We start from the raw sequence: 228,774 nt of genomic DNA, 5'->3' as shown, positions 1-228,774 counted from the left end.
CGACCTGAGCGTCCAGCGCGGCACGATGTTCGCGCTGCTGGGCCCGAACGGCGCCGGGAAGACCACGACGGTCCGGATCCTGAGCACCCTGCTGGACGCCGACGGCGGCACCGTGACCATCAACGGCCACGACCTCGACGGGCCCAAGCGGAAGGTGCGGGAGCAGATCGGCCTCACCGGGCAGGACACCGCGGTCGACGAGCTGCTCACCGGCCGCGAGAACCTGCGGATGATGGCCCGCCTGTTCCACCTGGGCACGGCCGAGGCGAAGACCCGCGCCACCGAGCTGCTCACCCAGTTCGACCTGACCGAAGCCGCCGACCGCCAGGTCAAGACCTACTCCGGCGGCATGCGCCGCCGGCTCGACCTGGCGATCAGCCTGATCACCTCGCCGCCGGTGCTGTTCCTCGACGAGCCCACCACCGGCCTCGACCCGCGCAGCCGCTCGGCGATGTGGGACGCGATCCGCGAGCTGCTCGACGGCGGCACCACGATCCTGCTCACCACGCAGTACCTCGAAGAGGCCGACCAGCTGGCCGACCGGATCGCCGTGATCGACAAGGGCCGCGTCGTCGCCGAGGGCACCGCGGCCGAGCTGAAGCGCAAGGTCGGCACCGAGCGGCTGAAGCTCACCTTCGCCACCGCCGCCGAAGCGGAGCGCGCGTACGGCATCACCGGCGGCGTGCTGATCGACGACACGGTCAGCGTCGCCATCGACCAGCCCGGCCAGGTCCGGCGGGTGCTCAACCAGGTCGCCGACGCGGGCCTCGAGACCACCGGCCTCGAGCTGTCCGAGCCGACCCTGGACGACGTTTTCCACACCCTTACCGGAACCGCGGGAGAGAAGCGATGACCCAGACCTTGTCCAGGGAGGTCGAAGGGACGCAGCTCCCCGACACCCCGAGCCGTTCCTCGTTCGCGCTGGCGCTGTCCGACTGCCGGGTGCTGATCGGGCGCAACGTCAAGCACATCGCGCGCAACGCGGAGATGCTGATCCAGGCGGTCTCGCTGCCGATCGTGCTCCTGCTGCTGTTCCGCTTCATGTTCGGCGGCGCGATCAACGTGCCGGGCATGGCCTACATCGACTACCTGCTGCCCGGCCTGCTGGCCATCAGCATCGCTTTCAACTCCACGTCCACCGTGGTGGGCGTGGCCGCCGATCTCACCCAGGGTCTGGTGGAGCGGTTCCGCTCGATGCCCATGGCGGGTCCGGCCGTGCTCGTGGGCCACGTCGTCTCCGGCGTGCTGCGGAGCCTGCTCTCGTTCGTGGTGATGGTCGCGGTCGGCCTGGCGGTCGGGTTCCGCCCCGGGGCGGGCGTGCTCGGCTGGCTCGGCGCGATCGGGCTGCTGACGCTGTTCGCGACCGGCGTGTTCTGGCTGGCCACGCTCCTGGGGTCGATCGCCAAGACCGTCGAAGGCGCGGGCGGCCTCGGCATGATCCTCATCTTCATCCCCTACGCCACCAGCGCGCTGGTGCCCACGGCGTCGATGCCGTCGGTGCTGCGGGTGATCGTCGACAACCAGCCGGTGACCGTGCTCATCGACGCCGTCCGCGGCCTGATGAACGGCACCGACCTGGGCTCGACCGGCTGGCTGGCGCTGGCCTGGTGGGTCGTCATCACGGCGGGGGCCGCGTACCTGGCGATCCGGAAGTTCCACCAGCGCGCTCGCGGCTGAGCGTCTCTCGGAACAAGGCGGCCCGTGCTCTGCGCACGGGCCGCCTTTCGCGTGCGCAAGGTCGACTTTAGGTCGGTCCGGCACTCTGCGTAGAGAAGATCCGACCAGTCCGTGAAGTGAGGTGGCCCCGATGCCGACCCGCATCGTCGAGAAGCCGGCCGTGACCCTCGACGCGTGGTTCGCCCCGCTGGCCGCCGATCCGGCCGGCGCGGCGGCGTTCCTCGCCGAGGTCGCCGACCGGGTCGCTCGCCGTCCTCGCGTGCTCGTCCCCGGCGGCGGCCCGGTGGCCGACGCCCTCGCGGCCGACGGGTACGCCGTCACGGACACCGGCTTCGACAGCTTGCCCGCCCAGCGCTTCGACGTCGTCTACGCGGGCTCGGACGTCCTCTCGCGGCTGCTCGTGCAGCGGGAGCAGGTGCGCCTGGTCCGCCGGCTCGCGGCGTTGCTGCGTCCCGGCGGCGGGCTGGTCGTCCAGGGGCTCCACCCGCACCCGGCCCGCTGGGCGGCGCACCCGCTCGTCACCGGGCACGACTGCGCCCGCCAGATGCTCTTCCTGGCCGACGCCCGGGTGCCGCTGCGCTACGTGTGGCCCGCGGAGCTGGACCTGATGGCCGAGCTGGCCGACCTGGCCCTCGATAGCCGTTGGGGTGGCTGGTACGGCGAGCCCGCCGCGTGCGGCGAACCGGTCGTGTCGCTCTACCGGAGCTGACCGGGGTCTCGGGCCGATAAAAACGGCCCGGCCCCCGCTCGTGGCGGGTGGGCCGGGCCGCTGGGCCGGACGCGGAGGGGGATATCAGACCGCGTCCGACATCTCGCCGACGAGGATGCTGTGGTGCAGCTTCCGCAGCGAGCTGCCGGGTTCGATGCCCAGCTGCTGGACGAGGTGGTGCCGGGCGGAGGCGAAGGTCTCCAGCGCCTCGGCACGGCGGTTCGACCGCAGCAGGGCCGTCATCAGGTACTCGTAGAACGTTTCGCGCAGCGTGTGCTCCTTCGCCAGCGCGGAAAGCTGCCCGACGACCTCACGGTGCCGGCCGATCAGCAGCTCCGTCTCCATCAGCAGCTCCAGGCACTCCAGCCGGGTCTCCTCCAGCAGAGCGGCATAGGCCTGGACGTCGCGGGAGTCGGTGAAGCCGCCGAACGCTTCGCCGCGCCACAGGTTCGCGGCTTCGCGCAGGACGGTCGCGGCCTCCTTGTAGTTGCGGTCCCAATACAGGGCCCGGCCGCGCTCGTAGTGGCGGGTGAAGCGGTCGGCGTCGAGCTCGCCGTCGGTGACGTGCAGTGAATAGCCGCGCGGGCTGGTCACGACCGGGCTGTCGTCCACGTCGTCCCCCGTGCCGCGCAGCAGCTTCCGCAGCTGCGAGACGTAGACGTACAGGGCGGCGCTCGCCCGGGCCGGCGGGTGCTCTCCCCAGAGCTCGCCGATCAGGTGCTCGGTGGTCGCCACCTGGTTGCGCTTGACCAGCAGCACGGCGAGCAGCGTCTCGATCTTGCGTGCCCGCGGGGCACTGACGCCGGGCCGCCCGCCGACTTTCATCTGCCCCAGTATCTCGTAGTCCATTTCCAGTGCCTCCGGTGTCCGCGTGTCGATCGGAACTGCCCGGCCTGGCGCCCCCAGTGTGTCCTCCAGCGCCCATGTGCCCGGTCCCACATCGGCAGCGTACTAAACCGGGGGGTCGGTTTTCAAGACAAAACCGGGAGGTCGGTCGGTTTGTTCTGTGAGCGGTCGCAAAGTGCCTTGGCAGGGGCCGGTTTCTGGGGTTCCCCTAGTTGTAAACCGGGCGGTTGGTATGTAATCATGATCGGGACGCGCAGGGTCCCTGCGCCGGACGGCTCGACCCGAGGGGACCGACGGTGACCAAGCAGGCACGCTCGGAACACACGCGGCGCCTGTTGCTGGATGCCGCGGCCGTGCTGCTGCACCGGGATGGTTACGCCGCCACCAGCATGGTGGGCATCGCCCAGGCGGCCGGTGTCACCAAGGGTGGCCTGTACTTCCACTTCTCCTCCAAGGACGAGATCTGCGACGAGGTGCAGATCGCCGCGACGGACGTGCTGCGCGCGCACGTGGGCCGTCAGCTCGCGGTGTCGCGGCCGGCCCTGCGGCGCCTCGCCGAGCTCAGCCGCGCCCTCATGCACTGGCTCGACACCGACCCGACGGTCGGGGCGAGCTTCCGCATGGCCCGCGAGATGGGGTCCGTGGACGAGCGGTTCGTCGTGTTCTCCCGCACCTGGCTGGCCCAGGTCCACGAATACGTCGCCGAAGCGATCGACGGCGGCGAGCTCGGCACCGACGTGCCGCTCGAGACCGCGGAGCTGCTGGTGGTCGTCACCTGCGTGGGCCTCGAATCCGTGGTTTCCAGCCGGATCGTCGTGCCGGACAGCGACCTCGCCGTGACGCTGGGCAAGCTGTGGCGGCTCATCGAGCTGGCCGAGCGCTCGCCGCGGCCGACGGCGGGCGCGGGAGCCTGACGGGGATCCGACGAAAGAGGCGGTCCGGCTGCTGCCCGACCGCCCGTTCTGTGCTGCTCAGACCGAGGCGGTCTCGTGGAGTGTGCCCTCCGGGATGAACCGGTGCAGTCGCCGGGGCGGTACCACCGAGCTCAGGATCGTGTTCCACATGAACGTCACCCGCTCCAGCAGGTCCGTCCGCCCGGTCAGGACCTGCGAGCTCAGCTGGATCCCGGTGAACGATGCCTGCACGAACTGCGCGAGGTCGTGCGCGTTGATCTCCTTGCGCAGGTCGCCGGCCGCCTTCGCGGCGAGCAGGCAGCCGTGGATCGTGTCGATCCACCGCTTGTAGGCGCTGTCCGCGGGGGCGATGAACGAGCCCTGCTCGATGACGAGCCGGATGCTGGCCCGGACCCGCACGTCGGACTGCAGGCTCGCCGCCATGCCCTGGGTGAGGTCGATGACGGTCTGCAGCCCCGGGTTCTCGATCTCCGAGAGGGGGTCCCAGACCGTGAACTGCTCGTCGATCAGCGCGTCGGCCAGATCTTCCTTCGACTTGAAGTGGAAGTACAGTGCGCCTTTCGTGACACCCGCTTCGGTCAGGATGTCCGACAGGCTCGCACCGAGAAAGCCGACCGCGTCGAACCGGGAGGCCGCCGCCTCGAGGATCGCGTTCCGTGTCTGCTCCGCGCGTTCTTGGCGAGCCACGTCCGGCCCCTCTCGCTAGCCACCGGCCAGTCCACAGTAGACCATTCGGCGGTACCTCATGCGTCAGTAGCCAGTCTACGTCCCGCCGCCCGGGAAAGCCACTAAAAAAAACCGCTCGGTTGGTATGGTTTTAGGTGTCTGGTTCGGCTACAAATGAAGCGGGGGAGTACTGGGGTACTGGGGTAGGACATTCTAGGAGGACCGTCATGGTCGGCACCATCCTTCAGGAATCTGCGCGCGAAATATCCGAAAAGATCATCGACCTGCCCGCGGCGCGGGCGGTCGACTTCCAGCAGACGATCCCGCGGAGCCTCGTGCACCGCGCGGCCGTCTCGGAGGTCTTCGTCACCGATCTGAACATCCTCGGCGAAGGCCGGTTCGAGGTCGGCGCGCAATGGCCGCGCCGGCACGGCTTCTTCGGGCCACGGACGCCCGTGTTCCACGATCCGATGCTGTACGCCGAGTCGATCCGCCAGGCGGTGCTGCTGATCGCGCACCGGGCATACGGCGTGCCGCTGAGTCACAGCTTCCTTTCCGACCACAAGGAGTACTCGGTCGAGCAGACCGGGCTGGCCACCGTGGGCCGTCCGGTCGACGTGGTGCTGAAGGTCAGCGCGCACGAGGTCGAGTACCGCGGCAAGAACATCGGCGGCATGCGGCTGGACTTCGAGTGCCTCCGCGACGGCCGCCGGATCGGCACCGGGTCGGAGCGCTGGCGGTGCGTGTCCTCGGCGGTCTACCGCCGGGTGCGGGGCGACCACTTCGCGGCGACCCCGTTCCAGGCGGCGGCCCTGCCGGGCGTCGCCCCGGCCTCGGTCGGCCGGGACCGCGCGGAGGACGTGCTGGTGGCGGCGACGCCGACCGACGGCACGTGGGCGCTGCGGTTCGACCCGGACCACGCGGTGCTCTTCGACCACCCGGTCGACCACGTGCCGGGCATGGTGCTGGTCGAGGGCGCGCGGCAGGCGGCCCTGCTGGCGATCGGCGACCCGTACGCGTTGCCGGAGAGCGCGGAGTTCCGGTTCGACACGTACGTGGAGTTCGACTCCGAGTGCCTGCTGGTGGTCGAAGCGGGCGAGGCGGGGCCGGACCGCACGCGCACCGTCCGGGTCGAGGTCCGCCAGAAGGGAGCCACGGCCGCGACGGGCACGCTGGGGATGCGTTTGTCGTGACGGCCGGCGAGCCGGACATCCTGGTCACCGGCGCAACCGGTTTCGTGGGCACGGCGGTGCTGCGCGAGCTGGTCGGGCGAGGAATGGGCCCCCGGGTCCGCATCCTCGTCCGGCGCCCGCCGCCGGCCTGGATGACCGACGCGGGCGTGACACCGTGGCCCGGCGACCTCAGGGACGCGGCGGGCCTCGCGGGGGCGTGCACGGGCATCACGACGCTGGTGCACTTGGCATCGCAGGTGGGCGGAGACCCGGAGCTGTGCACGGAGGTCAACGAGGCAGGGACGGCGAGGCTGCTGGCCGAGGCCGGGCGGGCAGGCACCGCGCACGTGCTGTACCTGAGCACGTGCGCGGTGTACCGGGACGGCGTTCACCAGGGGGCGGTGGTCCCGGGGTCTTTGTGGAGGGGGTCGCCTGCCGGCGGGGGCCTGAGCGGGTCGGAGGCGGATCCGGGGGCGCCGACCGGGCTGGCGGGCTCGCGTTCGGGGGCCGGGTTGGTGGCGGATCTGGGGCTGCCGACCAGCCGGGGCGGGCCGGCCGGTGCGCGCCAGGGGAGTAACTCCGGGCCGGCGGTGGAGCAGGGGCCGCAGATCGGCTGGAGCGGTCCGGCAAGCGGGGGCTTGCTGGGCGGGCTGGCCGGTGCGCGCCAGGGGAGTAACTCCGGGCCGGCGGCGGAGCAGGGGCCGCCGACCGGCCGGAACAGCCCGGCAGGCGGGGGTCTGCCGGAGTCGGTGGCGGACCAGGGGCCGCAGACCGGCTGGAGCGGTCCGGCAGGCGGGGGCCTGCGGGGCGGGCACGGGCTGGTGGCGGATCTGGGGCCGCCGACCAGCCGGAACGGTTCGGCAGGCAGGAGTGGGCCCGGATTGGCGGCGGATGGGAGATCACCGGTCAGCCGGGATGGATTGGCGGGCTCGCGTCCGGGGGCCGAGTCCGGGTTGGCGGCGGAGCAGGGAGCGCCGGTCAGCCGGGGCGGTCCGGTGGGCGAGGGCGCGCCGGAGCCAGTGGCGGGGCAGGGGCCGCCGACCGGCCGGAATGCTCCGGTTGGCGTGGGCGTGCCGAAGCCAGTGGCGGCGCAGGGGCCGTCGACCGGCTCGGGCGGTCCGGTCGACGGGGGCGCGCCGGAGCAGGGGCCGCCGACCGACCGCAGCGGTCCGGCGGGCGAGCACCTGCACACCGGGTCCGACCTGGTCACCGACCCGGCCTCCCCCACCAGCCGCAGCAGGCTGGCGGGGGAGCGCCTCGTCCTGGCCGCAGGTGGCACCGTGCTGCGGCCGCACCTGGTCCACGGCGTCGGCGATCGGCACCTGGTGCCCGCGCTGGTCCGCTGGGTCCAAGCCGTCCCGGCCTGGGCGGCGGGCGGTGCGGCCCGGACCTCGCTCGTGGCCGTTGCCGATCTGGCCGCGGCCATCGCGGTGCTGGCGGTGAATCCCCGGCTCACCGGGGCGGGCGAGGTTCTCCACGTGGCCGACCCGCGCCCGGTCCGGATGCGCCGGCTGGTCACCGCGGTGTGCGAGCTGCTCGACCTGCCGGTCCCGGTCACCGACCTGCCACTCGCCGAGCACCGGGCCCGCACGCGAGCGGCACTTCCGTCGCTGACCGACCACCAGTACTCCCTGCTCACGCGGGATCACTGGTACGACAGCGACCGCATCTGGGACCTGACCGGCGTCTCCCCGGGCCCGGGCTTCGGCCCGAGCCTGACGGGGGCGGCCGACTGGTACCGCGAGTCACTGGGCATCCGCCTGCCCTGACGGGACGGAACCGGCCGCGCTACCGCCGAAGCACCTTCGCGGCGAGACGCGCGTAGGTTTCCCGGGGTTTCTTCGCCCAGCGCCACAGTTTGGTGGCGAAGACCGCGTCGAGCTCGGTCCGGAGGGCGTCGCGTTCGGCGGTGACGCCGGCCAGTGCGTATTCGGTTTCGCCGAAGAGGGAGTCCCGGTGGCGGGCGTGGCTGACCGGGACGGTCAGGTCCCGGTCGCGCGGGTCGAAGGAGACGGCGATGAGCCCGTCGCCGCTGAACGATTCGCCGACGGTGTGCTCGGCGATGACGTGGGCACCGGCGTCGACCAAGGTCCGCAGGGCGTTCTGGTGGGTGAGCGGGTCGCCGGAGATCGAATGGTGGTGGGTCGAGACGATGAGGAATCGCACCCGGCCCGCCTCGAAGACGTCGCGGGCGCGTTCGATCAGGATCGTCTCCATGCCTTGGACGTCGGCCAGGATCAGGTCCACCCGTGGCAGTTCGGCCGCGTACAGCAGGGACGCGAGGTCGTGCTGCGGGACGGTGTGCGTCCGGCCGTCGCTCTCGGCTGAGAAGGTCAGCGGCTCGCCGGGCCGGTCGCCGATGGCGGCGTGGACGAACCGGACGCGGTCGGTATAGCCGTTGAGCGCGGCGTTGCGGCGGCCGACTTCGAGGTAGGCGGGGTCGGGTTCCATCGCGACGGTGCGGCCGGCCGGGATGGCGTGGCAGAACCAGAGCCCGTAGTAGGTCCAGAAGCTGCCGAACTCGATCATGGCCGGCTCGCCGCCCTCGGCCGCCAGACGTTCCACGACGCGGTGGAAGACGATCTCTTCCTGGGGTTCGTGGTGGCCGCGCAGCGCACGGATGGCCTCGGTCATCCACGGTCCGTAGTAGCCGCCTTCTTCGACGAGCAGGCCGTTGTGCATGACCTGCACGCGCCCGCCCTCGTGGTCGCGGCTTTCCCCGGCGTCCTCGACCTTGGGGATGTCGTCGGCGTCGGTGCAGGCGACGGTGGTCCGCAGCCGGCGGGCCAGCGCCGGGTCCAAGCCCGTCACGTCGGGAACCTGTCGCGCCACTACGCCTCCCCCTCACGGTCTCGGTGCGGCCAGCTTTCCGCGCCGCATCCTCGGATCGTGCGTCGGGTCGGCGTACAGAGGCGGGCAGCCGTGGTCGACGGCCTCGGGCCGCAGCTCGTAGTGCCAGGGTTCGTTGCGGTAGATCTGGCAGAGCCCGTACCCGGCGCCGTGCTCGGACAACCACGCCCTCGCCTCGGCCGGGCCGATGTCGACCGCGTCCCCCGACACGTGAGCGGACGTTTCGGGAGTGGCCACCCAACGGGCGGCCTCCTCTTCCGACCCGTACTTCGAGACTGCCGCCCGGAGCAGGTGTTCCTGGTACGCGCGGGACCGCCAGCCGCCGTTGACGACGAGCTCGACGCCGTCGGCGGCCGCGTCCCGAGCCGCCCGGCGCAGGGCGGCGAGCAGCGCCGGATCGAGGTTGGCCACGGCCGGCGTGTCGTCGTCGAAGACCCCCACGGGGTCGGGGACGGCGCCGTGGGCCCGCCGGACGGCCAGTTCGCTGGGGGGCATGCCCGCAGTCAAGGCAGCGCGGTGTTGCCGGCCCGTATCCGGGTTTCGATATGCCGGCGATAGGGGCCCGCTCGTAGCATCGGGACCGTGCGTGTGCTGATCGTCGAGGACGAGCCCTACCTGGCCGAAGCCGTCCGCGACGGCCTGCGCCTGGAAGCGATCGCCGCCGACATCGCCGGGGACGGGGACACCGCGCTCGAGCTCTTGACCGTCAACGCCTACGACATCGCCGTCCTCGACCGGGACATCCCCGGCCCGTCCGGTGACGAGATCGCCGAACGCATCGTCGCCTCCGGCAGCGGCATGCCGATCCTCATGCTCACCGCCGCGGACCGGATCGACGACAAAGCCTCCGGGTTCGAACTGGGCGCCGACGACTACCTCACGAAGCCGTTCGAGCTCCGGGAGCTCGTGCTCCGGCTCCGGGCCCTCGACCGCCGGCGCGCCCACAGCCGGCCGCCCGTCCGGGAGATCGCGGGCCTGCGGCTGGACCCGTTCCGCCGCGAGGTCTACCGCGGTGGCCGGTACGTCGCGCTGACCCGGAAGCAGTTCGCTGTCCTCGAAGTCCTCGTCGCGGCCGAAGGTGGGGTCGTCAGCGCCGAAGAGCTTTTGGAACGAGCGTGGGACGAGAACGCGGACCCGTTCACCAACGCCGTGCGCATCACGGTTTCGGCCCTGCGCAAGCGACTCGGCGAACCCTGGATCATCGCCACCGTGGCCGGCGTCGGCTACCGCATCGACCCCCAGCCGGCGACCTGAGATGGGGGAGGAGCCCGTGGACCGGAAGCCGGGGTTGAGCGTCCGCCTCAAACTGACGCTCAGCTACGCCGGGTTCCTGATGGTCGCCGGTGCCCTGCTGCTCATGACCGTGTGGGTGTTCCTGCGGAGTCACCTGCCCGAAGTCGCGGTCATGCCCGGGGGAGTGCTGAACCGCGCCGTCCTCATGCAGACCTTCACCTCGGCCGCGGGCGCGGTGTCGGTCTTCCTGCTGGTGTTCGGGCTCCTGGGCGGGTGGATCCTCGCCGGTCGCATGCTCGCCCCGCTGACCCGCATCACCGACGCCACCCGGATGGCCACCGGCGGATCGCTTTCCCACCGGATCCGGCTGGAAGGCCGCAAGGACGAGTTCCGCGAGCTCGCCGACGCCTTCGACGCAATGCTCACCCGGCTCGAAGGGCAAGTCGCCGAACAGCAGCGGTTCGCCGCCAACGCCTCCCACGAACTGCGCACCCCGCTGGCGATCTCGCAGGCCCTGCTCGAGGTCGCCCGCAACGATCCGGCGCTGGTCCCCGGCGAGCTCGTCGAGCGCCTGCACGCCGTCAACGCCCGGGCGATCGACCTCACCGAAGCGCTGCTCCTGCTCAGCCAGGCCGACCAGCGCTCCTTCACCCGGGAACGCGTCGACCTGTCCCTCGTCGCGGAAGAGGCCACCGAAACCCTCCTCGCCCTCGCGGAAAAACGCGGCCTCACCCTCGAAACCTCCGGCGACATCACGCCCACCATCGGCTCGCACGCGCTCCTTCTGCAGCTGACGACGAACCTCGTGCACAACGCGATCGTCCACAACCTGCCCGGCCGGGGCACCGTGTGGGTGACGACCGCCGTGCACCCCAAGACCGTGGTGCTCACCGTCGAGAACACCGGCGAGACGCTCACCCCGCAGCTGGTTTCCACGCTCGTCGAACCGTTCCGGCGCGGCACCGAACGCATCCGCGCCGACCACGCGGGGGTCGGCCTCGGCCTGGCGATCGTCCAGAGCATCACCCAGGCCCACGACGGGACCCTCACCCTCACGCCCCGCCCCGGCGGCGGGCTCCGGACCACGGTGGAGCTACCACGGTGGTGGCTCCGCTGAGCCGTACCCACGACCTTCGGCGACCGCGCTGAGCACGTGCCGGGCCAGGACGACGTCCGCGTCGGACGCGACGGCCGCCCGCGCGCGGGCCGACATCGCCGCGAGCCGCCCGGGATCGGTGAGCACCGGGACCAGGGTGGTCTCGATCCAGGCCGGGCCGAGGTCGGCGTCGTCGACGAGCAGGCCACCGCCGGCCGCGACGACCGGCTCGGCGTTCAGCCGTTGCTCCCCGCCGCGCGCCGGCAGCGGGACGTACGCGGCCGGCAAGCCGACGGCGGCCAGTTCGGCGCACGTCATCGCCCCCGAGCGGCAGAGCACGAAGTCGGCGGCGGCGTAGGCGTACTGCATCTCGTCGACGTACGGGGTGACGACGTAGGGCGGGTCGCCGGCCGGCACTTCGACCGCGTGCCGCGACCCGGTGATGTGCAGCACCTGCACGCCGCTCGCCCGCAGCGCCGGGGCCGCGCCGGACACCGCGGCGTTGATCGCCCGCGCACCCTGCGAACCGCCGGTGACCAGCAGGACCGGCCCGTCGGATCGCAGGCCGAACCGCTGCCGGGCCGCCTCGCGCAGCGCGGGCCGGTCGAGCCCGGTGATCGCCGGCCGCAGCGGGATCCCGATGGCGGTGGCGTGCGCCAGCCGGACCCCCGGCGCGGCGGCGAACACGTGGGTCGTCATCCGGGCCGCGAGCCGGTTGGCCACCCCGGGCCGGGCGTTCGCCTCGTGGACGACGATCGGCAGGCCCTGCCCGCGGGCGGCGAGGTAGGCCGGTAAGGCCACATAACCGCCGAAGCCGACCACGATCTCGGCCCGCACGCGGTGCAGCACCGAGCCGGCCGCCCGCACCGAGTCGCGCAGCCGGCCCGGCGTGTTCAGCAGGGCCCGGCCCGGCCGGCGCGGCAGCGGCGCCGGCGGGATGAGCTCCAAGGGGTAGCCGCGGGCCGGGATGAGCGTGGTGTCCAGGCCGCGGACGGTACCGAGAGCGGTGATTTCGGCACCGGGAGCCAGCCGGCGGACCGCGTCGGCGAAGTTCATCGTGGGCTCGATGTGCCCGGCCGAATGGCCGCCGGCGACCACGACGCGCGGGGGCGGCACGCCTCAGACCTCCTTGCGGTAGAGGTGCGAGGTCGCCTTCCGCCGGTAACCGATTCCCTCGTAGAACGGGTGGGATTCGGGACGCGCGACATTCGAGCGGAGCACGACCGTGTGCAGGTCGTGCCGCGCTGCCCACTGCTCGGCGGCCCGCATCAGCGCGCGGCCGATGCCGGACCGGCGGGCCGCCGCGTCGACGACCAGGCCGGTGACCTCGACGCGTTCGTCCTGCTCCAGCAGAGGCGGGCGCCGCTCGACACCGACGTAACCGTCGATGCGGGAGCCGCCGGCCGGGGTCGCGACCAGGACCTGCTGGGTGGCCGAACCCAGCACGGCCGCCAGCCGCGTGGTCACGGCGTCGAGTTCGCCCGGGTACCCGAGCTGGGCCAGCAGCCCGGTGAGGCGGGGGGCGTCGGCGGCCCGCACGGGCCGGATCTCAGTCATGGACGAGCAGGCTTTCGGTGCTGGTGATGGGAAAGTCGAAGTAGGTGTCCGGGTACGGCTCGTCCCGCAGGGTGTAGTGCCACCACTCGGCGTCGTACCGGGCGAAACCGCACGACTCCATGACGGCACAGAGGTGACGCCGGTTCCTCGCTTCGGCTTGCGTGATCCCCCGCGCGCCGTGGTGCGAGATCGAGTCCATCAGGTCGTGGTCACCGCCCATCACGGCGAGTTCGCCGGTGGCCAGGTGGTAGAGCGTCAAGTCGACGGTGCTGCCCCGGCTGTGCCCGGACTTCGTGGCCACATAACCCTTTTCGAACATCTCCGCCCGGGCGATGTTCGGGTAGTGCCGCAGCTTCGTCCGGCCGTCCTCGGGCCGCCGCGACCAGCGCAGGAAGCAGTCCACGGCGCGTTGGGGGCGGTAGCCGTCCCAGAGGAGCAGGCCGAAGCCGAGGGATTCGGCCTTTTCCTGCGCTCTTTCCAGCGCCCCGCACAGGGCCAGCGTGCCGACGACCCGGTTCGCCAGGTACCCGTCCACCGGCTTGCCGGTGAAGTTGTCCCACGTGGCGTACTTGGCGTCCCAGCGTATTTCGGGCGCGAACTCGTCGACGAAGACGAAGTCGTCCTTCACTGGAGCTTCCAGGTCAGCGCCAGCGACACCATCCGGTCGAGCACTTCGCCGAGCGGCAGCCCCGCGGCCGCCATCATCCTCGGATAACGGCTGTAGGAGGTCAGGCCGGGCAAGGTGTTGACCTCGTTGAGGACCACGGTCCCGTCGTCCTTCAGGAACACGTCCACGCGCGCCAGGCCCCGGCAGCCCAGGGCGCGGTAGATGGCCTTCGCCGTCTCCTGGACGAGCGCGCGCGACTCCGCCGGGATGTCCGCGGGAACGATGAACGTCGAGTTTTCGGAACCGCTTTCGGGGTTGCTTTCCTGATGGATCTTGAAGAAGCCGTGGGTGAGCGCGACCCGGTCGAGCTCACCCACGAGCAGGTCCCAGTCGTTCCCCAGGACGGAACAGCCGATCTCGCGGCCGGCGACGGCCTCTTCGATCAGCACCTTCGAGTCGTACTGCCGCGCGGTTTCTACGGCGGCCGGCAGTTCTTCGCGACGGGAAACCTTGCTGACACCGAAGGAAGATCCCGAACGGGCCGGTTTGACGAAGACCGGGAAGGTGAGTTCGCCGGGATCGACCTGCTCGTCGGCCGTCACGGTCCAGAACTTCGGCGTCGCGATTCCCGCGTTCCCGATGACGAGGTAGGTGAGCGACTTGTCCATGCACAGAGCCGAGCTGGGAACGTCACAGCCGGCGTAGGGAACGCCGGCGAGCTCCAATAAACCCTGCGTCGCACCGTCCTCGCCGAGCCGGCCGTGCAGGAGGGGCAGCACGACGTCCAGGCGGATCGTCTCGTACTTTCCCTGTTCCAGGACGAGCAGTCCGTGGACGCTCCGGTCCGGCGACAGCACGACCGGACGGCCGCTGTTCTCCCAGTCCGCGTCGGGGCCGTCACAGAGTTTCCACTCGCCGCTCTTCGTGATCCCGATCCAGAACGGCTCGTACTTTTCGGTGTCGAGGTGTTTCGCGACCTCTCGCGCGGACTTGACGGAAACGGGGTGTTCTTCGGTGGCGCCCCCGAAGATGATTCCGACCTTCACCTTATCCATGCTGTTTCCCGCTTTCGAAGGTCAGGCAGTTGACGAGACTGTTTTCGACGGTGTCGCTCAGTGCGTGGTCGGTGTAGTAGGCGGTGTGCGGGCTGATCAGCACGTTCGGCATGCGTTGCAGCCGCACCAGCGCTTCGCTGCCGACGGGTTTGTCCCGGCAGTCGGCGTAGAAGATTCCTTCCTCGCCTTCGAGGACGTCCAGCGCCGCGCCGCCGAGCCGGCCGCTTTCCAGCGCCGCGACGAGGGCCTCGGTGTCGAGCAGGGATCCGCGTCCGGTGTTGATGACGACCGCGCCGCGGCGCATCTGCTCGAGGCGCCGGCGGTTCAGGAGGTGGTGGGTTTCCGCGGTGAGCGGGGTGTGCAGCGTCACGACGTCGCTTTGCACGAGCAGGTCGTCCAGGGGCACGTAGTCGGCCGAGGTCTGCGGACGGCTGTCATAGGCCAGCGTCTGGCAGCCGAAACCCCGCAGCCGGTCGATGACCGCGGCGCCGATGCGTCCGGTCCCGACCACGCCGACGGTCAGGTCGCGCAGTTCTTTCCCGCGTACCTCGCTCAGCCGGTAGTCGTGCACCTCCGCGCGGCGGAGGACGGATTTCGCGTTCCGCGCCACCATCAGCATCAACATCAGCGTGTAGTCGGCCACGCTGTCGGGCGAATAGGTGACGTTCTCCACGGAAATGCCGACGCGCCCCGCGTAGGCCACATCGATGTGGTTGAAACCGATGCTCCGCGTGGAGATGTACTCGACACCGGCCCGGCTGAGCGCGAGGAGAGTGGAGTCGGTGACGCGGGTCTTGTGACCGATGCTGACGCACCGGTTGCCGGCCGCGAGTTCGCTGTTGACTTCGGAAGCCGGGGCTCCGGTGATGGTCGGCACGACGCCGAAGCGCGGTGCCATCTCCCGGAACAGGACGGCCTCGTCCCGCCCGCATCCGTAGATGGTGATTCCCGTCGCCGGGGCGGCTGGTTCGCCGTAGCTCATACGCCGCAGTCAATCCGGCGCGGTGTTGCCGGTCCGTATGCGGTTTTCGATATGGCGGCAATATGCTACCGGCGGGTAGCTACCACGTTGATTTCCGGGAAAGCGGCCGGCTCAGCTGTCGTGGACGGCGGTCGGCCGGCGCATCGGTGGCGAGCCGGAGCGGCCGGGTTCGCCGGTGCCGGCGAGGGTCGCCGAGGCCAGCTCCGCCACGAACGCGCCCGGGGCGCCGGCCTCCGCGAACAACGCGCGCTGGCGGTCGGCGCCGGTTTCCCCGGCCCGGACCGCGGCGAGCCGCCGGTCGACCGCCGGGAGGTCCCCGGTGGCCAGCAGGGCCGGCCGGACGTAGTCCAGGAGCCGGTCGACGATCAGGTGCTGCGGGAGGACCTGGCCGGTGAACGCGTCGATGCCGTGGCCGGGGTAGCCGTCGCGGGCCGCGGCGGTGAGCGACGCGACGACCAGCGCGGTCCGGACCGGCCGGGGCGCGACGCCGGCCCGGGCCTCCGCGAGGATCGTGACGACGAGGGCGCGGACGAGGCCCGCGAGCAGCACGGCGTCCTCGGCCGCCAGGCCGACGTCCGCGATCCGGACCTCGACCGTCGGGTACTTCGGCGAGAGCCGGGCGTAGAAGTAGACGCCGTGGGCGTCCATCGCGTCACCCCGGCGGACCGCGTCGTCGACGCTCGCGGCGTAGGCGGTCTCGTCCGGCCAGTCCAGCGGCGGTTGCGCGGTCGGCCAGCGCGACCACAGCGGGTACCGCCCGCTGGCCCACCCCGAGTCTTCGCCGTGGGCGAGCGGCGAGTTGGCGCTGATCGCGAGGAGCGGGGCGAGCCAGGGGCGCAGGCCGGCCAGCACCCGGACGCCGAGGGCCGGGGACGGGATGCCGACGTGCACGTGGCAGGCGCACGTGCCGGCTTCGGCGATGAGGGCGGGGTACCGGGCGGCCAGCGCGCGGTACCGGGGTTCGGCGGTGACGCCGGGCAGTCCCGGCAGGTCCCCGCACGGCGGTGTCCCGGACGCCAGCACCAGGCAGCCGGCGTGGCCGGCCGCGTCCGCCACGAGCCGGCGCAAGCCGAGCAGCTCCGCCCGGATCCCGTCGAGGCCGGTGTGGATCCCGGTCGCGGTCTCGATCTGGAACCGCAGGAACTCCGCCGTCACCGCGGGTTCGCCGTCGAGCAGCTCCAGCACGCGGGGCGCCGCGAGGGCCACCCCGCCGGACACCGGGTCCGCGAGGACGAACTCCTCCTCCACGCCGATGGTGAGCTCGTCCTTTTCCGGCAGCGAAAGTCGCACGTGCACGGCGCTCCGTCCCTCGGTCGGAAGCTTCAGTGTCGCCGCTGCGCCCGGGCAGGAGAAGGGCCGCTGGTCACCTGCCGCGGAACTTTCGGCCCCCGGACCGGGGACGCGTGACCCTGGGCAGGCCGTGACCGTGACGAGCACGATGGGCGAAGGCCGGTGGTCATCGGTGCCCGTCGTCGAAAGGAACAACGCATGCTGATCCAGATCAGCACGGACCGGACCGTGCACGGGGGCGAAGAGATGACCCGGCACTACGAGTCGGACCTCGCCGCCAGGCTGTCGCGGTTCAGCGACCACCTCACGCGCCTGGAAGTCCACTTCAGCGAGGAAACCGCGGCCGGCGACGGGCTGGACCGGCGCTGCGTGCTCGAGGCCCGGCCGGAAGGACGGCCGCCGGTGGCCGTCAGCCACCACGCGGGTTCGGTCGCCGAGGCGTGCCGGGGTGCCGCGCAGAAACTCGAGAGCGTGCTCGAAAGCCTGTACGGCCGGGCCGAGCACCACAAGGGCGGAGACACCATCCGGCACCAGGCCGGGCACGCCGGGCGCTGACCCCGTGCCGTCAGGGTCGTGCGCGGGTCACCGGCCCGGGCCCGGCGGGCGGGCGTCGAGGATGTCGGTGGCCCGCACCAGGTTGACCGGGCCGTCGGAAGCGGAGCCGTGCGGGCGGATCGGCACCCAGGTGGTGCTGGTGTGCTCGTCGCGCAGGCTGTGGCCCGCGACCGTCCCGACGTGCTCGCGCCACACCGGTGCCGTGTACGACGCCGGCCGGCCGCGCTGCACGCGGCCTCGGTACCGGTAGCGGACGGACCAGCCGGGCGGGTAGCCACCGCCGTGGCGGGTGGGCCAGGCCAGGTGCGCGCTCCCCGCGGTCTCTCCCGCCGGGTGCGGATCGGTCTGCTCGTCGACCACCGGAGCCCGCCTTCGCTCGCGGTGCACCCGGTGCACCGTCATGGGTCGCCGAGGTCCGGGGCGCGGTCTTCCACCTTAGAACGGGAAGTGCCGGGAGCGGTTCGCCCAGGCGAGTGGTTCCCGGGACGCGCCGGCCCCCGTGGCTGGACCGTCCTCAATGGACACCGCGGAGGGAAAGACAGCCGCGATCACGACCACTTCGGCACCGGTGGGTCACTGTGGGTGGCGGCGTAGGGACTCAGCCGCTCGGCCAGCGTCCGGCGGGTCGAGGCGGCCACCGGGCCGGGATGCGCCTGGCCGGTGTGGCGCCCGGCGGCGGTGTCGGCGACGAACTGCGCGACCGCGCGCGGGGCCGGTACGAGGTCGTCGCCGCCCTGGTGGGCGATGACGACCGGGTCTTCCGCGGGGTCGGTCTCCACCGCGAGCGACCACCCCCGCCGTTCGCTCCACACCAGCATGACGTCGTGGTCGGGCCGGTCGAACCACCGCTGGGGCAGCCCGAGGTAGGCGGTGGCCGTGTCGCTGATCTCCACCGTGGTGCTTTCGTCGGGGACGCCGACCACGGCCGCGACCGCCCGCACGTACTCGCCCAGGCTGTGTTCGAGGCTTCGGGCGTCGGGTTCGGGGTGCTCCATGCCCGTCACGCTAGAGGGCCTGCGGCCGGGCGGCCGGGTTGGCGCCCGGAAGCCGTCTCGCCGGGAGAGGCGGCCCGTTCGTTACGGTCCGGCGCGTTTAGGCCGCCACCGGCAGGCTAACCCCTCCTGGATCGCCCTGGACCCCGGCGGAAAGTCCCGTCACGAAAAGAGCGATCCGGATGACACGCACGTTGGACCGGCCTCCCCCAGCCGCCGCGCCGATGCTGGCGGGTGAGAAAACCCGCACCGAAACCTTCTTGGTGAAGCTGTTCGCGGTCGTCCCGCTGCTGGCCTTGGCCGGGGCGGTGCCGTTCGCGTGGGGGTGGGGCCTCGGCTGGGCCGACGTCGCGCTGACGGCCGGGTTCTACTTCCTGACCGGGCTCGGCGTGACGATCGGGTTCCACCGGTACTTCACCCACGGCGCGTTCAAGGCCCGCCGCGGGCTGCGGATCGCGCTCGCCGTCACCGGCAGCATGGCCATGCAGGGCCCGGTGATCGGCTGGGTCGCCGACCACCGCCGGCACCACGCCTACGCCGACCGCGACGGCGACCCGCATTCCCCCTGGCGCTACGGCACTTCCGCCGCCGCGCTCGCCAAGGGTTTCTGGTGCGCCCACCTGGGCTGGCTGTTCGACCGGCAGAAGACCAACGCGCAGCGGTTCGCGCCCGACCTGCTGGCCGACCGCGACGTCGTCCGGATCGACCGCTGGTTCCCCGGCCTCACCCTGGTCACCCTGCTCGCCCCGGCGCTGATCGGCGGGCTGGTGACGCTGTCCTGGTGGGGCGCGTTGACCGCGTTCTTCTGGGCCGGCCTGGTGCGGGTCGCGGTGCTGCACCACGTCACCTGGTCGGTGAACTCGTTGTGCCACCTGATCGGCGACCGGCCCTACGCCGCCCGCGACAAGTCCGCGAACTTCTGGCCGCTGGCCATCGCCTCGATGGGCGAGTCCTGGCACAACTCCCACCACGCCGACCCCACCGGGGCCCGCCACGGCGTCCGCCGCGGGCAGCTCGACATTTCCGCGCGCCTCATCCGGGTTTTCGAAGTGCTCGGCTGGGCCACCGAAGTCCGCTGGCCCCGGAACGACCGCCTCGACCGCAAGCTCAACCCCGGCTACCGCCCCGCACCCCGCTGACGGGGTTGCCCGCATGCCGCTCGGCTCCCGTCTTCGGTCTCCGGGGGCTAGGCTGTGAAGACGCCCCAGACCTCGGCGACCCCGGTTTTCCCCGGTGCCGGCCGCTCGGCCGGCACCCAGCCCGGACGGTGAGGCGAGCGACAGTGGGACGCGTGGCGGTGGCCGCTCTGCTCGGCCCGGCCTGCGTCCTGGCCACAATCGGTGCCCTGACCCTGCCGGGCGACGTCCTGATCGGCTGGGTCCTGCTCGGCGTCGGGGCCGGGATCCTCGTCGCTTTCGGCGCTCCGCGGCTCCCGCACCGGCGGGCCACCGCGGGCGGGCCGGACCGGCTCTTGGGCGCGGCCACCGCGGCGGCGTTCGTCTTGGCCTGCCTGGTCGTCGTCGGCCTGGTGACCACGGTCGGCGGCGCCCTCACCACGACCGTCCTGGTCCTGCTCGTCGCCGGCGGGCTGTGGGCCGGTCACCACCACCGGCCCGCGCCACCGGCCGTGTCCGCGCCGCGCGGCGCCCATGCACCCGCCCCCGCACCCGTCCCGGTGGCCGACATGGCGACCGAAGACCTGTGCGTGGCTTGGCGGCGCAGCTACTTCCTCCTGCTCCTCGCCGCCGACGGGCCGGCGCACCGGCTCGTCGTGCAGCGCCGGCAGGACGTCCTCGACGAGATCGAACGCCGGGACCGCAGCGGGTTCCTGCGCTGGCTCGACAGCGGCGCGAAGCCCGGCAGCGATCCCAGCCCGTACCTGAGCACCCGGAACTGACCGAGGGGAGGCGCCCATCATGCCGGCGGTCGACGCCGCGCTGCTCGTGTCCGCGGTTTCGGGAGACCAAGCCGCCACGGACGCGCTGCTGGCCCTGCTGCGCCCGGACGTGCTGCGGTACTGCCGCGCCCGGCTCGGAGACCGGCGGCACCGCGCCAGCGACGCGGACGACTGTGCGCAGGAGGTCCTGATCGGCGTGCTGGGCGCGCTGCCGGGCTACCGGTCCGGTGCCGGCGAGTTCCTGGGTTTCGTCTACCGCGTCGCCGCGCACAAGGTCGTCGACGCCCGCCGCCGCGACGGTGCCGACGTCAGCGTCCCGGTCCCGGAGCTCGGCCCGGTGCTCTGCGGCGGGCCGGGGCCGCTCTGCCACGTCGAGAACCTCGAGCGGCGGCAGCGGCTGCACCTCGTCCTCGACCTGCTGGCGCCGCAGCAGCGCGACGTCGTGGTCCTGCGGGTCATGCTCGGCCTGACCGCCGAGGACACGGCGGCCGTGCTCGGGGTCGCCAGCCCGGGCGCGGTGCGGGTGAGCCAGCACCGGGCGCTGGCCGCGCTGCGCCGGCACCTCGCCACTCAGGCGGAGCTGTGACGGCCCCGGCCCACGTGGCGCGGCGAGTAGGGTCGGACGCCACAGCCGCGGCAGCGGAGCTGATCCGGGCTTGGTCCTCCCCGAGTTGGTGTGGCGATCACGAACACCGACTCGGAAGGAACCTGATGCCGGAACGCGAAGGCCGCCGGGTGTGGGCCCGCGATGGCTGATGTCGACGTCCTGCGCGCGAACGTGCTGGCCGCGCTGGGCGAAGGTGGTGCCGGCCGCGGGGTCGACGTCGTCGGCCGGGTGTGCCGCGCGTGTGCGCGCCTGCTGCCGGTGGACGGCGCGGCGGTGTCGGTGATGGTCGACGCCGGGCACCGGGAGGTCGTCTACGCCAGTGACGCGGTGAGCTCGGCGCTCGCGGAGCTGCAGTTTTCCCTCGGCGAAGGACCGTGTTTCGAGGCGTACACCGTGGGCGGGCCGGTCCTGGTGCCGGATCTGGTCGCCGGGCCGCCTCCGACGTGGCCGATGTTCGCCGCCGAGGCCGCGGCCCACCCGGTCGCGGCGTTGTTCACCTTCCCGGTGCAGATCGGGGCGGTCCGGGTGGCGACCCTCGACACCTACCGGTCGACGCCGGGCTCGCTGAACCCCGGCGAGCTGGCCACGGCGTTGCAGGTGGCCGACGTCGCCGCGCTGGCGCTGTCGGGGTTGCTGGCCGATGGCGGCCGGTGGCTCGACGGGGACGGGCGGTGGATGGAAGGCGCCGGGATGCGCTACCGGGAGGTGCACCAGGCCACCGGGATGCTGATCGCGCACCTGGACCTGCCCGCTTCCGCGGCGCTGGCCCGGCTGCGGGCCTACGCGTTCGGCCACGGACGTCCCCTGCTGGAGGTCGCCGGCGACATCGTGGCCGGGCGGCTGCGACTGGACGAGGAGTTCGGGTGAGGACCACCATGAAGAGAGACGACGAACCAGGAGATGGTGGGCATGGCCGACCGTGAACGACAGGTGACCAAGGCATTCGTCGCGCTGGCGGACACGCTGGTCGATGACTACGACGTCGCCGACCTGCTGCACACGCTGGTGCGGCAATGCGTGCTGCTGCTGGACGTGGCGGCGGCCGGGCTGACGCTGGCCGACGAGCGGGGCGGCCTGCAGGTGCTCGCCTCTTCCACCGAGCAGGCGCGGCTGCTGGAGCTGTTCCAGCTCGACATCGACGAAGGCCCGTGCATCGAGTGCTTCACCAGCAGCACCCCGGTGCTGGTGGCCGACATCGCGGCGCAGGCGGAGCGGTGGCCGCGGTTCGCCGCCGAGGCGGCCAAGGACGGGTTCGCGTCGGTGCACGCGGTGCCCTTGCGGCTGCGCAGGCAGACGATCGGGGCGCTGAACCTGTTCGGGCTCAACCCGGGCGAGCTGTCGGCGGACGACGTCGCGCTGGCGCAGGGCCTGGCCGACACGGCGACCATCGGCATCCTCCACGAACGGGCCATCCGCCAGGGGGAGGTGCTCTCCGAGCAGCTCCAGACGGCGTTGAACAGCCGGGTGATCATCGAGCAGGCCAAGGGTGTGCTCGCCGTCAGCGGGCAGCTGAGCATGGAGGCGGCCTTCGCGGCTTTGCGCGACTTCGCCCGGCGGAACAACCGCCGGCTCAGCGACGTCGCCCGCGCCCTGGCCGACCGCGAGCTCGCTCCCGCGGTCGTGCTGGCTTCCCCGAAGGCGAGCCGCTCCCACTGACCTGTCCTTTGTGGACACGGGGGAAGGTGCCGAACGGTCCGCCCCGCGGTGACCAACGGCCCTCGCGCCCCGGACGCGGTGGCGTGATGCTGGAGACGGCCGACCGGCTTTCGACGGCAGGAGTTCCCATGCGGTTCCGTGATCGCCGGGAAGCCGGCGAGCGTCTGGCCCTCCGGTTGCGTCCGCTCCGCGGCGACCGGGCCGTGGTCCTCGGCCTGTCCGAGGGCGGGCTGGTCGTGGCCGGCGAGATCGCCGACGTCCTCGGTGCGCCGCTGGACATCCTGCTCACCCAGCGGATCGAGTCCGCCGGGCCGTCGCCGACGATGCTCGGCGCCGTCGGCGAGGGCGGCCTGACCGTCTGGGACCACGGCGCCATCCGCCGGTTCGACATCGACCCCGAGGACCTCACCCGGCTCGCCGACGGGGCGCAGGCCGCCCTGGCCCGGCAGGTCGGCGTCTACCGGCGCACGGTGGCACCGATCGCCATCGCCGGCCGCACGGTCGTCCTCGCCGACGACGGCGCCGCCACCGGCACGACCGCGCACACGGCCATCCGCGTCCTGCGCGCCCGCCAGGTGGGCCGGATCGTGCTCGCGGTCCCGGTCGCCCAGGCCCGCGTCCTCGACCGGCTCGCCCGCGAGGTGGACCAGTTCGTCTGCCTGCGTCCGGTGCCGTGGCTGCACGCGGTGCGCAACAGCTACCGGAAGTTCTCCGCGATCGCCGACACCGAAGCGCTCGAACTCCTGCACCGCGAACCCCGCCGGCCGACGGAGGTTCCCCGCTGACGTCCACAGTGGACCAGCAGGTCAGCCGGGGAGCCGCACGGCGATCTCGTCGCCCAGCGCGGCGCCGTCCGCCAGCTCGAGGTCGTCACCGCTCCAGAACCGGCCGGGGTCGTACCAGTTCGGCCGGCGGTCCCGGGGCAGCAGGCCCATGGCTTCGTAGGTCAGCGCGACGATCTCGGCGCAGTAGCCGCTCTCGAGGCCGGCGTCCGGGGTGTCCCGCTTCCGGGACGGCAGCCGGCCGCCGAGCCAGCGGGACGCGAGGCGTGCGGTCGACGGGAACGGCGTGCCGTCGAGCCGCGCGATCGTGCGCAGGACGGCGTCTTCCATCTCCCCGGTGACCGGGTGGTCGAGCTGGCGCAGCCAGGCCTGCTGGTGGTACCGCTCGGCCCACATGAGCACCGCCCGGCGCAGGTCGTGCAGCTGGGCGCCCCGCTGGTGGGTGCCCGACCAGACGTCCGGCAGGGCCCGCCCCAGCTCCGCGTGCCACATCAGCGGCGGGAGGTCCTCGACCACGACCGCCATGCCGACGTGGTTGACCGGGCTGTTCGTCACGACGCGGATCGTGCGGTCGGCCGCGGACTGCCCCCGGAACAACCACAGGTCGCCCGTGCGCGTCACGGCCACGGCTTCGTCGAGATCGAGCTCGGTCCCCGGCACGGCAGTAGCCTAGGCCGATGCGCTGGTGGAAGACAGTGGGACTGGCCGGGCTCGTCGGGGTGGCCGCGACCGGGGTGGTGATCGCGCGCGAGGAACGCCGCCGGCGGGCCTACACCCCGGACGAGGTCCGGGAGCGGCTGCACGCCCGCCTCGACGCCACACCACCGGAAACCGGCGACTGACCGGCTACGCGCCGGCCTGCCGGCGGGCGTCCGGGACCCGCGAGCCGGGCCGGAACGGGATGCCCAGTGCGGCGAAGACGCCGAGCGTCTTCGCGTTTTCGGCGCCGGCGTCGACGACGAGCACCCGCACGCCTTCGTGTTCCGCCGAGACGACGAGCTGTTCGAGCAGCAGGGTCGCCACGCCGAGCGTCGGGCCGTGGCCGTCGACGACCAGCGCGACCGCCGCTTCGCCCGCGTCGGCCAGGATGTCGTAGCGGGCGACGCCGGCCAGCCGGGAGTGCAGGAAGCACCCGACGGCCGTGTGCCCGACGCCGGAGCTGTGCGTCAGCTGCGCCGAGAGCTCGGCCAGCCCGGCCACGCCGACACCGAAGAACCGCAGGTGCCGGTCGGGCCCGGAGAGCCGGGTCCGCAGCTCGAGGACGGCCGTGGCGTCACCGGCCTCCAGCTTGCGCACCCAGGCGACTTCGCCGTCCGGGAGCAGGGCTCGTACCGGCGGGGTGGCGGTGGTCATGGTGTCTCCTCACGGATCCGGTGCGGCCCGGGTCCACAGTGCTCTGTCCTTTTCGCACAGAACACTGCGGAGTCCGGGGGGCCGGCCGCGGTCAGCGCTCGTCGGCGCGGGTCCCGTTCACGGCCACGGGGGCCGGCACGACCGGGGCCGTGGTGGCCGGTTTCTGCTGCGCCGCGGCGGCGCTTTCGCGAGCCAGGAAGGAGCCGAGCTCGCCGATGGTGCTCATCAGCGGGGCGGGGAACACGACGGTGGTGTTCTTGTCCACGCCGAGCTCCACCAGGCTCTGCAGGTTCCGCAGCTGCAGGGCGAGCGGGTGCGCCATCATCGTGTCCGACGCCTCGCCCAGCGCGGCGGCCGCGAGGGATTCGCCTTCGGCGCTGATGATCTTGGCGCGCTTCTCGCGTTCCGCTTCGGCCTGCCGGGCCATCGCCCGTTTCATCGTGTCCGGCAGCTGGATGTCCTTCAGCTCCACCAAAGTCACTTCCACGCCCCAGTCGAGCGTGGTGACGTCCAGGATCCGGCGGATGTCGACGTTGATGCTGTCGGTCTCGGACAGGGTTTCGTCCAGCGTGTGCTGCCCGACGACCTTCCGCAGCGTCGTCTGGGCGATCTGGTCGATCGCGGCGTAGACGTTCTCGATCGCCACGACGGACTTCACCGCGTCCCGCACCCGGAAGTACGCGACCGCGGAGACGTCGACGCTCACGTTGTCGCGGGTGATGATGCCCTGGGACTGGATCGGCATCGTGATGATCCGCAACGGCACCCGGCGCAGGACGTCCACGATCGGGATGATCAGCCGCAACCCCGGCTCGCGCACGCCCACCACCCGGCCGAGCCGGAACAGGACACCTTGTTCGTACTGCTTGACGATCCGCACCGCGGAGGCCGCCAGGAGCAGCACCGCGGCGGCGATGACGATGATCACGACGACGTTCATGGTGCTCCAGAGTTCGCGACCGGACGGGTGGGGAAGGCTCAGCCGGAGAGCTTCACCTGGTTGTCGACCGCGGTCACGCCGGGGGCGAACCACGCGGTCTGCTCGGCCGAACGGCGTTCGGCCGGGGTGAGGACCTCGCCGGTCAGCGTGACCTGGCCGTCGTCGAAGCCGACCTCGACGTGCTGGGCGAACCCGGGCGCGTGCCGGGCCAGCGCCGCGGTGATCTTCGCCGTGGTGTCGGCCGGGGTGACCCCGGCCGGCGGCCGCAGCGTGATCAGGTTCCGGACCCCGCTGATCCCGGGGAGCGCGGACACCGCCCGGCGGGCGGCTTCGCGCTGGTGGTTCCAGTCCACCGAGCCGCGCAGCGTGATGACCTGGTCGCGCACCTCGACCTGCACCGAGTCCTTCGGCACGACGACCGTGCGGCGGTCGAACACGATCATGGCTTCGCGGGCGAGATCCACGTCCGAAGGGACGTCGTGGCCGTGCCGGACGAGGATCTTGTCCACGGTCGCCGTCACGCCGTGGACCCGGCTCGCGGCGCGCAGGCCCTCTTCCTTCTCGGGGTAGGTGCCGACATGTCCGGCCAGCGTCGCGACACCGTCGGTGACGGTCACGCCGATCTCTTCGGCGTTGACGCTGGGGGTCCAGGCGAGCTCATCGGTGACCGCGGTCTTCAGCTGATGATCAGGCCTGTGCTGGATCTGTGTCATCCCTCCACCGTGCTCGCCGCACGCCGCCGGGCCTAGGGTCGCGGGACCTCTCTTCCGGGGTCGTTCGGCGTGCGCGGGCGTAGCCTGACGTCGTGGACGAAAACGCGCCCGTCATCACGGTCTTCCTGGTCGACGACCACGAGCTCGTGCGGCGCGGGGTCGCCGAACTGATCGACGACGAAGCCGACCTGACCGTCGTCGGGCAGGCTTCGTCGGTCGCGGAGGCGATGGCCAGGGTGCCCGCGCTGCGCCCGGACGTGGCGGTGCTGGACGTGCGGCTGCCCGACGGGAACGGCGTGGAGCTGTGCCGTGAGCTGCGTGCGGCGCTGCCCGGCCTGCGGTGCCTGATGCTGACCTCCTTCACCGACGAGGACTCGATGGTCGACGCGGTCCTGGCCGGCGCCGAGGGCTACGTCATCAAGGACGTGAAAGGACTCCAGCTGGTCGACGCCATCCGCCGGGTGGGGTCGGGCGAGACCCTGCTGGACGGCCGGGCGGTCGCCGCGCTCGTGGCCGAGCTGCGGACCGGCACCGGCAAGCCGGGCCCGCTCGCCGGGCTGAGCGAGCAGGAGCTGGTCCTGCTCGACCTGCTCGGGGAAAGCCTGACGAACCGGCAGATCGCCGAGCGGATGTTCCTGGCCGAGAAGACGGTCAAGAACTACGTGTCCCGGCTGCTGGCGAAGCTCGGGCTGGAGCGGCGCTCCCAGGCGGCGGTGCTGGTCACCGGGATCCACGGCGCCCAGCGCCGGCCAGGCGGCTAGCGGGCGAACGGGTGCTCGTCGCTGATCACGACGTCCTCGAGCCGGGTCCGCGTCAAGGGCAGCACCGCCGTGCCGTGGCCGAGGCGCAGCATGATCTGCGGCCAGAGCCCGCCGCCGACCAGCTGCCGCAGTTCACGCCGGGTCGCCGGCCCCGCCATCGGCTGCGAGGAGAGCGACGCCGAGAGCCCGGCGGCGGTGGCCGTCAGGAGCACCCGCTGCATGGCCTGGCCGGCCTGGAGCCGGGCGAGGGCCGTGTCGTGCAGCGTGCCGATGACCACGACCAGCCGGTCGGGTTCGACGTCGAGGTCCTCCCCGCTACCGGGCCCAGGTGTCGCCGGCGGAACTTCCGTGTGGCGCATGATTTCGCGCAGCTGCGGCACCTGCTCGTCGGTGATGGTGGCCAGCCAGGCGCGTTCCACCTCGGCCGCTCGCCGGAGCTGCCGCTGGACCGCGGAGGGGATGTCGGCGGCCGTGAACGGACGCCGGTTGCTCTGCTGGTCGGCGATGGCCGCCACGAGCTCGCCGTCGAGGGGGGCGATCGTCTCGTACCCGTGCGGCCGCACGACAGCGAGCAGGTCGGGCCGGCCCGCGGAAGGGAACAACCGCACGTCGGCGTGACTGCCCTGCGCCTTGATCGCCAGCCGCAGGTTCAGCAGGGCGGCTCCGCAGTCCAGGAGCCGTTCCCGCTGCTCGCTCTCGGTGCCGCTGGTGAGCGGGTCCGCGTACAGCTCGACGGAGTCCGGCGTGCACTGGAAGCGCCACGGCCGTGCGTTCCGCAGCGGCGGGGGAGCGGTGGCCGCGAGGAGGACGGACCGCATCTGGCTCGCGCTGAGATGCCCGACGGGCATGACACCGGTCTTCATGGACGGCTCCGTACTGTGGGTTCCTGGATGCGCTTCCACCGTCCGCCCGGGCCGCGGGCCGCGCCAAGTGCCGAACGTCCTCCGGGGCCGGGCGAAGGTCGTCGGTCGCGAACCCGTCCGGCCGGAACCCGCCGCGGGCCGGACCGCTGTGTCACTGTGGTGACATGCCCGAGGAAACGACGTCGGGCCGGGACCGGATGGACGCGCTGCCGGCGGCCGTCCTCGCCTTTTCCGCCGGACTGGAGCTCGAAACCACGCTGCGGCGGATCGTGACGTCCGCCGCCGGCCTGGTCGGCGCCCGGTACGGCGCACTGGCCCTGCTCGACGAAGACGGCCGGACGACCGCGTTCGCCGTCACCGGCGTCGACGACGCCACCCGGGACCGGCCCGGCCCGCCCCCGGACGGCCACGGGCTGCTCGGCGCGCTGGTGACCGACCGGGCTCCGGTGCGCCTCGCCGGCCTCGGCGCCGGTGCGGCGTGCGGGTTCCCGCCGGTGCCGGCGTTCCTCGGCGTCCCGCTGCTGGTGCGGGGCGAGATCCTCGGCCGGCTGTACTTCGGCGGCGACGAGCCGTTCACCGCCGACGACGAACGGGCGATCGTCACGCTGGCGGCGGCGGCCGGCATCGCCGTCGACAACGCGCGGCTCTACGAGGAGAGCCGGAGCAGGCAGCGGTGGCTGGAGGCCACCGGGGAGATCTCCGCCGAGCTCCTGGGCGGCACCGACGTCCACGAGGTGCTGCACCTGGTCGCGAGCCGGGCCGCCGAGCTCACCGGCGCCGGCGACGCGCTCATCGCGTTGCCGGAGTCGCCCGGGGGAGCACTGGTCGTCGCGGTGTGCGCCGGCCCCGACGCGGACGTGCTGACCGGCCGCCGGATCCCGCTCGCCGGGTCGACGTCGGGCGCGGTGCTGCGCGACCACGTGCCGCGCAGCGTGCCGAGCCTGGCGTACGACCTGGCCGAGGGCCTGGGCGTGGACCTCGGCCCGGCGCTGGTGGTGCGGCTGCGGTCCGGCGAGTCCACCGCCGGGGTGCTGCTGGCGCTGCGCGCTCCCGGGGCGGCGCGGTTCGACGAGCACGAGCTGCAGCTCGTGTCCGCCTTCGCCGACCAGGCCGCGCTGGCGCTGCGGGACGCCGAAAGCCAGGCCGCCCGCCGGGAGCTGGACGTCGTGGTGGACCGCGACCGGATCGCCCGCGACCTGCACGACCACGTCATCCAGCGGCTCTTCGCGGTCGGCCTCGGGATCGAGGGCACCCGCCGCCGGGCGGACTCACCCGCGGTCACCGTCCGGCTCACCCAGCACATCGACCAGCTCCAGGACGTCATCGAGGAGATCCGCAGCGCGATCTTCGCCCTGCACGCGCAGCCGGGGACCGGCCGGGGCCTGCGGGCGCGCCTGCAGAACGCGATCACCGACACCACCGCCGACTCCGCGATCCACACGACGGTCCGGCTGTCGGGATCGTTCGACCGGGTGCCCGCGGCGGTGGCCGAGCACGCCGAAGCCGTCGTCCGGGAAGCGGTCAGCAACGTCCTGCGGCACGCGCGTGCCGCGGAGCTGGCGGTGACCGCTTCCCTGGACGACGACCTGGTCATCGAGGTTTCGGACACGGGAACGGGAATTCCGGAGACCGTGGTGCGCAGCGGGCTGCGCAACCTCGAGCAGCGCGCCGCGGAGGTGGGCGGATCGTTGCGGCTCGACCGCCCGGCCGCGGGCGGCACCCGTCTGGTGTGGACGGTCCCGGTGCCCTGACCCGCTTCCGCTCAGCGGCGGTCGTGCGGGTAGTCCGGGGAGCGGTCCTGGAAGGACAGGATCGCGGGGTTCTGGATCGAGCCGTCCCGGATCTCGATGGCGCGCCGGACGGTCTCGTTCTCGTCCCATGTGGACTGTCCGGAAAGGACGGCCCGCAGGTGTGGCAGCAGGCCTTCGCTGATCTCCCAGGTCGCCGAGTTCCACAGGTAGGACGGACTGTGGTCGACGGCGTAGTACGTGACGCCGTCGCCGATCGGGAAGGTCGGCCGGGTGAACGTCGTGGGCTTGGCCCAGCTGAAGCCCATGCCTTCGTCGCAGGAGACGTCGACGACGAGGCTGCCCGGGGCGAAGGCGGCGAGGTCTTCTTCGATGAGGAAGGTCAGCGGGGCGGCGGTGTCCTGCAGCACGCAGTTGACGACGATGTCATGCTCGGCCAGGAACCCGGCCAGCGGAACCCGGCCGTGGTCGGTGATCGCGTGGCTGCGGCGGAGATCGCCCGGGTTGTTCACGTCGTGGTCGATGTGGACCATCGTCGCGGAGTGGATCGGCGAGCCGACCGCGCTGAGGCCGCGGGCGGTGAGGACGTCGACGTCGTGGATCCCGTGGGCGTTCAGCGCGGTCACCGAGCCGCGTGCCGTGGCACCGAAGCCGATCACCACGGCCCGCAGCCGGCGGCCGTAGTCGCCGGTCGACCCGGTCAGCTGCAGGGCGTGCAGCACCGAGCAGTAGCCGGCCAGCTCGTTGTTCTTGTGGAAGACGTGCAGGCCGAACGAGCCGTCGCGCCGCCAGTGGTTCATCGCCTCGAAGGCGATGACGGTCAGCTTCCGGTCGATGGCGTGCTGGGTCAGCTCGACGTCCTGCACGCAGTGCGGCCAGCCCCACAGCACCTGCCCGGGCCGCAGTTCGGCGACGTCCTCCTGCAGTGGCTTGGCCAGCAGGATGACGTCGCACTCGGCGACGAGCTCTTCGCGCGTGCGCAGGCCCGCGACCGCGCCCGCCAGGCGTTCGTCGGGGAGGCCGAAGGGTTCGCCGTACCCGTGTTCGAGGTAGATGGACTTCCGGAGATCGGCGTCGATCCGGTCGAGGTGGTGCGGGTGGATCGGCAGCCGCCGCTCGTTTTCTTTCCGAGAATGGGCGATGACGCCGAGGCTGAGCTGGTGCACAGGAGGCCCCTTTGCTAGAAGCCAGTCTTAACACAGTCAGCGAAGGCGTCGTGTACGCTGGGTGGTGTCCGAGAGCATTTCGTGCGCGAGTGGTCGAACCTGCGCCGTCCTCGGCCCCAATCCGGCCGAGCTCGACAGCCGGGGACGGGAGCACCGACATGCCGTCGGGCCCGAAAACCACCGAGTTGCGTTTGAAGCTGAAGCCGGCGGCGCCCGCTACCGGGCACGTCGACGGCGCGTGGTGGCCCCACGCCCGTGACCTGGCCGCCGAACTGCCCGCACTGCTCGCGGAGCTGGGCACCCGGCTGGGCCGGATCGACCGGGTCACCTACCAGCTGGGCGAGTGGCAGGCACCCGACCGTCGCCTGACGGTCGGCGAGCACGTGGTCCGGCTGGAGGGGTTCCGGTCGCAGCGGGCCGACAGCGTGACCGTGGTCGCCTGGGACCGGAGTCTGCTGACCCTGCTGGTGGTGCCCCCGGAAACGGACCCGGATACCGCACAGCAAGCCCTCACGAAGGCCGCGGCCGAGGGCAACACCGAAGACAGCGCACAGCTGCTCGCGACCCGCGGAACCGAGCACAGCAAAGCCGAGGACGGCGTACCGCAACCCGCGTGACCGCCGCCGTCCCGCCCGACGAAAGGAACTCCCGATCAGTACTCCCACCATGGACAGTTCGTTGTTCAGCCACCCCGTCGCCGAGGAACCCCGCCCCGGCACGTTCACCACGCCCCAGGACAGCCGCTACGGCAGCTTGTTCCGCCAGCCGGTGTACACCCCGGCACCCGCGGACGAGGACGAGACCGAGTCCGCCCCGCCGCGCCGGCCCTCGGCCGGTGCGCGCGCCCATGACCCGTCGGGCCGCCGCGCCCACCGGTAACGCGAACCGGCACGGCCAAGAACCCCAGCCGATGAGCGGCCGGGGTTCCTCGCCGAGACGGGTATCGGTCCAGCGCTGCAGCGTCAGGACACCCGGCCGCCACGGCAGCCGTCGGCGATCAGCGTCTGGTCGATCGGGCCGGTGCCGGAGCCGGAGATGCTGCCCGTGAACAGCGGCTGCGGCGAGGACCAGCCGTTGGGGTTGGTCGGGTCGCTCGACGTGCGGTAGATGAAGGGCCAAGCGCCCCACTGGTACGCCAGCACCCAGATGTTCTGGCCGGCGGAAGCCATGTCGGACCAGTTCGTGAAGGGGCTGAAGGCCATCAAACCGTACGACGATCCCGAGACGTTCGACGCGTAGACCAGGTGCTTTCCGTTGTAGACGACGTTGGTGAAGTCCTTGAGCGAGACCCACCCGTTCTTCGGTGTCGCCAGCACCCCGCTCGAGCTCCAGCGGTAGGTCGAGGGAAGTGAGCAGCTGCTGGCCCGTCCACTTCTGGTTGCTGCCGCCGTTGCACGTCCAGATCACCACGGCGGTGCCGTTGGCCGTACCGGCACCGGTGACATCCAGGCAGAGCCCGGACTGCACCCCGACCACCGTGCCGTCGGAGTTCACCCGCCACTGCTGGTTGGCCCCGCCGTGACAGGCCCAGATCTGCACCCGGGTCCCGGCGGCGGTCGCGCTGCCGGGAACGTCCAGGCACTTGCCGCCGTAGACCGTCAGCAGGCCGCTGTCGGTCGACGTCCACTGCTGGTTCGCGCCCATCGTCGCGGCGGCGGGCAACGCGATCAGGGCGCGGCCCCTGCGGCCGATACTTCTTCTCTTCAGGACGACCTTCTCCCAGCCGGCGCCGGTCCACAGAGGATGGCTGGGCCGTGAAACTTACCCGCGTCGGCGTCGACGTCCTCGAGAAATCGGATCGTGACACAACTTGGGAGGGGGGTGACACGTCTTGGAGATCGTGAGAATGATCCGCATCGCCGGGCTCGGCCTGGTGGCCTTGCTCCTGGCCGCGTGCAGTGGACAGACCGAGACCGTGGGGACCGCGCAACCGGCCGGAGCGGCCGGGCCGGAGGCGGTGGCCGGGGTGCCGGCCGCGACGGTGGCGTTCGGGGGCGGGGACGAGCTGAGCCCGAAGGACCCGATCGTCGTCAAGGCGTCGAGTGGCACGTTGCAGGCGGTCACGGTCACGAACCCGCAGACCGGCAACGCGGTCAAGGGTGAGCTGTCGCCGGACAAGACGACGTGGACCAGCGCGGATCACCTGCGGTACGCGGCCACGTACCAGGTGGTCGCCACCGCGGTGAACCAGGCGGGCGCGGCGACCGAGCAACGCGGGGAAGTGCACACGCTCAAGCCGTCCGGGGTCGCCACTCCCGCACTCTTCCAGCCGGCGTCGGGCGATTTCGGCGTCGGCCTCATCATCGGCCTCAAGTTCGACCACGACATCACCGACAAGGCCACGGTGGAGAAGTCCTTCAAGGTCACGTCCTCGCCCGCCCAGGACGGCGGCTGGTACTGGGTGGGCAAGCGCGAGGTGCACTTCCGGCCCAAGGACTACTGGAAGGCCGGCTCGACGGTGAAGCTCGAGACGACGACCTTCGGCCTGCCGATCGGGGGCGGCGTGTACGGCGGCCAGGACGTCTCGGCCACCTACAAGGTGCACGACTCCTGGGTCGCCAAGGCCGACGGCAAGACGCACCAGATCAAGGCGTTCCACAACGGGCAGCTGGTGAAGACCGCGCCGACCAGCATGGGCAAGACCGCCGACACCCCGCCGCGTGGCGCGACCCCGACCTTCAACGGCACGCACACCGTGCTGGGGAAGGAGGCCAGCAAGATCATGGACTCCTGCACCTATGGCGTGTGCGAGGGCGACCCCGGCTACTACAAGGCACCGGAGAACTGGAACGTCCGGATCTCCAACGACGGCGAGTACCTGCACGAGAACCTGAAGACGGTCGGGGTGCAGGGCAGTGCCAACGTCTCCAACGGCTGCCTCAACATGAACACCGAGAACGCCAAGTGGTTCTTCGACAATTTCAACGCGGGCGACGTGGTCGAGATCACCAACTCGGGCGGCCCGCAGCTGGCCATCAACAACGGCCACGGCGACTGGGCGATCAGCTGGAGCGCCTGGCAGGCGGGCAGCGCTCTGCGCGGCTGACGGTGCGCAAAAGGGCAATCTTCGCGCGTGGCGGTTGACGGCTTCGATCGCCTCACACCATGCTCCGGGCCGACGAAGGCCCCACAGCCGGACAACCGGCTGAACCAGGAGGAATCCCGTGACGATGGTGCACACCCGGCGACCCAAGGTGAGCTGGCTCGCCCCCGTGCTGCCGGCGGTGGTCATGGGCTTGACGGCGTGTGGCTCGGCCGGCGTCAGCGGATCGGCGGCGCCGGCGCCGAGTCAGTCTGTTTCGCCCGCAAGCGCTTCCCCGCAGACGCAGCCCGCATCCGGTGCCGTGACCCTCGAGGCGGCACTCGAGCGCTGGGTGACCCAGATCTTGCAGGAGAAGTACACGGAGGCATGCCTTTCCGGCGCGCCCGTGCTGCCTGCCGGCCAGGACGCCGAAAAGCTGTGCAAGAGCCCCACGGCCCTCGGAAGCGCCAAGTCCCTGCGCGAGGCTTGGGCGAAGCCGGGCGTCAAGCTGCCTCCGCAGGGAGAAGTAGAGGTGACGGAGGTGGCGGCGAAGGGGACCGAGGTAACGGTCCCGGACACGGCGGTAAAGCTCGACGGCCAAACACTGCGAAGCCTCGAACTGATCGGCGCGACCGGTGACACGGGCTCGTTCAGCCTCACGTTCAAGATGCAGAAGCACGAAGGGGCCTGGTACGTCCAAGGCTTCGACCTCAAGTTCTGAGCCGGACCAAAGACCCGGCGCGCGGCTGCGGCACAGTCGCAAGAAGTGGCTGATCGCCGGGGCGCACCGGAGATCGCCCAGGCTGGAAGGCTCGGCCATCACCTGCTCCAGTTTTGCCCCAGCAGGAGCACAAGATCGCGCCACCAGAGTGGGCAGACAAACTGGGTGTCACCCTCACCGACGTCACTTCGATCTATCGCCCGGCTACGCCCGAGAAGTGGAACGTCGGTGCGGCCGAGGAACGCATCGAGACGATCTTTTCCTGCGAAGGCGGGCAGTTCACCGCAGTCTACGACCGTGTGTTCCACGTAAGCTTGCGCGGCAATCCGGCAGAAACTGCCGCTCAGATCGGTGAGGCCATCGTCAAGATCGAAAAGGCCGAACGCGATGCCCAGGTAGCGGACCAGGCGAAGCGAGCGCATGCGGACAAACACCGCACGAGGCTGCGCTACGGCGGCATCGCCAGCGCGGCCATCGTCGTCGTGGCCGTCGCCGCGACGCTGATCTACCAGGCCGCCACAAGCCTGCCGATCGAATATTTGTCCGGAGATAACCCTGACCTGCGGCCGTGTCGGGCAGCGAGCTGCAGCGAGGACGGCAACTTCCCTTGGTTCAAGGAAAGCTTGAGCACTACCTTCACCGCGACCGGTGGAGACACGTTCCGCAGCACACTCAGGTCAGGACCCCTCTGCGACCTGAAGTCCAGCTGGGAGATCACATTGGACGGGGTTCCCTGGCGCAGTGGAGATTTCGTGCAAGCGGGATCGTCGATCGACTTGGACGTTCCGCTGCGCGGCTCTCCCGAGAGTGGATCGCTCGGACTCGAAGCGCGCGGGGCAACGGGCCACGGTGTCTCATTGCGACTCTGGGCTCGGGAACCTCAGCGCGCCGGCTGGTCGAGGTGAACATCGGCAGTGCGGCATACCGCCGCAGTGACCACACAAGGAACACCGGAACCGTGCACCGTTCGGCTCCGTCGGGCACGGCTCGGCCAGAAAGCCTGCTCCGGCTGTCATGTCCAGGTGATCGCCGTCTTCGACATCGACGACGGCATTGTGCGTCTGCAGGAACAGAAACCGTCGCTCGCAGTTTCCGCATCGGTCAGCCCCAGGCGGCCGAGCAGTTGGCGCACGAGCATCGAAAGGTAGACGAGTCACGCGGCTGCCGCGCTGGCATCTGGAAACGCTCCCGTTCGAGTTCGTGGAGAGACGATTGCTGTCCGACCTGCGACGTCGCTGGCAGAAGGCCACTCGCAGCCCGTATCCGAAGGGGCCGAGGCCAAAGTCGGCAGCGACAAGGCGGCCGCGAGCGGCGGTGACGTGGCGCTGGAGGTGCGGCGGGCGGGAGCGTGGTGCCCCAGAAACGCCCCGGCAGGGACACTGGTGCACCGGTCGAAGCGGATCACCCAAGATCGGCCCCGGACACGAAGAAACCCCTCCGATCAGCCGGACGACCTGATCAAAGGGGTTCTACGATGTGGAGCTAAGGGGACTCGAACCCCTGACCCCCTCACTGCCAGGGTCGATCATGGCCCTGACCTGCGGCGATAGAGAATCGCCTAGTGAAATGATGCGCCTCGTTGCCGTTGCTGGCAACTGTATGTTGTTGAGTGCAGTTGTGACAGGGGGTTTGCCCCAGCTGTGCCCCAGTGAAATTAGTGAGAGGACTGCGGCGCCCTCGTTTCGAACAGCTGGCGCAGCCGGCAGGCGACCTGGGTTCGGATCCACCGGAGCAGGACCAGACCGGGCCGTGTCGTGCCGGGGTCACTGTCATGAGCAGCGTTGCTTACGGCCTCGCCCGCATTGAGGTGCCGCTGAGAGTGGGTCACCGGGACACACGCTCTGCAGCATGCAGCGGACACCGCCGTATCCAGCCACACGTCGCCTCTCGGAAACCCTTGCACGGCGTTCCCGGGTCACGTCCTCGCTATTGGGTCACGGCTCTGATCGTGGAAGTGCACCTGATGGCGACATGATGTCCGGCGTGGAGAACGTTGAGGACTCGACCCCTTCGATCGGGGCGGACGGCCTGGACGAGCAGTTCGTGGCGTTCGCGCCGAGCGGTTGCCCAAGGAACAGCCGTAGGTGGGCGCGGTGGTTCTCCTGATCGTGTGTACCTGGCCGAGGTGGGTTACGTTTCAATTCACGCTGAGGCAACCGGGTGATGCAAAGCCAGAAGAGTATCCGGCCGGCCGATTGGAGCCACGGCGGGCTTCGTGTTTCCTGGTGCCTCAGCAGGGGTTCCGAGGGAGTGGCTGTGGCGGAGGGGTCGCGTACCGAACTCATCGAACGGCTTGTCCGCGACCGTGCCGTCCGAGGAGAGCCGAGGCGGCTCGACGAGGTCATAGCGCTGGCGCGGCAGGATGTCGCCGACGCGCCTGCGGAGGAGGGTTCGCGCCGCTGGTCGAACCTCGGAGCTGCCCTGTGGGCCAGGTGGGAGGGGACGGCCGACCTTGATGCGCTCCGCGAATGCCTTGACGCCTCAAGGCGCGCTTTCGATGCCGAACCGCCCGGCTACGTGCGAGACTGCATGCGGCTGAACCTCGTCCATGTTCTGTTTCAGCTGGGAAACCGGGGTATCGGTCCGGAGACGGTGGACGAAGCGCTCGGGCACGTCATCGATCTCATCCCCGAGCCGGGCGAGGCCGGAGACCCGCGGACAGTCACGGTGGCCGAGAAGGTCTTGGCGCTGTGCCGGGCCTTGCCCGGGCCGCCGCGGCCCCGGTACGCCGAGGCCAGGAGGCGGTTCGTCATCGCCTACGCCGACCTGTCACTGACCAGCGGTCGGATGCTGGTGAACATGGCCGCGGAAAGCCACGACCTTGAGACCCTCGAAGAAGGCACGCGGCTTTTGGACGACGCGCTCGAGGCACCCACGGAGGACGTGAGCACCCAGGTCGAGCGCCGGCACGCCCGGGCCGTGGCCTCGGCGATCCGCTGGCAGATCGCCCGCGAACCTGTGGACCTCGACAACGCGATCACCGGCTTCCTGGCCGCCGTGTCGCTCGGGGAGCAGATCGGCGACATCCCACCGTCACTTGTCGACAGCCTCGCGCTCAGCTATTCGCACCGGTACGAACGTGACGGCGCCGCCGAAGACCTTTCGGCGGCGATCGCCGTGCTCGCCGCCGCGGCCTCGGTGGACGGCGACGCCGGGCGGGACCGGCAGGCCCGGATGCAGCGGTACCGCTGGGAGCGGTACGAGGCCACTGCTGACCTCGCCGACCTGGAGGCCGCCGTTGACCTCGGCCGGCAGCTCGTCGCTGACGGTCGCGAAGCGAACGGCCTTTCGCGCGAGGACCACCTGTCGAACCTGGTGATCTTCCTAACCGTCCGGCAGCTGTACCGGTACGACGCCGGTGTGTCCGCCGAGATAGCGAAGCTGGCGGCGGCGCTCGGCGAGTCGGAGCTTCCCTCAGTACTAATCCGGCCGCTCCCATGGGTGCGCACCTACGAGGAAGGCGGCGCAGGCGTCCCGGCGTCGCCGTCGCAGGCACGCCGGGTGTTGTTCCTACACACCTTCAAGGATCCCGCGGCCGACGTCGTCGTCCTCCGACACCTCGCCGCGGCGCTGGGACCGCACGACCGCATCGCGATCCTGAGCGATACCGGTGACGAGGCCACGCTCGCCGCCGCGGCCGGTGACCGTGTCGAGGTGAAGGCGACTTCGAGTGCCGACTGGACCCGTGTCGTCCACGAAGAGATGGTGCTGGCCGACGCGGTGGTCCTGCACCTGTCGCCGAAGGACCTGGTCTTCCCGCGCGTCTCGGCGCCGAAGGATCTCAGCGCCGAGTTCCCGCGGGATCTGTGGGAGATCGGCCCCGACACCGGCCCCGCCCACCAGGCGAGGGTGATGGCAGCGCTGAGCCGCTTCGAAAGAGGACGCGGGGACAGCTACGCCGCCACCCCGCTCGGGTCGATCCCGACCGGAGCGAGTCTCCTGCGCGAGCTGGCGTTCCTGTCTCGCCTGGACCGGCTCTCGCAGACTGTGGTCGTCGCCGACAACCGGCACTACTACCACCTCATGCAGCGGATCGAGAATGCCATGATCAGCGTCGCCGACACGATGACGATCGACGAGCGGTACCGGACGCCCCGGCTGACTGCACTCGAACGGCAGCTGGAAGTGCTCGACGAAGAAGTACGTGGCATCACCTTCTCTGCCCGCCCGGACGGTGGCCTGTCTCCGGCATTCACCGCTGCGCTGGCCACGGCTCTGGCCGGCGTCGATCCGATCACCGGCCGCGAAAGTACGCTCACAGACGTGCCAATCGGTGTGTCGCCGAATCCGCGGAGGCTGCCGCCGGACAACCAGCTGAAGGTGGTGAGTGCGACGCCAGTGGAAGACCTCCTCTACATCCCGCCCGGGACATTTGTCGAGATCTCGCAGGCGGACGCCCGACACTATTTCGACGACGAGGTCGTCGCCGAGGGCTGTCCTCGCTGCGGCGGCCCGTTCGACCGCGTGTTCTTCTACACGACCGGCCTCGAGCACCCCGGGCTCGACAGGCTCGCGGATGCCGAGTCGCACGGCAAGTGCCAGACGTGCGGCCGGCGCTCCACGGTGCTCGGCCCCGATGGCCTCGCTCCCTTCTGAGGCTTCGAAGGCCCGGGATGACGGCCGACCAGCCGAGCCGCGTCTTCAACAACGCCGACCGCTCCCGGACACGCACGCCTGGCGCTGACGCAGCCTGGGCAAACGCCCGTTCCGGTCCGCGCCTGCGGCGGCGACGTCGAGCTGAGACGGCGGTCGGGAAGGTACCTGCTTCCGGCTCGTTGCAGCTGCCGGACGACGAGTTCACGGACTGCATCGGACGGCTTGGGCATCCGTCCAAAAGCGACGACCGCACGACTTGGGGACGTCTTGCAGCCACACCACATCGACGCGCCGCCTCTGGCCGCACGGCAGCAGCCGGTGCGCCGGCTTGGCGGCTGGCAGCTCGCCCCCGGTTGTGCCGCTGGGGTTACTTGAGCTGTTCGCCGTGGGATTACACAGTGCTCGTCGGCGTGCCCTCGACGCGGGACTCTTCGTGGCTTAGCCCTGCCTGGCCCCGTATCGTCGTCGCCGTGACGGCTCGGTACGACTTCAGCGCGGTTGCACAACGACGACCCGCCGTAACAGGTGTTGTCTCATCACCGATACTTCGTCGATGAACCACGAATTCGAAGCACCGTCCAACTCGGTGTCCGGGTCGGTGTCCGGCTCCGTGGTTCAAGTCGGAAACATAACCGGCCACGTGGTCGTACACGAGGCCCCCGGGCAGCTGCCCTATCGGTTCGGGCCGGTGCCCCCGTTGGCAGGCGCCTTCCAGGACCGCGCCGAACTCGGCATGATCACCATGACTGGGATCGATCACAGGGTGCCCACGACCATCCTGTCCGGCCTGGCTGGCGTCGGTAAGACTCAGGTCGCCGTCGCCGCGGTCGAACGTGCGTGGCGGAGCAGCGAGATCGACCTGCTGGCGTGGATCAACGCAGGGTCACGGGATGCGATCGTGTCCGCATATTCGGCGTTGGTCGCCGAACTCACAGGTATCGCCGACCCCGAGCCGGACTTGGCACCTCAGCGCCTTTGGGCGTGGTTGTCCGATACCTCCGCCCGCTGGGTGGTGGTTTTCGACGGCCTGGAGTCGCCGTCGGACTTGGACGGCCTGTGGCCACCCGCCGTACGGTCGGGGCGCGTCCTCGTGACGACCCGCCGCTCCGACGGCGCACTGCGCGGCCGTCGGCGTCGGCTGGTCGAGGTCGAGCTGTTCTCTCCGGCGGAGGCGGATGCGTATCTGCACGCCGTGCTCGCCGACGAACCGGCGCTTCTCGACGGCGCCGACGAGCTGGCGCACGATCTCGGGTATCTCCCGCTGGCGTTGGCCCACGCCGGAGCGTATATGCTCGACCGGCACATGTCCTGTGGCCAGTACCGGCTGCGGTTCGCGGACCAGCGGGTGCGGCTGTCCAGGCTGATTTCGGAACCGGTCGCGCTCCTCGACTGGCATCGGGCGACAGTGGCGGCGACCTTGTCGCTGTCGATGGAGCAGGCCGACCACCTGTCGCCCATCGGCGTCGCCCGGCCCTTGCTGGAGACCGTCAGCCTGCTGGACTCCGGCGGCGTTCCGCTGGAATTGTTCTCGACCGGGGTCGTCCGCGAGTTCCTCACGGAGCGAACCGGGCGCGCGATCCGTGCCGAGGAGCCACGCGAAGGCCTGGACGTGTTGCGGCGCCTGGGCTTGCTCCATCTCGACCAGCGTGCCCTCGTTCCGGTGGCGTTGGTCCATCCGCTGGTTACCCGCGCGGTTCGGGACGGCCTGACCGAACCGGCGCTGGCAGAGCCGGCGCGAGTGGCGGCCGACAGCCTCATGGAGCTGTGGCCGGACGTCGAATACGACCCGGCCATCGGCGCGGTGCTGCGCGCGAATGCCGCCGGGCTCATCCAGGTCGTCGGAGACGAACTCTGGCAGCACGGCGTGCACCCGCTGCTGGTGCGCGCCGGACGCAGCCTGGGGGAAAGTGGCCAAGTCGCCGAAGCGGTGGCCTATTTCCGCAGGCTCGCCGACACCGCGGACGCCCGCCTGGGCGCCGGGCACCCCACCACGTTCGCGATCCGGGCTCAACTGGCCATCTGGCGCGGCGAGGCGGGCGACCGGGCCGGGGCCGCTGCCGCTTTGGCCGAACTGGTCGACGATCAGCTCCGGGTACTGGGCCCGGATCACCCCAACACCCTGACCACCCGCAACAACCTCGCTTACTGGCTCGGGGAAGCGGGCGATCCGGTGGGGGCGGCCGCCGAGCTCGAGGCGGTGCTCGCCGACCGGATGCGGGTGCTGGGTGCGGACCATCCCAACACCCTGACCACGCGGAACAATCTCGCTCAGTGGCGCGGGGAGGCGGGTGATCCGGCCGGGGCGGCCGCCGCACTGGCCGAGCTGCTCGCCGATCAGCTTCGGGTGCTGGGCCCGGATCATTCCAACAACTTGACCACGCGGAACAATCTCGCTCAGTGGCGCGGGGAGGCGGGTGATCCGGCCGGGGCGGCCGCCGCACTGGCCGAGCTGCTCGCCGATCAGCTTCGGGTGCTGGGCCCGGACCACCCCGGCACCCTCACGACCCGGCACAACCTGGCGCAATGGCGCGGCAGGTCGGGTGATCCGGCCGCGGCGGCCGCCGAGCTGGCTCAGTTGCTCGAGGACCAGAAGCGCATCCTCGGGCCGGACCATCCCAGCACTCATACCACCCATGCCAGCTTCGCCCAATGGCTGGCCGACAACGGGGATCCGCGGCGCGCCGCCGAAGAACTGGAACTGCTGTTCGCCGAGACGCGACGGTCGTCGGATCCCGACCACCCCACCTCGCTGGTGAGAATGAGCAGCCTGGCCGCTTCCTACCGCCGGCTCGGCGAGTACCAAAAGGCCCAGAGACTGGACACGGACGTGCTCGACCGCCGTCGCCGGCGGCTGGGCCCGGATCATCCCGACACGCTCTCGTCCGCGACCAACCTCGCCATCGACCTGCGCCTGCTCGGCGAGTACCGGGAGGCGAAGGAACTGGACCGGGACGTGCTCGACCGCCGTCGCCGGCGGCTGGGCCCGGATCATCCCGACACGCTCTCGTCCGCGACCAACCTCGCCATCGACCTGCGCCAACTCGGCGAACACGTGCAGGCGCTGGCGCTTGATCGCCTCACTGCCGCTCGACGGCGGCGGCTCCGACCGGGCAGCCCGGACACCCGGCGCGTGGAGCGAAGCGTCGCCACCCAGGAAAAGGGATCGCCAAGAATCTTCCTTTCCCACCCGGCGAACGACACAGCGATCGCCCACGCGATCGTCCACGCGCTCCAAGCGAACGGCATGGTCGTCCGCACCGCGGGCATGTCGATCGCGCCCGGCGCGAAAATCGGCGGGGCGATCGAGCGAGAGCTGGAACTGGCCGACGCGGTGGTGGTCCTGCTCACCGAGACCGGGATGCACCGGGAACAACGGCGCGAGATCGATCTGGCCTTGCGCCGTGACGCTCTGACCATCCGCGTTTCCGTCGGCTCGCTGCCGCCGGACGTGGAGCGGAGCTTCCCGTTCTCCCTCTTCTCTCGGCAGGGCATCCGGCTCGATACCGCCACGCCCGACGCGCTGGATGCTCTGGCCACCAGCGTGCTCCGTGCGGTGGAGGCCCGGCGGGAACTGACCACGAGCTCACCGCCCGACGGCCGGACGGCCGAGGTGGCGAGCGCGGCGACCATGGTGCGGGACGCGTTCGCGGCGGCGCATCGGCCGCTGCGGTTCGACGACCAGGTTCCGGGACTGCTGTGGCCCGGCCCGGTGTGGGTTTCCGACGACGCGCCCCCGGCCGACCTGGACCAGTTCGCCCACCACCTGTCGCACGGGCAATTGGGCTATTTCGTGCACACCGCGGATCTGTCGCGGCACGCCCGGAGCGCGCTCGACGAGATGCGGTTAAGCGGTACCCCGGTGATCACCGTCAGCGCGAGGTCGCTGAGGGCCGCGTACGCCGACCAACGCGTCGCCGGTTTCCTCACCGAGCTCGAGCGCGACTATGGCAACCGCGACAACCTGTTCGACACGAAGAACGCGCTGATCGACGAACGGTTCCTGTACGGTCGCGACCTGTTGCTCAACACGATCGGCAGTGCGCTGCGACGGGACGAGAACGTCCTGATCACCGGGCTGCGCAAAGTGGGCAAGACCAGCCTGCTCAACATTCTGCGCCAGCGGCTGACCGACCGGCCGGTGTGCGTGGTGGACCTCCAGCGGTTCGACCGGCACAGCGAGGACTGGCCGGGCAGCCTGTTCAAGCTGATGGAAGCCGCGTTCGACAACTGGGGACGCGCCGAACACGAGGATTGGCCGTTCGCGCCGTCGTCGCCAGCCACCGCGACGGAGCTGGAAGCCGCACTGGACGACCGGCAGGCCCACCTGCGGTTGCAAGGGAAACCGGTCAGGAACCTGGTGGTCATCCTCGACGAGCTGGAACGGGTCTATCCCGCGCCGGGCGAGGACCATGCGGCCCGGCAGTGGGTGCGAGCGACCGGCGCATTGCGCGCGCTGGCCCAGAGCGATCGTCGCCACGTCGTGGTCGTCGGAGCGGACCTCCGCCCCAGTGTCAACCGGGACAACGACCTCGGCCCGGCCGGCACCAACCCGTTCTTTGCCTTCTTCCAGGAAGTGCCGGTGACGCTCCTGGATCGCGACGCCGCCGAGCGGATGGTGCGGGACATCGGTCAGGCGATGGCGATCGACCGGATCTCCGGCGGCTTCGTGCGCGAGTTGTTCGAGCTGACGGGTGGCCATCCGTCGCTGATCCGCACGATCGCCGCCGAGGCGAGCCGGGCACGCCGGGACAGGCACGCCTTGACCGGAAGCGACCTGGCTGCCGCATTGGACCGCCTGTACGACGACGACGCCATCGGGTTCTTCTTCCGCAACAACCTGTGGCAACTCATGACCTCTGCCGAACAGGCTGTCGTGCGCAATCTCGTGCTCCGCCAACCGATCCCGGAGTTCGTCCCGAAGTCGGCGCAGCGCGCGGCGCGGGCGGCGCTTCGGGCGCAGGGCCTGATCGGCGATTCTGTCCACATCGGACTCTTCCGGCCCTGGCTCCGGGACGAGGAGTGCTGACCGGATGCCGAACCCTTTCCTTTCCCCGGATCTGTTCGTCGGTCGGGACGCGGCGTTGTCCCGGTTGGCCGAAGGGCTGAGTGAAGGTAGGTCAACGCTGCTCATCGGCGGGCGCCGCGCGGGCAAGACGACGCTCACCCGTCACCTGACGCCGGATCTGGTCGGCCGTGCGCTGGTGCGCACAGACGTGAGCGGCTGGGATCTGACTTCCGAGCAGGCGGCGCTCGGCGCGCTGCTGGGCATCGCGACAGGCAAGCAGGAGACGACTCACGACAGCGCCTCCCGGCACGAGGTGGCGACCGCACTGCGCGACGCGTCGCCGCTCGTCCTGGTGATCGACGAGGCCGACAAGGTCCTTCTCGCCCAATGGGGTCCGGGCTTCTTCGCCTTCCTCCGCTGGCTGGACGACACCCATTTGCGCCGCGACATCGCCATCCTGCTGGCCGGGGGGCCGGTGCTCGCGTCGTTCCGCGATCCCGAGGACAAAGGGTCGCCACCGTTGAACACCGCGGAATCGCACTTCATCGACCCGCTGGAACGTGAAGCGGTTGATAAGCTGGCAGCTGGCGTGCCCGGCATCGACGTCGACAGCCTGATGGAACTGTGCGGCGGCCACGCCTGGCTGACGACGCGGCTGCTGGCGGCGCTTTATTTCGGGATGTTGCCCGAAGACGCGCAGGACGATGTCTTCGACTCGGCCGCGAAGACGTTTCAAGTGTGGGAACGGCAACTCGGCGAAGGCGGTCGAGCTCTGCTGCGCTGCTTGCCTGCGGGCGGCGTCACCCGTGCGCAGCTGCGTCAGAAGCCCTGGTCGAGGCATCGCGAGGCCGCGCGCCTTGGCCGCAGCATCGGCGCGCTGCGGCTCGCTGGCGGTCGGCTGCTGCCCGGTCCGAAGCTGTTCAGCGACTGGTTTCTGGACCGCGACCCCGGCGAGCTGCAATGGGACCTCGCCATCTCCTACGCCTCCGAGGACGAGGCACTGGCCCGCGAGATCCACCGGCGACTGCGCACGGAGTTCAAGGTCTTTTACGCTCCTGAGGAAGACGCGGCGCTCTGGGGTACGAACCTCAGCAAGGTACTGCCCAACACCTACGGCGTCAGCAGCCGCTATGTGCTGGTGATCAGTACCGAGATTTACGCGACGAAGTACTGGACGCAGATCGAGTATGAAGAAGCGGCGAGCGAGGCCCCGGACCGGATCCTGCTGTTGGACTGCGGGAAGCTGCCGGACAACATCCCCGACGGCGTCGTGTACCGAGGAAGTGCGCCCGCGCAGATGGTGGGTCTCGTTGATGCTCTGCGCCAAAAACTTGCCCGCTGACTATGCCGGCTGATCTCGACTACGCGTCCTCGTCGATGCCGAGTTTCGCCATCCATCCCTCGTTCTCGATGGAGATAACGCGCTCGCACGCCTGCACGAAGGCGTCATCGTCGAGGCCGCCAGCGCTGGAACGGCGGGCCAGTAGTCGCTCCAACTCGTCCGCCGTCCGGGTGAATTCGATTTGCTGGTGTTCGTAGCGGGCGGCGCTGACGTGCGCGGCAATAGCGGTCGCGACCGTGGTGACCACGCCGATCCACGCCGACACTGCAGCGGCGGGGAACACTGCCACGATGGCGCCCAGCGCGGCCGCGAACGCCCCGAGCCCGACCTCGAACCTGCGTCCCCACCGCACTCGTTCGGCCATCTTCCGCGCCTTCGGCCGGTAGTAGGTCTCGAGCTGGCTCAGCACGCGCTCTTCGGCGTACGAATCGGTGCCGTCCACGAGCGGCAGCTGCCGCCGGACGGGCTCGATCCCGGCGACGTGCTTGAGCAGGTCCCCCGCGGAGGAGGTCAGCTCTTCCAGCCGCCGCTGCCCGATCGCCTCGCGGTTCCCGTCTCGGTACGCCCCGGCACCGGCGAGGTAGCAGTAGACATCGGCCTTGAGCGCTTCCGACACCGATCGCGCGCGCGTCCAATCCCGGACCACCTGCGGTCCGGCTCCGGCGATGACGTACGAGGCGAGCGCGAGGGCGATACAGGAACAGGCGGCGAGAACCCGCCCGGGAACGGCGGCGGTCTCGAGCAGCTCGGCTGACGCGGTTCCGAGCACCGCCCCCGTGATGGTGAGCGTGAGGGCGGTCGTCCGAGCACGTGAGACGCGCGCCTTCAGCTGGCCGGCCGCCTGGGACCAGACGCTCTGCCGGCGCCAGAGCAGGGTGACAGTGGGGTCGGTCATGAGATCATCCTGGCTGCCCGCAGGTCCCAGGCCAAGCTTCTTGTGTCCTCAGGAACTCGAATCCGGACTCGGCCGGCCGAATCGGTCGCAGACGGACTCGACCGTGGCCCCGCCGCCGATGCTGACTGAGGGGTTCGGAACTTCCGCACAAGGTTAATGAACGCGCAATCACCGTCACCGTACGTCGCGGCAAGCACGCCGGTCGCAGGGCGTCGCGGTGCGGCGGCGTATTCTTCGGTTTCGTCGGCGGCTGGGTGCCGATGCGGGACCGCTGCGGTGGTCGTGTAGGCCCGGCCGGCCTCCGAGAGCTGAACTGGGACCTGGGATGCTGGATGACGTGAGTGGGGGGAACCCGGCGCGGCGAGTATTCATCAGCCACACCTCGGAGCTACGGCGGCTGCCAGCCGGGCGGTCGTTCGTCGCCGCAGCCGAGTCAGCTATCCACCGTGCGGGTGACACGCCGGCCGATATGAAGTACTTTCCGGCCAGGGACGAGACGTCCGCCCGAGTGTGCGAGGAAGCAGTGGCCGCGGCGGATGTTCTCTTACTCATCGTGGGTTTTCGCTACGGCTCCCCGGGTGCGCGAACGCCCCGAACTTTCCTACACCGAATTGGAATTCGAAGCCGCGGCCGAAGCCGGTTTACCACGGCTGGTGTTCTTTCTCGATACTGACACGGGGGGCACCGCCGAGCTGTTCCGCGACACCCAGTACGGAGGCCGCCAAGACGATTTCCGACGAAGGCTGAGGGACTGCGGGCTGGCTGTAACGTCGGTCTCGTCGCCGGATCAGCTCGAGACCGCCGTATTGCACGCGTTGACCAGTTTGCCGCGGCCGGGTTCGGAGGCGCAGTCCCCTCGGGTGTGGGGCGTGCCGGCCCGTTCCGTGCAGTTCACCGGGCGTGAAGAACTGCTGGAGGCGCTGCGGACCGCGCTCGTAACCGGCCACCGAGCGATCGTCCAAGCCGTCCACGGCATGGGCGGGGTCGGCAAGACCACAGCCGCGCTGGAGTATGCGCACCGGTATGGCGACGACTACGACGTGGTGTGGTGGATACCGGCTGACATCGCGTTGATTCCGGACCGGCTCGCCGAACTGGCCCGTGCCCTCGGCCTGGCTGGCACCACAGATAGTGGTGACGTGGCACTCGCTCGGCTGCTCGGTGAGCTGCGGCGCCGAGAACGGTGGTTGCTGGTGTTTGACAACGCAGACCAGCCGGCGACCGTGGGCAAGTTCCTGCCGGGCGGCCGCGGTCACGTCATCGTCACATCCCGCAACCCGGACTGGAACGGTACGGCCAAGCCCTTGGCCATGGGTGACTTCACCCGATCGGAGTCGATCCAGGTTCTCTGCTCTCGAGCTGCCTACCTGGGCCAGGACGACGCCGGCCGGATCGCGGCAGCCCTGGGGGATCTGCCGCTGGCCGTAGACCAGGCGGCAGCTCTGCTGGCTGAAACGGGCTGGAGCGCACAGTACTATCTGGATCTGCTCGATGAGCGTGCCGAACAAGTCCTGGCACACGGTGAACCGGTCGGTGGGTACCCGGTGTCACTGGCAGCGTCCTGGGCTGACCTTCGACCGGCTCGCCACTGAGCACCCTGCGGCACTGGAATTGCTGACCGTGGCGAGTTGGCTGGCGCCGGAGCCTGTTCCGCTCAGCTTGTTCACCGACCACGCCGGTCCGCTCCCGCGGTCGCTGACTGAGGTCGCTGCGGACCCGCTCGCCTTCGCCGAAGTCGCCGCCGTACTTCGCAGGCAGAGCCTCGCTCGCATCACCACCGAAACCCTGCAACTGCACCGCGTTCCAGCTGCACTGCTCCGAGCGCGCACCTGTGGCGACAAGCCGGCTCCCAATGGCTGCTGGGACACAGTCGTCGTTCACCTGCTCGCCGGCGTCATACAGGGAACGGAGTGGGCGAGCCCGGCCGATGGGCCGCTCTGGCGACAGCTCCTGCCCCATGTCCTGGCTGTTACCGATTCACACCCGGAAAGTGGATTCGGTCGCCGAGCAAGTGGTTTGGCTGCTCGACCGCGCCGCCGCCTACCTCCACGCCCGAGGCGAACCTCGGCCGGCGAGTTCGCTCCTCGAACGTGTCTGCCGGCATCGCACGGAGGTATTGGGGGTGGATCATCCGGATACGTTGACCTCGGCCACCAACCTTGCGCTGGACCTGTCCAGCCTGGGCGAGCACGAGCAAGCTCGTATACTCAACGAAGAGACGCTTGCCCGTCGCCGCGCGCGTAGCCGGCGCGGCCTCGGGAATTGAGTACGCTGGTCGGCGATGCGTTGCCTGCCTCGACGGTCGCCTTCGTCAAGCGATAGCCGCCGAGCCGTCCGGGCAAGCCGCCCGCCGAAGTCACCGAGTTCTCGGCGTGGCGTGGCTCGGCTCGTGGTCATCGTGTTCGACAGCGACTGCCGCGTCGACCCCAGCCGCAACGGTCAGAAGAAGCTCGACCGGTTGCGCGCGTCAGGATGCGCGGTGCTGTAGCTGACCACCAGCGACTCCAACACCCCGATCAACAGAGCAACCGTCCGAGTGCTGACCGACCGGGTCATGGCTGCCCGCGCCGTCGGCCATGCCGCTACCGCTGCACTCCATGCCGTTGGCCGCCGTCAGTGAACCTAGCAAGCGTCGATGTCGTCCCGGGCGGCGAGCGCCGCCTGGCACGCTTGCAGGTCACGGTGGTTCCACGCCGCGAAGTAGACCTTGCGTACGCTGCTTTCGGTATGTGCGGCCAGGTAGGACACTGCGGCCTGCAGCAGCCGCGGCGCGATGACGTCCACGTGCCCGCCGCCGTTGCCGGTCCCCATCATCGGGAACACGATGCTGCCGAGGTTCTCCTCACGGAACCGCTCTTGGTCCATCCGCTCCAGCGCCCGCGTGACGCACTGTTCGACCTCGCTGATCACCTGGTACCCCGTTCCAGGCACGCCGTGTGTGGTCGCGGCGTGAAAGATGCGCTTGACGCCGCGGGTGCGGGCGAGCGCGCCGCTCCCCGTCACGTAGACCGATCCCGGCGTCACCGACTGCCTGTCCTTCAGCAGGGCGATCAGCTCGTCGGCGATCACGTCGTCGGTCACCTCGCCGTTGTCGTCCTTCATCGCACCCTCGTACCGGATGATCGCCGACAGCGACCGGTCGTAGAACCGTGCCATCTGCATGTTGACGTTCTCCGAGTTCACCCAGACGTCGATGCCGCGCCAATCGCGCAGATCACCGGTGATGATACTGATAAGCCGGGACGAGTCGGATCGCAGGCGGTACGGGTATTCCTTCGCGGCGGCGATGCGTTCCCGTTGCCAATCCTTGCGCGCTTCCTGCAATACCGCGAAAATCGGGCTGTCAACCCGGGATTCGAGCAGGCCGGTGCGGATGAAACGTGCGATCTCGGCACGTGCGTCGGCGAAGCTGCCGTTCGCCGATGGATAATCGATTACGCGCTGACCGGCGATGTTGAAAGGAATGTTCGTTCCTCGTGCCTTGGTGAGGATCGTCATCGCGGGCCGTAGTGCGTGGCGGACTCCCAGCTCGTAGAACACGTTGGGGTTGTTGGTGGTGATGTCGACGATGGCGAGGTCGTCGGCCGCGATGTGCCGGAACATGTCCTCGTGGATCGAGCCGGCGGTGGTGATCTCGTCACATCGGATGGGCTCGAAGCCCATCGACACGACCGGTTCGCGGAAGAGCTCATGGTAGACGACGTCGAAGTCGATCGTCTCGCCGTTGCCGTCCGTCTTCCGCCCAAACGGCATGATGATGAAGCACTTCTTCGGCGCCTGCGGCATTTCCTCAGTCCTCCGACGTCTCCGCTACTCGTACCGTCAACCAGGTCATCTTCCCCGCGGAGCTGGAGTGCTCTGCGGCCGGCCCGAATTCGGCGGCCATCAGTAGCAGGGCACGGAGGCTCGTCTCGTGGATCACGGCGAGCCCGCACTCGTCGTGCCGCCAGCTCGGGTACTGGTTGAGCACGACCCGCCGGGGCTGGTTGGCGCGCACGTAGCTGGCGACTTCGCCGACGACCTGGCGCATCACGCGCGCCAGCCGGCCGGGCTCGTCCAGCAGCTTGTGCCACGAGCGGATGAACAGGCTGGAACAGGGCGACCCCGGCCGCATCAGCGTGAAGAGCGAAACGTTTTCAGGATAAGCTGCGCGAAGGAGCAGGTCGTCGACCACGTGGTTGCCGGCCAGCACGTCGACGTGCTGGCCGGGGAAGCAGCCCACCTCCGGGACCGGCCGGTGCTGGGTCAGCACGGTGGCGTCCGGCAGTAGCCGACGGTAGGCCTGGCTCGCCGATTCGCGCGCCATCGGATCCGGCTCCACGAGCAGGATCGTGCCGCAGAAATTGAGTCGGGCAAGACCGTGGGCGACCTTGGCGCCGTAGCCGGGCCCGATCTCGATCACAGTGCCGGTGTTTGGCACTGTCCGCAACGCGTCGGCCCACTGGCCACCGAGGTACTCGTCCCAGTCGTCCATCGGCCTAGCCGACCCTCGACATTTCCAGCCAGGTGAAGTATGCGGCGCCCCGGAAGTCCGGCACGGGGACGCCAGCTCGTTCGCACCAGTTCGACGTCGTCGTGTGGTTCATCTCTGCGGGAAAGTACCGGACGGGCTTGCCGCTGTCGGCGAAGGCACGCACTTCGTCCGCCGTGTGTTTCCCGCCGCCGATGAACACTGCCTCGTCGCTGACGTCGACGTGCGCCTGCAACGTGGGTGTCGGCATCCGGGTACCGGGCCGGAAACCTCCCCAGGTCTCGTCCTTCACCAGGAAAACGTGGTCGCAGTAGGGTGACACCCGATGGGTGGCGTGGAATTCGCGGGCCACCGTCGAATGGATACCGGCAGTCTCGAATCCCCGCCTTTTCGCCAGGCTGTGCACTTCGGCCACACCGTCGAGCCCACAATCACGCAGGAGGGAACCGCAGTGCACTAGCACCGCTTCGGGCCGGTACCCGTCGAGAACCTCGTCGGTCGCCTCGCGCAAGATCTCTGGCCGTTGATAACCCAGCTCGCTGTAGCCGGCGAAGGTGATGACCCGTTTACCTTGGCTCGAAAAAAACGCCCTGATGGCGCACGGTGACGATATCGGCCACAATCGAGTGTCCCTGCCCAGTGCCACAGGACATGATGCTACCTGGTAGGAGTCTGTCAAACGAGCGATGTAACTCGGGTTGAAGGGGTCTACTTGCGTCCGGCGGCCAGGCGGCCGTCGAAGGCGATCTCGAACGCGTTCAGGGCGGGTTTCCAGCGCACGGTCCAGTGTTTGCGGCCGCTGCCGGGCGGATCCAGGCTCATGATCTCCATGCAGACGCATTAAGCGCCGCTTGCTCGTGGGAAGTGTCCGCGAGCTTTGACCGCGCGGCGGATGCGGGCGTTGGCGCTCTCGTTCGCGTTGGTCGAGCAGATCACCCGCCGGATCTCCGGACTGATGGGAAGTCGAGCAACCGAACCGATCGTTACGAATACCTCGCCCGGCGAGGTCGGACCGCATCCTCACGTGGGGTCGCGATGAAGAGGTTCCCAGGGTCGCCAATGGCTGGCGTCCGTCCTCGGGTGGGGATAAGCCAACTGGCCAGGTCGTGCTGTGATCGGCAACCAAGTCGCAGAGCATAGCGTAGCCGAGGTCTGCATCGGTTAGGTCGGCGCTGCGAAGGATGGTTCCGGTCAGCTGTGTTCCGGTGAAGCCGAGTCTCCTGAGACCTGCTGGAGTGGTCGGCGTAGGTCAATTTCACCTCGCGCAGGGCCGTGTCGGCCAGGACGGCGTTGGATGGGCATGCGCGCTCTTCGGCAGAGGGGACGTTCGAGCGGTGACTTCCGGAAGGCGCCGTGGGCGACGACGTCAAAGGCAACTTCGTTGCGGTCCGGGCGCGCTTAGTGTGTGCCATCGCGTCGGGTAGTTGGTCTGGTGTTGCAGCAGAGTCGCATGATCGTGCTGCGGCTGAGCTTCCCCCGGTTGTCCGGACACCTGACCTGAGGTGACCGCCGGTCACCAGGGAGGATGTTCTGGTGCCTGCACCACACCCGCCTGAGTTCCGTCAGCGTGCCGGCAAGCTGGCCCGTCTGGGCGACAAACCGGTCGTCGTACTGGCCAAGGACCTGGGCATCAGCGAGTCCTGCCTGCGCAATTGGATAGCCCGGGCCGACGCCGACGCCGACGCCGACGCCGACGCCGACGCCGACGCCGACGGCTCGGCCATGAGGCTGACCAGCGGGGAGAAGAAGGAACTCTCCGAGCTGCGCCGGAAAGAACCGGCAGCTCGAGATGGGGATGAGATCCTGCAACGCGCCGCGGCGTGCTTCGCGCGGGAGAACATCCTCCCAAGTAACCTTTCCGCTGGTCCATGAGCTCGCCGCGGACGGTATCGATGTCGCGGTGGCCTGCCGGGTATTGAACGTGTCCCGCTCCGGCTATTGCGAATGGCGCGACCAGCCAATGACCGACGCGGGGCCACGATGACGGTGCTGAGACTGCTCGAGCCGGTGACCCAATCACGACGCCGGTGCCTTCACGATCTGGGACCCGGTGGCTCGAGCGCGCCGAGCGCTGGATGCGGTCGCCTACGGTGACGAAACGCTGGCGCGCCGGGTGACTGCTATGCGGAGACGACCGAGCGCTGGCGGTCCGGGAGCGGTACTTGCCGATGCGGATCGACGACATGCCAGGCGACACCGGCGGCTGATGTACCAAGAGGTGCTCAGACCTGGCGGCTTCCACGACATCCCGAACGGAACGGAATTGAGGCCGGGCATGTGTCGAAGGCCAGCTGGTATGTGACGCATCGGAGGGACGGTCGTCGTCCTTGAGCTCTCCCTCAGCGCTGTTGGATCCAAGCAGCTCTACAAACTTCGCGTGAGCTGCATATATCACAGTGAGTAACTGATCGCGTAGGGTTTTAGGGTTGCATTTAGGTGGCATACAGGTAGCATGGGGGGACGCCGTAAGCCGGAAGCGGCTGCAGCAGGTCCTCATACGTCGATGACTGGGCGTTGCTGGACGGGAGCTGCAACAACAGTGGCGCCACGACCTAGGAGGCCTCATGCCGCCCGTTGATCTCGATATCGACGTCCACGAGCAGACCACGCGTCTCGACTTGCCGGAACTGGTCCGGCAGTTGATCGCCCATCTTGGGCCGACTCTCGTGGCCACTCTTGCGGATGTCCGGGACCGCAAGCTGCCGTACAAGTGGGCCAACCCCGAAGGGGCCACCCCGAGACCTGAGAGCCAGCAGAAACTGCTCGCCGCGCATCGGATCTGGGCGATGATCAGCGCGGCTGAAGGTGACAATGTGGCTCGAGCATGGTTCATCGGAGCCAACCCACGTTTGGGCGAAGAAGCGCCGGTCATCCGGCTTCGCGAAGGTCAGATCAAGGCGGTCCTCCAGGCGGCGAAGGCGTTCGTCGAGGGCGTCGACGACTGACTCGAGACGCGCCTGTCACCTCGTTGTGACGAGTAGTAACACGGACCCGTTCGAGTCGCGACTGTTCATTCATTGAGGCGCTACTGGCCTAGTGGCCCAGTCGACTGAAATGAGGGACAGCGTGACTCGCCGGGTGTGTTCTCTAACAGGTCTGAAGATCGAATCGTTTCCTCGGCGGCAGGTGTGGCGCATTGCCAAGATCTCGTATGGGCCTATGAATCCCCGTGAACGTCCAGAGATCGCCGATCGCGGCGACTGGGGTCGGTACGACGTTCCGAAGCATCGCACGATCTACGGCGCGACACCCAGGGAGTGCGCCTACGCCGAGTCGCTGGCCGCGCAACGGTTGAAGTTCGCTCCCGGGACTCATCACGATCTGAGGATCCGCGATCTGTTCGACGATGATGAAGACATCAGCTTCCACGATGAGATCGAACGCGAGTGGCTGGAGCGCAACCACATGCCTCCGGGCAAAGTCGCCGCCGGCTGGCGTCATGAACGCAAACTTTACTCGTTGCGGCTGCCTGCCGAGGGCTACTTCGTGGACGTCGAAGCAGCGGAGAGCATCAGTGCCATCTCGCGGGCATTGTGTATCGAGTGGCTCACGGTGGGAGCCCTGCGTGGTGAAGACCGTGCGCTCACCACGCGAGTCGCCGAATGGTTGTGGCACATCAAACTCGACGACGGGTCCTCTCCGCACGGAATCCGGTACGCCTCGAAGCACGGGAGCGACTGGTTCTGCTGGGCCGTCTGGCTGCGCCTAATGGACGACGGCGGGTCCGCGTCGGATGAACCGACTCTTGCGGATTCCGGCACAGCGATCGAGTCGAGCGACCGGAACAGTCCATTGCGGAAGGTTGCACTCATGAATAGCTTGACCGTTTTTTGATGTCTGATGAGGGTGTCGGCATCGGCGCGCGCTCCCAGGACACGCGGCGCGCAGCGGCGCTAATGACCAGCGTGCCCGGTGGCTTGCCGAACTCCGAAACTCTCGTGTGGGTGTTGGCTGCCGAGGGCAAGGCGTCGTTGATGGGAACAACCGGTGAGGCCGGTTCCGGTCCTCATCTCGTACACACACGAGCCTGACGATCACGTCGAGCTCAGGGGTGAGGTCGGCTTGCAGGATTCCTCGGGTGGTGACGGCCGACGGCCTCCCCACGTCTTCATCTCCTACGCGCACGAATCGGACCATCATTCGGAGCTCGTGCGCCGCCTGTGGATCCTGCTGCGGCAGTGCGGTGTGGACGCGCGACTGGACCGCGTGCCCGCCCAGCGCAGGCAGGACTGGGCACTGTGGATGGCGGACCAGGTCAGGGACGCCGATCACGTGCTGGTGATCGCGTCCGCCGCGTACCGCCGGCGCAGCCAGGGGCAGAGCGGACCGGACGAGGGCCGTGGCGTGCAGTTCGAGGCCCGGCTGATCCGAGACGCGCACTACGCCGACCCCCGCGCGCTGGACCGATTCGTCCCGGTGGTGTTACCCGGTCAGTCCAGAGAGGGCGTACCGGACTTCCTCGCACCGGCGACGTGCACCGTCTACGAGATGAAGGAGCTGTCCACGGCCGGCGCGGAACCGCTGCTGCGGTTGCTGCTCAACCAGCCGGAGGAGACGGAGCCGCCGATGGGCACACCACCGGTGTTCGCCACCAGGGACCATTCGCGGCCGCCCGTCCCGCCGCAGCCCGCCGAGCTCATCGCCGACAAGACCGAGCAGTTCGTCGGCAGGGACAATGTCTTCCAAGCGATCGAGGACTTCATCGCCGACCATACCAACGGCTACCTGACGATCAAGGGCGACCCCGGTGCGGGCAAGACGACCCTCCTCGCCGAGTACGTGCGCCGGACCGGAGCCGTGGCGCACTTCAACATCCGCGGCCAGAGCCTCAATACCAGCGCCCACTTCCTGCAGAGCCTCGGCGGTCAGCTGGCTTCGCGGCACGGCATCACCGGTGTCGCCCTGGGCACCGATCCTGAGCGGTACGGCGAGGTGCTGTCTCGGCTCGTCGCCGAGGCCAGGGCGAATCTCCCGCAGACCGAACCGCTGGTGCTGGTCGTGGACGCGCTGGACGAGGTGAACACCGCGACCGATCCGCCGGGCGTCAACGTCCTGTTCCTGCCCCAGCACCTGCCCGACGGCGTGTACTTCGTGCTGAGCAGCCGCAGGGCGAGTGTGGCGCTGCGCACTGACGTCACCAACGAGGTCTTCGACCTCGGCGACCACCACGCCGACACGATGGCCGACGTGCGCGAGTACCTGCGGCAGCAGGCGAAAGCACCTCGGCTCGTGGCGTGGCTGGCTGACCGGCGGATCGCGGAGGCCACGTTCGTCGAGGTGCTCGCCGGCAAGAGCGCGGGCAACTTCATGTACCTGCGGCACGTGCTGCCCGATCTCGTCGCCGGCCGCTACGCCGATCTGGACATCCTGCACCTGCCTCAGGGGCTCGAGCAGTACTATGAGTCGCACTGGCACCTCATGGGCACCGGGCCCGCCACCCGGCTGAAGATCTGGGTCATCTATCTGCTCTGCGAGTTCGCCCGGCCGGTGTCGGCGGAGGTGCTGGCACGGGTGCTGCGCGAGGTGGAGCCTGGCGCCGACGCGATCGCCGTGGTGCAGGTGCTCGACGAGTGGCGGCAGTTCCTGCACCGCGGCGCGCCGCCGGTGAAGTACAGCCTCTACCACGCGAGCTTCCAGGACTTCCTGCACCGCAAGGACGTCATCGCCAGCGCGGGACTCGTGCTCCGCGAGGTCAACGGCGCCATCGCTGACGTGCTGTGGAACCACGAGTACGGGAGCTGACCCGGTGGAGGAAGATCCGGACGTACTCGCCGAACTCGCCGAGCTGGCGCAGGGGCTCGCCGGCTATCTCCGGGAGGCCGACCAGGTCGACCGCCTGCTCTCCCTCTTCCACGACGACCGGCGGCTGGCCAGGCGGTTCGATCCCGCGCAGGGCAGCTGGGACGGTTACCAGGAGGACGTCGAGGCGGCGTGGGAGGCGCTGGACCGCAGGCTGGCCGCGGCCGGCGTGGACGACCCGATCCCGGACCTGGTGCGGCTCGCGCTCGTGCGCGCGACGCTGTCCTCGGCCGAGGACTTGCCGCCCGCGCTCATCGCCGCCGCGGTGCGCACAAGCGCCTGGACGCCGGAACGGGCCGCGTCCACCATCGGCCGGCACCCGTCGCCCGATCATCGTGCCGAGCTGCTCTACGAGCTCCTGCGGGCCGTGCGACCAGGCGACGACCTGCGGCAGGCCCTCACAACCCAGGTCGCCGAACTGGCGTTCCTGCCGGCGGCCGACCTGCCCGCCGAGGCGCTGCTCACCGGCCTGGGCCTGCTGACTCCCGCGGAGCGGATCACCGTGGTCGACCGGATCGCCGCCGTGGCCGTGGTGCTCTCCTCGATGGCACTGTTGCAGGGGCGGCTCCGGGGTCCGCAGGTCTCGCCCGAGACCGCTGTGCACGTCGTCGAGACGATCGCCGAGGCGCGGCGGCCGCGATTCATCGCGAACGTCGCGGCCGCACTGCTGCGCGAGCTCGAAGAACCCCGCGGAGCGCGGCCCACCCGGGAGGAGTCCGGCGTGTGGCGGCCGTTGATGGACCTTCAGCAGGAAGACGCGATCGCAGCGGCCATCGACCCCGATCGAGCGCGCATGCAGGCGGCGGCGTTGCTGGAGCGACTTTTCGGATTCCTCCCCACTGGGCCGTTGCGGGACCGGCCGCAGCGGTCCTCGCGAACGCCGAGGCCGGGCATCAGGAGGCCGGGGACACCGAGGACTCCGAAGCCGCGCACCGCCGCAGCCTGATGGAGCGGATCCACCGACGGCTGGGTACGGCCGGGCAGGCCGATGACGACGGGAGCTTCCTGAGCCCGAGCCTGGACGAGCTGAACGAGCGCTGGCTCGCGGCGGCGATGCCCCCGCTGCGCGGCGGAGCACCCGTGCCGGAACCGGACGTGCTGCCGGAGTCGTTCGACGGTCCTACTCCGCTCCTGGTGGCTGAGCTCCAGCGGGTGGGCATGCCGGTGTTCGCCGGCGTCATAGCGGTGCAGCAGGGGTGGCCGGACCACATCCTGCTGCAGATCGTGCGCGACGCTGCCGACCCCCGTGACCTCGGTGGGCAGATGTACCACGCGTCGTTCGTGCTGCAGGGACACGAGGACGAGCGGGGGCGCGCCTCCGGCAAGGTGAAGGCCGGCCTGCTGATCGCCGCTCTCGATCACCACCTGCGCCACGGCGCGGTGCGGGCGGCTTGGCACGGGGTCGAAGCCGAGATGCTCACCGACGTCGAGTGGGACGCCGTGCTGGAGTTCGTGCTGACGATGCCGGCGGAAGTGCAGCGCGAGGCGTTGCACCTGCTGATGGGCGACCGGGACGTCGACGCCGACCAGATTCCCCGGCTGGCGGCGCTCAACCTGCTCCTCCCGCACCTGTCCGAGGCGCAAACAGCGGTCGCGTTCGACGACGTCGTGTCGTTGAGCGATCCCGGCACGCGGCGGCTCGCCGTCGAACTGATGGCGCCACGGCTCGGGCCGGCGCAGGTCGTGCGGGCACTGCGAGCGTTGGGTGGCGGCAACGACGCGAGGGAACAGACCTGGCTGCTGACCGAGGTGGCGGGCAGTCTCGAGCCGGCGGACCCGCACCTGCGCCAGGTCACCGACTGGAGTCTCGACGCGTTCACCGCGTTGCGGTTCGGCAAGGACGTCGGCATCGTCACCGCCATCACGCCGCCCGACCAGTCCACATCAGACGATTCCGGCAGCACGCCGATCGCGGATCTGCCGGTGGATCGCATGCTGGCCGCGTTGCGTGGCATGGACGACCTGAACCGGGCGGACGGGTTGCTCTCCATCGCCTGGGAGACGTCGGGTGAGCTACCCGCCGAGCTCGTGGCGGAGGCACTACGGCTACCGGTGCTCAACGCGGCCGGTCGGTACAGCGCTCGCAGCCAGGTGCTGGCCACGATAGCGCGCAGATTGCCGGAGGACACGCTCGCCGCCGCGTTCGCCGCGGCGATGGAACTGCCGCACCGCATCGGCATCGGCGACGCGCAGGCGTGGGGCTGGAACTGGACCTACGAGTACCCGCGCGGCGCTGTGCTCCACGCGCTGGCACCGCGCCTGACCGGTGAGCTCGCCGAGGCCGCATTTACCGCGTGCCTCGAACTGCCGTGGACCGCGCGGGAGGAGGTGCTGCAACTCCTCGCACCGCAGGCCGACGGTCCGCTGGCCGCCGCGATGTTCGACTACTCCTTCGAGATCCACGACGAGCACATGAGCGTGCCGGACGACACGGAGATCCCGTACGCACTGGAACAGAGCGTGATCACACAACCGATCCACGAGTTCAAGATCTACCGCGAGGTGCACTTCGCGGAGATGATCGCGGCCACCGCACCACAACTCGACCCCGCACGGCTGCGGCGTGCCGTCGAGCAGGCGCAGTCGTTCACTAACGTCGGCCCCCGTGCGTGGCTGCCGGCCAAGCTGCTGCCGCTGCTCGGCGAGGACGACCGGGAACCGTTGCTCTCCTTCGCGGTCGTCAGTGCGCTGGAGTTCATCGGCGCCGATCCGAGCAGGCTTGACCTGCTGGCAGAGCTCCTGCCGTTCATGCGGACGGAGATCGAGCGCAGGCAGCGCCCCGCCGACGAGTTCCTGGCCGAGCACTTCCCAGGCAGGCCGCGCGGTCTGCTCGACAGGGACGAGGTCGAATCGCTGACCGAGGAGGAACTGGCGAGGTACCGGGTCGTCATCGAGGTCGACAAGTATCCCGCCATGCGCGACCGCGCGGCCGAGACGGACGAGAACGTGAAGCGCGAGATGCTCATCGACATCGTGCTGAGCCCGTTCTTCGCGGAGAACATGCAGCAGATCCTCAGTTCGGCGTTGCTGAACGCGCCAGTCGGGCCGCGGGTGGACGCCCTAGATGCCATGCTGGACATCCTCGAACCCGGCACGCACGCCATCGTGGTCACGGCGACATTCCAGCACGTGCTCGCCACGGACGTCGCCCCGGCGGACCACCTGAGCCGGCTGATCTCGCTGCTGCCGCATCTGGGTCAGTCCACTCAGGACGCTCTGGTCGAACACGCCGCGCGGTTGCCGGGACTCCCGGCGGACGACCAGTACGCGTCGAGGTTCGTCGACTTCACCCTGAAGGACTTCGAGCGACGGTCCGCCAACGAGCACCGCTTCGACGAGCTGCGGCACAACCTGATGGCGCGCGGCATGCGGCGGCAGCTGGCCCAGAAGAACCTCGACGTGCTCCGATCGATCCGCAGCCCGAGGATCGAGCTGCTGGGAGCACTCGCGCCGAACCTGTCCGAGCAGGGCATGGCCACCGCGGTGGAGGCGATATGCGCGTTGCCCGACGAGGTCGAACGGGCCAACGGCATCATCGCACTACTGCCGTTGGCTCAGAACGAGCCGGGACTCGCGCTACGGGCAGCACTGGTCCGCCTTTCGTCGCCCTTCGCCCGCTGGTGGGCGTTATTCAACAGCCAGGACGAGCTGGACAGACCGCAGTCGTCCGAGTTCGCCCGGTCCACCGTCGACAGCTTCCCCGAACCCCGCGAACAGGCGGTGTTCCGGCTGTTGCTCATCGGATACGCGGGTGACGACCGGCGCGCGTGGGTCGGCAGGGCGCTGACTCTGGCCGAGACACTCAACCTGCCCGACCGGCTGCGGCTCCTAGCGATGATCGCCTGGATCGCGAACGACCCCGAACTCGCCGCAGAGGTCGCACGGCTCGTGAGCGCCTTGCCGGACGACGCCGTGCACGACTGGTGGGTGGTGGTCTCCGGGCGCGGCATCGACCACTCAGTGCTGCCCGGTGGGCAGCGCAACCTGGTGTGCCTGGCGACCTCGAGGCGGCTGCGTGCCGCAGCCCGGCGCGGGCGCGCCGAACTGCTGCGCGAGCTCGCGACGGAGAGCACCGCGATCACCAGGCTGACCACCGCCGGTGGCATCGTGGAGATCGCCCGCGCGGTGCGCGAGATCTGCGTTGATTGGCACTGGCCGTCTGGCAAGTGAGTGGCCTGGTCAACCCACGAGACGAGAAAGTCGCCGGCGACGGACACCGGGTCGAGCAGCTGGATGTCATGGTCCGACTCTCGAGCCCTTCGAGTTCGCGGCACTTCAGCGCGGCCGCATCCTTACCCACGGGCGCAACCGGCTCGACAACCGCACGACTCCCGACGGCACCGTTTACTGCCGCGACCACGAGCGCCCCTCCGAGCCGAACGCTCCGAAGTCGGACAACCTGCTGTCACTCCCGCCCTACAAGCACGTCGGACCCTGAGCCGGACGTCCCGGGCAAATCTGCGAGTGTGGCGTCAGGTGCGTCGCCGACCGCGTCTGCGCCGACCGCGTCTGCGCTGACCACCTCATTGTTTGTGTCCGTTCCGCTTGCGCGAACGACAATAGATCATCGACCGGAGCATCTCGGTGAGCCGGATGGTGTGCTGATCGTGGACGACACCGGCTTCCTGAAGAAGGGCACCAAGTCCGCGGGGGTGCAGCGGCAGTATTCCGGGACGGCGGGCCGGATCGAGAACTGCCAGATCGGCACGTTCCTGGCGTATGCCTCGCCTCGGGGGCATGCGCTGATCGACCGGGAGCTGTATCTGCCTGAGCGGTGAATCGCCGACCGGGAACGGTGCCGGCGGGCGGGGATCCCGGACGGGACCGAGTTCGAGACGAAGCCGCGGCAGGCGATGAACATGCTGGCGCGGGCGTTCGCCGCGGGGGTGCCGTTCGCGTGGGTCACCGCTGATGAGGCCTATGGGCAGGTCAAGTACCTGCGGGCGTGGCTGGAGGACCGCGACGCCGCGCATGTGCTGGCCACCAAGGTCAACGATCTACTGACCACCGCCGATGGCGCTGAGCTGCGGGCGGACGAGCTGATCGCGGACTTGTCCGCTCGGGCGTGGCGGAGGTTGTCGGTCGGGGCCGGGGCGCACGGCCCGCGCGAGTACGACTGGGCGCGGATCCCGGTCGGGATCGGCTGGCGCTCCGGCCGTGGGCACTGGCTGCTCGCCCGGCGCTCGATCAGTGACCCGACCGAGATCGCCTACTACGTCTGCTATGGGCCCCGCCGCTCGAGCCTGCTGGACCTGGCCTGGATCGCCGGAGCCCGCTGGCGGATCGAGGAATGCTTCCAGCAGGCCAAAAACGAAGCCGGACTCGACCAGGACCAGGTCCGGTCCTGGCGGGCGTGGTATGCCCACATCACCCTGTCGATGCTGGCCCACGCCTGGCTCGCCGTCTCCCGTTCCCTGGCCATAAAAGGGGAATCGGTGTCGGCGAACCAGGCATGATCGGGTTCACGCTACCGGAGATCCGGCGCCTGCTCACCAGGCTGGTCTTGCGTGTCACCGACGCCGCTGAGCACGTCTGGGCCTGGTCATCCTTTCGCCGCCGACGACAACACCAAGCCCGTCTCAGCCACTACAAGCGACGTGGCTACCCACTCACCTAACTGCCGTTGCAGTACTAAGACAGTCAGCCCCGGTGTCAACCGAAGTCTGGGCAGACCCAACCTGTGTGCGTCCGCTCGTCGGCAGAAGCGGACGTTTAGGTAGGCCTTGATCGAATTTCTACCTGTGGTTGCTGGTGGAGTGCAACGCGAACGGCCGCCGTCGGTGCCGGGGGCCGTTGGGCGCGGACGTCGCCGTGTTGCGGACAACCTCGAGCCGGAGATCGGCGACGACCTGCTGGCGCGTGGCTTCCTGGTGTTCGACCACCAGTCGGGCCGGTTGGCTGATCTGCTCGGCGTTTGACCGAGCAGATCAGCACAGCTGAATAAGTGCACCGCTGCGGAAACTGTCACAGTCGCCCCATGACGCATGCGGTGGTGCTGGGCGCGAGCATGGGTGGACTACTGGCGGCGCGGGCGTTGGTCGGCTCCTACGACCGGATCACGGTGGTCGACCGGGATCCCCTGGCCGCCGACGTCGTGCACCGGCGGGGGGTGCCGCAGGCCAGGCATTTCCACACCATCCTGCTGCGCGGCAAGGATGCGCTCGACGAGATGTTCCCCGGCTTCTCGGCCGAGCTGGTCGCGGCGGGCGCGGTGCCGGTGGGGTTCAATGTGGACGCGCGGTTCGTGCTGGCGGGTCACCCGATGGTGCGCTCGGACACCGGCGCGGCGGACATCCAGGCGACCCGGCCGATGCTGGAGGGCGCGGTCCGGGCGCGGGTGGCGACCTATCCCGGCGTGCGGATCGTGCCCGACTGCGACGTGGTCGGGCCGGTGTTCGAGGGCGACCGAGTGACCGGCGTCCGGGTCGACCGCGACGGCGCGGAGGAGGTGTTGGCCGCCGACCTCGTCATCGACGCGATGGGCCGGTCCGGTCGGGCCCGGTCGTGGCTCGCGTCGGTCGGCCTGCCGACGCCCGCCGAGGACCGGATCGACGTCAACATGATGTACGCCAGCAGGCTCGTGCGGCCGGAGACACCGTTCCAGGACAAGCTGGTGCTGGTCGGCCCGGTGCCCGGTCGGCCGACCGGGTTCGCGTTCGCCGCGCAGGAGGGCGGCGACTCGATGGTCACCCAGGTGGGCATGGCGGGTGACCACCCGCCGACCGACGAAGCGGGCTTCCTGGCGTTCCTCAAGCGGTCCGCGCCACCGGACGTGCAGGACGCCGTGGCCGCCTCCGAACCGGTGAGCGAGATCCGCACGCACCGGTTCCCGGCGAGCCTGCGCCGCCGCTACGAGCACCTGCGGCAGTTCCCGCCGGGTTTGCTCGTATTCGGTGACGCGATGTGCAGCTTCAACCCGATCTACGGCCAAGGCATGACCGTCGCGGCGTTGGAGTCCGAGGCCCTGCGGCGGTGCCTGGAGATCGGCGACGCGGACCTGTCCACGCGGTTCTTCCGCGCCGCGGCCAAGATCATCGACCCGGTGTGGCAACTCAACGCGCTCGGAGACCTGGCGCTGCCGGAGATCCCCGGCCACCGCTCGCTGTCCACCAAGACGCTGAACCGATACGTGGCCCGGCTGCAACGCGTCGCCGCGCACGACCCCGTGGCCGCCGCCGCGTTCATCCGCACCATCGGGCTCCTGCAACCGCCGACGTCGATCCTGCGCCCGGACGTGCTGGCGCGCGTCGTGGTCGGGGGCCTGCGTCACACCTGAGCCGCCGAGGCCCGCGCACCGGCTGCCTTGGGCACCGTGCTGCTGCCGTTCGCGTTCCTCGCGGTGAGCGCGGTCTACGTGATCGCGAGGTGATCAGCCGCCGGGTGCAGCCGCGCAACCGGATCGGGCTGTTGTTGGTGCTCTGCTCACGCTGCCGCGTCGGCTGGTCGTCGGCGCCGGGTACGCCGAGACCGTCCTGGTGACCGTGGCGCTGGAGTACCGGCGCGAGCGGTAGCGACTGAGTGCCAAGGACGATGGCGAGGGCCGGGCGGTCGGCGTCTTCGGTGCCGGGCTCGGCGGTGTAAACGGTAATGCGCAGGTCATCCAGGGCGACGAGCAGCGTGTCGCAGTCCAGGGTGATCGGGCCCGACCGCCGGGTGGTCGATGGTCTTGCGCGGGGACGGGTCGGTCAGGGGCGGCGGTGCCTCGGCGTCCCAGAGTTCGGCGAAGCGCGGGCTGCCGGAGGTCAGGTCGGCGATCAAGCGCCGCAGCGCACGGTCGGCCGGGTAGCGCGAGGCCGTCAGGCGCAGGTCGGCCACGAGCCGGGCCCCACCGAGCTGTTGGCACGTGCAGGCGCCTCGCGTTAGTACGTACCGCCCAGGCCGCGCCGCAGCTGACCGAGGAGGTCGGCAGCCTGTGTGTACTCAGATGACATCGACTGCTGGCCGTTCACGGTTGGCCAGAACGCGCTGTCGTCGGCATGAGCGTGCGTTCGGAAGGCGCTCCGGGGCGCATGGGCCACTCTGCGACACAGAGGGCGTTGGGGCGCCTGTAACATCGTGGGGAAGTACAGCTTGTAGCCGAACAGACCCGGTCGGCCGAATGTGCAGACACGTTCGGACGCGGCGTGTGCTGGGCGACACAAGGTAATCTCGTCGCTCGCTGTCGAAGGGTGGGCGCCCACTCGAAGCGCTGTTCGTGACGACTCGCGAAGCCGACAGGGACAGGAGTGGCACGATGTGGCTCTCGAACCGTTTTCGCAGGGTGGTCATCGTCGGAGCGGGCTTGGGAGGCACCGCCACCGCCGTCCGCCTCCTCCAGTTCGCGCGAGAGCCCTTGCAGTTGGTGCTGATCGAGCGGCATCCCGAGTATCGCAGCGCCGGCGTGGCCTACCACCGGGCGGGCAACCACTGGCATCACGTCTTCAACATCCAGGCGGGCCGGATGTCGATGTTCCGTGAGGACGTCGATGACTTCGTGGCCTGGGCGAACAGCGAGGCCGACCGCACCGGCTGGCCCCCGGAGTGGAGCGGCTTCACGTTCACCGAGTCCGGGCCCGCGCCGCGCCGGATCTATGCCGACTACCTTGCGGACCGCCTCGTCCAAGCCGCGTGCGAAGCGACGGACGGCGTGACTCTGGTCGAAGCCGACGGCGAGGTGGTCGACGTGGAAGTCGACGGCGGCCACGCACACGTCGTCGTCGACCGGTTCTCTTTGATCCGCAACGATTCCGATACCGCGCCCGACCGCGTCACTCTCCGCGCCGACCACGTCGTCATCGCGACGGGCCTTGAAGAACGGGATCTTCCGTTCGCGGCCGACGTGATGAACCACCCATCCTTCGTGCGGCACCCCTACTCCGAAGAGGGAATCGCGCGAATTCTCGGCATCGGGCGAGACGCCACGGTCGCCATCATCGGTACGTTGCTCACCGCGTACGACTCGGCCGCGCTGCTGCTGAGGCGCGGCCACACGGGGAAAATCGCCATGATCTCCCGATCCGGCCGGGTGCTTCGGACCTATCCGCCGGACCACCGGCACCGCGTTCTCGACCTGCCGGCGCCTCGGCTGCACAGCGACAGCTACGAAGGCCGCGGAGGGCTGCTTCAGCGCGTCACGGCCGAATGGGAACGGGCGTGTGCGATCGTCGCTCGCGAACACCCCGAGGTGGCACCGGTGGTCGTGTCGGAACGGGTCGCGAAATCCTGGGAGCCCTACCTGCCCGAGGTATTGGCCCGGATCCCCTCCGCCGACCTGCGGGCGCTCCTCGACCAGTACGGGACGCTGCTGGCCGCCCTGCGGGTCGGCGCGGTCGCGTACACGACCGAGATCGTCGACGCGGCGATGGACGACGGCGGGCCGATCACCCTCATCACCGGAAAAGTGGACCGGATCGTCGGCACTGAGGCGGGCACGCTGATGTTGTCGGTGGCCGGGTCGTCGTCGACGCAAACCCTCGAAGCGGACCTCGTGATCTCGAACTTCGGGCGGGAGCCGGACTACGGACGGGTCGGGTCGGCGCTCTGGGCGGCTCTCCTGCGGAAGAAGATCGCTGTGCGGCACCGGCGCACCGGGCGCGGCGTGGAGGTCGACGGATCCGGTGCCCTCCTCGGGCCGTCCGGGGTCGCGTCCGGTCCGATCTCCGTGATCGGCGGTCCGCGGGAGGGCGACGAGATCGTCCGGCTCGGCCGGATCGGCGCGTTCACGTTCAACCTCGCCGCGATCAAGAACCATTCGGTCGGCGTCGCCGCGACCCTGCTGCGCCGACTCGAATCCTGTTACGACGAGCATGCCGAGGACCTGGCCGAGACCTTGACCGAAGATCTCGAGGTGCGGCAGGCGTTCACCCGTTCGGTCATGCTCGATGTGCGTCGAATGACCGCTCGGCGTAGTTGCGACCGAGAAGTCCTGGCGACCCGGCTCGAGGCAAGCCTTGCGGGAATTCGTGACGCCACCTCTGACAGCGAGGCCCCCTGGACCGATCGCGCCCTGCGATCCGCCGTGAACACGGCCGCCATGAGGAAGCTCAACGACCTCTCCGTCACACCGCGCGAACTTCGTGGCTTGCTCGGGCTCGATGAGCCGCTGGAATCGCTCGACTGACTCCCCTGAGAGTCCACAGTGGACCAACGGGGGCGCAACAGGGAAGACGCGCCTGCGGCGGGAGACCGGCTAGCCTGGTGTCATGCCTCGACCGGATGCGGATCACCCGGAAACCGGTGAGAAGACGGGCTTGCGTGAAATACCGGGGTCCTTGCTCGTCGGCTCGCCGCGAGCGAGCGTTCGCGGCATCTGCAATCGCACGAGGAAACCGATCGAGGGCGCCGTTCTGGTGGTCGAGACACTCGGCCCCGACTTCTACGACGCCATCGTCGCCTCATCCGCCGTGATCTGCGCCAGAGGCGGCCGGACCGGCCACATGCAGTCACTTTGCCGCTCGCGGGGAATCCCCGTCCTGCGCGTCGATTCGTTCGAGCCGGACGTGTTGGTGGGCGAAGTCACCGTCCGGGTCGATCGCGAGTCGGTCATCCTCGGCGGCGTCGACACGACGCGGCAGCAGGTGCCACTCGCAGGTGCCGGCCTCGACGACCTCGAGTCGGTCTGCGTGGTCATCGCCGACGCCGCCGACATCCGGTCCACGAATGACATCGTGCCGCGCGTCGAACAGGTGAACTGCTACTTCGTCCGCGAGGAGTTCGTCTGCTTCGCCGCCGATCTGAGCCCAGTCGACTCGCTCCGGGCCGGGGATCGCGAGGCCGAGCACTACGGCGAAGCCATCGCCTCGGAGCTGTGCTCGATGGTCAAGGAGCTCCTTCCTGGTCAACGCCTGGTCATGAGATTGCTCGACCTCCGTTCGGACGATGCCGCCCGGATCACGACCGGGGTGGCGGTGGAGGACGAGCCCAACCCGGAGCTCGGCCTCCACGGCACCCGGTGGCTGCTGGCGGATCATCGCTATCCGCGCGCGTTCCGGGCACTCCGCGCCTACCTGCGGGTCCGCCTCGGCTGGGACGCGGATCGAGTCGGCTTCGCCGTGCCGTTCATCAATGACCAGGAAGAGTTCCTGCGGCTGCGGCAGCACCTCGGCCTGACCGGCGACACGCCACTCGGCGTTTTCCTCGAAACACCGGCGGCCGTGCACTCGACGGCCGAGTTCCGCACTTCGGGAGCCAGTGAACTGTTCGTCGGCACCAAGGATCTGATCCAGTTCTACCTCGCGGCGGATCGCGGCAACCACCTGGTCGCCTCCTCGTACCAAACCCGGCACCCGGCCGTCCTGGCCGCGCTTCGCCAGGCCATCGAGTCGTGCCACGAAACCGGGCTGTCACTGCACGTATTCGTGCTGGGTGCCGATGTGGACCACTACCTCCGGCACCTTCCGACGCGCACGCTCATGATGTGCACCGCCGAACTGGAGCAACTCGCCCGGAGGGCCGAAGGCGGCAGTCCCTGACGCGTGACGAAGCGTCCGCAGGCCTCAGTCGTCGCTCGACGATTGCCGCCCAAGGGGAACCATCCCACCGCGACCAGTGGCATGAGCGGACGTGAGCGCACGACCAGCGGCATGAGAGTGCGTGCAGGCCTGTCGTCGTGGTCTGTGCATCTGGATGCCGGCCGGCGCCTGCCTCGTCGTTGAGGGCGGACGCTGGAGATGTCTGTACCGGGAACTCCACGGCTGGGCCAACGCGTCGTTGGTCTCAACCAGGTGTGGAGGTCGTTGTGGCGTGGGTGGAGCAGTGTGGCGACAGGTCGTGGCGCGTGAGGTATCGACGGCAAGGTTTCGGTGTTCGTTCGGTGTCCGGATTCGGCTCGCGGCATGATGCTGCGGGTTACGCTGCCGGGTTGGAGGTGGATCGGCGTCGGCGGGTGTGGATCGATCCGGCGGACAGTGCGGTCACGGTGGCGGAGTGGACAGGGCGGTGGTTCCGGTCGCTGGATCTGGATCCGCGGACGATCGAGGGCTACCGGAGCCGGTTGCGGTGTCACATCCTGCCGAAGTTCGGCCACCTGCCGTTGGGCGCGATCACGGCGCTGGGTGTGACCGAGTGGGCTCGAGAGTTGGAGCGGGCCGGGTACGCCCCGTCGACGGTGAGCTCGCAGCTGAACCTTCTGTCGATGCTGTTGACCGATGTGTCCGATGAGCGGCTGATTCCGTTCAATCCGGTGCGTCGGCGGAGGCGTCGTGGTCGGCGGTCGCGGCGGGCGGTGGGGGAGCGGGTGTGGGCGACGCCGGAGCAGGTGGTGGGGATCGCCGAGCAGGCCGGTCTGCTCGGCGGGCCGACCGCGCGGCTGTTGGTGATCACCGCGGCGTGGACCGGGTGTCGTTGGGGCGAGCTGGCCGGTCTACATCGGGACAACGTCGATCTCCGACGAGGCGTGATCGTGATTGATCCGCTGGTGGGGACATTGCACGAGTCGGGGTCGATGCGCTGGCTGGGGCCGCCGAAGACCCGGGCCTCGGCTCGGACGATCGCGTTGCCGCCGTTCCTGGTCGCGTTGTTGCGTGAGCATCTCGTGCGGCACAGGTATGGGTTCGTGTTCACGACGCCGAGCGGGACGTGGTTGTGGCGCTCGACGTTCCTGCGGCGGGTCTTCCGTCCCGCGGTCGACGGCAGCGAGGCGTCCGGGGCGAAGGCGGGCTGTGCGGCGGTCCGGCCCGGGTTGACCTTTCACGGGCTGCGGCACAGTCACAAGACGTGGCTGATCGCCGGCGTCGCACCGGAGATCGCCCAGGCCCGCCGGCTCGGTCACCACCTGGACAACCGGGTCATCGAGACCTACTCCCACGTCGCCCCGGAGGTCGAGCAGCGGCTGCTCGACGATCTTGAGCGCCGCTGGCGCACGGCGGTGCCACTGCCGCCGACACCGTCACCGAGTGTGGTCGACGGTCGGCGGGTGGCGTCGGTTGTCCCCCTCTTCGCCACGGTGGGGGTTACCCGCCGGGCGAGCCGGGGAGCAGCGGGAACACCGCGCCGACGCCGGACCGGGGCTGGGGTGGTGCTCCAGTTTTGCCCCAGCAGGGGCACAAGATCACGCCGTAAGCCGATCACCGAAGTCGAACTCGGAACGCAGAAAACCCCTCCGACCAGCCACAACGGCTGGAACGAAGGGGTTCGTTGCGATGTGGAGCTAAGGGGACTCGAACCCCTGACCCCCTCACTGCCAGTGAGGTGGGCAGGGTCTCCTGACCTGCGGTTTTGGCGAATCCGCAGGTCGGCTGGGGCAGTCTGGGGCAGCTGAGCGCACTTCGGCGCGGTTGTGCGCGGTTCGAGGAGGGGGTTTGCCCCAGCTATGCCCCAGTAAAAATGGTGAGAGAAGCGTCCGACGGCCATGACGTTGCGTTCTGCCCGCTTCATCTGCATCACCCGTCAGGATGATATCCAGCTAGCGTCTGAAACGTCGATGAACGGATCGCCAGTAGCCGCCAAAGGACGGTCGCCGGCGTTGAAGGTGCGGGTTCGTGCCTCGTCGGGGGCACCACGCAGACCATCATCTCCTGATCGGCCCCGCCTGACCGGCACGCTGGTCATCGAGGCCACGTACGACCTCTCGGCGAAGCGCGGGAGGCGGTGATGGGCTCTTCGGCAGGCGTGAGCAGGTTCGTCACCATGATGATGGGCATCGTCATCGGGCTGACCTTCCTCTTCGGTTTCGGCAACGTTCTGGCCTTGGCGTTGCGGATCGGTGTTCCTGCCTACGTCGCTCCGCTGGTGGCTCCCGCGTTGGACCTGACGGTGCTCGGTCTGCTGGTGGGCACCAGGCACCTGGCGGTGTCCGGAGCCTCGGAGGAGGTGTTGAGGCCAGCGCGCCGACTCCTCTTGGCTGCCAGTGCCGCAACGCTGGCCTTGAACGTTGCCGATCCCATCTGTGCAGGTCAGTGGGGCAAGGCGAGTTTCGACGCGGTTGGGCCGCTGCTGCTCATCGGTTGGGCGGAGGTGGGACCCGAACTACTTCGAAGCCTGCACGCCGTCGATGGCGCGGCCGGGCAGCGCGCAGACTGCGACGTCTTGGTGTCTACGCGCGAAGCAGATCTGCATCGTACGGTCGAGGCCGACCAGCAGTCGTCGGACTACACGACGGCCGCAGGGGGCGAAGCCAAACTTGAACGCGCAAGAAGCCTCAACCGCGAGCACTGGAATCTTCATCGGCGTCCGATTTCAGCCGAGACCCTTCGTCGTGAACTCGGAGTAGGAGCGAGCGCCGCAAGGAAGCTGTGCGCGACCGTTCGGCCTGAAATGAATGAAGCCGTGGCTCCCTCCGAGAGATGCCGGGAGAAGGCGCCCGACTGGAACGAACAGCCTGCGCGAGGTTGATCGTGAGCTAGAAGTGCGAAGTCGGGTCCCGTCCCGGACGACGAGAATCACCGTTCTGGACAGGCGTGGAGCGTTGCATCGAACTCCCGTTCGAGGTACGAAGGCGACGGTAGTGCCCCGCCGGTGTCTGATGGCCATGTCATAGGGTGGCTGGCTGCCAGGAGGAGAGCGATGAGCGCCCGATCGAGTATCGAGTGGACCGAGACGACGTGGAACCCGACCACGGGTTGCGACAGAGTGTCTGCGGGCTGTGATAACTGCTACGCCCTTACCCTGGCGAAGCGGTTGAAGGCCATGGGGTCAAGCAAGTACCAGGTCGATGGTGACCCGCGTACCAGCGGCCCGGGATTTGGCGTGGCCACTCACGCTGCAACGCTGGCTGAACCTTTCCGCTGGAGAAATTCTCGAATCGTCTTCGTGAACTCGATGAGCGATCTTTTTCATGCGCGCGTACCCGTCAGCTTCATTAGGCAAGTGTTCGATGTCATGGCGGCTACTCCGCAGCATACCTATCAGATTCTGACGAAGCGCACGGTGAGACTGCGGCGACTCGCTGACAGTCTGCCGTGGCCGGACAATGTTTGGATTGGTACTTCGGTCGAGAGTGGAGAAGTTCGATCGAGGATAACCGACCTGGCGATGATTCCCGCCGCGGTTCGTTTCCTGTCATGTGAACCATTGATCGATGCTTTGCCGGTAATGGATCTGCGGAGCATTGACTGGGTTATCGTTGGTGGAGAGTCCGGTCCTCACGCTCGTCCGGTTGCGGAGGAATGGATCGTAGACATCCGCGATCAGTGTCTTCGGGCTCGAGTTCCGTTCTTCTTCAAGCAGTGGGGCGGGCGTACACCGAAGGCTGGAGGTCGACTTCTCGACGGGCGAACATGGGACGAAATGCCTCGTCGGATTGCCGCCTAGTCATCAGGCGGACCGTTGTGAGCCGAAGGGAGGGCGGGTCGGCTCCGGCGTGTAGAGCCTGGTGCTGATCATCGGAACCTGCGGCGCCCGCACGTCTGTCGGTTGAATTTCGAATAGCCCGTCGGCACCTTGTGCTGCGTCTCGTTCGGCTTGTCTCGATACCCGCCGTCGCGCTAGTGCGTGTTGCCGCATGGCTTCGTGCTGGTCGATCGCCTTCCCGTACAGGTGCCTCATGATCTTGTCGCCGGCGTCATGATCGGATGCGAAAATCATGTGGTAGAGCTCCTGGCCGCCGGTGTTCTTCATGGTGAAGGGGTGAGTGGCTCGATAACCGAGTTCGGTCTCTAGGCGCCACCGCATCAGGTTGAGGAGTTCCAAACGCATTTCGGTTGCGTCCAGAAGGCCGTCGCGACGCGCTCGTATGATAGGTACCCACTCTTCGGAGCCGAACATCGCGGTCAATCGATCTCCGAACTTGGCGTCCATGTGGTTCTGGCCGACCTGTAGTCCCCTTGGGAGGAAACTGGTCCCGAATAGAATCCACATCTCAGCTTTGGTTACCGATCGTCCGCGCTTGAACTGGGCTATCTGGGTCAGTGTCGACCAGTGTACTTCTGCGGCGAACTGGTCGACGAACGCGAACGTGGGAGCCCAGCGAATTGGTGTCAACTCTTGCAGCGCGGACGTGATGGTGTCGTTGCAATCTCCTGGGTAGACGTGTAGGCCCTGGTGGTTGGGGTACTTTTGCCGAACTGCTGCCTCGAGCCGTGCTGCCTTGGATGGAAGCTCGAATAGGCATACCTTGGTGAAAGGAGGAGTGGCTGCTAGTGCGCGATGGATCGATCCGAGGATCTCTTCGTTGGTCTCTCGGCTGGTGTTCTCGGGCCAGCCAGCGAAGAGGTCCAGATAGATGCGCTGGTCGACGCGCGACGAAGCGGTCGCAAAGGCCTGCAGGTAGTCACCCAGGATCTGCAGCTTGTGCTGCGTCCACCATCCCCAAGGTTTCGGCGTCACGATGCCTCCGTGTGGGTTCCCGCACCTGCCTTCGACAGTAGGAGACACGACCCATGAATACCGAGTTTGACCAGGACAATTAGGCTGAACGTGTCTCGCAAAATCACCCACATGCAGTACATGTGCGGCGCCGTGGCCGGGCTCTAAGGCCAGTTCCTGGCCCCCTGGCCCCCTGACCCGTAGCCAGCCGTTCGCGAGGCGCGACTTCCTGAGCTTGCCTGGCAGGCCGAGCCGGCCATACAGGTAACGTTCCGCGACGAGCCACCGACTGTGGTGCCGTGACGAACTCCGGCAACGGGAGCAAGAAGTGGTACTTCGTACTAGGCGGGATCATCGCCAGCTTGGTTGCCTTTCTGAACGGTGTCTTCGACCTCGGCGATCACATCTTCGGTGACAGCAGCGCCGATGCGGAAGCGCCTGCCGCCAGCTCGGCGGCTCCGGGCACGGCGGTCGCGTCGAGCAGCGTTGTCTCCTCCGCGCAGCCTGATGAGCCCGTAGCATCGACCAAGCCCATTTCCGCCGGAACAGTAGAACAGCAACCGGAGACATCCCCTGCTTCGCACGCTAGGCGGTCTGGTCCTGCTTGGTACAACCTGACTGCCTACAAAGCTGTCTCGTTCGGCAACGGCCACAGCTCAGTCCCGTCGATCACCATTGGCAATTCGTCCTTTCCGAACAGCATCAAGGGCTACTACCAGTCTTCGGCGTCGGACCCGAACGATCGGCGTACATGGCTGACCGCAGGATCTTGTGATCAGCTTTCGGTGTGGGTCGGCAAGGACGCCGCTTCGTCGGGGAAGGGCGGAACAGGCCACTTCAGCGTCCAGGCCGAGGCTGCGGAGATCGCTGGCGCGGACGCGACGCTGCAGGACCCGCCACAGCAGCTCGTTGTGAATATTGCCGGAGTGAGCCGACTGACTTTGTTCGATACCAAGGCGAGTCAGGATGCCAACAACGCGTGGGGCAGCCCGAAGGTGCGCTGTACCGCACCTCCCGGCGAACCTCACTAACCGGCAATCGAGCTGAGCGCCACGAAGGCGGCCTTAGGTCTTCCAGGACACGCGGCAGCTTTCGGCGACAAGGTCGAGCTTCATGGCCTCCAGGTCCTCGGTGAGGTCGGAGTGGGCGTTCACCATGGACGCGAAGCCTGCTGTGCCGGCTCCCCGCGATGTGCGGCCTCGGCGTCCCGGTCCTGCTGGGCGTCAGCCGCAAGTCGTTCATCGGCGCGGTCACGGGCCGCGACGTCGAAGACCGGCTGCCGGGCTCCTTGGCCCTGATCGCCCCGGCCTGGTCCGCGGGCGTGGACATCATCCGAGTGCACGACGTACCGCAGACCTGCGACACCATCACGATGCTCGAGGCCGCGTGGGGAAGTCTGTGACTTATTGACTGGCGTGACTCGGCCCGGGATTCGGCGCGCGGGACGTGCATCCCTGAGCAGTGGCGAGTCATGCCGTCCGCATGGGCAGAGGTCCACGCCGCGAGCGGCTAAAGTTCAGGCAAGAAGTCGACGGAGCGAGCACGCGGGAGTTCGTCAGGCGCGAAGAAGCCGACCCGATCAACGCCCGTGACCGCAACGGCCAGCCGATCCGCACGCTAGAGAATCGCCGCAAGTGGCGCGAGGAGTCCGAACGGCTCGCGAAGTGGTTCTCTGAGCTTCACCCAGCAACGCAGAAGAAGGTGACGGTGTTCGTCGTCCGATGCCCCGCGAAGGGATGCCTCCTCGGCCGGGTGTTCCGGCGGGGAAACCCGCAGACAGGGGTTCGGTACGTCTGGCTGGGAGATCCTGCCCCTGGCCGAGATGCGGCAGCCGTCGTCCATTGGGCTTGGGACGGCGGTCGCGGCTCGAAGGACTTTCTGGTCGCGAGCTGCCGGCACGGAACGGGACGCATTCAGGTCGGGTTGCTGATGGACATGGCCGAGGCCCTCGATTTCCCGCCGCCCTCGTCGCCAGCCGAAGACTGGCTGCTCCACTACGGGGAGGCTGTTCAACGCGGCTACGCCCGCCAGACGATCATCGTGCCGGATGCAGAGTGGACTGCGCATCCGTGACGGTAGCGCCGGATCGGGTATTCTGACCGGTACAACCCAAGACCGTTTGCTCGAGCTACAGCAGGCCCGCCGGGCCGTAGGCGTCTGAGCGCCCCAGTCACCACAGGAGAGCGCCGGCCGTAGCCGCTTGGAGATGAGCGCCAGGACCATCCCCTGGAGGGTCCTGCAAGCATGCTCATGAACGTTTTGACCGTCGTGGCATCCGCCGTACCGAGTTTGACGGTACCGGCCTTCGGCTTCTTGAGGTACCGCGCCTACTTGAAGACGGTCAGGCACATCGTCGACGTTCTTGGCGGTGACGGCCTCAAGATGATCGACACGGTAACTCCGCCGTCGAGTCTGGCCACGCAGCTGCCGTTACGCAAAAACGACGTGCAACCTGGCTAGGGGCGGAGCGCCGGGGCGGCGTTCGCGATCGACGCCCCGGCTTGGCGAAATTACAGATCGAGGTGACGCATCACGGCGTCGACCAGGCTCCGCACGAGTCCTGCGATAAGCCCGCTGACCGCGACGCGAAGCAGGGGACGGGGTTCGTGGTTGCGGTTTCGAAACATGGTGCTCCTGTTGCTGGATCGACTGCCCGGCGGCGGCGGGGCCCGCACCCCCTCGGGTGCTCACCTGATCGATATTCGCGCTTGCCGCCCCTCGCCGCAACGTCCGCTAAGCACCATAGGAGCTGGCAGAGATGGTCATCCAAGCGGAGGACTACGCAAAGTGTGCGGCTCAACCTGACCATCTGAGCGGTATGCTCTACGATCTGAGCGGCTCTTTCGAGGGGCGGAACTGGGTAGATAGTTCAGTCCTAGATCCCCTGACCGCGTTACCCCCTGACAGCTTGTAGGGCCGCTGAGATGGTCGATGAATTCTGGGAGGCTCCGTGGGATCGGTGACCGTCACCGCGAAGAAGCTGCTGGACGAGGCAGTCAAGAGATCTGGTCGCCGTAGCACCGTCCAGCTGGTTGAGGGCTTCGCGAGGGTGCAGAGCCGAGACGACACGTCGACAGGTTTGTCTCGGCTCTTCGGCATGGGAGAAGTGCCGTTGAAGATCTATCTGACACTGGTAATGCTGACTCGTAAGTCACCGCACGTGATGTACAAAATCGCGCCGGACCACTATTGGGCGGAACTTCTCGGCTACGAGGAACTGAACGAAGCAGATCCGATTCCTGGTAGCGGAACGCGGCGGGTCAAGCGGGCAATGGCCGCGTTGGCTGCCGCAGATGCCGCGGGAGTTCATTGGATCTCGCGAGAGAAGATCCGTGGCCGGGGATGGCAAATCGAGGTTACGCATCCGCCGGGTGAGCACAGGGCGCCCTGGATCACGCTCCCGTTAGAGCTGTGGTCGCACGGCTGGATCAACGTCATGTCTGCCCGTGCCTTGTACGTTTACCTCGGCCTGCGTCTGGTACTTGCCGGTAGGCCCGATGACCATGGGGTGCACGTATCCTCTTGGGATCGTGATCGATTGTTGATCAAAGATGACACCTGGCAGCGAGGAGTCAATGAGTTGAAAGAATTGAAGCTCGTTCGCTGCGATGTCGCTCGAGTTGCTGTGGATCGATGGTCGGCGGATCTGCGAAAGCGTCAGGTCTACTTCTTGAATAACTTGTACCTGAAGGATAATGAAAGTCCACTTGAGCCTGTCACGAAAAAGTGACTTGAGTAAGTGGGTTTGCCTAGCCGGCTATCGGGCACTAGCGCTTGCCCGCGCGGCGGCTGCCGACGTTGTAGCCCCACAACCGCACCGGCCGCGACGCGGACGGGCTGGTGGGCACAGTGGCGCCGTCCGGGCGATCTGGATGCAGGTCCGGCAGGTCGTCTTCGACCTGACCGCGGCGTTCGAGCTGAGCGGTCGATGCTGACGACGTTAGGATTCAGGCCGGCGTCCTAGTCGGCCGTGAGCGGCGGGAGGGCGGCCTGCGCGACGACCTGTCGCATACGCGCCAGCAACTCCGGTGAGTGGCCGGGATCGCCCCAGAGTGCCGAGGTGCTGGTGTCCCAGAGCCTCCCGGGCATCGTCGTCGGTGTGAGCATCACCCCGACAGTGCAGTGCTCCCATTCTTCGACCGCGACGCTGAAGTCGCAGTGCAGCAGGTGGGTGCGGATGGCCAGCGCGTCCTTCGCGATCTCCGACAAGTCGGAGGCGACCATGAACAGCAACGGCGTGAACTCGCCGGGGTTGGGGATAACGGTCCTGCTGTGGCTGAGCGTTCCCTCTCCGTCGTGTGCCGCGGCGGAGGCGAAGAACCGGAGCAGGGTGGCGCCGAGTTCGGTCCGCTGCTCGACCGGCATCCCGTCGATCGCGGCGAGCATGAGCAGCCGATCCGGCTCCTGCTCGGCGGGCACCGTGGTCTTGGCGATGTCTTCCATGAGCATGCGGAACAGCAGGTGCTTGGGGTGGTCGTCGTGGCCGGCAGGCTCCAGTGGAGCCCGGGAGGAAGAGGCGGCTGACGACGGTGTCGCGCCCGCCAGCGCCGCCACCGACGGATGCACTGGGTCAGGATCGGCGGCGATGTCGGCGAGGGCGTACTCGTGGTACCGGCGAGGCTCGTCGCCGAGCTCGACGATGTCGCCGCCGCTGGCCGCGCGCAGGAGGTAGGCGAGCACGAACCGTGTCGAGCGGAGGTGGTCGAACAGGAACTCCCAGTCCCGGCGCAGCAGCACGACCGAGGGCACCTCGGTGGGAGCCGAAGGAGGCAGAAAGCCATTCGGTGGATCGGCGTGGTCGACGATGACCACGGTCAGCCAGGTGTAGTCCTTGCCGTCCACCGGAACCGTTCGGCCGCGGGCATTGGTCATGGTCGCGCTGGTGAGCTTCAGCTGGCGCACGGTGCCGCTGCCCTGCTTCAGGCCCTTGTCGACGTTCTTGCGGAGCCAGGACAGCTCGCGTTCGACGTTGTCGGTGGGTTCGGTGCGGCTCTTGGCCTGGATGACGGCCGCGTGATCGCCGACGAGCAGCAGCCCGTCGCCGAGCTCGCGCACGCCGGAGCCGACGCGCTGCTGCTCAGGCAGGAAGACGAAGTCCGGCAGGCCCCAGGTCGCGGCGGCGTCGCGGATGGCGTCTTCGGCCGCGTGACCCTGAGTGTCGGCCTCCGGCAACGGCGAGGCGTCCGGGATGCGGCGGATCGCGGTGCCGGCTTCGGTTTCGATCACCAGCGTGAGTGACTCGGACATGCTGCCTCCCTTCCGCCGTCCAGGAAGGCATCGCACCACGAGCTCGCCGGAACCCGCTACCGGATTCTCGTCGCGCACGGGCAGTCTGGCAGCACAGGCGGCGCTACGGCTGCGCGGCTGGCGGAGGCTGGCCGCTGCCGATGACGATCGCGTCGTGCTCGGTCACGCGGTTCTTCCCGTTACCTGCGATAGGTGTCGAAATCGGGAGGCTTGAGACCGGGGTCAGCCGATACGATGTTCCGCTGACCGGCACCGCGCCGAGAACGGGACCGACTATGCGCTACCACGAGCCAGTCAGCAAAGCGCTCAAAGCTGCCGCCGACCTGACCGCCCTGATCCAGGCCGACTTCGACCTCGCGCGAGGTGGCTGCGCGTGGTGGCACAGCTACGGCCTCGACATCGACGCTGTCACCGGAATCATGGACTACCTCTACGGCCTGGTCTCGGGCGTCAGAGAGAACCTCCGCATCGGAGCGATTCACCTCTACGACCTGCGCCAATGTCGGTTCAGCGACGACCGCTGGACCATTGAGCAATTCAAGAGTGGCGCTGGCCGGAGTCGAAGCCTCGTCCGCGGCGACCAAGAAGCACGCCGCGAAGCGCGGATCGATGCGCACACCGCTGGCGTTCTGCGAGCAGCCGGATCCGCGCTGGACAACCTGGCTGGCATTGTCGTCGCGGTCGGCGGGTTCGACACGGAGCTCGTGAAGGCCGACCTCGGCAAGCTGCTCCCGTTGACCGACGGGCCGGACTACCCCGGACCGGACGTCCGAGGGCAGCTCAAGCTGCAGAAGCGGAAGGTTCTCGACCCGACCGACAAGCAGGGAGTCCTCCTCCGCGCTGTCAGGTCCTCGCTGCAGTACGCCGGCCCCGAAGGATGGCTTGACTGGACGCGATGGAGCCGCAACGACCGTGTTCATCGCGGCGCTCGCATCACGGTCAACTACATCCACAAAGACAAGATCGCTCGCCCCTTGCCAAGGCAGCCGGACTACCCCGAGGCGCACGCCTACCGGACAGCCCGCGACCCCCACAAACTCTTCCTGGAAGAAGACGCACTCGACACGCTCGCCGGCATCGTTGATTCCCTGAACAGTGCGATCGTCGGCAGCTTCCTTGCCTGTGAAGCGCTCTGGACCTACCGGCGGGACCACCCGGACCAGATCGTTCAACCGGCAGGCCAGTGGTCGAACAAACCTCCTCGTGATGTGGCGTTCAACGGCTACCAGCCCGGCTCGGCAACCCTCCCCAAGGACTCCGTTGCGCTGGTTTCGCCGGAGACGGGCGCCCGCTTCCAGGCGAGCCGGTTACTGGACGGTCAAAGCCCGACCAGGTGACGTCCCGAATGTTCTTCGTGGCCAGTGGCGGCGACGCGGCCGAACAGACGGCCAGCTCGGTGAAGGTGAAAGCCGGCACGACCGATTCGGTACCGGGGCTGACATCGTCAGCCCCGCTACGTCGCTGCGGCCGACAAGGAGCATCGAGCGGTCGGGTGTTGCGTGCTCAAGCCGGATGCTCGATCACGATTCTCTTGTCGTAGTGAGGACGCAGTCACCACAGATCGGGCCGTTGTGGTCGGGTGCCGCCCGGTAGATCAGACAGCAGCTGCGTCTGCGGAAATGTCCATCCTGGACAGTGCTGGTTCCAGCCAGGGGACGCTGGGCCAGCACCGCAGAGGCGGTCGCCCTGATTGTGGTCGCTTGCGTGGGTCTGCCGGCGGTGAGCATGCGAGCCGAGCCGTTGACCGCCGATGCCACATTGCCCCAGAGGATCTGTTCCGATAGCGAGAACTTAGCGGCCGCTTCGCCGATCATCCGGATCACGCCGTCGATTACCTGCTCGACGAGGAGAACAGCGATGTTCCCGGCGCGGTCGGTGGCCGAGTCCCGGATTGAGAGCGGGACCGCACCGCCGTCGACCGGCTGCCACCACGTGTCGGCGAGGTCGAGGACCGCGCCCGTCTCGAGCGCGTACGCGAATGCCGGGGAGAAGAGCCGCGCGACGATTCCGAGGTGGGTAACCGATGCCGCCACCCGTAGCTCGACCGCGTCATCGGGACGTCCCGCCGCGAGCAAGTGTCGAACGCGGTCGACGCGGTCGCGGAGAACGGGACCGCCTTGCACGAGCTCGTCCAGCGGACGCCACGGGGCTTGCGGGGTGGCGCCCGCCGGATGGGTCTCGACGGCGAAGAACGGGCCGAGGTCGGTGAGCAGGGCGGTCACGCGTCGGCCGGCGCCTGCTCCCGCCGCGACGCACCGGAAAGCACGCGCTCGGCGAGCGGCCCGAACGCCAGGCCGATCGTCGCCCAGAGGATCAGCTGGGCCAGCACTGAGTAGAGGCGGAAGTCGAACAGCGTGTCCGCGGGGAAACCCGGGTACACGATCTGCCCGGCCGGGTTCTTCAGCGGCAGCGGGGTTTCCGTGCCCTGGCTGCCGTACTCGTTGACGTTCGCCGCGAGGTGCCCGAGCGGCGGCAGGACCGCCATCAGCACGCCCATGACGACAACGAATGCCGCGGCCGCGACGAGCGTCGCGTTCCACGTGCCGAGGCGGGCGCTCAGGCGCTTGCCCAGCCGGACCGCGCCGGTGAGGAACAGGATCGAGGCCGCGACCATGGTCAGGTACAGGCCACCGCGGGCGCCGATGGTCTCCGGGTGCCCGATCGACGGCGGGTTCGCCGGGTACTTCAGGAACGGAACCAGGTACAGCGCGAGGAACCCGGCGGCCGCGACGAGCAAGGCGAGCACTCGCGGGCGGACGCGGCCGGTGCGGCCGAGCGAGACCGTGTAGACGACAGAGAACAGCGCGCCCATCGCGACGCCGAACAGGATCATCCCGATCCCGATGCCGAGGTTGGCCTGGATCGCGCGGCTGAAGACTTCCGGGCCCTCGGATTCGACGGGCAGCCCGGCGGCCTGGTTGAGTGCCGCTTCGGCTTCGCCGCGGCCCGATTCGTAGTCGATCGCCGACTGGATCAGGGGTTCGGCGAAGATCCGTGCGAACACGAACGCGAGCAGACCGCCGAGTGCGCCGACGAGGATTCCGCGCAGGACGAGTTTCTTTTCCATATCCGGTTGTCCGTTCCGAGGGCGCTCAGTGGCAGGGGAAACCGAGGAAGTGGCGCGCGTCGTGGACGAACTCGTGCACGTGCGTGTCGTCGCCGAACAGGGACGTGGCGCCCTGGTCGATGCCGATGAAGTAGTAGATCAGCAACGCGGCGAGCACGGTCAAGCCGAGCCACAGCACGGCTTTGGACACCGGCAGAACGACCGGGGTCGAGCCTGAGTCGGCGGGAATGCTGGTCACCAGGGCCTCCTTCGGGGATGTTCGCGTCCCTCGTTCGCTGGGGCGGGTGACGGTTCCTCGACCTGACTCGCCCATCTCAGGCACGATGGGCACACAGTGGCGCGACCGCGCCGGATTCTCACCGGCTTCGGGAAACCGTCACGCGGGGATGACGGTACGTGCCGGACGCGAGCAGCGTCAATTGCCTGGTCAGCGGTCAGATTGTCTGGAAGGGGCCAGATGTTCTTTTTGCCGGACGAGACAGGTCGATCATGGTGACGGGTCCGGCGCCGCGCCGGATGACGTTCAAAGGGGCCGAGGTGATCGTGCTCGAGCCGGAGGTCTACGCCCAGCTGGACGCGAGCCGCCGTCAGCTCGGAGCGAAAATGCACCAGGTGGGTTCGCTCAAGCGGCAGTTGCAGACGGCCGTGGAGCTGCTGGATCTCCTGGATCACCAGGTGGAGGAGATGCCGGGCTGTGATCGATCGGAGCCCGGTGACGGCGCATGTTGTCCGAAGCACGCGCTGGCGGTCCTGCTGGCGGGTCGTGCCGCTCAGTCGGTGCGAGACGGCGCCCGGTCCGGGCGGGGCAACCGGCGGGCGGGACCGACGGGCTGAATTGCCCTGTGGGGCGGATCACCGAAACGGATCGACGGACCCTGACGACACCCCAGATGTCAAGCCGACGTGAGATTTGCCGTTCCCGTCCGGCTGACCAGGTGTTACTGTCGTTTCGTTTGGCCAGTACAACTTCATGATTTTTCTGCCCGTGGCAGGGGAAGCCGGTCGAAGTCCGGCGCTGTCGCGCAACCGTAGGTCACCTCTGGGTGACGAGTCGGGTTACCGCCTCGGGCAGGTGTTGTCGAACCGCTGTCGCGTAAGCAGTGAGTGACGCCCGGCCTTGGGGCCGGTCTCTCTCGCGGTGCGCGCCGGCGTCTGGGGAGAGGAAAGATCAGGTGGCCGGCAAGCGGTTCAGGCCCGTCGCGGCCTTGGCGTCCGCCATCGTCGTGTTCGCCGTGGGCTCGGTGACCCCGGCGTTCGCCGGTGATGTCGCTGCTTCGAAACCCACTTCGACGTGGCTCGCCGCGCAGCTCTCGCCCGAGGGAACCCTGCAGAACCCGCTCGGCGGTGACCTGCCTGACCACGGACTGATGATCGACACCCTGGTCGCGATGTACGCCTCGGGCGACGGCGCCCTGGCCTCGCCGATCGTGAAATACCTCGACGACGACCATCACGCGACCGACTACTACACGTGGGACGGCCTGGTCCCGGGCCAGGGTTACGACGCGATCATCACCGGCGGTGCCGCGGCGAAGGTGCTGGTCGCGGCGGAGATCGCCGGGCGAGATCCGCGCAACTTCGGCGGGCACGACATGGTCGCCGAGACCCTGGGCACGATCGCCCGCTCGGGCGTGGACAAGGGCCGGGTCAGCGACTACTCGAAGAACCCCGACTTCAAGGACTTCGTCAGCAACAACGCCAACATGTTCGGCCAGGCCCTGGCCGTGATCGGGCTGGCCGGCGCCGGCCTGACCGACCGGCTCGCGATCGACACGATGCTGAAGCAGCAGTGCTCCGACGGCTACTTCCGGATCTTCTTCGGACTCGTCCCGACGACCGAGACCGGTGACCAGGTCACGCCGGACGGCCACAAGATCTCGACCTGTGACGAGGGCAAGCCGTTCGACCAGTCGTCGCCGGACGGCGACACCACCGGTATCGCGCTTTCGGCGATGATCGCCGCCCGCGACGCCGGGGCGGCAGACCTCGATGCACCCATCACCAAGGCCGTCAAGTGGCTGAAAGCGCACCAGACCGCGACGGGTGGCTGGGGTGGCGGCGTCGGCACCGAGGCGGCCAACACCAACAGCACCGGCCTGATCCTGCAGGCCCTCGCGGACGCCGGGTGCGTGGATGCAGCGATGACCTCGGGGACGGCGTTCCTCAAGTCCGCGCAGGTGACGGCGGCCGATGCGGGCACCCCGCTCGCGGACCAGCTCGGCGCGATCGCCTACACCCCGGCCGAGTACCAAGCGGCGCGAACGAACGGGATCGGCGGGCTCGACACCTGGATCCGCGCGAGTGCCCAGGCCTCGCTCGGCCTGTCCCAGGTCGGGTTCCGCGACCTCACCCTGCGACGCGCCCCCGTCGCGAAGCAGCCTGACCCAGGCTGCCTTCCGCCGCCACCGCCGCCGCCCGGCGAAAAGCCTCCGGCGACGGGCAGCCCTGCCGCGACTCCGACGGTCAGCAAGAAGGCCGGCACCCCGGCGGTGCGGCCCGGTTCGCCGCGCGGCACCGTGGTGACGCCCGCCGACGCGCCCGCGCAGGTCGCCGGGCCGACCCCGGCCGACCGGCTCGGCGGCTACCTCGCCGGGCGGCTGGTGGACGGCGACCACGTCGAGGTCAGCCAGGACGGCAAGACGTTCGTCGACTACGACCTCACCGCCGACCTCGTGCTCGCCCTGCGCACCCTGGGGCAGCAGCCGGACGCCGTGGCCCGCGCCTCGCGGTTCCTGCTGAACCCGGACTCGATCAAGGCTTACGCGCACGGCGCTCCCTACGAAACGGCCGCAGCCTCCTACGCCGAGCCCCTCTCCAAGCTGCAGACCATCGCGCGGTTCCTCGAAACCGGTGGGCAGGCCCTGGACGACCTCGCGCCGGTCACCGCCCAGCTGACCCAGGACCTCGCCGCGTTGCGGACCCCGGCCGGCGAGTTCACCGACACCGGCGAATTCGCCGACGGAACGCGGTCCCTTCAGCGGCAAGCGTGGGCGGCCTTGGCGACCACCGGGGGTTCCGACCGCGCCGCCGCGAAGGCCGCGACCGACGCACTGGTCACCCACCAATGCGCCGACGGGCTCTTCCCCGTTGCGATCGCGGCAGAACCGTGCGCCGCCGGCGACCTGGCCGCGACCGCCGTCGCAGTCCAGGCGTTGAACGCCGAACCGCGCACGGCCAGCACACCGGTAAGCGCTGCGGCGGGGATGCAGGACAACGTGACACCGGTCGGCTGGACGTCCGAGCACCGGCGCGCCCTCGAGTCCGCCGCCACGGCTCTGACCGCACGTACCCAAGCGGACGGCATGATCACCGGCGCGGACGGGCAGCCGGACCCCGCACTGACCGCGGCCGTCGCCGGGGGCCGCCAGGCGGCCGGGCTCGACGCGAGCAAGGCCGCGCAGGCGCTCGGCGCGCTGGTGCTGGCCGACGGCGGGCTGCCGAAGGAACCGGGCGGGCCGAGCGACCCCGGCGCGAGCATCGCGTCGGCGCCCGGGATCGCCGGCCGGACCTGGCTCGACGCGGACGGCTCCCCGCTCGCCACGGCGGCGCGGCTGCCCCTGACCGATCAGCCGCTCGCCGCCGCCGGGCACGTGCCCGCGATCGCACCGTCGGCCACGACCATCTCCCCGTTCTGGCTGGCGGCCCGGTTCTCCGGCGCGGCGCTTGTCCTCGTTTTCGCGCTGGCCTTGGGCCTGCGTCACCTCGTCAACCGCACATCACGCACCAGGGGGTAACACCATGAGACGTATTCCTTCACTGCTGGCCGGGCTCGCCGTCCTGGCCGGGCTTGTCGTCACCTCGGCGACGCCCGCGTCGGCGGTCGATCCGACCAAGGGCTACAGCGGCATCTGCACCGGCAACGACGCGCTCACCGGCGTCACCGTCGTCATCGACTTCCAGGAGCTCGACGGCAACGGCGGCACCGCCGCCCCGACGATCACCCGCTGCTCGCCCAACGCCACGCCCGGCACCGACCGCACCGGTATCAAGGCCCTGCAGGACGCCGGGATCGCCGTCGCCGGTGTCGCGCAGTGGGGCCTGGGGTTCGTGTGCCGGCTGGAGGGCCGGCCTTCGGCGACCGAGTCGATCCCCGTCACCGGCAACCCGACCTACAAGGAAGCCTGCGTGCGCACGCCGCCGGCCGCCGCGTATTGGTCGTACTGGAACGCCACCGGCGCGACCACGACCTGGACCTACAGCAGCTACGGCGCGCTCAATCGCAACGTCGTCCCGGGCGGTTTCGAGGGCTGGTCGTTCTCGCTCAACCGGTCCGCGAGCACGAACCCGGTGCCGCGGGTGACCCCGCTCAACCCGGCGGTGAACGCGAGCAACCCGACCGTGAGCCTGTCGGTCGACGACCTGGACCACAAGATCACCCTCGGCCAGAGCACCACCCTGACCTGGACGTCCACCAATTCCACCACGCTCACCGCGCAGTCGGTCTCACCGGCCACCGGCGGCGGCTCCTGGTCCGGCGCGCTGGCGGTCCCGGGCGGGACGAAGACGATCACGCCGACGGCGGCGGGCACCTACACCTACACGATCAAGGCGACCGGGACCGGCGGCACGGTCTACTCGACCGCGTCGCTGACGGTGCAGTGATCCGACGCGCAGCCGGCGTCGCGGCGGCCACCGTCCTGGTGGCCGCCCTGACGCCGGGTACGGCCCATGCCATCGACCAGAGCAAGGGCAAGCCCGGCTTCTGCGCCGACGGCACCGGCGTCACCGTGGTGATCGATTTCCAGCAGCTCGGCGGCACGACGATCGTCCGGTGCGACCCGCAGACCGGGCGCGGCACGGGCCTGGACGCGCTGAAGAACGCCGGGTTCCAGATCGCCGGCGTGCAGCGCTGGGGCGAGGCGTTCATCTGCCGGATCGAGAACCGCCCGTCCGCGGTCGAAGAGATCCCGGTCAAAGGCAACGAGCACTACCAAGAGACCTGCGTCGACACCCCGCCCGCCGCGGGCTACTGGTCGTACTGGCACGCCGGGAACAACTGCGCGTGGGAGTACAGCCAGTGGGGTGTGAAGAACCGCGACTTCACCACCGGCGGGTTCGAGGGCTGGTCGTTTTCCCTCAACGCGACCGCCGACAGCAATCCGGTCCCGCGGATCGCCCCCGTCCGGCCCGGCACCGCCGGTGAGGGCTGCACGACCGCGGCCGAGCCGGCGCCGAGTTCGAATGATGTGAACGAAAAGCAGCCCGGCAGCGCCGCCAGCGGCAAGACGGGCGGCACGACCGCAGCGCCGGGAGCGCCGTCCGCGGAAGCACCGGCCACCACGCCGGGCGCGCCGAACGCGGGTCCGGCGAACAGCCGCGCGCTGCCACCGCCGAAGCCGCGGCCGGGCGGAGGCGCGCAGGGCGCACCCGACCCCGCGAAAAACGTCGCGTTCACCGGCGGCGAGCAGGCACCGGACGTCAACCAGGCGATCAAGGAACAGGCGGGGGCGAGTGACTACGCGCCCTGGGTGGCCGGCGCCGCCGTCGTGCTGCTGGCTGCCGCTGCGTGGTTCACCGCGCGACGACGCAAGCGCGCCCGGGAAGGGTGATGTCCGGGACGTACTTCCTGCCCCGTGACCTGCATCCGATGGCGTGGTGGGGGTGGGCGCTCGGGCTCGCGGTCGCGGCGAGCCGGACGACGAACCCATGGCTGCTGCTGACGATCTGCGCGGTGCTCTGCTACGTCGTGATCGCGCGGCGAGCAGACGCGCCGTGGGCGATGGCGTTCCGGATGTACGCTTACCTCGCCGCCGTGATCATCGGCGTTCGGGTGTTCTTCCGGATCGTCTTCGGCGGCGCCGAAGGCTCGACGATCATCCTGCGCCTGCCGGAGATCCCGCTGCCCGCCTGGGCGGCGGGCATCCGGCTGCTCGGCGACGTCTCCGCGGAATCGGTGCTCGGCGGGCTCTACGACGGCCTCCGCTTGGCCACGATGGTGCTGTGCCTCGGCGCCGCCAACGCCCTCGCCAACCCGAAGCGACTCCTCAAGGCGATGCCACCCGCGCTGTACGAGATCGGGACTGCGGTGATCGTCGCGCTGTCGGTGTTCCCGCAGCTGGCCGAGAGCGTCCAGCGCGTGCACCGCGCTCGGAAACTCCGCGGCGGCGCGAAGGGACGGCGGTTCCGCGCGCTGCACGCGGTGATCATCCCGGTCCTGGAGGACGCCCTCGGCCGGTCGTTGCAGTTGGCGTCCTCAATGGACTCCCGCGGTTACGGCCGAGCTGGTGCAGTGCAGGCCCGGGCGCGGCTGCTCACCGGAACCTTGATGATCGCCGGATTGATCGGCATCTGCGTCGGGATCTACGCCACGCTCGACGGTTCGACGCCGCGTTTTCTGGCCACGCCTTTCCTGGTGGTGGGGCTGGTGTTCGGCTTGATCGGCTTCCGGACCGCCGGAACACGGGTCCGGCGTAGCCGCTACCGGCCCGACCGCTGGCACCTCGCCGAGTTCGTGACCGCGGTGAGCGGGATCGGGGTGGCCGTGGCGCTGTTCGCGACGTCCAGTGTGGACCCGACGAACCTCAACCCCTCGCTGAGCACGCTGTCCTGGCCTTTGTTGTCCTGGACTCCGCTCGCCGGCGTGCTCCTCGGCGTCCTGCCCGCCTTCCTGACCCCGCCGCCCGCCCTGCCGTTCGAGACCGAGCAGGTGCCCGAACCCGAGAAGGTTCCCGCATGATCGAGCTGGACCGCGTGTCCTTCTGGTACCACGGGCAGCCCGAGCCCGTCCTCGCCGACGTGTCGTTGTCGATCGGGGAAGGCGAGCTGGTGCTCGTGGCGGGGCGGACCGGCTCGGGCAAGTCGACGCTGCTCGGCACGTTCAACGGCCTGGTTCCGCACTTCACCGGCGGTCACCTCGAAGGCACGGTGTCGGTCGAAGGCGTCACCACCCGGGACCGGCCGCCGCGGGAGTTCGCGCACCTCGTCGGCGTAGTCGGGCAGGACCCCCTGGCGGGATTCGTCACCGACGTCGTCGAGGACGAGCTGGCCTATGGGATGGAGCAGCTCGGCTTGGCGCCGCAGGTGATGCGCCGCCGCGTGGAGGAAACCCTGGACCTGCTGGGTATCGCGGAGCTGCGTCGCCGCCCGCTGAGGACCCTGTCGGGCGGGCAGCAGCAGCGGGTCGCGGTGGGTTCGGTGCTGACCATGCATCCGAAGGTTCTCGTGCTCGACGAGCCGACCTCGGCGCTCGACCCGATCGCCGCCGAGGAAGTCCTCGCCACCCTCGCGCGGCTGGTGCAGGACCTCGGCACCACCGTCGTGCTGGCCGAGCACCGGATGGAACGGGTGATCCCGTTCGCCGACCGGATGCTCTACGTCCCGGGCGACGGCAGCGTCGTCGACGGAACTCCGCCGGAGATCCTGCGGACGTCGCCGATCGCGCCACCGATCGTGCGACTCGGACGGCTGGCCGGGTGGGACCCGTTGCCGATGTCGGTGCGCGACGCCCGGCGCAAAGCCGGCCCGCTTCGCGACAGCCTCCTGCCGACCACAGCCGAGCCGCACCTCGAGCCCGCGGAACCGGTACTGGCGAGTTCGGGTGTCGTCGTGCGTTACGGGCCCGTAGTGGCGGTCCGGGGAATCAACCTGGACCTGCGGCCCGGCGAAGTCGTGGCGATGATGGGCCGCAACGGCTCCGGGAAGTCGTCGCTGCTGTGGGCGCTGCAGGGCTCCGGCCCGCGCCAAGGCGGCAAGGTCCGCGCCGGCGGCGTCGATCCGGGGGAGCTGCCGAGCGCGAAGGCACGTAAGGTCGTCGGGCTCGTTCCCCAGACCGCGAGCGACCTGCTCTACCTCGAATCCGTGGCCGCCGAGTGCGCCGCCGCGGACGCCGAGTCGGGTGCCGATCCGGGCTCGTGCCGAGGCCTGCTTGATCGGCTGGCGCCAGGCATCGACGGCGGCAAGCATCCGCGGGATCTGTCGGAAGGGCAGCGGCTGGCGCTGGTGCTGGCGGTGCAGCTGTCGGCGTCGCCGTCGATCATGCTGCTCGACGAACCCACCCGTGGCCTCGACTACACGGCGAAGGCCGCGCTGGCGGGGATGGTCGCCGGTATGGCGGCCGAGGGGCGCGCGGTGGTCGTCGCGACTCACGACGTCGAGTTCGTCGCGACCGTCGCGGCGCGGGTCGTGGTCATGGCCGAGGGCGAAGTCGTCACCGATGGCCCGACCGCCGAGGTCCTCGGCGGCTCGCCCGCGTTCGCGACCCAGGTCGCCAAGATCCTCGGCCCGGGCTGGCTCACCGTCGATGACGTCGCGGCCGCGCTGCCCCAGGCCGTCCGGTGACCCGCCTGCGCCAGTGGGGACGCGCCGATCAGGCGGTGCGCGTCGGGCCGCGGTCGGCGGTCGTGCTGGGGCTGGCGTCGCTGGCCGGGCTGATGATGTTCGTCTGGCCGCTGCTGGTGCGGGTCGAACCGCAGAGCATGCAGCACGGGCCGGACGCACCGTTCATCTTCTTCGGCATCCTGCCGATCCTGATCGCCATCGTGCTCGCCGAACTGTCTGAAGGCGGCATGGACGCGAAAGCGCTAGCGATGCTGGGCGTGCTCTCCGCGGTCAACGCCGCACTACGGCCGCTCGGCGCGGGAACGGCCGGGATCGAGACGGTCTTCTTCATGCTCGTGCTTGCCGGACGAGTCTTCGGCGCCGGGTTCGGCTTCGTCCTCGGCTGCACGTCGCTGTTCGCCTCCGCGCTGCTGACCGCCGGGGTCGGGCCGTGGCTGCCGTTCCAGATGCTGTGCTCGGCGTGGATCGGCATGGGCGCGGGTCTGTTGCCGCGCAAAGTCACCGGCAAGGCCGAGATCGCGATGCTGGTCGGCTACGGGATCGTCGTGGCCTATCTGTTCGGGTTCCTGATGAACCTGTGGTTCTGGCCGTTCATCACCGGTGCCGAAGTCCCGTACTACGCCGGGCACATCTCCTACGTGGCCGGGGATCCGGTGTGGGAGAACCTGCACCGCTTCGCCGTCTTCACGCTGCTGACCTCGACGGCGGGCTGGGACACCGGCCGGGCGATCACCAACACCGCGGCGATCCTCGTACTCGGCCCCGCGGTGCTCGCCACCCTGCGGCGGGCGTCGCGCAAAGCCTCTTACGGCGTCGCACCGAGCTTCGCCGAACTCCCGATGGAAAGGCAGAAACAGTGAAACTGCGCCACCTCACGGCCGTGCTGGCCACGGTCACCTCCGCTGCACTCGTCGTCCCGGCAACGGCATCCGCGACCACCCCGGCCAAGCAGAGCGCCGATGTCGCCGCCGGCTGGCTCGCCAGACAGCTGGTCGACGGGGATCACCTCGTCACCGTCTTAGGCGGCGTGGCCTACCCGGACACCGGCCTGACCATCGACGGCATCCTCGCCTTCGCCTCGGTCGGCGTCGCGGACACCGCCGCGGGCCGCGCGACCACCTACGTGGCCACGAACCTGGCCGGCTACATCGGCGACGGCGTCACCGAGTCCTACGCGGGCGCGACCGCCAAGGCCGCGCTCGCCGCGGAAGTCCGGGGTCAGAACCCGGCGTCGTTCGGTGGTACCGACCTGCCGACGCGCCTGCGTGCCCTGCTGACGCCGTCCGGCCGGTTCTCCGACAAGTCGGCCTTCGGCGACTTCAGCAACGCCTTCTCCCAGTCCCTCGCGATCCTCGCGCTCGACCGCACACCGGGCCACGCGCCCGCGTCGGCGGTGAACTTCCTGGCCGGCACGCAGTGCGCGGACGGCGGCTTCCCTCTGGATCTGGCGGCGACGCCGTGCGTGAGCGACACCGACTCGACGGCGATGGCGGTCCAGGCGCTGCAGGCGACCGGGCGGATCGGCAAGTCCCAGCAGGGCCTGACCTGGCTGGCGGGCAAGCAGCAGGCGAACGGCGGGATCTCGGTCGGCACCGGTGACCCGGCGGTCGCGCCGAACGCCAACACGACCGGCCTGGCCGGCCAGGCGTTCCGCGCGGGCCTGCGGCTCGCGGCGGCCCAGAAGGCCAAGACGTTCCTCACCGGCCTGAAGGTCGGCTGCGCGGGTGTCCCGGCGAACCGCGGCGCGATCGCCTACGACGCCACTGGCTACAACGCCGACACCGTCGTCCGCGCGACCACCCAGGGGGTCCTCGGCCTCGGCGGCCGTGGGCTGGCCCAGCTGACCTCGGCGGGCTCGTCGGCCGCGGAGCCGACGCTGACCTGCCCGTGAACCCGGGGGAGCCCGGCGCCGGCCGGCGCTGGGCTCCCACGCGAACTTCGACAAAGGGGGATGCTGTGAAACGTAAACTGACCGTGGCCGGCCTGGTGATGGCCGGCCTGCTGACCGCCGGAACGGCGTCGGCCGGCGAACACCAGGCAGCGTCCGAAGCCGCCGGCTGGCTCGCGAAGCAGCTCACTGCGGACGGCACCCTGGAGAACCCGTTCGGCGGGCCGCTGCCTGACTACGGCCTGATGATCGACACGCTCTTCGCCCTGCACGCCGCGGGTCACGACGCACAGGCCGCACCGATCGCGACCTACCTCGACGAGAAACGGCACGCGACCGACTACTACACCTGGGACGCGTTGGTCCCCAACCAGGGCTACGACGCGATCATCACCGCCGGGGCGACCGCGAAGGTACTGGTCGCGGCGGAGGTGTCGGGGCACAACCCGCGGGCCTTCGGCGGGCACGACATGGTCGCCGAGACCAAGGCCACGATCCCGCGCTCGGGCCCGGACAAGGGCCGGGTCAGCGACTACTCGAAGAACCCTGACTTCCAGGACATGGTCAGCAACAACGCCAACATGTTCGGCCAGGCGCTCGCGGTGATCGGGCTGGCCGGCGTCGGCGAGAACGATCGCCTCGCCCTCGACACGATGCTGACCCAGCAATGCTCGGAAGGTTACTTCCGGATCTTCTTCGCCCACGACCCCACCGGGCAGCGGATCGCGACTTGCGATGAAGGCAAGGCGACCGGGGCTTCGGCGCCGGACAACGACACCACCGGGCTGGCGCTCTCGGCGCTGCTCGCGGCCCGTGATGCCGGGGCCACCGGGCTCGGTGCGCCGATCGCGCGCGCGGTGTCGTGGCTGAAAGCCCATCAGACGGCGAGTGGTGGCTGGGGTGGCGGGGTCGGCACCGAAGCCGCGAACACCAACAGCACCGGCCTGGTCGTGCAGGCCCTAGCCGACGCGGGCGGGGCGGGTCAAGCGGTCAGCCGCGGAACCGCGTACCTCAAGTCTGCGCAGGTGAATCGGAAAGCGGATGCCGGCAACGCACTGCGCGACCAGATCGGGGCGATCGCCTACACCCCGGAGGAGTACGTGGCCGCGAGGGAGAGCGGGATCGGCTCGGTGGACACGTGGATCCGGGCCGGTGCGCAGGCGACGCTCGGGCTGGCCCAGGTTGGTTTCCACGACCTGACGCGGAATTGCATCCGGCACCCGTGAGCTTCCGGCCGCTGGACCACCGCCCGGTCTGGCGGCCGAGGCTACGATCCCGGACATGACCTCGTCCCGCGACGACCTGATCGAGCTGTCCGGCTTCGCGTGGCACCGGCTCCGCAGGCGCATGGACGGGCTCACCGACGCCGAGTATCTCTGGGAGCCAGTACCCGGCTGCCGCACCGTACGTCCGATGCCGGACGGCGAGTGGCGATCGGACGGACCCGCCGAGCCGGGCGACGACCGGCAATTCACCACCCTCGCCTGGCGGCTTTGCCACATCGCCGACCTGCTCACCGAGGACCGCAACGCGCCCTGGCTGGGCCAGGAACCATTGCCGGACAGCAAAAACGGCGATCCGGGCCGCGCCGCCGAGATGCTTTCGCGGCTCGATGAGGCGTACGAGACCTGGCATGTGGTGCTGGCCCGCACGACGGAGGAAACGCTGCAGGAGCGCATCGGGCCGATCGGCGGCATGTTCGCCGAGTCGACCCGACGCGCGTTCGTCCTGCACATCCTCGACGAGCTCATCCACCACGGCGCCGAAGCGGCCCTGCTGCGCGACCTCTACGCAGCCACGCCGCGCTGATCACGCGTGGCGGAACTCCGGCGGTCGCTTCTCGCGGAAGGCCGCCATCCCCTCCTTCTGGTCGTGCGTCGCGAAGGTCGAGTGGAACAGCCGCCGCTCGAACAGCAGCCCCTCGGCGAGAGTGCTCTCGAAGGCCCGGTTCACCGCCTCCTTCGCCAGCTGGGTCGCCGGCTTGGACATCGACGCGATCTTCGACGCCACCGCCGTCGCCTCGTCGAGGAGGGCGTTCGCCGCGACGAGCCGGGACACCAGGCCGGCCCGTTCGGCTTCGCCGGCGTCGATCATCCGGCCGGTGAGGATCAGGTCCATCGCCTTGGCCTTGCCGATCGCGCGGGTCAGCCGCTGTGAGCCGCCCATGCCGGGGATGACGCCGAGGGTGATCTCCGGCTGACCGAACTTCGCTGTGTCCGCCGCGAGGAGAACGTCGCACATCATCGCCAGCTCGCAGCCGCCGCCGAGGGCGTAACCCGCCACCGCCGCGATCAACGGCGTCCGGACGCGGGAGAGGGCGTCCCAGCCGGCGAACCAATCCGCGGCGAAGACGTCGCTGAAGCTCTGCGGCGCCATCTCCTTGATGTCCGCGCCGGCCGCGAACGCCTTCGCCGAGCCGGTGACGACGATCGCGCCGACGTCCGGGTCGCGGTCCAGCTCGGCTGCCGCCTCGGTGAGTTCACGCATCACCTGCAGGTTCAGCGCGTTGAGCGCCTTCGGTCGGTTCAAGGTGATTCGGGCGACCCGCTCGGCGGGACGGTCGATGAGGATGGTGTCGGTCATGCGGGGCCGTCCTTGGTGAGGCTCGTGATGATGGCGGAGAAGTCGCGGCCGGATCCGTCCTGCTCGACGAAGGCGGCGTACAGCTCTTCGGCGTGCGCGCCCAGCGCGGTCGGGACGCCGCCGGCCTGCGCGGCGGCTTGAGCCAGGCGCAGGTCCTTGAGCATCAGGCTGCTGGCGAACCCGCCGGTGTAGTCGCGGTTGGCCGGGCTCGTGGGCACCGGCCCCGGCACCGGGCAGTTCGTGGTGAGCGCCCAGCACTGCCCGGACGCGGTCGAGGCGACGTCGAACAGCGCCTGGTCGGTCAGGCCGAGGCTGCGGCCCAGGGCGAAGGCTTCGCTGACCGCGATCATGGAGACGCCGAGGATCATGTTGTTGCAGATCTTCGCGGCCTGCCCGGCGCCGGTCTCTCCGCAGTGGACGATCTTCTTGCCCATGGTCTTCAGGTACGGCTCGGCGGCGATGAACGCCTCCGACGGCCCGCCGACCATGAACGTGAGCGTGGCCGCGGTCGCCCCGACCACCCCGCCGGACACGGGAGCGTCCAGGGCCAGATGTCCGGCGGCGAGCTCGGCGGCCGCCCGGGCGTCGGTGACCTCGATGGTCGAGCAGTCGAGGAACAACGTGCCGGGCGCGGCCGCGGGGACGATCTCGCGGTAGCAGTCCAGGACGTGCCGGCCGCTGGGCAGCATGGTGATGACGACGTCGGCGCCTTTCACCGCGGCGGCGGCCGAATCCGCGACGGCTATCCCTTCGACCCGGGCGGTGGGGTTCGGATCGTAGCCGGTCACCTTCTCACCCGCCGCCAGGAGGTTGGCGGCCATCGGACCGCCCATGTTCCCGAGTCCTAGAAAAGCGACGCTCATCGGGTCACCTCCGCGAAGTAGGCCTCGACGAGGTCGTCGTCGACCTCGGCCAAGGTGGACGGGTTCCAGCGCGGCGACCGATCCTTGTCGATGATCTGCGCGCGTACCCCCTCGATGAACTCGGCCGAGCGGAACGCGTGGTGCGAGACCCGCAGCTCTTGGTCGAGGACGCTCTCCAGGTCCGGCAGCTCGGCCGCCCGGCGCAGCGCACGCAAGGTCACCTTGAGCGCGGTAGGTGACTTGCTTTCGATTTCCTTGGCCGCGGAGACGGCCGCTTCGTCGCTGTCGCGCAGCCGGTCGAGGATCTCTTCGACGGTATCCGCGGAGTAGCAGTCGTCGATCCACGCGCCCAGCGAACTCGGCGGGGGAGCGTCGGCGACGAGGTCGATGGCCGCGTCCGGGGTGCGCGTGGCCAGCGCATCAAACAGGTCCGGCAGCCGCTCGGCCGGCACGTAGCGGTCGGCGAGTCCACAGCGGATCGCGTCGGCGCCGGACAGCTGCGCTGTGGTGAGCGCGGCGTGTGTGCCCAGCTCGCCGGGTGCCCGCGAGAGCAGATAGGTTCCGCCGACGTCGGGGACGAACCCGATGCCGACCTCCGGCATGGCGATCCGGGATCGGTCGGTGACGACACGGTGGCTGCCGTGCGCCGAGACGCCGACGCCGCCGCCCATCACGAGACCGTCCATGATCGCGATGTACGGCTTGGGGTACTGGGCGATGGCGGCGTTCATCCGGTATTCGTCGGCCCAGAAGTCCAGCGACGCCGTGCCACCCGCTTTGGCGTCGTCGTAGATGGAACGGATATCGCCGCCCGCGCAGAGCCCACGCTCGCCGGCGCCCTCGACGACGACCGCGCGGACGCCACGATCGTCACGCCACTGCTCGAGGTGCTCGGCGATGGCGTTGACCATGTCGTGGGTCAGCGCGTTGAGCGCGCGGGGGCGGTTGAGCGTGATCCGGCCGATCCCGCTGTGGACGAGGAATTCGACGTCGCTCACGAGGCCTCCTTCAGCATCCGGCGGGAGATGATCACCCGCATGATTTCGTTGGTTCCTTCGAGGATCTGGTGCACCCGCAGGTCGCGGACGATCTTTTCCAGCCCGTACTCGGCGAGGTAGCCGTAGCCGCCGTGCAGTTGCAGGGCCTGGTTGGCGACGTCGAAGCCGGCGTCGGTGCAGAACCGCTTCGCCATCGCCGAGAGCTGAGTGGCGTTGGGGTCGCGGTGGTCCAGGGCGTCAGCCGCGCGCCAGAGTAGGGTGCGGGCGGCTTCGAGATCGGTGCACATGTCGGCGAGCCGGAACTGCAGCGCCTGGGCCTCCGACAGCTTGGCCCCGAACGCCGAACGCTCCGAGAGGTGTCGGACCGCCTTGTCGAGAGCGACCTCGGCGCCACCCAGCGAGCACGCCGCGATGTTGAGCCGCCCACCGTCCAAAGCAGACATCGCCACCGTGAACCCGGCACCCTCGCCGCCGAGCAGCGCGGAAGCCGGGACGCGGGCGTTGTCGAAGATAACCTGGCGGGTCGGCTGGGCGTTCCAGCCCATCTTGACCTCGTTCGGGCCGAACGAGACACCCGGTGTATCCCGCTCGACGATGAACGCCGAGATGCCTCGCGCACCGGGGCCGCCGGTGCGGGCGAGCACGACGTACACCTCGGACGTGCCAGCGCCGGAGATGAACTGCTTGACGCCGTCCAGGACGTAGTCGTCGCCGTCTCGTCGAGCGCAGGTCGACAAAGCAGCCGCGTCCGAGCCGGCGTCGGGCTCGGTGAGGCAGTAGCTGCCGAGAGCGTCCATCGTGGACATCCGCGGCAGGTACCGGTACCGCTGGGCGTCGTCGCCGAACCGGTCGATCATGGTGGCGACCATGTTGTGGATCGAGACGTACGCGGCGATCGACGGGCAGCCGGTCGCCAGCGCTTCGAACACCAGCACCCCGTCTAGGCGGCCGAGTGCCGAACCGCCGACGTCCTCGGGCAGGTACAGCCCGCCGAGACCGAGTTGCGCGGCCTTGCGCAGGACGTCGACGGGGAAGTGCTTGGCCTGGTCCCATTCGACCGCGTGGGGCGCCAGGTGTTCGGCCGCGAAGTCCGCGGCCGTCTCGCGCAGCGCGCGTTGTTCGTCGGTGAGTCGCATGGCTCAGTCCATCGTCGGGATGACGAAGGAGGCGTCTTCCTTGATCCCGGACGTCCAGCGGGAGGTGACGGTCTTGGTCTTGGTGTAGAACCGGATGGAGTCGGGGCCGTGCTGGTTGAGGTCGCCGAAGCCGGAGCGCTTCCAGCCGCCGAAGGTGTGGTAGGCGATCGGGACCGGGATCGGCACGTTGACGCCGACCATGCCGGTGTTGACGCGGGCGGTGAAGTCGCGGGCGGTGTCGCCGTCGCGGGTGTAGATCGCGACGCCGTTGCCGTACTCGTGCTCGCTCGGCAGGCGCAGCGCCTCCTCGTAGTCGGCCGCGCGCACGATCGACAGGACCGGGCCGAAGATCTCCTCGCGGTAGATCCGCATGTCCGCGGTGACGCGGTCGAAGAGGCAGCCGCCGAGGAAGAAGCCGTTCTCGTGCCCGGGGACGGTGAGGTCGCGGCCGTCGACTACCAGTTCCGCGCCTTCGGCGAGGCCGACGTCGATGTAGTCGCGGACCCGCTGGACGGCTTCGGCGGTGACGAGGGGCCCGAAGTCGGCGTTCTCGTCGAGCGAGGCGCCGACCTTCAGCGTCTTCACGCGTTCGGTGAGCTTCTCGACCAGCGCGTCGGCGGTGGCTTCGCCGACCGGGACGGCGACGGAGATGGCCATGCAGCGCTCGCCCGCGGAGCCGTAGCCGGCGCCGATGAGGGCGTCGACGACCTGGTTGAGGTCGGCGTCGGGCATGACGATCATGTGGTTCTTCGCGCCGCCGAAGCACTGCGCGCGCTTCCCGTGCGCGGCCGCGGTCGTGTAGATGTACTCGGCGATCGACGACGACCCGACGAACCCGACCGCCTCGACGCGGGGGTCGGTGAGCAGCGCGTCGACGGCTTCCTTGTCGCCGTTGACCACCTGGAACACCCCTGGCGGCAGGCCCGCTTCGAGGAACAGCTCGGCCAGCCGCAGCGGCACCGAGGGGTCGCGTTCGGACGGTTTGAGCACGAAGCTGTTGCCGCAGGCGATGGCGGGCGCGGCCTTCCACAGGGGAATCATCGCGGGGAAGTTGAACGGCGTGATCCCGGCGACGACGCCGAGGGGCTGGCGCATCGAGTAGACGTCGATGCCAGTGCCGGCGGAGTCGCTGAACTCGCCCTTGAGCAGGTGCGGGATGCCGATGGCGAACTCGACGACCTCGAGACCGCGCTGGATGTCGCCGCGCGCGTCGGCGACGGTCTTGCCGTGCTCGGACGACAGCAGCCGGGCGAGACTGTCCTCTTCGGACCGGACGAGGTCGACGAACTTCATCAGCACGCGGGCGCGGCGCTGCGGGTTCCAGCGCGCCCACTCTCGTTGGGCGTCGGCCGCGACGCCGACCGCCTCGGCGACCTCGTCGGCGGAAGCGAGGGGGACCCGGGCCTGGACGGCGCCGGTGCTGGGGTCGAAGACGTCGGCGTAACGGCCCGAGGTGCCGGGAACCGGTTTGCCGCCGACGAAGTGGGTGAGTTCGGTGGTCATGGCACGCCTTTCGCGAGTAGCGCAGGACGGACTGCCCGGGCGCACGGGTCGTGGCCGGGATTTCGGGCAGGCTGAACTACCGCGGCGGGTCGCCGGTTTTCGCGCAGGCAGGAAGAATCCGCATGCGTTCAGCTCCATCCTCGTGGACGAACACGAATGCCTGCGGCCGGTATCCTGGCTCCCGGATCCACGCCGCCCCGGCCTTCCCGGCTTGCGCCAGTGGCCAACTCAGGTGGGGCGTCGCTCCCCGGTCACAGTGGCGGGACCGCGCCGGATTCGCACCGGCTTCCCTGCACCGCAGACCTGAGGACACCATAAAGTAGGTAGTCCTACTATGTCGACTGTGCCCGGGGTCTCACCCGGATAGAGGCGGGTCCGGTTTCGTCCGACTCCGGATGGCGCGGTGGCGAGTGTGTCGATAGCGTCGGCGCCTCAGTACCCTTGCTCGGGAGGTCGGATGGCCGAGTTCGAGCACGAGCTGGACAGCGGTGTCCGAGTCGCCCACACGGGCGCCGGGGTACGGCGGCGCCGTAGGATTCTCGGTCGGCACCGCTCTGCCCGGATGCGCGGGGCACACCGCCGTCCACCAACCTCAGCGAACGTGAATCAGCCCGAATCTCCTGAAGCGAGCCCCTCGCTTACCTGGATCCGGTCCCATCGCTGACGGTGTACAGGTCTGCGCAGCTGAGCAGCGGAAGATCATCCAGTAAAGACGCGAACCGGGCTGTATTGCGCGCAAACTTCTTGAAACAGAGAGATGCCGACAGTTTCATACACTCGCACAGGCTTCGCGCGCGGACCTGGAACACCACGTCAGCCCTGACATTCTCCCGAAAGGGCAATCCGCCCTGACCGTCCAGTTTCGAATGAGCCACTGCGTGCTCGGCGCTGCTTGCCAGATGATCACAGCTTGGACACGGCCGACATCCGGCTAAACCGTCGTCGATCTCGGCACGTGTTCGGACGCGGACTCCGACCGGGGCCGTGATCGAAGGAGGAGGGGACCATGCGGAAGACCAGGATGTGGGTCGGCCCGGCTGCGGTGCTGCTGGCGATCGGTGCGGCGGTGGCCGTCGCGCCCGCGGCATCGGCACAGGACTACATTGGCTCGATCAACAACTGCAACGGCCGGTGCGGCTACGGCGGTGTCACCGACAACCGCACGCGGGTCTATGCCTGCGACACCAAGAGCGACGGCTATGGGTTCCGCACCACCTACGTCCTGCGCAACGGGGTGAGCTGGTACGTCGACGACGCCAACGGCAGCGACTCTGGGTGCAGCGCGGTGATCCCGGGTACCGCGAGCAACCCGGTCGTGCGCTTCGGAGTCACGTGGAAGCGCACGGGTGATCCGGTCTCCGCGTGGTTCAACCTGCCCTGACCGCAGTTCGGACGGTGTGGCGGCGCCCTCGCCCAGCGTGGCGCCACCGCACTTGTCCGGGCCGTACTCGTCCTCGCCTGGTACGAACTCCGCAAACGTGTAGCTGCTGCGTATTTCTGGAGTGGCCTGACCTTCGCCGATGTTGCGGATGGTGCGACTCGCGACTTCCGCTGAACCCGGCGTGGGTCACGAACGCGCCGTATGTCCGGGGTGACGCGGTCTTACAGGCATCTGTCGAGGAAGAAGCCATTTTCGTGACCGGACACGGTGAGATCACGGCCGCCGACGACCAGTTCCGCGGTGGCTTCGCCACCGGGACGGCGACGGAGATGGCGACGCAGCGCCCGTCCGCGGAGTCGTAGCTGGCGCCGATGAGGCGTCGAGAATCGGGTTCAGCTCGGCGTCGGGCATCGCGACCATGCGGGTCGCGTTCGAACGTTTTGAGCACGAAGCTTTTGCCGCACGCGGTCTTCCACAGGGGAATCATCGCGGGAAGTTGATATAGGAGGTCCTACTATGTCGACTGTGCTCGGGTCTCACTCGAGCGGTGGGTAGGGGAGCAGGCTGCTGCTGTGCTCGTCCACTCGCAGGGTCTTGCCGATGGCGGGGAACGCCCGCTGCGGGCACGCCGGCCGCTCGCACACCTTGCAGCCCATCCCGATCGGCGTCACCGCCGCGTCCGCGCCGAGCGCGAGGCCGTCGGAGTAGATCAGCCGGCGGGCGTGCCGCAGTTCGCAGCCCAGGCCGATCGCGAACGTCTTGCCCGGGTCGCCGTGGCCGCCGACGGTGCGGTTCACCGTCCGCGCGAGCCAGAAGTACTTCTTGCCGTCCGGCAGCTCGGCGACCTGCGTGACGATCCGGCCCGGTGAGCTGAACGCCTCATAGACGATCCACAGTGGACATGAACCGCCGACGCGGGAGAAGTGGAACCCGGTCGCCGACTGGCGTTTGGAGATGTTGCCCGCCCGGTCGACGCGCACGAACGAGAACGGCACGCCGCGCGTGCCCCGCCGCTGCAGGGTCGAGAGCCGGTGGCAGATCGTCTCGAACCCGACGCCGAAGTGATCCGACAGCCGCGTGATGTCGTAGCGGTAGCGCTCGGCCGCGCCGAGAAAGACCCGGTAGGGCAGCACCAGCGCGCCGGCGAAGTAGTTGGCCAGGCCGATCCGGGCCAGCCGCCGCGCGGTCTCGCCGCTGAACGAACCGTCGCCGACCAGCCGGTCGATCGTGTCGCCCGCTTCCAGCATCGCCAGTTCCGAGGCGAGTCGGAACGCCGCCTGGCCGGGCCGAAGCGCGGGGGACAGGTGCAACGCGCGCGAGCCGGGGTCGAAGCGGTGCTGGTCGGCGCCGATCGGCGCGGCCGCGACCTCGACGCCGTGGCGGTCCCGCAGGCCCGCGGCCAGGCCGGCGCGCACTTCACCGGGGACGAGCCGGAGCTCGGCGGCCAGTTTCTCGGCGGGTTCGTCGAGCTCGGCGACGTAGTTGCGGCGTCGGTAGAACCAGTCGCGGATCTCCTCGTGCGGCTGCTGCGCCGCGGTCCGGTCGAGGCCCTGCTCGGACACCAGGGTCGCGATGTTCTCCACCGCTTCGCGGTAGCGCCGGTGCAGCGAGACCAGCGTGCGGGCGACGTCGGGCAGCTGCGTGGTCAGCTCGTCGACCTGGCCGGCGGAGATGACGCCGTCCACGGTGTCGTCGGCGAAGACCTCCCGCACGTCCGCGACCAGCCGCGCGGTGTCCTGCGCGGCGAAGAACTCCGCGTCCACCCCGAAGTGCTCGGTCAGCCGCAGCAGCACGGGCAGGGTCAGGGGGCGGCCGTTGTGCTCGAGCTGGTTCACGTAACTCGGCGAGATCTCCAGCAGGCGGGCGAGGTCGGACTGGGTCATCGACCGGTCCTCGCGCAGCTGCCGCAGCCGGGCTCCGGCGAACATCTTCTCCACAGGCAAACTTTAACAACTTTTACAGATCGCCTCAAAACGTTCACAAGACTTCACAGTCCGCAAGGCTCGCTCACTGACTATCGCGATGCCACGCTGAACACAGCGCACCACAAGGTTCACAGGAGGCCGGATGAACATCGCACGAGTGGCCGTCGTCGGCGCGGGACAGATGGGGGCGGGCATCGCCGAGGTCTGCGCCCGCGCCGGCCTGGACGTGCTGGTCTGCGAGCAGGACACGCCGTCGGCCGACGCCGGTCGCGCCCGGATCCTCGCGTCCCTCGACCGAGCGGTCCGTGCGGGCAAGCTGGACCGCGCGGCCGCCGAGCAGGCGTCCTGGCGGCTGCGGTTCACCACCGACCTCGGCGACCTCGCCGACCGCCAGCTGGTCGTCGAAGCGGTCGCGGAGGACGAGCAGGTCAAGACCGAGCTGTTCGCGACCCTGGACAAGGTGGTCGAGGATCCGGACGCGATCCTGGCGTCCAACACCTCGTCGATTCCGATCATGCGGCTCGGGATGGCCACCGGCCGGGCCGGGCAGGTCGTCGGCCTGCACTTCTTCAACCCGGTGCCGGTGCTGCCGCTGGTCGAGGTGGTCGGCTCGCTGCTCACCGCCCCCGCGACGGTGGACCGCGCGCAGCGGTTCGCCACCGACGTGCTCGGCAAGACGACGATCGGCGCGGCCGACCGCGCCGGGTTCGTCGTCAACGCCCTGCTGGTGCCCTACCTGCTCTCGGCGATCCGCATGGTCGAGTCCGGCTTCGCGTCCGCCGCCGACGTCGACCGCGGGATGGAGCTGGGCACCGCGCACCCGATGGGCCCGCTGCGGCTGACCGACCTCATCGGCCTCGACACCGTCGCGGCCATCGCCGAATCGCTCTACGCCGAGTTCAAGGAAGCCTTGTACGCCCCGCCGCCGCTGTTGCTGCGCATGGTCGACGCCGGTCTGCTCGGCAAGAAGGCCGGCCGCGGGTTCTACGTCCACGAGGGAAAGTGATGATCGACCACACCGTCCGCACCTACCGTTCCGCCGAAGCGTTGCCGCGCGAGGAGCAGCTGGCCTGGAAGCTGGCGGCCGTCGCGACCGACCCGGTGCCGGTGGCGCCCGAGGTCACCGAGATGGTGATCAACCGCGTCATCGACAACGCTTCGGTGGCCGCCGCGTCGTTGTCCCGGCGCCCGGTCTCGGCGGCCCGTGACCAGGCCCTCGCGCACCCCACCACGCCCGGCGCGACGGTGTTCGGTGTCCCCGGCCGGTTCTCGCCGGAGTGGGCGGCCTGGGCCAACGGCGTCGCCGTGCGCGAGCTGGACTACCACGACACGTTCCTGGCCGCGGACTACTCGCATCCCGGAGACAACATCCCGCCGATCCTCGCCGTCGCCCAGCACACCGGCCGCACCGGCGCCGACCTGGTCCGCGGCATCGCCGCCGGTTACGAGCTGCAGGTCGACCTGGTGCGCGGGATCTGCCTGCACGAGCACAAGATCGACCACATCGCCCACCTCGGCCCGTCCGTCGCGGGGGGCCTCGGCGCGCTGCTCGGCCTCGACACCGCGACGGTGTACCAGGCCATCGGCCAGGCCCTGCACACGACGACCACCACGCGGCAGTCCCGCAAGGGCGAGATCTCGTCGTGGAAGGCCTACGCGCCCGCGTTCGCGGGGAAGGCCGCGATCGAAGCCGTCGACCGCGTCATGCGCGGCGAAGGCGCACCGAGCCCGATCTACGAAGGTGAGGACGGCTTCATCGCGTGGCTGCTGAGCGGCCCGTCGGCGAGCTACACCGTCCCGCTGCCCGCGCCAGGCGAGGCAAAGCGGTCCATTTTGGACACCTACACCAAGGAACACTCGGCGGAGTACCAGAGCCAGGCACTGATCGACCTGGCCCGGCGGCTCGGGCCGCGGATCGGCGAGACCGGCAAGGTCGAGAAGATCGTCATCCACACCAGCCACCACACCCACTACGTCATCGGCTCCGGCGCGAACGACCCGCAGAAGTACGACCCGAACGCGAGCCGGGAGACCCTGGACCACTCGATCCCGTACATCTTCGCGGTGGCACTGCAGGACGGCGCCTGGCACCACGTCGACTCCTACACCCGCGAGCGCGCCACCCGTCCGGACACCGTCGAGCTGTGGCAGAAGATCAGCACTGTCGAAGATCCGGAATGGACGCGCCGCTACCACGCGCCGGAGCCGGCGTTTGGCGGCCGGGTGGAGGTCACCCTCGCGGACGGCAGGACGCTGACCGACGAGATCGCCGTCGCCGACGCGCACCCGGCCGGAGCCCGCCCGTTCGCCCGTGAGCAATACGTCGCGAAGTTCCGCACCCTGGCCGAGGGCGTGATCGAGGAAGCCGACCAGGACCGGTTCCTCGACACGGTCTCCCGGCTCGCCGAGCTGACCGCGGACGAGGTGCGCGAGTTGGCCCTCTTGGCGACGATCGACGCGACACCGGCGACGAAGGGGATCTTCTGATGCTGCACGCCACGGCCACCGCGTCACAGAAGCGGATCGCGTTCCGCGCCGGGTTGAACTCGGGTGCTCTGCAGCGCGTCCCGGGCGCGTTCAACCCACTCAGCGCGAAGCTGATCGAGCGCCAGGGCTTCGACGGCGTCTACATCTCGGGCGCGGTGTTGTCGGCCGATCTGGGTTTGCCCGACATCGGCCTCACGACGATCACCGAGGTCGCGGGCCGGTCGCAACAGATCGCCCGGGTGACGGCGCTGCCGGCGCTGGTCGACGCCGACACCGGGTTCGGTGAGCCGATGAACGCCGCCCGCACGGTCCAGCTGCTGGAGGACGCCGGTGTGGCCGGGATGCACCTGGAGGACCAGGTCAACCCCAAGCGGTGCGGCCACCTCGACGGCAAGGACGTCGTCGAGCGCGACGTCGCGGTCCGTCGGATCAAGGCCGCGGTCGCGGCTCGCCGTGATCCGGACTTCGTCATCGCCGCCCGAACCGACGCGGCCGCTGTGCACGGCCTGGACGACGCGATCGACCGCGCGAAAGCCTACGTCGACGCCGGTGCGGACTTGGTCTTCCCCGAGGCGATGCGCGGGCCCGCGGACTTCGAGCGGATGAGGGCGGCCGTGGACGTGCCGATCCTGGCGAACATGACCGAGTTCGGCAAAAGCGAACTCCTCGACGCGAAAACCCTGGAATCGCTCGGCGTGAACATCGTGATCTACCCGGTCACACTGCTGCGGCTCGCGATGGAAGCCGCCGAAAACGGGCTGCGCACCATCGCCGAGGACGGCACTCAAGAAGCTCTACTCGACCGTATGCAGCACCGGCGTGACCTCTATGAGCTGCTGGACTACAACTCCTACAACGCTTTCGACGAGAACATCTTCAATTTCCGCGTCTGAATTTCTCAGGCGCCCGAATTCCGACGAGGGGACACCCATGTCCGCACCGGCTATCCACAAGGGACTCGCCGGGGTCGTCGTCGACACCACCGAGGTGTCGATGGTCAACCCCGACACCAACTCGCTGACCTACCGAGGCTACCCGGTCCAGGACCTCGCCGCGCATTGCAGCTTCGAGGAGGTCGCCTACCTCCTTTGGCACGGCGAACTCCCCACTCCGGCCGAACTGGCCGCGCAGAACGACGCCGAGCGAGCCCATCGCGGCATGCCGACCGAGCTGGTCAGGACGCTGCTCGCGTTGCCCGAGGCCGCGCACCCGATGGACACGCTGCGCACCGCCGTGAGCATCCTCGGCGCCAACGACCCCGACGAGGACGACAACTCGCCGGAAGCCAACCAGGCCAAGGCCTTGCGGTTGTTCGCGGTCCTGCCCTCGGTGGTGGCCCTGACCCAGCGCCGCCGGCACGGGCTGTTCCCGCTGCCGCCGCGTACCGACCTCGGGTACGCGGAGAACTTCCTCTACATGACCCTCGGTGCGGTCCCGGAACCGGTGATCGTCCGCGCGTTCGAGACCTCGCTGATCCTCTACGCCGAGCACAGCTTCAACGCCTCGACCTTCACCTCCCGGGTGGTCACCTCGACGCTGTCGGACCTCTACAGCGCGGTCACGGCGGCTATCGGCGCGCTCAAGGGTCCGCTGCACGGTGGTGCGAACGAAGCCGTGATGGCCACCTTCGAGGAGATCGGCAGCGCGGACAACGCCGAAGCGTGGCTGAAGAAAGCGCTTGCCGACAAGCGCAAGATCATGGGCTTCGGGCACCGCGTCTACAAGAAGGGCGACTCCCGCGTCCCGACGATGCGCCAAGCGCTGCAGGAAGTGGCGGAGCTGCGCGCCGGGCACGGGCTGCTCGACCTCTACGAAGCACTGGCCCGGGCGATGTACGCGGCGAAGGGCCTGCACCCGAACCTCGACTACCCGGCCGGCCCGGCGTACCACCTGATGGGCTTCGACACGCCGGTGTTCACCCCGATCTTCGTCGCCGCCCGGATCACCGGCTGGACCGCGCACATCAGCGAGCAGCTGGCGGCCAACAGCCTGATCCGCCCGTCGAGCACCTACAGCGGCAAGCCCCAGCGCCAGGTACTCAGGCGTTCCTGACCCGCCAGCCCTCGAGCGCGGTCGGGGCGTGTGCCGTCTGGTTCGCGATCACCTGTTCAGCCGAGCAACGCCGTTGCTGTGTTCCGGACCGTTCGTCGATCAGCATCCGGAACTGCTGGGCGTGGTAAACGATGTCGAATGCCTGGACGCCGTACTCGCCGAGCAGTGCGCCGTGCGGCGGGATGGGGGCGGTCGCGGTGACCCCGACCGAGGTCGTGTAACTCAGCGAGATGCTGAGGCCGATGCTGGCGTTGATCTTTCCGACCAGCGGGCCTTGAAGACCGAAGCTGAACGTGAAGGCGAACGTCCGCGACTGCGTCGCGGTGAAGGACCCGCTCGCCGTGGTGTCCGTGTCGTTGTAGACGATCCGGCTGTCAGCCACGTCGAAGGTCCGAGTGGTCGACACCACGGTGTAGTCGTAGCCGCGAAAGACCAGCACGCCCTCGGCCGGATCCGGGTACAACCGGGACCAGCCGATATCAGTGATGCCGGCGCAGTCGACCACGGTACCCGGCGGCACCACCGTGGCCTGCGCGCTGCCTTGGGCCAACCCCGTTCCCAGCAATGGCAACAACACGGACACGGCCAGACGCGGTACCCATCGACGCCACCTTGAATGCACGCTGCCTCCCCTCCGCGATACCTCAAGTCAACCATCGCGGCGGGGGAATGCCAGCCGACGTTCGCCCCAATCCGGTTCGTCGGCATGGCGGGCAGTTCGGAGTGTCCAAAGGGTGAACCCGGCCCTAGGGAAATCCGAGCGGGAGTCGCTATGGTGGCGGGGCAGCTGGTTCGGCCGTCGCGAGCAACGCGGCGGCGGCCGAGGCAAGAGGGAACCCGGTGAGAATCCGGGACTGCCCCGCAGCGGTGAGTGGGAACGACCGCCGTCAGTCTCTCCGAGGGACAAGCACTGAGCCACCCGGCTTGGGAAGCGACGGTCAGTAGGAACCCGGCGCACGCGCCGGAACGCCCGCGAGTCCGAAGACCTGCCGGCTGCGCACCCCACGACCGTGGGGTGCTGGCTGCGACCTCGCGGGCAGGTCACGCCGGATCACGACCGTCTCGGTCGCGGTTCGTTGTGCGCTCCCGCAGGTCCACGCGGACTCGCGAAGGAGAGCCCCGTGACCAGTACCACCCCGACCAGCCGCGCCACCGTGTACGGCTACCCCCGTCAAGGCGCCGACCGGGAGCTCAAGAAGGCCATCGAGGCCTACTGGAAAGGCCGGATCGACGCCGACGCGCTGCTCGGCACGGCCCGTGAGCTGCGGCTGCGGAACTTGGCGGAGCTGCGCGACGCCGGTATCGACGACATTCCGAGCAACCACTTCTCGTTCTACGACCACGTCCTGGACACCTCGGTCCTGCTGGGCGCGATCCCGGAGCGGCACCGCGCGGACGCGAGCGAGCTGGACCGCTACTTCGCCATGGCGCGCGGGACCGCGGACGCGCCGCCGCTGGAGATGACGAAGTGGTTCGACACGAACTACCACTACCTTGTGCCCGAGCTGGGCCCGGACACCCGCTTCACCCTGGACGCGAGCAAGCCCCTGGCGGAGTTCGCCGAGGCCCTCGAGCAGGGCGTGACGACGCGGCCGGTGCTCGTCGGCCCGGTCACCTTCCTGCTGCTGGCCAAGGACCCGACCGCGACCGACGGCTTCCGGCCGCTGGACCTGCTCGACCAGGTCGTTCCGCTCTACGTCGACCTGCTGCGGCAGCTGCATGAAGCGGGTGCCGAGTGGATCCAGCTCGACGAGCCCGCGCTCGTCACCGACCAGCCGGCGGACGTGCTGGCCGAGGTCGCCGACACCTACGCGACGCTCGCCACCGCGACCGCGCGCCCGAAGATCCTGGTTGCGTCCTACTTCGACCGGCTCGGCGACGCCCTGCCCGTGCTGGCGAAGTCCCCGGTCGAAGGCCTGGCGATCGACTTCACCAACAACGCCGCGGCCAACCTCGACGCGCTGGCGTCGGTCGGCGGGATCCCGGACAAGCGCCTGGTCGCGGGCGTCGTCAACGGCCGCAACATCTGGGCCGCGGACCTGACCGCCGCACTGAGCACCCTGGGCACGCTGCTCGGGCTGGCCGGGTCGGTGGACGTCGCGGCGTCCTGTTCGCTGCTGCACGTGCCGTACGACGTCGCCCTCGATACCGGTCTCGACCCGGAGATCGCCGGCTGGCTGTCGTTCGCGCGGCAGAAGCTCGTCGAGATCGTCACGCTGCGCCGCGGCCTGACCGAAGACCGGTCCGCGGTCGAAGACGCGCTACTGCTCAACGCCGAGCGTCTGGCGTCGCGCGCGGCCTCGCCGATCGTGAAGGTGCCCGCCGTCCGGGAGCGGGTCGCCGCGGTCACCGACGCCGACCTGCACCGCGTCAGCCCGTACGGCAAGCGGCGCCAGGCCCAGCAGGAACGCCTGCACCTACCGGAGCTCCCGACCACCACGATCGGCTCGTTCCCGCAGACCGCCGAGCTGCGCAAGGCCCGCGCGGCGCTGCGGGCGGGCGAGCTCGACCAGGCCGCCTACACCGAGGCGATGCGCGCCGAGGTCCGCGCGGTCATCGCCGAGCAGGAGCAGATCGGCCTCGACGTGCTGGTGCACGGCGAGCCGGAGCGCAACGACATGGTCCAGTACTTCGGTGAGCAGCTGACCGGATTCCTGGCCACCGAGCACGGCTGGGTCCAGTCCTACGGCACCCGCTACGTCCGGCCGCCGCTGATCGTCGGCGACGTCGCGCGGCCCGAGCCGATGACCGTCGAGTGGGCCACCTACGCCCAGAGCCTGACCGAAAAGCCGGTCAAGGGCATGTTGACCGGCCCGGTCACGATGCTCGCGTGGTCGTTCGTCCGCGACGACCAGCCCGAGGGCGACACCGCCCGGCAGGTCGCGCTCGCCCTGCGCGACGAGGTCGTGGACCTCGAAGCCGCGGGGATCTCGGTGATTCAGGTGGACGAGCCCGCGCTGCGGGAAACGCTGCCGTTGCGCTCCGCCGACCGCGCGGCGTACCTCGACTGGGCCGTCGCGTCGTTCCAGCTGTCCACCGCGGGCGTCCGCGACGACACCCAGATCCACACGCACATGTGCTACGCCGAGTTCGGCGACGTCCTGCAGGCGATCGTCGACATGGACGCCGACGTGATCAGCCTGGAATCGGCCCGGTCGAACATGGCGATCGTCGCCGACCTGGCGCGTGCCGGGTACCCGAACGAGGTCGGGCCGGGAGTCTGGGACATTCACTCCCCGCGGGTGCCGTCGGTCGAGGAGATCGCCGGGCATTTGCGCACCGCGGTCGCCGCGTTCCCGGCCGAGCGGCTGTGGGTCAACCCGGACTGCGGGCTCAAGACCCGTGGCTACCCGGAGGTGCGGGCCACCCTGGCGAACCTGGTGGAAGCCACCGGGCAGCTGAGGGCGCGGGCGTGACGAGCGTTTCGCCGCGGCGGGCGAGCATTTCGCCCGCCGCGGTACCCGCGCCCCGCGTCGGCCGCCCGCGCACGGTCCGGGACCGGCTGGCCGCCGGCACGCCGGTGCTTTCCCTGGAGTTCATGCCGCCGCGTCCCGCCGACGATGCGGGCCGGATCTGGCAGAACGTCCGCAAGCTGGAGTCGCTGCACCCGGGTTTCGTGTCGGTCACCTACGGCGCCGGAGGCTCGACCCGGGACAACACCATCGCCGTGGCGGCGCGGATCGCCCGGGAGACCACGATGCTGCCGGTCGTCCACCTGACCGCGGTCGACCACTCGGTCCGGGAGCTGCGGTCGTTCGTCGGGGCGCTGGCCGACGCCGGCGTGACCGACGTCTTGGCGCTGCGGGGTGACCCGCCTGGCGACGTCATGGGGGAGTGGGTCCGCCACGTGGAAGGGCTCGCGTACGCGAGTGAGCTGGTGACGCTGCTGCGCGAGCACGGCGACTTCTGCGTGGGCGTGGCCGCCTTTCCCTTCGGACACCCACGATCGGGCTCGGTGAACGAGGACACCGCGCACTTCGTGGCCAAGTGCCGGGCGGGCGCGGACTACGCGATCACCCAGATGGTCTTCGATGCCGACGACTACCTCCGGCTGCGGGACCGTGTCGCGGCGGCGGGCTGCGACACTCCGATCATTCCCGCGCTGATGCCGGTGACGACGATGAAGACCATCGCCCGCTCCGAGCAGCTGTCCGGCGCGCCGTTCCCCGCCCACCTGGCGGAGCGGTTCGCCGCCGTCGCGGACGACCCCGCGGCGGTGCGGGCGCTGGGCGTCGAGCAGGCGATCCTGCTCGCCCGGCGGTTGCTGGCCGAAGGAGTGCCGGGCCTGCACTTCATCACGTTCAACTTCGCTCGAGCCACCACGGAGGTCGTCGCGGAACTCCCGGTGTTTGCGTAATGCCGCCGAAGCCGCGCCGGATCCGGGTCGATGGCGACGAGCTGGTCGTGCTCACCGGCCGCGCCTACGAAAACCTGGCGAGCCACCGCCGCCAAGCCGGCGCGCAAGGCGCCCGGATCCGGGCACTGCGCACGCAGCTCGACCAGCTCAGCACGTTCGTCGACCGGCTCGAACGGACCGCGGCCGACCTGCCCGAATGCAAGCCCATGCCGTGCGCGGCCTGTGCCGGGGCCGAATGTGCCCGCGATGCGCTGCTCGCTGCGTTGGCTGATCGTCCACCTCAGACAGGAAATCGATGAGCCTTACTCAGTCTCCGTTGCCCGGTCACGCGCGGCGTGCCGCCGTGACCAGACCGGACGTCGGTCCGCTCAAGGTGATGGGTGTCCTCAACGCCACCCGGGACTCGTTCTGGCCGGGCAGCCGGTTCGCGGCAACCGAGCACGCGATCGCCGCCGGCGAGGAGATGTTCGCGAGCGGTGCCTGGGCGGTCGACGTCGGAGGGGAATCGACCCGGCCGGGCGCCGATCCCGTTTCAGCTGAGGAAGAACTGGACCGCGTGGGCCCGATCATCGCGGCGCTGGCGAAACGCGGCCGGGTGTCGGTCGACACCCGGCACGCCGAAGTCGCCGAGGCGGCGGTGCGGCTGGGTGCGTCGATCGTCAACGACGTGTCCGGCACCCTGCACCAGGTGGCCGCCCGGCTCGGTGCCGGCTACGTCGGCATGCACTCGACGGCGGTCCCGGTGCTGGCAGGCACCCAGCCGGCGTACGACGACGTCGTCGCCGAGGTGAGCACGCACCTCTTGGACGTCGCGGCCGCGGCTGAGAGCACCGAACTGTGGATCGACCCGGGGATCGGCTTCGGCAAAAGCGTCGAGGACAACCTGCGCCTGCTCCGCGGCCTGCCGGAGTTGTGCGCCCTGGGCGTGCCGGTGCTGCTTGGCGTCAGCCGCAAGTCGTTCCTCGGTGCGGTCACCGGCCGCGCGGTCGATGACCGGCTGGCCGCGTCCCTGGCCTTGATCGCTCCGGCATGGTCGGCTGGCGTCGACGTCATCCGGGTGCACGACGTCCCGCAGACGCGGGACACGATCGCGGTGCTCGAGGCCTTGTGGCCGGCCTGACTTTCCGGGGCCGGCAGTCCATCATGGCGCGATGAACCAGCAGGCCGCGGTGATCTGGCAGGCCGGGGCGGTCGCCCGCATGCTCGACGTCCCGCCGTCGACGCTGCGTGCGTGGCACCGCCGCTACGACCTCCCGCTGTCGACGCCGCAGACGAGCAGCCACCGCCGCTACGGCCGGCCCGATGTCGAGGCGCTGCTGCGGATGAAGCACCTGATCGAACAGGGCTCCACCACCGAGAACGCGGCGGCCCGTGCGTTCGGCGCCGGTGGCGTCATCGACGTGGTGACGTTGCTAGCCGCGGTCCGGCAGCTGAAGATCGACACCGCGACGGCTCTTCTTGATGCGCACCTGGCTGCCCACGATGTGATCGAGACTGGGGACCGTCTCTGGTAGTAGGTCACCGAAGCCGACGCGGCCGGCCTATGGCCCCTGCAAACCTCGATCTTCAACGAGAACCGCGCCTCGATCGCGATGCATCGCACGGCCGGCTACCGCACGCTCGGTGTCCGCGAACGCATCGCCCAGCGCGACGGTGTTTGGCACGACACCGTCTTTCTGGAGCGTCGCAGTCCGGTCGGCTGATCGTGCGGAGGCTTGGGACGGTGTGACTCTGAGTGCGTCGCTGAAGGCGTTGTGCTTCAGGCTGGTCGTTCTGTGGGTGAGCTTGACCAGCCCGGCTTGACAGGGTCGACCCAGTCTCGCAGTATCCGAACAAGTGTTCGATGAGTGTTCGGGTTCGCTCGCGGCTTCCCACGCGGGTGTCTCCGGTGCGTGTTCGTGGTGCTGGAGGTGCGTGGTGGCGGTGCCGGAGGCGGTGGCCGGACTTGCGGCGATCCCCGGCGTCCGCACGGCCGCCCAGCTCAAGCAGCCTGACTCCGAGACGCCGACTGCCTCTGGGGCGCTGCCGGTGGTGCCGGCGCTCGCCGAGCTGCTGCCGGCCGGTGGCCTGCGGCGTGGCAGCACCGTGTCGGTCTCGGGCTCCACCGCGCTGGTCCTCGCCCTGCTCGCCGAAGCGACGCAGCAAGGCTCGTGGGCTGCCATCGCCGGCATACCGGAGCTTGGTGTCGCCGCGGCGGCGGAACTGGGCGTCGACCTGGAGCGGTTTGCGTTGGTGCCCAATCCCGGGGCCGAGGTCGTCGCGGTCGTGTCCGCGCTGATCGACGGGTTCGACCTGGTCGTGCTCGGCCCGAATGCCGTCCGGGGAGTCCAGCCGCAGCTTGCCCGTCGGCTGGCCGGACGGGTGCGCAACCGCGGAGCGGTGCTGATCACCGCCGGCGCCTGGCCCGGAGTCGATCTCGAGCTGCGCGTCTCCAAGCGCAAGTGGCACGGTCTCACCGAGGACGGGTTCGGTCACCTGGAGTTCCGAGACGTCGTCGCGACCAGCCGAGGCCGCGGCGCCGCTGCTCGGCCGCAGACGGTCGCGATCCAGCTGCCCGGCCCAGGCGGCGCGGCTGCTGCGGGCCGCCCGCTCGCCCGGCGGAGCCTGACCGAGGCCGCAGGATGACCCGCGGGCTCGACCGTTGCGTCCGATGATCGGCGATCAGCCCGGCAGCGTTGCCCGATCGGGTGTTCGCCGGGAGTTAGGCGAGCTGCTTCCGGTCCGGCCGTCGACGGGTAAATCCGCCGTCTGCCTGCGTGGGCACCGACTTGACCTTGACCTCTACGACAAGCTGGCGCCGTACAGCCACCGCTACCGGCTGCACGCCACGCCGTGCGAGGTGTGCCGGGCGGTCGAGGCTTGCGACCCGTCCGAGCGGCGCCTCTCCGAATGGGCACACCTCGACATCACGAGTCCACGGGCGTTCGACCCGGCGTTCGACGAGGGACTGCTCCTCATCGTCCGCGCGCCGCCGCCGGGGACGCTGGCCGGCCAGATCGACCTCCACCTCGACGGCACACAGGTCGCGACCGCGACGCTCAGCATTTGCGTTCCATGCCGGGCCGCCACCCTCGACTACGTAAACGTCGTCGCGAGTTACCGGCGGCTGGGCTACGGCCGCACGCTCGTCACTGCCGCGGCAGCCCGCGCTCCCGGCTATCAGTGGACTGCCCCGCTGCCGGACGGACCGGTGGCTCGATCATTCCGAGCCCGCGTCGCCATGCGCCGGGCCGGAGCTCCGTGCATCCAACGCGGTGAGGGCGGCTTCAGGCGATGAGAGCGGGGAAACGCTAGGAATCGGCCATCGCCGAGGGCCTGAAGAGCTCCGCCAGGCAGCCCTGCCCGCCTGCGGGCACGGCCTCACGGCCTGCGCTGCCTTCACGGGCCAGGACGGCGGCGAGCTCATCGCCGCCGCCCGCCGCGCCGATGTCGACCTCGCATGCCGACAGCATGGTCGTGGATACCGCGATATTTCCCTTCGGCTGGGATCCCTTCGACACCGACCAGAACACACCGGGCCTGGTCCGGCAGATCGTCGATTCCGCGGTCCGTGCATGCCTTCATCGCGCTGCTACGGTCGGTGACGGCGAGTGCAAGCTGGCGGGAGGCTGGTGTAGGTGGCGGAGGCCGGATACCCGGTGTCGATCAAGGGCGTGCTGATCCGGGACGACCGGGTGATGCTGGTGCACAACGAGCGCGACGAGTGGGAGCTGCCGGGCGGCCGGATCGAACCCGGCGAAACCCCGGAGCAGACCGTGGCGCGAGAGATCACCGAAGAGTCCGGGCTGCCGGTGGACGTCGCGGAGATCCTCGACGCCTGGATGTACCACATCGACGTCGCCGGCAAGGACGTGTTCATCGTGACGTACGGCTGCACCACCACATCCGACGCGGCGCCGGTCGTCAGCCACGAGCACAACCGCATCGGCGAGTTCGCCGAGCACGAGGTTGTCGGGCTGCGCATACCGGAGGGATACAAGCGCTCGATCGCCGCCTGGTTCGGCCGGCTCCGCATCCTGCACCCGGCCCTGCAGCGGCCACGGTCGGGTGCGAACGCTGCGGGACGGCCTTGAGCCGGTTGGTCTTCCTGGAACGCGCTTTACGTCGTGCATCCACGCGGCGCTGCGGACCTCAGGCAGTGAGGGCCGGCGGAGTCGCCGGGAATCGGCCACCGAGCAGAGCCTGTAGGAGGTCCGGTAGCTCGGCAGGCAGCAGCTTCTCCACGCACTCGGCCAGCTCGGTGGCTGGCCACCAACGGCGTTCGATGAGGCCCGCGCGCTCGTTGGCGGTGTGCCGGAGAGCGACCTGCGGCGCATCGTGGTCGGTGCGGGCGAGGTAGACGTGGTCGAGGCGGTGGTGTTCGCGGCCGCGGTAGGTGAAGCGGCTTTCGCGGGTCCAGAGCTTGCGGCCGATCTCGTCCAGGACGAGCCCGGTCTCCTCGGCGATCTCGCGCCGCGCGGTGTCCTCGAGTTTCTCCTCGGGGTCCTGGCCGCCGCCGGGGAGTTCCCACCAATGGTGACCGGGGTCGTCGGGGTCGCGGGCGTGGATGAGCAGAACTTCGTCGTCGCGGTTGAGGAGCAAGACGCGGGCGCCGACCCGCAGGGCCGGTTCGCTGGCGACGATCATCCGGTGGGTCCTCGTGCTCGGCGGCTCGGGTGGCGGCCGGGCACGAGTACCCAGGTTCAGAAGAGCGTTGCCTCGCGGTCCGCAGCCGGGTCGGACGTTATCAGCGGTGCGGTCGCGGTCAGCGTCAGCGTGACGGCGAGTCCCGAATGGTCCGTGAGCACCGTCTCGCCGAGCCGGGTGTCGTGGACGTACGCGCAGTGCGTCACGTGCTCGATGAGCGTGGTGGAGGCGTGGGCGTGGTCGTAGCGGTAGCCGAGCTCGGCGCGGCGGGCCCAGCTGTGCTCGACGGCGGTCGGGTGCAGCGCGCGGAAGGCGTCGGCGAGGCCGTGCCGGTGAGCCAGCTCGGTGTAGAACGCCGTCTCGAACGGCGCAAACTGCCCAGGATGCGGTGGTACGTGGCCCGGCTCGAGGACGTTGAGATCGCCGAGAAGGAGGACAGGGGCGTCGTCGACCGTGGCGTCGCAGGCCTGGTGGAATGCGTCGATCCAGGAGCGTTTGCGGGTGGTCTTTGCTTCGGTGGCGTCGCGGGAGGGGACGTAGGCGCCGAGGATGCGCAGCGGTCCGCGGTCGGTGTGCACCACGATGCCGGCCAGCCGGGCGGGCAGGTAGGTCATCGAGGCGCCCACCGGGTCCACCGTGGACTCGAGCTTGGACAGCATCATGACGCCGCGTTCCTTGTCGGGGTGCTCGGGGTAGGTGACCGACCAGCCGGCGTCGGTGAAGGAGTCGGCGATGAGGTGGGTGCCCGGTCCGGAGCCGGTTTCGGTGAGCACGAAGACGTCCTCGTCGCGGCGGGCGAGCCAGTCGCGTTGGCGGCGGGCCCGCTCCAAAGCAGGGTTGCCGATGTTGAGGGTGAGGACGGTCAGGGGCATGCCGGGCTCTCCGTGAGGATGGGGCGGATCAGGTCGACAATGGTGCCAGTTGTCTCCTGGGGATCGGCGGCGCAGTCGACGACCTGAACGGGCCAGCCTTGGTCGTGCAGGAACGTTGTGGCGGCCAGGTAGCCGTAGGTTTCGCGGAAGCTGATCCCGGCCGCGCGTTCGAACCGGCTATGTGTGCCGCGGGCGCGGAGCCGCCGTTCGACAACCGCCGGGGCCGCGCTGAGTGCGACGACGAGGTCGGGCCGGTAGACGCCGTGGTTGAGCGCCCAGACGACGTCGAGCGGGATCCCGTCCAGTCGCTGCAGGACCAGCGACGATGCCACGTAGCGGTCGCAGAGCACGACCTTGCCCGTGCTCAGAGCCGGCAGGATTTCCGTGGCGAGCTGGTGATGCCGGTCGGCTGCGCAGAGGCAGGCGAGAGCCATGTCGAGGTAGACGTCTGTGCCCGCCCGGGCAAGATTGCCCAGGGGTGTGCCGGATGGCTGGGCGGTCGCGTGGACGGGCACACCGTCGGCTTCGAGCTTGTCGGCGACGAGCTCGGTGATCGTGGTCTTGCCGACGCCGCCGGGGCCTTCGAAGGTGACCAGCGTGCCGGGCAGGCGGGTGGTCATGCGACGTCCAGAGGCAGCAGGTGGTGGGTTTCGGCGGTGACGGGGCACAGCTCGGTGTCGACGCCGCCGATGCGTCCGCCGCCGGCGACAACCGCGGCCGGGCAGCCTTTGCCGCAGGCGGGTTCGAGGCTGCACGAGGTGCAGGTCGGGTTCGCGCCGACCTGGAATCGGTCGTGGAAGCGGTAGTTGTCGAGGCGGGCGGCGAGGTCGCGGTCGGTGAAGATGTTGCCGACGATGAAGTCGGTGTCGGGATGCCGGGAGATCGGGGTGCGAGCGGCGAAGACGAGGTAGGGGCAGACGGTGACCTCGCCGGGGGTGAAGACGTAGATGATCGTCCCGGCTTCGCAGCCGGCCAGGGGTTTGCGGTCGGTGTTGGGGAAACGGATGTGGGCGATGTCGAGGTCGGGGCCGTCGAAGGGCGCGGTCAGCTCGAAGATCTCCTGCATGTGCATGGTTGTCTTAGCCAGCTTTCGCTGGGACTTCACGCCGCGGCCCATGCTGCCCAGGGGGTTGAGCAGCACGTACCGGGCCCCGTTGTCGCGGGCGAAAGCGCACAGCTGCACGTACTCCTCGTTGGCGGCCAACGAGTTCGGAGTGCACAGCAGACCCTGCAACAGGCTGGCCGCGGCGAGCTTGCGGACGTTCGCCACGGTCACGTTGAAGGAGTCGCGGTCGCCGCGGAACAGGCCGTGCGAGTCGGCGGCGAACCCGTCGAGAGAGACGTTGACGTGAACCCCGGCGGTGACGAGCTGCCGGATCAGCTTGTCGTCCAGCTCGGTGGCGTTGGTGCAGATGCCGAGGTCGATTCCGGCGTTGCGGAAGGCGTGCACGATACCGAGGAAGTCCGGATGGATGGTCGGTTCCCCACCGGTAAGCGTGACGCGCCGGACCCTGGCTTCGGCTAGGCGGGGGACCACCTTCTTCACGACCTCGGTCAGCGGCATGTCCTTGCCGTGCTTGGTCGCGGAGACGAAGCAGTGCGCGCAGCGCAGGTTGCACCGCTCGGTGATCTGGACCAAGGCTTTGCGGTAGGGGGTGTCGACGGTTGTACGGAAGTAGCAGCTCGACGCCTGCTCGTCGATGGCGATCGGACGGACGGTCATCGTTGACTCCTTTGAGGACGATACGAATAGAGGTGGCTTTGGCAGTCAGCTGTGTCCGATCCGGCTCTGACGTAACGGGATGCCGCGCTGTCGCCGGACGACCACGTCGCAACTGTCACACTGGCGAGGAACTGAGCGGTTCCGCCGCTGGCCTAGCGGCAGGAACGACGCGACGCCTGTGGCGCCACAAAGCATTGTGATCGACTCGCCCGGATCCGGGATCCCTGCAAGGCGTGCGTGGTGCCATACGCCCTCGATCACCGGGTTGAGCATGATCGGGTCGAGGTAGATCACCGCAGCCGTCATGACGCCTGGCTCCGCTCGGTGTGATTCAGTGTGTCGACTGTCGCGGAATCGCTGAGCGCCTGACGTTGCAGAGCATTTGAAGTGCCCAGATATCCATCGAGCAGCGGCTTCTCGGTGATGTATGCAGTGCAGTGGACATGCTTGAACGTTGCCGCTACAGGAGCGCGTCCGACTTCGAAGAGGGTGAACGCTGGGGGCGGGTTCAATCCCGTTGCCGTCGTCGGCACGATCCGGACACTCACATGGTGCAATTGTGCGGCGCTGCGGAGGCGCTGGATCCGTTCGTCTGCATCGACTTCGTTGCTTGCCGTGCGCACGGCCTCCTCGCCGATGAGGAAGAGGTATCGGCGACGACCGTCCTGCATCGTTTGCTGGCGAACGCTTCGTTCAAGTGGTTCCAGCTCGCCGAGGCCTGACATCTTTTCGTCCCCGCCGAGTACGCGCTCGAAGTGTTGCTGCGGTCGAAGTAGTTCGGGAAGGGACGAGGGGGCCCATTCTACGATCCGGTCCGAGAGTTGCTCGTACGTCCACATCAGACTGAATGCCTGCGTGTCGTGCTGTGCGATGAAGTTGGCGTCGTAGGCGTGCTTGGCCAGCTTCATGATCTGTTCGTGCTCGGCACCGCCGATTCCGAGGAAGCCGAGGATGTGGGCAACGTCAGGTGGATGCGCGATGTGGGTCGCTAGCTCCAAACCCGACAGTCGCGCTGGCGACATGCCGAGCTGGCGAGCGAGCTGGCGTAGCCCGACCTTCCGCTGTTCGCGGGCTTCGCGCAGGCTGGCGCTGACGATCAAGACGGCGGGCCGGTGGATGGCGGGCAATGACATGGCTCGGTCTCTCTGAGGGGGTGGCATGGCAGGGGTGTGCTGGTGCAGCAGGAGGGAAGCGGACGCCGCTACCGCCAGCGCTCCGGCAACGGTCGCGGAGTACCGAACTTCGGCCAGTACGCGTCGAGCACCAGCATCGCCGCTTCGTGATCCAGCTCGGTCAGCTGCTCATCGCGTCCACGAGGTCGTGTGAGCTGATGGAACGCCGCCGCCAGGCGGGTATCGCCCTCCGCTTGAGTAGTCGCGGACAAAGGTGTCCGATCGGACGGGGCGCCCCGACATTCGGGCAAGGCGTCAAGGTCGCGTGGAGTCTCGTTGTTACCGTGCGCTACCGCTTGCATGGGTTGAGCTTCCATCGGGAGGTCGCGGCCGCAAACGACGTCGACGTATGAGTTTTAGCAGGTAGGAGTCGTGTGGTGTCGGATTCCATACGCCGGACGGATGGAATCCGACATACGCTGTGTTCGATCGAATACACTGCGTGTTAGGCAAATGGGAAGGAGGGATCCGGCGTGCAGACGCAGACAAGAAGGTGTGAGAAATGCGGTGCGCGCCTGGCTCGTGACCGCGTCAGCAATCACTGCGGTCCCTGCCTTCGCGTGCTGATTGCGAACGAGGCGCCGTCCCAGCCCGACACCTTCTGGGCCGCGGAGAGCATCGCTGCTGCACTTGATGCGCGCCATTTTGGACAGCTCTTCGCCGCCTACCGCAGGGAATCCAACCCGCACGTGTCGCAGGCAGCGCTCGGTCGCTGGCTCGGCCTGACTCAGGCGCAAGTCAGCCGGCTGGAGGCGCCGGGCGCCCGCCCGCCGTGCAACCTGGTAAACCTTGATCGCTGGGCGAAGGCCCTGCAGGTCCCTCCGGCGTTGCTCTGGTTCAGCGTTTCCCATACCCCCAACGAATTGGCCGGATCGGGCGACGAGATTAGCCTCGAACGCGTGCAGAGACGACAATTTTTCAGGACCGCAGGTGTCGGCGCCACGGCGATCGGCGCGTCATTGCTCGGTGCCGGTGCGACCGTCGCGGCCGGTTCGCCGAAGCCTCGAAGTACCGATGTCGAGATCGTGCGCGACATGACGGCGACGTTCCGGCGTCTGGACAACCGCTTCGGCGGCGGACACAGCCGCGCAACGACGACCATCACGAACTACCTGACGTCGACCGTCGCGCCGATGCTGAAGGACACGACCAGGAAGGCGGCGGCGCGGGAAGAACTGCTCGGGGCAGCGGCCGAGCTGCACCAGGTTGCCGGCTGGATCGCCTTCGACGTCGGTAACGCCGCAGAAGGGCAGCGGCGCCTGCGTGATGCGTTGAAGCTGTCGCAGGACGCAGGCGACGACGCGCTCGAAGCCGAAATGTTGGCGGCCATGAGCCATCACGCTGCCTTCAACGGCGCCCCCGAGGTCGCCGTCGACATGGCGCTCGCCGCAAGGCGCACGTCGAAGAGGTCTGGTTTGGCCGCTCTGCAGGCGGAGGCCGCGGTGCTCGAAGCTCATGGCCATGCGCTTCAAGGGAACACCTCAGCCTGCTTCGCGGCACTCCAAGAAGCCGAACGAGCCTTCGAACGCTTCTCACCTGGAGCCGGACCGGCGTGGCTCAACTACTTCGACGGCGCGTACCTGTCGGCGAAATTCGCTCACGTGTTCCGAGATCTCGGCTCAGCGGCCGAAGCTGAACAGTTCGCTCGCCGATCGCTCGGCATGGACGACGGGTACGAGCGCGGGAGGCTGTTCAACACCGCGTTGCTTGCGTCGACGCTGGCCGATCAGGGCCGCGTCGACGAAGCCTGTGTGGAGGCTGCGGCTGCGGTGCGGATGAGTGAGCACGTCCGGTCCATCCGAGGTGGTGCCTACCTCGCAGATGTCGGCCGCCGGCTCGGTCCTCACCGCGCCGACCATCGGGTGCGCGCGCTTTACGCGCAGATGGACGCCGCCGGCGTGCCGACTCCGGTTCAGCGGTAGAACGCGAGGACGTGGAGTAGCGCGACCTGGGACGCCGCGCCGACGATCTCGCCCTTGGCGATACGGTCCCGGACCGTGTCGAGCGGTATCCAGGCGACCCGCTCGGCCTCGTTGATGTCCTCGGGCTCGCTGATGTACTCGGCGCCTTGGGCCACGAAGAGGAGATTCTCGGCGTCGGCGCTGCCGACAGTAGGCTGCATCGAGCCCAGCGGCTCGACATTCAGCGGTCGCCAGCCGGTTTCTTCCTGGACCTCACGGGCAGCTGTCGCCGCGGGATCCTCACCAGGGTCGACGTAGCCGCCAGGCAACTCCCAGACCCACCGGTCGATGATGAACCGGTGCCGCCACATCATGAGTACGCGGTCCTGGTCGTCGAGAACGGCCATCATCGCGGCCTTGGGCATGCGGAGCACGTACTGTTCGAATTTCACGCCGTCGGGTAGCTCGACCGACGCGATGCTCAGGCGCAGGCGGCGGGTGTCGTCGACGACCCGTTCGCCGTGGATCTTCCAGCGCGTCAGCTCTTGCCCGTTGGGTTCGGTGGCCACACCACGAGATGCTACGGCGTCTTCACGAAGGTGCGCGCGCTGTCGGGCGAGGATCACGGGGCGTCGTCGCCGCGCGGGTGACATTCGCCAGTACCAGGTGGTCCTCGACTCAGAGATGTGCGATGTCTTCACCCGGTCGGCGGTGCCGCTTGGTTAGGACCCGCGCAACGCGTTCACAAGATGCTAAGACCGCGCGAGAGCGCGAGTAGCTCCTTCAAGTCGGCGTCCATACCAGGATCTGCCGGTTGAGCAACGACGTGCACGTCAGCTCTCGGCTCGCCTTCGGTGCTTTGCAGGAGGGCTTCGCGTAATCGCTCCGCGGTCAACGTCGATGCGACGTCGGTGGCCTCGCCAGGCTCGAGGTAGGGGCTCAGACAGACCAAGCCGTCTCTGCATTCGATGGCCCGTCGGTAGAAGTGCAGCCTCATGTGGCGCACGCGAAAAGCCTCGCGCGTTTGCGAAGATCCTGGTAGCAGCGTGATGTCCGGAAAAGCTCGACACAAGGCGGCCCACAGCGGCCTGAGCTGGCGGTAGTGCTTGCGGTCCACGAACCACAGCCGAAGCTTCACGATTCCGGCGCGGACACCGGGGTAGCCGACGCCGAAGAAGAAGATGGAGATGCCTAGAGCGAGAAGGGGAGTGGTCCAAGAGGCCGTGCCCGGAACAGCGTCCCGCCGAAACGCCAGCCGGCTCGCGGTTGATGCGATCCGGGGCAGATGCGTTCCGAGGCAGCAGACGGCAAGCCCTGCGCCCGCAACTCGCAAGCTGAGTCGTACTCGCGACTGCGCTTGCCGCGCGGCCCGCCAGGTCAGCGCCGCGCCACGTGCGGTGGCGTAAGCCATATAGACGTTGCCGATCAGATAGAAGAGCAGCGGCATCGTCGCCGCGTCTGCCGCCTCGTAGCTGAAGCCGCCAAGCGGCTTGTCGGCGATCGCGAAAGTGGTTGCCAGTGCGCAGCTGGCGGAGACGGCGATCGCGATCTCGATACGGCCCCGCGAGGCAGCGAGATCGGAATCCACTATGGACTCCAACAGGACTATCAGCAGCGCAAAGAAGAACGTCAACACGACGTTCTGGAGCAGCTTCGGCAGTTGATTTGAGGTCGTCTGCAGGGCGGAGCCGGAATCCGTCGCGAGCTGCGCTGTCAGCGCGAGGAAGACCAGGAACGTGCACGCGGTGATCACGCGAAGGCCACGGTCGATCGGAACTCGAACGAGTTGCGAGATCTTCCAGCTTGAAGCGCCTGCCGCCGCCCCCCACATCGCGAGGTTGGGCAGGCTCATCACAGCCAGCCCTGATGGTCGTCGAAGGCTCCGTGCAGCCGTCGGCCGGACTTGCTCTTCGCGACCGGTGAGAACTTCAGGGCTTCGAGCAAGGTCGCCCACTCCTTGATGACCGTGGCCACCATCTCGGCTTCGCGTTCCGCGACGGGTCCGTAGCCATCGCGGCGTAGCGCGTTCCTGACGACTTCGGCCGGGATGTCGGGGAACAGGACAGCCAGACCGGTAGCGCCGTCTTCGGCGCTGTGATCGCTGATCATGTGCCCGATCTCGTGCAGGATGATGTGGTCCTGATGCGCTGCCGTGGTGTGCTGCTGGTACAAGATCCGGTCGGCGTCTGCGAAGGCGATCCAAAGCCCGAAGGCGCCTGGGACCGGTAGCGGATACGGCACGAGCTCGATCGGCCTCCCGCGATGTTCGGCCAGCTTCAGGCACAGGTCGTGGACGTTAAAGGGAGTATCGACGTCCAGATCGCGAAGAAGCTTCTTCACACCCCGGCGAAGCTGCAGGTCGTTGCGCCAAGTGCCCCCGTCGGGGCTACGACGTGAGCGCAACTCGGTCGAAGATTCTCGTGAGGGCCGCTGCGGTCGCCTTCGGGTGGCTGACCAACCCGTTGTGGCCGCCCGGCAGCTCGGTGAACAGGACACCCAGTTCACCGGCGAGCTGCTCGGCGCAGCGGTACTCCCACTGACCTCGCGAGAGGTCACCGCCGGTGAGGATGATGTTCGTCGACTGCGTCGCGGCGACGAGGTCCCCGGCGACCAGGGACGAGCTCCGGACCGCGGGGAAGTCGTGCTCGAAGAAGCGCTGAAGGTTCGCCATCAGGTCCCCCTTCGGTGGTGCCGGCCGGGCGCCTTCCTCCAGGGAGTCGCGCGCGCCCGTCAGCGACCCCATCCGGCGGATCGCCGATCGAACATCGTCCTGGGCCGTTGTCGCGACCTGGTCCAGTGCCGCTTCTCGTGTCGGGTCGAGGACCACCGCGCTCATCGGCGGCTCGTGAGCCACCACCGTCGCCATACGACTTGGCTCCAGCGCGGCCAGGTGAAGCCCGATCAGTGCTCCGATGCTGGCGCCGACGACGTGCGCGGGCTCCGACGTGGACGCTGCCAGCACCGCGGCGGCATCAACGGCGTGACGGTGCATCGTGATGGGATCCGGCTCCGGAGAGCCAGCACTCCGCGAAAGACCACGCCGATCGTAGGAGATCACGCAAAAGTGCTCTGCCAAGGTATCTGCGAGCTGCTCGGTCGCTCCGGCTTCACCGATGCCACCTTGGATCACCAAGACGGGTGCGCCGTGACCTCGGGACTCGACGTAGAGGAGCGCGCCATCGCACTCGACTTCGAACTGCTCTACCTGCATCGGCCATCCCCGATCTCGTCGACGGGAGGCGAAGCGGTACCGAATGCAGTGGCCGCGCTGATGAGCGGAGCTGTCACGACGGTCCTCCCAGCCCGTTGGTGATCAACTGCGGTCGATGGTGACAGATCGGCGCTGCTCGGCTTGATTCTTTCGATGCAAGTCACTCGGACGTGTGATCATCGGCTTTCTGCCTGCTGGCCTGGAAGTCGATGAACGCTCGTACGTTGGACAGGGCGTCCGGTGAGAGGGCGCTCGCTCGGAGCGCGACGTCGCGAACTCCCTGCGCCGACAGCTTGGCGAGCAGGGTGTACTGCTCCTGGAGCTCACGAGCCCGCTGACTGTTGCCGAAGTACTCGAGATCCACTCCGAAGTAGGCCGCGAGTTGTTGCGCGAGCCTGAGCTTCGGTTCGTTCGTGCCGTTGATCAGGTTGTAGAGCTGGCTCTTCGAGATTCCGACGCCCTCGGCCACCTCGGCTACCGAGTAGGACCGGCCATCCGCGTGCTTTTTGACGCTTATCAGCCGGTCGAGCAGTCTGCCGAACGGCTCGGCCTCGGCCGGATGCGGATCGTTGGCCTCGGACACCTCGCCCCCTTCGATCGAGATTCCAACTTCCTGGAATTTGATCTCGTTGTATCCGGCTTGTTTGACTCTATGTCCAGCTTTTCGTACTGTCTGTGTTGATCATTCCAACATATCGGGCAGCATGTACTTCGGGAACTGCTGAAGACTGCTATCGCTCGATCGGGGTCCCCGCCCAAGTAGACGCGCACCTGGTGCGTCCGATGCGCGGGGAGGCGCTATGCGGAAGATCGACAGCTTCGCGGCAGCGGTGCATCGCAGGCGGAGGTTGTGTGGGCTTTCCCTCGGCGAGGTGGCCGCGAAAGCCGGTTACAGCGCGAGCTACCTCTCGAAGCTGCTCCACGGCCATCGTCCGTTGCTGCCGGCGGTCGTTCACGACCTCGACAGGGCGCTCGCGGCCGAAGGTGAACTGGACAAGATCGCGGTGGAACAGCGTGGTGACACTCGTCCGATCGCGCGCCCCGTCCAGCTGCCACCGGCCGCGACCGAATTCGTCGGCCGCGATCAACAGCTGCAGGCGATGGATCACGCCCTGGTGGCCCAAGGCCGCCCGGGGGCGACGGTCATCATCGTGATCGAAGGCGGCTTCTGGACCGGCAAGACCGCCCTCGCGGTGCACTGGGCGGCCGGCGTGCAGGCCCGATTCCCCGGGGGATGCCTGTTCGCGGACCTCCGGGGCCTCGCCCCCGGTGCACCGGCCGACCCGGAAGAGATCCTGAACGGGTTCCTCCTGGCTCTCGGCGTGAGTTCCGCCGAACTCGGCACCACCACCCTGCAGGCCAGGATCGCCTGCTATCGGACGTTACTCGCCGAGCGGCCGGCGATCGTGGTCCTCGACAACGTCGCCGACTGCCGGCAAGCAGAATGGCTGCTTCCCGGCGCGGGCAGCGTTGTGCTCGCGACCAGCCGGGAACGCCAGTCCGGCCTGGTGGCGCGCACCGGCGGAACGGTGATCGAGCTTCCGCCGCTGGCCGCTGAGCAAGCGCTCGGCCTGCTCGGACGTCGTGTCGGGGAGGCACGTGTGCAAGCCAGCATCGCGGCTGCGGAACTCGTGGTGGAGCGGTGCGGCTGCCTGCCGATGACGGTTCTCATCGTGGCCGAGCACCTCCAGCGTCATCGCGAGACGTCGTTCACCGCGCTGGCCGAATGTCTCGACTCCGAAAAGACTCGCCTCGACCTGTTCACGTCCAGCGACCCGGCGGTGAACATCCACGGCGTCGTCGACGTCTCGTACCTGGCGCTGCCCCCGATGGCCCGGCGGGTGTTCCGGTATCTCGGCATCGGTCCGGCCAACGTCGTCACGGCCGAGTCGGTCGCGGTGCTTGCCGGCCTGGACGTCGAACGTGCCGGCGACGCTCTCCGACTGCTCGTCGAGGCGCACCTGCTGGAGCAGTTGCCCAGCGGTCGCTATCGCCTCAGCCTGCTGCTCCGGGCCTACGCGCACCAGCGCGCTTTGGTCGAGGAACGGCTCGCCGAGGTCGAGCGCGCGCACGACCGGGCGCTTCGCTGGTACGCCGCGACGGCCTGGGAGGCGAACAACACGCTGATCCCCAACTGGGCCGACAGCGGCATCACCCCGCAGAACATCGCCGGAATCGAGCCGATGTCGTTCCGGGCCGGTGGGTTCGACGTGGCCATGGCCTGGTGTGAACAGGAGGTCGCGACCGCACTGCAGGTGGCGCGAAACGCCCGGACCTACGGGGCCAAGGACGCCTTATGGCTGTTGCCCACCGCGTTTCTCCCTTACTTCGTACTCACTCGCAGTTGGAACACTTGGCTGGTCGCGGCCCACGATGGCCTTACCGCGGCCCGGGCGGCCGGCAGCGACCCCGGGATCGCTCGCAGCCTGGAAGCCCTCGGATGGGTCGAACACGAGCTCGGACGCACCGACGAGGGCATCTCGCACCTTGAAGAGGCGCTCCGAAGGCATGAACAGCTCGGCGACGATCGATCCCGAGCCTGGACCGCCTACGGCCTTGGCCTGGCCTACGCAGGCTCCGGCCGGACGGCCGAGGCACGGGAACTGCACGAGCTCGCCGACCGCTTGTTCGCGGCTTCAGGAGTTAAGATCGGGCTCGCGGTGAACCGCGCCGCCCTGGCCGAGGTCTGCGACCTGCTGGGCGTGGCGGAAAAGGCGATGGAGTACGCCCTTGACGCGCTGAACCGCGCGCAGATGTTCAGGTCGAAGGCGGTCCTCGGCATCGCCCACCAGCGAATCGGGACGCTGCTCGCGCGGCACGACCACCACCGCATCGCCCTGAAGCATTTCGACGAGGCGCTGGCCGTCCGCGGCCGGAGCTGGCAACGCTGGGGCGCCGCGGAGACGTTGATCTCACGTGCCGAGGCCCTCTGCAAGCTCGGCGAGTTCGAACAAGCCCGGGAGGCATACATCCGGAGCCTGGAAGTCCTCGAGGCTATCCGCGATTCGCGGGCAACGGAGGTTCGCGCCCGGCTGGCGTCCTTGGACGCCGCGGGCGCGGGGTGGCGGCGGGGAGCGTCGGCCACTGCTTGACGATCCGCCTCTTCAGGCTCGTGATCCGCGTACTCTCGACTCGTGAGGCGTGCGAGGGTGGGACTTCTTGCGTTGGCGTGCATGGTGGGACTCGTCGCGTGTACACCTGGAGATTCGCAGACCGACAAGACAGCACGGCAGATCGCCGACGACATCGACACGCCACCGCAGACCTCTGCGGCGAACTACGCGTGGAAAGCCATCGAGGCTGCACATGGCACCTCGGAAGCCTTCGCCGTGGTCGAGATGCACGACAGCGCCTCGGACGACCCGAACGATGCGACGGCGCATCTCGTGTTCCGCATGTATCACCCCGGAACGCAGGACGAGTTCTTTCCTCAAGACCCGGTGACCGCCTGCTACACCGTGGGCTTCAACTCCCGGGGCCTCGTCGACGCCCCGCATCGAACCGACTGCCCAGCCAACGCGACTCCTCTGGCCCCACCTCCGATACCGGTCTGGGAAGTGCCGCAGAGCTTCGACCTCGCCTTACAGTCTGTGCTGGCCGGCCTGTCGAGATCCGCGACGAAGGACGAGGTGCTCGCGAGCCTGTCGCGCTCGATGCCGGCGCCGCCGGTCGACCCCGAAACGAAAACGCAAGGTCGGCCACCCACGCAGGACGTTGCCCTGCGCGGCAACGACGTTGGTGTTGCCTACAGAGCAGGTGACCGGTCCACCGGAGGCATCGACTGCCTCCTGGGCTCGCGCGTCGGCGGCTCGACGCTGGTCTGGAGCCCGTCGTGGCAGCAGGTTCAACCGGGCGAACTCCCCTGCACGGCGGAAACCGCGTTGGATCGGCAAGGTGTCACCCCGCCTCATTGACATGGCATTGCTGAAAACGATTGGCGTCTTGACTCAATCGGCACACGTTCGGCACTGAATGAGCACAACGCTGTGTCGATGAGGCAGTTCCTTCGACGCGGCGACAGGTCCACAGTGGATTCAACAGAGCCTCCCGAATCACGTTGGCTCTACTCGAATCCCTGGAGGAACGATGAGTTCATGCTCTCTGCGCGCCAAGGCAATTCGGGCCATGTGCGTCCCGCTCGCCGCGCTGGCCGTGTCCGTCACGGTCGCGAGCCCCGCCGGCGCGGCTACTGAGATCCAGCTCCGCGAGGGGTGTGGCTACCTCGGGTGGGGCGAGTACCGCCATTGCGACGGCGGCACTGGCTCAAGCGTCGACCTGGACGTCGAAGACATCTGGGGCAACCTCTACCGCTACTGCGTCGGTCCCGGCAAGACGGACCTCCAGCCGGTGATCCGATGGAGAGTGACCGGCGCGTGGTGGAACGGCGGCGTCGGCTGCGGTCCGGGCTTCGAAGGACCTGCCTGACCAAAGCTCGAGGGCGGCTCCGGTCTTATGCCAGTCGACGCGGCGGGCGCTTGCGCCCTCCTCGATGACGCCCGCCGCGTCGGCGCAAACGATCAGGCAGCGACCGCGAGTATCGCCGTCATCCCCGTGAGAAGACACGGCCCGAACGGGACGACACGGCTTGCGCGGTTGCCCGGGATGAGCAGGAGCGCCAGCCCGGCCAGTGATGCGAGCACGACCGCGCCGGCCAGCTCGGCCCAGCCGGACCAGCCGGTCATCAACCCGACCACGGCTGCCAGGCCGACGTCCCCGGATCCGACACCGCCTTCGACCAACACCGCGAGCAGCAGGTAAAAACCTGCTGCCGCAAGTAGTGCCCATAGCGCTCGAAATCCGGGGCTGGGGTCAGCACGCGCCACACACAGCAATCCGAGACCAAGAGCGCCGCCCACCAGCTGGGGCACGACGACGATCCGAGGTAACCGATGTTCGAGCCAGTCAATGATCGACAACGGAACTCCGAGCGCCACTACGAAGGCGTAGACGGGAAACTCGCCTCGGTGACCGATGCGCCACGCGAGGATCGCGAGCACCAGTGCGGTGACGATCGCGCCAAGCCACCACGACGACGCGATCCCGGCCCGTCGGCCCGAGAACCTCTTGGTGATCAGGCTTCCCGCGGCCCCGAGACCGAAGCCCATCGCCGCGCCGACGATGGCCGGCCAAGCGTTCACCGCCGAACTGCCGAGTTGTCCCTGATGCCTTCCCCCATGAAGCAATGCTGGCCAGATCGCGGCTCGAGCGCACTGCTCGTCCTACCAACGAGTGAACTTCCACGCAGGTGGTGTCCAGCGCAAGACGGTCAGCTGATCATTCCAATGGGAGGGGACGTCATGAACCTGCGTCACGGCGCGAGTGGCACCATTGGTGCCTCCTTGATCTTGCTGCTCGGCGCATGTACCTCCACCGAGCCGAGCCAACCACCGACATCTTCGAGCGCTGCGATGACGACGAGCGTCGTACCGCAGCCGGCGGACCAAGCGAAGGAAGGTGCGGTTGCGGCGTACCTCGGCATGTGGAGCGACATGGCCGACGCCGCCGTGACATCGGACTGGCAATCGCCGAAGCTCGCACTGAACGCCACGGCCGACGCGTTGTCGCGGATTTCGCGTGGTCTCTACGCCGACCACTACAACGGCCTCGTCACCAAGGGAAAGCCGATCAACCATCCAACGGTTGAATCCGTTGAGCCCGCGGCTGCTCCGACGACGGTGAATATCGTGGACTGCGGCGATGACAGCCCGTGGCTCAAGTACCGCGTCGATACCGGCCAGCGGGCCGATGACGGGCCGAGCGGCCGTCGCCACATCGACGCGAAAGTGAAGAAGGCCGTGGACGGCTCCTGGAAGGTCGTCGACTTCGCGATCCAGGACGTGGGGACATGCTGACGCGAGTTCCGGCTCTCGGCGGGATGATCGTCACTCTGCTGCTGATTTCGGCGGCCACTGCGTCAGCGGGCGGCTGGGGTTCTGTTGACTGCGCCCAAGAATCGTCGCCTTACTGCGAGCTCGGGGCCGGGAAGACCGGAAAGGCACCGGGAGGTGCCGGTCGTGTCCCAGACCAGCCTGGTCGGAAGGGCGGCGGTGGACAGGTCGCTCCGCCAGTAGGTGACCGGATCATGGGCGACAACTCGCCGGCGGCGAAGTGCTCGTACGTCCGGAGCAACTTCCAGCCCCCGGCGAACGGTGTGCAGACCGTGGCGTTCCACGACACTGTCCGAGCTGTGCCTCGGGTCGTTCTCGCCTACGCGCCACTTTCACGGGCAAGCACCCTCCTCTCGCAGCGGCGGGGTGGAGCTTGGTACGTCTATCGATGTACTGGCGCGGGCTTTCGCGATGGCCTGTACCGGGCGCCGATCTGGCTCCCCGACGGAGAGGTACCCGCTGAAGCGGCTGTGCCCTCTCCGCAAGAGCTGGCCGAGCAGGCTCGGGCTCAACTGCACTTGCCGTCTCCGCGGATCGAGGCCAATCCGGCCGGTGACAAGCTGGTGAGTCTGCCGACCTGGCTGTGGCTGGATCGCAGCGGTTGGGGAAGGCAGCAGGCGACGGCAGCCGTTCCCGGGGTTTCGGTGACGGCCGTCGCGACGCCGAAGTCCGTCTCCTGGTCGATGGGGGACGGGAACACAGTGAGCTGCTCCGGCCCGGGAACCCCGTTCACGGCCAGGGGAGACGCCTCGGCGGCGTCCCCTGATTGCGGCCACACCTATCACCGATCATCGGCAACGGCACCGGGCCAGCAGTATCCGGTCGGGGCGACGATCCATTGGATGGTGACCTGGTCGGGAGCCGGGGCGAGCGGCACCTTTCCCGACCTGACCACGTCGGCGACGGCAGCGTTCCGGGTCGCCGAGGTCCAGGCTCTCGGTACCGGGCACCGCTGACCAATCGGACCGGCTGTCGACAGCCGCTTCGCACATCCGCATTCCAATTCTGAGCCATGCACCGGCTTTCACGAGGTGTATGGCGCGGTCGAACCATGCCTGGAGGAACATCGTGACGAGTATCCATACCGGTGAGCACGGTGCCAGGGCCGGCGTGGGTTCCGTGCCGTGGCTGGGGAAGAAAGGCCGTCTTGCCGCGGTGCCGACTGGGCGTCGGTCGCGCCGGCGCCTGCCGCACCTTCTGGTCGGTGTCCTGCTCATCGTGGTGTGCGTCAGTGGAGCCCTCTGGTGGTCGAGCAGCGCCCAAGGACGAGTACTGGTGCTGGCCGTCACCCGGCCGGTGAGCGTCGGACACGTCCTTGAGCGAGCGGACGTCCACGAGGCCGAGATCTCCGCTGCCGACACAGTCGCGACCGTGCCGGTCGAGCAGGCAGCCACCGTGCTTGGTCGCCCGATGGCGACGAGCCTCGACCCGGGAGCCTTGCTCACCCCCGGCAGCGTCGGCCCGCCGGCGCTCCCCGCTGCGGGGCACGCGATCGTGGCGGTGGCGCTGAAGCCGGGGCAGTTCCCGCTCGAGGTCGCACCCGGCGCTCCCGTCCTCGTCGTGACCACCACGTCGCCGGCCGTTGCGTCATCGACTGCGCAAGAGGGTGGAAAGACGTGGCCGGCCACGGTGACCGGGCTGGTCAAGGCCGAGGTTGACCAGACCACGGTGATCTCGCTGCAGCTCCCGGGTGACGCCGCGTTTGCGCTGGCCCAGGTGCCGGTGGGCCAGGTGTCGCTGGTCATGCTCGCGGGTGGTGAACGCTGATGTTGATCGCTCTCGCCAGCGTGAAGGCCTCGCCGGGCGTCACCACCTTCGCTCTCGCCCTGGCCGCGAGCTGGCCTGCCAACGTGCGGCGTGTGGTCGTCGAGTGCGATCCCGCTGGTGGTGACCTCGCGCAGCGATTCGGCCTGGCCGCATCGCCGGGTCTGCTCAGCCTCGCCGCGGTGGCACGCCAGCCCGTGGATCCCGACGTCGTCTGGAGCCATGCCCAGCCGCTTCCTGGTGGTATCGAGGTCATTCCGGGCCCGTCGGGAGGGCACCAGGCGCGGGCTGCGCTGAGCACCCTGACCTCGGCGGCCTCGCCGCTGTACGGCATTGCCCGCCGGCCGACGGCTGCGATGTTCGCCGACTGCGGGCGCCTGGACCCAGGCTCCTCTGCCGAAGCAGTGATCCGTCACGCGGACGTCTTACTGCTGATCTCCGGCACCTACAGCGACGAGCTCGCCCACCTCGCCACCCGCGTCCACGAACTGGGCCGGATGGCCACGCGGGCGTGCCTGGTCCTCGCCGGCCGCGGGCACCCGACGCACGAAGTCGAGCGCGAGCTGGGCATCCCGGTCATGGCCAGGATTCCCTACGACCCGGGCGCGGCCGAGCACCACACCGGACGAGCGGCGCCGGGTCGACGGCGAACGGGAGGGCTGGCCCGGGTCGCGAGCGTCGTCGCCCGGACCCTGTCCGGTGAAACTCCTTGCGAATCGTCCCCGTCGGTCCCTGCGCAGGCGCCGACCTTCGTGCAGCAGGTGCCGGGCATACCGGCCCAGCCCACGGCAGCGTCCGGCGTTCGCGTGCTGCCACCGCCTGCCCCGCACAACGGCCACTCCCACGCCACTGCTTCCGGGAAGGACATCCGGTCATGACCGTGCTCGACGAACATCGCCGACCCGACCCAGCAGCCGACTCCGGTCCTGAGGCGCGCTTGCGGGAGTACCTGCGGCACACCCTCGCCGACGAACTGCCGAGCCATGCCGCCGCGGAGCCGATGACCTCAGCTCACCGCCGCGAAGTCGCCCGCGAGTTGCTCCACAGCGCGGGCGCGGCACACAGCGAAGCGGAGCTGCAGGCTGGCCGGCTACTGGTGTCGCCGGACACCGAGGCCCAGCTCATCGAAGCCGTGCTCGACGAGGTCTTCGGGCTGGGCGGGCTGCAGTCGCTGCTTGACGATCCCGCGGTCGAGACGATCAACGTGAACAGCTTCGACCGCGTCTTCGTCCAGTACGCCGACGGCACCCGTGCCCAGGTGGCGTCGGTCGCGGGTTCGAACGACGAGCTGACCGACCTCGTTCGCACCCTCGCTGCGCGGGCGTCCTCGGAGGAACGCCGCTTCGACCGCGGCTCACCGGCGCTGAACCTGCAGCTGCCGGGCGGCGAGCGCCTGTTCGCCGTGCTTGGCCTCACCGCCGGTGGAGTCACGGCGTGCTCAATCCGGCGTCACGGCTACCTCACCACCAGCCTCGCCCAACTGCGCCGCCGCGGCACCCTCGACGTCGGCATCGAGCGTTTCCTGCGCGCGCTCGTGCGCGCCCGCAAAAACATCCTGATCACCGGCGGCGCCGGGTTCGGCAAGACGACACTGCTGCGCGCGATGGCGGCCGAAATGGACCCCCTGGAACGGATCGTCACCATCGAGGACGCCTTCGAGCTCGGCCTCGGACTCGATCCGCGCCTGCACGCCGACGTCACGGCCCTGCAAGCCCGTCAGCCCAATGTCGAAGGCGCTGGCGCGATCAGCCAGGCCGAGCTCGTCCGCTGGGGCCTGCGGATGTCGCCGGACCGCGTGATCGTCGGCGAGATCCGCGGGCCCGAGGTCATCCCGATGTGCAACGCGATGTCCCAAGGCAACGACGGATCGATGGCGACACTGCACGCGAGCAGCTCGAAGATCGCCTTCACCCGCCTGGCGTCCTACGCCGCCCAAGGCGCCGAACGGCTCTCGCTGGAAGCGACCGCGCTGCTGGTCGCCTCCAGCGTCCACTTCGTCGTACACCTGGCCAAGGCCGCCGACCGCACCACCCGGGTGGTGTCATCGATCCGCGAGGTTGTCGACGCCGACGGCGGAACCGTCGTTTCTAACGAGGTCTATCGCCCGGGCTCCGATCTGCGAGCGCGTCCGGTCGCTGGCGCGTTGCGCGCGGACACCCTCGAGGACCTCGTCGACGCCGGGTTCGATCCCGACCTCATGACCCAGCCCGAGGGGTGGTGGGCGACATGACCAGCGCCCTGATCGGCTGCATCACCGGGCTCGGCATCGCCGTGGGCCTGCTCCTGATCATCGTCGGGTTCCGCCAGCCGCAGCTGCCGTCCCGGACACGGCCCGCCCGGAAGACACCGTGGCGCGGTGGCCAAACCCACGTATTGCGCGCGGGCGCGGCGCTGGGCGCCGGCCTGCTGGCCGCGACGGCGACCGGCTGGATCGTCGGCGGGATGCTGGCCGGGGCGGCGGCGTGGTTCCTGCCCGCGTTGGTCGGGCCCGATCGTGCTCATGCGCGGCGGGTGGCGCGGATCGAAGCGGTGGCGTCGTGGACGGAGATGCTGCGCGACACCCTCGCGGCCGCGGCCGGGCTCGAGCAGGCGATCCTCGCGACCGCGCCGCTCGCGCCCAACGCGATCAGCGACGACGTCGGCCGCCTCGCCGCGCGGCTGCGCAGCGGACACCGGCTCGCCCCCGCCCTGCGGCACCTGGCCGAGGAGCTGGCCGACCCGACTGCGGACTTGGTCATCGCGTCCCTGGTCCTGGCAGCCGAACATCAGGCGCGCGGGCTCGGCGAACTGCTCGGGTCACTGGCGGAGACCGCGCGGGCGCAGGCCGCGATGCGGATGCGCGTCGAGACCGGCCGCGCCCGCACCCGGACTTCGGTGCGGGTCGTCGTGGCCACCACGCTCGCGTTCGCCGTCGGCGTCGTCGTCCTCAACCGCGCCTATCTCGTCGCCTACGACAGCCCGCTCGGCCAGGCCGTCCTGCTCGTCATCGGCGCGCTGTTCAGTGGCGGGTTCGCCTGGCTGAACCGGATCGCCGCCGGCCGCTCCACCGCCCGCGTCCTCTCGCTGAGCGACCCGCCGCAACCCGACCCTGCGGCAGCGGCGTTGCGGGGCGGTGAGCAGCCATGATCGCCGCGATTCTCGTCGGCGCCGGAGCTGGCATCGGCCTCTGGCTGGTCCTGACCTGGGCGATCCCGCCGCAAGCCACCTTGCGCGGCCGTTTCGCCACTGCAACGGACGACCTCGTCCCGATCTCGGCGGTCGCCGACGCCCCGTGGGCCACCACGCTGGCCCGGCCCCTCATCCCGGGCATGCGCGCCCTCGGCCTACCCGGCGGCCGGCTGATCCGGGACCTGCGAGTCCTGGGCCGCGGCGCCGATACCCACCTGGCTGTGAAAGCCGTGCTGGCCTGCGCCGGGCTGCTGACGCCGCTCATGCTCCAAGGTCTGCTCGTCCTCGCTGACGTGCACCTCGGCGTTGAACTGCCACTGGTGCTCGCGGTTCTGCTCGCGGCGTCCGGGTTCGTCGCGCCCGATCTCGAGGTCCGCTCGAAGGCCGCGCGTGCACGTGCAGAGTTCCGCGCCGCGCTCTCGGCGTTCCTGGATCTCGTCTGGATCACCTTGGCCGGCGGCGCCGGCGTCGAAGCGGCACTCCTGGCCGCCGTGAACGTCGGCCGGGGTAGCGCGTTCGACCAGCTGCGCCGCGCTCTCGACGCCGCTCAGCTGACCCGCACCGCACCGTGGGCGGCCCTGCGCCGGCTCGGCGACGAGCTGGACATCAGCGAACTCGCCGAGCTCGCGGCGTCGATCTCCTTGGCGGGAACTGAGGGCGCCAAGGTCAGAACCTCCCTGGCCGCGAAAGCCAGCGCGCTACGAACGCACCTGGTCGCCGACGCCGAAGCCGACGCCCAGGCCGCGACCGAACGCATGGCGCTGCCGGTCACCTTGCTGTTCCTCGGCTTCCTCGGATTCATCGCCTACCCGGCTGTCACCCAGGTCCTCAACGGACTCTGACACCGTCCATAGGAGACACTCATGCTGACCTACTGCCGAACCCTCTGGACCGTCCTCGCCTCGCGGATCCTGCTGCTGCGCAGGGACAACAGCCGCGGCGAGATCACCACAACCGTGATCGTCACCGCGTTGATGGCGGTGCTCGCGATCGCGCTGATCGCGATCATCGCCGCGAAGCTGACCGCGAAAGCCAACAGCATCGACCTCGGCAGCTGACATGCTCTCCGCTGCATCTGGCCGTCTTGCCGATTTTCGGCGACGGATCCGGCGAGCGTTGGTGGGGGAGCGCGGCGAGGTCACCGTCGAGCTGGTGATCGCCACGCCGCTGCTTCTGCTGGCGCTGCTGGCGAGCGTCCAGTTCGCGCTCTGGTCCCACGCGACCCACATCGCCCAGGCCGCCTCCGCCGAAGGGCTCGCCGCGGCCCGAACCCAGGACAGCACCGCCGCGGCCGGCCACGCCGCTGCCCAACGGCTGCTCGACGACCTCGCCCGGGGGGCGCTGCGGTCCTCGCACGTCGAGGTGACGCGCACCGCGACCTCGGCGTCGGCAAGCGCGCAAGGCGAGGTCGCCGCTGTGCTGCCCGGTGTGCACCTGCACGTGCACGCCGAATCCGCAGGCGAGGTCGAGAGGTTCGTTCCCGACGCCTGATCGAAAGAGGGAGAAATCCATGTCAATGCTGGAAAAGCCGGATCCGGTGACCGCCGGCGACTTCGCCGACGGTCCCGACATCATGCTGTGGAATCCCACGCTCACAGAGAAACGCTGGCGACACGAGGTCGTTCACGCGTTCCTCATCCGGTCCTGCTCGATTCGCTGCGTCGCCGGGTTGCTGACGCTCGCCTTTACCCTGGGGACCGAACTCACGCGGACCCTCGCTGGCGCGCTCATGATCGCCAGCGCCATCGCGCTGCTGCTGAGCGGCCTCTGCGCCGTGGCCATCACCGCCGCCTGCCTGACCACCGATCACCAGCATCCGCATGGCCGCCGATGCCGTCTCGAACGCTCGCCCGGCGAGTTCTTCTACCGGAGCGACGACTTCGCCGACCTCGACGGCACGGCTCACCAGACGGCCGGCCTTCTGATCGATCTCATCGGCGAACTCCACGACAGCAACGCACGCGACTGGCTCGACCCTGACCTGCCCCGCCGAGTCCACGAAGCCGTCTGGGACGCACTGACCCGCCTGACCCGCACACGCACCGCGCGCCGGCAGGTCGCGCAGCTCGCGGCGGCACCGGAGGAGACCGACCTCGCGTCGGCGACCGCGAGGGCGATCGCCGAGTTCGACACCCAGCTCGGCGACCTGCTGTTCCACCTGCAGGGCTGTGTGACGCTCACCCGGGAATGGGAGGCCAAGCTCCGCCACGCCGACCTCGTCGAGCGCACCAGCGCCGTCCACGCCGAGCTGCGCTCGGCCTCCCTGCACGCGACGGTCGACGCCGTCGCGGAGCTGCCGAGGTCCGTCTTTGCGTACGTCACCGCCGCCCGCGACCTGACCGGCGCCGGCCCGTTCCCCTGGGAACCGGTATTCGCGGAGCCGAGCCGATGACCGCCACACGTCCTGGCAGGGTCATCCGCTGGTTGCGCGCCGAACGTGGGTCGGTAACCGCCGAAGCGGTCCTGATCGCGCCGGTCCTCGTCATGCTGCTGGTGTTCGTCGCGGTGGTCGTCCACCGCGGCGTCGATGCGCGGCTGCGGTTGGACGACGCCGCACATCAGGCCGCGCGGGCGGCGAGCCTGCAGCGCACCCCAGCGGCCGCCGGCACTGCGGCGGAAGCGACCGCCACCTCGGCGCTGTCACATGCCGGACTGGTTTGCCGCGACGCGTCGGTCACCACGAGCACCTCGGCGAGCCCCGGTAGCGCGGTCGTCGTCAGCGTCCGCTGCACCGTCGGCTTCGGCCAAGCTCTCATCCTCGGTGTCCCCGGCAGCCGGACGCTCAGCGCCACGGCCAGCGAAGTCATCGACACCTACCGCTCCCAGCCCGCCGCCGGAGGCGCGTGATGGACGCCCGCCGCCGCGCGGCGTGGTGGCGCGCTGAAGAGGGCCGCGTCTCGGCCTTCGTCGTCGTGCTGATGGTCGGTCTCCTGGCTCTGGCCGGTCTCGGGCTGGACGGCGGCCTCGCGCTCGCCGCCAAGGTTCGGGCCACCGGGCAAGCCGAGTCCGCCGCCCGGGCCGGCGCGCAGGCGATCGACCTCGCCGCGTACCGGGCAACCGGCGCGCTGCGGCTGGTGTCGGCGGATGCCGACGCGCTCGCTCGCCGGTATCTCGCCGGAATCGGCGCCACCGGGACCGTGACGGCCACCGTCGACACCGTGACCGTCACGGTCACGACCAGCCAGCGCACCCAGCTGCTCTCGCTCATCGGCATCCCGACGATAAGTGTCCACGGCAACGGCGCCGCACACCCTCAGCGCGGAGTCACTGCGCTCGAGCCATGACCCCTTGAAGGAGAACAGCATGATCACGACTGACGAGATCGAGCGGCGCGTCGAGAAGGCCGACGCGGACAAGAGCGCCAGGAGGACGGCCGCGGCACGCGAGGTCGGCGAGCTCGCACGCCGCCGAGCCACGCTGGCCTCGGAGCTGACTGAGGTCGAACGCAAGCTCGGCACCGTACTCGCCACCGCGGCGGACGTCGTCAGCGTCGACGAGCTGGCCGAGTTCACCGACGTCCCTACCGCGGACCTCACCCGGTGGCTCACCGCCGGCAAACCCCGCGCCCGACGCGGCCGACCGCCCGGCAGTCGCCGCCCGAAACCAGACACCCGGCCCGAGGCCACGCCGGCACCCGCACCCCCGGAACCTCGGCCAGGGCCGCAGGCGCCCGGTACGCAGCCCCCGATTGCCCAGAGCCAGCGAAGCTGAGTCGGGGACGCGGTGGTGCCAACTCATCGTGCGGTCCTGCGCGGCGCAGGTCGGCTGCTGCAAGCCGGCGTTGCGCTCGCGCTGCTGGCCGGGTTGTGTGCCGGGCTGCCGTGGGCGCTGGCGCGGTTCACCGGCTGGCCGCTTCCCAATCACCTGCCGACGATGGCGGAGCTCGGCGAGGTGCTGACAGCGCCACTGTCGACGAGCCTGCTGCTCGATGTGCTCGCGTGCGGAGCATGGCTGCTGTGGGGCGCGTTCATCGTCGAACTGGTCGGCTGTGTACGGGAGTTCGTCCTCGCCGTCGGCCGGCCGGACCTCGCCCGGTGCGGCAGCCCGCTCCGCCGGGTCGCGGCGGTGCTCCTCACCGCCGTTGTGGTGTCGTTACTCAGCCGCACGGCCTTCGCCGCATCCGGCGGAAGCAGCACGACCGAGGCCGGTGTGAGCACGTCGGTCACCGCGACGTCGGTTGTCGACGGATCGGAGGATGTCGAGCTGGTGCGTCCGCCCTGCGACGGTGTCCACGATTCGCTGTACCGGATCGCGCAACGCCGTCTCGGCGACGGTGACCGGTGGTCGGAGATCTGGCGCCTGAACACCAATAGCACCCAGCCCGGCGGTCGCAAGCTGACCTCGCCCAGCCTGATCCATCCCGGTTACCAGATCCGTCTACCGCCGACCACCAGGCCCGTCCAGCCGAAACCGCCACCTCCACCTCCGGAGCCCACGATGGTCTCCCCGCCGAGCCCGGCAACGAATGCCGCCGCCGCTTCTCCAAGCCCCAGCTCGGCGTGGGAGCCGGGCGTGTACGTCGGTCTCGGGCTGGCGGGCGCGGTCAGCGCGGTGCTGCTGGTCGCCCGACGACGGCAGCGTGCCAACTACCGGCCCGGCAGCGGCCGGCGCGGCGACGACCTACCCGTCGCCCCGGTGGTCTACCAGCTGCACCTGGCACACCAGCACGCTCAAGCCGGACTCGACGATCCCGATCTGGCCAGCGCGGAAACTGATGGCGCCGCCGAGCCCTGTCCGCCGTCCGAGTTGAGCGGGCCCGTCGATGAGGCCGCCGCGGAACTGGCATTGGACCTCGCGGTGACGCACGGCCTCGGCCTGATCGGACCCGGTAGCCACGCTGCGGTCCGCGCGCTGCTGCTGACGGCGATGACCTCCACCGGTGACCCGCAGGTCGTCGCGTCGGCTCCGGATCTACGTGGCTTGCTCGGCGTCCCGGAGAACGTCGACGATCTGCCGGACCGCGTTCACGTCGTCGATGACCTCGCTGCCGCGTTCGCACGCCTCGACAGCAAAGGCTCGCCCGAGAGCGCCCGCCGAATACTCGTGGCAAACGCGCCGGCAGGCGAGCCTGATCGCACGCGGCTGCAGCACGTCCTCGGGCAAGGCCACGCGACCGTACTGCTACTCGGCCAATGGCACCGCGGCGTCACGGTCTACGTGGACACCGCGGGTGCCATCACCGCCACGTCACCTGGCCCGGGGGAGCCGTTACGCGGCCGGCGAGCGTTCACCCTCCCCGAATCCGCGACCCGCGAGCTGTTCGCACTCTTCGATACCGCACACGTCGATCGAGACGACCGCCCCGAGCCTGCTGCCGAGTCCAGCCACGGGTTGGAGATCGCCGGACCTCCGGCTCCAGACGAAGGCGAAGTCGAAGCGGTACCTGAACTGGCCGCCCCACCCACCGTCGAAGCCCGGCACGACGTGACCGCGCCGCTGGTGCTGTCGGTGTTCGGACAGCCGACGTTGTCATGGCGACCAGACCTCGCCCGCCCGGACGACGCCGTCGAAATCACCGGCAGCCTCTCGCGGCGGCTGTGGGAGCTGCTGATCCACCTGGCGCTGCATCCGGAGGGCGTTCCGCGGGCGGCCATCATCGACAGCCTGTGGGCCCACCGCGCGACGCGGGACCCGGCTGCCGTGCTGCGCACCGTCCTATCCCGCCTCCGCAGCACCATCGACAAAGCCACAACGCCCGACATCGCCGACCTCGTGATCGCCCACCACGGCCGCTATCGCCTCGAACCCACCGTCGTCGAAGTCGACTACTGGACGTTCGCCGACGCGCTCGCCCGCCGCCGCACCACGACCGACGACCACCACCGTGCCGCGGCCAACGCCGCGATCGTCGCCAGCTACGGCGGCGAACTGGCGGCCGGCGTCGAAGCCGAATGGCTCACCGCCCTGCGGGAAGGCGTCCGCCGCGACGCCCTCGACGCCGTCGCCGCCCTGGCCCGCGCCCGGATCCAGAGCGATCCCGAGTCCACGCTGAAGCTTCTGGAATCGGCGCGGGACGTCGACCCACACAACGAGTTGCTCTACCGCGACATCATGCGACTCGAACACAACCTCGGCCGGCACGACGCGATAGCCAGGACGCTGCGCCTGCTCGAAGCACGCCTCGCCGAGATTGACGAAACACCGACTGCCGCGACAATCGAGCTCGCTGAGCGCCTCCAAGAACTCCACGTCGGAATAGCAAGTCCGAAGGTCTGAAACATCGTGTCGACGCCGTAAAATTACCTCTACGCTGAAATGGCTGAGCAGCCGCGGCGGATGTTAATGTCGACGGACTGATTGTCATCGCGCAGAAAAGTCTCCCGGTGTTTCCGTTCAGAGTCGGCATCATTCCTGCGTCACCGTCGAGGTTCCGCAACGCTTCCCATGGGCCGACGCAGCGCCGCATCGACCCTCTGATCGACCCATTCGCTGGGACCGGCCGTCCAGAGGATCCGCCTTTCGCGCGACCGCCCGCCGCCGGGAGTGCCCATCCAGGTGCCGATCGGGCTGGCGTTCCGTAGACCGTCTAAGGCGGATCCTCCGTGGGCGCGGATACGCGCAGGTCAGCGCCTGCGTGCGGGGATCCGCTGATATCTCAGACTCGCTTGGCAACAAGCAGGTAAGCACATCGGGCCCGCCCCGTCGATCCAGCTCCTGTGATCAGGTCCCCATGGTTCAGCTCCGATGGCTATCTCACCTCGTGTCTACAGTCATCATCACTTTCTTATTGTCATTTCAAATGAAGTGTGCATCCCTCTTCGTGCACAGGGCCTGCCGGCGCCCGCTCAGTCCTGCAACCTGCGCAAACGTTTCATTGGAAATGCTTGAGAATATTTTATTGGACGTAGAATTCGTCACCCGAATGGGGTGCGTAAATGGATTGCGCGCGACTGGTTTATCGAGCTACTTTTGTTGTGTCACCCGGGAAACCCGGAAACCAATCAAGAATCGGCGAATCATCCTGATCCGTCGCATCATTCGCGCCACCCACTTGAAAGGACCACCCGCGATGACCACGCCCACCCCGCCCGCCACGGCACCCGCCACCGGGCCGACCACCCCGGCGGGTGGGACGGCGACCCGGCTCCGCAACGGCGAACTCCGCGCGATGGTCGCCAAGATCCTGGCCGACGACCCCGCGACCACTCACACGCCGGGTGGTATCGCGGCGACCCTGAACCGTTCATCCGGCGCGGTCGGCAACGCCTGCAAAGCACTCGCCGACCGGGGAGAAGCCGAACTCACCGCCGCCGCACCGCTGGGCTACCGGGCAACCGCGACCACGGCGGCGGCCGCCGCGCCCGTCATTGCCCCCGCGCCACCGCGCACACCCCGCGCGCCACGTCCGACAACACCCACCGCGCCCCCGACCAGCCCCGCTCCGTCCGCGACGGGCAGCACCACCACTCGACCGGCGCGCACGATCACCGGACCGGTGAAACGTCCGAACGGGATGGACTACCACCCCCGGCTGCTGTCCGGGATGCCGGACGTGACCGCGCTGGCGCGTCTACGGGACGCGGGGGTTGCCGCCCTGCTGTACGGACCGCCCGGCACCGGAAAGACGTCGGTGGTGGAGGCGGCGTTCAACGACTGCCTCACGGTGCAGGGCGACGGCGACACCGTGGTCGCCGACCTCGTGGGCGACTACACCAAAACCCCCGGCGGCGACTTCGTGTTCGTCCACGGTCCGCTGGTCCGCGCGATGCGCGCCGGGGTGCCGCTGTTCATCGACGACGCGACCCTGATCCCGCCGACCGTGCTCGCCGTGGTCTACCCCGCGATGGACGGACGCCGCGAAATCCTGATCAAGTCCAACGGCGGCGAAGTTGTCACCGCCGCACCCGGGTTCTACGTCGTCGCCGGACACAACCCCGGCGTCCACGGGGCCATCCTCACCGACGCTCTCTCCTCTCGCTTCTCCGTGCACATCCAGGTCTCCAGTGACTACGCCCTCGCCGAACAACTGGGAGTGGACAAGAAGGCCGTGCGGGTGGCACGCAACCTCGCCACCCGCCAGGAAAAGGGCGAGATCGGCTGGGCGCCCCAGCTGCGGGAGCTGCTGGCGTTCAAGAAGCTCGCCGACGCGTGGGACCTCGACGCCGCCGCCGGAAACCTGGTCGGGATCGCGCCGGAAGAGGACCGGGCGACCGTCGCCGCCGTAGTGCGCGACGTGTTCGGCCGCACCGTCGCCCCGCTCGCCCTCGGTGCCCGCATCCCCACCAAACCCTGAACCGCCACGACCAGCCAACCGTCGCGAAAGGACTTCGTCATGAGCGCCCACTTCACCACCGACCCGACCGCCGCCGGTGCCGCCGTGTTCCCGGCCCGCCCGGAGTGGCTGACCTTGTCCGCCGCGTTCGCCGACGAAGTCCCCGTGATCGCCGACCGCGACGACCTCGTGGTCAGCGTCGCTCCCGGCGCTGGTGCCGGTGCCCCCGCGTGCTTCTATCCCCACCGCGCGCTGATCGAAGTCGACGGCGACCACCTCGGCGTGGACCCCGCCACCGTGGACCCCGCCAACCTGTCCGACCGTGCCCGGTACGCCCCGGCGTGGGGCGCGCTGACCCATGAGTGCGGACACGCCAAACACACCGCGTGGGAACCCCCGGACAACGCCCCGCCGGGGGTGGTCGCCGCTGCGATGCTGCTGGAAGAGCCCCGGATGGAAGCGGCGCACATCCGCCGTCGTCCGGATGACCGGCACTGGCTGCGCGCGTGCGTGAAGGGCATCGTCGCCACCGACCTGCACCTCTACGCCGACCCCGCCACCGCCCCGAAGATGGCCCCCGCCGACGCCGCACACACCGCCGCGCTCCTGCTGGGACGCGCGGACGGCGGCGTGCTCACCCACGCCGAGGTCGACCCCCTTGCCCGGGTGGTCGAGGACGTGCTCGGCGCGGAGGTGTTCGGCAAGTTGCGGGCGGTGTGGCGGCAGGCGCTGCGGACCGCTGACGACGCGGGGGAGGAGATGCTCGACCTCAGGCGGCAGTGGTGCGAGATCCTCGGCACCGACCCGACCAGCCCGGACCCGGCCATGCAACCCGCCTCGTCCGGCACCCCGGCCTCGCCCCGCGGCCCGTCCGCACCCGGTACCCCGGCCGTCCCGTCGCCGTTGGCGGACGCTATTGCCGCCGTGCTGGGCGGGGTGGCGGCGAACGTCGCGGGGGAGACGGCACCCGAGGACCCGGCCGCCGTCGCTGCAGCCGAAAAGGAACGCGACGACGCCGCCGAGCGAAAGGCGGGGGCCGTGGCGCGGCGGGTGTTCGGCACCGGCGGCCCCCGTGGCGGCGACACCAGGACGACGGGCACCCGTCCGCCCACACCCGAAGAGTGCACGGCCGCGCGGGTGCTCGCGCGGGCGCTGGACACCGCCGGAACCCGCGAACGCGTCGCCGTGCGGTCCACCTCGGAGGTACCGCCGGGACGGCTGCGGATGCGCGGGGTGCGTGCCGCCGAAGCCCAGCGTGCCGCTGGGGCCGTGGTGACCGCCGAGCCGTTCACCCGCACCATCCGGACACCGGTCACGGTGCCGCCGCTACGGGTCGGGATCGCGTGTGACGTGTCCGGCTCGATGGGCTGGGCGCGCGCTCACGTGGCCTCGGCGGCCTGGATCCTGGCCAACGCCGCCCGCCACACTCGGGTGCCCGCCGACACCGCAAGCGTCATCTTCGGGCACCACGTCCGCCCGCTGACCCGCCCGGGCAAGCCGCCGGCCGAGGTCACCGAGTTCCGCTCCAACGACAACTACGAGGACATCCCCCGGGCGCTGGATGCCCTCGACGGGTCCCTCGGCCTGTCCCGCCCCGGCGCGGCCCGGCTGGTGGTCATCGTGTCCGACGGTAACTTCCGCGCCGATCCTCGCTGCGACGGGCAGAGGAAGCTGAACCGGTTGCGCGCGTCCGGGTGCGCGGTGTTGTGGCTGACCACCAGCGACACCGACACCCCGCTCGACGGGGCCACCGTCCACGTGCTGACCGACCCGGCTGCCGCTGCCCGCGCCATCGGCTACGCCGCGACCACGGCATTGCGCGCGACCGCTCGCCGGTAGGCGCGTCGGGCGCTGCACCTGTGTACCTCCACACCGCTGACTACTCGAACATCAACGGAAAGGCGAACAGAACATGGTTACCCGCCAAGAATGGATCACCGGCGCAGTACTCGATTTGACGTCCGAGCTGGATGGGTCGTGGGGCCTGGTGACCTATGTGCGCAACTCCGGCTACGTGACCAGCTTGTACGGCTGCATGGTGCTCCTCGGCCCGGCAGGTGATGCCCTTCGCATTGATCCGGTAAGGAACTGGCGGCCGTGGGCGTACACCATCGAACCCGTGTTGCCGTATGACGAGGACGAATTCGCGACCGGGTGGGTCGAGCCTGCCGGGTACGTCCACCACCCTCGTCTGAAGTACCCGCCGGGCTGGTTCATGCCCAGGGACTATCGCCCACGCCCGTTGGTCGTGGAGACTCGCACACCGATCAAGGAAGTGGCCGACCGCCTCGAAGAGGACGTGCTTCCCTCTTACCGGTACTGGGCTGACCGCATCCGGGCACGCAACGCCCGACGCCGTGAGCGACTGGCGCAAGAACGCGCAGCCGCGCTCGACCTGGCGCAAGAGTTCGGCGGGCCAGTGCGTCTCGTGCCCGGGCCGCCGAGCGTCACCTCGTGCCGACTCGACGACGGGCAATCGCGCATCCAGATGGACACTCGTTCGCCGTACGTGGAGATGTCGTTCTTCGTCCCCTGTGATCGCGCTGCCGTGATCGCGCCGGAGTTGGCTCGGCTACTGGGTTTCGCCTCGACCACGACGACCTAAAAGAAGTCCGAAAGAACAGCATGTAACACGAATATGGAGGAGATCACGATGGATGCCTCGATGACCGAACGCGATGAAGCCACCGGCGCTACTGCCATCAGTTACCACCACACTCGCGTCGTCGAGTTTGCCGGACGCACGCTCCGCGCGCGCGTCGAGCGCGACTACTACATGAACCAGAGCTTCGCTGTCGCGGAGGTGCTCAGCGACCAGATGACGTGGACAAGCCTCGCTGCCGATGCTGCCAGCAACTGGTGGCACAACTCCCCGCGACCGAGCGCAGACGTCCACGCTGCCACCGCTCTCGGACCGCTGACCGAGCGTCTCCTCGGTAGGGCAGTCGAAATCCTCGCCGCCCCACCTGCCACCCAGATCATTTCGCCTCATGTTCACGGTGCGATCAGTGCGTTGCTGGCCACGACTTACGGCTTCGATGGCGAGAAGCGCATCGACCCGGACGACGTCGTTTGGGCGTACCACCATGGCGGCGCGCTGCACATACTCGAGCATCCTGACGGTAGCGTCACCTTCACCAAAGCCCACCGAGGCGACTGTCCGTTCATTGCGACTGCTGGCGCGCAGAACTGCGACGACGAGTGCGTATTTACCCATCCGGCCGAGGTGAACCAGCAAGCGACACACTGACCTTCCCTGTCGGGTTCCAGTACCAGCGGGGGCGGATCACCGCGATGGTGATCCGCCCCCGTTTGGTTGCGCTGACGGTCAGTTGGAGGTGAAGCGCTTGGGTGCCGCGCACGTTTTTGTCGCCAGTCCGTTGGTGACGAGCTTCTCGAGGGCGTTGTTCACCGCGCCGCTGGAGCGGGCCAACTCAGTGCCGATCTTGGCGGGTCCGAACTCTTCGCCAGGACGGGCCTGCAGGAACTCCCTCACCAGCTCGTAAAGCGCGCCCTTCGGCAGGCGCTCCTTGTTCGGTGTGTCGGCCGTCGGATCCCCGGAGGGCGCCGGGTCGGAGACAGCGCTGACGCCGACGGCAGGCGATGGCGAGGGATCCGCTTCTCGTTCCTCGACGTCTCCGGCGGGAGCGTCGCCCTTCTGATCTTCCATGGGGGCAACGTCTTCGCCGGTTGCTGCGACTTCGGCGGCAGCGCCGTCGTTCTGTTCGTCGCGCAACGTCCACGTGACGGGGACTGACTGGTCGTCGCCGGTGCTTCGGATCACCAGTCCTTCCTTGGCCCAGCGGGAAAGCAGCTTCGAAGCCGTTGAGCGTCCGACTCCGGCAGTTTTGGCGAGGTTCGCGGTCGTCGTGCCGGGGTTGGCTTCCAGCGTGCGGTGGACCTTTACTTCCGCGGTCTCGGGTTTGGTGTCGTTCGACGGCGGGTTCTGGGTTTCGGGCATGACGAGCTCCGTTTCGTAAGAAGCGGTGGATGGTCATGCCCCGGCCGGGGCGGTCGCCCGCCGGTGCGCATCCGGTGGTTCGGGCTACGTGTCTATGGACGCTCCGTCAACCGCTTCATGTCAAGCCACCGTCCAAACAAGACACATGTATCGCCCAGAAGTGCTTACGCGGACGCCTCAACGCGTTGTGGTTGGCCTGGTCGCGCCGACGTAGTCGTCGCCGGGGTGTCGGTAGGGCTCCACCTTGACGGTCTGTCCGAAGTCGGGGGCGTCGATCATGTTGCCGCCGCCGATGTACAGGCCGACGTGGTGGACGCGCCCGGAGGTGGCGTAGAAGACGAGGTCGCCGGGCAGCAGCGGTGCGCCGGCGGGTACGTGCGGTCCGGCGGCGTACTGCTCGCGCGAGGTCCGCGGCAACGGGATGCCCGCGGCGCCGTAGGAGGCGCGGGTCAGGCCGCTGCAGTCGAACCCGGCGTCGCCGTCCAGCGGGCCGTTGCCGCCCCACACGTACGGCAAGCCGCGTTGCCCGCAGGCGTAGTTGATGGCCGTGAGCGCGGCAGGGGTCGGCGCGGCGATGTTCGCGCAGTCGCCGGCGCCGGTGTGCTCGCAGGCCACTCCGGCGACCGCGGCCACGATCGCCTCCGCGGTCGACTGGTGTTGCCCGTACGCGTCCGGCGTGCCGGACCGCTGGACGGCCTGGCCCGCGTCATTGAGGCTCATCTGCTGCCACCCGGATACAGCCTGCAAGTGCCGGTAGAACTGCGTCGCGGCGTAGGTCGGGTCCATGATCTGTTCGGGGGTGCCCCAGCCTTGGGACGGGCGTTGCTGGAAGAGGCCGAGGCTGTCGCGGTCGCCGTGGTCGAGGTTGCGCAGGGTGGATTCCTGGATGGCGACCGCGACCGCGATGACCCATCCGGGCTCGGGGACCTGCAGCTGCTTGCCGGTAGAGGTGATGATCGCGGCGTTGGCGAGCTGGTCGGGCCCGAAGTCAGGGACAGTGCCGGCAGTTCTCCCGCTGGGTGTGCAGGTTGTGCTCCCGGTCCCGGTGAGCGCGGTGACGACGGCCTGCGGTACGGCTCCGAGCAGCACCGGCAACGTCGCTAGCACGACGACGACGCCGATGGCGATCTTCGATCCCATGAGTCCTCCGCGCGTGATCAGGACCCGGGACGGCGAGTTCGGCTGGGTGTGGCGTCCGGCGGGATGGACGAAGGTGGCGGCAGCCGGTAGGCAACGGCCTGGCCGGACGTCGAGTAGCTCGCTTCGTCGGGCTCGGAGGTCGCCGCCGGGGCAAGGTTCGGCCAGGCGCGCGTCAGCTCGCCCAGTGCGTACCGCGGCGAAGTTCGCTTCGAGGGCCTCGCATTGAGCGGGAGCCAGATTTTGTCGGCCGGACTCGGGCAGGCTGCGCCCGAGTCGAGGAGGTCGGTGGCTGCGGTGGCGACGGGGACGTCGGCGGTCTGGTCGAGGTCGGCGTGGATGTGGGCGAGCGCGGAACGGGCGCCGGCCTCGCGGCGCCTGGTCGGCAGCCAGAACAGCACCGGGGTGGCGATGCCGGTGGAGTCGGCGAGCCGGGCGTAGGCGAGCAGCTTGCGGGAGACCTTGGTCAGCGACTCGCTGCCGGTGTCGTATTCGAGGAAGAACTCCAGCTCGCCGGCGGCGCTGGACCAGCGGCCGTAGGCGTCGGGGATGACGAGGTCGCCGAAGTGGCGGGCGCAGCGCGATTCCGACCACCAGGCGGTGACCCCCTCACCATCTCGAACAGGGTCACGGCGTCGGCTGCGGGAGATCAGGGAGGTGAAGAAGTCGCCGACGCCGACGGTGTGGGCGAGACGTTGGTTGTGGGCGATGGCCATCGAGCGGTCGTGCCGGTAGCCCAGATCCTTGACCTCGAGACCGTGTTCGGCGGCCAGCACGGCGGCGCCGGCCGGTCCGAGGACGTAGTGCATCGGCGCGGAGCCGAGCTGGCGGAAGGGCTGGAACCGGCTGACAGCGCGCCAGAGGTACAGCTCGCGCAGCCGCTGGCGAGCCGAGCGGCTGGACGGGAACGCGGCATCCTGGATCTGGGCGGAGGTCAGGACACGGTGCTCGAAGAGCAGGGCCAGCAGCCACTTATCCCGGGCGGTGAGCCGAGCCGCGAGCGCAGCCTGGTGCTCCACCGAGCCGGCCGCACGTGCCGCTGTCCGGCCGGGAAGGTGCTGCCGGAGCTGGTGTTGACGGGTCGTCGTGGTGATCAAGGGGACCTCCGAGCTGGACGTCAGAACTGGGCGCGGCGCGGGTCGGTCTTGCGGTCTCGCGTCGGCTGGTTCGGCGGAGCCGTGCTGCCTGCGGGCCTCGATGGCGAAGGCCGGTTTGTGCGGAGAGCAGTTCGGATGTCTTTGGCGCGGCCGGGAACGGCGGGGCGCATCGGTGAGGTGGTCATCGTGAACGGCTCGGTCTCGGCGCCGTTGACGACGAGCCGGCCGGCGACGTGGTAGACGCCAAGGTGTGCGAGGTCGTGTTCGGATAGTCGTGGTGCTGTGTGGCGGGCGAGTTCGCGGGCGTCTTCGGGGGAGGCGTTGAAGAAGATCTTCGATCTCGCGTTGGTCGAGATGCCTTCCTTGAGTTCGCGGGGGAGCTGGCCGAGGTGCTGGTGGGCCAGGGTCATCGCCAGCCGGAAGCCGCGGGCTTCGGCGAGCATGTCCTCGATCGGGTAGGGCAGGTTGAGGAAGTTGTGGCACTCGTCGATCACCAGCGACGCGTCCGGCCGCTCGCGTTGCGGGACGCGGGCGCGGCCGGTGGTGGCCTGCCAAGTTCGGGCGACGATCAGGGAGCCGACCAGTCGGGTGGTCTCGTCGCCGAGGGAGCCTTTGGGGATGCGGACCAGGCAGATCCCGCCCTGGTTGAGGACCTGGGTCATTTCGACGGTGGAGCGGCCGCCGGCGATCGCGTCCCGGACGAACGGGCGCAGCAGGAACGCGCGGAGCTTGTTCATCAGCGGGGAGATGACCTGGCTGCGGCTGGAGTCGGTGAGCTCGTCGTACCACTCCCAGAACCCAGCCAGCACCGGGTCTGCCAGCCCGGCCGTGATCCGCGTCCGGAACGCCTCGCTGGTCAGCAGCTTCGGCAGATCGGCGAGCGTCGGAACACTCTCCTGGGCGCGGAGGGTGAGACAGGCGGCGCGCATGAGGTCGTCGGTGCGCGGGCCCCAGAAGGCGGAGTAGACGCGGCGAAAGACGGACACGAGGTTGTCGACCTCGCGGTCGGTCTCGCCGCCTTCGAGCGGGTTGAGGCACGGCGGTCGTTGCCGGGAGTCGGCGTCGAAGAGCACGACCCGGTCGGCGGCGTCGCGGGGGAGCCGGGAGAGGACGTCGGTGACGAGGTCGCCCTTGGGGTCGATGAGCACGATGCCGCGCCCGGCGTCGGCGTCGTCGAGGATTAGGTTGCCCAGCAGCGTCGACTTCCCGGAGCCGGTGGCGCCGAGCACATGGAGGTGATGGCGGGCGTCGGGCACGCGCAGCCCGATCGGGCGGGCGTGGCCGGAGTCGGCGACGCCGAGCGGCTTGACCTCGGGGCCAGGCACCGCGACGCCCGGCGGTGGCGCGACGGCCTTGGCGCCGGCGCGCTCGATACCGGGGATCTCCGCGTCGACCGGCAAGTGCGCGAGCGCAGCCAGCTCCGGCACGGACAACAGGTCACCGCGGCCGAGGCGACGGGCTCCGAGGGCATGAGCCGGGTGGCGAAGGCGGACTCGGTGGAAGTGGTTGTGCTCGGTGTAGGCGGCGAAGCTCGCGGCGAGCGCGTGAGCGCGGCCGCGGGCGATGTCGCGGGTCCGCCGGACGTCGGCCTCGGCGGCATCGGCCGGGAGGTGGGTGGTGACGGCGTAGCGGACGACGACGTCGTACTGCGAGCCGCGATGCTTGCCCACGATCGCTCGGTTCTGCGCCGAGTACTCCAGCGACAGCTGCGGGTCGTGGCTGATCCGGCGGGCATCGCGCGTCCGCCCGGAGCGACCTGCTGAAGCGCCCGGCGTGACGAGGTCGAGCAGGCGGCCGCCGAGTCGACCGGACGCGCCGGCGTGCACACGCCGGGCAGCGCGACGTGCCCGGCTGACCCGCCGGCCGGTGACCGGCCGGGCGAGGATCTGCACGCTCGCGTACTCGCCGCGACCGAGACCGACCGGCGCGCCGAGCAGGCCGCGGATCGGGTCGGCGTCGAACCCGGTGCGGATCGGTAACGCCTCGGGCCGCGCGAGCCGCAGCTGCCCGCCTACGGTGACGGTGCGCAGGCCGGGCTTCGGCTCGGGCAGCGGCGGGTCCGCCGCGACGGTGCGGGTGTGGCAGCCCGGCCAAGCGGCTTCGATCGCGCGCTCGACCAGACCTGGTGGGATCACGCCCGGGACCCACAGCCGCAGGGTGACACCGTCCTCGGAGAACCGGTACTCCCACGCCAGGTGCGGCTGGCCGGTGAACCAGCGTCGCCAGCTCGGCCGCAGCAGACCGACAAGGTTGGACCACAGCAGGGCGCCGCCGGCGGGATCGACGGCGGGCGGCGCGAGCACGGTGACACATCGAGCGTCGGCGAGCAGCGCGGAGTGGCACCGGCTACGCCACCAGCGCTGGCCAACGGCCTGGCCCGCAGTGACGATCGCGAGCACCGGAAGGGCGATCGGCGCCCAGCGCACCGCCTCGTCGATGACGCCGGCGAGCAGCTGGTGCACCGCGCTCCACGGATCCGTCAGGTAGCCGCCGACCCATCCCGCGTGCCCGATCACGACGCGACCTCCGGTCCGAGGTCGACTACGTCGTCCATCGCCGGGTCGCCGAAGTCCTTGGCGATCTCGGCGAGTTCAGCGGGGTCGGTGGTGACGAGGACGTTTTCCGTCGGCGACGCGAGCGCCTGGAAGGCGACCCATTCGGTGCCGGAGCCGAGCAGGCCTTGGCCGCGCTCGGCAGTGAGCAGGAACTGGCGCTGGCCTTCGGAGAGGTTGAAGGTCGCCGCGATCTGGTCGATCGCTTGCGGCGACTGGCGCAGCAGCACGCTGGTGGCGGCGTTGGCCACGATCGCGCGACCGAGGTCGCTGCGCAGGAAGTCTTCGATGTCCTGGCTGGCGACGGTGAGCCCGGCCCAGTGCTTGCGGAAAGTCTTCGCCATCCGGTGCAGAAACTTCGCGCCTTCCGGCGACTGCATCAGCAGCCACGCCTCGTCGACGACCACCAGCCGCCGGCGCCGGTCGGCCGGGTTCGACACCCGCCGCCAGATCGCATCCAGCGTCAGCAAGGTGCCGATCGCCTTGAGCTCGTCGGGCAGGTCCCGCAGGGAAAATACGACGAGGTGTCCCTCGGGCGTCGTGGTGGTGGGCCCGGCGAACAGGTCGGCGAAGGCGCCGTCGACGAACGGGTGCACCCTCGCTGCGAGGTCCGTGGCTACGACATCGCCGGCGGCCGCGAGGGCGTCGCGCAGGTCCCGCATCAACGGCGCAGGCCGCGTCCAGGTGCGCGAATCGTCGGTGATGCCGGCGTTCGCGTAGGTCGTGATGAGCGCGGTGTCGAGGACGGCGCGTTCGCCGGCGGTCAGCTCGGCGCCCAGACACACGGCGAGCACGGTGTGCAGGAACAGGGCACGCCGGTTCAGCGCGTCCTGCGGGGCCGTTCGCCGGCCGGAGGCGGTGGTGTGGATGGGCAGGTCGAAGGGGTTGAGCCGGACACCGCCGCCACCGAGATGGACGTAGGCCCCGCCGACCTGGTCAGCGAGCCGGGCGTACTCGTCCTCGGGATCGATGACGAACGCCTGGATATCCCGGTACAGGCTCCGCAAGGTTTCCAGCTTGACCAGGTAGGACTTGCCGGAACCAGACCGGCCGAGGACAACGGAGTTGTGGTTGTCACAAGCGAACCGGTCCCAGTGCACCAAGCCCTGGGAGCCAACGTTGAAGCCGTAGAGCACGCCGCTGGGCGAGGTCGACGTCGGATCCACCGCGGGCAGGTCCGGTGAGGTGAAGGGAAACGCGGCGGACGCGGCGGCGGTGTCGAACGTCCTTTTCAGACCGAGAGAGTCCAGCCCGAGCGGCAACGTGGTGACCCAGCCCTGCAACGACCGGTACGTGGCGGGCTTGGCGTCCAGCAACAGCGACGCGCACAACGACCGCAGCGCCGACACCTCCTCGACGAGCGCCTGCTCGTCGGGTGCGTGGATGGTGAGGTAGAGGCCGAACTTGAACAGTCGGCCTTCACCGCGCGCGATCCGCCGGGACAGGTCGGCGGCGTCGTCGGCCGCCGCGTCGAGGTCCGGGTCGTCGAGCTGGTCGTGACGCGCGTGATGGCGCCGCGAGGATTCCAGCCGGGCACGCTGCTTCTTCAGCCCGCTGGCCGCGGTGACCGGGTCGACCGGCTGGACGTGGACGGAGACGTCGAGCCGGGCGGGATAGGTCAGCAGAGGTGCGAGCCAGCCGGGGTAAACCTCCTGCGGGTAACCGGTGACACCGAAAGAAGCGACCCACTCGTTGCCAACCTCCAGGTGCCGGGCACCGATCGACAGCGAGTCCGGCGTGAACGCCGCAGCGGAAGCAGCGTGCTGGATACGGGACATCGCGCTCACCTACCTTCGCTGTCGTCGTCGTAGAAGTCGGTCAGCGAAGCGGCGGTGACGATGTCGTCGGCGCCGGCCAGCGCAGCCGAGGGCGGAAGGAAGGTGTCGGGGTTGCAGGCCGCGGCCAGCACCCCGGTTGCGGTGGCGGCGTCGAGCGCGGTGACTGCGATCCCGGCCGGGGTGAGCAGCTCGACCGCTTCGGCGAGGCGTCGGGCGAGCCGCTGTTCGGCGGCCTGGCGCGCGCCGTGATAGACCGGGACGGCGTTAGGTTGTCGCCGGAGGCGCCGCACGGTCAAGGTGACGCTGCCGGTGACCGGCGACCGGGTTGGCTCGCGCAGCACAAGCAGCACCTGACGGCGCAGCAGATCCGCATGCTCGCCGAGCTCGGCGAGAAAGTTCGCATGGTCGTGAGCGGCGGCTTCGAGCGCGGGGTGGGGGAGCCCGCCGGCCCGGGCGCGCAGCTCGTCGATCTGCGGGGCGAGGTCGAGCCGCTCGGCCCGAACCAGGAACTGCACCGGCGCGGTCAGCGAATGCAGGTAGCGCGCAAAGGAGCTGACGAGTGCCTCCTGCTCCGCGGCGGTCCGCAGCGAGAAGTTGACCGTCGAGCACGCGGCGATCACCGCGAGCCCGTCGTCCCCCAGATCGACGACGCCTGCGGCGATCCCGTCTTCCACACCACGCGCGGGCAGCTCCAGCGGCGTCGGCGCCACGTCATCTCGCGTGTGCTCGCCGGCCAGCCAGGCTGGCACCGGCCGGACGCCCTCCGGGGCCGATACCTGGTGGCGCGGGGTGAGGCGCTGGCGGAGCGCGGCCAGCACCAGCCGGTCGAGGGGAACCCCGTCGCGGCGGCCGAGCGCGAGCACCGTGACCGCGAGCCCGATCGGGACCGCGACGAGCAAGAACAGCGACACCGGGAGCACGGTGCGGGTGGCGCCGTAGAGGGCGTAGAACAGCAGGCCGGTGACGCCGAGGATCGCCAGCTGCCGCGCGGTGAGCGGGCCGAGCACGCGGTCGGGGCGGTCGACGTCGGCGGGAATGCGCACGGGACGGGACATGACCTCGCTACCTCACTTCTTCGGACGGCGTCGTCGCGGCGGCAGGTCCAGCGGCAGGGACAACTGCGTGCCGACCGGCTTCCGCGCCGGAGCAGGCGGTGCCGGGGGCTCGGGTTTCGGCTGGCGCCGGAGGCCGAGCGGGAGCGGGTACTGCCCGGACGCCAGCGGCCGATTCCCGCTGAACGCATCGGGCGCAGGACGACGGTGAGCGCGGGCCGCCCGGTTGATCTGCCCCGAAGGCGTGATCAGGCCCGGCCCGGTCTGCGGCGCGCGGTTGCTCCGGCTCGGCTCGTCGGCGAGGCTGCGCCGCGCGGGCCGCGGAGTCTGTGGCGGCAGGTGGATCGGCAGCATGCCCGCGCTCGGCGCGATCAGCGCGTTGGGCAGCTTCGCGGGCGGTCGCGCGTTGCGGCTGACCCGTCCGTCCGGCGTCAGCAGTCCCGGTTGCCGCGGTGGGCGCCTGGTCGGCGTCGGTGCGGCAAGGTCGTCGGCCAGCGAGCGTCGCGGGGTTCGGTCGGGATCGCGGCGCACGGTCATCGGCAAGCCGAGCTGATCCGCGGGCAGCGCGTTCGGCAGATCCTTCAGCGGCAGTGCACGAGGGTTCGCCCGGACCGTCGAGTCACCGGTTCGCGTCGTGAACAGCGACAGCTGGCCCGGGACCGGCGTTCCGTCGAGCGCGCCGGAGTGGGGGCGTTCGTCCCATCCTCGGCGTGAGGTTCGGGCCGCGCTGGTGCGGCGCAGTTTCATCGGCAGCATGAACTGCCCGGACCGCGTCGCCGGCGGATCCGGCAGTGCGCTCGACCCACCGACGCGTGCCCGCGAGGTGCCGCGGCTACCAGCTGCGCCCGCGCCGGCAAGCAGGCCCATCGTCTTGTAGGCGATCACGCCGCGCGCGATCCGTCCGAGCATCGAGGGGCGCCCGGACCGCAACGGGGAGAGGAACCAGAACGGGATCTTGATCAGCACGTACATCAGCGCGATGCACAGCAGCAGGTTCATCAGCGCCGAGATGCTCGGCCCGAAGATCGTGAACCCGCCCGGGGCGAAGAACACTTTCACCGTCACGACGAGCGTCAGCGACTGTCCGACTTGGATGGCGAGCACGCCGCCGCAGCCCTTCCACCAAAGGTAGGCGATGCCTTCGGTGTGGGGGAGCGCGTGGAGCATCAGCGCGATTGGCGCGGCGGCGATCAGCAGGATCGTCACGATCACCCGCACGACGAACACGACGAGCAGGACCAGCAGCATCGCCACCAGGCTCAGCCCGAGGATGCCGAGGAAGATGCCGCCGCCGTGCAGGGAGCCCTGCACCATCGTGATCAGGCTGCGGGTCATCGCGGCCGGGTCGGTGCCCTCGCCCAGCACCGCGGCCGACAGCGCATTGGCGACTTGGATGCCCTTGGTCACCAGGAACAGCGAGAGCGTGCCGGCGAGGAAACCGACGACGAGGCGGGGCGCGAGTTCCTTGACGGCGTAGCGGGCCTGCAGCGTCTGGTAGCTCATGATGATCAGCCCGGCCAGCAGCACCAGGATCACGTAGGCGGTGAGCAGGATGTGCCACGAGCCGGTCCAGACCGCGCCGAGGCCGGGCAACTGCTCCGGCTCCGGGGTGGTCAGCAGTGTCTTGCCGAGCAGATCCAGCAGCGGGTTGAGTCCGGCGGCGACGACCGCGGCGAACAGCGCGCTCGCCGCGACGATCATGCATCCGGTCAGCGAGGTCAGTCCGCATTCGGCGCCGTCGCCGGCACCGTCCGGCACCGGTGCGGTCGGCGGCGTAGCGGGGGCGAGGGTGGACGGTTGCGGGATGCAGTTCGGTCCCTGACACGGTGCGGTGGTGTCGGCCGGTGGCGCGCACTCCGGCGTAAGGGAGCCGGGGAAACACGGCGGCGGAGACGGCAGCGCGGTGATCGGCGGCAACGGTGTCACCGGAATCGACGGCGCCGAGCTTGCGCTCGGAAGGTGACAGGCCGGCTCGGCCGAACCCGGTGCGCAGCTCGCGCCGGGCGGGAGCGGCAGCGGCGGGTCGACCTGCGCCGCGGCGACGTGGTGCGGGCCGGTGGTGGCCGCGCTGGTGGCGACCGCGCCCAGCACGGTCGCCAGCAGCGCCAAGACGATGGCGAGCCACACGGCGCGCCGTGGACGACGTGCCGAAGCTGGTGCACTGGGCGCGACCGTGCGGCCTGGAGCGGGGGCGGACATCGGCTACACCCCGCCGACGATCGTCTTGAGGATTTCGACGACGAGCGGCGCGAGGGCGGCGAGCCCGAACCCGATGCCGGCTGCCTTGAACGCGCCCTTGGCTTTCTCGATTTCGCCCGGGTCGTTGGAGGCCATCAGGTAGCGGAGCCCGCCGATGGTGAGGAACACGAGCGCGACGCCGGCGAGGATGCCCATGATCCATGTCCGGATGTTCGACAAAACCTGGTCGACCGACTGCGCGAGTGCGACATATTGCACGGTCTCCGCATGCGCGGCCGATCCACTAAGCAGCAACGCGGCGGCGGCCAGCGTGAAGCCGAGCAGCAGCACCGGGCGACGTGGTCGTCGCGTAGACGTCGGAGCTTCCGGCACAAGATCGGCCCGCCGGCAGCTCACCGCACGAGCTGTCAGCCGGGTGGACGTCCGGTGGTTGCGCCGGTTCGGCGGGCGCCGGGCAGGTGTGCGGTGGCCGGGGCGGTGCGAGATCAGTCGCATGAGGACGCCTCCTGAACGGCGCCCGGTTCCGAAGTGGACCGGGATGGGCGAGGGCGCGCGGGTACTCGCGTCCCGCGGTCACCAACTCCGGATTTTGGTGAGCGGGGAGACACCGGCCGCCGCGTCTTCTCCCGCTCGCGGCCGGTGCTGCGCGGCCGTGCGCGTCGCGCCGGCAGGTCGGTGTCGAGGTAGTCGGCGAGCTTGCGTTCGGCGCGGTGGCGCGCTTGCTGGGTCGCCTTGTATGCCTGGCCGCGCGCTCGCGCGGCGTCGGCCAGCGTCAGCTCGCCGAAGCGCGTGTCGCCGATCAGCGCGGCCTCGGCGGTAGTCAGGACGCCGGCTTCGACCGCGGCGAGCAGGACAAAATCCGGGTGTCCGCCGGCCTGCTCGGATGCGGGGGCGCGTGTGCCGAGGTCGGCGATCGGTGCGGCGGCGTCGAGTGCGTCGCGCAAGGCGCGGTGGCCGGCGCGGTAGGCGGCCCAGCGCAGCCGCACGAGGATGGCCGGTCGGGTGAGGTCGAAGTCGACGAGGGCTTCGAGGAAGCCGGTGAGCACCGCGGCGTGGATGTCGTGGACGTCGCCGCGGAACCGGTTGGTCAGCTTCGCGGCGACCGGCAGCAGTACCGGCAGCGCGAGTCCGACGCAGGCGACCGTCCACGTGCCGGCTTCGGCACGCGAGCGGGTCACGAGCGCCGTCCATACCGCGTCCCGGGTCTGCTGTGGACATCCCTTAGCGACTGTCAGCCGTCCGACTTCGTCCAGCGGCACCAGGCGCGGCGGCAGCCCGCGGACCTGGTGGCCGTCGAGGGCGACCGGGTGCGGTCCGGTGATCAACCAGGCGAACGCGGTCCGTGCGGAGTCGAACACGCCGGGCTCGCCACGCGGACGCGTCGTCGGACTGGTTGCGGGGTGTTTTGGTGACGAGGGCTGGTCCATGGCGGCACTCCTGAGCGAGCGGAAGGTGACGTCGCCAGGAAGCCCACCCGGGCGCCTCAAAACCGCTTCAAGCCCAAGTCAGAGGCGTGACAATGCCGCTTCAAAGCCGTTTCACGCCTGCACCGCGACCTCGAAATCGCAGAAGCGATCCGGCAGTCGACCAGCTCGGACTTCGCTCACGAAGGTTCGGCCGCCGGACGGAAAACGCGGACTCGGCGTGATGGTGTCTCTTGTCGACCTCGTTGTCGGAGTTAGTCGGCGACCGCGCAGAAGCCGCCGACTCGATCGGTCGGTGGCCCGCCCCGGAGGTTCCGCTCGTGACTCGACGTCCGCAGTCTTCGGCCAACCGGCCGTCCAATCGAGACGACTCGACCCGCCCGCAACGCACTCGATCCGTCAACGGCATCCCGTACCCGGGCGCTCCGGATCCCGGCGGCTCGAGCGCGCGCACTCGCCGGTCCCCGAAGCGATCGGCCACCAGCCGCGAGCTGGCGCCGATTCCGCCGACGGTGTGGACGGCCGGGCCCGACCCGATCGACCCGGCAGCCGGCTGGCCGGTGCGGATTATCGAAACCATCACGACCAGCTTTTCGGCGCCCGGCGCTCGGGTCCTGTTCGCACCATGGCCGACCGCTGAGGAGGCCGCGGACCGCGCCGCCGGCGCCGGCGAACTGGACGCGGCGCTGGACGCCGTGCACGCGCTCGGGCGCCACCCCGCGATCACGAAGCTCGAACTGCTGACCGCGAACGAGGTGCCCATCAGCGGCGAGGCGGCGCCGGCTTGGTTGTCGGCCGATCACCAAGTCGACTTGGTGATCACGTCACTGCCGTCGGAACGCGGAACCGACGGCTCGGCCGAGGCGGTGGCGATCGCGGCCGCGCGGGCGCTCGCGTTCGGCGGAATTCTCGCGGTCTACACCCACACCGACTGGTCAAGCGGCCGCCTCACCGACCCGTCAGGCCCCATGATCGCCGCCGCGCAAAACGCCGACTTGCTCTACCTCCAGCACATCGTCACCCTTCACACCCCCATCCAGAACGGGCGCCTGCAGCCACCCACCGCGACGGACCCAACCGACCTCGCACCCGGCGGCCAAGAACTCGGTGCGCCGATGGCACACGCGCGAGCGCACGGCGACGTCCTCGTCTTCGCCCAAGCCCACTCCGACGCCACACAGCCGGAAGACCTCCGATGACCAGCCAACCGAAAGGCACGGGCACCGCCATGACCACCACCCAGCCGACCACTCCACCGTCAACGGCCGACGAGCCGACCATGCCGCTGTCTCGCGCGTTCATCGACGCCCTCGACACCACCCCGCCCGCCGACGCCCCGACGGACTTCGGCGAGCTGCCGGTGTCGGTGTGGGCGACCGCGCAGACCTCGCCGGCCGTGCAGCGAAAGGACCGGTACGTGCCGGAGTCGACCGCGCACCCGGCCAAGATGCTGCCCGCCGTCGCCGCGCACGCCATCGAGCACTACACCAAGCCGGGTGACGTGGTGCTGGACCCGATGTGCGGAATCGGCACCACCCTGGTCGAGGCGGTCGACCTCGGCCGCCGAGCGGTCGGCGTCGAATACGAGCCACACTGGGCCGACATCGCCCGCGCGAACCTCCACTTCGCCCGCAAGCGCGGCCATGACCACGACGGCCTGGTCGTCCGCGGCGACGCCCGCCAGCTCGAGACCCTGCTGCCGGCCGAGTACGTCGGCAAGGTCGCGCTGGTCGTCACCTCACCGCCGTATGGCCCGTCGGTGCACGGCCTGGTCAACACGAACCGGGAGTCCGGCGTCGACAAGGTCAGCAAACGCCACTATCGCTACGGCAGCGTGCTCGACCGCGGCAACCTCGCCAACATCGGCCATCACCGCCTGCTGGCCGGCTTCACCCGCATCCTCACCGCCTGCTCCCGCGTCCTGCGTCCAGGCGGTCACGTGGCGATTACGGTGCGCCCGTGGCGCGAGCACGCCGAGCTGATCGACCTGCCCTCGCAGGTCATCGCCTGCGGCGTCGCGGCCGGCCTCGTCCCGGTCGAGCGGTGCGTCGCCCTGCTCTCTCGTGTCGCCGAGACCGAGCTGGTCGCGCGCGGCAGCTTCTTCCAACGCGACTTCATCCGCAAACAGCGCGAGGCTGGCCAACCGCTACACCTGATCGCGCACGAGGATGTCATCATCTTTGCGCGTTCTTGATGCAGAGCTAAACGTGTGGCCACTCTTCGCTCATAATCCATGGTCTGCTGTGCCAGGGAGTGCCGAATAGTCTTGCCAGGACCAGCCTGTGCAGGCTAGGCGGCATTTCCTCGGCGTGAGTTGCGGGCGACGCCGCACAGGCTTCGGATAGTTCCCTTCAGCAACGGAGCCCAATCGGACGCACCCGTCGGCGCGACAATATGTGTAGGTCGCTTATGGCTTTCGGGTCGGACGCGTGACACGCGTGTTGTCAGGTGCCGGGTCTCCTGCCGAGCAATAAGGCATGCGTGGAGACCGTACCGGGGCATGTCGGACGCGGCGGGATCAATTTGGTACTGGGAGGTCCTCGTGTTCGACTTCATCGCACAGTTGGGTGCTGGCGAGACCAACTTCGTGATTGCTGACCCTCGGGCTGTCAAGCCCTGTTCAACTCGAAGTCTCTGTCTGCTTGGAACGGGGCTTGTTGGTAGGGGTGCGTATGCTCTCGGCTGAGTTGGCGGCCCTACTGACTCCGAGTTTGAAGGGGTCTTCCAGCGAGGTGGCGGACGCCTTCATTTCACGCCTAGTGTGGCTGCGCCCGGCGCTCCGGTCGGTCTGCTCGGACGCTCATCTGGCATGCAACATCCCGGTGGTGTCTGACGACTTGATGGTGATGACGACGATGCCACGCCGCAGCCTCCCGCCAGTCCTCAGGTTCCGACGTCGTTGTCGCTGCTGCGCGGCCGGTCGCGGTCACGGGAGCTGCGGGGCGGCCGGTTGATGATTACGAGGTGCGAGCCGTCGTTCGTTACGGTCGGCAACGCGATGTCTACTACCAGCGACTTCTCGACCGCCACCCCATAAGCGTCAGTTTGACGAAAAGCCTATCAGGAGATATCGTCAGTATGACGATATCTAGTCGGCGAGGAGACCGGGGATGACTGCATGTCAAGGTGACTCCGCGATGCTGGACGCGCTGGATGGCGCTGCTAGCGGGCAACTGGTCGTATTCTGTGGTAGCGGTGTCTCAAGCGTTGCGCCCTCGGTCGTTCCCTCGTGGTACCGCTTGAACGCGGCGGTGCTCGATGGTCTACGAGATCTCGCCTTGACGCACGTGTTGACTTCCGCCTCCAGTCGCGCCGCGGTGGGATCGTTGGTCGCCGAAGACGTTCCGATCGTCACATTCAGTCAGGTACTCTCTGACGCGTTCGCGGGCCGCTTTTGGCTAGACGTTCTGACTGTCCTGGACGGCGATGCCCCCAACGGCATTCACCGGGCGCTAGCCGCACTGCTCCGCGACGGTCGCTGTCACTCTATTGTGACGACCAACTTCGACACACTCATCGAGCAGGCTTGTGACCAGGTTGGACTCGCCCTGCCCGTCGTGGTTGCCCGCACTTCGAACGCAGTCGGCACCAATCCAGGAACGCCCGCCATCCACAAGATCCACGGCAGCGTGCGATATCCGCAGTCGATGGTCGACCTGCTGCTGGACAAAAGCCGCGGCCTGGACGCCGGCACCCGGGAACGCCTCGCCGCTGCCTGCCGCGACCGGCACCTGCTGGTGCTGGGCTTTTCCGGTGACGATTTCGCGTTGAACTCCGACTACCTCGGCCTCATCGCCAACTCTGCCTTGCCCGAGAAGGTCACCTGGATAGCGCGTCCCGGATCGGAGTTGACCGCAGGAGCGAGGGCGTTTCTTGACGCGCTTGCCGAACGGGGGGTCGCAGTCGCCATCGAGCGACGTCAACTGCAGGATCTTGCCGGAGTTACGTCCAACGATGGCGATGCACTGATGGACAGTAACCAGAAGCTCGCAGCTCACGTGCACGCCTGGCTAGGCCAACCGGGAATCTACCCGCCAGTAGCGGGGATCGTCCTTGCGGAGCTGCTACGCCTGCGTGGATCCCTCCAGGAGGCCGCAGGCGTGCGCGCGGCGGTCCGCCTAGCCTTGCCCAAATTCGAACAGAATGGTCCGCACCTGGTCCTGGCGCCAGCAGCCTGGGCATTACTGGGAAGGGAGGAACCCCGCGGCGACTTGGCGCTGGCGGACCTGAGGCGCGCCGAGCGGGCCATGGATCGATTCGATGACTTTGCGCGCTCGTTGAAGGTGCAGTTGTCCGGACCGTCAGTCGTGGAGCAAAGGCTCCTACGGGCAGCAATTCGCCAGAACGCCGCACTTGTCTACATGAGAGCGGGGAATGTGACGGATGCTGAGCGGTTTACCGCCAGTGCCGAGGAGATCCTCGCAACAGTGCCAGGGCCGGAGGCCTTCCGCAGGATCGCCGGACTGCGCTACCAGCAGGCACTGCACGCGCTGACTCGCAACGAACTCAGCCGCGCGATGATCCAACTGGAGACCAGTGTCGCGTACGCCGTGTATTGCGGTGACATTCACCAGGAGGCCGGAAGTACGCTCATGTTGGCGGCATGTCTGCGCGTATCCGGCGAAGAACAACTGGCTGCCGCGCTTGACGGACAAGCAACTAAACTGGGCCTGATGTCCAACGACGCGGGCTTGCGTGTAAGGGCAGAAAGACTCACTCAAGCCGGAAGTTCGATCCTGGCGTCGGGAATGCTCGATAGCGTGGTCGCCGCCATCGAGCCCGACCCCCTGCTCGATAAGCTTATGGACGCTCGTGCAACAGGAGATCCACATCAAGTGGCGGCTGCAGTGCTGGCCGTCGTCGTCCGAGATATTCAACGCTACGGAGGCGAACGGCTCGGGCAGATGCTGCTCGGCCTTGAGTTGGCTAGTACACCATCGGCCGCATCGCTTTACCAGCAGACAGTGCTGGCGTTATGCGCCATGGATCTGTCCAGTTTGACGGAGCGACCGCGCTTCCTGCTCGAGATCACCAGGGAAGGACTGAACCTGCCCGACTCTATCGAGACGGCGCCGACTGTCCTAGTTGATCAACGCCGGATCATCGAACATCCCTTCCCCTGTCTGCCGTACGTGTTCGCACCGTCCGGATATGACAAAGGTATCCAGGTCACCTGGAGTGCGTAGATGCTTGAAATTACTCGAGTTGCGAGCTAGCTTCTAATCTTTCTGCTCTGAGGAATCGGAGGTCCGACAGTGCCGATATTCATCAGCTACTCTCATGCCGACAAGGACTTCGTAGACAAATTAGCCATTCAGCTTGTTCAAAATAGTGTTAGCGTCTGGCTTGATCGATGGGAAATTCGAGTAGGCGATTCGCTGATTTCTAAGGTTCAGGAAGCGATCAAGGGTGCGAGTGCACTTCTGGTAATCTTATCCAGGACGTCCGTCAACTCGGCCTGGGTGCAAAAGGAGCTGAACAGCGGTCTTATTCGCGAACTGGATGAGCGTCGAGTTGTTGTTCTACCTATCCTAATCGAAGACTGTCAGATCCCCTTATTTCTCCGCGAGAAGATGTACGCTGACTTTAGGGAGAACTTTGATGACGGCCTCAAGTCTGTTCTCGAGGCTGTCGCCGGCATCTCAAATGCCCACACTGGTCGAGTCGATGATCCTCAATATCACTCGGATTGGGCTTTTACTTGGGGTGTTGACAAAGAGGGGCGCGCTGGCTTTTTTATTGCGATCGTCGAACAGGCGGAAGGGCAGCCATATACGGTTCTCGCCAACGTTGAAATATTCGCGGACAAGGACTCTTCTCTTGCCTATGTTGAAATGGTAAAAAGTGGGCGAAGAAGCGGAGCTCACAGGAATATTCTTCAGATCACTACTGATAAGTTGAATGCAATGAAAGGCGATGTTGTCCGCCTCGTGGATCAATTTCAGCAGATATTTCAGTACGATTTTCTGGATGAGACTGGGGGATACACCGTAAGGATTTCCGTGCAACGGCTGGGTATGGACACTGGACGCGATGTGATATACCGATTAGGTGATCAGTTGCGACAAATACTTGGACACATGAACGATGTCTCAATAAATGGAATTACCCCTGACTGACTTGGCTCTAAAGGCGCAGTTCCGCCTCGTCGCGTTCAAATACCGCTATCGCGCCTTCTGGATGCGGAACACACGCCGCGGAGTCGACGCAACTGGGCATTTGGGGCGTGTCGGTGGTCGACGGTCCTCTGAGTCGATGCCGCAGTCGGGTACTCTGATCGACTGTTCGGACGAACAGGTTGCGCCTGGAAGGGATGGGGATGACGCGTCTGATCGCCAGCCGCTACGCCGAGATCGCAAACACCCGTCGAGTTGGCGGTCAAGCGGAGGTCTTTCAGGCGGCCGATCTCCATCAGGGTGGTCGGCTTGTGGCCGTCAAGGTGGTGCCGGCTACGTCCGACGAGATCTATCGCATCTACTTTGAGCGGGAGACCGCCGCGCACCACAAACTGGATCACCCGAACATCATCTCGCTGCTGGACAGCGGCACCGACCACGACTCAGGCCTGTACTACGTCGTTCTCAGCTGGGTGCCGGTGTCTCTCAAAGATTGGCTGACGACCATTACCGAACCTCCGGGGTGGGATGACGTCGCTGAGGTGATCGCGCTGCCTCTGGCATCAGCCCTGGCGCACTCCCATTCGATGGCGGTTCTCCATCGTGACATCAAGCCCGGCAATGTGCTCTGGGACGGCACGAAGCCGCTGCTTGCCGACTTCGCGCTCAGTAAGATCAAGGATCAGCTCGCGGGTGCGACCGACGCGACGGTCGCGGGGATGGCCAGCGCGCCCTGGGCGCCGCCCGACATGGCCTCGCGCGGCTCAACCAGATTCGACGTCTACAGTCTCGCCGCGACCCTCTTGCAATGCGTCACCGGTTGGGCACTGCAGGACTATCCGGACATCGCGCGGGCGCTGGACGAGGCGAACCTGCCGCCTGCTGTCCTGTCCCTGCTGCGGCGCGCCCTTGATCCAGACTCGGCCAACCGGCCGGCGGATGGGCAGGTGTTTCACCTCGAGTTGCAGGCTATTCACGCGGCTCGCAGCAGCAACTGGCACGACGAGAGGACCCTGTCGTTCGAGCTCTCCGGTACGGCACGTCGGTCGCTGGAGGAGGCGGGTGATGGCAGGTCGGCCGAAGCGGTCATCGCGGCACGGCTGGGATCGGCAACTCATGTAGTGCCTCGCTTGAAGAAGACCGGTGGAGGGCGCGCGACGCTAACCGCCGACGAGTTCCGTCTCGTTGGAGACCAAGTCGAGCTCGTTCTCATATTTAAGAGCGACAGTCGATTGCTATGCACCCGCGCCGAGCTCAAGGACTTCGAAGAGCTGGAGAGGTGGCGTCAGGACGAAGACGCCGTCACGTTGGATGGGCAGGACTTCGTTTGGTCGGCGCAGCGACCGACCAATCCGCAGAAGTCCGCTGAGGCGGCCGTGGAACTCCACACCATGCTCCAGAAAGCGGTTCAAGACTCAGGCGACCGCTTCAGCGACCGCTTCAAGCAGGCGCGGCTCACCAACTGGTCTCGGCTGATCGAGGCGAAGGAACAGTTGGAGAAGAGGCTGGAAGAACCTGTCGCTTACACTCTCATCAGCCGCTCCGGCACCCACTTCGCTCTGGACACGACGGTCCCGCTTACCAGCGCCTTCCTGGACCAGCAGCGCATGGCACGGCCAGTAGACGACGAGTCCCCCGGTCGTGGCGTCGCGGTGACAATCATCGACGTCGACACCACCGACGTGACGGTCCAGGCAACCGGGCCTGGGGTCAACCTGCCGGCCAGCGGAGTGCTAGTTCGCGACCGGACCCCGTCGCAGGCTGCGATCCGCCGCCAGAAGAGTGCGCTCGCTGCTCTGCGAGACGGTAGCGCAGCCCGACCACATCTTCGCGAACTGGTGTTGGACCCGTCAGTGGCCCACGCGCCGGAACCCGTGGCGTTCGAGCCGCTCCGGCCGGACTTCGACGACGATAAGAAGATTGCCGTAGCAAAGGCACTCGGGTCGCAAGACCTCTTCCTGGTACAGGGTCCGCCCGGCACGGGCAAGACATCGTTCATCTGCGAACTCGTCCACCAGTACCTCGCTGCTCGGCCCGGTGACAAGGTGCTACTCGTCAGCCAGATGCACGTCGCGATCGACAACGCCGTCACCCGTCTGTACCGCTCCGGGGTCACGTCCGTGGTCCGCCTGTCGAGCCGCGACGACAATGTCGATCCGGAAGCCAGCCATCTTCTCTTGTCCAACAAACTGGCCGCGTGGGCTGACGAGATACGAGTCCGTGCCCGGGCCGGCCTCACGACCTTGGCCGACCGTGAGGGGGTACGTATCGATCAACTTTCCTTGGCGCTGCAAGCTGAGGAAGCCCTGGCAACGCTGCGCAAAAGGAACGAGACTGCCGGACTCCTGGGCCCGCTTGACTCCGCAGACCGCCTCGACAACGAGGAACTGTCCGAGGACCGCGCCGAGTTGCTGACCGACTATCTGCGAGCAGTCGATCGAGCCGACACCGCCGCGAACGAGTTGCGTACCGCTGCCGCAGACCTTGACGTCGCCCTGCCGGGCAACCTTGGGGAAGGCGACCTGGAACAGCTCGTGGCGAGCCTCCTGGATGGGCACGGTGCCGACCACCGTCTCCGAGAGCTAGTCCGGACCCAGGGTGACTGGTTGGCGAGCCTGAACGACCCGCGGGCCGCCGAGCCGATGTTCTTGCCGACGCAAAGCGTGGTCGCCGGTACGTGTATGGGATTCCTCGCCAATCCACACATCCAGAACATGCAGTTCGATCTCTGCATTATTGATGAGGCGTCCCGCGCGACCGCACCCGAACTGCTGGTGCCGATGACACGGGCCAAGCGATGGGTGATGGTAGGAGACACCAAGCAACTGCCGCCGATGGTGGAGGAGGTCTTTGAGCACCGGGACCTCGTCGACAGTTTCGATCTCGACAAGATGTTCCTAAGCTCGTCGCTGTTCGACATCCTGCTTGGGGAGGCACCCGAGTCCTGTATGACCAGTCTCGTCACTCAGCACCGCATGGCCAAGCCGATCGGCGAACTAATTTCGCACGTCTTCTATGAAGGCACACTTGTCCACGAGCCGGAGCCGGTCTTCGACCCTGACACTGTGGCCGACAGTGACCGCGTGGTGTGGTTCTCCACCAGCCGTCGTACCAATCGCCGTCAGGAGGGCAGTGCCAGCTTGTCGAACAAGCTTGAGGCCGAAAAAGTCGCCGAACTGGTCGAACGCTTGGACGCAGAGGCGGAGGCCGGCAAGTACGTCCGAGGTGATGGCGGAAAGCTCGAGGTGCTGGTACTCAGTGGATATCGGCGCCAATGCACCGAGATCGAACGGGCGATCAGACGCCTCAAGCTACGATGTGTCACTGTCCAGGTTAAAACTGTGGACGCCGTCCAAGGCCGCGAGGCCGACGTCGTCATCTTTTCGGTCACCCGCAGCAACCTCTCGGGCGAACTGGGTTTCCTCGCCGACCGATACCAGGGACGCGTCAACGTCGCTCTGTCCCGGGCACGGGAACTCCTCTGGATCGTCGGCGACTCAGAATTCTGCAGCAGCCGGGAAGGGCCCCTCAAGAGGGTGCTCTCCCACATCACCTCGACCGCCGGTGGAAGGGTGCAGTATCTGTGAGTCGCGATATCTTCGCTGATGCCGCGCGTCGCCACGCTCACGCGCTTCCTGGACACACCCTGATGGCAGCTGAGCCGTGTGCCCTTCCTGCTTCCGCGCTGACGGTCGATGTACTCGTGGAGCAGTCTGAAGAGCTCGAAGCCGCACAAAAGTACACACTTCGCGCTCTGCTCAACGGCATCGACACCGTCGACGACTTGCAACTGTTCCTCGGTCTGAGTGAAGGTGACGCCGGGCGAGCCGTCGCAGGTCTGCTCCTTGCCGAGTACATCACGTACCAGCCGCCCGCCGAGGGTGGTCTCCGACGCCTGAAGCTTCTGCCCGCGGGGCTAGAGGCCGCTCGCGACGCTCAATTGCGTCGTCCGATGTCCACCACTATCCAGGTGGTTTACGACCGTCTCGCCAAGTCCGTTACTGATTGGCGGCGCAACTCCTTGCGACGCTCAAGCCAGGCGAAGTCTGATCTCGGCCGTCTTCTGATGCCGCCTGCGAGCAGCATGCCGGTGCGAACCACCGATCTCAGCATCTCCGCTCTCAGCGGCACCCTGGACTCGCACACCCGAGACGGGGTAAGGATCCTCGGCATCAGTGGAGTTACCGAGAACCGGAACTTCTACCGTGACGCGATCCTCTTGGTGTTCAAGGACGACGAGTCAAACACGCTGCGCCTCGGCATCGATGTCGACGGTGTCTGGAGTGAGCCGCACGCGGCAGCATTGGAAGCCATCGGTGCCGTCGAGCGCCTGCGCCTGGCGGCTGAGCCCGTGGAGCAGCCATATGAACCCGCCCCTGCTCCTGGCGTTCGTTTGAGCAAGGATGACGTCGTTGCGCTCCAGATCTCTTCAGAGCAAGCTGCCAGCGAGGGCGATAACGGTGCCCTCGATCGGGCCGCGGTCCGTTGGCTAGGCGTCTACGAGCATCCGCAATGGCTCGCCGATGCTACGGCGAACTCGCGAAACCGTCTTCTTATCAGCAGCCCGCAGATCCGATCAACCGTCGCGGACGATCGTTGGATCCGCAGGATCGAAAGCCTGTCCCGAACCGTAGACGTGACGATTATCTGGGGCCACGACGACAACAGCGGGACCGACCGAGACGCTCTCGACGCTCTGCACGCGGCCGCCCGCCGCGCCAACCGCCTCGGCGTCATAAGGGTCGACAACACCCAGGCAAAGGTGCTAGTTAGCGACTCCTGCTACATCACTACCAGCTTCAACTGGTTGTCGTTTCGTGGTGAGCCGTCACGCAGATACCGCCAAGACGACGGCGACCTCGTGCAAGACCAGTCATCCGCTGACCGCGCCTACGACAAGTACCTAGCCGAAGCATGCGCGCTCGCAATTGAAGTGGTTGGCACTCTGCCCGCCAAGTACCGTGACCTCGTTGGCGCTGGGACCGCCTGGACGGACCAGGGACCCTCGACGCCGAGCCCCGTCGCCCCGCGAGAAAGTCGGCCGCCAGCGGCGCCATCACAAGCGGAACGGCGCAGAACAGCGCTGGATAACCTCGCTGCGGGTCAAACTGTCTCGGGTCCAGTAAAGACACTGACTGCCTTCGGTGCCTTCGTCAGCCTGGGGGAGGTCGACGGACTGATCCACATCTCGCAGCTGGCCGCTCACCGAGTCGGACACCCGTCCGAGGTCGTCAGCGTCGGCGAAACGGTCACTGTGTTGGTGCTGGACGTCGACACCGTGCGACAGCGTGTATCTCTCTCTTTGAAGGCGATCATATCGACCGAGTCCGCGTCGAGCCGTCCTGAATCTGGGCCACAAGTCCCACATCGGGGGACGCGTCGTCCAAAGTAAAACTAAACTCCTGCGGTGCGCCTCGCTGCGGCAGCTGATCCGACGATTTGTCGCCCCGGGTCGTCGCCTCGTCGGTTCGGCTCGAAGGCACCAAGTTGGATTGTTCAGGGAAAGCCGGCCGAATGAGTGGCGACATCCGCCGCGGACTGCGCAATGCGTACTGTCGGCGGCGGATGTCTGGTTATCGTTCCCTAGTGATAACTATTTCTTGGCGACGGCAACCTTTTTGCGCGGCATACGCTTGCGGGATGGCGCGGAAGGTTGTTGCTGTGCGCGTTCGTAGGCAGCGATGACCTCGGACGAGAGTCGTCCCCGATCGGCGATCTCGTAGCCGTTCTCGCTCGCCCATGTACGGATGGCTCGGTTGCGTTCGCGGTCGACGGTGTTGCTTGGGGTTGCCGGGCTCGTGGCGACGCGAACCTTGCGGCCGCCTGTCTTTCGCGCCGCTGCGATGTAGTGGTCGAGTTCGGTGCGTAGTGCAGCCGCGTTCTCGTCGGAGAGATCGATCTCGTAGCTGACGCCGTCGAGACTGAACGGGACGGTGTGTGTGGCCGGGCTGCCGTCGATGTCGTCCAGTATTTCAACGAGGACCTTCTGGGCCATCGGAACTCCTTTAGGTAACTATCATTGAACTGGTTCGTATCACAGACACTATCATGGCCCGATTAGAATTAGCGTTGTGGTTGATCGCAGGTAGCCTCATCGAGGAATGGTTTCGGCGAAGTTTCTCAAGCGCACGCGCGCCAGCTTATTTCTTCGGTCGAGGCCTTGGAGTCTGCTACTGCCTTGTCCCATCGGCCCTGCAAGCCATCGAGTAGGCGTTGCTCGACCGCAGCAGCGACATGGGAATAGGTCTCCTGAACTTTGTCCTGGAGAACGTGGCCGAGGCGGAGGGCTTGGGCGATCTCAGGGATACCGTCGTCGATCATCCAGGTCTTGTGGCTGTGTCGGAGGCCGTGAAAGGTGAGGCCGGGCTTGGCCGGCTGGAGGCGGATCGCCGGGTTGGCGATGTGGAGGTTGCCGTCGGCGGCGGGGCGGAAGGCTCGGCGGGAGAAGTTGCTGCGGCGGTGCCATTCAAGGTTGGGGGTGACGAAGACTTGGCGGTGGTTGTGGGTTGTGAGGTGCCAGCGCAGAAGCCGGACGAGGCACGGGGGTAGGCTGATGGTGCGTTCGGACTCGTCGGTTTTGAGGTGGCCGAGGTAGAGCGGGCCGCTGCAGGGTTCGTGGAGGGCGCCGACGTCGGGGTCGAGGTAGATGTTGCCGGTGTCGTCGTCGTAGAGGTGGACGTTGCCGCGATCGAGGCCGGTGAGTTCTCCCCAGCGGGCTCCGGTCCACCCGCCGGTGACGACGAGAACCGCTCCGCACGGTCCGTACTTGAGGGCGACCTGGTCGGCGACGTGGAGGACCTCGGCTGGTTCGCCCCAGATTTTGCGTGGGGTGCGCTGGGCACGGCGGCGTCGTCCGCGGCGGCGTGCGACGAGGGGATTGGCGGCGATCAGCTTCTCGGGCACGGCGTCGGTGAGCAGCAGCGAGAAGCATTTGATGATGCTGTCGACCGTGGTTTTCGCCAGGCTGGAGGCGCGGAGTTTCTTCTCCCAGGTGCGGATGCCGAGGTTGGTGAGTTCGGCGAAGGCGGTGTTGCCCCAGCGGGGGAGGATGTGGACTTTGAGGAAGCTGCGGTAGTTCTCTTCGGTGCGTTGGTCGATGTCGAGGGAGTCGAGCCAGGCGGGTGCGAATTCGGCGATGGTGGTGCGGCCGTCTTCGGGGTCGATCCAGGTTCCGGTGCGTTGTTCGTGGAGCATCGTGCTGATGTGGTCTTCGGCGGCGTCGGGGGTGGGGAAGCCGGAGATGGCGCCTTTGGTGCCGTCGGTGCGGCGGTAGCGGACTCGCCAGGTGTCGTCGCCGGCGGGTTCGGTCCAGGGCACGGTGAACTCCTGCGCTGTGGTGAGGGGGTCGCGTGGTGGTGCGTGTCCAGGACCGCTCCATAGGCGACAGAGAGGAAGCTGATTCGGCGAAGAACCTCGTTGTGTGACCGGATCGGGGTGCTAGCGCCGAGAACGACGACGGTGCCCTGGTCGGGTGCTCTGGTCGCGGTTACTCGGTCCGCGGCGGCCGGCGGCGACGATGGCGCGGAGGTCGTCTTCGGTGAAGCGCAGGTGCTTGCCGACGAAAGTGCAGGGGATGAGGCGCTGGCCGGCTTTGCGCCGGAGCCACGACTCGCCGATGGTCAACCGCCCGGCTGCAGCTGCCGGCGTGTACAACAGCGGCGCGGGCTTTGCTGGCGGTGCCGCTTCGTCGTCGGGAGTCGCATTTGGCTGGTGAGGGCCGTCGAAGGTCGAGCCCTTTGAGAGGCTGTGCTGATCTGTGCGCATGACGACTCCGCTGGGAGCGAGGTGGTGTTGTCCCTCCTAACTCCGGCCGGTTGCGCTAAGGGAGACAGAACGACTCACAACTGCCACGAGTGCGGGCTAGAGCACATCAGAGTTCAGGGAAGCAGACTTCCTGCATCCAGTCGTCGATGAACCATCGACAGTGTGGTCATGACCTCGAGTAGCTCGTCGTCGGTGACAGTGCGGTGAAGCCGCGGATCGTGAGCAACTGGGTTTCGGAACATGCTCGATAGGCCCTTGATGAGGTTTGCCAAGCCGGTCTGCTCGTCCTTCTCGGTCTGGGTCGCCAAGCTGTTGATCGCTAGCCGGGGTGTGCCAGTCCTGCCGAGGGCAAGTGCAGCGTCGACCAGGCTTGCGCCGTCGCCGCTGAGGCCGGTGAGGGCTCGTATCTTGTCGAAGACGCTCTTGGTGGCTTCAAGCATGGCGTGGAAGCTGTTCTTCATCAGGAGTTCAGTGGTGCAGTAGAGCAGCACGTCCGGGTGCGTGCCGCGCCGTCGAAGTTCGCTTCGCAGGTTGTTGGCGTGCTGGGCGGCTTGGCTCAGCGTGGTTGCCTTCGGCCCGCGGGCGATCTTGCCCTCATCGTTGACTCGAAGTCCTTCGTAGACGAGCACCTCGTTCAGAGCGTCTTGGCGAAGCGTTCGTAAGCCGGGATTGTCTCGGTACCGTACGGGCGCCATCGCCTTGGTGATAAACGCGATTATGCAGTTCGAGGCACCGTCTCGATCTTGCCGGTTCTGTAGAGCGACGCGGAGCCGGTGCCGCTTGGTATGCCCGTCGAGCGGGTCGGGAATACGCAACTCGGCGAGCAAGCTGCCGATCTGGGGACCGGACAGTCCTGTCCGAGTCTCACCAAGTACATCAGCGACGCCTTCAATGACTTGACTGTCCCAAGGGCTGTGGTGTTGCGGCACGGGTCGTCCTTCCTGCCCGGGTTCGTCAGCTGGCGTGCGTCGGCTTCAGACTGAGTAGCGGTCCGCGAGTCGGTCGAAGAAGGTGGTTAGACGTTGCTGGTTCGTCTGTGTGTCGGTGAGTTCGTCGCCGCCGAAGCGGTAGACCTCGTATCCGCGAAGTCGCAGCTCGCGATCTTCCGCCACCATCTCGGCATAACGACGTGGGTCTGCTCGCCGGGTGGATGGGTTGGCGTAGTGCTGGACTCCGTCGCATTCGATCACAACTCGGATGCCTTGGGGAAACAGCAGCAGGAAGTCCATGCGCTGACGTGGAAGTGGTACGGCGACACCTGTGGAGCGGTGGTGGGCACGGGTGTACGGGTCATAGTGCAGGTAGACCTGCGGGATCAGCGCCGGGATCGCAGCTCCCAGGCGACTGTAGCGTTCCGCGTAGGTGCGGAGGACTCGCGACTCTGCTTCGTTGTCGCCGAGCGATCGTTGCAGCCTCCGGTACAGGTTGAGTGATACCTCGCGTTCAGAGGTGTCCGACATGTGCGTGAGGGCAGCCCACCAGCTGGTCAGCTCGGCCCAGGTGAGCCCGTTCGCCCGCAGCGGTCGATCGTAAGTCAGGCAGTTCTCCCCGTTCTTGACCACGAGGACGTCGTTGTTCAGGGCGTCGCTGAGAACGATCTCCGGTTTTGGGCCGATGGCGGCAAAGATCAGGTTCTTGACGGGGCCGGGCACGCCTGTGCCGATTCGGTGCGCGGCGAAGACTGGTGCTCCGCTGATGGCGTCGACCTCGACAAGCTCGTACCCGTCGTGGACCAGTGTCTCGTTTACGAAGGTCCGTAGTTTTTGGACCTCGTCGGAGTCCAGGCGCACGTCGGGGTGCAGCATCTCGGCGAGGAACCGGAGGAGTGAGGCATCGTCGTCCTTCAGGCCGAATCGCGAGTCATGGAAGATCCAGTCGTCGTCCCAGTCTTCGGGGTTGTTGTAGCGGTGCTGGATGATGTCGCCCTTGGCCGTGGGGAAGCGATCATCGTGGGTAGGCAGGGCGTTGAGGTCGTAGAGGCGCTCGAGGAAATCGATCTCGTCGAGGAGGCCGTGCCAGGCAGTGGTCCGCAAGCCGTTGACGAGCCGGCGGCGGGTGACTTCGGTGATGCGGTTTTCAGCAGCGATAGTGCACCTCGCAGGCGAACCACGAGCTCGAGCTCACTTCCTGCCTCCTCAGAGCGAACTTCGGTCGACTTCTCCATAAGAGTAGGGAAGGGGACCGACAGTTCTCGCCGGCTGCTTCAGGTCGGCGAGAGGCGGGGACGGTAGCCCGGACGGAGCATGGTCGGCGCGGGTCCAAGAGCGCCTTTCAGATTCACCTGTCCGGGGGACGCTGCTGGGGCACTTTTCGTGACCCCATTTCGCCACCATCGTCGCGGTGCCCCAGTTTTGCCCCAGCTACCGGTCGGTAGCTGAACTTCTTCTTGACGAAACTCAAGATCCGGCACCACGAAAAAACCGCCCTACCTGGACCTTTAGGTCCGGTGGGCGGTGTTTCGTCACTGTGGAGCTAAGGGGACTCGAACCCCTGACCCCCTCACTGCCAGTGAGGTGCGCTACCAGCTGCGCCATAGCCCCGAGGCGAAGGTGAACTCCGCATCTCGTATGGCCATACGCTACACGACCCCGAACAGCCCTCGCGAAGGGGGTGCCTCAGGGTCACCACAACCGGACCCAAAGCTCTGACCTGCGTTTTTACACCTTATTTTTAGTCGTGTATTGACTCTGGGTGTGGCCGCCGTTACATTTTCGGCGGTTGTGACGCCGAGGTCCCCGCCCGTTACGCCGCGTCTACCCCTAGACCGGGCACGCCTCTGCCGTTTCCTGCTCTATGGACGCCGCGAACTGCGGCAGAGGAGGTTTCGATGAAGACGAGACGGCGGGTGATGGTGCTGCTCTCTGCGGCATCCGCCCTGGTCGCGGGCATGTTGACCACCAGTCAGGCGCAAGCCGCGGTCACCCCGGACGGCTGGTACACCGTGACCGCCGCCCACAGCGGGAAGTGCGTTGACGCCCGGGCCGCCGGGACCGCCAACGGCACCGTTGTGCAGCAGTACTCCTGCAACCAGTCGGCGTCGCAGGAGTGGCAGTTCTCCTCGACCGGCGACGGCTACTTCCGGGTGAACACCCGCAACAACGCCGCCGCGGCTTGGGACGTCAGCAACGTCTCCACCGCCGATGGCGGCCTCATCCAGCTGTGGACCTACTCGAACGGTGCCAACCAGCAGTGGCAGGCCGTCGACGAGGGCAACGGCCGCTACCACTTCGTCAGCCGAAACAGCGGGAAGTGCCTCGACGTCCCCAGCGCCTCCGTCGCCGACTCCGTCCAGCTTCAGCAGTACTCCTGCAACGGCACCACCGCCCAATCCTTCACCCTGAACCCTGTGAACACGACGCAGCCCGGCCAGCCGGACCTCGGCCCGAACGTGGTGATCTTCGACCCCTCGATGCCGAGCTCGACGATCCAGAGCCGGCTCAACAGCATCTTCAGCCAGCAGGAACGCAACCAGTTCGGCGGCCAGCGCTACGCCGTGATGTTCAAGCCGGGCACGTACTCCAACGACGTGAACGTCGGCTTCTACACGCAGGTGCTGGGCCTCGGCCTGAGCCCCGACGCCGTGACGATCAACGGCGCCGTGCACGTCGAGGCCGACTGGTTCCCGCCGCAGAACGCGACGCAGAACTTCTGGCGCGGCGCCGAGAACCTGTCCGTGAACCCGACCGGCGGCACCGACCGCTGGGCCGTCAGCCAGGCCGCGCCGTACCGCCGCATGCACGTCCGCGGCAACCTGCAGCTCGACGACGGCGGCTGGGCCAGCGGCGGCTGGATCTCCGACACGAAGGTCGACGGCCAGGTCCGCTCCGGCTCGCAGCAGCAGTGGATCTCCCGCAACTCGCAGTTCGGCAGCTGGTCCGGCTCGAACTGGAACATGGTCTTCGCGGGCGTCCAGGGCGCCCCGGCGAACACCTTCCCGGCCCCGCCCTACACCACGGTCGGCAGCACGCCGGTCGTGCGTGAGAAGCCGTTCCTCTACATCGACAACGCCGGCAACTACCAGGTGTTCGTCCCGGGCGTGAAGACCAACGCGTCCGGCACGAGCTGGGCGAACGGCACCGCGCCCGGCAGCTCGCTGCCGATCGACCAGTTCTACATCGCCAAGCCCGGCGCGACCGCCGCGGACATGAACGCCGCGCTGGCCGCCGGGAAGAACCTGCTGGTCACGCCGGGTGTCTACCACCTGAACCAGGCGCTGCACGTCACCCGGCCGGACACCGTCGTGCTCGGGCTCGGCATCGCCACGATGGTGCCGGACGGCGGCGTCACCGCGATGAACGTCGACGACGTCGACGGCGTCAAGGTCGCCGGCCTGCTGATCGACGCCGGCACGACCAACTCGAACACGCTCATGCAGGTCGGCCAGGCCGGCTCGACCGCCGACCACTCAGCGGACCCGACTTCGCTGCACGACGTGTTCTTCCGGATCGGCGGCCCGGCCGTCGGCAAGGCGACGAACAGCCTGGTGGTGAACAGCAGCAACGTGATCGGCGACCACATGTGGATCTGGCGCGCCGACCACGCCGACAACAACAACTACGTCGGCTGGAACACCAACACCGCGGACACCGGGCTCACCGTCAACGGCAACAACGTGACGATGTACGGCCTGTTCGTCGAGCACTACCAGAAGACGCAGGTCGTCTGGAACGGCAACGGCGGCCGGACGTACTTCTTCCAGAACGAGATGCCGTACGACGTGCCGAACCAGGCGGGCTGGATGAACGGGTCCACCAAGGGCTACTCCGCCTACAAGGTGGGCGCGAACGTCACCAGCCACGAGGCGTGGGGGCTGGGCAGCTACTGCTACTTCAGCACCAACCCCTCGGTCGCCAGCGCCCACGCCTTCGAGGCGCCGAACACCCCGGGCGTGAAGTTCCACGACATGGTGACCGTGTCGCTCAACTATCAGGGCACGATCACGCACGTCATCAACAACACGGGTGACACGACCCCGACCGGCACCAAGCCGGTCAACCTGGTCAGCTACCCCTGAGCAACCGGCGTGCGCCGTGGTGGCGGCCGCGGCGCACGCCGGTCCTATGTGTCCGGCCACAGTGGACGATGTGGCCCGAACGGGTGGTGAACCGCGCCAACCAGGCGTTTTGCCGCGATACTGGGTGCCCCCACATCCGAGGAGCGGCTCATGGCCTCCTTCGCAGCGTTCACCGTCGTCGAACCCCGCCAGGCGTGGCCGATCGCCGCCGTCCGCGGTGCGTTCGCTGTGCTCTTCGGGCTCTTCGCGCTGATCTGGCCGGGCGCCACGGTGCTCGTCCTGGCCATCCTCTACGGCGTGTACGCGATCGTCGACGGCATCGGCGGCGTGATGCAGGCCTTCCGCCCGGGCGACCCCGCCCACCGCGCCGCCTACGGGATCCTCGGCGCGCTCGGCATCGTCGCCGGGATCCTGGTCCTGGTCTGGCCCGGCCTCACGGTGCTGCTCCTCGCCCTGCTGGTCGGCCTGTGGGCGATCGTCACCGGCGTCGCGGAGATCGCCGCCGCCATCCGGTTGCGCAAGCAGATCCGGGGCGAGGCGTTCCTCATCGCGGCGGGCGCGCTTTCCGTGATCGCGGGCATCCTCGTCCTGATCAACCCGATCGCCGGCGCGTTCGGCATCGCGCTGCTCGTCGGGATCTACGCGCTGCTCTACGGGATCATGCTGCTGGTGCTGGCCTTCCGGCTGCGCAAACTGGGGGACACCACCCCGGCCGGGTGAGTAGCGTGCGGGGGTGTCGACCCGCGAACTGGTGGTGCTGGGCACCGCGAGCCAGGTGCCCACGCGTCACCGCAACCAGAACGGCTACTTGCTGAGGTGGGACGGCGAGGGCATCCTTTTCGACCCCGGCGAGGGCACCCAGCGCCAGATGCTGCGGGCCGGCGTCGCCGTCACGGACGTCACGCGCCTCTGCGTCACGCACTTCCACGGCGACCACAGCCTCGGGCTGTCCGGGGTGATCCAGCGGCTTTCGCTGGACAAGGTGCCGCACCCGGTCCACGCCCACTTCCCGGCGTCCGGCGCGCACTACTTCGAGCGGCTGCGGCACGCGACGTCGTTCTACGAGACCGCTGACCTGCGCGAACACCCGATCTCCGAGGACGGCGTGCTCGCCACCGGGAAGGCGACCCTCGAGGCCCGGAAGCTGAGCCACCCCGTCGAGGCGTTCGGCTACCGGCTGACCGAGCCGGACGGTCGCACGATGCTGCCCGAGCGGCTGTGCGAACACGGCATCAGCGGGCCGGACGTCGGCAGGCTGCAGCGAGAAGGCCGGCTCGGGAGCACCCGCCTGGAGGACGTCAGCACCCCGAGGCCCGGCCAGCGGTTCGCGTTCGTCATGGACACTCGGCTCTGCGACGCCGTGTACGCCCTCGCCGAACACGCCGACATGCTCGTGATCGAGTCGACCTTCCTCGCCGAAGACACCCAGCTCGCCCGTGACTTCGGGCACCTGACCGCGCAGCAGGCAGCTCGCGTCGCCGCCGAATCCGGCGTCCGGCAGCTCGTGCTGACCCACTTTTCCCAGCGCTACCCCGATCCGGCGCGGTTCTTGGAGGAGGCGCGGGCCGAGTTCGACGGCGAGATCGTGGTGGCCGAGGACCTGGAGCGGGTCCAGGTCCCGAAACGCCGGTCCTCCCCAGCGGACCACCCGGCGCCGTAGGCTGCATCTCGTGAGCCAGCCGATCCTGATGACCGTCGACGACGATCCCGCCGTGTCCCGCTCGGTCGCCCGTGACCTGCGGCGCCGCTACGGCAAGGACTACCGCGTCATCCGCGCCGACTCCGGTGCCGACGCCCTCGACGCGCTGCGTGAGATCAAGCTGCGCGGCGACGCCGTGGCGGCGATCCTCGCCGACTACCGGATGCCGCAGATGGACGGGATCGCCTTCCTCGAGAAGGCGATGGACCTGTTCCCGCACGCCCGCCGCGCCCTGCTGACCGCCTACGCCGACACCGACGCCGCGATCCAGGCGATCAACGTCGTCGACGTCGACCACTACCTGCTCAAGCCGTGGGACCCGCCGGAGGAGAAGCTCTACCCGGTGATCGACGCGCTGGTCGAGACCTGGAAGGCCGTCGGCGACAAGCCGGTGGAAGAGGTCAAGCTCCTCGGCCACCGGTACTCGTCGCCGTCGTTCCACATGCGCGACTTCCTCGCGCGCAACGCCGTCCCGTACCGCTGGTTCTCCGTCGAGGAGGACGAGGGCAAGCGCCTGCTCAAGGCCGCCGACGCCACCGAAGCCGACATCCCGGTGATCGTCACCCCGGACGGCACCGTGCTCAAGCAGCCCACCGGCGGGGAGATCGCGGACGCGGTCGGTTTGTCGACCCGGCCGGCGCAGGAGTTCTACGACCTCGTCGTGATCGGCGGCGGACCCGCGGGCCTCGGCGCCGCCGTGTACGGCGCGTCCGAGGGCCTGCGCACGGTGCTCGTCGAGAAGAAGGCCACCGGCGGCCAGGCCGGGACGAGCTCACGCATCGAGAACTACCTGGGCTTCCCCGACGGCGTCTCCGGCGCGCAGCTCACCGACCGGGCGCGGCGCCAGGCGCAGAAGTTCGGCGCCGAAGTGCTGACCGCGCGCGACGTCGTCGGCCTGGAGGCCCGCGGCTCCTCGCGGGTGATCACCTTCGGCGACGGCAGCGAGATCGCCGCGCACTCGGTGATCCTCGCCAGCGGCGTCACCTACCGGGCGCTGGACGCCGAAGGCATCGAAGAGCTGTCCGGCCGCGGCGTCTACTACGGCTCGGCGGCGACCGAGGCACCCGAGTGCAAGGGCGAGCACGTCTACATCGTCGGCGGCGCCAACTCCGCCGGGCAGGCGGCGGTGTTCTTCTCCCGGCACGCCAGCGACGTCACGATCCTGGTGCGCGGCGAGTCCCTGGAAGCGTCGATGTCGCACTACCTGATCGAGCAGATCGCCGGCATCGAGAACATCCACGTCCGCACGCGGACGACGGTCAAGCAGGCCCACGGCGACGAGCACCTCGAGCGGCTCACGCTGTGCGAGAACGGCGTCACCGAGACGGTCGAGAGCGGGCACCTGTTCATCTTCATCGGCGCCGCCCCGCGCACCGACTGGCTCGGCGACGACATCCACCGCGACGACCACGGCTTCGTGTGCACGGGCCCGGACCTGACGGCGAACGGGCAGCGCCCGCGGGGGTGGACGCTCGACCGTGATCCGCACTACCTCGAGTCGTCGATCCCGGGCGTGTTCGTGGCCGGTGACGTGCGGTCGCAGTCGGTCAAGCGGGTGGCGTCGGCGGTCGGCGAGGGCGCGATGGCCGTGACGCTGGTACACCGGTACCTGGAGGAACAATGAGCGCATTGCCGCGGGAAGAGCTTCGCGGCCTCTTCCTGTTCGAACACCTTTCCGAAGAGCAGCTGGACTGGATCGCCGCCAACGCCGTGCTCGAGGAGTACGAGGGCGACACCGTCGTCATCCGCGAAGGCGACGAAGCCACCTGCTTCTACGTCCTGCTGGGCGGCGCGATCCGGATGACGCGCATGGTCAGCGGCACCGAGGTCGAGACCAACCGCTCCGACCAGCGCGGCGTCTACTTCGGCGCGACGCAGTTCTTCGTGCACCAAGACACCGACCACCGCTACGGCGCTTCGGTGCGCGCGCTGTCCGACGTCACGTTCCTGGCGCTGCCGTCGCAGGAGTTCTCCGTCGAGTTCCGCAAGTGGTTTCCGATGGCGACGCACCTGCTGGAGGGCATGTACCTCGGTTGGCGCAACAGCGACACGGTGATCGGCTCCCGCCGCCGCCTGCTGGCGCTGGGCGAGCTGTCGGCCGGCCTGACGCACGAGCTGAACAACCCGGCCGCGGCCGCCGTCCGGGCGACGTCCGCGCTGCGCGAACGCGTCGCCGGGATGCGCCACAAGCTGGCGTTCCTGGCGAAGAAGACCATCGATCCCGAGCTGCTCTACCAGCTGATCGACGTCCAGGAAAAGCTCGTCAAGCAGGTCGCGCAGGCGCCGAAGCTGAGCGCGATGCAGCAGTCCGACCGCGAGGACCAGATCAGTGACTGGTTCGACGACCACGAGGTCGACGGCGGCTGGGACCTCGCCGACATCTACGTCCGCGCCGGGCTCACCACGACCGACCTGGACAACGTCCTGGAGCAGGTCGGCGACACCTTCATGGACGGCGCCGTCCGCTGGCTCGCCTACGCGCTCGAGACCGAGATGCTGATGGGCGAGATCGAGGACTCGACGACGCGCATCTCCGCGCTGGTCGGCAAGGCCAAGCAGTACTCGCAGATGGACCGGTCGCCGCACCAGTGGGTCGACGTCCACGACGGCCTCGACTCGACGCTCGTCATGCTCGCGGGCAAGATCGGCGACGGCGTCCGCGTGGTCAAGGAGTACGACCGGAGCCTGCCGAAGATCCCCGCGTACGCGGGCGAGCTCAACCAGGTCTGGACGAACATCATCGACAACGCGCTGGGCGCGATGGGCGGCGAAGGCACGCTGACGCTGCGCACGTGGGGCGTCAACGACCAGGTGCGCGTCGAGATCGGCGACACCGGCCCGGGCATCCCCGACGACATCAAGCCGAGGATCTTCGAGCCGTTCTTCACGACCAAGGCGGTCGGCGAGGGCACCGGGCTGGGCCTGGACATCTCGTGGAAGATCGTCGTCGAACGGCACCAGGGCGACCTGCGCGTCGAGTCCGAGCCAGGGAACACCCGGTTCGAGGTGTGCCTCCCGACCGAAGAGCAGGCCTCCCTCTGATGGCTTCCGTCCCGACGGTCACGACCGAGCTCGGGGCGCTGGTGGGGCTGGCGGGCGACGGCGTCCGCCGGTGGCGCGGGATCCCGTACGCCCGGCCGCCGGTCGGTGAGCTGCGGTGGAAGGCGCCGCGGCCACCCTCGCTCTCGGGTGGCGTGCACGTCGCGACCGAGTACGGGCCGCACGCGACGCAGTCGCCGGACCCGATGAACCCGTCCGCCGTCTGCGACGAGGACTGCCTGTACCTCAACGTGTGCACCCCGGAAGGCCCGGCTCCCGATGGCGGGTGGCCGGTGCTGTTCTGGCTGCACGGCGGTGGCTACCGCGTCGGTCACGGCGAGCAGCTGGGTGACGGCGAGGAGTTCGCGCGCGCCGGGATCGTCGTCGTCACGATCAACTACCGCCTCGGTTCGCTCGGCTTCCTGCACCTCGCCGGGATCTTCGGGGACGCCGAGGCGGACGCCGGGGTGTGCGGGTTCCTCGACCAGGTCGAAGCGCTGAAATGGGTGCGCCGCAACGTCTCCGCGTTCGGCGGCGACCCCGCCCGGATCACCGTCTACGGGGTCTCGGCGGGCGCGAAGAGCGTCGGGAACCTGATGGGCAGCCCGCTCGGCACGGGGTTGTTCGCCCAGGCGATCAGCAGCAGCGGCGGCGCGGACCACGTCGCGACGCCGGAGGCCGGGACGGCGCTGGCGCGGCGGCTCCTGGACGAGGTCGGCTGCCACGACGTCGAAGCGCTGCGCGCGTTGCCGGCCAAGGAGTTCGTCGAGGCGCAGGAACGGATCCTCACCGGCTTCCAGGCGCTGTGGCTGTGGCGGCCGACGCTGCACCCCCGCGTGCTGCCGGAGGTTCCGATCGGGCCGATCCGGCGGGGGAGCGCGGCCGGGATCCCGCTGCTGGTCGGCTGCAACAGCAACGAAGGCAGCACGTACGCGCTGATGCTCGGTGACGACGTCGCGACCGCTCCCGCGAGCAGCGTCCTCGCCGAGATCCTCGGCGACGAAGGCGCTTCGCACCTTCTCGAGACGTACCTTCGCCGCGTGCCCGACCTGAAGTCCGCGAAGATCGCCGCGATGGGCGACGAACGCTATGGCATCCCGACGCAGCGCCTCGCCGACGCGCAGTCCGCCTACGCGGCCGTCTACCGCTACCGCATCGACATCGCCGCGCCCGGCGTGCCCGAACAGCTCGACGGCGGCCACGGCACCGAGACGACCATGGCGTGGAAGACCCCGCTGCCGCTCGCCACGCAGGGCTCCGCCGTCAACCCGAAGCGCGAGAGCGCGGCGTTGCTGATCCACCGCGCGTGGGTGCGGTTCGTCCGGGACGGCGTCGCGGACGCGGACGGCCCGGAATGGCCGCCCTACGGTCCCGAACTGCGTCCGGTGCTGGTTTTCCGGGAAGACACGGACCTGGTGCTCGACCCACGACCGGACGAGCGAAAGGCCTGGGGCGACGCGGAATGGGCGTCCGGGACCTGGTTCCCGGTGACCTGAGACCGATCCTTCATTCGCCGTTCACTTCCCACCGGCTCCCTCCCGCGTCAAATGGGCGAAGGCGGTTGAGGGGAGTGGCTCGTGAAACGCCGGGTGTCGATCGGACTGGCCGTGGTGCTGCTGCTCGCGGTCGTGGCGGTGATCGTCCGGGGTCGCGACTCCGGGCCGGAGCTTGCGACTGTGCGCGGCGTGATCGGTTCGGAGAAGCAGGCCTTCTTCACCGACCAGCGCGTCGTCGACGCCTTCGCCCGCCACGGGCTGAAGGTCGAGGTGGACACCGCCGGGTCGCGGCAGATCGCGACGACCGTCGGCCTCGGGAAGTACGCGTTCGCGTTCCCGTCGTCGTCGCCCGCCGCGCAGAAGATCCAGCGCGACCGCAAGGTGACCACGGTCTACACGCCGTTCCAGTCACCGATGGCGATCGCGACCTTCGAGCCGATCGTCAAGCTGCTTCAGGGCAACGGCGTCGTGCACAAGGGCGCCGGCGACTACGACGTCCTCGACATCGCGAAGTACCTCGACCTCGCGAAGGCGGGGACGCGCTGGGACCAGCTGCCCGGCAACACCGCCTACCCGGCGCGCAAGAACGTCCTGGTCACCACGACCGACCCGCGAGAGTCGAACTCCGCGGCGATGTACCTGGCGATCGTTTCCTTCGTGGCCAACGGGAACGCCGTCGTCAGCACGCCCGACCAGGAGGCGAAGGTGCTGCCGGCGGTGTCGAAGCTGTTCCTCGACCAGGGGTACACGCAGAACAGCACCGAAGGGCCGTTCGAGGACTACCTGTCGGCGGGCATGGGCAAGACGCCGCTGGCCTTGATCTACGAGTCGCAGTTCGTCGACCGGGTGGTGCGCGGCGACGGCTCGATCCGGCCGGACATGCGGATGCTCTACACCGCGCCGACGGTCTACTCGAAGCACACGCTCGTGCCGTTGACGGCGGACGGCGACCAGGTCGGGCAGCTGCTCGCCACCGACCCCGAGCTGGGCAAGCTCGCCGCGACGTTCGGGTTCCGCACCACCGACCCGAAGCTGTTCGCCGACGTCGCCGCTCGGGTCAAAGCGCCGGCCGACCTCGTGGACGCCGTCGAACCACCGTCGTTCGAGACGCTCGAGCGGCTGCTCGACGCCGTCGGCAAGCAGTACTGACATGGACGAACTCACGCCCGTCACGGCGGTTTCCCCCGAGCGCGCCGCCGGGCTCATCACACTCGGGGACGGCACGCGTGCCGAAGTGGCGGACCGCGCCGAAGTCTTCGCGTCCCGGCTGGAAGCGCTGGACGTCCGCTCGCCCGAGTTCACCGATGTCCTCGACGAGCTGCTGGCCGTCGGCGAAGCCGACATGCGGGCCGCGGCCGGCGTCGCCGGGGCGATGCTGGACCGCTCCCTGCGCGGCGCGGCTTCGCCTCAGGAGGGCGTCACCACGAGCCTCGCCGGGCTGCGCCGGACGGTCGCGGAGCTCGACCCGGCGAAACTGCCGCTGACCGGGCGGAAGCTGCTCGGGATGTTCCCGGTGGCGGGTGCCGCGAAGCGGGCACTCGACCGGTACCACGCGGCGAACGAGCCGGTGAACGCCCTCGTCGTCGACCTGCGCGGGCGCCAGGACCGGTTGCGGCGCGACAACTCCGCGATCAAGGGTGAGCGCGAGCGGCTGTGGAAGGTGCTGGGGAAGCTCGCCGAAGCGGCCGCGTTCGCCGAAGCCGTCGATGCCGCCATCGAGCGGCAGGCGTCCGTCTTCGACCTCACGGACCCGCTGCGGGCGCAGGCGCTGCGCGGTGACGTCCTGTACCCGATCCGGCAGCGGCACCAGGACCTGCTGACCCAGCTCGCGGTGAGCGCGCAGGGGTACCTCGCGCTGGACCTGGTGCGCCGCACCAACGACGAGCTCATCCGCGGTGTCGAGCGGGCGGTGTCGACCACCGTGTCCGCGCTGCGGGTCGCACTGCTCGTCTCGGCGGCTCTCGCGGGTCAGCGGGACGTCCTCGACGAGGTCGCGGCGTTGCAGGCGACCACCGACGGGCTGATCCGCGCCAACACCGAGCTGCTGGACCTGCAGTCCGCGGAGATCCGGAAGGCGAGCAGCGACCCGGCCGTCGCGACCGGGACGATCCGCGCGTCGTTCGACCGGATCTACGCCTCGCTCGACGCGATCGACGGGTTCCGCGCCGGCGCCGTCGCCGCGATGGCGGAGACCGTCGAGTCGCTGTCCGGTGAGATCCGCCGCGCCGAAGACCACCTGCGGCGCTCGCACGAGGGGGAAGCATGATCAGGAGAGTTCTCGCGCTGACGCTGGGCTTGGTGCTCTTGGCCGGCTGTTCCGAGCCTTCGTCCGCGCCGCTGGGCGAGCCTGAGCCGGGGACCTTGCGGATCCTCGCGGGCAGCGAGCTGGCGGACATGCAGCCGGTGCTCGACGAAGCCGCTCGCGCCACCGGGGTCACGGTCAAGTTCACCTTCACGGGGACCCTCGAAGGTGCCGAAGCCCTGGCGAACGGCAGCGTCGACGGGAAGTACGACGCCGTGTGGTTCTCGTCGAACCGCTATCCCGCAGGCATTCCCGAAGCGGCGAAGCGGCTCGGGAACCAGGTCAAGATCATGAGTTCGCCGGTGGTGCTGGGGCTGGCGTCCTCCGTGGTGCGGCGGCTCGGCTGGGCCGGGAAGCCGGTCAGCTGGGGCGAGATCGCCGCGCAGGCCGGGAAGAAGGCGTTCAGCTACGGGATGACGGACCCGTCGGCGTCGAACTCCGGGTTCTCGGCGCTGGTCGGGGTCGCGTCGGCGCTGGCGGGCGCGGGCAACGCCATCGACGCCCGGCAGATCGCTTCGGTGACTCCGCAGCTGACGCAGTTCTTCAGCGCCCAGGCGCTTTCGGCCGGGTCGTCGGGCTGGCTGTCGGACGCGTACACGCGGCGCGCGACCGGCCAGGACCCGGGACAGAAGGTCGACGGGCTGATCAACTACGAGTCCGTGCTGCTGTCGGCGAACGCGTCCGGGAAGCTGCCCGAGCCGCTGACGCTGGTTTACCCGAGCGACGGCGTCGTCACGGCCGACTACCCGCTCACCTTGCTGGCGGACGCCGGTTCCGACGCGCGTTCGGCGCACCAGCGGCTCACCGACTACCTGCGGACCCCGGACGTCCAGAAGCGGATCATGGAGACCACGCAGCGGCGGCCGGTCGTGCCCGGTGTCGCGCTGGGGCCGCAGTTCGCGGCTCACGATCTCGTCGAGCTGCCGTTCCCGGCGACGCAGCAGGCCGTCGATGCGCTGCTTTCCGCTTATTTCGACAAGATCAGGCGCCCCTCGCGGACCTTGTACGTGCTCGACACGTCGGGTTCGATGAAGGGCGATCGGATCGATTCACTGCGCACCGCGCTGGTCGGGCTGACGGGCGCGGACACGTCGCTGGCCGGCCGGTTCCGGCGGTTCCGGAGCCGGGAAGAGGTGACGATGCTGCCGTTCAACACGGGTCCTTCTCGCGCTTCGACTTTCACCGTGCCGGAGCAGGACCCTTCGGCTGAGCTGGCCCGCATCAAGGCGTTCGCGGAGGGGCTGTCGGCCGGCGGCGGGACGGCGATCTACGACAGCCTCGCCGAGGCCTACCGGGTGCTGGAACCCCTGGCGGCGCGCGATCCGGACCGGTTCACCTCCATCGTCCTGATGACCGACGGCGAGAACGCGAACGGCTCATCCCTGGCCGATTTCCAAGCGGCGTTCGGCGGGCTGCCGGCGGCGATGAAGCAGGTGCCGGTGTTCACCGTGCTGTTCGGCGAGGGCAGCGGCGACGAGCTGACCCAGGTTGCCGGCATGTCCGGGGGCAAGGTGTTCGACGCGCGGAAGGTGCAGCTTTCCAGTGTCTTCCAAGAGATCCGCGGGTACCAATGATGCTGCTGCGTTATCTGGGGTCGACGAAGAACCTTCTCGGCTGCGTCGGCGGGCTTCTTGGTGTGGTGCTGTACGTGACCGGCGTCGTCGGGTGGTTTTGGCCGTTCGTCGTGGTGGCGTTGTACTTGGTGGGTGCGCTGCTCGCGCCGGGGGAGAAGGTGCGGCTGGTCCCGGATACTTCCGCTGAGCTGCGCTCGTCCTTGGAAACCCTGGTGGTCCGGGTCTCGTCGCAGGCATCGCGGATGCCCGCGTCCACTGTGGATACTGTGGGGCGCATCGCCGAAGTGCTGCGGGACTTGCTGTCGCAGCCCGCTCGGCTTTCGGCCGATCCCGATCTGCAGCACGCCGTCGTGCGGCTGGTGCGCACGGATCTACCGCTGTCGTTGGAAACCTACCTGAATCTTCCCTGGTGGTTCGCGGCTCGGCGGGCCGGTGCGGGCTCGGAACTGGTGACACAGCTGGGTTTGCTCGAGGCGGAGGCGCATCGGGTGGCGGAGCGGTTCTACGCCGCCGAGGTCGACCGGCAGGCTGATCACACGCGGTATCTGCGGGACCGGGACGGGTGAGGCTCCGGCTCTACACTTGTGAGTGATGCTGTTCGAACACGCGTTCTAGTAGCTTGAATCTCATGGACGCGAACCGAGTTTCGGCAATGTCAGGGTCACCGCTGCGGTGGTCAACCAACTCAACAGGTCGGCGAGAGGAATACGGGAAAGTCGTTCCGGCCACTCTTCGGCGACGGTGTGCAGCACGAGTTCGTCGTGCCGAGGTTCCACCTTGGTCAGCTTTATCCCCGGCGGAAGTTCCGGCAGGGGAAGCACGATGGGCTGGAAGCGCTTCGGTGGGCGGAGTGTGCGCTGTCCGATGTGGAGAGTCCGGGGCACGAGCACCACGGCGTCGTCTTCCACCCGTGCTTCGAGGGTCAAGTGGCCCCAGTGCGGCTTCTTGGCCCAATGGATCTGGAGCAGCCCGCTGTCCGCCGGGGCGGCCACGATCCCGGGCCGGACCTTCGCCACCCGTTCCCGCAGCACGTCCGCGGACACGGCGATCCGCAGTTCGACGCGGGCCGGCTTGGCGGCCGGCGTGGGCAGCGAGCGGAGGCGGACGTCTTCGGCGAGCACGGTGACCCGGCGCAGCGGAATGCTGTCGCCGTCGGGCTCGGGCCAGTCGACATCCTCGGCGACGATCCGGACGTCGCCGATGCGGCCGGTGGCCAGCCGGAGGCTGTCGGCCGGGTAGTCGAGTTCGGTGAGGGTCAGGCCGACGTCCTGGCCGTCGACCTTCGCGGTCAGCCTGCGCCCGACGAGCTGTTCGGTGACGGTGCGCACCAAGGCGGCCGGCGTGACCGGGACGTTCGGAAGCAGAGAACGCCCGGCCGCGGCCAGCCCGGCCAGCTCAGGCCAGGGTGACCAGCCGTCGAACCACCTGCCGTCGCTCATCCGTCCAGTGTCGCTGAACAACACGAAGGATGGCGACGGCGGGTGGTCCGCCGACGGGGTGAAACAGCGTCACCGCCGCCGGTCACCGGCCCGCGAAGCGAGCGATGATGCCGGTGATGACCAGCCAGAACACCGCGGCCAGGCCGAAGTCGAGGATCACGGCCAGGCTGGGGTTGTCCACCGGGAACAGGCCCGGGAAGAACAACGCGAGAGGAACCGCCAGTGACTTGATGAAGACGAAGAAGGCGTTGCCGGCATTGGCACCGGCGAGCACCATGATCATGTAAAGGACTTCGATCCCCGCGAAGATCGCGCCGATCGCCGTGATGACCCGCACGGCCGTGTTCCGTCTGGTGGTGGTTCGCCAAGGAGACATGTCCGGAAAATTCCCGGAATGGGTGACCGATCAAACGCTCCAACCCCAAGATTGCGCCGTTCGGCCGCTCCCGATTGCTCTCCGGCGCGGCTTCGGCACGCTCAGTCGCCCATTTGCCGGCTTCTGAGGGCATTTCGGCGCCCTGCGCGCGCCGTCCTGCCGTTCCCACGCCGTCCGCTGCGCACGCGGCGGGCCCGCCGAGCCGCACAGGTAGTCGTCCTCGCGCGGTCCCGCCGGGTCCCCGCGTCGCCCGCCCGCGCCGCCTCACCAACCTTCACGAGTCATCCGTCCGGGCGCGCGCGCTCGCCCGCGGGCATCGTCCGGCTGGGTGCACGTGTCGTCCGCCCGCCGTCTCGCTGTTCCCGCGCCGTCCGCGTGCGTACGCGGTGGGTCCCGCCAAGTCCATCCGGCACGCGTTCCGGGCGGCCGGGTTGCGGTGTCGCGCGCTCGCACGCGGCGCATCGGGTGTCGTCCGTCGGGGTGCGCGTGTCGTCCTTGGAGGCGGCTGTGTCGTCCCGCTGGGTGCGCGTGTCGTCCGCTCGGGTACGCGAGTCGTCCGCTCACGCGCGTGCAGCTGTCGTTCCCGTGGCCCGGCCAAGCCGGGCGTCGGCCCAGTCCGGTCCGCTCACCACAGGAGGCCCACGCAAGTCCCGGTCGGTACGCGCGACCTCAGGAACGCGTGTCGTCCACCCGCGCGTCGGCAGCGCCGAGCAGCCGGGCGATAGCCCAGTCCTGCACCGCGAGGCCGACGGACTTGAAGACCGTCCGCCCACTCACCACCGGAGGCGCACCCAACGCATCCCCGAGCTCAATCAACGAACTCCGCTTCACCAACCCGCTGTCCACGGCGTGAATCACCTCGCCGGCCTCCTCGAGCACAGCCTCGACCTGGTCCACCACCACACACCCGGCAGCACCGAGCAGCTCGGCCGGAAGCTCCCGCATGGAAGGCAGATAAGACCCGATCGCATTGACGTGGACCCGCTCAGGCAGGTCGTCCACATCGAACAGAGGAGTCGAAGACGAAGTAGCACAACAAACGATCTCCGCATCCGAAACCGCATCAGCGACCGAAGCGGCGACCCGCGTCGAGATCTCCGGGAACGCGGCACGCACACGGTCCGCGAAGGCGTGCGTACGCGACGGATCCCGCCCGAACACCGCCAGCCGGCTCACCGGGCGCACCGCCGCCACCGCCCGCACCTGGTCGGCCGCCTGCGCGCCGGTGCCGAGGAGAGCCAAGCGGCTGGCGGAAGCCGGCGCGAGCAGGTCCGTCGCGACGCCGGATGCCGCGCCCGTGCGCAGCGTCGTGACCTCGATCGCGTCGGCGACCAGCTGTCCCGCGGCGGTGTTCCACACCAGCGTCCCGAGGATCATCGGCGTGCGGCCGGACACCAGGCTGAGAGTCTTCACCACCGTTGTCGACGTCGGTGTGTGGCATGCGCTCATCACCAGCGTCGTGCCGCCGCCGAAGGACAACCGTTGCGGCACCTCGAAACGGCCGGCGGCGAGGTCGAGGAAGGCCTCTCGCACCGCGTCGACGGCGGCGGTCATCGGCACGGCCGCCCGGACGGCGTGAGCATCGAGCATGCGCGGACCCTTCGGAGTCGGGAAACTGCAGCTAGCCTGACGGGGTGTCCGATGCCACGCAAGATCCACCCGTCGAGGACCAGCGGTTCGTCCGCGAAGACTGGTACGGGGAGGAGATCACCGGACGCCACTACGTGCGGTGCGAGTTCCGCGAGGTCGACTTCTCGGAGGCGCACACGCGGAACTCGGTCTTCACCGACTGCGTGTTCGGCAACGTGCGCTTCAACGCGTCCCGGCACACGGACTCGGCGTTCACCGGCTGCGCCTTCAAACGGTGCAACTTCTTCGACGCCGAGTTCACTGGCTGCAAGCTCGTCGGTGCGACGTTCACCGAGTGCGAGCTGCGCCCCCTGCGGGTCACCGGCGGCGACTGGTCGTTCGCCGGGCTCGCGGGCGCCGACCTCCGGTCGGTCGCCTTCCACGGGGTGGGCATGCGCGAGGCCGACCTCACCGGGGCGAACTGCGCCGACGCCGTGTTCGCCGACGTCGACCTCTCGGCGGCGATGCTGCACGCCGTCAAGCTGCCCCGCGCCGACCTGCGCGGCAGCGATCTTTCGGCGCTCGACCCGGTGAACGCCGAGCTCGCCGGCGCGATCGTGTCACCCGAACAGGCTGCGGTGCTCGTCACGTCGCTCGGGCTGCGCGTCCGGGCGTAGGCTCGGGCCGACCGGGAAGGAGGGCCGCGATGGGCGTCGTGACACCGGGATTCCGCGGCCGGGCCCGCAGTGGCGACCCGCGCCTGCCACCGGGTCAGTACCTGGCCGAGGACTTCCCCGTGCTGTCGGCCGGCCCGACCCCGCGCGTGCGCACCGAGACGTGGGAGTTCACGGTCACCACCGAGACCGGCGAGAAGCACGCCTGGACCTGGGCCGAGCTGATGGCTCTGCCCAGCGAGAAGCCCACAGTGGACATCCACTGCGTCACCCAGTGGTCCAAACTGGACACCCGCTGGCGCGGCGTCGCGGTGGACACGCTGGTCGGTGGGCTCGACACGGCCGCCGACTACGTCATGGTGCACTCCTACGGCGGCTACACCACGAACCTGCCGCTCGCCGACCTGCTCGACGGCCAGGCCTGGATCGCCTACGAGTACGGCGGCAAGCCGCTCACCCCGGAACACGGCGGCCCGGCGCGGCTGCTCGTGCCGCACCTGTACTTCTGGAAGTCCGCGAAGTGGGTGCGCGGGCTCGAGCTGAAGACCAAGGACGAGCCCGGTTTCTGGGAGAACGTCGGCTACCACGACTACGGGGATCCATGGCGCGAACAGCGGTATCAGGGCGACTAGCCTGGCGAGTCGCCCGCCTGGCCGAATTCCGCGACGAGACGCCGACGGCCCGCACGCTCGTCTTCGACCTGCCCGGCTGGCCGGGTCACCTGGCGGGGCAGCACGTCGACGTCCGGCTCACCGCGGCCGACGGCTACCGCGCACAGCGCAGCTACTCGCTCGCCGCACCCGCCGACGGTGATCGTGTGGAGCTGACGGTCCAGCGCGTCGCCGACGGCGAGGTTTCCGAGCACCTCACCGGCCCGTACGCGATCGGCGACCCGGTGGAGATCCGCGGCCCGGTCGGCGGCTGGTTCGTCTGGCGCCCGGCGGACCCGGCACCGGTCCTGCTGATCGCGGGCGGCTCGGGCATCGTGCCGGTGATGGCGATGATCCGCGCCCGCCGGGCCGCGGGCGTCCGCACGCCGTTCAAGCTGATCTACTCGCTGCGCACCCCGGCCGAGCTGTACTACGCCGACGAGCTGCGCACGCCGGTAGCGGGACTGGACATCACGTACGTGTACACGCGCGAGCAGCCCGAGGGCCGCCCGGGAATCCCCCGACGCATCGACGTGGCAACACTCAACACGGCAGCCTGGCCGGCGGAGTTCGGCGCATCGTGTTTCATCTGCGGCCCGACAGGCTTCGTCGAGACGGCGGCGGACATCCTGGTCGCCCTGGGCCACGACCCGCACCGCATCCGCACGGAGAGGTTCGGCCCCAGCCGCGACTGAGCCAAGACAGTCCACAGCGCATAGCCAATGTGGACAGCTCGCGCCGGTTGAACTTGGCGAAGCGAGCGATCCGTGCCGGGCGAGCTTGTGCGCCGCAACCGATCGCATCGGGTCATCACGCCGGGCTCGGTTGCCGCTGCAACGGCACATCGATCAAGCCGCCGAGCCTCTGAGCGAGCCCCCGGACCGCCGCCGAGCCTAGCCCCGGACAGCCGCTGAGCCGGACCGAGCCGCCGGACTCAGCCGGGGCCGAGCCGCGGCTGGACCGCCGCCGAATCGAGCCCCGCACAGCCGCCGAGCTAGGGCGCGTCCGGCCTTGAAAGCAGCTCCCGCAGGGTCGCGAGCAGCTCCCGCCGGTCCGCCGCCCCCAGCTTTCCGCGGATCCGGGCCATATGATGCTCGACCGTCTTCCCCGAAATGAACAGCTTCGAACCCGCCTGCTTGTACGTCAGCCCCTCGACCACCAACCGGGCCACCTCGAGCTCTCGCTCGCTCAACGCCGCCAACCCCGTGCCGGCCGCTGCCGGCTCCGATGTTCCCGGCTCGCGGCGGGCCGCCGTTCCCTGGAACTGGCGGGCCGCCTCCAGCAGCTGGACCATCGCCTTGCGGTCGGATGTGCGGATCGCCGCCTGGCCGGCCAAGCGGGCTGCGTCCCAGCGGAGGCCCAGGTCGTGCATCTCGGCCGCCGCCGCGGTGATCGTGTCCGGGTCGAATGTTCCGCTCAGCACTGACAGCCAGCACCGGGCCGCCGTCGCCAGGGCGCTCGGGTAGCGGCCGCAGTGGGCGTGCGTGGCCAATGTCGCCAGGTGCGCCTTCGCCGCGTCCGCGTCCTCCAGCGTGATTGCCGCGTGCAGCTCGTGCCACACCAGCGTTGCCGTCCACAGTGGAGGCTCGCCGAGGCGGGCCAGCAGGCTGTGGGCGCGCTCCAGCTGACCCGAAATCTTCGCGTACGCGCCCGTGCGGGCCGCCGCGATCGCCAGCTCGCCCAGCGGCAGCAACGTGAACAGGTCCGTCTGCTGCCGCATCGACGCCTGGTACGCGCGGTGCCACGACCTCTGCAACCCCACCAGGTCACTGGCCCGGCGCGCCAAGCCGAGCTCCAGCGTCGCGAAGAACAGCTCGTCGCGGGCCTCCAGCGTCCGGCCGGCGACGGCGTCACGATGCTCGGCCGCCGTCGCGAGGTCGCCTGCCGTCATCGCCGTCCAGCCCAGCAGCAGGCGGTGGCGCACCGACAGCAGGTCGCCGCCGATTCCGCCGTCGAGGGCGCGGGTCAGCACCGGCTCCGCCAGCGCCAGCTCACCGGTGTGCAGCGCGGCCAGCGCGGAAAGGGCCGCCGGGCTGTCCGGCAGCAGCGTGCCGCCCAGCGCCGGCTCCAGCATCGCCGCCGCGCCGAGCAGCGTCGATAACGTCTCCGTCGCGCAGCCGACCACCGAATCGGCGATGCCGCGGGCCATCCGGGTGGCCGCGCCGGCGAACAACGTCGGTGCGACGCCGGGTGCGGGGGAGTCGAGGAGCCGGCGGGCGCCGTCGAGGTCGCCGGTGCCGACCAGCGCGATCGCCGCGAACGCGTCGGCTCCGGCGCCGCTCCGGCCGTCGCCGGCGGGGAGCACGCTGCGGGAGGCCCAGTGGTACAGCTCCGCGCTGCGGGCCAGCTCGCCGCGGTGCGCCAGGACGGTGGCCGCGATCGCCGCCCCGGCCACCCGGGTTTCGGGGTCGGCCGCGCCGAGCATCCCGTCGCCGAGGCGCAGGGCCGTGTCGAGGTCGCCCGACAACGCCGCCGCGCGTGCCCAGCCCGCCGTGACGGCGGCGGACCGGTCGCCCGCTTCGGCGGCGGCCTCGAAGAGCCGGGTCGCCAGCCGTGCGTCGGACGGCAGGGCTTCGGCGGCCGCGGCGGCGAACGCGGCCGCGGCGGACGCACCCGAGCTGCCCGTTCCGAGCAGCGAGCGCGCCAGGTCGAGCACCGGGAGGCCGTTCGCCAGCTGCAGTTCGACGAGCCGCTGCACCGTCGTCAGCCGGCGCGCGGGCGGCCCGAAGTCGCGGACGGCGGCCGCGGCCAGTGGCAGCAGCGTGTCGTCCGGGCCGAGCAGCCCGGTCGCGCGGGCGGCGTCGACGATCGCGGGCAGCTGGTCGGGGGCGCGGTCCAGCAGCGCGCACAGCAGGTCGAGGTTGCGCCCCGCCCCGGCCTCGGCCGCGATCAGGTAGCGCAGGACGTCGTCGTCGAGCTCGTCCAGCTCCGGCCGGAAGTCCTCCAGCCGCCCGAGCAGCTCCCGCTCGGCCAGCCGCGGCACCCCGCCGCTGCGTGCGTGCAGCTCGGCCGCCGCCGCGGGCTCGGCGGGCGAACCCTGGACCGCCGCGATCAGCCGCGCGATGTCCTCGACGCCGAGCGGGCCGAGTTGCAGCAGCGTCCAGCTCGACGCCACCGCGGCCGGCCGGTGCGCGACGACGATCGGCCCGTCGGCGCCGGTGAGCAGCTCCTCGAGCTGGTCGGCACCCAGCCGGTCGGCGTCGTCGACGAGCAGCGCCTCGACGCCGGCCGCGCGGTAGCAGCGGTCGAGCGCGGCGAGCAGCACGCTCTTGCCGTACCCGCCAGGCGCGACGACGGCGAGCCGCAGCGGCGCGGCCGGATCGGCCGTGACCTGGTCGAGCAGCCGGCGTGCCGCCGGGTGCACGGGGACGGTGCGGAACGGGGAAGCCTGCGTAAGCAGATTGTTCAACAGTGACCTTCACCGGAGGGGGCGCCGGGGCGGGCGCAGTGGCTCGGGGCGGGGGGCTGGTCGGGGCCGGCGGTGGCTTCGCGGGCGGTGACGGTGAGCACCACGGCCGAGATGGCCGCGGCGAGCACGAGGACCGCGGCGGCGAGGGGGCGCCGCCGCCGGAACAGGTTCATCGGGCTGCTCTTTTCGGGCAGCTCGAACGGCGTGATCTCGACCGGCGGCCGGGGTGGCCGCTCGCCGAGGTCACCGAGCGTGTCCACCTGGGGGAGCAGGGTGGTCTCGACGGCGGGGGGTTCGTGCGGGGCACCCCGGTGGTCGACGCGCAGCGCCGCGAGGGCGGCCGCGCCGAGTGCGGTGGTCGCCGGCGGAACCGGTCCCGCGAACACCGGGCACGGCGGCCGGGCCGGCAGCGCGTGCGGCGGGACGTCCCCGCAAAACACCACGCCGGCCAGTCCCTTGGGGGACGTCGACGCCGCGTTCGCGAGGGCGAAGAGCGTGCTGAGCGCCGCGGCCGGAGCCACGCCTTCGGCGCTCGTGGCCGCCTGCCACCCGCTCGCGCCGGTCGCCGTGGCCAGCGTGACGTTCACGCCGTCGGCGCCGAACTCGCACACGCCGGCCGCGGTCGCGCCGGGGCCGGGGACGGGCAGGTGCGCGCCGAGGGCGGCGATCGAGCCGGGGACCAGCGTGACCGCGGGGAACCCGGCGTCGGCCAGTGCCCGGCGCAGCACGTCACGGCGGTAGCCGCCCCAGTCGCCGGGGTGGGTCAGCACCAGGTGGTGCGGGGTGCCGCCGAACAGGTTCGCGGCGTGCTCGGCGATGCCTTCGACGAGCACGGTGGTCAGCGTCTCGGGCGGGAACGGCTCGCCTTCGACGAGCATCGGCACGTCGTCGCCGATCCGCCGGTGGAAGCCGGTGAGCAGCCGGGACGGGACCCGGGCGCCCGCCTGCGCGGCCGCGTCCCCGGTGAGCAGGTACCCCTCGTCGTCCAGGAACAGCGCGGACGCGGCGGCCGGGGTTCGTTCACCCAGCCAGAGCGGTTCGGGGTCGCCCCAGCCGGGGCCTTGACGACGGCAGGTCGCGGCGTGGGTCCGCCCCTGTGCCACATCGATCCCGAGGACGTAGGGCAACGGCGCTTCCTCCTCACACGCGGGGCCGATCGGGGGCGCGGAATCCCCCTAGGGCTCGGGGCATCCTCACCCAAACGGGTTAGTCAGGCAAGTGGTTGGGGGGATTTAACCCAACTGAGCGCATCTCGGATGACCCCCTAACTCCCTAACGATGACATATCGATCCCCTATCGGCTGACCGGCCTGCGACTCGGAGTGATCCCCGATGTGCCTGGGGGGACGGACTCCCTAACTTGATGACGGAGCGGCGGTCCCTGCGATCGCTGCCGTCCCCCGAACCACCGGACCAGGAGATATCCCCATGGACTCCGTGCAGACGTTGCACGACTTCGCGCTGAACCTGCTCAACGACCCGACCGCCCTCGCGGCCTTCGGGACGGACCCGCAGGGCGCCCTCGCTGCCGCCGGTCTCGGCGACGTCAGCGCCGCCGACGTGCACGAGGTCATTCCGCTGGTGCTCGACTTCGTCCCGGTCGACAGCCTCCCGGCCGTCGGCGGCCTCCCCATCGTGGGCGACCTGTCCCCGGTCGGCACCGACGCCACCGGCATCCAGGGCGCGATCGACCAGCTCACCGCCCTCACCTCGGGCTTCGGCCTGCCGGCCGTCCCGGAGCTGCCGGGCGTCGGCGACCTCGGCGTCGGCGACCTGCCGGGCCTGGGCGAGCTGCCCGTCGGTGGCCTGCCGGGCGTGAACGACATCACCAACGTCGGCAACGTGTCCGCGCTCGCGGGCAACGTGACCAGCGTGATCATCGGTGGCGACCTGTCGAACGGCCTCGACTCGGCCGCGCTGAGCAACCTGACCGCCGCGCCGGCGTACCTGACCGACGCCAACGACGGCGTCCTCGCCGGCGCCGTCGACCAGGGCTACCAGGCCGTGGGCGGCGCTGTCGACCAGGCGCACCAGGCCGTCGGCCTGGCCAACGCGCAGGTCCACGAGGTCACCGCCGACGTCCACGACGTCACCAGCGGCCTCGGCCTCAGCGACACGGTCGGCAACCTCACCGGCCACATCGGTGACTTCTCCGGCATCCTCCACGGCGCCGGCGACATCGCCTCCTCGAACACCGGCCACGTCGCGGGCCACGGCCTCGGCGACGTCACCAGCGTCGTGACGAACGCCACCGGCATCAACGTCGAGCACGACGTCGCCGGCGCGGTCGGCGACATCGCCAGCGGCACCAGTGCCGGCACCGCCGTCCACGACGTGGTCTCCGACGTGGCGGACGTCAGCCACAACGCGCTGGGCAACCTGCACATCGGTGACATCGCGTCGAACGACATCCACCTCGGGCACTGATCCCCGAACCGGTCACCGGTGCCCGTCCCGCGGTCTGGGTGCAGCCGCGGGACGGGCACCCGGTGTGCGCACGGGGAGTAAACCGGGGACACTCGTCCGCTGTGACCGCACCAGCCTGGCTCGAAGTGCTCAACGAGACGCTGGACGCCTGCCGCACCCACGGCCGCGCCGATCTCGCCGAGCTCCTTCGCAGACGTCGTGACGCCCCCGAGGGGCAGATCCGCCTCGGCGTGCTCGGCTTCCCCAAACAGGGCAAGGGTTACCTGCTCAACGCGGTGCTGAACGCGCCCGTGTGCGCGGTCGGCGACGCCCCGACCCCCGAGGTGCCGACCGAAATCGGCTACGCCCCCGAACCCGCCGCCACCCTGGTCAGCCGCTCCCGCGAACGGACCCCCGTCGCGGTCGAACGGCTCACCGGTGAGCTCGGCGCCCGGCCGGCGGGCACGCTCAGCCGCGTCGAGGTCGGCGTGCCGCGCGAGCTCCTTTCCGCCGGGCTCGTCCTCGTGGACACCCCGCCGGTCGGCGACCCGCGGTCGCCGCGCACCGCCGCCGCGCTCGACCTGCTCGCCGAAGCGGACGCCGTGATCCTCGTCTCCGACGCGACGGCGCCGCTCACCGCCGCCGAGCTGGCACTGGCCCGGCACGTCCGCACCTGGTGCCCGCACGTCGTGCTGGCGCTCACCAAGATCGACGCCTCCCCGGGCTGGCGCGCGGTCGCCGAACGCGACCGCGGGATGCTCGCCGAGGCCGGGATCGACGCGCCCGTCCTGCCGGTTTCGGCCGTCGTGCGCCAAGCCGCCGCGAAGGCCGGTGACGCCGAGCTCAACGCGCGTTCGGGCTTTCCCGAGCTGCTCACGTGGATCGCGGAGCAGGCCGCGCGGCCGCCGGAGCAGTCCCGCGCGCTGCTGGCCGCCGTCGGCGTGCGCGCCGCGGCCGCCGAGCTCGTCGATTCGCTGCGCGACCGCATCGACTTGGCCGCCCAGGACGCCGGGCTCGGGCAGGCCGCGCTGCTGCAGCGCGCGCAACGCCGCGCCGACGACCTGCGGCGGCAGAACACCCGGTGGCAGAACCTGCTTTCCGACGAGGTCACCGACCTGATGGGCGACGTCGAGTACGACCTGCGCGAGCGGACGCGCAAGATCGTCAACACCATCGACGAGACCTTCGACGAGGGCGACCCGGCGAAGGTGTGGGACGAGTTCGCGCCGTGGCTGGACGGCGCGCTGGCCGACGCGATCGAAACGAACTACGCGTGGCTGACCGAGCGGGCGCAATGGACCGCGCAGGCGGTCGCGGCGTGCTTCGGCGCCCAGTACGACCGCGCGCTGCCCGAACTGCCGCTCGACGGCTCGGGCATCGAAGGCCTCGACGACGTCCGCCGGCCGAAGATCGAGAAGTTCAAGATCGGTCAGCAGGCCTTCACCGGGCTGCGCGGTTCGTACGGTGGCGTGCTGATGTTCGGCCTGGTCACCAGCCTGCCCTGGCTGGGTCTGCCGCTGATCAACCCGGTGTCGATCAGCGCCGGCGCGGCGTTCGCGGTGAAGACGATCCGCGACGAGGGTGGGATGCGGCTGCAGCGGCGCCAAGCCGTCGCCAAGCAGGCGGCGCAACGCCACGTCGACGACGTCTTCCTGCGGTTCAGCAAGGAAAGCCGCGACGCGATCCGCGTCGTGCAGCGACGGCTGCGCGACCACTTCACCGGCCTGGCCGAGGATCTCGCGGACGAACTGACCCGCGAGCGCGAGACGATCTTGGCCGGTACGGCGGAGCGTGAGCGCAAGACCGGGCACATCCGCAAGGAGATCGACCGCCTGGCCGGGCTGCACCAGCGCGCGGGCGAGCTCGGCACGATCGCCGGGCGGCAGCGGCGGGAGCTTTCGGCGTGACGCAGGACGTCCGCGACCTGCTGCACGCCGCGGCCGGGCTCTACCGCGACGACCCGCGCGCTTCGGCGCTCCTGCACGACTGCCTGAACCGGCTGGGGCAGCCGCTGCGCGTCGCGTTCGCCGGAGCGCCGTCGTCGGGGAAGACGACGCTGGCCGCCGCGCTGGGCGAGTGGCCGACGCGCGCGTTGCGCGACCTCGTGCTGCTGGACGACCCCGGCCCGGCCGACGACTTGCCGGACGCGACGGTGCGGCTCGTGCGTCACCTCGAACCGGACGAGCTCGCGGCGGCGCACCCGCCGGGCGGTTCGGCGTTCGCGCGGCAGAGCGCGGTCAACTCGGTGCTGGTGCTGGCCCGGGCGGACGAGGTCGGCGCGGGCCGGATCGACGCGCTGCTGACCGCGAAGCAACTGGCGCGGCGGGCCTGGCGCGAAGACCCGCTGTGCACGGGGTTCCTGGGCGTGATCGCCGTCGCGGGGCAGCTGGCCTACGGCGGGCGGTCCCTGCGCGACGACGAGTTCGACCTCCTGGCGGCCTTCGCGGCGGTGCCGCGCGAAGAGCTGGAACGGCACGTGCTTTCGGTGGACTCGTTCACCGACCCGGCGTTCCCCGGCCCGATCCCGGTCGAGACGCGGCGGTCGCTGGTGGTGCGGTTCGGGATGTTCGGCGTCCGCTTGGCGCTGACGCTGATCCGCACCGGCTGCGACGACCGCGTCAAGCTCTCGGCTGAACTGGTTCGCCGCAGCGGTCTCGGCGAGCTGCGGGACACCCTCGCCGGCTGTTTCGTGGCGCGGGCCGACGCGCTGAAGGCCCGCACGGCGATCATCCGGCTGGAAGCCCTGCTCGCCGCCCAGCCCCGCCCGGGCGGCGACCGGCTGGTGGCCCGGGTGGAGCGCTTCGCGGCGGCCGCGCACGACTTCCGCGAGCTGCGCCTGATCGCCGACATCCGCGGCGGCCGCACGGCGCTGTCCGGCGAGCCGGCGGAGGAGGCGGTCAGGTTGCTGGGTGCCCAGGGCACGTCCCCGGCGGACCGCCTGGGCCTGGCGGAGGACGCGGACCCGGGCGACATCTACGACGAGGGCCTGGACGCCCTGCGGCGCTGGCGGCACGAGGCGGAACGGCCGGACCGTCCGCACGCGGAGCGGACCGCGGCGCACGTCGTGGTGCGGTCGGCCGAGGGTCTCCTGGCGCTGTTCGCCTAGAGCACCGCGGTGGCTTCGACCTCGACCAGGTGCTCCGGGACGTCCAGCGCGGCCACGCCGATGAGGCTGGCGGGCGGTTTCGCGGTGGTTCCCAGCTTTGCGCTGCCCCGGGCGATCCCGTCGAGGAGCGCGGGCATCTTGTCCGGCGTCCAGTCGACGACGTAGCAGGTCAGTTTCGCGACGTCGTCGAACGAACCGCCGGCCGCGGCCAAGGCCGCACCGACGTTGAGGTAGCACTGCTCGACCTGCGCGGCGAGGTCGTGTCCGGTCTCCCAGGCGACCTGCCCGGCGACGAAGACCAGCTTGGTCCCCTCGGCGATCGACACCTGGTGGTACACGTCGATCTCGGGCAGCTCTCGGGGATTCACCAGGGTGACAGTCACTTTTCCTCCGTGGTCTCTTGTGGTTACCCAGGAACCGTAGGAGAGTGCTGGGCGGTACGGAAGAAGGCACTTTCCGGTGACGGGGGAACCAGATGGTGACCAAGCAGGACGCGGACCTCTCCCGCGCGGATTCCCTGGCGCGCGAGATCTTCTCGGACGTCGCCAACAAGTGGGCGTTCCTGATCATCGAGACCCTCGGCGAGCGCACCCTCCGCTTCAGCGAAGTGCGGGACGCGGTCGAGGGCATCAGTCACAAGATGCTGACCCAGAACCTGCGCATGCTGGAGCGCAACGGGCTGGTCGAGCGCGAGGTGCACCCGACCGTGCCGCCGCGGGTCGAGTACACGCTCACCGAACCGGGGCAGGGGCTGCGCGCGACCGTCGACAGCATGTGCGGCTGGACGCAGCGCTACCTCGGGGACATCGAGGCCGCGCGCGGCCGCTTTGCCCATTGACGCCCGGCGGGTCGCGACGCACCATAGAGCGGTCTATGGTCCAGCGCCGGCCGAAGGAGCACCCCATGCCCGATGACGTCCGCCCCCGGGTCCGGCTGTTCGGCGAGCTCCTGGCGCACTGGGCGCGGGAACGCCCCGGCGACACCGCGCTCATCTTCGGGGAGCAGTCCTGGACCTGGACCGAGTTCGACGAGCGGGTCCGGCGGCTCTCGGGCGCGCTCGCGGCGGCCGGCGTCACCAAGGGCGACCGCGTCGCCTTCGTCGACAAGAACCACCCCGCCTGCCTGGAGGCGACCTTCGCGGCGGCGGGCATCGGCGCGGCCAACGCCGTGGTCAACTGGCGGCTTTCCGGGGACGAACTGGCGTACGTCCTCAAGGACGCGGGCGCCAAGGTGGTCTTCGTCGGCGCGGAGCTCGTGCCCGCGCTCGACGCGGTCCGCGACCGGCTGCCCGCGCTGGAACGCGTGGTCGTCGTCGGCGGGGAGCACGACGAGTACGAACCGTTCCTGGCGAGCGCCGCCCCGCACACGGACGCCGGCCTCGACGAAGCCGACGGCGTCCTGATCATGTACACCAGCGGCACCACCGGCTTCCCCAAAGGCGCGGTGCTCACGCACCACAGCGTCATCGCCCACGGCCTCGCCGCGGGCACCGCGTTCCCGATCGGCCCGGGCGACGTCAACCTCGTCGCGATGCCGCTGTTCCACGTCGGGGGCAGCTGCTACGCCGTTTCCGGGTTCCTCTACGGCGAACCGTCGTACCTGACTCGCGAGCCGGACGCGGCTTCCCTGTTCGCGGCACTGCAGGCCGGGATCACGCACGCCTTCCTGGTGCCCGCCGTGGTGGCCGGGATCGCGCAAGGCGGTGAGGCCGCGCTCAAGGCGTTCTCCCGCCTCAAGTACCTCTGCTACGGCGCGTCGCCGATGCCGCTCCCGTTGCTGCGCACCGCGCTCGCCGCGTGGCCGGACACAAGGTTCGCGCAGGTCTACGGCATGACCGAGCTGTCCGGCGCGGTCACCGCCCTCGACCCGGAGGCGCACCGGGACGCCGCGCACCCCGAACGGCTGGCGTCCGCGGGCACCGCACTGTCCGGTGTGGACATCCGGATCGTCGACCCGGTGACGCTCGAAGACAGCGCCGCCGGCGAGGTCTGGATCCGCACCGAGCAGCGGATGGCCGGGTACCTCGGCAAACCGGACGCCACCGCCGAGACCATCGTGGACGGCTGGGTGCGCACCGGCGACGTCGGGCGCCTCGACGACGGCGGGTTCCTGTTCCTCGAAGACCGCGTCAAGGACATGATCATCACCGGCGGCGAGAACGTCTACTCGCCGGAGGTCGAGCGCGTCGTCGCGGAGTTCCCCGGCGTGGCCGAGGTCGCCGTGATCGGTGTGCCGGACGATCGGTGGGGCGAGCAGGTCAAGGCCGTCGTCGCCGGCGACCAGCTCGACGCCGACAAGCTCATGGAGTTCTGCCGCGAGCGCCTGGCCCACTACAAGTGCCCGCGCAGCGTCGACGTCGTGGAAGCGTTGCCGCGCAACGCGACCGGCAAGATCCTCAAGCGGTCGCTGCGCGAACCCTATTGGCGGGACCGGGACCGGAACGTCTGATGGCTTCGGTGACGCGGCAGGCGTACTTCGCGGCCGCGCTGGACGTGCTGGCCGGCCACGGGTTCACCGAGCTGAACGTCGGCCGGCTGTGCCGCGGCCTGGGGGTGACGAGCGGGTCGTTCTACCACCACTTCGGCGGCTGGCCGGGCTTCGTGGAGCAGCTCCTGGACCACTGGGAGAACCGGCAGGTGCTCATCCTGCGCGAACGGAACTTCGGCAGCGGCGGCCCGTCGGCGGACTTCGCCGCGCTGATGGACCTGACGCTCGGGCTGCCCCACGAGGCCGAAGCGGCCATCCGCGCGTGGGCGGCGAACGACGAAACCGTGCGGGCGGCGCAGAAACGCGTCGACTCCGCGCGGGTGCGGACGGTCGGCAAGGCGGTCAAGGGCATCGTCGGCGACGGCGACCTGGCGCGGACGCTCACGTCGCTGGGCATGGCGATGCTGGTGGGGCACCAGCAGCTGGCGTCGGCGGGGGAGCACAGCGAGCTGGCGACCCTGCTGGCCGAGTACACGCGGCTGGTGCACGCCCGCGCCTCGTGAGTGAGAACAGGGTTGGAACCCTGTTTCTCACTCACGACCGGGTCAGGCGTTGCCCAGGATCCGGCTCACCGCGATCTCCAGGACCACCCGCTGCGGATTCGGCTTGGGCTGCCGGTAGCGCGCGGCGTACCGGTCTTCCGCGTCCCGCACCGACTCCGGGTCGTCGAGCAGCACCGCGCGTCCCTCCAAAGTGGACCACTTCGGGCCTTCCAGCTGGCAGACCGCGACCGGGACGCCGTCGGTGCCCGCGGCCCGGATCAGCCGGGCCTTGACGGACGTCGAGAACGTGATCACGCGTGCGATCCCGGCGTCGAAGTCGACGGTCACGCCGACCGCGACGACGTGCGGGGTGCCGTCCGGCCGGACCGTCGTCAGGGTGGCCAGCCGGCGCTCGGTCCAGAAGGCGCGGAAGTCCGCGCCGCGGTCGATCTTCATGCGGCCCACGCTAGTCCGTCCGGGTGGCCGGAGGGTCGTGAGACCACTCACGGTCATTGTAAGGAAAGTTTCCTAACATCTTGACCTGGTCTTGAACCTTCTGTCACGCTCTGAACCGCCATCGCCGCAGCCAACGATGTCGGAGGATTCATGAAGAAGATCATCCGGGCGGTGGTGGCCACGGCCGCGCTGGCCGCCGGGCTGCTGAGCGTGCCCACGACCGCGTCCGCGGCCGGTACCCCGTACGTGCCGGGAACCCTGCGGCCGTCGGTCTCGCAGGCCACCCAGGACCAGGCGCTCCAGAAGTACTACGACTTCTGGAAGAAGAACTTCCTGACGACCAAGTGCGGCAGCGGCACCTACGCGGTGCTGTCCAAGGACGCGGACCACTCCTTCGTCGCCGAGGGCGAGGGCTACGGCCTGACGATCTCGGCGATGATGGCCGACAAGGACACGCAGGCCCGGTCGATCGTCGACGGGATCCTGAAGTTCGTGAAGGCGCACCCGTCGGTCAACAACAAGGACCTGCACGCGGCCGAGCAGGACGCGAACTGCAAGAGCGTCAACGGAAGCGACTCCGCCACCGACGGCGACCTCGAGATCGCGTACGGCCTGCTGATCGCGGACCAGAAGTGGGGCAGCGCCGGCTCGGTCAACTACAAGGCCGAGGCCGTCCGGATCATCAACGCGATCAAGAAGAGCGAGGTCAACAACAGCACGAAGTTCACCCTGCTGGGCGACTGGGGCAACGACGCGGAGTACAAGAACAGCTCGCGTTCGTCGGACTGGATGCCCGGGCACCTGCGGGCGTTCGCGAAGGCCACCGGCGACAGCTTCTGGGACTCCGTGCGCACCCGGGCGGAGACCGCGGTGAGCCAGCTGCAGTCGCAGTACGCGCCGAACACCGGGCTGCTGCCGGACTTCGTGGTCAACACGAACTCGACGCCGAAGCCGGCGCCGGCGGACTTCCTCGAGGGCCCGTACGACGGCAAGTACAGCTGGAACGCCTGCCGCGACCCGTGGCGCCTGGGCGCGGACGCGATCTCGGCCTCGGGTAGTGCGGCTGCGGCGCAGGTCCGCAAGATGAACACGTGGATCAAGTCCGCGACGGGCAGCGACCCGGCGAAGATCCAGAGCGGCTACTCGCTGTCGGGCTCGAAGACCGAGAGCGGCCAGCACCCGTGCTTCACGGCCCCGTTCGCGGTGGCGGCGATGACGGACGCGGGCAGCCAGGCGTGGCTGGACAAGCTGTGGACGCAGATCTCGACGTGGTCCCCGGACGCTTCGGACTACTACGGGACCGGCATCACGGTGCAGGTCCTGCTCATCCTGTCCGGCAACTACGTGGCCGCCTAGGCCGGCTCTCGCGGCGGCAGTCCCGCGGCGCGGTAGATCTCGTCGATCACGGTCATCGTCTCGACCGCGTCGGTCGCCGAGGTCTTCACCGGCTCGCCTCGCAGGACTGCCGCCGCGAACGCGTCCAGCTGGTAGGCGTACGACGCGCGGCGCGGGAACTTCTCCGTGCGTCGCGCGTCGCCGATCCGGACCGAGAAGCGGTGGTACGCCTGCGGGGCCAGCGGGTTGAAGATGCTCAGCGAGCCCTTCGAGCCGGTCACCTTCGCGCTGAGCTTCAAGACAGAAGACGACCACAGCGAGCACGTCACCCGGCCCGTGTGGCCCGACGGGTACGCCAGCTCCGCCGTCATCGCCCGGTCGACCCGGGGCGACCGCAGCTTCGCCGAAGCCGAGACCACCGACGGGGTCTCGCCACCGAAGACCCGGGCCATGTGGACCGCGTAGCAGCCCGCGTCCATCGTCGCGCCGCCCGCCAGGTCGTAGTCGTAGCGGATGTCCGAGAACATCGGCAGCGGGAAGCACACCGCCGTCTCCACGCGCTCGAGTGAACCCAGCTCGCCCGACGCCACGATCTCCTCCGCCCGCAACGCCAGCGGGTGGTAGCGGTAGTGGAACGCCTCCATGACGACGCGGTCCGAGGCCGCGGCCAGGCCGGCGATCTCCCGCGCTTCCGCCGCGTTGGCCGTGAACGGCTTCTCGCACAGCACGTGTTTCCCGGCGGAGAGGGCCGCCCGCGTCCACCGGCCGTGCAGGCCGTTCGGCAGGGGGTTGTAGACGGCGTCGACGTCCGGGTCGGCGAGCAGCGCCTCGTAGGACGAGTGCGCCCGCGGGATGCCGTGCTTCGCCGCAAACGCTTGCGCCCGTTCGGCAGAGCGTGCGGCGACCGCCACGACCTCGACGTCGGAGCTGGCTGAAGCGGGTTTGACCAGGGCGGTGGGTGCGATCCGGGCCGCACCCAGGATGCCGATCCGCAGGCTCATGGCGCGAAGCTAGCACCGAGACAGATTTCAACAGCCAGTTGACCTCTTCAACAACGAGTTGTACCGTTCCGGCCAGCCGAACAGTGGAGGTCCGCTATGTCCCGTTTCCGTGCAGTCCAGGCGGTGTTGCTCGCGAGTTTGGCTGTCCTGGTGACCGCTTGTGGTGGTGGTCCGGACGGTGCGGGCGGGACGTCGCAGGCTCCCGGCGCACCCGCGTCCGGCATCCCGGACACGACGGCGATCGTCCAGGGCGTGCAGAAGGACGCCCAGCTCAACGCCGCTTTGCCGGCCAACGTCAAGCAGGCCGGCGTGCTGCACCTGGCGTCGAACCTGCAGTCCGCGCCCAACAACTTCTACGCCGCCGACGGCAAGACCCCGATCGGCTACGAGGTCGACCTCGCCAAGGCGATCGCCGCGAAGCTCGGCGTCACCGTCGCCCACCAGGACATGGCGTTCGGCTCGCTCATCACCAGCCTCCAGTCCGGCCGCATCGACCTGACCATGGCCGGGATGAACGACACCAAGGCCCGCCAGGCGCAGATCGACTTCGTCGACTACTTCACCTCGGGCATCACGATCATGATCCGCAAGGGCAACCCGGACGGCATCACCGGCCCGGACACGCTGTGCGGCAAGAACGTCGCCGTCGTGCAGGGCACCAGCCACCAGAAGTTCGCCGAAGCGCAGACCACCAAGTGCACGCAGGCCGGCAAGCCCGCGGTCACCGTCACCGCGACCGACAGCGACAACCAGAACCAGAACCAGCTGCGCACCGGCCGCGTCGCGGCGATCCTCAACGACCTGCCCAGCGCCGTCTACATCTCCCGGACCGCGGGCGACGGCAAGTTCTTCGAGGTCGTCCCGGGTGAGCCGATCGAAGGCGGGCCGTACGGCATCGGCGTCAACAAGCAGAACAAGCCGCTGACGGACTCCGTGCAGAAGGCGCTGCAGGCGCTCATCGCCGACGGCACCTACGGCAAGATCCTGCAGGCCTGGGGTGTGGACCAGGGCGCGATCAAGGAGGCCGCGGTCAATGGCGGCTCCTGAACCGGCTGAGCCGCTCCCGATCGTCCCGCTCCGCCACTGGGGCCGGTGGGTCGCCGCCGTCGTGATCCTCGCCCTGCTCGTGCTGCTGGGGATCGCCCTCGGCAACGCGCAGATCGAGTGGAGCCAGGTCCCGGACTTCGTCTTCTTCAAGGTGATGGCGACGGGCCTGCTCAACACCGTCGTGCTGGCGGTGCTGTCCCAGGCCGTCGCGATCGTGCTGGGTGTCGTCATCGCCCTGCTGCGGCGCAGCGCCAACCCGGTCGCCCGGTGGTTCGCCGCCGGCTACATCTGGATCTTCCGCGGCCTGCCGGTGCTGCTGCAGATCCTTCTTTGGTACAACCTGGCGCTCGTCTTCCCGGTGATCCACGTCCCGTTCCTGGTGAACGCGCCGACGAACGTGCTGATCAGTGCGTTCACCGCGGCGTTCCTCGGCCTGGCGCTCAACGAGAGCGCGTACATGGCCGAGATCGTCCGGGCCGGGCTGAACAGCGTCGACAGCGGGCAGACCGAAGCGGCGAAGTCGATCGGCATGACGCCGGCCGCGACGCTGCGCCGGGTCGTGCTGCCGCAGGCGATGCGCGTGATCATCCCGCCGACCGGCAACGACTTCATCAACATGCTCAAGGGCACGTCGATGGCGTCGGTGATCGGCGTGACCGAGCTGATCCACGCGGCCAACAACATCTCGTCGAACAACCTGCTGGTGATGGAGACGCTGCTGGCCGCGGCCGTCTGGTACATGGTCGTGGTGACCGTCGCCGGGGTCGGCCAGCACTACCTGGAACGCTCGTTCGGGCAGGCCGACCGTGGCCCGCTCGCCCGCGCGGGCAAGGCGCTGCGTGGCGTGCCGCTGGTGAGGAGTGCCCGTGTCTGAGTCTGTTTCTGGGCCCCTGCTGCGCGCCGTCGGCGTCAAGAAGTCCTACGGCCACACCGAAGTCCTCGGTGGCATCGACCTCGAAGTCCACAAGGGACAGGTCGTCTGCCTGCTCGGCCCGTCCGGCGCCGGGAAGAGCACGTTCCTGCGCTGCATCAACCACCTGGAGACGATCGACGCCGGCCAGATCTGGGTCGACGGCGAGCCGATCGGCTTCCGGCAGCGCGGCGGCAAACTGTACGAGCTGCGCGAACGCGACGTCGCCCGCCAGCGGCGGGACATCGGCATGGTGTTCCAGCGGTTCAACCTGTTCGCGCACCGGACGGCGCTGGAGAACGTCGTCGAGGGCCCGATCCGGGTGCTGGGACTCAAAGCGGACGAGGCGCGCAAGCAGGGCCTCGAGCTGCTCGACCGCGTCGGGCTCGCGCATCGCGGTGACGCGTACCCCGCGCAGCTGTCCGGCGGGCAGCAGCAGCGCGTCGCGATCGCGCGGTCGCTGGCGATGAAGCCGAAACTGATGCTGTTCGACGAGCCGACGTCGGCGCTGGACCCGGAGCTGGTCGGGGAGGTGCTGGAAGTGATGAGTACGTTGGCCGGGGAGGGGATGACGATGGTCGTCGTGACACACGAGATGAGCTTCGCCGCGGAGGCCGCCGACGAGGTGGTGTTCCTGGCCGACGGCGCCGTCGTCGAGACCGGGCCGCCGTCGGAGGTGCTGAGCGCGCCGAAGCACGAACGGACCCGGCAGTTCCTGGCGAGGATCCTCGCGTGACGCGGATTTCGCCCCGGTACCTGCTCCAGTTCGACGAGCCCGCCGGCTACCTCGACTTCGCCCGGTTCGGGCCGCCGTCCCACGCGGTGCTCGACACGACGGCCGCGCTGCTCGACCAGGCCACGACGGCTGGTCCGTCCACTGTGGACGAGCTGATGCGGCAGGAGATCCGGGCCAAGGCCGCCGCCGCGCGGCTGTCCGGTTCGGACACCGACCACACCGTGCTGCTGCCCAACACCAGCCTCGGGCTGTTCCAGGCCGCGTTCCACAGCTCGGGCGAGGTGCTGGTGTCGGCGGCGGAGTTCCCGGCCAACACCTACCCGTGGGCGCGTGCCGAACAAGCGGGCCGCCTGACCCTGCGCCGGCTGACCGGCGGATATGTGACCCCCGAGCGCGTCGCCGAAGCGTTGACGCCCGAGATCACCACCGTCAGTGTGAGCGCCGTCGACTTCCGCACCGGCTTCCGCGCCGACCTCGCGGCCCTGCGTGACGTCGTCGGTGACCGGCTGCTGGTCGTCGACGGCATCCAGGGCTTCGGCGTGATCGAAGCGCCGTGGGAGGTCGCCGACGTCCTGGTCGTCGGCGGGCAGAAGTGGCTGCGCGCGGGCTGGGGGACCGGCTTCGCGGTGCTCTCCGACCGTGCCTTGGAACGGATGGATCCGGTGCTCTCGGGCTGGACCGGCGCGCGCGACCCGGGGCTGTTCGACGACGAGATCCACCCGCCGGACGCCACCGCCCAGGCCTGGTCGATCTCCAACCTCAGCCCGATCACCTCCGGTGCGTTCGCCGGGGCGCTGGAACTGGTCGAGGACGCCGGGGTCGGCGCCATCGCGGCCCGGATCGCCGAGCGGATCGGGTCCTTCGAGGAGGTGCTCGCTTCCTGCGGCGCCGAAGTCGTCTCGGCGACCGAGCGCCGCGCGGGGATCCTGGCGTTCACCCTGCCCGGCCACCCCGCCGAGCAGGTCGGGGCCGCGCTGGCCACCGCGGGGATCGCGGCGACCGTGCGGCCCGAGCACGTCCGGTTGTCGCCGCACGCGTCCACGCCGGCGGCGGCCGCGGATCTGCTCCGGGAAGCGTTGGAGACGCTGACCAAGCCCCGCGAACCGCTGGTCGTCCCGGCCGCGGGCGCGACGACGCACGAGGTGCTGACCGCGCTGGTACCGGCGATCCCGGGGCTCGCGGCGATGCTCGGGCCGGGCAACGAGGTCCTGCTGCACGACCTGGCCCGGCTGCCGGACTCGATCGTCGCCATCGCCGGCGACCTGACCGGCCGCAGCGTCGGCGGGCCGATGACCGACCTGCTGCTCGGCCTGGTTCGCCGCGGCACCACGCAGGACCTGACGAACTACCGCACGCACGGCCCGGACGGCCGCGCCATCCGTTCGTCGACGCTGTTCCTGCGCGACGCCGACGGGGTCGCGGTCGGCTGCCTGTGCGTCAACAGCGTCGACGCGTCCGCTTCGGCGGGCGGCAACGGGGAGCCGGAGACTTTCCCACCGGACGTCGACAGCCTGCAGCGGTTCCTGGTCGACCGCGCGGTGACCAAGGCCGGGATCCCGGTGGACCTGATGAAGAAGCGGCACAAGGCGGACGTGGTGCGTGAGCTCGACGAAGCCGGTTATTTCCTCATCAAGGACGCGGTCGACCACCTGGCCGGGCGCCTCGACGTCACCCGCTACACGATCTACAACTACCTCAACGAAATCCGCGCCTGACGCTGCCCGAACGGACCTTGTCTCCCGGGCGGTCCCGGGCGGACCATGTGCCGATGACCGAACCGGACACTCGGCGGGCGCTGGTGCGGCTCGAGGTGGAGGACGAAGACGGGGACGAAGAGCTCGACCGGCTCGCCCGGCGGCTGCGGGCCGAGCTGGGTGAGCTGGACGTCGACGTGCTCGCCGTCGCCGGTGACCTCCCGGCGGGCGCGAAGGCCGCCGACCCGGTCACGATCGGGTCGCTCGTGGTCGCGTTCAGCGCGGCCGGCGGGGTGTTCCCGGGGGTGCTCGAAACCCTGCGCGAGTGGCTCGGCCGGCAGGCGGGCAAGCACCGGATCAAGGTGACCGTCGACGGCGACACCGTCGAGCTGGAGCGCGCGACCTCGGCCGAGCGGCAGCAGCTGATCGACGCGTTCGTCCGGCGGCACGGCTAGCCGTGGCGGGCCGCCACGCCCTGCTGATCGCGACCGAGACGTACGCCGACCCGGCGCTGCGGCGCCTGACCGCCCCCGGCGGCGACGCGCGGGCCCTGGAAGCGGTGCTGCGCGACCCGTCGATCGCCGGCTTCGAGGTGACGACGCTGATCGACCGGCCGCACCACGTGGTGGGGGCGGCGATCGGCGAGTTCTACCGCGTCCGCCGTCGCGACGACCTGACGTTGCTGTACTTCACCGGCCACGGCGTCAAGGACGACGACGGGAGCCTGTACCTGGCGATGGCCGACACCCGCCGGGACAGCCTGATGTTCACGGCGCTGGCGGCGGAGCTGGTCGACCGCGCGATGGCCGGCTGCCCGTCGCGGCAGAAGGTGCTGGTGCTGGACTGTTGTTACAGCGGCGCGTTCCCGGCGGGCAAACTCGTGAAGGCGGGCACCGACGTGCACACGCTGGAGCGGTTCCAGGGCCGCGGCCGCGCGGTGCTGACGGCGTCGGACGCGACGCAGTATTCGTTCGAGGGTGACGCGGTGGTGGGCTCGGCGGCCCGCTCGGTGTTCACGCGGCACCTGGTGGCGGGCCTGCAAGACGGCACCGCGGACCTCGACGGCGACGGTGATGTGACGGTCGACGAGCTGTACAGCTACGTCCACGAGCGGGTGGTGGCGGAGATGCCGCGGCAGCGCCCGAAGCACCAGTCCGACGTGGAGGGACGGATCGTCCTGGCCCGGAATCCCCGGTGGACGGTGCCGGAGTACCTGAGGCACGGGCTGGCGAGCCCGATCGCGGCGGACCGGCTGGTCGCGCTGGAGGGGCTGAAGCGGCTGAACCGGGTGGGGAACGCGGTGGTGCGGGAGCGGACGGCGGCGGAGATCCGGAAGCTGGCCGAGGACGACAGCCGGATGGTGTCGGGTGCCGCGGTCGCCTGGGTGGCGGAGGAGACGGTGGCCGTGCCACCTCCGGCCCGGCCCGAACCGGTGATCCCGGCCGGGCAGGCGGCTGCTCCGCCGGAACCCGTGGTCGTGCCGCCGCAGGTTCCCCCGCCGGTGGCCCCGGCCGTGCCGCGTGCCGCCCGGGTGGCCCCGGCCGTGCCGCCCGCCCGGCCACTCCCGAAGACCCCGACGCCCGGTGAGGACGGTTCCGAGCGGGAAGTGGCCGTCCGCAACGCCCGGTTCTACTTCGGGAGCGTCGGCCTGACCTTGGTTTTGCTGGTCGCGGTCCTCACAGTGGGCGTCCCGGGTTGGCTGCTTCTTCTGCTGGGCGTGATCCTCGCGTACTTCCTGGTACTGGGAGTGCTCTCCCTTCGTCGACACTCCAAATAGGACCCCCACGCGTCCGTGCGGTGTCCGCGGCGACCGGCGAATCCGATTTCCACCTTTCGTAGGGCATTCGCGGCCACCCGCCCGTTTGCGGTCCCCGCCCGGCGCACCCGGGTCTAGGGTTCAGCCGCTCGAAGCCGAAGCCAAAAGGGAGAAAACAGTGAGACGTGCCGTTCTTGCCGCGGTGGCCGCCGCCGCGGTGGCGTCCGCACTCGTGGCCGCGCCGGCCGCGTCCGCGGCGCCCGCAGCCGCGAACCCGGCGACGATCGCCTGGGGTCCGTGCACCGACCCCACGCTCGTCGCCGCCGGCGCCGAATGCGGGTACCTGGGGGTCCCGCTCGACTACTCGAAGCCCCGCGGCGAGCAGGTCCAGCTCGCCGTCAGCCGGGTCAAGCACAAGGTCGCGGACGCGCAGTACCAGGGCGTCATGCTGACCAACCCCGGTGGCCCCGGCGGCTCCGGGCTGCTGCTGGCCACCCGCGGGCCCAAGGTGCCCGACCACGCCGGTGACGCCTACGACTGGATCGGCTTCGACCCGCGCGGTGTCGGCGCCAGCAAGCCCGCGCTGTCGTGCGACCCGAACTACATGGACTACGACCGGCCCGAGTACGCGCCGATCACCCCGCAGCTCGAGCGGACCTGGCTCAACCGCGCCAAGGGCTACGCCGACGCGTGCGCGAAGAACAACTCGAAGGCCCTGCTGGAGAACATGAAGACGACCGACACGGTCAAGGACATGGACTCCATCCGCAAGGCGCTCGGCCAGAAGCAGCTGAACTTCTACGGCTACTCCTACGGCACCTACCTCGGCCAGGTGTACGGCTCGCTGTTCCCGCAGAACGTGCGCCGGATGGTGCTCGACTCGACGGTCGACCCGCGCGGCGTCTGGTACGGCGACAACCTCAACCAGGACGTCGCGTTCGACAAGAACATCCTCATCTGGTTCGGCTGGCTCGCCCAGCACGACGACGTCTACCACCTCGGCAAGACGCAGGGTGCCGTGCAGCGCGTGGTCAACGAGCAGCTGCTCAAGGCGTCGTTCACCCCGGCCGGCGGCGTGATCGGCCCGGACGAGATCCTCGACGTCATCCAGCAGGCGAGCTACTACCAGCTGCGGTGGACGCTGCTGGGCGACGCGCTGTCGCGGTTCGTCAACCAGGGCGACTGGCAGAACTGGAAGTCGCTGTTCGAGGCCTTCGGCGGCCGCGGCGACGACAACGGTTACGCGGTCTACCTCGCCGTCCAGTGCAGCGACGTCCAGTGGCCGCAGAGCTGGAACCAGTGGAAGATCGACAACTGGAAGACGTCCGTCAAGGCGCCGTACTTCACCTGGCAGAACGCCTGGTTCAACGCGCCGTGCCTGTTCTGGCCGGCGAAGGCCGGCAAGCCGGCCAAGATCGACGGTGCCGGCGTCAAGAGCGTGCTGATGATCGACGAGACGCTGGACGCGGCGACGCCGTTCCCGGGCAGCCTCGAGGTCCGCAGCCGCTTCCCGGGCGCGTCGCTGATCGCGGAGCCGGGCGGCACGAGCCACGCGATCACCCCGCGCGGCAACGCGTGCGTCGACAACAAGATCGCGGACTACCTGGCGACGGGCGCGCTCCCGGCCCGCAAGCCGGGCCGGACGGCCGACGTCGAGTGCGCGCCGCTGCCCCAGCCGACGCCGCCGGCGCCGACCGCGGCGAAGGCCGATCTCGGCGCCACTCAGGGCCTGGTCGCCGGGCGGTTCACCGGCTGACCTGCGTAAACCGTTACCAACGGGGTGTCGGGCCCAGTGCCCGGCACCCCGTTTTCTGCGCTTTCCGGCGCCGGGGGCTTTGAAGATGCGCGGACTTTGTGTTACAAAGTGCGCATCGACTTTGCGATGCAAAGTCCACGAACGAAGGGAGAGCGCCATGACCGGGGGACCGGCGTTCACACTCCACGGCCTGACCAAGCGGTTCGGTCAGGTCACCGCCGTCGACGGGGTGACGGTCGAAGTCACGCACGGGGAGGTCGTCGCCCTGCTCGGGCCGAACGGTGCGGGCAAGTCGACGACCGTCGACATGCTGCTCGGCCTGACCAAGCCGGACGCGGGGCAGGTCACCGTCGCCGGGGGCACCCCGCGCGAGGCCGTCGACCAGGGGCTGCTCGGCGCGATGATGCAGAACGGCGCGCTGCTGCCGGACGCCACGGTCGGCGAAATCGTCGACCTGGTCGTCTCGACGCACGCGAAGCCGCTGCCCGCCGCCGAGGTGATCGCCCGGGCCGGCCTCGAGAAGCTCGTGAAACGCCGCTGCGGCAAGCTGTCCGGCGGTGAGCGGCAGCGCGTCCGGTTCGCCCTCGCTCTGGCCGGCGACCCGCAGCTGCTCGTCCTCGACGAGCCCACCGCCGCGATGGACGTCGACGGCAGGCGGGCCTTCTGGACGGCCATCCGCGAGTTCACCGCCACGGGCCGCACCGTGCTCTTCGCGACGCACTACCTCGCCGAGGCCGAGGACTACGCCGACCGCGTGGTGCTGATGCGCCACGGCGCCGTCGTCGCCGACGGGCCGGTCGCCGAGGTCCGGGCCGCCGTGTCCGGGCGGGTGCTCAAGGCCGCCGTGCCCGGCGCGACCGAAGCCGAGCTCGCCGCCTTGCCGGGCGTCACGACCGTGCAGCTGCGGGCCGGGCGCGCCGAGCTGGCCTGCGCCGACTCCGACGCCGCGATCCGCGCGTTGCTGGCGAAGTACCCGGGTGCCGCCGACATCGAGATCACCGCGCTGGGCCTCGAGGAGGCCTTCCTGGCGCTGACCGCCGACGAGACCGAAGGGGCAGCCGCGTGAACACCACCTACCTGAGCCTGGAGATCAAGCGGATCATCCGGAGCCCGCAGTTCACGATCTTCACGATCGGCATGCCGGTGGCGATGTTCCTGCTGTTCGGCTCGATCTTCGGCGCGCTCATCGCGCCGAACGGCCTGGCCAACGACGTCCAGACGATGATCAACCTCGCCGCGTACGGCGCGAGCGGCGGTGCGCTGTTCACCGGCACCCGGGTGGCGCAGGAGCGCACCGACGGCTGGCAGCGGCAGCTGCGGCTGACGCCGATGCGCGGACCCGGCTACCTGGTCGTCAAGGTCATTTCGGCGATGGCGGTGGCGCTGCCGGTGCTCGTGGTGGTGTTCGCCGCGGGGCTGGCGACGGGGGTGCAGATGACCGCCGCGCAGTGGGGACTCGTGCTGGTGTCGCTGTGGCTCGGCACCCTCCCGTTCGCCGTGCTGGGCCTGGCCATCGGCCTGTTCGGCAAGGGGGACACGGTCGGCGCGGTCACCGGCGCGCTGATGATGCCGCTCGGCATGCTCGGTGGCCTGTGGATCCCGCTCTACGTCCTCCCGGAGTGGATGGGCACCCTCGCCCACTTCTTCCCGACGTACTGGCTCGGGCGGGTCGGTCTCGAACCGCTCGCGCACGCCGGCGGGATGGGGCTCGCGGCGCTCGTGCTCCTGGGCTGGCTGGTCGTCCCGGGCATGATCGTGGTGCGCCGGTTCCGGCTGGACACGGCCAGGCTGTGAATGCTTGTTAACCTCCGTGCAGTACTGAGGGGTCTGCGCGGACGAAGGGCGGGACGGGTGGACGACGAGCCGTTGTCGGCGGAGGAGTCGCTGAACCTGATCGCCCAGCAGAACCGGCGGACCCGCCGGGAACTGGGCGGGGGTCCGGCGCGCATGCTCGCGGCCTGGGCCCTCGCCTGGATCGTCGGCTGGAGCTTCGCGTACTTCACGACGCAGACCGAGACCGTGCCCGGGTGGGCCGGCGGGGTGGTCGTCGCGGTGCTGTTCGTCGCCGCGATGGTCTACACCGGCGTCGTCAGCGCCCGGGCCGGGCGGGGGATCCGCGGGCCGTCCAAGACGGTCGGCGCGATGTACGGCTACAGCTGGGCGCTCTCCTCGATGGGGCTGAGCGTGATCGACATCCGGATCACGATGTTCGGCACGCTGACCTCCGACCAGGTGTCGCTCCTGTGGTCCGGCACCTGGCTGCTGCTGACCGGCGTCCAGTACCTCGCCGGCGGCATGCTCTGGCAGGACAAGCTGATGTACGGGCTCGGCGGGTGGATGATCGTCTCCGCCGGGCTCAGCGTGCTGGTCGGGTTCCCGGCCAACTTCCTCGTGCTGACGATCTGCGGTGGCGGTGGGTTCCTGCTCGGCGCGATCGTCTACTTCGTCCGCGAGAAGTCCGGCCGCCGATGAGCGACCCGCTGCCGCAGCTCGACCCGGTCATCCACGCCCAGGCGCGGCTGCGGGTCACGGTCGCGCTAGCCGGGCTGCATTCCGCGGACCAGATCACCTTTCCACGGCTCCAACAGCTGCTGGACATGACCGCGGGCAACCTTTCGACGCACCTGCGCAAGCTCGAGGACGCCGAGTACGTCGAGATCACGAAGGCCTACGAACACCGCACGCCCGTCACCCTGGTCCGGCTGACCGCGGCCGGGCGCGCGGCGTTCGAGAGTTACACCAAGGCGCTGCACCAGCTGCTGGACGCCACCGGCGGGGACTGACGTGGCCCGCTGGGTGATCCACCTCGACCTGGACGCCTTCTACGCCTCGGCCGAGCAGCTCACCCGCCCGACGCTGGCCGGGCGCCCGGTCCTCGTCGGCGGCGCCGGGCCCCGCGGCGTCGTCGCGGGTGCGAGCTACGAGTCCCGGGCGTTCGGTATCCATTCGGCGATGCCGATGGCGCAGGCGCGGCGGCTGCTCCCGGCGAACGGCGTGATCGTGCCGCCGCGGTTCCGCGTCTACGAGCGGCTCAGCCAGGAGGTGTTCGCCGTCGTCACGTCGGTGGCGCCGGTGCTGGAGAAGATCTCCCTCGACGAGGCGTTCGCCGAACCGCCTTCGCTCGTGGGTGCTTCGTTGGCGGCGGTCACGGAGTTTTGTGCGTCGCTGCGGGCCCGCATCCGTTCGGAGACGGGCCTGGTCGCGTCGATCGGCGCGGGCAACGGGAAGCAGATCGCCAAGATCGCCTCGGACGAGGCCAAGCCGGACGGCCTGCTGGTGGTGCCGCAGGGCACCGAACGGGAGTTCCTCGAGCCGCTGCCGGTGCGCGCGCTGTGGGGGATCGGCCCGGTGGCCGAGGGGAAGCTGCGGTTCATCGGCGTCCAGACGCTCGGGCAGCTGGCGGCACTGTCCGAACAGGACGCCGTGTCGACGCTCGGCGGCGTGGTCGGCCGCGACCTGCGCCGCCTGGCAACGGGGTTCGACGACCGCCCGGTGGCCGACCGCGGCGAGACCAAGCAGGTCAGCGCGGAAACGACGTTCGACATCGACATCAAGGACTTGACGACGCTGCGCGCGGAGGTCCGGCGGATCGCGGTGGGCGCGCACAAACGGCTGGTGAAGGCCGAGCGCGTGGCCCGCACGGTGGTGATCAAGCTGCGGCACACGGACATGCACACGGTGACCCGCTCGGAGACGATCTCGGCGCCCACGGACGACCTCGCCGAGCTGTCGGCGACAGCGGAGCGGCTCCTGCTGGACCCGGCGGAGTTCGGCGGGATCCGCCTGGCGGGCGTCGCCTACAGCGGGCTGTCGGTGCCCCACCAGGACGCGCTGTTCACCCTGGCGGTCCCGTCGGCGCCCTCGGCATCGACCACGGTCACGGCCGCCGCGCCGCTTCCCGCCGCACCCCCTTCGACCTGGCGCCAAGGCGACGACGTCGTACACGAGGAGTACGGAACGGGCTGGGTCCAAGGGGCAGGCCACGGCCGCGTGACGGTCCGCTTCGAGCACCGCACTTCGGGCCCCGGCTCCGCTCGCACGTTCCCCCAGGCCGACCCCGCCCTCACTCGCGGCGACCCCGGCGACTGCCTGCGGTGAAAGCCGTGAAGGCCTCCTTCCCGGCCATAAGAGCCGGTAAGGAGGCCTTCACAGCTTTGGGACCTACTCGGCCGAGCAGCCCTGGAGCTTCGCGACTTCCTGGCCCGCCAGGAGGAACGCGCCCACGCCGAAGGCCGACGTGTCCGTGGCCTTCGCCGTTGCCGGGCGGTCGCCCTCCGGCTGGACGTAGCCGACCTTGCCGTCCGCCTGCAACGCCTTCGTCGACAGCGCCGTCCACGCCTTGTCCACCACCGGGCGGAAGCGTGCCGCCGGGAGGATGCCCGCGCTGATGCCCCAGCCGATGCCGTACGTGAAGAACGCCGTGCCGCTCGTCTCCGGGCCGCCGTGGTCCCACGGGTTCAGCAGGTCCGAGTTCCAGAAGCCGTCACGGCGCTGCAGCAAGGACAACGAGAACGCCATCTTCTTGTACACCCGCAGGTACTCCGGCCGCCGCGGGTCGTCGGTCGGCAGGACCTGGAGCACCTTCGTCAGCGCCGCCAGGGCCCAGCCGTTGCCGCGCGACCAGAACACCGCCGAGCCCTTGAACCGCTCGTCGCGGTACCACAGGCCGGTGAACTCGTTGAACAGCTTGTGCTCCGACGACTTGAACAGCTTGTCCATCGCGTCCAAATAGGACGGATCGTGGTCGATCACGCTCATCCGCGCGAACGACGGCATCGCCATGTTCAACGCGTCGACGTAGTTCCAATAGTCGCGATGTCCGGCCTGCACCGAAGCCACCTCGTCACGAATGCGGGTGCGGATCGCGTCGAGCGGGGCTTCGGGGTGGAAGTACGTGTAGAGGTCGAGGTACGCCTCGCCGGCGGCTTGGTTGTCCGGGAAGAACGGCCGCTTTGCGTCGTACGGCAGCTGGTAGCCGTTCGCCTCGGCCCAGGGCAGCGTCTTGTGGTTCGACTGGCCGGTGGTCCGGACCAGCGCGAGGTTGCCGACGTGGAACGTCGCGTTCTGCCAGTCCGGCGCGTCGAGGTTCGTCCCGTTGGCCACCCAGTAGTTGCCCGCGGCGACCATCTGGTCGGAAACAGCGCACTCGGCGGGGGCCGCGAGAGCCACCGGCGCCGTGCACAGCCCGCCGGCCACCGCCGCGGCCGCGAGCACGCCGAAGCCACGAATACCCGGGAAACGCATGGAAGCGTCCTCCTCAGCACGTCATGGCGGCGGGTGGGTCGCAGCGAGTGTTCAGGGTTCCCGGTGGACGTGTCAAGGTGCCGGTGAGCGGTACGGCGCAACGGTTTCCAGCAACCGGCGCGACGCGGATTCGGCCCCGTCGGCGTTCTTCGCCAGCACCAACGTCAGCACGCGGGAGTGCGCGACGAGCGTGTTGCCCTCCGGCAGCTCCATCGGCTCGCCGTGCGCGGTCAGCGCGGCCACCACGGGGATCTGCAGCTGCGCGATCAGCGCGTTGCCGGACGCGCGGATCAGCGCCGCGTGGAACCGGGAGTCGGCCTCCCGGAACGCCGCGGTGTCGGAACGCTCGACCGCGTCCGCCATCAGCTCGTAGGCCGCGGCCATCGCCGAAAGCTCGTCGGGACGCCGGTGCTGCGCGGCCATCCGCGCCGCCTGCGGTTCGATCGCCAGCCGCAGCTCCAGCAGTTCGCGCAGGTACTCGCGGCCGTCGGGACCGTTGACGCGCCACGCGATGACGTCCGGGTCGATCGCGTCCCAGGCCTCGGGCGGCAACGTCCACGTGCCGACCCGCGGGCGCGCGGTCACCATGCCCTTGGACTCCAGCACGCGCAGCGCCTCGCGGACCACGGTCCGGGAGGCGGAGAACCGCCGGCCGAGCTCCTCGGGGACGAGCGGCTGCCCGTCCCCGAGGACGCCTTCGACGATGAGCCTGCCCAGTTCGTCGACGATGCGGGCGTGCAGGCCACGCCCGGGATCGCTCATCGCCGGGCCGCGCTACTCGGGCAGGCCGACGCGGCGCTCTCCGCTGCGCAGCTGCTGCAGCACGACCGCGATCACGAGCAGGGCGCCGTGGGCGACGTTCTGCCAGAACGGGTTGATGCCCAGTCCGGACATGCCGTTGTCGAGCACGCCCAGGATGATCACCGCGAGCACGGTGGAGATGATCGACCCGCGGCCGCCCTTGAGCATCGTGCCGCCGAGCGCGGCGCCGGTGACGGCCTGCAGTTCCAGGCCTTCGGATCCGGACACCGGCTGACCCGAGCCGGTCCGCGCGGTGATCAGGATGCCCGCGACCGCCGCGACCACGCCGGCCAGCGCGTAGACGCCGATGATGTACCGGTTGATGTTGATGCCGGCCAGCCGCGCGGCGGTGTCGTTGCCGCCGATCGCGTAGACGTTGCGGCCGATGTCGGTGTACTTCAGCAGGAAGTGCAGCGCCGCCGCGACGATCAGGAACACCCACACCAGCGACGGCAGGCCGAGGATGGCGCCCTTGGCCAGGAAGATGAACAGGTCGTCGCCACCGGTGTAGCCCTGCGACTTGCCGTCGGAGATGACCTGCGCGATGCCCTTGTAGGTGGCGAGCATGGCCAGCGTCGCGACCACCGGGTTGACCCGGCCGAAGATGATGATCATGCCGTTGACCAGGCCGCAGAGGATGCCGACGCCGACCGCGGCGAGGATGCCGACCTCCGCGTTCCCGGACGAGGTGAACACCATCGCCGAGACGACCGAGGCGAGCCCCGCCATCGAGCCGACCGAGATGTCCAGCGCGCCCAGGATGATCACCAGCGTCTGCACCAGGGCGAGCAGCCCCATGATGGTGATCGCGCTGCCGATCAGCAGCAGGTTGTTGGTGCGCAGGAAGTTGTCGTTCAGGATGCTCAGCAGGACGATCAACGCGATCAGCGTGATGATCAGGCTCGAGTTCTGCACACCGATGCCGGTGAGCACCCGGCGCACCGCCGAGGGCTGCTGCGGCGCGGCCGGCTCCGAAGACATGGCTTTCTCCTGGGTCGGGGTACTCATGCGCCGATCTCCTGCTGCTCTTCTACTGCGGGTTCGGTTTCGGGGATGGCGAGGGTCAGCACGGCTTCCTCGGTTGCGTCGGCACTGGCGATCTCGCCGGCCAGCCGCCCCGCGCGCATCACGAGGATGCGGTCGGCCAGCGTCAGCACCTCGGGCAGGTCGGACGAGATGACCAGCAGCGCGATGCCTTCCGCGGCGAGGCCGTCGATGATCCGGTAGATCTCGGCCTTCGCGCCGACGTCGACGCCGCGGGTCGGCTCGTCGAGGATCAGCAGCTTCGGCCGCCGCGCGAGCCACCGCGCCAGGACAGCCTTCTGCTGGTTGCCGCCGGACAGCTTCCGGACTTCCTGCTCCATCGACGGCGTCCGCACGCGCAGCTCGCGGATGTACTCCTCGACGAGCGTGCGCTCCTTCGCGCGCTTCACGACGCGGAAGCGGCGAAGGCGGTCCAACACGGAGATGGAGATGTTGTCGCGCACGGAACGCTGCATGAGCAGCGCGTCCGTCTTGCGCTCTTCGGGCGCGAAGCCGATGCCCGCTTTGACCGCGTCGCCGGGGTTGCGGGCGCGCAGCCGTTTCCCGGCCAGCTCGATGGTCCCTGAGCGGATCGGCAGGTCGGCGACGATCGCGCGGGCCAGTTCGGAGCGTCCGGCGCCGACCAGCCCGGCCAGGCAGACGACCTCGCCCGCGCGGACCTCCAGGGAGATGCCGGTGACGTCGTCGGTCGTGACGTCGGCCAGCTTCAGCACGACGTCCCCGGTGTCCTGCGTGACGCGGCGTTCCAGTGCCGACAGGTCGCGGCCGATCATCATCCGCACCAGGCTGGCTTCGTCGGTCTCCGCGGCCTGCTGGACGCCGACGAGCTTCCCGTCGCGCAGCACCGCGACGCGGTCGGCGAGCCGGAAGATCTCCTTCATCCGGTGCGAGACGTAGACGACGGCGACCCCGTTGTCGCGCAGCCGCCCGATCAGCCGAAACAGCGCGTCCACCTCGTGTTCGGACAGCGACGACGTCGGCTCGTCGAAGGCGATCACCTTCGGCGGCGTGGCCGCGGTGAGGACGCGCAGGATTTCGACGATCTGCCGCTGGGCGGCCGAGAGCGCGACGCCGAGCGTAGCCGGGTTGAGCACGCCTTCGAAGCCGTACTCGGCGAGCGCGTCCTGCGTCGCCTTCAGGAGCGTGCGGCGGTTGAAGACCCGCGCCTTGGCGGGGAGTTCGCCGACGAAGACGTTCTCCGCCACGGAGACGTGCGGGATGATCTCGGGCTCCTGGTAGATCACGCGCACCCCGGCGGCCATCGCCGCGCGCGGGGTGTCGAAGGTGACCTCGGTGCCGTCGAGCAGCAGCCGGCCGTCGTCGGGGCCCTGGTCGCCGGAGAGCACACGCAGGAGCGTCGACTTGCCGGCGCCGTTCTCGCCCATCAGCGCGAGGACCTCGCCGGAACGGATTTCCAGCGAGACGTCGTCGAGGGCGGTGACCCCGGAGAAGCGCTTGCCGATGCCCTCGACGGCGAGCGCGGGAGCAGAGCTGGACATGATCGCCCTTCGAGCGGTGGAACCCGCGTCCGGCACTTCATGAGGAAAGTGCCGGACGCGGGAGTTCGGTCAGGTGCAGTTGACGCCGGCCTGCTTGTAGTTGTCCTTGTTGACGATCGTGGTCTTCGCGATCGTCTCCGCGGGCAGCTCCTTGCCGTTCTTCACCTTGTCCACCAGCACCTGGATCGCCGAGCGGCCGACCTCGGCGCCGGAGATGTAGAGCGCGGACTTGTTGCCGGTGTCCTTGCCGGCCGCCCAGTCCTTGCAGGTGAGGTACGCGCCGAGCCCGACGCCGATGATGTTGTTCGCCTGCACGCCGGAGTTGGCCAGCGCGGTCACGACGCCGGTCTCGTTCTCGTCGTTGCAGCCCCAGACGACCCAGTGCTTGACGCCCGGGTTGGAGCCGATCACCGCGCCGGAGCGGTTCTGCGCGTCGACCGGCGAGTTGTCGGTGCCGACGTCGATCACCGGGACCTCGGCGCCTGCCTCCTTCGCGAACGCCGTCTTCGCGGCGCCGACGCGGTCGGTGCAGACGGTGAGGTCCTGCTTGTAGGCGCTGATGATCTTCGTGTCGGCGGCGGTCCAGCCGGCGGCCTTGAACAGCTTCCCGGCCTCGGTGCCGACCGAGTCGCCCATCTGGCTGCCGTTGAAGCCGACGAACGGGGCCTTCGCGCCGGTGCCGTCCTTGATGACGTCGTCGGAGGCGATGATCGGGATGCCCGCGCTCTTCGCCTTGTCGATCACCTGCGGGCCGATGGCCTGGTCCGGGACGACGATGGCGACGCCGTTCGCGCCCTGCGCGACCGCGGCGTCCAGCTCGGTGATCGCCTTGTTGGCGTCCTGGCCGAGGTTGACGACCTTGAGCTCGACGCCGAGCTCCTTCGCCTTCTCCTGCGCCCCCTGCGCCTGCTCGACGAAGTACTGCTGGTCACCCTGTTTCTGCAGGTAGTAGAGGGTGATCTTGCCGTTGGCGGGCGCCTGCTGCGTCGCGGGTGCTTCTGTCTTTCCGGAGGAGCAGGAAGCCATCAGGAGACCGGAAATCAAACAACAACCAACAACGCTCCAGGTGCGGAACCTGTGCGAGTGTGGGGACATCGTTGCTCCCAAGGAGGCCGGGGTTCGAATGGCGCGTGGGGGCGCCGGTGGGTGACTGGTATTACAAAACACCCGTTCGTGCAGCGTCAACCCGCAGTTAGCGGAGCGATACCTACTCTGCGTAGTTGCATCGTGGCACGCACCCGAGTGATTTATCGTATTTTTTCGGCGCTGTCCTGCGCGTTGTCCGGTTTTGTCCTGTGCGAATGTTCTGATCGGTGTTGTCGACTGTGGTGGAAGTTTCCGTTGATCGGTGGGCCGCACTTGCCGGGTTCGTCCGGATGGGAGGATGGCCGGACCACAGCAGCAGGGGGACCGATGACGAAGCTCCGCGTCGCCACGCTCGCCGGTGTCGCCGTCCTGGCGGCCGCGTGCAGCAGCCCGCCGCAGTCCGGCCCCGCGCCGACGCCGTTCCCGGAGACGTCTTCTTCGCCGGAAGCGGCCCCGGACGGCTCGTTCAGCGTCGTCGCGACCGGTGACGTCCTGATCCACCCGGCGCTGACCGAGCAGGCCGAGGCCGACGGCGGCGGGAAGATCGACTACCGGCCGTTGCTCGCCGGGGTCAAGCCGCTGATCTCCGGGGCCGACCTCGGGATCTGCCACCTCGAGACGCCGCTGGCGCCGGAAGGCGGCCCGTACAGCGGGTACCCGTCGTTCAGCGCGCCGCCCGAGATCGCCGACGCGCTCAAGGACACCGGGTACGACACCTGCTCGACGTCGTCCAACCACACGATCGACCAGGGCGCCGACGGCGTGAAGCGGACCCTGGACAAGCTCGACGCCATCGGGATCAAGCACACCGGCTCGGCGCGGTCGGCCGCCGAGGCGGCGAAACCGCTGATCCTCGACGTCCACGGTGTGAAGGTCGGGCAGGTGTCGTACGCCTTCGGGTTCAACGGCATCAAGGTGCCGGCCGGGAAGCCGTGGCTGGCCAACCAGATCGACGTCGACGACGTCCTGGCAGCGGCCAAGAAGGCGCGTCAGGCGGGGGCGCAGATCGTGATCGCGAGCCTGCACTGGGGTGTCGAGTACCAGCACGACCCGACCGCCGAGCAGCGGTCGCAGGCCAAGAAGCTCCTGGCGTCGGACGACATCGACCTGATCGTCGGCCACCACGCGCACGTGGTCCAGCCGTTCGAGAAGATCGGCGGCAAGTGGGTGGCCTACGGGCTCGGCAACAGCGTCGCCCGCCACTCCGAACCGCGCGGAGACACGGAGGAGGGCGCGGCGGCCCGTTTCCGCTTCGTCCGCGACGGCGACCGCTGGAAGGTCGACAAGGCCGAGTACATCCCGACACTGATCAAGCTGGATGCCCCGATCCGCCTGGTCGACTTGTCGACAACTCCAGCGTCCACGCAGGTCACCAAGGCCCTGGGAGACACGGACAAGAACATTCTGAGCCTGAAAGCGGACAAAGACGGCCTCACCCGCCCCGGCAAGTAACCCGTAACTCGCGTGATCAGAGCCGTGACTCGCGTGATTGAAGCCGGATCTCGTGAGTCACGGCTTCAATCACGCGAGATCCGTCCCTGATCACGCGAGTTACGGGGTCAGTGGGTGCGGGTGGTGATCAGGCGGGCCAGGGAGGCCAGTTCCGCGGCCGGGCGGGGGACCGGGTTCACCGAGGCCAGCTCGCGCAGTCCCTTCGCCACCAGCGCCGACGCCTGGGCCTGGCTCCACTGGCGGCCGCCGGCTTCGTCGACGAGCGAAGCCGCGCGGGCCAGCTCGGCGTCGTCGAGCGGGTCGGTGCCGGCGTACAGCGCTGCCAGCTCCGCGCCCGCCGCGGTGCCGGACGACAGCGCCGTCACCACCGGGAGCGACTTCTTGCGGTTCTGGAGGTCCGAGTACACCGGCTTGCCCGTCTCGGCGGGGTCGCCCCAGATGCCGAGCAGGTCGTCGACGTGCTGGAACGCCAGCCCGATCGACCGGCCGAACTCGCCGAACCGCGGCACCGCCTCCGGCCGGCCGGCGAGCAAGGCTCCCAGCTCGCAGGCCGCGCCGATCAGCGCCGCCGTCTTGCCGCCCGCCATCCGGACGCACTCCGCCGGCGTGACGTCGTCGCGCTGCTCGAAGTCCAGGTCGGCGGCCTGGCCTTCCAGCAGTTCGAGGACGCCGTGGGACAGCAGTTTCGCGCCCTCGGGCGACAGCTGTTCGAACGCGACGCTCAGCAACGCGTCCCCGGCGAGGACCGCGGGCCCGGTGCCGAAGACGGTCCACGCCGTCGGCCGGTGGCGCCGGGTGGTGTCGCCGTCCATGACGTCGTCGTGCAGCAACGAGAAGTTGTGCACGAACTCGACCGCGACGGCGGCGGGCACGGCGTCCGCGGGCACCCCGCCCGCGGCTTCCGCGCACAGCAGGACCATGGCCGGGCGCAGCGCCTTGCCGCCGTCCGCGGACGACGGTGCGCCCTGGGCGTCTTCCCAGCCGAAGTGGTAGCCGGCGATCCGCCGCATCGCGTCGGGCAGCCGCTCGGCCGCGGTGCGCAGCGCCGGGTCGACCAGGCCCTTGCTCCACGCGAGGACGTCGGCGAGGGGGCGGGCGGCGGTCCGCGAGTCCATGGTCGTCATGAGCGGCCGATCTCGACGTCGTCGAGCACGCCGAGCGCGTCCGGGACCAGCACGGCGGCGGAGTGGTAGGCACTGACCAGATAGGACGTCACCGCGCGGTCGTTGATGTTCATGAACCGCACGTTGAGGCCGGGCTGGTATTCGTCCGGCAACGACTTCGGGCGGAGGCCGATGACACCGGCGTCGTCTTCGCCCGTACGCATGGCCAGGATCGACGTCGTGCCGGTGTCGGTGACGGGGATCTTGTCGCAGGGCAGGATCGGGACGCCACGCCAGGCCATGACGCGCTTGCCGTCGAGGACCGTCGTGTCGGGATAGAGACGTGCTCGCGTGCATTCGCGCCCGAACGCGGCGATGGCGCGTGGGTGGGCGAGGAAGAACTTGGTCTTGCGGCGGCGGCAGAGCAGGTCGTCGAGGTCGAGTGGCGTGGGTGGTCCGGTGCGGGTGGTGAGTCGGTGTTTGAGGTCGACGTTGTGCAGGAGCCCGAAGTCGGTGCTGTTGACGAGTTCGTGTTCTTGCCGTTCCCGCAACGCTTCCACAGTCAACCGCAGCTGCTGTTCCAGCTGGTTCATGGGGTTGTTGTAGAGGTCGGTGACGCGATTGTGCACGCGCAGCACGGTTTGCGCGACGGCGAGGTCGTACTCGCGCGGTGAAGGGTCGTAGTCGACGTAGGTGCCGGACAGCATCGGCTCGCCGTCGTGGCCGGCCGCCAGGTCGATGCTCGCCTCACCGGCCTTGTTCTGCGGTTTCCGCGGCCGGCCGGCCGCCTCGGCGACGTGGGTCCGCAGCGACTCGGACCGGCCGTTGAGCCGCGCGTACGCCGACGCGGACAGCACCAGCGCGATCACGCGGGTCGCGGCCCGGGCGGTGAACGACCACGTCGCGTCGTCACGGGCGAGGAGCTCGGCGCCGATGTGGTCCCCGTCGGTCGCGGTGCCGAGGGTGACTTCGTCGCCGTATTCGCCGCGGCCGTGCTGCGTGACTTTGCCGTGGGCGACGAGGATCAGGGTGTCGAGCGGGTCGCCGTCCGTGGTGATGGTGGCGCCCGGCTCGTACTCCCGCTGTTCGAAAGCCTCGGCCAAGGCACTCAGGGCCTGTTCGTCGCCGAAGCCGCGCAGGAGCTCGAGTTCGGTGAGCTCGGCCGGGACGACCTGGACGCGCGCGCCGGTGGTGAAGAAGCTGACTTTGCCGTCGCCGATGGTGTAGGTGAGGCGGCGGTTGACGCGATAGCTGCCCGCGGGCACGTCGACCCAGGGCAGCTGGGAGAGCAGCCAGCGGGTGGTGATGCCGCGCATCTGCGGCAGTGACTTGGTCGTCGTGGTCAGCGTCCGGGCCGCCTGGACGCCCAGCGACAGCTGCGGTGACAACGGTTCTTCGGTGACGGTCAAGGGTTCACGCGCCGATCGGGTTCAGGAGCTTCGGGGAGACCGGGCTGGGGCACGACCCGGGCCGCGGCCGTGCCGAGCCCGGTCGGCCCGAAGACCGACGGCGGCAGGCCGGGCCCGGGGCGCGGCGGTTCCGCGTCGGGCTGGCGAGGCGGTGTCGCGGGCTCCGCCATTACCCCTCCCGGCCGAGTTCGGCGCTTTCCAGCACGGCGAGCGCGTCGGGCACCAGCACGGCGGCCGAGTAGTACGCCGACACCAGATACGACATGATCGCCTGCTCCGAGACGCCCATGAACCGGACGTTCAGGCCCGGCTGGTACTCATCCGGCAGCCCGGTCTGGTGCAACCCGACCACGCCCTGAGCCTGTTCCCCGGTACGCATCAGCAGGATCGAACTGGTGCCGGTTTCGGTGACGGGGATCTTGTTGCAGGGCAGGATCGGCACCCCCCGCCACGCCGGAACGTGATGCCCACCGAGGTCCACAGCGTCCGGGTAGACGCCGGCTTTGGTGCATTCCCGGCCGAACGCGGCGATCGTCTTCGGGTGGGCCAGGAAGAACCCGGGGTCCTTCCACACCAGGGCGAG

Annotated in this window: 212 protein-coding genes, 1 tRNA gene, 5 pseudogenes and 4 riboswitches (1 of these 222 only partly in view); of the genes and pseudogenes, 134 read left to right on the top strand and 84 right to left on the bottom strand. The window is 69.3% G+C overall.

Annotated features, from left to right (window positions below):
* From AB0C38_RS11840 to AB0C38_RS11830, 3 genes are all read left to right on the top strand, one after another.
* Nucleotides 1–853, top strand: the 3' portion of a protein-coding gene (locus AB0C38_RS11840; protein WP_360670552.1) for an ATP-binding cassette domain-containing protein. Its footprint begins 74 nt before the window's first position; 853 of the gene's 927 nt are visible here — the last part of the coding sequence; the start codon falls outside the window, past its left edge; the stop codon is at nt 851–853.
* Nucleotides 850–1,677 (top strand): ABC transporter permease, encoded by an 828-nt coding sequence (locus AB0C38_RS11835; protein ID WP_360670549.1) that lies wholly within the window; start codon nt 850–852, stop codon nt 1,675–1,677. The genes AB0C38_RS11840 and AB0C38_RS11835 overlap by 4 nt, the downstream gene beginning before the upstream one ends.
* 130 nt (nt 1,678–1,807) lie before the next feature.
* Nucleotides 1,808–2,386 (top strand): hypothetical protein, encoded by a 579-nt coding sequence (locus tag AB0C38_RS11830; protein ID WP_360670546.1) that lies wholly within the window; start codon nt 1,808–1,810, stop codon nt 2,384–2,386.
* Nucleotides 2,387–2,470: 84 nt separating this feature from the next.
* Here AB0C38_RS11830 and AB0C38_RS11825 read toward each other — a convergent pair whose 3' ends face one another.
* A complete protein-coding gene (locus AB0C38_RS11825) occupies nt 2,471–3,235 on the bottom strand; it encodes an AfsR/SARP family transcriptional regulator (RefSeq protein WP_360670543.1) in 765 nt (254 codons plus the stop codon).
* A 293-nt stretch (nt 3,236–3,528) separates the two neighbouring features.
* Here AB0C38_RS11825 and AB0C38_RS11820 point away from each other — a divergent pair, with 293 nt between their 5' ends.
* Entirely contained in the window at nt 3,529–4,146 is a 618-nt protein-coding gene (locus AB0C38_RS11820; RefSeq protein ID WP_360670540.1) for a ScbR family autoregulator-binding transcription factor, read from the top strand.
* A gap of 57 nt (nt 4,147–4,203) precedes the next feature.
* On the opposite strand, the gene AB0C38_RS11815 is transcribed toward AB0C38_RS11820, so the two are convergent.
* Nucleotides 4,204–4,833, bottom strand: a complete 630-nt coding sequence (locus AB0C38_RS11815; RefSeq protein WP_360670537.1) for a ScbR family autoregulator-binding transcription factor — start codon at nt 4,831–4,833, stop codon at nt 4,204–4,206.
* 206 nt (nt 4,834–5,039) lie between these two features.
* On the opposite strand from AB0C38_RS11815, the gene AB0C38_RS11810 reads away from it, so the two are divergent.
* Nucleotides 5,040–6,005, top strand: coding sequence for a ScbA/BarX family gamma-butyrolactone biosynthesis protein (locus AB0C38_RS11810; RefSeq protein WP_360670533.1), 966 nt, complete (start codon nt 5,040–5,042; stop codon nt 6,003–6,005).
* Nucleotides 6,002–7,753, top strand: coding sequence for an NAD-dependent epimerase/dehydratase family protein (locus AB0C38_RS11805; RefSeq protein ID WP_360670530.1), 1,752 nt, complete (start codon nt 6,002–6,004; stop codon nt 7,751–7,753). The genes AB0C38_RS11810 and AB0C38_RS11805 overlap by 4 nt, the downstream gene beginning before the upstream one ends.
* 19 nt (nt 7,754–7,772) lie before the next feature.
* Here the strand turns inward: AB0C38_RS11805 and AB0C38_RS11800 are convergent, their stop codons facing one another.
* On the bottom strand, nt 7,773–8,795 hold the full coding sequence (locus AB0C38_RS11800; protein ID WP_360670527.1) for an FkbM family methyltransferase: 1,023 nt from the start codon (nt 8,793–8,795) through the stop codon (nt 7,773–7,775).
* Nucleotides 8,796–8,828: 33 nt separating this feature from the next.
* On the bottom strand, nt 8,829–9,329 hold the full coding sequence (locus tag AB0C38_RS11795; RefSeq protein WP_360670524.1) for a M15 family metallopeptidase: 501 nt from the start codon (nt 9,327–9,329) through the stop codon (nt 8,829–8,831).
* 87 nt (nt 9,330–9,416) lie between these two features.
* Between AB0C38_RS11795 and vanR-Sc the strand changes: the two genes are divergently transcribed.
* Together vanR-Sc and AB0C38_RS11785 are read left to right on the top strand one after the other, a co-directional pair.
* Nucleotides 9,417–10,088 carry a VanSc-type vancomycin resistance response regulator transcription factor VanR gene (gene vanR-Sc, locus AB0C38_RS11790; RefSeq protein WP_360670521.1) on the top strand — a complete coding sequence of 224 codons (672 nt, stop codon included), beginning with the start codon at nt 9,417–9,419 and terminating at the stop codon, nt 10,086–10,088.
* A 16-nt stretch (nt 10,089–10,104) separates the two neighbouring features.
* A complete protein-coding gene (locus tag AB0C38_RS11785; RefSeq protein ID WP_360670518.1) occupies nt 10,105–11,184 on the top strand; it encodes a HAMP domain-containing sensor histidine kinase in 1,080 nt (359 codons plus the stop codon).
* Here the strand turns inward: AB0C38_RS11785 and AB0C38_RS11780 are convergent.
* From AB0C38_RS11780 to AB0C38_RS11755, 6 genes are all read right to left on the bottom strand, one after another.
* The gene (locus AB0C38_RS11780; RefSeq protein WP_360670515.1) at nt 11,161–12,279 is read right to left on the bottom strand and encodes a UDP-N-acetylglucosamine--N-acetylmuramyl-(pentapeptide) pyrophosphoryl-undecaprenol N-acetylglucosamine transferase; all 1,119 of its coding nucleotides are present in this window, start codon (nt 12,277–12,279) and stop codon (nt 11,161–11,163) included. The genes AB0C38_RS11785 and AB0C38_RS11780 overlap by 24 nt on opposite strands.
* Before the next feature lie 3 nt (nt 12,280–12,282).
* Nucleotides 12,283–12,720 carry a GNAT family N-acetyltransferase gene (locus tag AB0C38_RS11775; protein WP_360670512.1) on the bottom strand — a complete coding sequence of 146 codons (438 nt, stop codon included), beginning with the start codon at nt 12,718–12,720 and terminating at the stop codon, nt 12,283–12,285.
* On the bottom strand, nt 12,713–13,348 hold the full coding sequence (gene vanX / locus AB0C38_RS11770; protein WP_360670509.1) for a D-Ala-D-Ala dipeptidase VanX: 636 nt from the start codon (nt 13,346–13,348) through the stop codon (nt 12,713–12,715). The genes AB0C38_RS11775 and vanX overlap by 8 nt, the downstream gene beginning before the upstream one ends.
* Entirely contained in the window at nt 13,345–14,382 is a 1,038-nt protein-coding gene (vanA, locus tag AB0C38_RS11765) for a D-alanine--(R)-lactate ligase (RefSeq protein WP_360670506.1), read from the bottom strand. Before vanA ends, vanX begins: the two co-directional genes overlap by 4 nt.
* Nucleotides 14,375–15,364, bottom strand: a complete 990-nt coding sequence (gene vanH, locus AB0C38_RS11760) for a D-lactate dehydrogenase VanH (RefSeq protein ID WP_360670504.1) — start codon at nt 15,362–15,364, stop codon at nt 14,375–14,377. Before vanH ends, vanA begins: the two co-directional genes overlap by 8 nt.
* Nucleotides 15,365–15,475: 111 nt before the next feature.
* Nucleotides 15,476–16,660 (bottom strand): glutamate--cysteine ligase, encoded by a 1,185-nt coding sequence (locus AB0C38_RS11755; protein ID WP_360670501.1) that lies wholly within the window; start codon nt 16,658–16,660, stop codon nt 15,476–15,478.
* Between the two features lie 192 nt (nt 16,661–16,852).
* On the opposite strand from AB0C38_RS11755, the gene AB0C38_RS11750 reads away from it, so the two are divergent.
* Entirely contained in the window at nt 16,853–17,209 is a 357-nt protein-coding gene (locus tag AB0C38_RS11750) for an HPF/RaiA family ribosome-associated protein (protein ID WP_360670498.1), read from the top strand.
* 27 nt (nt 17,210–17,236) lie between these two features.
* On the opposite strand, the gene AB0C38_RS11745 is transcribed toward AB0C38_RS11750, so the two are convergent.
* Together AB0C38_RS11745 and AB0C38_RS11740 are read right to left on the bottom strand one after the other, a co-directional pair.
* Complete coding sequence (locus AB0C38_RS11745; protein ID WP_360670495.1) at nt 17,237–17,611, bottom strand: hypothetical protein; 375 nt, start codon at nt 17,609–17,611, stop codon at nt 17,237–17,239.
* Nucleotides 17,612–17,757: 146 nt separating this feature from the next.
* Nucleotides 17,758–18,204, bottom strand: coding sequence for a DUF6292 family protein (locus AB0C38_RS11740; protein ID WP_360670492.1), 447 nt, complete (start codon nt 18,202–18,204; stop codon nt 17,758–17,760).
* A gap of 179 nt (nt 18,205–18,383) precedes the next feature.
* Here AB0C38_RS11740 and AB0C38_RS11735 point away from each other — a divergent pair, with 179 nt between their 5' ends.
* From AB0C38_RS11735 to AB0C38_RS11710, 6 genes are all read left to right on the top strand, one after another.
* A complete protein-coding gene (locus AB0C38_RS11735; RefSeq protein ID WP_360670489.1) occupies nt 18,384–19,340 on the top strand; it encodes an acyl-CoA desaturase in 957 nt (318 codons plus the stop codon).
* 152 nt (nt 19,341–19,492) lie between these two features.
* Nucleotides 19,493–20,098, top strand: coding sequence for a hypothetical protein (locus tag AB0C38_RS11730; RefSeq protein ID WP_360670486.1), 606 nt, complete (start codon nt 19,493–19,495; stop codon nt 20,096–20,098).
* Between the two features lie 19 nt (nt 20,099–20,117).
* On the top strand, nt 20,118–20,684 hold the full coding sequence (locus AB0C38_RS11725; RefSeq protein WP_360670483.1) for a sigma-70 family RNA polymerase sigma factor: 567 nt from the start codon (nt 20,118–20,120) through the stop codon (nt 20,682–20,684).
* A 162-nt stretch (nt 20,685–20,846) separates the two neighbouring features.
* Nucleotides 20,847–21,572, top strand: a complete 726-nt coding sequence (locus tag AB0C38_RS11720) for a GAF domain-containing protein (protein ID WP_360670479.1) — start codon at nt 20,847–20,849, stop codon at nt 21,570–21,572.
* A 42-nt stretch (nt 21,573–21,614) separates the two neighbouring features.
* Entirely contained in the window at nt 21,615–22,361 is a 747-nt protein-coding gene (locus tag AB0C38_RS11715; RefSeq protein ID WP_360670476.1) for a GAF and ANTAR domain-containing protein, read from the top strand.
* A gap of 128 nt (nt 22,362–22,489) precedes the next feature.
* Nucleotides 22,490–23,146 carry a phosphoribosyltransferase family protein gene (locus tag AB0C38_RS11710; RefSeq protein ID WP_360670472.1) on the top strand — a complete coding sequence of 219 codons (657 nt, stop codon included), beginning with the start codon at nt 22,490–22,492 and terminating at the stop codon, nt 23,144–23,146.
* Between the two features lie 21 nt (nt 23,147–23,167).
* Here AB0C38_RS11710 and AB0C38_RS11705 read toward each other — a convergent pair whose 3' ends face one another.
* Nucleotides 23,168–23,803, bottom strand: a complete 636-nt coding sequence (locus AB0C38_RS11705; protein ID WP_360670469.1) for a hypothetical protein — start codon at nt 23,801–23,803, stop codon at nt 23,168–23,170.
* 17 nt (nt 23,804–23,820) lie between these two features.
* Here AB0C38_RS11705 and AB0C38_RS11700 point away from each other — a divergent pair, with 17 nt between their 5' ends.
* Complete coding sequence (locus AB0C38_RS11700) at nt 23,821–23,985, top strand: hypothetical protein (protein WP_360670467.1); 165 nt, start codon at nt 23,821–23,823, stop codon at nt 23,983–23,985.
* Nucleotides 23,986–23,989: 4 nt separating this feature from the next.
* Here AB0C38_RS11700 and AB0C38_RS11695 read toward each other — a convergent pair whose 3' ends face one another.
* The 3 genes from AB0C38_RS11695 to AB0C38_RS11685 form a co-directional block, all read right to left on the bottom strand.
* The gene (locus AB0C38_RS11695; RefSeq protein ID WP_360670464.1) at nt 23,990–24,496 is read right to left on the bottom strand and encodes a GNAT family N-acetyltransferase; all 507 of its coding nucleotides are present in this window, start codon (nt 24,494–24,496) and stop codon (nt 23,990–23,992) included.
* A gap of 91 nt (nt 24,497–24,587) precedes the next feature.
* Nucleotides 24,588–25,436 carry a slipin family protein gene (locus tag AB0C38_RS11690; protein ID WP_360670461.1) on the bottom strand — a complete coding sequence of 283 codons (849 nt, stop codon included), beginning with the start codon at nt 25,434–25,436 and terminating at the stop codon, nt 24,588–24,590.
* A gap of 38 nt (nt 25,437–25,474) precedes the next feature.
* Nucleotides 25,475–26,149: a BON domain-containing protein gene (locus AB0C38_RS11685; RefSeq protein WP_360670458.1), complete on the bottom strand. Its 675-nt coding sequence runs from the start codon at nt 26,147–26,149 to the stop codon at nt 25,475–25,477.
* A 92-nt stretch (nt 26,150–26,241) separates the two neighbouring features.
* Between AB0C38_RS11685 and AB0C38_RS11680 the strand changes: the two genes are divergently transcribed.
* The gene (locus tag AB0C38_RS11680) at nt 26,242–26,910 is read left to right on the top strand and encodes a response regulator transcription factor (protein ID WP_360670455.1); all 669 of its coding nucleotides are present in this window, start codon (nt 26,242–26,244) and stop codon (nt 26,908–26,910) included.
* Here AB0C38_RS11680 and AB0C38_RS11675 read toward each other — a convergent pair.
* A complete protein-coding gene (locus tag AB0C38_RS11675) occupies nt 26,907–27,773 on the bottom strand; it encodes a hypothetical protein (RefSeq protein ID WP_360670452.1) in 867 nt (288 codons plus the stop codon). The genes AB0C38_RS11680 and AB0C38_RS11675 overlap by 4 nt on opposite strands.
* A gap of 164 nt (nt 27,774–27,937) precedes the next feature.
* Between AB0C38_RS11675 and AB0C38_RS11670 the strand changes: the two genes are divergently transcribed.
* Nucleotides 27,938–29,524, top strand: coding sequence for a GAF domain-containing protein (locus AB0C38_RS11670; RefSeq protein ID WP_360670449.1), 1,587 nt, complete (start codon nt 27,938–27,940; stop codon nt 29,522–29,524).
* 11 nt (nt 29,525–29,535) lie between these two features.
* Here AB0C38_RS11670 and AB0C38_RS11665 read toward each other — a convergent pair whose 3' ends face one another.
* A complete protein-coding gene (locus AB0C38_RS11665; protein ID WP_360670446.1) occupies nt 29,536–30,687 on the bottom strand; it encodes a N(5)-(carboxyethyl)ornithine synthase in 1,152 nt (383 codons plus the stop codon).
* 191 nt (nt 30,688–30,878) lie between these two features.
* Between AB0C38_RS11665 and AB0C38_RS11660 the strand changes: the two genes are divergently transcribed.
* Together AB0C38_RS11660 and AB0C38_RS11655 are read left to right on the top strand one after the other, a co-directional pair.
* Entirely contained in the window at nt 30,879–31,304 is a 426-nt protein-coding gene (locus AB0C38_RS11660; protein WP_360670444.1) for a DUF5994 family protein, read from the top strand.
* A gap of 49 nt (nt 31,305–31,353) precedes the next feature.
* The gene (locus tag AB0C38_RS11655; protein ID WP_360670441.1) at nt 31,354–31,566 is read left to right on the top strand and encodes a hypothetical protein; all 213 of its coding nucleotides are present in this window, start codon (nt 31,354–31,356) and stop codon (nt 31,564–31,566) included.
* 83 nt (nt 31,567–31,649) lie between these two features.
* Here AB0C38_RS11655 and AB0C38_RS11650 read toward each other — a convergent pair whose 3' ends face one another.
* Together AB0C38_RS11650 and AB0C38_RS11645 are read right to left on the bottom strand one after the other, a co-directional pair.
* Nucleotides 31,650–32,003, bottom strand: a complete 354-nt coding sequence (locus AB0C38_RS11650) for a non-reducing end alpha-L-arabinofuranosidase family hydrolase (protein WP_360670439.1) — start codon at nt 32,001–32,003, stop codon at nt 31,650–31,652.
* Nucleotides 32,004–32,055: 52 nt separating this feature from the next.
* A pseudogene (locus AB0C38_RS11645) lies at nt 32,056–32,328 on the bottom strand (ricin-type beta-trefoil lectin domain protein); the annotation flags it as partial.
* Nucleotides 32,329–32,533: 205 nt separating this feature from the next.
* Between AB0C38_RS11645 and AB0C38_RS11640 the strand changes: the two are divergent.
* From AB0C38_RS11640 to AB0C38_RS11615, 6 genes are all read left to right on the top strand, one after another.
* A complete protein-coding gene (locus AB0C38_RS11640) occupies nt 32,534–33,733 on the top strand; it encodes an Ig-like domain-containing protein (protein ID WP_360670982.1) in 1,200 nt (399 codons plus the stop codon).
* A 118-nt stretch (nt 33,734–33,851) separates the two neighbouring features.
* Nucleotides 33,852–34,430 (top strand): hypothetical protein, encoded by a 579-nt coding sequence (locus tag AB0C38_RS11635; RefSeq protein WP_360670436.1) that lies wholly within the window; start codon nt 33,852–33,854, stop codon nt 34,428–34,430.
* Nucleotides 34,431–34,543: 113 nt separating this feature from the next.
* Nucleotides 34,544–35,335, top strand: a complete 792-nt coding sequence (locus AB0C38_RS11630; RefSeq protein WP_360670433.1) for a hypothetical protein — start codon at nt 34,544–34,546, stop codon at nt 35,333–35,335.
* A 1,351-nt stretch (nt 35,336–36,686) separates the two neighbouring features.
* Nucleotides 36,687–39,026, top strand: a complete 2,340-nt coding sequence (locus AB0C38_RS11625; RefSeq protein ID WP_360670430.1) for a hypothetical protein — start codon at nt 36,687–36,689, stop codon at nt 39,024–39,026.
* Nucleotides 39,027–39,579: 553 nt separating this feature from the next.
* Nucleotides 39,580–44,052, top strand: coding sequence for a tetratricopeptide repeat protein (locus AB0C38_RS11620; RefSeq protein ID WP_360670427.1), 4,473 nt, complete (start codon nt 39,580–39,582; stop codon nt 44,050–44,052).
* A gap of 4 nt (nt 44,053–44,056) precedes the next feature.
* Nucleotides 44,057–45,373 (top strand): AAA family ATPase, encoded by a 1,317-nt coding sequence (locus tag AB0C38_RS11615; RefSeq protein WP_360670424.1) that lies wholly within the window; start codon nt 44,057–44,059, stop codon nt 45,371–45,373.
* Nucleotides 45,374–45,392: 19 nt separating this feature from the next.
* Here AB0C38_RS11615 and AB0C38_RS11610 read toward each other — a convergent pair whose 3' ends face one another.
* On the bottom strand, nt 45,393–46,268 hold the full coding sequence (locus AB0C38_RS11610; RefSeq protein WP_360670421.1) for a DUF4231 domain-containing protein: 876 nt from the start codon (nt 46,266–46,268) through the stop codon (nt 45,393–45,395).
* A gap of 325 nt (nt 46,269–46,593) precedes the next feature.
* On the opposite strand from AB0C38_RS11610, the gene AB0C38_RS11605 reads away from it, so the two are divergent.
* The 3 genes from AB0C38_RS11605 to AB0C38_RS11595 all read left to right on the top strand — a co-directional run bounded on the left by AB0C38_RS11605 (nt 46,594) and on the right by AB0C38_RS11595 (nt 48,534).
* On the top strand, nt 46,594–46,941 hold the full coding sequence (locus AB0C38_RS11605) for a DUF4062 domain-containing protein (protein WP_360670418.1): 348 nt from the start codon (nt 46,594–46,596) through the stop codon (nt 46,939–46,941).
* A complete protein-coding gene (locus AB0C38_RS11600) occupies nt 46,847–47,860 on the top strand; it encodes an NB-ARC domain-containing protein (protein WP_360670415.1) in 1,014 nt (337 codons plus the stop codon). The genes AB0C38_RS11605 and AB0C38_RS11600 overlap by 95 nt, the downstream gene beginning before the upstream one ends.
* Nucleotides 47,861–48,258: 398 nt before the next feature.
* Nucleotides 48,259–48,534 (top strand): tetratricopeptide repeat protein, encoded by a 276-nt coding sequence (locus AB0C38_RS11595; RefSeq protein ID WP_360670412.1) that lies wholly within the window; start codon nt 48,259–48,261, stop codon nt 48,532–48,534.
* Between the two features lie 356 nt (nt 48,535–48,890).
* Here the strand turns inward: AB0C38_RS11595 and AB0C38_RS11590 are convergent, their stop codons facing one another.
* From AB0C38_RS11590 to AB0C38_RS11570, 5 genes and pseudogenes are all read right to left on the bottom strand, one after another.
* Nucleotides 48,891–50,054, bottom strand: coding sequence for a macro domain-containing protein (locus tag AB0C38_RS11590; protein WP_360670410.1), 1,164 nt, complete (start codon nt 50,052–50,054; stop codon nt 48,891–48,893).
* Nucleotides 50,055–50,058: 4 nt separating this feature from the next.
* On the bottom strand, nt 50,059–50,742 hold the full coding sequence (locus tag AB0C38_RS11585) for a hypothetical protein (RefSeq protein ID WP_360670407.1): 684 nt from the start codon (nt 50,740–50,742) through the stop codon (nt 50,059–50,061).
* Nucleotides 50,743–50,746: 4 nt separating this feature from the next.
* A complete protein-coding gene (locus tag AB0C38_RS11580; protein ID WP_360670404.1) occupies nt 50,747–51,385 on the bottom strand; it encodes a hypothetical protein in 639 nt (212 codons plus the stop codon).
* 62 nt (nt 51,386–51,447) lie between these two features.
* A complete protein-coding gene (locus AB0C38_RS11575; protein WP_360670401.1) occupies nt 51,448–51,570 on the bottom strand; it encodes a hypothetical protein in 123 nt (40 codons plus the stop codon).
* 27 nt (nt 51,571–51,597) lie between these two features.
* Nucleotides 51,598–51,690, bottom strand: a pseudogene (locus AB0C38_RS11570) (transposase); the annotation flags it as partial.
* Between the two features lie 582 nt (nt 51,691–52,272).
* On the opposite strand from AB0C38_RS11570, the gene AB0C38_RS11565 reads away from it, so the two are divergent.
* From AB0C38_RS11565 to AB0C38_RS11525, 9 genes and pseudogenes are all read left to right on the top strand, one after another.
* A complete protein-coding gene (locus tag AB0C38_RS11565) occupies nt 52,273–52,611 on the top strand; it encodes a transposase (protein ID WP_360670398.1) in 339 nt (112 codons plus the stop codon).
* A gap of 692 nt (nt 52,612–53,303) precedes the next feature.
* The gene (locus AB0C38_RS11560; protein ID WP_360670395.1) at nt 53,304–53,684 is read left to right on the top strand and encodes a hypothetical protein; all 381 of its coding nucleotides are present in this window, start codon (nt 53,304–53,306) and stop codon (nt 53,682–53,684) included.
* Nucleotides 53,685–53,805: 121 nt separating this feature from the next.
* Nucleotides 53,806–54,573 carry a hypothetical protein gene (locus AB0C38_RS11555; protein ID WP_360670392.1) on the top strand — a complete coding sequence of 256 codons (768 nt, stop codon included), beginning with the start codon at nt 53,806–53,808 and terminating at the stop codon, nt 54,571–54,573.
* Between the two features lie 153 nt (nt 54,574–54,726).
* A complete protein-coding gene (locus AB0C38_RS11550; protein ID WP_360670390.1) occupies nt 54,727–56,481 on the top strand; it encodes a TIR and AAA domain-containing protein in 1,755 nt (584 codons plus the stop codon).
* A 4-nt stretch (nt 56,482–56,485) separates the two neighbouring features.
* Complete coding sequence (locus tag AB0C38_RS11545) at nt 56,486–57,484, top strand: hypothetical protein (RefSeq protein WP_360670387.1); 999 nt, start codon at nt 56,486–56,488, stop codon at nt 57,482–57,484.
* The gene (locus AB0C38_RS11540) at nt 57,484–60,708 is read left to right on the top strand and encodes a hypothetical protein (protein ID WP_360670384.1); all 3,225 of its coding nucleotides are present in this window, start codon (nt 57,484–57,486) and stop codon (nt 60,706–60,708) included. Before AB0C38_RS11545 ends, AB0C38_RS11540 begins: the two co-directional genes overlap by 1 nt.
* Before the next feature lie 68 nt (nt 60,709–60,776).
* A pseudogene (locus AB0C38_RS11535) lies at nt 60,777–61,994 on the top strand (IS701 family transposase).
* Nucleotides 61,995–62,294: 300 nt separating this feature from the next.
* Entirely contained in the window at nt 62,295–62,456 is a 162-nt protein-coding gene (locus AB0C38_RS11530; RefSeq protein ID WP_360670382.1) for a hypothetical protein, read from the top strand.
* A gap of 59 nt (nt 62,457–62,515) precedes the next feature.
* On the top strand, nt 62,516–63,814 hold the full coding sequence (locus tag AB0C38_RS11525; RefSeq protein ID WP_360670379.1) for a hypothetical protein: 1,299 nt from the start codon (nt 62,516–62,518) through the stop codon (nt 63,812–63,814).
* Nucleotides 63,815–64,134: 320 nt separating this feature from the next.
* Here the strand turns inward: AB0C38_RS11525 and AB0C38_RS11520 are convergent, their stop codons facing one another.
* Nucleotides 64,135–64,353, bottom strand: coding sequence for a hypothetical protein (locus tag AB0C38_RS11520; protein ID WP_360670376.1), 219 nt, complete (start codon nt 64,351–64,353; stop codon nt 64,135–64,137).
* A 418-nt stretch (nt 64,354–64,771) separates the two neighbouring features.
* On the opposite strand from AB0C38_RS11520, the gene AB0C38_RS11515 reads away from it, so the two are divergent.
* The 5 genes from AB0C38_RS11515 (at nt 64,772) to AB0C38_RS11495 (ending at nt 71,766) form a co-directional block, all read left to right on the top strand.
* Nucleotides 64,772–66,637, top strand: coding sequence for an FAD/NAD(P)-binding protein (locus AB0C38_RS11515; protein WP_360670373.1), 1,866 nt, complete (start codon nt 64,772–64,774; stop codon nt 66,635–66,637).
* Nucleotides 66,638–66,788: 151 nt separating this feature from the next.
* Complete coding sequence (locus AB0C38_RS11510; protein WP_360670370.1) at nt 66,789–67,988, top strand: putative PEP-binding protein; 1,200 nt, start codon at nt 66,789–66,791, stop codon at nt 67,986–67,988.
* Nucleotides 67,989–68,383: 395 nt separating this feature from the next.
* Nucleotides 68,384–69,775, top strand: coding sequence for a tyrosine-type recombinase/integrase (locus AB0C38_RS11505; protein WP_360670979.1), 1,392 nt, complete (start codon nt 68,384–68,386; stop codon nt 69,773–69,775).
* A 350-nt stretch (nt 69,776–70,125) separates the two neighbouring features.
* Nucleotides 70,126–70,848 carry a hypothetical protein gene (locus AB0C38_RS11500; protein WP_360670367.1) on the top strand — a complete coding sequence of 241 codons (723 nt, stop codon included), beginning with the start codon at nt 70,126–70,128 and terminating at the stop codon, nt 70,846–70,848.
* A gap of 171 nt (nt 70,849–71,019) precedes the next feature.
* Nucleotides 71,020–71,766: a phage Gp37/Gp68 family protein gene (locus tag AB0C38_RS11495; protein WP_360670364.1), complete on the top strand. Its 747-nt coding sequence runs from the start codon at nt 71,020–71,022 to the stop codon at nt 71,764–71,766.
* A 3-nt stretch (nt 71,767–71,769) separates the two neighbouring features.
* Here the strand turns inward: AB0C38_RS11495 and AB0C38_RS11490 are convergent, their stop codons facing one another.
* Nucleotides 71,770–72,780 carry a three-Cys-motif partner protein TcmP gene (locus AB0C38_RS11490; RefSeq protein WP_360670362.1) on the bottom strand — a complete coding sequence of 337 codons (1,011 nt, stop codon included), beginning with the start codon at nt 72,778–72,780 and terminating at the stop codon, nt 71,770–71,772.
* Between the two features lie 278 nt (nt 72,781–73,058).
* On the opposite strand from AB0C38_RS11490, the gene AB0C38_RS11485 reads away from it, so the two are divergent.
* The 5 genes from AB0C38_RS11485 (at nt 73,059) to AB0C38_RS11465 (ending at nt 76,489) form a co-directional block, all read left to right on the top strand.
* The gene (locus AB0C38_RS11485; RefSeq protein WP_360670359.1) at nt 73,059–73,790 is read left to right on the top strand and encodes an NPCBM/NEW2 domain-containing protein; all 732 of its coding nucleotides are present in this window, start codon (nt 73,059–73,061) and stop codon (nt 73,788–73,790) included.
* 158 nt (nt 73,791–73,948) lie between these two features.
* Nucleotides 73,949–74,161 carry a dihydropteroate synthase gene (locus AB0C38_RS11480; protein WP_360670356.1) on the top strand — a complete coding sequence of 71 codons (213 nt, stop codon included), beginning with the start codon at nt 73,949–73,951 and terminating at the stop codon, nt 74,159–74,161.
* 80 nt (nt 74,162–74,241) lie between these two features.
* Complete coding sequence (locus AB0C38_RS11475) at nt 74,242–74,832, top strand: hypothetical protein (RefSeq protein ID WP_360670353.1); 591 nt, start codon at nt 74,242–74,244, stop codon at nt 74,830–74,832.
* Nucleotides 74,833–75,009: 177 nt separating this feature from the next.
* Complete coding sequence (locus AB0C38_RS11470; protein ID WP_360670350.1) at nt 75,010–75,219, top strand: hypothetical protein; 210 nt, start codon at nt 75,010–75,012, stop codon at nt 75,217–75,219.
* A gap of 499 nt (nt 75,220–75,718) precedes the next feature.
* Nucleotides 75,719–76,489, top strand: a complete 771-nt coding sequence (locus AB0C38_RS11465; RefSeq protein WP_360670348.1) for a hypothetical protein — start codon at nt 75,719–75,721, stop codon at nt 76,487–76,489.
* A gap of 230 nt (nt 76,490–76,719) precedes the next feature.
* Here the strand turns inward: AB0C38_RS11465 and AB0C38_RS11460 are convergent, their stop codons facing one another.
* Nucleotides 76,720–78,006 carry a hypothetical protein gene (locus AB0C38_RS11460; RefSeq protein WP_360670345.1) on the bottom strand — a complete coding sequence of 429 codons (1,287 nt, stop codon included), beginning with the start codon at nt 78,004–78,006 and terminating at the stop codon, nt 76,720–76,722.
* Between the two features lie 275 nt (nt 78,007–78,281).
* Between AB0C38_RS11460 and AB0C38_RS11455 the strand changes: the two genes are divergently transcribed.
* Nucleotides 78,282–79,343 carry a hypothetical protein gene (locus AB0C38_RS11455; RefSeq protein WP_360670342.1) on the top strand — a complete coding sequence of 354 codons (1,062 nt, stop codon included), beginning with the start codon at nt 78,282–78,284 and terminating at the stop codon, nt 79,341–79,343.
* Between the two features lie 183 nt (nt 79,344–79,526).
* Here AB0C38_RS11455 and AB0C38_RS11450 read toward each other — a convergent pair whose 3' ends face one another.
* The 3 genes from AB0C38_RS11450 to AB0C38_RS11440 are packed head-to-tail and all read right to left on the bottom strand — an operon-like array spanning nt 79,527 to nt 81,311.
* Nucleotides 79,527–80,228 (bottom strand): (2Fe-2S)-binding protein, encoded by a 702-nt coding sequence (locus AB0C38_RS11450; RefSeq protein ID WP_360670339.1) that lies wholly within the window; start codon nt 80,226–80,228, stop codon nt 79,527–79,529.
* On the bottom strand, nt 80,225–81,073 hold the full coding sequence (locus AB0C38_RS11445) for a CbtA family protein (protein ID WP_360670336.1): 849 nt from the start codon (nt 81,071–81,073) through the stop codon (nt 80,225–80,227). Before AB0C38_RS11445 ends, AB0C38_RS11450 begins: the two co-directional genes overlap by 4 nt.
* A gap of 25 nt (nt 81,074–81,098) precedes the next feature.
* Nucleotides 81,099–81,311 (bottom strand): CbtB-domain containing protein, encoded by a 213-nt coding sequence (locus AB0C38_RS11440; protein WP_360670333.1) that lies wholly within the window; start codon nt 81,309–81,311, stop codon nt 81,099–81,101.
* 61 nt (nt 81,312–81,372) lie between these two features.
* Nucleotides 81,373–81,437: riboswitch (cobalamin riboswitch) on the bottom strand.
* A 32-nt stretch (nt 81,438–81,469) separates the two neighbouring features.
* On the opposite strand from AB0C38_RS11440, the gene AB0C38_RS11435 reads away from it, so the two are divergent.
* The 10 genes from AB0C38_RS11435 (at nt 81,470) to AB0C38_RS11390 (ending at nt 93,047) form a co-directional block, all read left to right on the top strand.
* Nucleotides 81,470–81,907 (top strand): hypothetical protein, encoded by a 438-nt coding sequence (locus tag AB0C38_RS11435; protein ID WP_360670330.1) that lies wholly within the window; start codon nt 81,470–81,472, stop codon nt 81,905–81,907.
* Nucleotides 81,908–82,038: 131 nt separating this feature from the next.
* A riboswitch (adenosylcobalamin (AdoCbl) riboswitch) is annotated at nt 82,039–82,186 on the top strand.
* A gap of 59 nt (nt 82,187–82,245) precedes the next feature.
* Entirely contained in the window at nt 82,246–84,807 is a 2,562-nt protein-coding gene (locus AB0C38_RS11430) for a hypothetical protein (protein ID WP_360670327.1), read from the top strand.
* Between the two features lie 4 nt (nt 84,808–84,811).
* Entirely contained in the window at nt 84,812–85,675 is an 864-nt protein-coding gene (locus tag AB0C38_RS11425; protein WP_360670324.1) for an ABC transporter substrate-binding protein, read from the top strand.
* Nucleotides 85,672–86,622: an ABC transporter substrate-binding protein gene (locus AB0C38_RS11420; protein ID WP_360670321.1), complete on the top strand. Its 951-nt coding sequence runs from the start codon at nt 85,672–85,674 to the stop codon at nt 86,620–86,622. Before AB0C38_RS11425 ends, AB0C38_RS11420 begins: the two co-directional genes overlap by 4 nt.
* On the top strand, nt 86,622–87,749 hold the full coding sequence (locus AB0C38_RS11415) for an energy-coupling factor transporter transmembrane component T (protein WP_360670319.1): 1,128 nt from the start codon (nt 86,622–86,624) through the stop codon (nt 87,747–87,749). Before AB0C38_RS11420 ends, AB0C38_RS11415 begins: the two co-directional genes overlap by 1 nt.
* Nucleotides 87,746–89,350: an ATP-binding cassette domain-containing protein gene (locus AB0C38_RS11410; RefSeq protein ID WP_360670316.1), complete on the top strand. Its 1,605-nt coding sequence runs from the start codon at nt 87,746–87,748 to the stop codon at nt 89,348–89,350. Before AB0C38_RS11415 ends, AB0C38_RS11410 begins: the two co-directional genes overlap by 4 nt.
* A 5-nt stretch (nt 89,351–89,355) precedes the next feature.
* The gene (locus AB0C38_RS11405) at nt 89,356–90,210 is read left to right on the top strand and encodes an ECF transporter S component (protein WP_360670976.1); all 855 of its coding nucleotides are present in this window, start codon (nt 89,356–89,358) and stop codon (nt 90,208–90,210) included.
* The gene (locus AB0C38_RS11400; protein WP_360670313.1) at nt 90,207–91,241 is read left to right on the top strand and encodes a prenyltransferase/squalene oxidase repeat-containing protein; all 1,035 of its coding nucleotides are present in this window, start codon (nt 90,207–90,209) and stop codon (nt 91,239–91,241) included. Before AB0C38_RS11405 ends, AB0C38_RS11400 begins: the two co-directional genes overlap by 4 nt.
* 65 nt (nt 91,242–91,306) lie before the next feature.
* Complete coding sequence (locus AB0C38_RS11395) at nt 91,307–92,464, top strand: hypothetical protein (RefSeq protein ID WP_360670311.1); 1,158 nt, start codon at nt 91,307–91,309, stop codon at nt 92,462–92,464.
* A gap of 55 nt (nt 92,465–92,519) precedes the next feature.
* A complete protein-coding gene (locus AB0C38_RS11390) occupies nt 92,520–93,047 on the top strand; it encodes a DinB family protein (RefSeq protein WP_360670308.1) in 528 nt (175 codons plus the stop codon).
* Here the strand turns inward: AB0C38_RS11390 and AB0C38_RS11385 are convergent, their stop codons facing one another.
* The 5 genes from AB0C38_RS11385 to AB0C38_RS11365 are packed head-to-tail and all read right to left on the bottom strand — an operon-like array spanning nt 93,048 to nt 98,321.
* Nucleotides 93,048–93,821, bottom strand: a complete 774-nt coding sequence (locus tag AB0C38_RS11385) for an enoyl-CoA hydratase (RefSeq protein ID WP_360670305.1) — start codon at nt 93,819–93,821, stop codon at nt 93,048–93,050. It abuts the gene before it with no gap.
* Nucleotides 93,818–94,684, bottom strand: coding sequence for a 3-hydroxyisobutyrate dehydrogenase (mmsB, locus tag AB0C38_RS11380; protein WP_360670302.1), 867 nt, complete (start codon nt 94,682–94,684; stop codon nt 93,818–93,820). Before mmsB ends, AB0C38_RS11385 begins: the two co-directional genes overlap by 4 nt.
* Nucleotides 94,681–95,682: an enoyl-CoA hydratase/isomerase family protein gene (locus tag AB0C38_RS11375; protein WP_360670299.1), complete on the bottom strand. Its 1,002-nt coding sequence runs from the start codon at nt 95,680–95,682 to the stop codon at nt 94,681–94,683. Before AB0C38_RS11375 ends, mmsB begins: the two co-directional genes overlap by 4 nt.
* A complete protein-coding gene (locus tag AB0C38_RS11370; protein ID WP_360670296.1) occupies nt 95,679–96,818 on the bottom strand; it encodes an acyl-CoA dehydrogenase family protein in 1,140 nt (379 codons plus the stop codon). The genes AB0C38_RS11375 and AB0C38_RS11370 overlap by 4 nt, the downstream gene beginning before the upstream one ends.
* A 3-nt stretch (nt 96,819–96,821) precedes the next feature.
* Entirely contained in the window at nt 96,822–98,321 is a 1,500-nt protein-coding gene (locus AB0C38_RS11365) for a CoA-acylating methylmalonate-semialdehyde dehydrogenase (protein WP_360670293.1), read from the bottom strand.
* Between the two features lie 146 nt (nt 98,322–98,467).
* Nucleotides 98,468–98,653: riboswitch (cobalamin riboswitch) on the bottom strand.
* Nucleotides 98,654–99,327: 674 nt separating this feature from the next.
* On the opposite strand from AB0C38_RS11365, the gene AB0C38_RS11360 reads away from it, so the two are divergent.
* Entirely contained in the window at nt 99,328–99,702 is a 375-nt protein-coding gene (locus tag AB0C38_RS11360; RefSeq protein WP_360670290.1) for a hypothetical protein, read from the top strand.
* 536 nt (nt 99,703–100,238) lie between these two features.
* Here the strand turns inward: AB0C38_RS11360 and AB0C38_RS11355 are convergent.
* Nucleotides 100,239–101,639, bottom strand: a complete 1,401-nt coding sequence (locus tag AB0C38_RS11355; protein ID WP_360670287.1) for a short-chain fatty acyl-CoA regulator family protein — start codon at nt 101,637–101,639, stop codon at nt 100,239–100,241.
* 130 nt (nt 101,640–101,769) lie between these two features.
* Between AB0C38_RS11355 and AB0C38_RS11350 the strand changes: the two genes are divergently transcribed.
* The 4 genes from AB0C38_RS11350 to AB0C38_RS11335 are packed head-to-tail and all read left to right on the top strand — an operon-like array spanning nt 101,770 to nt 106,166.
* Nucleotides 101,770–102,633 (top strand): 3-hydroxybutyryl-CoA dehydrogenase, encoded by an 864-nt coding sequence (locus AB0C38_RS11350; protein ID WP_360670284.1) that lies wholly within the window; start codon nt 101,770–101,772, stop codon nt 102,631–102,633.
* On the top strand, nt 102,633–104,114 hold the full coding sequence (locus tag AB0C38_RS11345; protein WP_360670281.1) for an MmgE/PrpD family protein: 1,482 nt from the start codon (nt 102,633–102,635) through the stop codon (nt 104,112–104,114). Before AB0C38_RS11350 ends, AB0C38_RS11345 begins: the two co-directional genes overlap by 1 nt.
* Complete coding sequence (gene prpB / locus AB0C38_RS11340) at nt 104,114–105,007, top strand: methylisocitrate lyase (protein WP_360670279.1); 894 nt, start codon at nt 104,114–104,116, stop codon at nt 105,005–105,007. Before AB0C38_RS11345 ends, prpB begins: the two co-directional genes overlap by 1 nt.
* A gap of 37 nt (nt 105,008–105,044) precedes the next feature.
* Nucleotides 105,045–106,166: a bifunctional 2-methylcitrate synthase/citrate synthase gene (locus AB0C38_RS11335; protein ID WP_360670276.1), complete on the top strand. Its 1,122-nt coding sequence runs from the start codon at nt 105,045–105,047 to the stop codon at nt 106,164–106,166.
* Here the strand turns inward: AB0C38_RS11335 and AB0C38_RS11330 are convergent.
* A complete protein-coding gene (locus AB0C38_RS11330) occupies nt 106,153–106,749 on the bottom strand; it encodes a hypothetical protein (RefSeq protein ID WP_360670273.1) in 597 nt (198 codons plus the stop codon). The two genes, AB0C38_RS11335 and AB0C38_RS11330, sit on opposite strands and share 14 nt — an antisense overlap.
* A 244-nt stretch (nt 106,750–106,993) precedes the next feature.
* Nucleotides 106,994–107,154, top strand: a riboswitch (cobalamin riboswitch).
* 133 nt (nt 107,155–107,287) lie between these two features.
* On the opposite strand from AB0C38_RS11330, the gene metE reads away from it, so the two are divergent.
* The 8 genes and pseudogenes from metE to AB0C38_RS11290 all read left to right on the top strand — a co-directional run bounded on the left by metE (nt 107,288) and on the right by AB0C38_RS11290 (nt 113,800).
* Nucleotides 107,288–109,582 carry a 5-methyltetrahydropteroyltriglutamate--homocysteine S-methyltransferase gene (gene metE, locus AB0C38_RS11325; RefSeq protein WP_360670271.1) on the top strand — a complete coding sequence of 765 codons (2,295 nt, stop codon included), beginning with the start codon at nt 107,288–107,290 and terminating at the stop codon, nt 109,580–109,582.
* A gap of 86 nt (nt 109,583–109,668) precedes the next feature.
* On the top strand, nt 109,669–110,523 hold the full coding sequence (locus tag AB0C38_RS11320; RefSeq protein ID WP_360670973.1) for a methylenetetrahydrofolate reductase: 855 nt from the start codon (nt 109,669–109,671) through the stop codon (nt 110,521–110,523).
* Nucleotides 110,523–110,822, top strand: coding sequence for a hypothetical protein (locus AB0C38_RS11315; RefSeq protein WP_360670268.1), 300 nt, complete (start codon nt 110,523–110,525; stop codon nt 110,820–110,822). Before AB0C38_RS11320 ends, AB0C38_RS11315 begins: the two co-directional genes overlap by 1 nt.
* A 44-nt stretch (nt 110,823–110,866) precedes the next feature.
* Complete coding sequence (gene folP, locus AB0C38_RS11310) at nt 110,867–111,643, top strand: dihydropteroate synthase (protein ID WP_360670265.1); 777 nt, start codon at nt 110,867–110,869, stop codon at nt 111,641–111,643.
* A gap of 31 nt (nt 111,644–111,674) precedes the next feature.
* The gene (locus AB0C38_RS11305) at nt 111,675–112,037 is read left to right on the top strand and encodes a MerR family transcriptional regulator (protein WP_360670262.1); all 363 of its coding nucleotides are present in this window, start codon (nt 111,675–111,677) and stop codon (nt 112,035–112,037) included.
* 3 nt (nt 112,038–112,040) lie between these two features.
* Nucleotides 112,041–112,226 (top strand): annotated as a pseudogene (locus tag AB0C38_RS11300) (ArsR family transcriptional regulator); the annotation flags it as partial.
* Nucleotides 112,227–112,440: 214 nt separating this feature from the next.
* A complete protein-coding gene (locus AB0C38_RS11295) occupies nt 112,441–113,148 on the top strand; it encodes a hypothetical protein (protein ID WP_360670259.1) in 708 nt (235 codons plus the stop codon).
* A 25-nt stretch (nt 113,149–113,173) separates the two neighbouring features.
* Nucleotides 113,174–113,800 carry a GNAT family N-acetyltransferase gene (locus AB0C38_RS11290; RefSeq protein ID WP_360670256.1) on the top strand — a complete coding sequence of 209 codons (627 nt, stop codon included), beginning with the start codon at nt 113,174–113,176 and terminating at the stop codon, nt 113,798–113,800.
* Nucleotides 113,801–113,813: 13 nt separating this feature from the next.
* On the opposite strand, the gene AB0C38_RS11285 is transcribed toward AB0C38_RS11290, so the two are convergent.
* Nucleotides 113,814–114,035, bottom strand: a complete 222-nt coding sequence (locus AB0C38_RS11285; protein ID WP_360670253.1) for a hypothetical protein — start codon at nt 114,033–114,035, stop codon at nt 113,814–113,816.
* A 105-nt stretch (nt 114,036–114,140) separates the two neighbouring features.
* On the opposite strand from AB0C38_RS11285, the gene AB0C38_RS11280 reads away from it, so the two are divergent.
* Nucleotides 114,141–114,596 (top strand): NUDIX hydrolase, encoded by a 456-nt coding sequence (locus AB0C38_RS11280; RefSeq protein ID WP_360670251.1) that lies wholly within the window; start codon nt 114,141–114,143, stop codon nt 114,594–114,596.
* Between the two features lie 58 nt (nt 114,597–114,654).
* Here AB0C38_RS11280 and AB0C38_RS11275 read toward each other — a convergent pair whose 3' ends face one another.
* From AB0C38_RS11275 to AB0C38_RS11250, 6 genes are read right to left on the bottom strand one after another with little or no spacing between them, the layout of a single operon-like run.
* Nucleotides 114,655–115,149 (bottom strand): NUDIX domain-containing protein, encoded by a 495-nt coding sequence (locus AB0C38_RS11275; protein WP_360670248.1) that lies wholly within the window; start codon nt 115,147–115,149, stop codon nt 114,655–114,657.
* 56 nt (nt 115,150–115,205) lie between these two features.
* Nucleotides 115,206–116,021, bottom strand: coding sequence for an endonuclease/exonuclease/phosphatase family protein (locus AB0C38_RS11270; RefSeq protein WP_360670245.1), 816 nt, complete (start codon nt 116,019–116,021; stop codon nt 115,206–115,208).
* A complete protein-coding gene (gene tmk, locus AB0C38_RS11265) occupies nt 116,012–116,641 on the bottom strand; it encodes a dTMP kinase (protein ID WP_360670242.1) in 630 nt (209 codons plus the stop codon). The genes AB0C38_RS11270 and tmk overlap by 10 nt, the downstream gene beginning before the upstream one ends.
* A complete protein-coding gene (locus tag AB0C38_RS11260) occupies nt 116,638–117,744 on the bottom strand; it encodes a radical SAM protein (RefSeq protein WP_360670239.1) in 1,107 nt (368 codons plus the stop codon). Before AB0C38_RS11260 ends, tmk begins: the two co-directional genes overlap by 4 nt.
* A 45-nt stretch (nt 117,745–117,789) precedes the next feature.
* Nucleotides 117,790–118,050 carry a hypothetical protein gene (locus AB0C38_RS11255; protein ID WP_360670236.1) on the bottom strand — a complete coding sequence of 87 codons (261 nt, stop codon included), beginning with the start codon at nt 118,048–118,050 and terminating at the stop codon, nt 117,790–117,792.
* Nucleotides 118,047–118,877 (bottom strand): Scr1 family TA system antitoxin-like transcriptional regulator, encoded by an 831-nt coding sequence (locus tag AB0C38_RS11250; RefSeq protein ID WP_360670233.1) that lies wholly within the window; start codon nt 118,875–118,877, stop codon nt 118,047–118,049. The genes AB0C38_RS11255 and AB0C38_RS11250 overlap by 4 nt, the downstream gene beginning before the upstream one ends.
* A gap of 512 nt (nt 118,878–119,389) precedes the next feature.
* Between AB0C38_RS11250 and AB0C38_RS11245 the strand changes: the two genes are divergently transcribed.
* On the top strand, nt 119,390–120,838 hold the full coding sequence (locus AB0C38_RS11245) for a helix-turn-helix transcriptional regulator (protein ID WP_360670231.1): 1,449 nt from the start codon (nt 119,390–119,392) through the stop codon (nt 120,836–120,838).
* Here the strand turns inward: AB0C38_RS11245 and AB0C38_RS11240 are convergent.
* The 5 genes from AB0C38_RS11240 to AB0C38_RS11220 form a co-directional block, all read right to left on the bottom strand.
* Entirely contained in the window at nt 120,829–121,386 is a 558-nt protein-coding gene (locus tag AB0C38_RS11240) for an NUDIX hydrolase (RefSeq protein WP_360670228.1), read from the bottom strand. The genes AB0C38_RS11245 and AB0C38_RS11240 overlap by 10 nt on opposite strands.
* A 173-nt stretch (nt 121,387–121,559) precedes the next feature.
* Complete coding sequence (locus AB0C38_RS11235; protein WP_360670226.1) at nt 121,560–122,669, bottom strand: MAB_1171c family putative transporter; 1,110 nt, start codon at nt 122,667–122,669, stop codon at nt 121,560–121,562.
* On the bottom strand, nt 122,669–123,157 hold the full coding sequence (locus tag AB0C38_RS11230) for a hypothetical protein (RefSeq protein WP_360670223.1): 489 nt from the start codon (nt 123,155–123,157) through the stop codon (nt 122,669–122,671). Before AB0C38_RS11230 ends, AB0C38_RS11235 begins: the two co-directional genes overlap by 1 nt.
* Before the next feature lie 46 nt (nt 123,158–123,203).
* On the bottom strand, nt 123,204–124,028 hold the full coding sequence (locus AB0C38_RS11225; RefSeq protein WP_360670221.1) for an alpha/beta fold hydrolase: 825 nt from the start codon (nt 124,026–124,028) through the stop codon (nt 123,204–123,206).
* Nucleotides 124,029–124,188: 160 nt separating this feature from the next.
* Nucleotides 124,189–124,611 (bottom strand): helix-turn-helix transcriptional regulator, encoded by a 423-nt coding sequence (locus AB0C38_RS11220; RefSeq protein ID WP_360670218.1) that lies wholly within the window; start codon nt 124,609–124,611, stop codon nt 124,189–124,191.
* A gap of 217 nt (nt 124,612–124,828) precedes the next feature.
* Between AB0C38_RS11220 and AB0C38_RS11215 the strand changes: the two genes are divergently transcribed.
* The 3 genes from AB0C38_RS11215 to AB0C38_RS11205 all read left to right on the top strand — a co-directional run bounded on the left by AB0C38_RS11215 (nt 124,829) and on the right by AB0C38_RS11205 (nt 128,453).
* Nucleotides 124,829–127,120 carry a tetratricopeptide repeat protein gene (locus AB0C38_RS11215; RefSeq protein ID WP_360670215.1) on the top strand — a complete coding sequence of 764 codons (2,292 nt, stop codon included), beginning with the start codon at nt 124,829–124,831 and terminating at the stop codon, nt 127,118–127,120.
* A gap of 81 nt (nt 127,121–127,201) precedes the next feature.
* Complete coding sequence (locus AB0C38_RS11210) at nt 127,202–127,942, top strand: hypothetical protein (RefSeq protein WP_360670212.1); 741 nt, start codon at nt 127,202–127,204, stop codon at nt 127,940–127,942.
* Nucleotides 127,943–128,153: 211 nt separating this feature from the next.
* The gene (locus tag AB0C38_RS11205; protein ID WP_360670209.1) at nt 128,154–128,453 is read left to right on the top strand and encodes a DUF6355 family natural product biosynthesis protein; all 300 of its coding nucleotides are present in this window, start codon (nt 128,154–128,156) and stop codon (nt 128,451–128,453) included.
* Between the two features lie 92 nt (nt 128,454–128,545).
* On the opposite strand, the gene AB0C38_RS11200 is transcribed toward AB0C38_RS11205, so the two are convergent.
* Complete coding sequence (locus tag AB0C38_RS11200; protein ID WP_360670206.1) at nt 128,546–129,166, bottom strand: prepilin peptidase; 621 nt, start codon at nt 129,164–129,166, stop codon at nt 128,546–128,548.
* A gap of 159 nt (nt 129,167–129,325) precedes the next feature.
* On the opposite strand from AB0C38_RS11200, the gene AB0C38_RS11195 reads away from it, so the two are divergent.
* From AB0C38_RS11195 to AB0C38_RS11110, 18 genes are all read left to right on the top strand, one after another.
* Complete coding sequence (locus AB0C38_RS11195; RefSeq protein WP_360670203.1) at nt 129,326–129,880, top strand: hypothetical protein; 555 nt, start codon at nt 129,326–129,328, stop codon at nt 129,878–129,880.
* A gap of 230 nt (nt 129,881–130,110) precedes the next feature.
* Nucleotides 130,111–130,872 (top strand): hypothetical protein, encoded by a 762-nt coding sequence (locus AB0C38_RS11190; protein ID WP_360670200.1) that lies wholly within the window; start codon nt 130,111–130,113, stop codon nt 130,870–130,872.
* Nucleotides 130,873–131,191: 319 nt separating this feature from the next.
* The gene (locus tag AB0C38_RS11185; RefSeq protein ID WP_360670197.1) at nt 131,192–131,683 is read left to right on the top strand and encodes a hypothetical protein; all 492 of its coding nucleotides are present in this window, start codon (nt 131,192–131,194) and stop codon (nt 131,681–131,683) included.
* The gene (locus AB0C38_RS11180; protein ID WP_360670194.1) at nt 131,683–132,558 is read left to right on the top strand and encodes a carbon monoxide dehydrogenase maturation protein; all 876 of its coding nucleotides are present in this window, start codon (nt 131,683–131,685) and stop codon (nt 132,556–132,558) included. Before AB0C38_RS11185 ends, AB0C38_RS11180 begins: the two co-directional genes overlap by 1 nt.
* Nucleotides 132,555–133,910 (top strand): ATPase, T2SS/T4P/T4SS family, encoded by a 1,356-nt coding sequence (locus AB0C38_RS11175; RefSeq protein WP_360670191.1) that lies wholly within the window; start codon nt 132,555–132,557, stop codon nt 133,908–133,910. The genes AB0C38_RS11180 and AB0C38_RS11175 overlap by 4 nt, the downstream gene beginning before the upstream one ends.
* Nucleotides 133,907–134,806, top strand: coding sequence for a type II secretion system F family protein (locus AB0C38_RS11170; RefSeq protein ID WP_360670188.1), 900 nt, complete (start codon nt 133,907–133,909; stop codon nt 134,804–134,806). Before AB0C38_RS11175 ends, AB0C38_RS11170 begins: the two co-directional genes overlap by 4 nt.
* Complete coding sequence (locus AB0C38_RS11165) at nt 134,803–135,690, top strand: type II secretion system F family protein (protein WP_360670185.1); 888 nt, start codon at nt 134,803–134,805, stop codon at nt 135,688–135,690. The genes AB0C38_RS11170 and AB0C38_RS11165 overlap by 4 nt, the downstream gene beginning before the upstream one ends.
* Before the next feature lie 21 nt (nt 135,691–135,711).
* Complete coding sequence (locus AB0C38_RS11160) at nt 135,712–135,906, top strand: hypothetical protein (protein ID WP_360670182.1); 195 nt, start codon at nt 135,712–135,714, stop codon at nt 135,904–135,906.
* Between the two features lie 61 nt (nt 135,907–135,967).
* Nucleotides 135,968–136,339 carry a TadE/TadG family type IV pilus assembly protein gene (locus tag AB0C38_RS11155; RefSeq protein ID WP_360670179.1) on the top strand — a complete coding sequence of 124 codons (372 nt, stop codon included), beginning with the start codon at nt 135,968–135,970 and terminating at the stop codon, nt 136,337–136,339.
* A 19-nt stretch (nt 136,340–136,358) separates the two neighbouring features.
* Entirely contained in the window at nt 136,359–137,240 is an 882-nt protein-coding gene (locus AB0C38_RS11150) for a hypothetical protein (RefSeq protein ID WP_360670177.1), read from the top strand.
* Nucleotides 137,237–137,695: a TadE/TadG family type IV pilus assembly protein gene (locus tag AB0C38_RS11145; protein ID WP_360670174.1), complete on the top strand. Its 459-nt coding sequence runs from the start codon at nt 137,237–137,239 to the stop codon at nt 137,693–137,695. The genes AB0C38_RS11150 and AB0C38_RS11145 overlap by 4 nt, the downstream gene beginning before the upstream one ends.
* Nucleotides 137,695–138,132: a hypothetical protein gene (locus AB0C38_RS11140; RefSeq protein WP_360670172.1), complete on the top strand. Its 438-nt coding sequence runs from the start codon at nt 137,695–137,697 to the stop codon at nt 138,130–138,132. Before AB0C38_RS11145 ends, AB0C38_RS11140 begins: the two co-directional genes overlap by 1 nt.
* 19 nt (nt 138,133–138,151) lie before the next feature.
* On the top strand, nt 138,152–138,559 hold the full coding sequence (locus AB0C38_RS11135; protein WP_360670169.1) for a hypothetical protein: 408 nt from the start codon (nt 138,152–138,154) through the stop codon (nt 138,557–138,559).
* 15 nt (nt 138,560–138,574) lie between these two features.
* Nucleotides 138,575–141,064 carry a BTAD domain-containing putative transcriptional regulator gene (locus AB0C38_RS11130; protein ID WP_360670166.1) on the top strand — a complete coding sequence of 830 codons (2,490 nt, stop codon included), beginning with the start codon at nt 138,575–138,577 and terminating at the stop codon, nt 141,062–141,064.
* Nucleotides 141,065–141,857: 793 nt separating this feature from the next.
* Nucleotides 141,858–143,081 (top strand): AAA family ATPase, encoded by a 1,224-nt coding sequence (locus tag AB0C38_RS11125; protein ID WP_360670163.1) that lies wholly within the window; start codon nt 141,858–141,860, stop codon nt 143,079–143,081.
* 39 nt (nt 143,082–143,120) lie between these two features.
* Entirely contained in the window at nt 143,121–144,899 is a 1,779-nt protein-coding gene (locus AB0C38_RS11120) for a hypothetical protein (protein WP_360670160.1), read from the top strand.
* 73 nt (nt 144,900–144,972) lie between these two features.
* Nucleotides 144,973–145,665 carry a hypothetical protein gene (locus AB0C38_RS11115; RefSeq protein ID WP_360670158.1) on the top strand — a complete coding sequence of 231 codons (693 nt, stop codon included), beginning with the start codon at nt 144,973–144,975 and terminating at the stop codon, nt 145,663–145,665.
* A 48-nt stretch (nt 145,666–145,713) separates the two neighbouring features.
* Complete coding sequence (locus AB0C38_RS11110; protein ID WP_360670155.1) at nt 145,714–146,310, top strand: hypothetical protein; 597 nt, start codon at nt 145,714–145,716, stop codon at nt 146,308–146,310.
* A 78-nt stretch (nt 146,311–146,388) separates the two neighbouring features.
* Here the strand turns inward: AB0C38_RS11110 and AB0C38_RS11105 are convergent, their stop codons facing one another.
* From AB0C38_RS11105 to AB0C38_RS11065, 9 genes are all read right to left on the bottom strand, one after another.
* Complete coding sequence (locus tag AB0C38_RS11105; protein WP_360670153.1) at nt 146,389–147,021, bottom strand: helix-turn-helix domain-containing protein; 633 nt, start codon at nt 147,019–147,021, stop codon at nt 146,389–146,391.
* Nucleotides 147,022–147,198: 177 nt separating this feature from the next.
* Nucleotides 147,199–148,161 (bottom strand): C40 family peptidase, encoded by a 963-nt coding sequence (locus AB0C38_RS11100; RefSeq protein ID WP_360670151.1) that lies wholly within the window; start codon nt 148,159–148,161, stop codon nt 147,199–147,201.
* Between the two features lie 17 nt (nt 148,162–148,178).
* Nucleotides 148,179–149,255: a replication-relaxation family protein gene (locus AB0C38_RS11095; protein WP_360670148.1), complete on the bottom strand. Its 1,077-nt coding sequence runs from the start codon at nt 149,253–149,255 to the stop codon at nt 148,179–148,181.
* 20 nt (nt 149,256–149,275) lie between these two features.
* Complete coding sequence (locus AB0C38_RS11090; protein WP_360670970.1) at nt 149,276–151,768, bottom strand: DUF87 domain-containing protein; 2,493 nt, start codon at nt 151,766–151,768, stop codon at nt 149,276–149,278.
* Entirely contained in the window at nt 151,768–153,585 is a 1,818-nt protein-coding gene (locus AB0C38_RS11085; protein WP_360670145.1) for a DUF87 domain-containing protein, read from the bottom strand. Before AB0C38_RS11085 ends, AB0C38_RS11090 begins: the two co-directional genes overlap by 1 nt.
* A gap of 5 nt (nt 153,586–153,590) precedes the next feature.
* The gene (locus tag AB0C38_RS11080) at nt 153,591–154,640 is read right to left on the bottom strand and encodes a PrgI family protein (RefSeq protein WP_360670142.1); all 1,050 of its coding nucleotides are present in this window, start codon (nt 154,638–154,640) and stop codon (nt 153,591–153,593) included.
* Between the two features lie 12 nt (nt 154,641–154,652).
* Nucleotides 154,653–156,836: a hypothetical protein gene (locus tag AB0C38_RS11075; protein WP_360670139.1), complete on the bottom strand. Its 2,184-nt coding sequence runs from the start codon at nt 156,834–156,836 to the stop codon at nt 154,653–154,655.
* A 3-nt stretch (nt 156,837–156,839) separates the two neighbouring features.
* Nucleotides 156,840–157,166: a pilin gene (locus tag AB0C38_RS11070; RefSeq protein WP_360670137.1), complete on the bottom strand. Its 327-nt coding sequence runs from the start codon at nt 157,164–157,166 to the stop codon at nt 156,840–156,842.
* 155 nt (nt 157,167–157,321) lie between these two features.
* A complete protein-coding gene (locus tag AB0C38_RS11065) occupies nt 157,322–158,194 on the bottom strand; it encodes a sigma-70 family RNA polymerase sigma factor (RefSeq protein ID WP_360670134.1) in 873 nt (290 codons plus the stop codon).
* A 578-nt stretch (nt 158,195–158,772) separates the two neighbouring features.
* Between AB0C38_RS11065 and AB0C38_RS11060 the strand changes: the two genes are divergently transcribed.
* Together AB0C38_RS11060 and AB0C38_RS11055 are read left to right on the top strand one after the other, a co-directional pair.
* On the top strand, nt 158,773–159,459 hold the full coding sequence (locus AB0C38_RS11060) for a hypothetical protein (protein WP_360670131.1): 687 nt from the start codon (nt 158,773–158,775) through the stop codon (nt 159,457–159,459).
* A 29-nt stretch (nt 159,460–159,488) separates the two neighbouring features.
* Nucleotides 159,489–160,454: a DNA methyltransferase gene (locus tag AB0C38_RS11055; protein WP_360670968.1), complete on the top strand. Its 966-nt coding sequence runs from the start codon at nt 159,489–159,491 to the stop codon at nt 160,452–160,454.
* A 689-nt stretch (nt 160,455–161,143) separates the two neighbouring features.
* Here the strand turns inward: AB0C38_RS11055 and AB0C38_RS11050 are convergent.
* Entirely contained in the window at nt 161,144–161,290 is a 147-nt protein-coding gene (locus AB0C38_RS11050; protein ID WP_360670128.1) for a hypothetical protein, read from the bottom strand.
* Between the two features lie 107 nt (nt 161,291–161,397).
* Here AB0C38_RS11050 and AB0C38_RS11045 point away from each other — a divergent pair, with 107 nt between their 5' ends.
* The 4 genes from AB0C38_RS11045 (at nt 161,398) to AB0C38_RS11030 (ending at nt 169,768) form a co-directional block, all read left to right on the top strand.
* A complete protein-coding gene (locus AB0C38_RS11045; protein ID WP_360670125.1) occupies nt 161,398–163,446 on the top strand; it encodes an SIR2 family protein in 2,049 nt (682 codons plus the stop codon).
* 69 nt (nt 163,447–163,515) lie between these two features.
* Nucleotides 163,516–164,379: a toll/interleukin-1 receptor domain-containing protein gene (locus tag AB0C38_RS11040; RefSeq protein ID WP_360670122.1), complete on the top strand. Its 864-nt coding sequence runs from the start codon at nt 163,516–163,518 to the stop codon at nt 164,377–164,379.
* Nucleotides 164,380–164,579: 200 nt separating this feature from the next.
* Nucleotides 164,580–167,963, top strand: coding sequence for an AAA domain-containing protein (locus AB0C38_RS11035; protein WP_360670119.1), 3,384 nt, complete (start codon nt 164,580–164,582; stop codon nt 167,961–167,963).
* Complete coding sequence (locus AB0C38_RS11030; RefSeq protein ID WP_360670116.1) at nt 167,960–169,768, top strand: S1 RNA-binding domain-containing protein; 1,809 nt, start codon at nt 167,960–167,962, stop codon at nt 169,766–169,768. Before AB0C38_RS11035 ends, AB0C38_RS11030 begins: the two co-directional genes overlap by 4 nt.
* Nucleotides 169,769–169,969: 201 nt before the next feature.
* On the opposite strand, the gene AB0C38_RS11025 is transcribed toward AB0C38_RS11030, so the two are convergent.
* The 6 genes from AB0C38_RS11025 to AB0C38_RS11000 all read right to left on the bottom strand — a co-directional run bounded on the left by AB0C38_RS11025 (nt 169,970) and on the right by AB0C38_RS11000 (nt 174,680).
* Entirely contained in the window at nt 169,970–170,371 is a 402-nt protein-coding gene (locus AB0C38_RS11025) for an Lsr2 family protein (RefSeq protein ID WP_360670113.1), read from the bottom strand.
* A 125-nt stretch (nt 170,372–170,496) separates the two neighbouring features.
* Nucleotides 170,497–171,693, bottom strand: coding sequence for a tyrosine-type recombinase/integrase (locus AB0C38_RS11020; protein ID WP_360670110.1), 1,197 nt, complete (start codon nt 171,691–171,693; stop codon nt 170,497–170,499).
* Between the two features lie 120 nt (nt 171,694–171,813).
* Nucleotides 171,814–172,140: a helix-turn-helix domain-containing protein gene (locus AB0C38_RS11015; protein ID WP_360670107.1), complete on the bottom strand. Its 327-nt coding sequence runs from the start codon at nt 172,138–172,140 to the stop codon at nt 171,814–171,816.
* Between the two features lie 113 nt (nt 172,141–172,253).
* Nucleotides 172,254–173,069, bottom strand: a complete 816-nt coding sequence (locus AB0C38_RS11010) for a TIGR02391 family protein (RefSeq protein ID WP_360670104.1) — start codon at nt 173,067–173,069, stop codon at nt 172,254–172,256.
* 45 nt (nt 173,070–173,114) lie between these two features.
* Nucleotides 173,115–174,209 carry a hypothetical protein gene (locus AB0C38_RS11005; protein ID WP_360670966.1) on the bottom strand — a complete coding sequence of 365 codons (1,095 nt, stop codon included), beginning with the start codon at nt 174,207–174,209 and terminating at the stop codon, nt 173,115–173,117.
* Between the two features lie 398 nt (nt 174,210–174,607).
* Nucleotides 174,608–174,680: transfer RNA gene (locus AB0C38_RS11000), tRNA-Ala, on the bottom strand.
* A gap of 287 nt (nt 174,681–174,967) precedes the next feature.
* Between AB0C38_RS11000 and AB0C38_RS10995 the strand changes: the two genes are divergently transcribed.
* The 10 genes from AB0C38_RS10995 (at nt 174,968) to AB0C38_RS10950 (ending at nt 187,830) form a co-directional block, all read left to right on the top strand.
* The gene (locus AB0C38_RS10995) at nt 174,968–177,154 is read left to right on the top strand and encodes an RICIN domain-containing protein (protein WP_360670102.1); all 2,187 of its coding nucleotides are present in this window, start codon (nt 174,968–174,970) and stop codon (nt 177,152–177,154) included.
* Nucleotides 177,155–177,304: 150 nt separating this feature from the next.
* Complete coding sequence (locus AB0C38_RS10990) at nt 177,305–177,874, top strand: HdeD family acid-resistance protein (protein WP_360670099.1); 570 nt, start codon at nt 177,305–177,307, stop codon at nt 177,872–177,874.
* Nucleotides 177,875–177,887: 13 nt separating this feature from the next.
* Entirely contained in the window at nt 177,888–178,814 is a 927-nt protein-coding gene (locus tag AB0C38_RS10985) for a ribonuclease Z (protein WP_360670097.1), read from the top strand.
* A 10-nt stretch (nt 178,815–178,824) separates the two neighbouring features.
* Nucleotides 178,825–180,477, top strand: a complete 1,653-nt coding sequence (locus AB0C38_RS10980) for an FAD-dependent oxidoreductase (protein ID WP_360670094.1) — start codon at nt 178,825–178,827, stop codon at nt 180,475–180,477.
* Nucleotides 180,474–181,895: an ATP-binding protein gene (locus AB0C38_RS10975; RefSeq protein WP_360670091.1), complete on the top strand. Its 1,422-nt coding sequence runs from the start codon at nt 180,474–180,476 to the stop codon at nt 181,893–181,895. Before AB0C38_RS10980 ends, AB0C38_RS10975 begins: the two co-directional genes overlap by 4 nt.
* A complete protein-coding gene (locus AB0C38_RS10970; protein ID WP_360670088.1) occupies nt 181,895–183,388 on the top strand; it encodes a carboxylesterase family protein in 1,494 nt (497 codons plus the stop codon). The genes AB0C38_RS10975 and AB0C38_RS10970 overlap by 1 nt, the downstream gene beginning before the upstream one ends.
* Nucleotides 183,389–183,469: 81 nt before the next feature.
* Nucleotides 183,470–184,537 (top strand): hypothetical protein, encoded by a 1,068-nt coding sequence (locus AB0C38_RS10965; protein WP_360670085.1) that lies wholly within the window; start codon nt 183,470–183,472, stop codon nt 184,535–184,537.
* Between the two features lies 1 nt (nt 184,538).
* Nucleotides 184,539–185,654 carry a toxic anion resistance protein gene (locus AB0C38_RS10960; RefSeq protein WP_360670082.1) on the top strand — a complete coding sequence of 372 codons (1,116 nt, stop codon included), beginning with the start codon at nt 184,539–184,541 and terminating at the stop codon, nt 185,652–185,654.
* A complete protein-coding gene (locus tag AB0C38_RS10955) occupies nt 185,654–187,264 on the top strand; it encodes an extracellular solute-binding protein (RefSeq protein WP_360670963.1) in 1,611 nt (536 codons plus the stop codon). Before AB0C38_RS10960 ends, AB0C38_RS10955 begins: the two co-directional genes overlap by 1 nt.
* Nucleotides 187,264–187,830, top strand: a complete 567-nt coding sequence (locus AB0C38_RS10950) for a hypothetical protein (protein WP_360670959.1) — start codon at nt 187,264–187,266, stop codon at nt 187,828–187,830. The genes AB0C38_RS10955 and AB0C38_RS10950 overlap by 1 nt, the downstream gene beginning before the upstream one ends.
* A gap of 60 nt (nt 187,831–187,890) precedes the next feature.
* Here AB0C38_RS10950 and AB0C38_RS10945 read toward each other — a convergent pair whose 3' ends face one another.
* The 3 genes from AB0C38_RS10945 to AB0C38_RS10935 all read right to left on the bottom strand — a co-directional run bounded on the left by AB0C38_RS10945 (nt 187,891) and on the right by AB0C38_RS10935 (nt 190,669).
* Nucleotides 187,891–188,703 (bottom strand): LmeA family phospholipid-binding protein, encoded by an 813-nt coding sequence (locus tag AB0C38_RS10945; RefSeq protein ID WP_360670079.1) that lies wholly within the window; start codon nt 188,701–188,703, stop codon nt 187,891–187,893.
* 82 nt (nt 188,704–188,785) lie between these two features.
* Nucleotides 188,786–189,040 (bottom strand): hypothetical protein, encoded by a 255-nt coding sequence (locus AB0C38_RS10940; RefSeq protein ID WP_285999342.1) that lies wholly within the window; start codon nt 189,038–189,040, stop codon nt 188,786–188,788.
* Between the two features lie 708 nt (nt 189,041–189,748).
* Nucleotides 189,749–190,669 carry an ornithine cyclodeaminase family protein gene (locus AB0C38_RS10935; RefSeq protein ID WP_360670076.1) on the bottom strand — a complete coding sequence of 307 codons (921 nt, stop codon included), beginning with the start codon at nt 190,667–190,669 and terminating at the stop codon, nt 189,749–189,751.
* Between the two features lie 44 nt (nt 190,670–190,713).
* On the opposite strand from AB0C38_RS10935, the gene AB0C38_RS10930 reads away from it, so the two are divergent.
* Genes AB0C38_RS10930 through AB0C38_RS10920 form a run of 3 tightly spaced genes read left to right on the top strand, consistent with a single transcriptional unit; the run spans nt 190,714 to nt 192,667 of the window.
* Nucleotides 190,714–191,325 (top strand): pentapeptide repeat-containing protein, encoded by a 612-nt coding sequence (locus AB0C38_RS10930; RefSeq protein ID WP_360670073.1) that lies wholly within the window; start codon nt 190,714–190,716, stop codon nt 191,323–191,325.
* A 29-nt stretch (nt 191,326–191,354) separates the two neighbouring features.
* The gene (locus AB0C38_RS10925; protein WP_360670070.1) at nt 191,355–191,954 is read left to right on the top strand and encodes a sulfite oxidase-like oxidoreductase; all 600 of its coding nucleotides are present in this window, start codon (nt 191,355–191,357) and stop codon (nt 191,952–191,954) included.
* On the top strand, nt 191,924–192,667 hold the full coding sequence (locus AB0C38_RS10920) for a ferredoxin reductase (RefSeq protein WP_360670068.1): 744 nt from the start codon (nt 191,924–191,926) through the stop codon (nt 192,665–192,667). Before AB0C38_RS10925 ends, AB0C38_RS10920 begins: the two co-directional genes overlap by 31 nt.
* A 299-nt stretch (nt 192,668–192,966) precedes the next feature.
* Here the strand turns inward: AB0C38_RS10920 and AB0C38_RS10915 are convergent, their stop codons facing one another.
* Nucleotides 192,967–195,381, bottom strand: a complete 2,415-nt coding sequence (locus AB0C38_RS10915) for a LuxR C-terminal-related transcriptional regulator (protein ID WP_360670065.1) — start codon at nt 195,379–195,381, stop codon at nt 192,967–192,969.
* On the bottom strand, nt 195,378–196,508 hold the full coding sequence (locus AB0C38_RS10910; protein ID WP_360670062.1) for a molecular chaperone DnaK: 1,131 nt from the start codon (nt 196,506–196,508) through the stop codon (nt 195,378–195,380). The genes AB0C38_RS10915 and AB0C38_RS10910 overlap by 4 nt, the downstream gene beginning before the upstream one ends.
* Nucleotides 196,509–196,809: 301 nt before the next feature.
* On the opposite strand from AB0C38_RS10910, the gene AB0C38_RS10905 reads away from it, so the two are divergent.
* From AB0C38_RS10905 to AB0C38_RS10895, 3 genes are all read left to right on the top strand, one after another.
* Nucleotides 196,810–197,808: an IniB N-terminal domain-containing protein gene (locus AB0C38_RS10905; protein ID WP_360670059.1), complete on the top strand. Its 999-nt coding sequence runs from the start codon at nt 196,810–196,812 to the stop codon at nt 197,806–197,808.
* 101 nt (nt 197,809–197,909) lie between these two features.
* Entirely contained in the window at nt 197,910–199,694 is a 1,785-nt protein-coding gene (locus AB0C38_RS10900; protein WP_360670056.1) for a dynamin family protein, read from the top strand.
* Nucleotides 199,691–200,893: a GTPase gene (locus AB0C38_RS10895; RefSeq protein ID WP_360670053.1), complete on the top strand. Its 1,203-nt coding sequence runs from the start codon at nt 199,691–199,693 to the stop codon at nt 200,891–200,893. Before AB0C38_RS10900 ends, AB0C38_RS10895 begins: the two co-directional genes overlap by 4 nt.
* Here AB0C38_RS10895 and AB0C38_RS10890 read toward each other — a convergent pair.
* Complete coding sequence (locus AB0C38_RS10890) at nt 200,890–201,276, bottom strand: RidA family protein (protein WP_360670050.1); 387 nt, start codon at nt 201,274–201,276, stop codon at nt 200,890–200,892. The genes AB0C38_RS10895 and AB0C38_RS10890 overlap by 4 nt on opposite strands.
* Nucleotides 201,277–201,368: 92 nt before the next feature.
* Here AB0C38_RS10890 and AB0C38_RS10885 point away from each other — a divergent pair, with 92 nt between their 5' ends.
* From AB0C38_RS10885 to AB0C38_RS10875, 3 genes are all read left to right on the top strand, one after another.
* The gene (locus tag AB0C38_RS10885) at nt 201,369–201,731 is read left to right on the top strand and encodes a helix-turn-helix domain-containing protein (protein WP_360670047.1); all 363 of its coding nucleotides are present in this window, start codon (nt 201,369–201,371) and stop codon (nt 201,729–201,731) included.
* Between the two features lie 65 nt (nt 201,732–201,796).
* Entirely contained in the window at nt 201,797–203,341 is a 1,545-nt protein-coding gene (locus tag AB0C38_RS10880; protein WP_360670044.1) for a long-chain fatty acid--CoA ligase, read from the top strand.
* Nucleotides 203,341–203,883 carry a TetR/AcrR family transcriptional regulator gene (locus AB0C38_RS10875; RefSeq protein WP_360670041.1) on the top strand — a complete coding sequence of 181 codons (543 nt, stop codon included), beginning with the start codon at nt 203,341–203,343 and terminating at the stop codon, nt 203,881–203,883. Before AB0C38_RS10880 ends, AB0C38_RS10875 begins: the two co-directional genes overlap by 1 nt.
* Before the next feature lie 42 nt (nt 203,884–203,925).
* On the opposite strand, the gene AB0C38_RS10870 is transcribed toward AB0C38_RS10875, so the two are convergent.
* Nucleotides 203,926–204,318 carry a TIGR03618 family F420-dependent PPOX class oxidoreductase gene (locus AB0C38_RS10870; protein ID WP_360670038.1) on the bottom strand — a complete coding sequence of 131 codons (393 nt, stop codon included), beginning with the start codon at nt 204,316–204,318 and terminating at the stop codon, nt 203,926–203,928.
* Between the two features lie 150 nt (nt 204,319–204,468).
* Between AB0C38_RS10870 and AB0C38_RS10865 the strand changes: the two genes are divergently transcribed.
* Nucleotides 204,469–205,674 (top strand): glycosyl hydrolase family 8, encoded by a 1,206-nt coding sequence (locus tag AB0C38_RS10865; RefSeq protein WP_360670035.1) that lies wholly within the window; start codon nt 204,469–204,471, stop codon nt 205,672–205,674.
* Here the strand turns inward: AB0C38_RS10865 and AB0C38_RS10860 are convergent.
* Complete coding sequence (locus AB0C38_RS10860; RefSeq protein ID WP_360670032.1) at nt 205,671–206,654, bottom strand: Gfo/Idh/MocA family oxidoreductase; 984 nt, start codon at nt 206,652–206,654, stop codon at nt 205,671–205,673. The genes AB0C38_RS10865 and AB0C38_RS10860 overlap by 4 nt on opposite strands.
* A 96-nt stretch (nt 206,655–206,750) precedes the next feature.
* On the opposite strand from AB0C38_RS10860, the gene AB0C38_RS10855 reads away from it, so the two are divergent.
* The 12 genes from AB0C38_RS10855 (at nt 206,751) to AB0C38_RS10800 (ending at nt 218,651) form a co-directional block, all read left to right on the top strand.
* Complete coding sequence (locus AB0C38_RS10855) at nt 206,751–207,701, top strand: ABC transporter substrate-binding protein (protein ID WP_360670029.1); 951 nt, start codon at nt 206,751–206,753, stop codon at nt 207,699–207,701.
* Nucleotides 207,688–208,575 (top strand): amino acid ABC transporter permease, encoded by an 888-nt coding sequence (locus AB0C38_RS10850; protein WP_360670027.1) that lies wholly within the window; start codon nt 207,688–207,690, stop codon nt 208,573–208,575. The genes AB0C38_RS10855 and AB0C38_RS10850 overlap by 14 nt, the downstream gene beginning before the upstream one ends.
* A complete protein-coding gene (locus tag AB0C38_RS10845; protein WP_360670024.1) occupies nt 208,568–209,347 on the top strand; it encodes an amino acid ABC transporter ATP-binding protein in 780 nt (259 codons plus the stop codon). The genes AB0C38_RS10850 and AB0C38_RS10845 overlap by 8 nt, the downstream gene beginning before the upstream one ends.
* Entirely contained in the window at nt 209,344–211,062 is a 1,719-nt protein-coding gene (locus tag AB0C38_RS10840) for an aminotransferase class V-fold PLP-dependent enzyme (protein ID WP_360670021.1), read from the top strand. The genes AB0C38_RS10845 and AB0C38_RS10840 overlap by 4 nt, the downstream gene beginning before the upstream one ends.
* 53 nt (nt 211,063–211,115) lie before the next feature.
* A complete protein-coding gene (locus AB0C38_RS10835) occupies nt 211,116–211,496 on the top strand; it encodes a hypothetical protein (protein ID WP_360670018.1) in 381 nt (126 codons plus the stop codon).
* 2 nt (nt 211,497–211,498) lie between these two features.
* Nucleotides 211,499–212,818, top strand: a complete 1,320-nt coding sequence (locus AB0C38_RS10830; RefSeq protein ID WP_360670015.1) for a caspase family protein — start codon at nt 211,499–211,501, stop codon at nt 212,816–212,818.
* Between the two features lie 157 nt (nt 212,819–212,975).
* Nucleotides 212,976–214,553, top strand: a complete 1,578-nt coding sequence (locus tag AB0C38_RS10825; protein ID WP_360670012.1) for an alpha/beta hydrolase — start codon at nt 212,976–212,978, stop codon at nt 214,551–214,553.
* A 157-nt stretch (nt 214,554–214,710) separates the two neighbouring features.
* Complete coding sequence (locus tag AB0C38_RS10820; protein WP_360670009.1) at nt 214,711–215,619, top strand: ABC transporter ATP-binding protein; 909 nt, start codon at nt 214,711–214,713, stop codon at nt 215,617–215,619.
* Complete coding sequence (locus AB0C38_RS10815) at nt 215,616–216,347, top strand: ABC transporter permease (RefSeq protein ID WP_360670006.1); 732 nt, start codon at nt 215,616–215,618, stop codon at nt 216,345–216,347. The genes AB0C38_RS10820 and AB0C38_RS10815 overlap by 4 nt, the downstream gene beginning before the upstream one ends.
* Before the next feature lie 57 nt (nt 216,348–216,404).
* Complete coding sequence (locus AB0C38_RS10810; protein ID WP_360670004.1) at nt 216,405–217,025, top strand: hypothetical protein; 621 nt, start codon at nt 216,405–216,407, stop codon at nt 217,023–217,025.
* Complete coding sequence (locus AB0C38_RS10805) at nt 217,022–217,336, top strand: transcriptional regulator (RefSeq protein WP_360670001.1); 315 nt, start codon at nt 217,022–217,024, stop codon at nt 217,334–217,336. Before AB0C38_RS10810 ends, AB0C38_RS10805 begins: the two co-directional genes overlap by 4 nt.
* A gap of 1 nt (nt 217,337) precedes the next feature.
* Nucleotides 217,338–218,651, top strand: coding sequence for a DNA polymerase IV (locus tag AB0C38_RS10800; protein ID WP_360669998.1), 1,314 nt, complete (start codon nt 217,338–217,340; stop codon nt 218,649–218,651).
* A gap of 63 nt (nt 218,652–218,714) precedes the next feature.
* Here AB0C38_RS10800 and AB0C38_RS10795 read toward each other — a convergent pair whose 3' ends face one another.
* The 5 genes from AB0C38_RS10795 to AB0C38_RS10775 form a co-directional block, all read right to left on the bottom strand.
* Nucleotides 218,715–219,797, bottom strand: a complete 1,083-nt coding sequence (locus AB0C38_RS10795) for a glycoside hydrolase family 88 protein (RefSeq protein ID WP_360669995.1) — start codon at nt 219,795–219,797, stop codon at nt 218,715–218,717.
* Nucleotides 219,798–219,869: 72 nt separating this feature from the next.
* Complete coding sequence (locus tag AB0C38_RS10790) at nt 219,870–220,559, bottom strand: FCD domain-containing protein (RefSeq protein WP_360669993.1); 690 nt, start codon at nt 220,557–220,559, stop codon at nt 219,870–219,872.
* 12 nt (nt 220,560–220,571) lie between these two features.
* Nucleotides 220,572–221,606, bottom strand: coding sequence for an ABC transporter permease (locus AB0C38_RS10785; RefSeq protein WP_360669990.1), 1,035 nt, complete (start codon nt 221,604–221,606; stop codon nt 220,572–220,574).
* Nucleotides 221,603–223,141, bottom strand: coding sequence for a sugar ABC transporter ATP-binding protein (locus AB0C38_RS10780; protein WP_360669987.1), 1,539 nt, complete (start codon nt 223,139–223,141; stop codon nt 221,603–221,605). Before AB0C38_RS10780 ends, AB0C38_RS10785 begins: the two co-directional genes overlap by 4 nt.
* A gap of 69 nt (nt 223,142–223,210) precedes the next feature.
* Complete coding sequence (locus AB0C38_RS10775) at nt 223,211–224,185, bottom strand: substrate-binding domain-containing protein (protein ID WP_360669984.1); 975 nt, start codon at nt 224,183–224,185, stop codon at nt 223,211–223,213.
* Between the two features lie 369 nt (nt 224,186–224,554).
* Here AB0C38_RS10775 and AB0C38_RS10770 point away from each other — a divergent pair, with 369 nt between their 5' ends.
* Nucleotides 224,555–225,679, top strand: a complete 1,125-nt coding sequence (locus tag AB0C38_RS10770) for a CapA family protein (RefSeq protein ID WP_360669981.1) — start codon at nt 224,555–224,557, stop codon at nt 225,677–225,679.
* 107 nt (nt 225,680–225,786) lie between these two features.
* Here AB0C38_RS10770 and AB0C38_RS10765 read toward each other — a convergent pair whose 3' ends face one another.
* The 3 genes and pseudogenes from AB0C38_RS10765 to AB0C38_RS10755 all read right to left on the bottom strand — a co-directional run.
* Nucleotides 225,787–226,803, bottom strand: coding sequence for a family 2 encapsulin nanocompartment cargo protein polyprenyl transferase (locus AB0C38_RS10765; protein ID WP_360669979.1), 1,017 nt, complete (start codon nt 226,801–226,803; stop codon nt 225,787–225,789).
* The gene (locus AB0C38_RS10760) at nt 226,800–228,191 is read right to left on the bottom strand and encodes a family 2B encapsulin nanocompartment shell protein (RefSeq protein ID WP_360669976.1); all 1,392 of its coding nucleotides are present in this window, start codon (nt 228,189–228,191) and stop codon (nt 226,800–226,802) included. The genes AB0C38_RS10765 and AB0C38_RS10760 overlap by 4 nt, the downstream gene beginning before the upstream one ends.
* A gap of 169 nt (nt 228,192–228,360) precedes the next feature.
* Nucleotides 228,361–228,774 (bottom strand): annotated as a pseudogene (locus AB0C38_RS10755) (Crp/Fnr family transcriptional regulator); the annotation flags it as partial.

The sequence above is a fragment of the Amycolatopsis sp. NPDC048633 genome, from assembly GCF_040650695.1.
Lineage (GTDB): Bacteria > Actinomycetota > Actinomycetes > Mycobacteriales > Pseudonocardiaceae > Amycolatopsis.
The sequence above is the reverse complement of the archived record's forward strand: the minus strand, read 5'-3'. Positions and strand labels throughout refer to the sequence as shown.

Coding starts and splice junctions, on each gene's coding strand:
- AB0C38_RS11835 (WP_360670549.1), top strand. CDS start 850: ATGACCCAGACCTTGTCCAGGGAGGTCGAAGGGACGCAGCTCCCCGAC.
- AB0C38_RS11830 (WP_360670546.1), top strand. CDS start 1,808: ATGCCGACCCGCATCGTCGAGAAGCCGGCCGTGACCCTCGACGCGTGG.
- AB0C38_RS11825 (WP_360670543.1), bottom strand. CDS start 3,235: ATGGACTACGAGATACTGGGGCAGATGAAAGTCGGCGGGCGGCCCGGC.
- AB0C38_RS11810 (WP_360670533.1), top strand. CDS start 5,040: ATGGTCGGCACCATCCTTCAGGAATCTGCGCGCGAAATATCCGAAAAG.
- AB0C38_RS11795 (WP_360670524.1), bottom strand. CDS start 9,329: ATGCCCCCCAGCGAACTGGCCGTCCGGCGGGCCCACGGCGCCGTCCCC.
- AB0C38_RS11775 (WP_360670512.1), bottom strand. CDS start 12,720: ATGACTGAGATCCGGCCCGTGCGGGCCGCCGACGCCCCCCGCCTCACC.
- vanA (WP_360670506.1), bottom strand. CDS start 14,382: ATGGATAAGGTGAAGGTCGGAATCATCTTCGGGGGCGCCACCGAAGAA.
- vanH (WP_360670504.1), bottom strand. CDS start 15,364: ATGAGCTACGGCGAACCAGCCGCCCCGGCGACGGGAATCACCATCTAC.
- AB0C38_RS11750 (WP_360670498.1), top strand. CDS start 16,853: ATGCTGATCCAGATCAGCACGGACCGGACCGTGCACGGGGGCGAAGAG.
- AB0C38_RS11745 (WP_360670495.1), bottom strand. CDS start 17,611: ATGACGGTGCACCGGGTGCACCGCGAGCGAAGGCGGGCTCCGGTGGTC.
- AB0C38_RS11740 (WP_360670492.1), bottom strand. CDS start 18,204: ATGGAGCACCCCGAACCCGACGCCCGAAGCCTCGAACACAGCCTGGGC.
- AB0C38_RS11735 (WP_360670489.1), top strand. CDS start 18,384: ATGACACGCACGTTGGACCGGCCTCCCCCAGCCGCCGCGCCGATGCTG.
- AB0C38_RS11725 (WP_360670483.1), top strand. CDS start 20,118: ATGCCGGCGGTCGACGCCGCGCTGCTCGTGTCCGCGGTTTCGGGAGAC.
- AB0C38_RS11720 (WP_360670479.1), top strand. CDS start 20,847: ATGGCTGATGTCGACGTCCTGCGCGCGAACGTGCTGGCCGCGCTGGGC.
- AB0C38_RS11715 (WP_360670476.1), top strand. CDS start 21,615: ATGGCCGACCGTGAACGACAGGTGACCAAGGCATTCGTCGCGCTGGCG.
- AB0C38_RS11710 (WP_360670472.1), top strand. CDS start 22,490: ATGCGGTTCCGTGATCGCCGGGAAGCCGGCGAGCGTCTGGCCCTCCGG.
- AB0C38_RS11700 (WP_360670467.1), top strand. CDS start 23,821: ATGCGCTGGTGGAAGACAGTGGGACTGGCCGGGCTCGTCGGGGTGGCC.
- AB0C38_RS11695 (WP_360670464.1), bottom strand. CDS start 24,496: ATGACCACCGCCACCCCGCCGGTACGAGCCCTGCTCCCGGACGGCGAA.
- AB0C38_RS11690 (WP_360670461.1), bottom strand. CDS start 25,436: ATGAACGTCGTCGTGATCATCGTCATCGCCGCCGCGGTGCTGCTCCTG.
- AB0C38_RS11685 (WP_360670458.1), bottom strand. CDS start 26,149: ATGACACAGATCCAGCACAGGCCTGATCATCAGCTGAAGACCGCGGTC.
- AB0C38_RS11675 (WP_360670452.1), bottom strand. CDS start 27,773: ATGAAGACCGGTGTCATGCCCGTCGGGCATCTCAGCGCGAGCCAGATG.
- AB0C38_RS11670 (WP_360670449.1), top strand. CDS start 27,938: ATGCCCGAGGAAACGACGTCGGGCCGGGACCGGATGGACGCGCTGCCG.
- AB0C38_RS11655 (WP_360670441.1), top strand. CDS start 31,354: ATGGACAGTTCGTTGTTCAGCCACCCCGTCGCCGAGGAACCCCGCCCC.
- AB0C38_RS11640 (WP_360670982.1), top strand. CDS start 32,534: ATGATCCGCATCGCCGGGCTCGGCCTGGTGGCCTTGCTCCTGGCCGCG.
- AB0C38_RS11620 (WP_360670427.1), top strand. CDS start 39,580: ATGAACCACGAATTCGAAGCACCGTCCAACTCGGTGTCCGGGTCGGTG.
- AB0C38_RS11615 (WP_360670424.1), top strand. CDS start 44,057: ATGCCGAACCCTTTCCTTTCCCCGGATCTGTTCGTCGGTCGGGACGCG.
- AB0C38_RS11610 (WP_360670421.1), bottom strand. CDS start 46,268: ATGACCGACCCCACTGTCACCCTGCTCTGGCGCCGGCAGAGCGTCTGG.
- AB0C38_RS11605 (WP_360670418.1), top strand. CDS start 46,594: ATGCTGGATGACGTGAGTGGGGGGAACCCGGCGCGGCGAGTATTCATC.
- AB0C38_RS11590 (WP_360670410.1), bottom strand. CDS start 50,054: ATGCCGCAGGCGCCGAAGAAGTGCTTCATCATCATGCCGTTTGGGCGG.
- AB0C38_RS11585 (WP_360670407.1), bottom strand. CDS start 50,742: ATGGACGACTGGGACGAGTACCTCGGTGGCCAGTGGGCCGACGCGTTG.
- AB0C38_RS11575 (WP_360670401.1), bottom strand. CDS start 51,570: ATGGAGATCATGAGCCTGGATCCGCCCGGCAGCGGCCGCAAACACTGG.
- AB0C38_RS11560 (WP_360670395.1), top strand. CDS start 53,304: ATGCCGCCCGTTGATCTCGATATCGACGTCCACGAGCAGACCACGCGT.
- AB0C38_RS11540 (WP_360670384.1), top strand. CDS start 57,484: ATGGAGCGGATCCACCGACGGCTGGGTACGGCCGGGCAGGCCGATGAC.
- AB0C38_RS11525 (WP_360670379.1), top strand. CDS start 62,516: ATGACGCATGCGGTGGTGCTGGGCGCGAGCATGGGTGGACTACTGGCG.
- AB0C38_RS11515 (WP_360670373.1), top strand. CDS start 64,772: ATGTGGCTCTCGAACCGTTTTCGCAGGGTGGTCATCGTCGGAGCGGGC.
- AB0C38_RS11495 (WP_360670364.1), top strand. CDS start 71,020: ATGAGCGCCCGATCGAGTATCGAGTGGACCGAGACGACGTGGAACCCG.
- AB0C38_RS11480 (WP_360670356.1), top strand. CDS start 73,949: ATGTGCGGCCTCGGCGTCCCGGTCCTGCTGGGCGTCAGCCGCAAGTCG.
- AB0C38_RS11475 (WP_360670353.1), top strand. CDS start 74,242: ATGGGCAGAGGTCCACGCCGCGAGCGGCTAAAGTTCAGGCAAGAAGTC.
- AB0C38_RS11470 (WP_360670350.1), top strand. CDS start 75,010: ATGAACGTTTTGACCGTCGTGGCATCCGCCGTACCGAGTTTGACGGTA.
- AB0C38_RS11460 (WP_360670345.1), bottom strand. CDS start 78,006: ATGTCCGAGTCACTCACGCTGGTGATCGAAACCGAAGCCGGCACCGCG.
- AB0C38_RS11455 (WP_360670342.1), top strand. CDS start 78,282: ATGCGCTACCACGAGCCAGTCAGCAAAGCGCTCAAAGCTGCCGCCGAC.
- AB0C38_RS11445 (WP_360670336.1), bottom strand. CDS start 81,073: ATGGAAAAGAAACTCGTCCTGCGCGGAATCCTCGTCGGCGCACTCGGC.
- AB0C38_RS11425 (WP_360670324.1), top strand. CDS start 84,812: ATGAGACGTATTCCTTCACTGCTGGCCGGGCTCGCCGTCCTGGCCGGG.
- AB0C38_RS11415 (WP_360670319.1), top strand. CDS start 86,622: ATGTCCGGGACGTACTTCCTGCCCCGTGACCTGCATCCGATGGCGTGG.
- AB0C38_RS11410 (WP_360670316.1), top strand. CDS start 87,746: ATGATCGAGCTGGACCGCGTGTCCTTCTGGTACCACGGGCAGCCCGAG.
- AB0C38_RS11390 (WP_360670308.1), top strand. CDS start 92,520: ATGACCTCGTCCCGCGACGACCTGATCGAGCTGTCCGGCTTCGCGTGG.
- AB0C38_RS11385 (WP_360670305.1), bottom strand. CDS start 93,821: ATGACCGACACCATCCTCATCGACCGTCCCGCCGAGCGGGTCGCCCGA.
- mmsB (WP_360670302.1), bottom strand. CDS start 94,684: ATGAGCGTCGCTTTTCTAGGACTCGGGAACATGGGCGGTCCGATGGCC.
- AB0C38_RS11370 (WP_360670296.1), bottom strand. CDS start 96,818: ATGCGACTCACCGACGAACAACGCGCGCTGCGCGAGACGGCCGCGGAC.
- AB0C38_RS11365 (WP_360670293.1), bottom strand. CDS start 98,321: ATGACCACCGAACTCACCCACTTCGTCGGCGGCAAACCGGTTCCCGGC.
- AB0C38_RS11360 (WP_360670290.1), top strand. CDS start 99,328: ATGCGGAAGACCAGGATGTGGGTCGGCCCGGCTGCGGTGCTGCTGGCG.
- AB0C38_RS11350 (WP_360670284.1), top strand. CDS start 101,770: ATGAACATCGCACGAGTGGCCGTCGTCGGCGCGGGACAGATGGGGGCG.
- AB0C38_RS11345 (WP_360670281.1), top strand. CDS start 102,633: ATGATCGACCACACCGTCCGCACCTACCGTTCCGCCGAAGCGTTGCCG.
- prpB (WP_360670279.1), top strand. CDS start 104,114: ATGCTGCACGCCACGGCCACCGCGTCACAGAAGCGGATCGCGTTCCGC.
- AB0C38_RS11335 (WP_360670276.1), top strand. CDS start 105,045: ATGTCCGCACCGGCTATCCACAAGGGACTCGCCGGGGTCGTCGTCGAC.
- AB0C38_RS11315 (WP_360670268.1), top strand. CDS start 110,523: ATGCCGCCGAAGCCGCGCCGGATCCGGGTCGATGGCGACGAGCTGGTC.
- AB0C38_RS11305 (WP_360670262.1), top strand. CDS start 111,675: ATGAACCAGCAGGCCGCGGTGATCTGGCAGGCCGGGGCGGTCGCCCGC.
- AB0C38_RS11290 (WP_360670256.1), top strand. CDS start 113,174: ATGATCGGCGATCAGCCCGGCAGCGTTGCCCGATCGGGTGTTCGCCGG.
- AB0C38_RS11275 (WP_360670248.1), bottom strand. CDS start 115,149: ATGATCGTCGCCAGCGAACCGGCCCTGCGGGTCGGCGCCCGCGTCTTG.
- AB0C38_RS11270 (WP_360670245.1), bottom strand. CDS start 116,021: ATGCCCCTGACCGTCCTCACCCTCAACATCGGCAACCCTGCTTTGGAG.
- tmk (WP_360670242.1), bottom strand. CDS start 116,641: ATGACCACCCGCCTGCCCGGCACGCTGGTCACCTTCGAAGGCCCCGGC.
- AB0C38_RS11260 (WP_360670239.1), bottom strand. CDS start 117,744: ATGACCGTCCGTCCGATCGCCATCGACGAGCAGGCGTCGAGCTGCTAC.
- AB0C38_RS11255 (WP_360670236.1), bottom strand. CDS start 118,050: ATGACGGCTGCGGTGATCTACCTCGACCCGATCATGCTCAACCCGGTG.
- AB0C38_RS11250 (WP_360670233.1), bottom strand. CDS start 118,877: ATGTCATTGCCCGCCATCCACCGGCCCGCCGTCTTGATCGTCAGCGCC.
- AB0C38_RS11235 (WP_360670226.1), bottom strand. CDS start 122,669: ATGAGCCTGCCCAACCTCGCGATGTGGGGGGCGGCGGCAGGCGCTTCA.
- AB0C38_RS11225 (WP_360670221.1), bottom strand. CDS start 124,028: ATGCAGGTAGAGCAGTTCGAAGTCGAGTGCGATGGCGCGCTCCTCTAC.
- AB0C38_RS11215 (WP_360670215.1), top strand. CDS start 124,829: ATGCGGAAGATCGACAGCTTCGCGGCAGCGGTGCATCGCAGGCGGAGG.
- AB0C38_RS11210 (WP_360670212.1), top strand. CDS start 127,202: ATGGTGGGACTCGTCGCGTGTACACCTGGAGATTCGCAGACCGACAAG.
- AB0C38_RS11205 (WP_360670209.1), top strand. CDS start 128,154: ATGTGCGTCCCGCTCGCCGCGCTGGCCGTGTCCGTCACGGTCGCGAGC.
- AB0C38_RS11195 (WP_360670203.1), top strand. CDS start 129,326: ATGAACCTGCGTCACGGCGCGAGTGGCACCATTGGTGCCTCCTTGATC.
- AB0C38_RS11190 (WP_360670200.1), top strand. CDS start 130,111: ATGGGCGACAACTCGCCGGCGGCGAAGTGCTCGTACGTCCGGAGCAAC.
- AB0C38_RS11180 (WP_360670194.1), top strand. CDS start 131,683: ATGTTGATCGCTCTCGCCAGCGTGAAGGCCTCGCCGGGCGTCACCACC.
- AB0C38_RS11175 (WP_360670191.1), top strand. CDS start 132,555: ATGACCGTGCTCGACGAACATCGCCGACCCGACCCAGCAGCCGACTCC.
- AB0C38_RS11170 (WP_360670188.1), top strand. CDS start 133,907: ATGACCAGCGCCCTGATCGGCTGCATCACCGGGCTCGGCATCGCCGTG.
- AB0C38_RS11165 (WP_360670185.1), top strand. CDS start 134,803: ATGATCGCCGCGATTCTCGTCGGCGCCGGAGCTGGCATCGGCCTCTGG.
- AB0C38_RS11160 (WP_360670182.1), top strand. CDS start 135,712: ATGCTGACCTACTGCCGAACCCTCTGGACCGTCCTCGCCTCGCGGATC.
- AB0C38_RS11150 (WP_360670177.1), top strand. CDS start 136,359: ATGTCAATGCTGGAAAAGCCGGATCCGGTGACCGCCGGCGACTTCGCC.
- AB0C38_RS11145 (WP_360670174.1), top strand. CDS start 137,237: ATGACCGCCACACGTCCTGGCAGGGTCATCCGCTGGTTGCGCGCCGAA.
- AB0C38_RS11140 (WP_360670172.1), top strand. CDS start 137,695: ATGGACGCCCGCCGCCGCGCGGCGTGGTGGCGCGCTGAAGAGGGCCGC.
- AB0C38_RS11135 (WP_360670169.1), top strand. CDS start 138,152: ATGATCACGACTGACGAGATCGAGCGGCGCGTCGAGAAGGCCGACGCG.
- AB0C38_RS11125 (WP_360670163.1), top strand. CDS start 141,858: ATGACCACGCCCACCCCGCCCGCCACGGCACCCGCCACCGGGCCGACC.
- AB0C38_RS11120 (WP_360670160.1), top strand. CDS start 143,121: ATGAGCGCCCACTTCACCACCGACCCGACCGCCGCCGGTGCCGCCGTG.
- AB0C38_RS11115 (WP_360670158.1), top strand. CDS start 144,973: ATGGTTACCCGCCAAGAATGGATCACCGGCGCAGTACTCGATTTGACG.
- AB0C38_RS11110 (WP_360670155.1), top strand. CDS start 145,714: ATGGATGCCTCGATGACCGAACGCGATGAAGCCACCGGCGCTACTGCC.
- AB0C38_RS11105 (WP_360670153.1), bottom strand. CDS start 147,021: ATGCCCGAAACCCAGAACCCGCCGTCGAACGACACCAAACCCGAGACC.
- AB0C38_RS11100 (WP_360670151.1), bottom strand. CDS start 148,161: ATGGGATCGAAGATCGCCATCGGCGTCGTCGTCGTGCTAGCGACGTTG.
- AB0C38_RS11085 (WP_360670145.1), bottom strand. CDS start 153,585: ATGTCCCGTATCCAGCACGCTGCTTCCGCTGCGGCGTTCACGCCGGAC.
- AB0C38_RS11080 (WP_360670142.1), bottom strand. CDS start 154,640: ATGTCCCGTCCCGTGCGCATTCCCGCCGACGTCGACCGCCCCGACCGC.
- AB0C38_RS11075 (WP_360670139.1), bottom strand. CDS start 156,836: ATGTCCGCCCCCGCTCCAGGCCGCACGGTCGCGCCCAGTGCACCAGCT.
- AB0C38_RS11055 (WP_360670968.1), top strand. CDS start 159,489: ATGACCACCACCCAGCCGACCACTCCACCGTCAACGGCCGACGAGCCG.
- AB0C38_RS11045 (WP_360670125.1), top strand. CDS start 161,398: ATGCTGGACGCGCTGGATGGCGCTGCTAGCGGGCAACTGGTCGTATTC.
- AB0C38_RS11035 (WP_360670119.1), top strand. CDS start 164,580: ATGACGCGTCTGATCGCCAGCCGCTACGCCGAGATCGCAAACACCCGT.
- AB0C38_RS11025 (WP_360670113.1), bottom strand. CDS start 170,371: ATGGCCCAGAAGGTCCTCGTTGAAATACTGGACGACATCGACGGCAGC.
- AB0C38_RS11015 (WP_360670107.1), bottom strand. CDS start 172,140: ATGCGCACAGATCAGCACAGCCTCTCAAAGGGCTCGACCTTCGACGGC.
- AB0C38_RS10995 (WP_360670102.1), top strand. CDS start 174,968: ATGAAGACGAGACGGCGGGTGATGGTGCTGCTCTCTGCGGCATCCGCC.
- AB0C38_RS10990 (WP_360670099.1), top strand. CDS start 177,305: ATGGCCTCCTTCGCAGCGTTCACCGTCGTCGAACCCCGCCAGGCGTGG.
- AB0C38_RS10975 (WP_360670091.1), top strand. CDS start 180,474: ATGAGCGCATTGCCGCGGGAAGAGCTTCGCGGCCTCTTCCTGTTCGAA.
- AB0C38_RS10970 (WP_360670088.1), top strand. CDS start 181,895: ATGGCTTCCGTCCCGACGGTCACGACCGAGCTCGGGGCGCTGGTGGGG.
- AB0C38_RS10960 (WP_360670082.1), top strand. CDS start 184,539: ATGGACGAACTCACGCCCGTCACGGCGGTTTCCCCCGAGCGCGCCGCC.
- AB0C38_RS10950 (WP_360670959.1), top strand. CDS start 187,264: ATGCTGCTGCGTTATCTGGGGTCGACGAAGAACCTTCTCGGCTGCGTC.
- AB0C38_RS10945 (WP_360670079.1), bottom strand. CDS start 188,703: ATGAGCGACGGCAGGTGGTTCGACGGCTGGTCACCCTGGCCTGAGCTG.
- AB0C38_RS10935 (WP_360670076.1), bottom strand. CDS start 190,669: ATGCTCGATGCTCACGCCGTCCGGGCGGCCGTGCCGATGACCGCCGCC.
- AB0C38_RS10925 (WP_360670070.1), top strand. CDS start 191,355: ATGGGCGTCGTGACACCGGGATTCCGCGGCCGGGCCCGCAGTGGCGAC.
- AB0C38_RS10920 (WP_360670068.1), top strand. CDS start 191,924: ATGGCGCGAACAGCGGTATCAGGGCGACTAGCCTGGCGAGTCGCCCGC.
- AB0C38_RS10905 (WP_360670059.1), top strand. CDS start 196,810: ATGGACTCCGTGCAGACGTTGCACGACTTCGCGCTGAACCTGCTCAAC.
- AB0C38_RS10885 (WP_360670047.1), top strand. CDS start 201,369: ATGGTGACCAAGCAGGACGCGGACCTCTCCCGCGCGGATTCCCTGGCG.
- AB0C38_RS10880 (WP_360670044.1), top strand. CDS start 201,797: ATGCCCGATGACGTCCGCCCCCGGGTCCGGCTGTTCGGCGAGCTCCTG.
- AB0C38_RS10875 (WP_360670041.1), top strand. CDS start 203,341: ATGGCTTCGGTGACGCGGCAGGCGTACTTCGCGGCCGCGCTGGACGTG.
- AB0C38_RS10870 (WP_360670038.1), bottom strand. CDS start 204,318: ATGAAGATCGACCGCGGCGCGGACTTCCGCGCCTTCTGGACCGAGCGC.
- AB0C38_RS10865 (WP_360670035.1), top strand. CDS start 204,469: ATGAAGAAGATCATCCGGGCGGTGGTGGCCACGGCCGCGCTGGCCGCC.
- AB0C38_RS10860 (WP_360670032.1), bottom strand. CDS start 206,654: ATGAGCCTGCGGATCGGCATCCTGGGTGCGGCCCGGATCGCACCCACC.
- AB0C38_RS10855 (WP_360670029.1), top strand. CDS start 206,751: ATGTCCCGTTTCCGTGCAGTCCAGGCGGTGTTGCTCGCGAGTTTGGCT.
- AB0C38_RS10850 (WP_360670027.1), top strand. CDS start 207,688: ATGGCGGCTCCTGAACCGGCTGAGCCGCTCCCGATCGTCCCGCTCCGC.
- AB0C38_RS10835 (WP_360670018.1), top strand. CDS start 211,116: ATGACCGAACCGGACACTCGGCGGGCGCTGGTGCGGCTCGAGGTGGAG.
- AB0C38_RS10820 (WP_360670009.1), top strand. CDS start 214,711: ATGACCGGGGGACCGGCGTTCACACTCCACGGCCTGACCAAGCGGTTC.
- AB0C38_RS10805 (WP_360670001.1), top strand. CDS start 217,022: ATGAGCGACCCGCTGCCGCAGCTCGACCCGGTCATCCACGCCCAGGCG.
- AB0C38_RS10795 (WP_360669995.1), bottom strand. CDS start 219,797: ATGCGTTTCCCGGGTATTCGTGGCTTCGGCGTGCTCGCGGCCGCGGCG.
- AB0C38_RS10790 (WP_360669993.1), bottom strand. CDS start 220,559: ATGAGCGATCCCGGGCGTGGCCTGCACGCCCGCATCGTCGACGAACTG.
- AB0C38_RS10785 (WP_360669990.1), bottom strand. CDS start 221,606: ATGAGTACCCCGACCCAGGAGAAAGCCATGTCTTCGGAGCCGGCCGCG.
- AB0C38_RS10780 (WP_360669987.1), bottom strand. CDS start 223,141: ATGTCCAGCTCTGCTCCCGCGCTCGCCGTCGAGGGCATCGGCAAGCGC.
- AB0C38_RS10770 (WP_360669981.1), top strand. CDS start 224,555: ATGACGAAGCTCCGCGTCGCCACGCTCGCCGGTGTCGCCGTCCTGGCG.
- AB0C38_RS10765 (WP_360669979.1), bottom strand. CDS start 226,803: ATGACGACCATGGACTCGCGGACCGCCGCCCGCCCCCTCGCCGACGTC.